Below are 230,686 nucleotides of genomic sequence, written 5' to 3'. Positions count from 1 at the left end.
AATGCAGTATCTGGAATGAGCATAGCATTGAGTCCAAGAATGAATGTTGGCGATGAGATTGAATGTAAAGGCAAACGCGGTATTATTACACAGATTGGCTTATCAAAAACAATTGTAAAGTTGGAGGAATCTGACAGATTGATGTTTATTCCTAATAAAAAATTAGACGAAGAGATTTCTATTATTAAGAAAATTAAAACGACTCACAGTAATATTAAAACGAGATAGTATAACGAGGAGTTGGCAGGGGGAAATACTGTGAATCGTCTGATATACCCCTTCCTCGTCAAACTACAATGCGTGGAATTCTTGATAAAAATTCTTAAGCTTTGATTATGATTTTCAGCTTTACTTTCTAATTCTGTTTATAAGAAATTAAGGCGCAACTAATACAATGTCTAAAAAAAATGATTCCATAAAAGATGATTATGAAGAACGAATTAGACTGGAAAAATGGAGAATCGGCAAAAGGAATTTTCCATAATGATTCAGAAACAGCTTTACTTTAACAACAATATGCGCCAATTGATTAAATCATGCAAATTAGGAAGAGATTGGAAGAAAAACAGAAATTTTCATTCGTATAAAGCAGTACAAGAGGATGCAAAAATATTAGTTCAACCCATGCATGATTCAGAAACACGTGAACTTTCATTTAAAAAAAATTCTAATGTATTAATTCAAGATGGACTTTTACGTTTTCACAGCAAGGATATAAAAAATAATTTCTAAAAGCTAGCTTAATTTTCAAATGTACATTGATGAATTATTATTAATTATGGAGCGATAAAACAGCCATGACACAGGCATTTTTGTTGTTGACATGTGCATATAGATCAACAAATGTAAAAGAATCTCTAGAAAATATTGATGGAATTAATGAGATTAAACAAGTTTTTGGTGCGTATGATTATGTTGTAAAAACTGCTGATATGCCAAGAAAAGAACTACGAAAATTAATTAGCGAAAAAATTCGACCTGTCGAAAATGTACTATCCACATTAACACTTGATACTTTACCGGAGGGACGTAGTTTTGACTAAAAATTTTATTTTTGATATGTGTCGACAAAAAAGAAGAACAAACTACATGATTGAAAAAACTGAACAAGATCTAAATGAATTTAAAAACACTGGAAATCTTTTTTTATTGTTTTATAATCTGAAACAGATGGCAAGAATCAGATGATTTGTTAAAGAATCATATCAAAGTTTATTGATGTAGTTATACTCCTATAACTATGGCAAAAGTCACAATCAAAGGAGCAGAAAATGGACCCCTAATAGTAGAGGTTGATGGCAAAAGAGTTTCTGCGTTATGTCGTTGTGGAAAAACCGAAAACAAACCAAACTGTGATGGAACCCACGCAAAAATTGGATTCAAGGCAGACTCATCTGAAATCAAAGTCACAGAATAACTTCCATTTTTTTTAATTGATCGTATTACAAAATTTTGATTTAAGGATTCTTGTTAAAATCAAATTTAATCAATGGTTTTAACCAAAACCGCTATTTCATTTTGAAGGAAAATGCAATCCATTCAAAAAACAAACAATCAGATTGCAACCTATCTGATAGTTGGAGTACTTGCAACGGGACTGACCCTGTCTATTTTAGATTCCATTCAAAGGTCTGATGTAGAAATTTCCCCCACCAAAGGCACGCCCAAGCAAGACCCAACTTCAGAGATTACTCAATCTGAAAACGCATTAAATTCTATTATTCAACCTGTCAAAGATGGTATTACTGCTGATCTTACACTAAAAGCAAACTAGTACTCTTGACAGAGTTTTTTATTTAAAATGCCTCCAGCCTTTGTCTTTTAGAATGATTTTCTTATCATTATTTAGCAAAACTACTCCCTTTCCTTGAATGACTCTGCCAATCTCTATGAGATTGATCTTACTTTTCTTTGCAAATACCTGTAATTTTTTTACATTTCTTGGAGATGCGGTAAAAACTATCTCGTATTCTTCTCCCCCATTGAATATCAAATCTACAGGATCAAGCCTATTCTTACTTGCAAATTCAAAGAGTTTTGGGTTTGCAGGTAGTTTATCGATGAAAAATTGCTTGTTGCTCTGTTTTGCCATCTCATTTAGGCATGTGGAGAGGCCATCACTGGAATCCATTGATGAAGAAAACTTATTCTGATTTTTTACTCCAAATTCTAATCTGCATTGTGGTTTTTTAACAGAATTGATTGCAGTTTTCTTGAACGTACCATCAGCTTTTTTTCCTCTTAGAAGTATTTGCAAGCCTGCAGCAGAGTTTCCAAACTCTCCTGTTACAAATATTCTATCATTAATTTTAGCCCCACTTCTCTTTGGAATCTTTTTTGCAAAACCAAATAGTACAACGCTAATTGTAATCTCTTTTCCCTCATTTGTATCGCCTCCAAGAATTTTTATGTTAAACTCTTTAGCAGTCTTGGCAAAACCAGTAGCCAATTCACTGATCTTTTCTGAATTAACCTTCCTTGGAATAGTGACTGAAATGATTGCAAAGTTTGGTCTTACTCCTTTAGCTGCAAAGTCACTTACCGCAGAAACAACACTCTTTCTTGCAATCTCTGAAAATTTCATCTGTGGTGGTACATCTGTGCTCTCAACTAGAGTATCAATAGATGATACACACAACTCATCCCCAATCCTAAATACCTCTACATCTTCTGGGACAAATGATTTTCTTTGATTCTTTTTTTGAAAAATTTCTATAATTTTTCCTTCATCTAATCTTTTCATAGCATTGTCTAACTAGTTGTTCTGTGTCCTTTTGAACTTGTTGAGCCTTTTGAATGTCATTTGACTCAGTTGATACTCTGATGATATCTTCTGTGTTTGATTTTCTAATCAATGTCCAAGTATCTTCATCAATTACTGCTTTAATGCCATCAAGTGTACTGATTTCACTATATCTTTCCTTCATGGTACCAATCAAGTTTTCAATGACATCATCATGTAGATTTGATTCCACTGATACCTTGTTGCGAATCTGCTGATAACTTTCCATAAATGACAAGATATCATTAAAACTCTTATCTCCAAGCATTGATGCAATGAATCCGCTAGTCAATATGCCGTCTCTGCAATAGTTGAATTCAGGAAGGATGAAACCCCCACTGCTTCCTTCACCGCCTGCTTGCGCTCCTGAGCTCTGCATTAATTCAATTACGTTTGCCTCCCCCACCTTTGATCTTTGAACTGTTCCTCCATTATTTTTGATAAATTTCTCAACTGATACGCTTGAATCTATGCTTAGAACAAATTTTTTGTATCCTAGCTCAAGGGCTTTTGCAACGCCCAAGCCAAGTGTAACATCAGGTGTCTGTTTTTTTCCATTATTGACTACTACCAGTCTGTCTCCATCAAGATCAAATGCAAATCCAATCTCTGCATTTTTTGTTGCACTAAGAAGAGTATCTAATGAATCTGCAGTAGGGTCAGGTCCACGTGATGATGTGGAAACATCATCGTTTATCGTATTCACTGTACATCCAAGTTTTTTTAGCAAAGTTGGAACAATGTTTTTTGCAGCTCCTCCACCAATGTCTACTACAACCTTGGATGATTTTTTCATCTCTCCAATTAAGGCAGCAGCATCGTTTACGTAATCTGACTCGATTTTTTCCTCTTTGCCAATCTTTGCTTTTTGAATTTCCTGATGAGTAGTTACTGTCTTTAGCTCCTCTTCTACAATTCCTCTTCCATCTTTGATGAACTTCAAGCCATTCCACTCTATTGGATTGTGTGAAGATGTAACTACAATGCCTGCCCCAATCCTTCTTGCTTCTCTAAATACAACAGGTGTTGGAGCCATTCCCAAGTTTAGAATGTCTATTCCATTTTGCATTATTGCAGCACTTGCCGTCTCTCTTATCATATCCCCAGATGGTCTTGTGTCATTTCCAATTACACATTTTCCCGTCTCAATTAGTTTTGAAAAATTATTGCAAAATTCTAAAACATCATTTAGCAGCAAATCTTTTCCGAAAATCCCTCTGATACCGGAGATGGATTTTTTCATTTGATCAAAGTCAGAAAGGCTTTTTATAAACTCTGACAACTAAATCGAGTCATGCCTCGATAGCTCAGCCTGGTAGAGCGAACGCCTCGTAAGCGTTAGGTCGTGGGGTCGAAGCCCACCCGAGGCTCTAAATTATGATACAAAATTTTTAGAAAAAGATAGGAGCTTTATTCATCAAAGGCTTCGATGTCAACTTCTAATTCATCGGCCAATCCTTTCCACCATTTATTTTCCTCGTTATTCATATGCTCCCCCATTATACCCCTGGATCATCCTTTATAGATCTGTCGGTTGAATTGACTTTGATCAATCTTTGATCAAAAATACATCTTGTTGAAATTGTTCACACAATTACTACGCTTTTGGGGCCCTCTTTTTTCGAAGAACAATTATTGCTAATGCCCCTCCTGCACAGCTCCAAAAAATTGGCCATCCTAAAGGATCCTTGTTTGCAATCAATCCAAGATATGCATATACTGTTCCTCCGATTAATCCAAACCCAATCAATTCCAAAATTTTACTCACAGATCTTTCAGCCCCAAATTGACTAAAAGTTGAAAAGATATATTATTTTGTTATCTAGCCATCTCATGGATAAGTATCTTCTAGTTGTCTTGATGTTTCTTATTGCAGGAATGGGTATTGCTATTACTAAAGACCCGCCTGAACTAATATTATTTTACAGCATGCTTGGTGGCTCAATTGTTGTGATAATGTATGGCTCACTTAAGAGCAGATACGACAGAAAACAAGCTAAACGAAAAGAAAGAGAAGAACGCCGAAATAAAAAATCAAAGAAATAATCTATAGCTCTAATCCAAATGACTCTGCTATAGTTGAGAATTTCTGATATGATTCTAAGTATTGTTTTCCTTTTGGTGTAATTACGTAAGTGTGCTTTCCGTCATATTCGATAATGTTAATCAAACCAGCTCCTGTCAAGTTTTCAACAAATTTTGCCAGTCTTGAATGTGACAAGTTTGCCTTGGTTAGTAGCGAAGTAGTCTTGATTCCTTCTTGACCAGACTGTTCAGTAGCAGTAAGTAGATCAGCTACAATTTGCATACTAGTTCTATAAGCTACCATATCTGCTAAACCTTCAAACTATCATATAAGGGTATTACCATTCAATACGATCAGATACATATAATCCAGCCTCATTTTTGTGACAATGTCCAGTCAATCACCTATTCCTTGGTTTGATGATTTTCTTGGCGTTGCATATCGATATTTTGATCTCAGAATGAATATCGTTCCTCTGTTCTCTGATAGAAAGGAAGCAGTAAACCTATGGCATGATGTAATTCACTGGTGGGTAGATCCAACAATAAAAGCAAGATTTGTTGAAATTGGAGATCAATACTGGTTTGTTTTAGGCGCTGAAACAAAAAAGCCTGACTCAAACATCTCATTTTACAAGACTCTGGCAAAATCTGAAAATTATGAGCGCTTTAAGAAAGGATATGGTGGAGAGGCATATCTACGGCTGGGAATGTATTCAAGAAAATCAAAGGCAGACGTTAAAGATGATGCAATATGTGATTGTGGTCATGCAAAAGAGGATCATGATGATGCAAAGGATAATGATGAGTGCTTTTATGATGACTGTAAATGCAGAAAGTTTGAAAGCTTTCAAGTAACATTACTGAAAAAAAAGAAGACCATTACAGACATTGCATTTCTTAGCGAAGATGAAGTAAAAGATGACCCATTAGCATGGAATTGTCTTTATGTTAACAAACTGAACAAAAAATAATTCTTAGGCTTCTTTCTTTCCGTAAAGACTTACTCTAACATGTTTTCCAGGATAATGCTCTGAAATTTTCTGTGAATAACACTTGCCACATAGTGGTCCTTTGATTCCCCATTCATCCATTGGTTCATATCTTAATGAAATTGGATTTCCACAAACTGTGCATTTTGCTTTATCAGGCATTTTGATTCTGCTCTTAATGATCTATATAAAAATGATTTTGAAATTTTGCTCTCGTAAATTTGGGATCAGTCGTCATGTTAAATAATACTGTATAATATTGAAAATACGGTAGCAGTCTGGCCAATGTAAACCTCCTGCAAATTTTTACTTGGTTGGACTACTACCTTCTAATCTTACAAAATGTTTGAGACTAGCTTCTTTATGGCGTCAATCTCTTCTTCTTCTTGCTTGATTTTTTTATCAACAACACGAAGCATGGAGTCACTCCATACGTGATGGGAAAAGAAGTTGTGTTTTGTATTGGCAATTTCTATCTCATCATCTACTACTGTGTCTTCTAAAAATTTGGTAACAACAATGTCTGCAAGCTTTAGTATTCTAGTGTTAAGCTTGAAGCTGCGAAATACTGGCTCTAGCTTTATCACATCAGTCTTAAAATCACCTTTTGTTTCAAGTATTGTTTTGTGTAGGATTCTAAAATATACTGCAAGATAGAAGAGAGTTGCGTAACGTTTTGTCTTGTGGGCACCCTGTTTTCCATATTTGAGGGTCTTTTTGGCGTACTCTTTGACTAGATATGGATAAAGTAACAGTCTATAGTCATCCTTCAAGTTGTCATTAAAGACATCATCATACTTGCTTCCTCGTGGAAGGAACTGTGCAGGTGAACTGTATGCTTCTGTGGGTCTTTGTTCTATTCCTGCAACTAGAGCTTGTATGGCATCTTTTGCTACAATTACTTTTTTGTGATTGTCAGGAAGATACACATTGTATGATGGCTCACCAACATACTCACATTGTTTTGATTTGGTTTTAGAATCAAAAGAGCCTGCTTGAATCTCATAAAAGTATCCGGAATTTTTCAGCTGTGATTTAATTGATTTGTGAAAATCCATTAATGAAACTAGGTCTTTTCCGCGAACAGAGTTCTGAGAGTTTCTATACTTTGTAATGTTGTTTTGTTCTTGTTCATCATCTGCCTTTATGATGGTTACAGTCATGCTTCCATCAAGATTTTTTGTTCTCTTGGCATGATCTAATATTGAGTTTGATGTTTGAGCGCCATTAACGATTTGTGGTGCATACAAGCTGATGATATTATCTCCAACTTCTTCAAAATCGCTAACTACTATTGTAATGCCGTTGTTGTAGTAAAAGAATTTTCCAGGATCATTTTGTAATGTTTCGCGCAAGCCTTTGTTTACAGTCGTCTTAAACTGCATCCATTGTCGTATGTTTGATTCAAAGACATAATCCCTGTTCTTTGTAACAAATTCTGTTAATTCCCGAAGCTTCAAGATTCCCAAAATTGTATTGTCATGGCGTAGCATCTTTTCAAGTTTTATTGATGATTTTTTTCCTGCTGCCGGCTTTTTTATCCTGGCCCAAAGTATCTCTATTATTTCATCAATTCCAATAATTTCTACCGCATCATCCTCAAAGTCTACTCTTTGATCTGTTACATAGCAGCACTCAATCTTGAGGTGCTTTTCTTTAATCTTGGTAACCAAATGCGCAAGCTCTGGCCTCATTTTTGTAACGTCTTTGCTTAAGAGTCGCTTTACATCTTCTTTGAATTTAATTACTGCATCAACTGAGTGTGAAGTTCCATATTTTGATTGGAACAAACGAATCTTGTTATCTGAAAAATCCACTGGCAGGTAGGCATCAATTCCAAGATCATTTGCGCCATCAACTATTGCATCTGCAGCATCATCTTCTGTTGCCTCAAAGACTCTGGTCAAAACCCATTGTAGAAAATTATTCCCTTTTTCAACTTCGTTTTTTGCACTTTCAGCATATTCCTGAATACTTTGTTGAACATTCTCAGAGAATCCCTCAAGTGGTGGAGTGGAATTTTTTTGAATTAGTAATGAGCGTGAACCCGGAATATACTCTAGTAATCTATTTTGTGCCAAGCGATTTGCTTAACATCCTATATATTTAGAAAAGCTGGTAATTACATAATAACTCAATTTCTATGTGAATGAAGATGCAAAAAAAAATCTGGCTTGGCTTAATAGGGATCTCAATTGTAGCAATATTTGCTGTTACTCTACAAGTAAATATCGCAGACTCAAATAATTCCCAATCATCTTCTGAATTAGACTTTACATCAAAAGAAAAAACAACCGGTGCACAAGACACAGAATCTGACTATGACATTGTAATGACTAACAAATCATCAAGACCTGGATGTGAAAAAACAAATTCCTGTTATGTCCCTCACGAGTTTACAATCAGTGCCGGTGAATCTGTTACATGGAAGAATGATGATGTAGCGTTTCATAGTGTTACAAGCGGCTTTTATGATTCACCAACTGAACTTTTTGATAGCGGACATTTAGATCCTAGTGAAACATTTTCAGTAAATTTTGATAAAATTGGAGAGTTTGATTATTTCTGTACTCTACATCCTTGGATGATGGGAAAAATCTATGTAAAATAAGAGGTGAGGAAGGGATTTGAACCCCTATAGATAGGCTTTGCAGGCCCACGCATAACCACTCTGCCACCTCACCGCAGTCAGAAAAACAAGTAATCAACAATTAAACTCTTTAGGTCAGCTCTTGAAAAACTGCTTTGATGCAAGCTTGACATCTTCTGCTTTGACAGTCTTTCTCCCAGCATGATTTGACATGTCGATAGCATTTTTGGCAATCTGTCCAGCTATATCCTCAATAACTCGCCTTAGCTCATCAGCTGATTCGTCACTGACTCGCTCAGCCCCTGATTTTTTTAAAATTCTATACATAGCTGATAATCCCAGCTCTGTTGATTTCATAAATTTCATTTTTTAATTATATGAAAAAAGACATTGAGTGAAAAAATATCACAAAGGAATCGATTTATGCAGACTATTTTAACAAGTCACTCCAATGAAAAACATGACATGGTTGATGGATTCTCATATTCATCTTTCTGATCCTCAGTACGACTCTGATATGGAATATATCAAAAAGAGCATGGAAAAACTTCACATTAAAGCATGTTGCGTTTCAATGGATTATGAAAATTCTATCAAAACTATAGAAATATCAAAATCCAATTCGTTAATTCTGCCTTTCATCGGGATACATCCTGAAAAGGCATTAGAAAAACAAGACTCTGTTGTAGATCTAATTAATGAAAATCACGCAAGCATTGCTGGAATTGGAGAGATAGGACTGGACAGAACATATACAGAAAATGAAAGTGAATTCCTAAAACAAAAAAAAGTTTTTGAAGAACAACTGTCGCTTGCAGAAAAATACGACAAACCAGTATCTATTCATTCACGAAAAACCCTTGATGAAATTTTTGATGTAATGACCTCATACTCTCTTGATAAAGCATTATTGCATTGGTTTGATGGAAGTAAAAAGCAATTACAAAAAGCAATGGATTTGAATTTCTATGTTTCTTATGGACCTGTTATGATTTATGCACAAGACAAGCAGACTTTACTATCAAATACTACAGAAGAAAAAATTCTAGTTGAAACAGACGGGCCAGTAAGATTCTCCAGATGTTTTGCATTAAAATCTGCACAGATTAGCTTTATTCCTAGTGTTGTTTTTTGTGCCTCCAAAGTACTAAGAAAAACATATGATGAGATGTGTACCCTAATTGAGAAAAACTCTAATGCGTATTTGGGCGTATAGGTATAAAATACCCTCCCTGATATTTTGATTCGTGGATAGAATTAAGCGATTATCTATGGAAATACTAGAGGAACACAAATCACAATTTGGTGTAGACTTTGGTGATAACAAAAAAACCTTAGATAAAATCTCAATTATCCGTTCTAAAGGACTAAAAAATGAGATTGCTGGATACATCACAAAACTTCTCAAACATGAAATTCGAGATCAGCAATTAAAAGAAGAGCGAGCAAAACAATCAGCAGAACTTGAATCTCAAAGTGATGAGATTGAGGCAACTGAAGAATCTGATTCTGTTTCAGAAACAATTGAAGCCGATACTGAAGAACCAGAAACCTCAGAGGCTAAAGAATAATTTCCATTCTTTCAATATTGTAAGGTTAATTTTTAACCAATATTCATGATTCTTGATGGTAACTGTAAAACTTCTTGGCGGGGCAAAAAAATCCTTTTCAACTGAAAAAATTGAACTTGATGTTGAAAACTTGACAATTAATGAGTTACTTTCCAATCTTTTAAAAAACAAACCAAACAACACACCTGATCTTGATACAAAAAATATTCTTGTTGCAGTTAATGGCATTGATTCTTCTGCATTGGAGGGACGGGCAACAAAAATCTCCAAGGACGATATAGTGAGTATTATACCTGTTATTCATGGTGGATCTCCCAGAATCAAATTAAAAATTGGACGCAACCAAGTAGAATTAATCCACATAAAATCAAAACATAACCTTGATGAGTCATTTTTAGATTCACTTCGAAAAAAATATCCTAAATTAATTATTCAGGCTATATCTTCAAAATTTATCCTCAATTCAAATCATGCAAAAAAGATTATCATGCTTTCATTGGACTCTAAGAAAAATAACACACTTCTATCAAACAAAATTGAGACTGATATGTTAATGCGATTTGCTTGTACAACTCAAATTTCTGATGCCATATCAAAAGCTGGAATTAATCCTAATACTTTATTCACAATAATTTCAATTGGACCTAAATCTATACAAGATAAACTTTACAAAGAATTGGAGTCCTTTTTGAGCAAATCAAAAATTAATTCAGAACCATTTCTAAAAAAAGAATTTAAAATTTCTAAAAAGCATCTAGATGCAGTAGATTCTCAAACGCCATTGGAGGACATCTTGGTAGAAAAGGCTGCAGTTTTATTCGGATAACTCGCGTTTTGCAATTTCTATACTGAGAATATCTTTACCTGCTAAAACTGAAAGTCCTGTTTTATTGCCTAAAATTTCTACCAAAACTATCCAATCATATTGTTCCAGTGAAACTTTTCTTGAAATTCCGTCCGCTATTTTTGAAATCAATTCTGATTTTGAGATATTGGAATTTCGTTTCTCTATGGTGATTCTATAGGTTTGATCCTCCTTGATTTTTTTTGCAAGCTTTAGTGTTTCCTCTACAATTTTTTCAGGTGTGGTCTCAATTGAAACTTGAATCGGAATAACTCTTAGAATGTATCTGATTGACCATGGTTCATCTTCTATTTTTTCACGAATCCTTTTGGTGACATCCAAAGGCTCAACAGATGTTTCAACAGTTAAGAGTCCAGAAATGTTTGTTATTGTAACTTTGGGATCTTCATCCCCTATTTCTTCAAGTATTCCTTTGATCTCTTGTATGGTTTCAGTTTCAAAATGTCTTGGGCAGCTAACTATTAGATTCAAGTCTCTTGATTACCACCATTATGAATCCCTTTCCATTATTGAATCATCGGCTTTATGCTCAATCCTAACAATTAACTTTCAAATTTTCTTAATCTATAGTGTGTATCTTTAATAAGAAATTACTCCCATGCTTATTGTGAATCATAAAGTAATCGCAATTATTTTTGGCATGTCTTTGTTACTATCGCCAATTGTCTTAACTCAAGATGTGTCTGCACAACAAGTTCCGACTTGGGTGAAAAATACTGCTAAATGGTTTGGGGATGGATTAATCACTGAAAAAGAGTTTCTCAAAGCTATAGAGTATCTAATAGAAAACAAATTCATAATCATTAATCCATCTGATGATAGATCTCAAAACGAAACCCCTAAACCATCAAGTTATGATTCCTTTGAAAAAATTGTCGAAAAAGGAATCGAGGAATTAAAGTATGGTGACCATGAGGATGCAATTATTTACTTTGATGAGGCTCTAAAGAGAAACCCAGATAATGTTAGGGCAATGGTGGATAAGGGAATCGCAAAGGCAAGTACAGGTGATCTTGATGGTGCCAAGCAACTCTTTGATCAGGCAATAAAAATTGGAGAAAAAAACAAGTCTGTTGATTATCGGGCAGTAGTGAACGCTGGAATTGCATTATCAATATATGGAAATCAAACAGAAGCAATGTCTTATTTTGATAGGGTAATTGATAACTCCAATATAGTTAGACAGGAGACGCTATACGCAGCGCTAGTTAACAAGGGAATTGTTCTATACGAGCAAGAAAAATATCCAGAGGCCATTAGCTACTATGATCAAGCCCTTGAGATAAATCCTGGAAAACTTGGTGCCATAGTTAACAAAGCAAATGCATTACAAGAAATGAGAGACTATGATCAAGCCCTTGAATGGTTCGAAAAGGCATACAAGATTACAAAAGACCCTCTTGCATGGAGACCATCTTTTATTGTAATAACTGAGTAGACGTTAATTTTGAATTATTTGTTTTTTAATTTATATAAATAAGATATTAGCACAATACATTTTTGATGTTTATCCATGAATACATCCGAAGAACATTTTACACAGTTTCTGATAGAACATTTTTTACAAATCATACATGATGCTGTTGGTACTGTAGGGCCACAACATTTATCGCATACAAATAAAAGATTTCTTAAAATCGAACTTTCATTAAACGTAGTATAATTATGCATGCTACTATTCTTTTGCAAATTTTTCGTTACCGAATTGTTGGCATCAAACATCAAAAAAAATTATTTCAAGTATTATTTGTAAACTTAGTTTTTGTTGTGGCCTGCTATGATGTTAATAAAACTTGTGAGCAAATGATCCATTCATGCGTAAATTGATAGCACGCCACAATTTTACAGTTATGCACTAATAATAATTTTCAAACCAAGCCTGTAATAATATGAATAACGAGATAGGACGCAAAATAACTAGTCTTACATTAATGACAATTATGATAGCTGGCTCACTGACATTTGCTATCCCAGGAGTTACTCCTGAAGCATTTGCAGTAGCCAAACAAAGCAATCCACACCTCTTCGTTTCCGGCGAAGGACACAACTCACTAAATGAGATTGGTCCAGGAAACGTAATTGAAATTGTTGTAATCGACCCACTGATCAGTGACACTGACCAGGGTAAAGGTGAACCAAACGTATCACTCAACGGTAAGAAAGTTAGAATGGCACAAGCAACTGATGGTGCTTGGTATGCATATGTTGCAGATAGAGTATCCATGCAAAACATGGATGCAGTATTGGGCAACACCAACGGAACAGCTCAAGCCTTAGGACTTGGACTAAACGTTGGACAATTCTGTTTGAACAGCGCATCAACTCCACTAGGAATTGATTTGTCTGCAACAACAGGATATGCTGTACCAAGATACTTTGCAGCAGGTGCAGGTGGCGCAACTAGCAACGGTACTGATGGTACCACTGCATTAGTTGCATGCCAAGCAGCTGCAAAACCACTTACAGCCATTTCAGGAAGTGCAAATCCAAATCCAGGTGATAAAATAATGAACGTCATTCGAGAGAATGAAACTCTCAACAGTGGCGTTACAGCAACTGGACCAGGACAAATTAAATTCCGTGATACTAACTTTTGGCCATTCATTCAACTCTATGATGTTGCTGAAAACTCAAACATGAATATCGTATATAACAGAGCAGGTGGTAGCGAAAAAGTTACCCTACTCTTAGATGATCCAGTAGAGTCAAAGCCAGTACTTGACAGAACAAAGTACCCATTGGGTGCAGATGTTATTGTAACAATTACTGACCAAGGATTGAATGTTGATCCAACTGATGAAGATACATGGGTATTTGGTACCTCTTCCTCAAACAAGACCATATTCTATGGTGTTTATGATGAAGATGGTGCAGCAAGAGCTGTTAACACAGTCGCATTGAAAGATGCTTCTGGTATCAAATCACCAACAATGGGTGACCCACACTTTGATGAACTAGTAGCAATCAAGCGTTCCCCACAAGGAACAGTTCAAATCGACTTACAAGCTAACGAAGACTATCCAATTACTGTTATCACTGCAACAGGTGCAACCAAAGGTTCAGCCGTAATAGGCACTGGCGGTCAAATCACCGCTGCAAGCTTCCCAGTAAACTTTGTTGAAACAGGTGGCAACTCTGCAACCTTTGTCAACTATGGTTCTGGTGACAGCAAAGCAAATCTGATTATTGCATCAACTGCAAAAAGAGGACAGACATTTGAGATAGAATATGATTCTCCAGGATTTGTTTCAGGTCTAGTCGGACACTTCTTTGCAACCATTGATATGGATGGAGCAAGTGTTGGCGATGAATGGAACTCTGGTGAGAGAATCAAAGTTAGTTTAACCGATAACGACTCAAACTTGAATGCACTAACAGATGAGGACTTGGATGTAAACAATGCAGCCGTAAAGCTTATCCCAACCATCAAGATTGGATCTCCAATTACATTACCAACAACTACTACCGCATCAAGTACTCTAGTTTCAATAACTAACGGTACTAACGGTCAAGGTTCTGGCGGTAATGCAGTTACCTCTACAACAGTTGAATCATTCAGCCAAAGAGCAAGAACTACCGTACAGTCATGTGCTAACTCTCCAGGAGTTGGTAATCAAGCTAAATGTAGTGGCTTTGTTGATGGCACTTCATTCAACTATACATTCACTGGTAAAACCATGAATGATCTATCTAAATTCCTTAACAATGGAACAACAAACTCAATCTATCATTATCTTAACTACGACATTAGAAGTATCACCGGTGCATTAAATGCAACAGCTGTACCATTTAACATACTAATTGCAAACGCAACCACAGACAGTAGCTCAGCTACAACTGCAGTTAACGTAACCAAAGGCAAAATCACTGCTTCAAGCGGATTAATCCGATTGAACGTAGGTGGTGGCGGCGGTTTCGGTGGCGCAGCAGTTGGTGACTCATCAATTGGTGGTACTGGTACTCTAAGAGTAGACTTCCAATTCTTCCCATCTGGTGCCTCTTCTGGTGCCGGTAATGGCGGAACAGGAGGCCAAAAGATAATGACTCTTACTAATTCATCTGCATTAATGGCAGTTGTTGATTTCTTCAAGTTTGGTACCGACAATGACGGTATTACTTCCTCTGACAGATACAACAATGCAATTTACAGAGCAGAATTAGAAGAGACCGATGATAACACAGGTGTATTTGTAGGAACAGTTGAATACATTATGCTAAACCAACTAAACACTAACCAATCCTCAACATATGAGTCCATTCGAACAATTAATGATGATCTCCAGATTGTTGTTAACGAAGACTTTACTGATGAGGATTCAGTGAGAATTAACTATCTTGACTTGGGAGCAGACGGTGTCTCAACACAGATTGCTGACCAACAAGAAGCACCTTCTCACTCTGGTGTGGTTTCATTTGATTCAAACACCTACAAGATTGCTGATACAGTAACCGTAACACTTGAAGACCAAGACCTTAACACAGATACAGATACTATCGAGATTTACACCGTAGTCAGTGTACTTACTGACAAGGCGTACCAGGCTGTGGGTTCACCATTCTACGGATTGAACTCCGAAGGAGAAGCATTCGGTAGACTGCTTGACATCACATTTGATGATGCAAGATGGACAAACAACCCAACTAACGATGGTACCTTTACATGTGCACCATCTGGTGATACAGGTCTAGTAGCAACAGGATTTACTTTAGTTGAGACAACTGCTTCTAGCGGTGTCTTTACTGGTGACTTCCAAGTCCCAGCCGACTATTGTAACACTGATACTACAACAAGAAGTACTACGGGAGTTGATATGGAAGTTAACTATGTTGATTACAGAGACGCATCAGGTGAGATTATCGAAGTAGGAGATTCTGCAGGAATCAGAGCCAACACTGGTTCAGTCAGCCTAGATAGAACTGTTTACCCAGTTCCATTTGGTATTCCAGCAGACTTTACTGTTCCAACAGGAACAACTGATTCTAACGAATTCTCAATATTCCCAATTCATGCAACAGGAGTCCAAAGCCTTGCAACACAGGCTCCAAACACTTCTGCTAGCCCAGCTGCAACACCAATTACAAAAGCTGGTGCATTCTTGAACAAGGGTGACTTGACAATTCACGTCAGAGTAAACGATCCAGACTTTGATGTCTCAGCAAGCGGTGAAGATAAAATCGCACAATCAATTGCTGGTAAATCTGGCCCTGTGAAGATCACAGTGTCCAGAGCAGCCGAAGTATTGACACTAGCAACTGCTGGTAACGTAACTGCCCAACCAGGTAAGATCACAATTGGTAAAGATCCAGTTAGATCTCTTGATAAGGATAAACGAACCACAGAACTAGGACCAATTACTGAAATCGCACCAGACGCTGGCATCTTTGAGCTAGACTTTGTCATCAGATACACTGATGGTCCAGACAGCTCAATTTGTCCAACAACCACCTCATTTAAGCACCAAACAAACGGTTCTAGAGGCGGTGAACAAATGCGATTTGCAACTGCATCCGCAAGCGGTCAAAACTATTGTATCTTACAAGGTGATATCATCACTGTACAATACACTGACCCAACTGATGCATCTGGAAAACCAAACACTGTAACCGATTCTGCTACATTTGACCTTAGAAATGGTGTATTACAATCTGACAAGTCTGTTTACATTATTGGTTCTGATATGATCTTAACCGTAATTGAACCAGACTGGGACCTTGATAATGATGTTGCTGAAACCTATGATCTTGATCTCATTGAATGGGATTCAGACGCTGCAACCCTATCCATGGGTAATGCAGGTGGCTCAGCAGCTTCCTTTGATCCAGAACCATCTGACTTTAGAGAAACAGGTGACTCTACTGGTATCTTCCAGATAGTCATCGAGATTCCTGAAGTCTTGAAAGGTGACCGATTAGAGAGAGGTGAAGAGATTGTACTAGAATATACTGACTGGGGACCATCTGGTGCAGACTATGTTGGACAAGAGGAAGAGGACATTAACTTAACCATCTTTACATCCAACTTTGGCGCAACAGTAGAACTTGACCAGAAAGTTTACACTTGGACTGATAAAGTATACATTACCATCGTCGCACCTGACCACAACTTCGACAGCGACTTGATTGATGAAATTGGTGAATCAGCTAATGATCCAATCAAGGTATCTACAAGAGGCAACTCTATTGATAGATACAGACTCGTCGAGACAGGTACTGACACAGGTATCTTCACAGGTGAAGTTATCTTAACCGGCTTCGTTCACGATGCCGATGGTGATGGCGCTAACGATATTACCGCTCCAGCAAAGTCATCTGCAGGTGCAGGACCAACTGATGGATTCCTACCTGCTAAGGACAATGATGGTATTACAGTATCCTTTGAGTTCTCAGAGGATGAGACTGTAATAGGTTCAGCATTGATCAGATGGAATATCGGTGAAGTTCAGTGGCTTGAAGCAAGCTACCCAGCAAAAGGTACAGGTGTTGTACGCGTAGTTGACCCAGACATGAACTTGGATCCAGAAGCAGTCGACAACTTTAACATCGACGTCTGGTCTGACTCCGACGCTGGTGGTATTGACTTGACTGTAACTGAAACTAACGAGGCAACTGGAATATTCGAGGGAACAGTGTTCTTCACTACTACCGATGGATCTTCCGGTCACCGACTCAGAGTTTCAGAAGGTGACACAATCACCGCAGAATATGAGGACAATACACTACCTAGTCCATACACAACTGCAGACGAACTTGATATCACAGGCACATCGCTAATCGGAACAATTGTACCTCCTCTAGAGAGAGCTCCAGCTTCTAATGTTAGAGTTGTTGATGCATTCGGACGTGCACTATCCAGTGTATCCGTAGACCAACAAGTACAAGTCACAGCTGATTTGGCAAACGGCCAAGATAGAGCACAAGCATTTGCATACATTGTACAGATTCAGGATGGAAACGGCGTAACAGTTTCACTGTCATGGATTGAAGGATCCCTAACTGCTGGACAATCATTTAGTCCATCACAGTCTTGGACCCCAAGTCAAGCTGGAACATATGAAGCAACAGTCTTCGTATGGGAGAGCATTACCAATCCAACAGCATTGTCACCTCCAAATAAAATCGACATCTACGTAAAGTAATACTAGAAACATCAAACTATCCTTTTTTTCTTTTTTTGAATAAGCACTTAACGAAAGTTATGAAAAATTATTTTTTTACATGTCCTGCCAACATGGCACGCCACAATTTGAAAATAAATCTGATATATTATTTTTAGATTGATATACTATGTCTTACTGCCAATATGATTCTTCGATATCTCGATTGTTCATGTTATGAGACATTTCAGAATAATATTTTACGGCAGTAAGAATTTTTTTTATTCAAAATTTGATTGCGACTTAATTTAAAATTTCTAGAATATATAGTTGAAAAATAATTTACGACTTTGAAAAATATGAAAACTTGGCTTAAGGGATTAAACTGTAATTACACATGTACAGATAAGAGTTTTTAATTGTCTTACTTTTTTTCTGAATGCATTAATGAAAGCAAAATTAAGCATTCGCAAGATTTATGCCCATCCAATCTTATTTTGGAAGAACATTTGACACATATTCTCGAATTGGTCTTTTTGCACACTACACATAGAGTTGAAGGAATTAATGCACCGTTACAATCTTCACATGCAAACAGAATATTTCGAGCAAGGATGCTTTTTTGGTAATTTGATGAATGATTTTTCATTGGGGGGAAATCTGCTGACAGAATACAGGAGTCACGCACATCAGGAATTACCGTAGAAAAAACATCCGTTTGCTGCATGGTCACTACTACATGATTTGATATTTGACCATAATCGATGTTTTGTGGCCTGCCTTTTTGCCTTAAAGTGATCTTTAAATTCAAATTCAATTCACTTTGGCTGAATAGGTTGAAAATATCATTTGTAGTAATTGGTGGAATGTTTGTTATGTTTCTAGTATTTGCTGTATATGGAGTAATCACATTTGATATCAGCATTGAAGAGATGAAAAAATTGGTTTCTTCTAGAAATGATGTATTTGCCTTCAATATTATGCAGGATTTAGATCAACAGATTGAAAAAAGAATTTCTGCATTACAAGAACTGACTCGTATTAACGAAATTCAGGTGGCCTTAATTGCATCAAATGATAAATTCAAACATCTTGAAGAAGTTAAAGCTGCAAATCCACAATTAATTGATGCTACAATATCCAATAGCACTTTAACTCCATTCATGTCTGAAGTTATAGATAGGGAACTTACAAAGGAATTAAACCGAACTAAGGAACTTTACAAAGATGAATACGACTTTAACGTATTGCAAGAAATATCGATAACTAATTCATACGGTGCCAACGTCGCACTAAACTCTGCGATTACCGATGATAGAAAAAATGATGAAGAATGGTGGTATATTGCACGAGATAAGGGAGTGTACCATGATAATCTGAAGTTCCGTGAAGATTATGGAAACTATGTTATGACTTTTGCATTTCGTGTAGAGGACACAGAACATAACTTTCTTGGAGTTATGAGAGTCGTTGTAACAATAGATGATTTACTTGATTCATTCGTTAATGAGGTAGAACTTTTGAAATTACCTAATCGTAATGTTGTATTATTAGATGATGCTGGGAGAATAATTTATTCAGATGGAATTCAAAAATTTGAAAATGCACAACCTGTTTCATATTATGATTTAATTCCAAATGATAAAGACATTGGTAATTTTGAACTGGGAACGACCAATGAGGATTTGAGACTAATCTCTTTTGCAAAATCAACAGGCTACAAATCATTTGAAGGTTTTAATTGGATTGTCGTTGTTGATCAACAACGATCATCATTTGTCGATGAATTTGTAGATTTGAGAAACTCTATTTTATTAATTTCAGTAATTGGAATGATTGCTTCAATATTAATTGGATTTGGAATCTCTCAATTAGTAACAAAACCTCTGAAGAATCTTACCAATATGGCAAAATCTATCTCAAAAGGTGATTTTGATGTTAGAGCTAAACATAGTAATGTCACAGAACTTCAGATTATTGGAGATTCATTTAACCAAATGACTGAATCACTTCAAAAACTAATTGAAACAGAAAAGAAACTTGCAGAAGCTAATGCACAAGTGAAAAACGAACGATTCACTGCAATTGGGGAGCTAGCAGCAAACGTTGCACATGATCTTAAAAATCCATTAACTACCGTTCGTAGCTCAGCAGAGATTCTAAAACGTTCACGAACTGACAATGATCCTGAATTAGACAAGGTAATAGGAAGAATGGATCGTGCCATTGCTAGAATGTCTCATCAAATTGAAGGAGTCTTGAATTATGTAAGAACTACTCCCATCAACATGACTTCTGTGTCAATAAAATCTCTAATTGAATCAGCTATGGAAACACTTGAGATTCCATCTAGTGTCTCATTAGTGCTTCCAACTAAAGACGATCAAATAACATGTGATGCAAAAAAAATGGAGATCGTTTTCACGAATTTGATTTTAAATGCGATACAAGCAATTGGTAAAGATACTGGTACGATTAGTATTATGATAAATTCTGATGAATCCTTTAAGATTATTGAATTCCAAGATACTGGACCTGGTATTCCAGAAAAGATCATAGATAGAATCTTTGAACCACTTGTAACTACTAAGGAAAAAGGAACCGGATTAGGCCTATCCAGCTGTAAAAACATTGTTGAACAACATGGAGGATCTATACTTGTCAAGAATAATCCTACTACTTTTACAGTCAAGATTCCCATTTCAAAAAATGAATGATACAATCGAAAGTTTATCATATCGGTTAATTCATTTTTGATATATGTCCTCAAAAAAGACCATTTTACTGGTAGATGATGATGCAGATCTACTAGAGAATACTGCATTTATGATAAAAAATATGGGATTTGATGTACTTACTGCTGAAAATGGATCTGATGCAATTGAAAAATACAAGGAAATAAAGCCAAATCTGGTAATAATGGATGTCAAAATGCCTCAGATGGATGGTTTTGATGCATTTTTTAAAATAAAGAAATTTGATTCAGATGCAAGAGTAATCTTGATAACTGCTTATTCGGTAGATGAGAAGAAACATCTAAAGGCAAAGAGCATGTCTTTAATCACAACATTATCAAAACCATATTCCTTTGATACTCTTGAAGAGCTTGTAAACAAACATGCTTAGAGCGAATCTAGCTTTTTAATAGTTTTGAATCTCTTTGAATAAAACTCAATAGCTTCATCAACAAACCCATAATACCATTTCTTCAATTCAGGATCTTCTTTGAAAATCCTCTTCCATTGGCTCAGTGCTAACGAAGTTTGTTTTTTTGCATTTCCTAAACGTGAAGGAACTAACAAGGTAGTGAAAAACCAAAATGAAATTTGATCTGCCAAATCTTCTTCGTTAATCTGCTCAAAATTATTTTGGTATTTCACATTAAGATATGTCATCAATTCATACACTGGAAAGTTGGTAATATTTGCAATCTGAATATTATCCATAAACAAACCTCCTGCAAGAATTTTTAATCTATATACTTCATCTTCAATTATTTCTTTGAGAAAATCCCATTTTCCAAAAACCATTGGAAGAACATGTGAATATTTTGAAGCTAATGTATCTGATTGTTTGTTACTTAGATCTAACACGTCTAAAGAATACAAAATACCGTGTAATGATAATCGGTATTGATCAGCTGGAATTTTTAACATGCTCTTTCCATCTTTTACCACCAATCCAACATCAAGTAATCCTGATGTGTGTTTTCCACGAGCCATTCTGCCCATCAATAAACGTCGGTATTCTTTTTCTTGACTTCTGATACTTTTTGAATCATCAAGATGCGTTTTAGCCATCCCCCATGTGGTTAAAGTTCCATTTAATGCAAGAATTTCCAACATCCTTTGTATGTTCTCATGATGTTTGGGACCTGATTTTTTTCTAAAAGAATAGCTTCCAAACAGTCGTTGAGCAGTTGGACGTGTGTACATTTTGTAGGAATGAAGATTTCCATAAATCGCTCCTTGTTCTGTGGGTGAAGGCATACCACAATGTAGGAACTATCCACAAATAAAAACTAGATGTATTTCATATATGCAACAAAAATGCATCATAAAAAATCTAGTATCTCCTTTACAGGTTGAAGAATTAGCACAAAAATTACGCTTGATAGAGTCTAGATTGTTTTGGAGTATTGTTTACTGTATTAAATCAGGTGACCAAACAAGAGCACATATGTTGGCTCATGAAATATTGTATGTTCGTCATTTAAAGACACATTTACAAATCAAATGATTTCTAAGAACATTTTAAATACTATCAATGGTGGTTTGACATATTGAAAAAGATAATCGTTGGAATTCTTGTTAGCATTTTACTTACTACTGCTATTACTAGTCAAGGAACTGTCTTTGCAGATGTAACTGCCCCAAGGGATCAACTGGAATACGGAATTTCAGCAGACAAAGTCATCTGTAAGGAAGGCTATGTAAACGCAATTAAAAAAAGTAACAACACTCCAATTTGTCTAAAGCCAAACACTGCAGAAAAACTTGCAGCAAAAGGCATTGTAACAATCACTGCTACACAGGCAATGATTGATGAGGCAAAGAATTATCATGAAGCTAAACCAATTGGTACTATCACAAAACTAGTAACTGTAGTAGTTCCTGGAAGCTCTGGGAAACTCTCAAACAAAGTGAATATAGCAGCATACAATGTGGCATTTGATATTTGTACTCAAAAGACTGCAATCTTGGCTCCAGAAATTGCAGTAGAATCTGATTCTGAATCAAAAAGTGTAAAACTTGTTGGTCTAGTCCCATCTGAATCCTGTCAAACATCAGTTGTTCAGATTAGAGCTGCAAATCCTGATACCATCACATTAGAATTGCTTAACAAAGGTGGTTTGGCAAAAAAATTAACAGCGCTTGAAGATAGAGTAAACACTTTGAAGGCAGAATTAGAAAAAGTACGCAGTGGCCTTAGCAGTAGATTAAGAGATTCAGGTCAAAGCGCAGAAGTATTACAATCAGAAACTGAAAATATTGCACAAATTGTTCAGCTACGAGCTGACTTGAACCAAGCTAGAAATGAATTAAACAGATACCTATTCTCGTTAAATGTAATTCCAAAATTTGAACCAAAAACTTTGGATATCAAAAAATCCATTGCTGGAACTCCATTGGAAGGAATTGTAGTTAACAAACTAGCAGCAACTCCTGGAATTCAACAAAAGGATGTTTTTGATGTGGCATTTGAGATATGCTCAGGAAGCTCTGGCCTGAGAGTTCCCATAGTTATAGTTGCATCTGATGTTGAATCAAAGGCAGTCCAGCTTGCAGATAAAATTGCACCAAATTCATGCCAACTAAGTGGAACTAAGATAATGGCAACAACAGCTGACTCTATTAATGTCACTTCTGGCGAGACTGCAGAAAAATCAACTACAGTGTCAGATCTAGAGAAACAGATCACTGACTTGGAGAAGAAGATTCAGGATGAAAAGAGCTCATTAAAATCACTTGTACATGACCCAGCAAGACCTGCAAACTTTAATGAGAAATTCATTGAAATTTCTGAGAATATTAGAGATTACCGAGTCCAAATTCTCGAACTAAAATCAAAACTATACAGATATCTGTCTCAGGGATAGTCAATTCTTTTTAGGCATACCACATGTGAATGTACTTACCAATATATCAGAACAAATTGCTTTCAATATGCCCGATGAATCATGTAGAACATGCGGCGGAATGCTATTAGAATATGCGTTTTGTGGAAAATGTAGAAGTGTGATTCAGTATATCTGTAGAATATGTGGAAACAAAACATTAGAGCAATTTCATGAATCTGTATGTTTTGTAATGGAGACCCATAATGAAAAAACCTTCAAACATGCAGGACTTTTTACATATAATATTCAAAATAAAAAAGGCAGGCCACAAAATCAAAATTAATCTATTATATCAATTTCATTTTTGCGTTTTATGAAGGGGCACTTTTCAGCAATTACCTGCATGACTGCGGTATTTTCTTTGATGATTACAGGAGTATTTATCGGTGATGCGTTTGCGGAAAAAGAGATCTCTTCAAGCACAAAAAAACAATGTGAGAATCTTTACTTTAAGTATAAAGAATTAGGAGAAGTTGAATTTAAGAAAAAATACTCTCACAAAAATTTTCTAAATGACTGCATCAAACTTTACAAAGATAAAAATTGGTATTTTACAGGAAAATCAAAGATTGATAATCAATTTGATAAACTAAAGAAAACTACCCAACCTACAGCTGCACAAATAAAAATTTCTACAAAAATTATATCTACACTAAAGATAGGCGAAGAAAAATTTAACGTAAAGTTCTCATCATGTAATAAGGGCGAGTCTTCAAAACCAAATTTTATTATGACTAGTGATAAAGAAAAGTTTGTAGGCACTGCAAGTAAAATCTCAATTAAGGATACTTGTGACACTTACTGGGTAGTGCTTTTTGCTAAAAAACCCTCTACAATTTCCATTACGCCAATAGCTGAGCAGCCAACAAGTTTGGGATTACCAATAAAACGAATTTAGTAGGTTGAAACAATTTGGTAAGATTATTGCTCCCAATTTTGATAATTTTATCACTCGGCATAACAATTCCATCAGTTTTTGCATCTAGTATAAACACCAATGAAAAACAGTACTACTATGGGGATTCTGTATCTGTATATGGATCTGTTTCTCCAATAGTTGATGGTGAATTTATTGGTCTACGAATAATGAATCCAAAGAATACTGACATTGTAGCAATAGACCAATTTGTTCCTAAATCTGATGGTACATTCTCTAGAACTTACCTTGCACAGGGTCCAAAATGGCAGATGGATGGTCTGTACACCGTTACGATATTTTATGGAGAAAAATCACTAGAAAAGAAAATTCAATTTTACAGTAACAAAGAGAGTCAAATAATGTCTGTCCCTTCAGTAAAATCTGATGAAAAAAAACAGACAACTCCTAACCCAATAAAAAATCCAAAACTTTTGATTTCTGATTTCCCAAATATAGAAAAATCTCCCCAGTATTACTTTGATCGATATTACACAGAACCACAATTCAATGATTGGTTTGATAAAACATTTCCTAGCTTATCTGTAGAGGATGTAATTGGGTACAAATCCACACACGTTGATAATTTTCCTGACCAAACAAAATCTCCAAAATATTATCTGGACAGGTATTCCAATGAGCCAAAATTCCGAGAGTGGTTTGATCAACAATTTCCAGATCAAAGCATTTACGATGTATTGGGATATCCAGAAGAGATCTTTGTGAAAGTTCCTAACTGGATCAAAAACAATGCAAAATGGTGGTCGTCAGGCTTGATTAGTGACTCTGATTTTTTTACCGGCATTGAATACATGATTTCTGAAAAAATAATTCTCGTTGATGCCATCCCTTCACAAAATTCTTCGACTAAAGAAATTCCTCATTGGATAAAAAATACTGCAAAATGGTGGGGTGACGGATTAATTGGAGAAAAAGACTTTCTTAACAGTATAAAATTTTTAATTGAGAATGGAATTATTGCTGTCTAGTTTTTAATTAACCACAAGATTGCCAACTCTTGATCTGTATTATGAAACTGTAATTCTAAAATCCTTATTAGGTGATTGCTTTTTTGGTTTGTTGCCATGAGTGCGCCATTTGAAGACAATGACTTTGAAGATGAATTTGATGATGACCTAGATGAATTTGATGATTTTGAAAACTAAATAGTTAAACCAAAATCTTCAGCAAATCTACTAAATGTCTGATACGCTTGGAGGAACTCTCTTCCAGATGAGCTGATTCTATATTTGCAGGCACCTTGGGAGTTTACTTGTTCTAATAATCCCTGTGAAACCAAAGTGCTTAAAATTCGTGAAATTCTAACATGTGAAATGTTGGCTTTTCTAATTAGGTATGTTACAGATGCCCCATCATCATCCTGAAGATCATCTCGGGTTGTGGACAGTATGTCGCCTATTATCTTCATATGGGTCCTATATTCGGCCAATTCTTTCCAACATGACTTGGAAATTTTCCTATGAGAGTAATAGGATATTTAGCAATATACTAAAAAGATAAAAGAATTTGACAATTCAAAAATTTGAGGCTAAATTAACAAAATCTAGTCTTCTTCTATTTCCTTATCAAATTTGATTTTCATCATGGGAACTTTACTTACCGGAATGAACAATGAAATCAAACCTGCAATCTTTATTGCAATTGACAAATAATACAAGATAGATTCTGGGAATACAAACGAGTACCACCCAAGAAATTCACCTAATGCTAATAACGCAAGACCTGTCGCAACAAAAACTGCACCTTTCTTTTTGCTTTCAAAATATGAAAGCATTGTCTCAATAGAACCATACACTAGAAGAATAAATGATATGGCACGGAAAATGTGTTCTATGTGAATTATGGATAATGTAAACAGTGGAAAAACTCCAACAGACCTAAGGTATCGAGACTTTGGCAAAAATGATTTTATGCTGTGTGAGAATGCAATAAAAAAATAACCAACTGTTTGAATTCCAATTCCTAATGTTTGCACCCATCGTTCTATCTGTCCTGATTTTATTACAAAATCTTCTACCATGTAACCAATCCAAATTACAAAGAAACCAATACTGATAGAAAAAAACGCTAATGTTAGTCTAAATAGTGTGGGGCTGCCAGTATTTCTAAAACCAATATAAGACATTATGCCAATTGCTAATCCAACAATAAATCCAATCAAATTTAGAATGTTTTCTAATAGGAATTCCAATGGTTAGTAACTCCTTTTGAAATTAATTATTTTAATCTGATGAATCATTTCACTTGTTTGTTAATCCCATTCATCCAAAGTTCCTGAAGATTCACCTTCTGTACTTCCTGTGTAATCACCTAAAATGTCTGTATATGTGGCATCATTGTGAGCCACATATTTGACATATTCACCATAACTCATATCAAGACCACACTCTTCGCATTTGACAAACGAAAAGTCTGGGGCAAGCTCAGCATCCTTTTTGCACTTGGGACACTTTATCTTCATGCTTCTCTTGTCTTTGGTTATTTATTATTGGTTTAGGCCAAAAAAAGATAAAAAGAGTTCAAGAATTGTACATGATATGACAAAAACCTGCACTAAATGTAAAAACCAAATTCCTGATTCAGAACAACTCGATCCCGTTGCCGAAAAATACCCTTGTTGCAACAAATGCTGGACAGAGTGGAAGGAGTATAGAATTATGGTAATGAATGAGATGAGACTGGATATGTCAATGCCAGATCACAGAAAACTGCTAAAAAAACATGAAAAAATCTTTGCAGGAGTCCTTACCCCCGAGGGAGATGTAGTGGACTTTTCTAATGAAGACAATAGAAAACCCGACAAACCAAATCCCTAGATTCCTAGGCTTGCCTTTGCTGAATCTGGAATTATTATTAGCATTTTATTTTTCTGCTGGGGTTCTAACCTTGAAAAGATATTCTGAATAGTTTTTGAGATAATATTCTTCTCATCCTGCCTCAGTGACAGAAAAATCTCTAAAATTCCATCAAGATTAAACACAATCAATTTCTGTGGGGATTTGATAATCTCATTTACATAAGCTGAAAACAAGACATCTCTTTGCTCTTCAGACATTGTGGCCAAGGATTCTAGCCAAGTTTTAAATAATTTTGAAAAATTCGGAAATGGAATTGTGGGTCCTGCCTCTAACGCATTATTGATTATCTCAATTCTCTCCTCATCTGATAATGAAAAAAACTCGTTTAATCTTTTTTTTAAGATCGGCTTTCGTAAAAAATCTGGCAGACTAGCTAGATTTACAATAATATTTCCTGCATAATTTGGTTCAGCCAATGTGATCCATTGACTGGGTTTAGTTATTAATCATGTTACGGCACTTTAGCTTAAATAAACCAAAAAACAGTTCACGAATATGACATCCACAGTTGTTGTAGGTGGTTTTTTTGGTGATGAAGGAAAAGGTAAAATCATTTCCTATCTTGCGGTAAAGGATAATCCCACAGTTGTTGTTCGCGGTGGTGCTGGACCAAATGCTGGACATACAATCAAAGATGGAGACAAAGTTTACAAAGTTAGAATGCTCCCAAGTGGATTCCTAAATAAAAATGCCAAAGTGATGATTGGACCCGGCGTTGTAATTAATCCCGATGTGTTTCTAAAGGAGATTACAGATTTTGATGCATCAGGTCGTGCATTTCTTGACAAACATTGTGGAATTATCGAGCAGTCTCATCTTAATCAAGATTCTAAAGGTGAATTAAAAGAAAAAATCGGCAGTACCGGTTCTGGCACTGGGCCAGCAAATGCATCAAGAGCAATGAGAACACTAAAGCTAGCAAAAGACATTGATTCACTTTCATCTTACATTGATGATGTACCTCAAGTAGTGAATTCCGCCATTGAAAAGAATGAAAATGTATTAGTTGAAGGTACCCAAGGAACATTTCTTTCCTTATGGCATGGAACTTATCCATTTGTTACCTCAAAGGATGTTACTGCATCAGGAATTTGCGCAGATATTGGATTAGGTCCAAAAAATGTAGATGAAGTAATTGTTGTTTTCAAGTCATATGTGACTAGAGTTGGAACGGGACCGTTATCTAATGAATTGAATTCTGCAGATACTACAGAAAAAGGCTGGGCTGAATTTGGTACTGTTACTGGTAGGCCTAGGCGTGCTGCGGAATTTGATTTTGAACTTGCCAAACGCGCAATCATGCTTAACAGCGCAACCCAAATTGCTATTACAAAACTAGATGTACGCTTTACAGAGTGTGCAGGCAAAACAAATTACGATGAACTTTCAAGCGAGGCTAAATCTTTTATAAAAAACATAGAGGATAAACTCAAAGTACCAGTAACTCTAATTGGAACTGGACCTGCCATTAATGATATAATTGATAGAAGAAAATAATCTAGCCTCAAAATTTTTGGTTAAGTTTAATTTGGTATAATATGCAAAAAAAATGTGGACAGATTACCAAGATACATTCAAGTTGCATCTCCTCTTGAATTTTCACGACTAGTTTGTGCACTAGAGCGTGCACCACGAGTTTCATTTCTTCACAAGCACGATGGAAAAGATGTCCTGTCTGTTCAAATGGACTTGCTAAAGGAAAAACCCATCATCTACTATACTCCGATTGAAAGTTTTGATCATTATCTTAGCTATGGCTTTAGAGGTGGCAAGGAAGAATCAGTCTTGTCTAACTCCACGACTGATGCTACTCGTCTTTATTCTCCGATTGTTAGAATTCGCTCACTCCCATCTAATCTCAAGGCTGGAAATGGCACTGATGACAAATACCATCCAATCGAATTAGAGGATCTAGCAAGTCTAGCAAAACTCAGCTATGGATTTGAGGACGCCCCATTTCCGTTATTTTCGTTCCCAAAAGGCGGAAAATTCCTCCTAGGTGTTTTTATGAATTTTAACGAAGAAGGTGCATCATATTTCTGTCATGTTGCCCTAGACGAAGAACCACTAAAGCCATTTTTGAAATTCTCAACAAATAATGGAACTGATCCTTCTCTTGTTGACAATCCAGACGAACACGGATACTCTTACATCAAAATTATAAGATTAAAAGATACGCATCCATTGGTCGATTATGACCAGCTTCAAAACTAGAATTCGTTCAAAATCAAAGGAAAGCGGCAGGATTATTCTTGCTAACGATTATGACACAGAAACAAACGCATTAGAATCAAAGACTCTAAAAAATATCAAAACTCTTCACAGATATCTTTGTGCCATAAAACTAAATTTTCATCTTCTTCTTCCTCTGGGCAAAAAAGAGATCAGCAAGATTACCAAAACCGCACACAGTTACGGTCTAGAAGTAATTGCTGATATCAAGTTAAACGATATCGGAAATACAAATTTGGTTACTACTCAAAGATTATGGGATTTGGGATTTGATGCTGTGATTGCTAATCCAATAATGGGAATTGACAGTTTAAAGCAATTAATTTCCAATTCTCATAAAACTAATCATGGTGTCATAACTTTATGCCATATGAGTGCACCATCTGCAAAGTATACTTATGAGCTTGATGTAAAGCAAGAAAAAAAGAAAGTTTACCAAATCTTCTTAGAGTGGGCTCTAAATCAAAAAGCAGATGGGATAATTGTTGGGGCTACATACCCTGATGTAATAAAATACTGTAAAAGCCAAGCAAAAAACAAGCTAGACATTTACTCTCCAGGTGTTGGTACTCAGGGCGGTCAGGCTAGTGAGGTCATCAACGCTGGTTCTGATTTTCTCATAGTGGGAAGAACAATTCTAAATGCAAAGAATCCACTGGAAACTACAAAAAAACTATCAATGCAATCTTGAAATCAATTCATTAGCCTTTGTTAGTATGGTCTTTGCATTTTGATATGTTGTTTTTTGTATTGCTTCATTAAAATTCAGCCAAACAAAGTCTTGATGTTCATGAGAAATTGTGATATCTTCTGTCTTTGATTCTGCAAGGTAGAACAAAACTTTTTTGTGAATGGGAGTTCCTTCATGTTGAAAATTATATTCTATGGTTTCTTCAAATCCATCCATGAAAATCAAATCAGATATTCCTGTCTCTTCTTTTGCTTCTCTAATTGCAGTCTCACGAGGTGTTTCACCTGATTCCATCTTGCCTTTGACAAAATCCCAATGCCCTGATGGATAATGTAAGAGCAAATACGAATTTCCGTTCTCTGTCTTTCTAAAAATGACTGCTCCTGCAGATGTCTCTTCTAATGCCATGTCCTTTCTTACTTTCCAATCCTTCTTTTTCTTTTCTGATACATACGAATTGCTCTCATAAGATCAATCTTTCTAAATTCTGGCCAAAAAACATCCATAAAGACTAGTTCACTATATGCACTCTGCCATAACAAAAACCCACTGAGTCTTTTTTCACCTGATGTACGCAGTATCATGTCTGGTGATGATTGAGGTAAATGTGATGTGTAAAGATTTGACTCTATCTCATTTTTATCAATGTCTTCAAGCTTTATCTTTCCATCCTTGATTTTAGTTCCAATCTTTTTGATTGCATCTATCAGCTCATCTTGTCCTCCATATGCAATTGCTATGTTCAAAAAATGATTATCATAATTTTTGGTAGCATCATCTAATCTCTGTAAGACTTCTTTGATTGACTCTGGAAGAAGCTCAATTCTTCCCATACCTATAACTCTCATCTTATTTTTGTGAATCCTAGGATCCCGGTAGAGCTTCTCTAGTCTATTTTTTATCAGATCATATAGGTACTCTAGTTCTTCATCCTCTCTTTGCAAATTCTCTGCAGACAGTGCATATAGAGTGATAATTTTGATATCAAATTCCTCACACCAATCAAGTAGATTCTCAACTGCATCAGCCCCCTTCCAATGCCCGCTCTTAGGCAAATTCAGGTTTCTTTTTGCCCACCTTCTATTTCCGTCTAGAATCAAGGCCACATGGTTTGGAATGTCACCATTTCGAATCTCTTTTTCTAGTTTCTTAGAGTATATTCGGTAAAGCCCCGAAACATGAAATGCTGCATCCTTTATTCCGTTTATCTTGCGTCACCTAGTCTGTTTTTACTAGGATAATGATATCAGTGTTTTTCTTTAATTCAGGTTTGATAATATCAGCCTGAGAGCATTTCTTGATTTTTATGCTTTCGATATTTTTTGAAGAGAATTGTAGCGGAAATCAAAGTTATTGCCATTCCTCCAAGTAATGGTGGAATCAAACTAAATGCACTCTCATCATTTGTAATTACCAAAGTGAATTGTCCTACTGTTGGATAAAGTGAACCAAGGACTACCAATCGTAGTATGTCGCTAATTTGTCTCGGTACTCCACTTAACCAATTACTAAGTAAAATTCCTACAAATATTGTTGCAATTCCTACCCAAAGAATTGGAAGCGCACCTGATACAAATTCTGCAATCAAGACTTTGTTGAATATCTGATTAACAATATCTGCTTCTAAATTCAACAACGCAGGATCTACTGCATTAATTCCTGATGGAACAGACGATATGATAATAATAATTCCAGTAACCATTGTGAAGATTCTAATAAATCCCGCAGGAGTAGGCTTTGCCCAATTAGCTACAGCTCTATCCACATCAAATGCTCTGATCATAAATGCTCCGCCCAGAATGCTAACTAACACTGCAAATATCTCTGCAGTTAATCCTAAGATGGTTCCAATACCTCCAATTAGTAATAAAACGCCTGGAACTCCCAAAAAGAATTTTGAATATTTAGAATCATATGCAATCATTTTCAGATATTTACCAAACACTGCGTAAGAGTACTCTACACTTCTACTAACTTTCATTACTACTCTTTGTACTGATATTACTGGTACAACATTTTGGATAATTGGTATGACACTTTCATCATCTTCACCATCAGAAACAATTACTGCGCCGTTAGCTGAAAACTTTCCTAATGCCTTTCTAACTTCTATTGCAATTTTTTCATCTGCATGAAATCCCCTGTTCTTTGTACCGGCTACTGTAATGACTTCGACTTGATAACCCTTGCTAATCAAATCTTCATATGTCTTTATTGCAGAAAAAATCGCATTAGAATCAGCATCTTCTGGATCCTCAAGCGCCAATCTTTGAGCAGCTTCAATACAAGAGTCTCTACCTATTACTGGTGTAGCAATTCCAGTTTTTTCACCAACGTCATTATCTCTATCAACACAGATTACTAAAAGTCGATTTGCAGAGGATGAATTGATGTCCTTTTCTATCTTTTCTGTGTTCTGCGACATTCCTCTTTTACTTACAAAATAGCTTTTTAACGATTTCCAACAATTAAAAATATTAAACTTAGGTTTCCTTGCCTGTTTTTCAAGGTCTAGCCTTGTCTGATTGCTCAATTAGGCTATACATGTTATCTTTGAATTCTTGGCTTTTTTCAAGGCTACTTTGAATATCTGAATCTACGTTTTCAGCAATTTTGTTTGCTGCTACAATTGTTTCCCTAATGTGAGAATTATAATTTTTGAGGGCTTCCATGTAATAGGAATAACTCATTGACCATTCCTCATTTACCTCACTTTGAACTAATTGAATAATCTGTGAGTTAATCTGGGTTGATGATCCTTCAGCTGCATCAATGTATTCTTGGAATGTCACATCCCCATTAATCAAATTTTGAAAATCATCATCCAAATCTTCCATGATGATTTGATGAATTGCCTTAACGCCATCTAAATGAGATTCATAATCTGAAACAACAAAAGTTGCCTGATTATTTTGTGGAATTGTCCAAATCACAAAACTTGCAATTGTAATTGCAGCTAAAATTCCAATTGTTACTGAAATCCCTTTTTTTGATGCCATTTAATTAGAAAATATACTAGATGCTTATAACTGGTGGACCAATCAAAAATATCTAATTCGTCTTCTAAAACATAGAAAATATCTATTCTATGAACATAATGACTGAAAAATAATTAAAAACATGTTGATTACTGCAAATTAATTACAATGTCTTTCTCATGGGGCTTGAAAAATTTACACTCATCTAGTGCATAGTTAAATAATTTTTACAGCCTCTTCCTAAATAGGACTTCGTTCGTGATTTGCTAGAATGACTGAGGCATACTGTGTTAAATGCAGAGCAAAAAGGGAAATAAAAGATCCCAAAGAAACTAAATTAAAAAATGGACGACCTGCTGTAAAAGGCACTTGTCCAAAATGTGGAACCAACGTTTTCCGAATTGGTAAAATGTAGGAAGGCCTAGGCCACAAAGCTTCTTTTTTAAAAAACCCAATATAGGGCATACTGTAAAGTTTTTCATGGCAAAATCAGATTATGAAAAACTTTTGAAACGAATTGAATCAAACTTGTCAGATGATAAAAAAGGAAATGCTTCTAGATTTGAACTTCCTCCAGTTGACGTAATGTGGGAAGGGCAAAAAACTTTCTTGCGAAATTTTGCAGAATTTCCCAAAGTCTTACGGAGGGATCCTGATAAAATCTTGCAATACCTATCAAAGGAATTTGCCGTGCCTGCAGAACGAATAGGTGATAAAGCCATGTTTATTGGAAAACGTGATCCTGATGATTTTACTAGATTGTTTCAGATTTATGTCAAGGATTATCTAGAGTGTCCTACCTGCAAAAGCCCTGATACAAAAGTGGTAAAGGAAAACAGAATATCATTTTTAATTTGTGAGGCATGCGGTGCCAAATCTACATTGAAAGGCAAGTATGCATGATGAACTATTCAGTAAGAGTTACCGACTACCAAAAAAACCCCATGCTAAATATTTGTGATGCAAACATACTTGGAAAAGTAATATCAGAAAACGAATTAAAGATAAACATTAGCAAAAGCTACTATGGGGAAAAAATTGTTGATGAAAAAGAGGCTGCAGAACTTTTGAAAAAATCTTCTATCATAAATATGGCTGGTGAGAAAACCGTTTCATTATCAATTAAACTTGGAATTGGTTCAGAAGTAGGAGTGAAAAAAGTTGATGACGTTCCTTTTCTTATTGTCTTTAAAATGTGACTATCTTGAAATTATATTGAGTTTGAAATCTTTGAGTTATTATTTTCTAATAGATTCCTTTTCTAGTTCGACTTTCAAACATCATCTTACAAAAAATTACCAGAGATTATTAATACATGATTCAACAATTTGTATTGGATAGATGATGTAACAAATGTCAGATGATTTAGATAGAAAACTAGAATCAAAGATTGAAAAAATTTTAATCGATAAACAACACCGTGGAAAAATTTTTGATGGTTTTGATAAAAATAAAACGCTCAATGATGTGTTGGACAAACCAACTATGATGACTCTTTATGATATGATAAACGATGAAATTATTTCATATGTAAATGGTGTGGTAAAGGCTGGAAAAGAATCTGTTGTATTTTGGGCAGTTGATAAAAATAAAAATGACGTAGCACTAAAAGTGTATCTTGTATCTACATCTAATTTTAAAAAACGATCACAGTATCTAGTTGGTGATCCCCGCTTTTCCAGAATAAAGAAAGGAACAAGAAACATTGTATATCTTTGGGCCAGAAAGGAATTTACTAATCTGAGTCAGTGTTATGAGAAAAACATACCTGTTGTAAAACCAATCCATGTTTCAAAAAACGTATTGGCTATGGAATTTATGGGTAAAAATGGGGTTCCTGAAAGAAGGCTCTTAGAATCGGAGATTGAATATTCTGACTATGAGGAATCTATTGAATTAATCCGAAGATTCTACCAGGATGCAAATTTAGTCCATGGTGATTTTTCTGAATACAATATTTTCAAGACCTCTAATGGGTTGGTGGCATTTGATCTTGGTTCTGCAGTAGACATTGAGCATCCTAATTCCAAAGCATTTCTTGAAAGAGACATAAATAACATAACTAAATTCTTTGTTAGAAGGGGATTGACCATTCCAAATCCTCTTGATGTGATAAACGAGGTAACAAAATGAGCTTTGAAAAATTTATTCGAATACCAACAGATAGGATTGGATCCCTTATTGGAAGATCTGGTAGAACAAAATCCAAAATTGAAAAAAATTGTTTAGTAAAGCTGGATATTGATAGTGAGTCAGGAGAAATTCTAATCAGCGCTGATGGCAATATTGAAGACATTCAACCGTTTAAAGCAGTTGAGATCGTCACTGCAATTGGTCGAGGATTCTCTCCAGAGAATGCAATGAAGCTACTAAAAGGTGAAAACACATTACATGTAATAGACTTAAGAGAGTTTGTAGGAAAATCTCCATCGCAAGTTGAAAGGATAAAAGGGAGAATTATTGGAGAAGGTGGTAAGGCAAGAATGAACATTGAAAATCTAAGTGATACTAGCATCTCTGTTTACGGTAGAACTGTTGCAATAATTGGTGAAACCAATAAGCTAAAGATAGCTGTTGATGCAATCTCTGCCTTATCAAATGGTAGAATGCATGGTTCAGTCTATAACAAATTAGAAGGTGCCAGAAGACGAGAAAAAGAAGAGAAGTTAAAACTCTGGGAAGATCAAGATGTCTTCTAAAGAAAATTTTAATCAAATCTCACCAAGTGAGTTCTTTTATCGAAACCGAGATTTAGCTGGTTTTAGTAACCCGACTCGTTCCTTATACACCGCAGTTCGTGAATTTGTAGAAAACGCATTGGATGCATGTGACCAAAAAGGAATTCTTCCAGATGTCCATTTATCAATTAAAGCAGTAGACCCAGAACAACCAGATCCTAAACCATACATTCTTACAGTTAAGGACAACGGACCTGGCATTGAATCAAAGCATGTGCCACTTGCATTTGGAACTGTACTATACGGCTCTAAATTCGGGCTAAAACAGGCTCGTGGAATGTTTGGGTTGGGTGCGACCATGGCTATACTATATGGCCAAATTACTACTAACAAACCAGTTTCCGTTAAAAGCTCCACTGATGGAAAGACGCAAGAAGAGTACGAACTATTATTAGATATTCAAAAAAACAAACCTGTAATTCTCAAACATAAAACAAATGAAGTCTCAAAACAAGGCTTGACAGTCAGCATATGTCTTGAAGGCGACTATTCAAAGGCTGGTTCAAAAATTCGGGATTATGTTTATGAAACATCACTAATCACTCCATATGCAACAATTTCATTTGATGATCCTAAAGAGGAAAAATTCCGTTATCCACGAATTATCAAAACAATGCCTCCACCACCTACTGTAATCAAACCTCATCCTCATGGAGTAGATGTTGAAACCATTCGACGCATGACAGTTGATACTCTATTTGAGATTCCAACCGTAGATGATAATATGATTGAAAAAGTACGAAAAGAGTTAGGGATGAGTAAAAAATCATTTACTTTTACTGAAATTATGAAAAAGGCTAAACGCAAGTGGTCATCATTAACTCGACCTGTACGTGTTGTAGTTGCAATGATGTCATTTTTGCAAATGGATTTTGATAAACTAAGTAAAATCCGTGTTGATGATATTGATATTACAAATCATAAATTAACTTACTATGATTTTGGTCAATCAACATCCGTAGTAATTGATATGGATCCAAATGATGATTATTACAAGCAACTTAGTGGAACGGTCCAAGGTGATACTCTTGTGACATTTCTTTCAAAAAGATTTCAAAGAGTTGGTAGGGGAACAGCAGAAAAGTTTGTTCAATTTGCGGGTTTTAAACCTGAAAAACGTCTTGGTACCATGACGAATCAAGAACTAGTAAAGCTCAGTGACTCTCTAGTAAAGTTTGAAGACTTTATGTCTCCTGATCCTAGTTGCCTTGCTCCATTAGGAGAAGAACCTCTTGAAAAAGGAATAAAGAAATTCTTCAATCCTGACTTTTCTGCAGTAATTCAACGTTCAGCATCTGCATACTCTGGATTTCCATTCATTGTAGAAATGGGTATTGCATATGGCGGAGATATCCAAACTAGGGGCACAAAAGTTTACAGATATGCTAATAGAATTCCACTACTCTATGATGAAGGAAGTGATGTTGTCCTAAAAGTAGTCAATGAGACTGATTGGACTCGTTACAAAGTAAAAGGTGACGCACCACTTGTCATAGTTTCCCATATTTGCTCCACTAGAATTCCGTACAAGACTGTAGGAAAGGAAAACGTTGCTGACAGACCAGAAATTGAAAGAGAGCTAAAATTAGCGTTACAATTTCTATCTAGAAAATTGGCTGCATACATGTCAAAGAAAGGGCAAGCTGAAATGGCTCAAAGACGTGCAAATCTATACTCAAAATATATTCCACTAATTGCCCAATTCTGTACAGAATTGGCAGGAAAGAAAAATCCACCAAACATCAAAAAAATTCTCAAGGAGGAAGCAATAGTTGAAGAAAGCTAAGAAATCTGGCGGTAGCTCAAAAGAGAAACAAAACACTTTACTAGAATTACTCAAACAGCAAGGATTACTGACATACGATACACTAGAGAAAGGTGAATTTCCTAAATTCTCAATTCCTAGTAGGTCCGTTAGCAATATCGTATATGATTCCAAGCTTAGACAGTACATTCTTGGCAAAAACGCCGCTCTTCGTAGTTCTAAGAACACGTCCCAACTAAGATCCTTTACACAGCTAATATGGCTTGCATTTTTTGCAAATCGATTAACAAAAGAGAAGAAATCATCTACGTTGAGAGATGTATACTATTCCTCTCAAGCTTTTGCAATTGATTTTGAGGACCAATCTGAATCTGATAACATTATTGTTGACCTTGAAGCAGTTTTGGCTAGACCTAGAGAAGACTTTCATGTATTTCCAGAAGAGAGAAGCAGCGTTTTTGGAGATTTGAATATTGAATATACGGTTCCAGGATATGAAGGAAAAAAGATGAATCTTTCAAACCATCCAGATGGTTACGCTATTGGTCCTAGCCTTACCAGTGCAGAATTACTAGACACTAGCGCAGAAATCGTAATTGCTATAGAAAAAGGTGGACTTTTTACAAGATTCGTTGAAGAACAAGTGGATAAAAAATTCAAAGCGATAATTGTCGATACCGGTGGACAAGCTCCTCGTTCCACAAGAACTCTACTAAAGAGATTACATGATGAGCTCAGTCTTCCCGTTGTGATTCTTACTGATGGAGATGTGTATGGGGAACATATTGCTATGGTAATCAAATCTGGTTCTGCAAACGCCGCACACCTACGTGAACTAACCGTTCCTGATGCAAAATGGGTTGGTGTCTGGGCAACTGATATTGAAAAATACAAACTTCCTACAATTCCAATGACTGAATCTGACATCAAACGATGCTATGATCTTCAAAAAGATCCAAGATATCAAGAGGGAATATGGAAAAAAGAATTGGAAGTATTTTTGAAAATTAAACGCAAAGCAGAGTTGGAGGCTTTCTCAAAGTATGGTCTTACAAATATCACTGACAAATATCTTCCACACAAATTAGAAATTGCAAAGAGTCTATGATCTTTTAATTCTTAATGTCAAGACGCCATTTCTATATTTGAAATCAAAAATTTGCATATCGTTTGAACCTTCAATTGGAACTTCTTTTGAAAAGTTTCCACTTCCACGAATGTATAAGATTCCATCAACAAGTCTTACCATAATTCTATCTTCTGGCCCTGGAACCTCTGCGACAAATACAAATTCCTGATCACCTTTTATTAAATCGTAAACCCAGTTCTTTGTTTCTTGTTCTCTAACAGTGTATTTTGGCTTTTGTTCCTTTGTCATTTTTTTGAGAACTTGAACCCAATAGATCATAGTTACAGCGGCTGCACCAATCAAGATAAAGCTAACAAATCCTGCCCCTGCTCTTTGTGCCATAATGTACACAATTCCAAGAAAAATAATCACCATAATCGGAATTACAAAATTTAGTGATTGTTCATTTGAATATGCTCCCTTATAACTGGCCAATATTGCAAATGATGTTTTGCCAAATATAAAGCATATTTGGTTTTTATTACCAAATTTTGAGTATTATTTGAATGGATGAAAAAACTCCAAAAAAACTTTCAACTAAAGATATTATGGCAAAAGGATCCATCATTGGAGTTTTAGTCACTGCTCCCTCGCTTGCTGCATTTGCAATTAGTTGGTTAATTTTAGATGATTTAATCAAATCAGCAATCATTGGAGGAGTAATTCATTTCGTTGCTTTGGGTTTCTCTTTTAAAATTTCTAAAAAGTTCTTCACTACAAAGCCGGATTCAACAACCGAAAATAAATAATTCCTATCTTCATCACTAGCATGGATACTTCCCAGATAGAAAAAATCCTTGTTTCAGAAATTAAATTAACATCTATTCAGGCAAAAATATTTCTTCTAATAACCACAGAAGGAAAGATGACTCCGAATCAAATAGCAAAAAGACTGAATATCACTGAAGATGAGGCCTTAGAGTGTGCAAAAAACTTAATGAAATTAGGAGCACTTATTGATTTTAGTCCTACTGAGTTTGAGGCAATGCATCCTAGGTTTACCGCAGTAAACATGTATCGAAAGATGTGTGAAAGAGAAAAAATTGATTTCAAGCGGAACAAAAATGTTGACAGTATCGGGGTTTTACTTGAACGATCATACGATGCTGCAAGGACTAAATAGAACTAAATTTTTGAAGATTTATTGACAATGGACACGGAATCATGCAAGCATCAACCTGTATACTTTGGTGTTACGAACATCAATATCGATGAGCGAACCATTGGCTCCGTTGATGTTTGGCGATGTGCTGTTTGCAAGAAAAAGTTTTGTGAAGAAAAACAACTCGGTATTGAATCTATATCTGATATTGTAGGGATGCCAAAAATTGAACCTGATGAAAAATGGGCAGTTGTCGTATGTAAATTACAGAAAGGAAAGGACAAATGGAGACTGGCAAAATTAAAAGATAATTTTGAGTATAAACATGAATGTCTAGATGAAAAAATCATTCCACTCAAAGTTAATGAATACAAAGTCAATGATGAGAAGCATTGGAGCTTTCTGATTGATGAAAATGTTAACAAGGCAGTAGAAATTTAGATAAATTGGATCTCAAAGTTCACATCAACAATATTCATGGCAGTCAGATGGCTGCAAAAATCACTGGCAAATTCTCCATTGATGAAAACACGTTTAGATTCACAGCAATTGCTTTTGGACGAATAGGTGGTCAAAACGTGGGTGCAAAATTATCAAAAGAAACTGAAGCAGAATTAAAAAAATTAGGTTATGATGTAGAAGAAGTAATACTGAATCTTCAAACACAACTATTGCAGGGGAATCTCTCGTTACCTGATGGCCTAAAAAAAGAATCATTTGTAGATGATTAGAATTCAGCTTCTAAGAGTGCTTTTTCACAACTACAACTTCTATTCTTTGGAATATTCTCAATTAGATCAGTGAGTAATTTTTTTGTTCCTTCGACATTTTTTGCCAATGTTTCCAAAACCTCTTTTGCAGTGACTGGTTTTTCTGCCCATACATCATAATCGGTTACTGTTGAGATTGACGCATAACACATTTGCGCTTCTCTTGCCAATTGGCATTCAGGAACTAGTGTCATTCCGATAATATCTGCTCCAGTACTTCGATAAAATTTTGACTCAGCCTTTGTAGAAAATCTTGGACCTTCAATGCATACATATGTGCAATCTTTGTGAATGTGGCGATTTTGTTTACTTGATACATCAAGTATGGATTTTTGTAATTCGGGACAAAATGGGTCCGCTACAGAAATGTGTATCACTCTCCCATCTTCTGAGAAAGAACCTTTTCGTGATTTTGTAAAATCTAAGAATTGATTTGGTAAAGCAAAATGACCGGGTTCGATCTTTTCTTGTAGGCTTCCAACAGCAGAGGGAGCTATGATTCGTTTTATTCCTAGTTTCTTAAACGCCCAAATGTTGGCTCTAAAATTTATCATATGTGGTGGAATGGTGTGTTTTTTACCATGTCTTGGCAAAAATGCAATTTTCCTATCCTTGAAAACTCCAACTGTTATGGAATCTGATGGTTTTCCATATGGTGTTTCAATTGTTACTTCTTTTGATTCTTTGAGTAATCCTGAATCATAAATTCCCGTACCTCCAAAAATTCCAATCTCTGCTTCTTCCAACTAGTATTTCACCAATGATTTACAGTTGTATTTGCTGATTCCTTTAATTCCATTTAATTCCGTTAATTCAATTATAAAAGCAAAACCTGCAACTTTTCCGCCTACTCTCTCAATTAATTTGGCAGAGGCTTTTGCGGTTCCACCGGTTGCAAGAAGATCATCACAGATGAGAATTCTTTGATTCTTTTCTACAATATCATTTTGAATCTCTATGGTATCTTTCCCATACTCTATTGTGTATGATAATTTTGTTGTCTTTCCTGGAAGTTTTCCTGCCTTTCTTATCATAATCATTCCCTTGTTATAGCGAATTGCCAGTGCACAGGCAAGCAAAAATCCCCTTGATTCTATTCCTGCAAAAACATCAATATCTTTTGGATGAAAATATCTAGCAAACTCATCAATTACATACAATAGAGCTTGTGGATCTTTTAAAATTGGACTAAAATCTCTAAATAAAATTCCTTTTTTTGGAAAATTAGGGTATTCCGCAATCCTGTCTTCTAATTTCACAATACCTTGGCTCCTGTAGGGGAATAAAAATTGTATCTACTAGTATCTATGGCAAAACAAAAGTTGTACTTGCTGAATTGTATGCATCCTTTGCATTAATGGTGTAGATACCTTTTGGTGAATTTTTGGGCATAGGCCATGGCGTTGATATCTCTCCCTTGCCTGATGCTGGGAATTGTAACTTGCCAACTTCTTCACCCAATGGGTTGAGAATATTTATTGTGACTAGCTGCTGTGCACCAATTACTCTGATCTTCACAAGTTTTCCTACAGTGGGATTATTTTCAAATCCTTCAAATGTTACAATCATTCCTTCAACTTCTGTGTTTGTTACGACATTGATGAATGACTCATCAAAGTTTGATCCACTTCTACCTTCTACCTTCCATTTTCCAACAGGCGTGCCTGATGGAATCCTAAATGAACTGTCTGATAAAACTCCGTCCTTGTTAGTGTATGTCTCCTTTACCTTGACTACATTTCCTTGATTATCATACATTGTAATAGTTACAAGAATATTTGGCTTAGAATTTCCTAGAATCAAAACAGCCTCTCCTGGTTTGTAATCTAACTTTGTAGTTCTAATGTCAATTTCACCAGAGCCTGTCTGTAGTCCAACAGTAAACACTTCGGAAGTTTGTGATGTTCCTCTCTTTACTACCAATGTATACACACCTGATGCATACCCTGTCAAATCAATTGAATGTGATTTCTTCCCGTCAGGACCCAAGGTTACAGTTGCAGTAGCACTCTCCTTTGTCTTATCTGATGGGTCTACAACAATTATTGACATTGTTGCACTTGGTGGTCCATCTAAGGCAACAGTTGCAATTTCTCCTGCTTTGTAGTTTAGCTTGTCCATTTTTGCAATAATCTGAACTTCAGGTAATTGACCCAATCCTACAAGACTAATTCCCGCTTCTTTTCCTTGGAATCCAAACATGATGTATGTTCCTTGAATATCTGCTAGCGATGTAGGGAATTCAAACTCTACGTATCCAGTAGAGTCTACCTCAAAAATATCAGAAAATACCTCGGCGCCCTGTGGATTTTCTATGACTACTTCTAGAGTTTCATTTGGAATTGCGGTTCCATTAAATATTATTTTCTCTCCTGGCTCGTACTTTAATTTGACTGGAAAGATCTCAATTAATTCAGATGATTCTATCTGAATTTCTTTGGTGATGTGTTTTTTTCCATCAGTAATGTCAATAGTATATGTTCCAAGTGTTGCGTCTCCCGGAATAATTGTTTCATAGTACCACTTTCCACTTATGTTCACCTCAGTGGCATTTGTTGTAGTGATAATTCCATTTGGATTCGTAATTGTTGCAGTAACAGAAGTGTTTGGAGATCCTGTTCCAGATAATGATAGCTGTAATCCTCTGGATAATGTAGATGGTAGACCGCTGACCGTTAATGGAATAGTTGTTGTTTCTGGTACGTCGTCTGTTTCTAATAGTCTTAAGCTAACTGTCTTTTCATTCCCTTGGGAATCTTTTACACTAAAATTAACTCTGTCAGCTTGTTGTGCTGAAGGAATTTTTGTAGTAATCATAAAATTTCCGTCTCCATTTGATTCAAATGAATTGAGTTTTGTATTTCCTAAATACAAGTCTAGCTTTTGATTTTCACCAAACTTTTCACCTACTACTCTAATTGTAGCGCCAACCTTTGGTTTATCTGGGATGAACCTAAATTCAGAATTTGATAATATTCCTGTGGATGATGTTGTTTGTTCGGGAGTATTATCTTGTGGAGTTGAACTCTTTGAAGTTTCAACTGGAGTCGCTGGTAAATCCGAAACAAGTGCTTTACCTATATCAAGTTCTTTTTCTTTAGTGTCTAGTGCTTTCCAGTTAATTCCTGGCTTTACCTTGTCTGTCTTTACTCCAAACTTTACTGACTCGCCCGATTTTATCGGCTTGTCAGTAGTAAATACTAGAACACCTTGGGGAGTTTTAATTCCAGTCCATCCTGGTTCTGTCTTAAATGACTTGAATGAACCATCATCACTTCCAAGCCAAAGCCTAAATGTTTCAATACTTGTATTGCCATTATTAGCAAAATCAATAATTATGGTTTTTTCAAAACCTACACTTTTTGCTGAAACTGCATCTTCTTGTGCAAAAACTGCATGTGTACTAACACCTAATAACAAAATAGCAAATAATACACTAAAGATAATTCCCTTCATTCAGTTTCCTACCTTTGATTTACCTTAATTACCTTTTACCAATTACTATTTCTTACTTTTGAAATTATCATCCGTAATGTACTTAAGCCCTGGCTTTTGCTGCCTTTCCTTGCTCAGGTTTGGCAGAAGTAACATTCTGATATTGTCTGATTCGCTCAGCAATCAACCTGTATAATGATCTAAAACTATCTTTTGTCTTATCAGACAAAAAGTCTGTCTCATTTAGGGCAATTTTTTCACAAATGTATCTTGTAATCTCTTCATTGTCAAATTTACCCCATCCATCTTCCCTGTGGTCTCTCCAGATTGCTTGCAGATTCTCTATGATTCCTTCTTGATTTTTTTCTTGAATCTCTTCAGGAGTTAGATTGCTGAATCCTTCTTGTCTTAATTTTATTTCATATGTCTGATTAACCGCATAAAGATAATCTTCCAAGACCATGTAATCCTCCATTGACTGTACTGGTTTTCCTTCTCTTTCAAAAAATATTGTTTGAACCTGTGAAAAGTCATTTGCAACAAGCTGTGATGAAATCTGTCTTGATTCCTCACTGTTATCTAATAGGATAAATGTTCTGTATCCGTGATTTCTATAAAATATTGCTAAGGGTAAAACTGAGTTTTTATTGTATGCAGGAATTACATTTAATGGATTCATCGAAATGTTTGGATCCTGTAAAAACTTATCAAATGAATTAAGGTACATGCTATCTGACATTGTCTCAACGATAATTATTGGTCTAGAGTTTGTTCCAATCTCTCTGTCGGTGATTGATTGAACTAACCCTCTTGATAATCCATACAGAATTGGAGTCAGAGTCTTATCATCTGCATTCCAATAATCATAAAATATTCTACTGAGATGCTTTCTTTTGTCAAGCTCTACAACTAGTAGATTACCTGGTGTGTAATCAAAAATCATAAACGGTGAATGTGTGGCGTACAAAACTTGGTTAGAGCCTGCTAACTCTTTTAGTAAATCTGATATTCCCATCTGTTGTGTTGGGTGTAGGTTTCTTGCAGGCTCATCAAGTAGTAGTATTGCTTCTTTTAATTCTGCCCTCTGTGTCTCTGCTGCAAAGTTAACAATAAATGAAAATGTCCATTTAAAGCCTTCAGCTCTTCTGTTTAACAAACCTGTATTGGTAATTGTTCCATCTCGGTGAACATCGGAGATTACAACACTCATGATGTTACCTGGTTGATATCTCAAGTCAACATGTATTGGATCTCCTTTCCAAGCAGGATTGAGCCTACTTGTCAGGCGATTGCTAGCAGTATTTAGAAATTTTATTAATTTTGATGGACTATCATGAAGCTCCTCCATTTCTTGCACATCTAACTCTGCAAGATAGAAGAGATTTCTAACAGTCTCTGCCTTGTCAAACTCTTCAATATACTCTATACCATCGCGTTTATCTCCCTTTGATTCTTTGATGTATTCATTTAGGTTGATGTTTCCATAGATTTTTTTGTAATCCGAGAAATAAACAAATCTTGGATGTAGCTCACTTTCAATAAAATTAGTTAATGCTATCTTATCGGTGGTTCCAGATAACAGATTTGAAAATTGATTTTCCGGACTTTCATAAATTTTCTCCCATTCTTCTATTACTTGAGACTCTTGGCTTGCTAAAACATGAAACTTGTTACTAAAGTCCGCCATTTCACTGTCAAATTTTTCCTGAGTCTTTGGAGGTGGACCTTCAAAGAACTTTGTATCAAGCTGAATTCTAATGTGGTTTGGAATTGTTTCAAGGAAACTAAAAATTTTTGACTTAAAATTCTCCCATGAGTTTAATCCTCTGTTCTCGTCTTCACTAATTTGTAATTCTCCAAAATCATATCTTACCTTTTGATTTTTGTTGGTTCTAAACAGCTGAATCTTTTTTATTTCTGGTAAATTTGGAAACTTTTCTTTAATGAGCCTTGTTTCATTTGGGCTAAGTGAAAAATCTCCTTCAACTAGACGAATCTCTGATTTTAGCTCATCAGACATCTCATCACAAAGATCAAGGTCTGAAACAATCTCATCTTTGTTTAGAAGAGTTAGCGCTTGCAAAATTGTAGTCTTTCCACTCTCATTTCTTCCAACAAAAGCAGCAAGATCGCCTACTGTAATCTCGCCGGAATCATGAATGCAACGATAAGCTCTGACTCTGAATTTTCTTAGTCTCATCTAAACGACTAATTCGGTCCCTTCGATTTAACTTGTACGACAAATTTCTCTTAAATCATTATAATTACTAAATAGATATATGGGAACAAAAAATCAAGTATCGACGTGGCCAGAGGCGTCTTATACGTAGTTTTTGTGGTTCCCGTAGTACTTTCAATTATCTTTGCATCATCTGTTTTAGGCCAAGTCTTACAAGAGCCTGACAGAGAACTCAATATGATGCAGTTTGAGATTTCAGACAGACCAATCATTTCTAATAAGGCAATTGGAATTATTGGTTTGGAATCATCTTACTCCACATCTACTCCAATTGAGATTCAAGTTAGTGTAAAAGATGAAAAATTTGACTGTGGTGATCTGTATGTTACAATTTATTCTGCTTCATCTAAAGCCGTAGTTACTCAAAGCGGTTTCTTTGGTCAATGCTTTGGGGATGAAAGTATAATCTTACCTCTCGATGATGATTTTTCAGAAACAGTTGATGAGCCTGGAAATTATGAAATCAAAGTAGAAATGTATGATAAACAACAACAAAACATTATATCAACAGTGGGAAAGTTTTCTGTTAAATAAATGAGATGAAATAATGGCAAAAAAGAAAGACGAAGAACTAGCAATAGAAGCTGAAAAACTAAAGGCTGAGCTTGAGCAATTAAAAGAAACTAAAAAGAAATTAGACGAAAAAACTAAAACCAAAAAGACTGCAAAGAAAGAGCCAAAGAAACCAAAGAAGGAAGCAAAGAAAGAAGAAACTAAAACCAAAAAGACTGCAAAGAAAGAGCCAAAGAAATCAAAGAAGGAAGCAAAGAAAGAAGAAACTAAAACCAAAAAGACTGCAAAGAAAGAGCCAAAGAAATCAAAGAAGGAAGCAAAGAAAGAAGAAACTAAAACCAAAAAGACTACAAAGAAAGAAGAAAAGAAAGTAAAATTAACAAAAAAACAAGAAAGAGAACTAGCAGCAAAGAAAGAAGCAGAAGAGCAGCGAACCTTAGAAGAAGAATTAGAAGAACAACTCACTGATGCAGAGATTGAAAATTTTCAAATTGAAAAAGTCGATATGGAAAAACTCACAAACCGAGTTTGTGAAATGCTCGCAAAGTATGAATCAAATGGAATGTTTCAAAGTGAACTATGGAAAAAACTCAAACTTAGTAGTAGGGATGGCTCACGATTAGCACTAAAACTAGAACGTACTGGAATCATCAATAGAGAAAAACTACTTGAAAAAGGACGTTGGACATACAAACTAATTCTAAAAAAGACTCCAATTAGTACACAATCAATTGAAAATGCTCCATGTCTTATCTGTCCTGTAGAGCAAAAATGTTCCTTGGATGGTGAAATCAGTCCAAGAACTTGCCAATGGATTGATGAATGGGTCACAGCTGATTTGAAGAAACCAAAGGTTTCACAATGAAGCTAATTGACGCAAGGCGAGATCATTACAGAAAACTCGCCCGTGAACAAGGTTATCGGAGCAGAGCTGCTTTCAAACTCAAAGAACTAAACAAAGCATATCGAATTATTGGTCCGGGATTTTATGTTCTTGATTTAGGATGTGCTCCAGGAGGTTGGACACAAGTAGCAGCTCAACTAGTTGGCAATCAAGGCAAAGTTATTGGCGTTGACACATCTTATGTTGAAGAAATAGCCGGTGCCTACATTATGCGTGAAAACATCGAGGATGAATCCATCGTTGATGAAATCTTAGAGTACTTTGGCCGCAAAGCTAATGCAGTAATATGTGATTTATCTCCACAAGTAACTGGCAATTGGTCTGTCGATCATGCAAAGCAAATATCACTAAATTATGATGCAGTAAAAATTATGGAGCAAGTCTTGACTCACAAGGGAAATGCAGTTTTCAAAGTGTTCGATGGTGAATATTCGACTGAATTTCGTGATTATCTAAAAAAACAATTTGCCAAAGTAAAGTTAACAAAACCAAATGCAAGCAGAAAAGCTGCAAGTGAGCTATACTATGTTTGCTTAGGATTTGGACTCTAAAAAAACTCTTTAATCTTTTCAATATCTGCATCTGTTCTAAAACCCGTTGGATTTAGACATGTTTGACTTGCCTTAAAACCACTTTCTTGTAATTTCTCAATAATTTTTTCTAATCTTATCGGTGAGGTCTTTAATCTTGATGCAATTTCATCCAAAGTATAGTATGTGCCAGGCATGTCTTCTTCTAAAATGCATTTTTGAATTATTCTCTCACAGGTTTTATCCACTTGGAAATTTGTAGTTTCATCTAACATCAGCTCAAGAAATTTCTTATCAAACATTTTTCCAATCCATAAAGGACCTGCATGATGATTTTTTTCACCACAAGATTCACAGTTAATCTTCTTTTCTAATGATGTTTCTCTTTTTCCACATTTTTTACAGTGTATGATATAACCTAAATTTTCTTCTTGGTCTGGACGATTTAGAATTTTTAGATACACCCGATAATAATGCATGTCACTTTCAACAAATAAAGGAATAAACTCAATATCCAATCTTGCTGCAACACTTCTTATGCATCCTAAAATCAATCTGATAGCTATCTCATTTCCGTATTCTACTTTGATTGGAGTTCCTCCATATCGTCGCTTACATGCATTTTGGAACAGACCATGAAGAACCTGAAGGTCAGTTGCAGTAACTGATAGCATTCCACCGTGCATTGTTGCCCTAATACCACAATCGATGTATCTAGAGGGTGAACCGAATGGATCAATGTCTACTATAGTTCCTCTATTTCCTTTTTTAGAATAATCACTTAGAAAACGACAAATTTCATTTTCTGAAAAATCTACGTTTTTTAATTCATTTAATTTTGCAGATCTTTTTGCAATATCTAATGCACTAGGATTTAGATCATTAATCACAACTTTTTCTACACTTTTAATTTCATTTGAAACTCGTAATCCTCTTGCCCCTAAACCTGATAATCCTTCAAGAAAGATTTTTGGTCCATCAAAATTTTTTAAAAATGCAGAATATGCAATGATGGAAAAATCTCTGTTTAGTTTTGCCCTAGGGTTAAAGAATGCAGGCTCTTTTGGTGGAACTTTTTCAGTAATAGATTCTCTTGGAACAAGAAATTTTGTTGTTCCTTCTATGATTTCTGCAATATCAAAATCTGAATTCTGCATCAAAAGGATTTATTTTACAAACCTATTATGGGTATCGAGAAATTTTACCTGTAGCAATTTTTTAAAAATCCATTAAAACTTGCCAAATGAAGTTATAATTGAAATTTTCGTCTACAGTTTCCACAAAAACGCTGCTTTGTCTTTTTACTTTCTGTACCAAGTGGACTACCACATCTGTCACATTTTTCTTTAATCATTGTTATTCAATTTCTGTTGTATCTCTACTCTCCTCTGATTTATTCTAAACCCTTCTGTACTAACAAATTGATTATAGTGTGATGATTTTCTTTCACTAAAATGATTTAATATCGTTTCATAATCAGAATTATCGTGCAAGTATGCGGGGTAGATGATGCTGGTAGGGGTTCTTTGTTAGGGCCATTAGTTATTGCAGGAGTTTCACTACAACGATCAAAAATTAGAAAACTAAGCGCAATGGGAATTCGTGATTCTAAAAAATTATCTCCAGCAGAAAGAGAACGTCTCTACAAAAAGATCATTGAATTTGCTGATGACTATTATGTGGCTAAAATTGCCCCAAAGACCATTGATAAAAGCGTCCAAAAACATGATTTGAATAATTTAGAGGCCAAATACATGGCCAAAGTAATTACCAAACTCCAACCTGGTATATCCTACGTTGATTCTTGTGATGTAAACCCAAAAAGATTTGGGAAGGAAATATCAAAATTATCAAATGGTAAGAAAATTCGCTCATATCATCACGCAGATGACCGTTTTGTCATAGTTTCTGCTGCATCAATTATTGCTAAGGTAAGCAGAGATAGGGCAATTTCACGTTTACAAAAGAAATACGATGTAGGTAGTGGTTACCCTTCTGATGTTAAAGCAATTAATTTTGTCAAAGCATATTTGTCAGAATTTCATGAGCTACCAAAATTTGTTAGAGCAAGCTGGAAACCCGTTCAAAATATTGTAAACTCACACTAGTTTTTTGAATACGTAGCAATTACCATTGCATGATCTTTGTCATACGGCTTTAGATCTATAGTTTGTAAAACATCAAAATTTTTCTCCAATTTCTTTATTTGTTCTTCAATAATTCTTTGGGGTGATTTTGTGACATCAATACTTCTTGTCTTAATTACTAAAAACAGATAGCCCTCTTCCTTGAGATATAATTTACAATTTGAAATAGCAATATCTGTCTGATCTGGCTGTGCAATGTCACAATAAACAATGTCCACCTTACCATACATTGAAAAGTAATCTTTTGGTTGTCTTGCGTCCTGAATTATTGGTGTTATATTGGATCTGTATGATGCTACCCTGTCCAATAAATCACGTGCAACTCTGCTTGCGTGCTCTACTGCAAAAACTTTACCCTGAGGACCTACGATATCAGAAATATGACTTACAGTCGTTCCAGTGGATGCACCAAGATACAGTACTTTGGATTTATCTTTGAAAGGAAAGTCTTCAAGATTATTCCTTATTGCAGCTGCAAGCTTACTTCTAAATGCATCCCATGTTCTATACTCTACACCTTTTTTTAGAATTAATTTTTCGTTGTAAACCTGATTGCCTGGAATTAAATTTTCAGTAGCAAGTGAATCTCTACCTTCTGATTTAACCCAGACAAAAGCATTATCTTCTGCCAAACTTTTTTCGCTTCTTGCCTTTCATTTTTGATTTATCATTATCTCTTGACTCTCCTCTATCACTTCTTCTAAAGTCACGATTTCCTCTTGACTCTCCTCTATCACTTCTTCTAAAGTCACGATTTCCTCTTGACTCTCCTCTATCACTTCTTCTAAAGTCACGATTTCCTCTTGACTCTCCTCTATCACTTCTTCTAAAGTCACGATTTCCTCTTGACTCTCCTCTATCACTTCTTCTAAAGTCACGATTTCCTCTTGACTCTCCTCTATCACTTCTTCTAAAGTCACGATTTCCTCTTGACTCTCCTCTATCACTTCTTCTAAAGTCACGATTTCCTCTTGACTCTCCTCTATCACTTCGGAAATCTCCTCTTGGAGTTGGTTTTTTCTCAGTGGGTTCTTTGTACTTTTTACCAATCTCATCGACTCGAATGTTTAGCTTCTCAAGTAATGTCTTGTTAAGACCTCCTCCATACACATCGACTCGTGCAGCAATTGCAGCCTTTGCAGCTACTGCACGTGCTATCTTTCCACGCTGCCATCTTGGCGCTGCATGAACTAGTGCATGCTGAAATAACAATCCGTGTTTTGGTGGTTGGGAGCCTGTCTTTAATGATCTAAATAGTGCCTTTTCTGCACCAAGAACTTGAATTGTACTGGCAGGCATTGATGCAAGTTTCTTTAATCCTCCTGCTCTGGCAAGAATTCTTGCTCCCACTGCAGTTCCAAGAATTGCAGCAAAATTAGGAGCAATCTCATTCATCTGAATTTCAATATGTGATTCTAACTTTTTTCTTAAATCATGTAGTTCAACAATTTGTCTTGCTAATGACTGAACAATTGATAGATTTTCATCTGAAATATCCCCTCCACGACTTTTCTCACTTACTAAAAGCAACATCTCAACTTTTGATTCTGGAAATCCTGCATCAACAAATACATTCTTTGTTAGTTGAGATCTTTTTCCTGCTAAAACAATCTGTGCATATCCATATACACTATCAATAATGTTGTCTAATTCGGGAAAATGTAGCCCATACCACTCCCTTAATCTCGAGCTAACTCCGTTTCCAATCTTATCAATGTCATCTAATGTGTTGATAGCCTGAATGATGTGCAAGTCTGGACTTTCAGATACTTCGGTAACTTTTGATGAGGATAATTGAATAGCAAAATCTCGAAGTTTTACCATTGCATCGTTTTGATCTTTTGCAAAACCTGCTGTTACAAGAATTTCAGGCTTTGAAGCATGAATTTCATTTACTCCATCCTCACTCATTAATTGAGCATCAATAGAATTTTTTTTCAAAATTGATAACAATGCTTCATCACTTACAGAGATCACACCGTCAAGATTTGCAACATAATCAATCAGATCATGTATTCTGGCTTCTCCTTTTCGTACTGAAATGTACTCTTTTGATGGATTTGAGAATGGAAATGATTTCTTACATTTTTTCTCCTCGAATACTGCGATTCCCATCTCTGTCAAAACGACTGTCTGCATAACTAGTTGATTTCAAATCATTCCATTAAAAAAGGTACCAGCAAAGACTAGAATCAACTATTATATTCCAAAGTCAAACTAGATTTAAAAGTGAAACCCTCTCTTGCGACCTCCTTGGGACCTATCAAATTAGAGCGTCCAATAATGCTCGCTTCTGGAATTTTAGGAATTTCATTAGATGTCTTTAAGAGAATTCATCAGTCAGGGGCTGGAGCTGTAGTTACAAAGTCATTGAGCAAAGAACCATGGGAGGGATATCCAAATCCTACAATATTTAGCGTAAAAGGAGGTGGATGGATTAACGCAGTTGGTCTCTCAAACCCTGGAGCAACTAACTTTGCAAAGATGATTTCTCAAAACAAGGACGTTCCAATTATTGTCAGTCTTGTTGGCTCTGTTGGGGAAGACTTTGAATTCATGGTATCTCAATTTGAAAACTGTAAGGTTGTTGCATATGAGCTAAATCTATCCTGCCCTCATGTAGCAAAAGTGGGGCTAGAGGTGGGCGATGATCCTGAACTAGTTAAAAAAATTGTAAAGACTGTCAAAAAATCTACTGATGTACCTGTAATAGCCAAGGTTGGATTGGGAACTACTCATTATCTTAATACTGTTGGAGCATGCATTGATTCGGGAATTGACGCAATAACTGCAATTAACACCCTACGTGCCATGGCAATTGATGTTGAAACACAGCGACCAATTCTTAGCAACAAAATAGGAGGACTATCTGGCACTCCGATCAAACCCGTCGCGTTACGATGTGTTTTTGAAATATCATCCAAATATGATATTCCAATAATTGGATGTGGAGGAATATCTACATGGGAAGATGCCGTAGAATTCTTTTTAGCTGGAGCATCAGCAATTCAAATTGGTAGTGCGATTGGAGACAACTGGCTTGAAATATTTAATGAAATCAATGTTGGTATAGAAAAATACATGGAAAGAAAGGGCATTACAAAAATTGAGGAGATGATAGGCCGTGCAAAGAAATCATAATCATCCTACAATTTGTACTATTGAGAAAGTAATAGATGAAACACCTACAGTTAGAACCTTGATATTTTCTGATGATGTAATGTCTAATGTTTTACCTGGGCAATTTGCGATGGTTTGGATTCCTGGAATTAATGAATTACCAATGAGTGTCATGATTTCACAAGATAAGGGAAAGGCTGCATTTACTGTTCGTCGACATGGTCCTGCTTCTACTGGTCTATACAATATTGGTCCAGGTCAACAAATTGGTGTGAGGGGACCATATGGAAATTCTTTTGATATTAAATCAGGAAAATTATTACTTGTAGGTGGAGGTACTGGGCTAGTTCCTTTGATGCGATTAATCACTCATCTTAAACCAACAGATAATGTAACTGTTGTAATGGGAGCAAAAACAAAAGATGAAGTTTTCTTTGAAGACTTGGCAAACCATTTACTGCAAAAAAATAATCACAAAGTTATTGTCACAACTGATGATGGAAGCTATGGTACCAAGGGATTTGTCACTGATATTGTCGAAAAATTATGTAAAGAAGTAAAGTTTGATGGAATTTACACTTGTGGACCAGAAAAAATGATGTACAAGACAGTACAAATTGCAAACTCCAATAATCTCTTTGTACAAGCAAGTCTTGAGAGAATGATGAAATGTGGTGTAGGAATATGTGGTAGCTGCTGTGTGGGTGAAAACCTAGTGTGTAAGGACGGAACGATCTTTGATGGAAATTGTCTCTCTTCAAATCCTGAATTTGGTCATTTTTACAGAAACAAGGCTGGAATTTTGGAAAATTATTGAGACTGGCTAGGAAGGTTTAAAATAAATTAAGAAATTATTGCCCACAAGGGAATGGCACATCCAAAGATAGTATTGACAGCAGATCGTACTTTGATGTCGCCATATCGACACCTTTCTTTAGCTACGTTTTTTGGCTGTGCCCCTGCACTAGACCCACATCGTGATAAGAAGAGCTTTTGGTATAAAATTCTCAAAAACCAAGTGACTCCAAAAATTTTGTTTGATTTTATCTGTAATCCCATAGAACACACAAACGGTGTTGCAAATTATGCTCCATACGGACTACGAAAAGTAGAGGCAGGACTGTTACGTGATGGCTTTAGACGAGAAGATGTAGTTGTAGCACATCCTGATCATATTGAGAAATTCATCGGACCTGAAACCCAAGTAGTTGGAACATATGAAATGGATCCACTTGGAATGGGACCTGTTACTATGACCTTTACTTATGGACGAAAGCAGATGTCATATGATGAATTTTACAATAGAGATTTACACATGAGAATTAATGCCGCAAAGAAGAAGAACGGAAGCAATGCCAAAGTTATTGCAGGTGCTTCTGGAACTTGGCAATACAACTATGATCCAGAAAAAATCGAGGAATATGGACTATATGCAATCTTAGAAGGAGAACTTGGAGGCATAGCCCCTGAAATTGATGGACATGCAGGACGCTTTTTCAATTATTTGATTAATGGTGACTTTGAAAACATGAATCCATTTAGAAAACGAAGTGATTTCAAAGTAAACATAAAAGAATTCCAACGTGAAGGTCGCACACTCCATGGAAGATTTGTAAACTTTTGGGACAGACCAGACCTTGAAGATATTCCAGACATTGTAGAACCAAGTATGCATGGAATGGTTGAAGTAATGAGGGGATGTGGACGTGGATGCAAATTTTGCGATGTTACACTTAGAGCATTAAGATACTATCCGCCTGAAAAAGTCAAAAAAGAGATTGAGATAAACCTCAAAAAAGGTGGAGAAAAATCTGCATGGATACATAGTGATGATATCTTTGTTTATGGAATGGATCCAAAGACAAGCAAAGGCATGGAGCCAAACAGAGAGGCATTAGAGGAGCTGTTTACTGCAATAATGTCTACTGGCGTTGAACACACTAACCCAACTCATGGAACTCTTGCAGGTGCAATTGCTGATGAAAAACTAATTCCAAACATCTCAAAAATTATTCGCTCAGGAGCAGAGAATTTGATTGGTGTTCAATGTGGATTTGAGACTGGCAGTCTACGATTAATTGAAAAATATGCTGATAGAAAACTTGCCCCATACCGTCCAGAAGAATGGCACTGGGTTGTAAAAGAAGGAGTAAAAACTCTTAATGAGCACTATTGGGTTCCAGCATTTACCCTGATTATGGGTCTAGATAATGATGAGACCCCAGAAGATTCATGGGAGACAATTCAGATAATTAATGAATTAGAAAAAGAACAACCTGATTCCATGTTTACTACAACGCCTTTGACATTTGTTCCAATTGGCTTGCTAGAAAAATCTGAATTCTTTAACATTGGAAATGAAATGGACCCGGCACAACTAGGTGTCATGTACAAAACTTGGCAACACAACTTCAAGTATGGTATTCAAAAATTCATGACAAAGACTGGCGGTCAAAAAGGTCCCAAGAAATACTTCTTTAACATGATTGCACGTTCCTTAGGCGGCGTTCCATTGGGTGCAATGGAGAGATATGCCAGACGAAAGAGCCGCGAACACGAGCGAGTAATTGAGAAGATCAAAGCCAATTATTGGTAAATTTTATACAAATACATAAATTCACATCAAATCATGACTAATTATGGCAACTCACGGTTCGCTTACTAAAGCAGGAAAAGTTAGAGGACAAACTCCAAAGGTTGAAGGAAGAAAAAAAGTCGGTACTAACTCTAGCCTTAGAAACAAGAGCAACTTTAAGAAGCGATTTGTACTCAGTCGTATTCCTGGTCAAAACAAACCAGGACAAAGAAAAAGACGTCGTTAGATCTTTTTAGCTAAACTAACTCTTTTAGAATAATTTAACAAAACAACATCCTTATAAAGTACTAGTACCGTACCTTACGGTATGGTAGAAGATTTAAGATTAGATAGTTTGGAGGGTGTAGGCCCTGTAACTACAAGAAAATTAACTGACGCAGGAATCCACAATATTATGGATCTCATAGTCCGAGGTCCAGTCGAAATTGCCGAAATTACTGGCATGGAGAAAGACACTGCAGATAAAATTGTCAACAAAGCACGACAGCAACTAGTCGAAGAAGGATTAATTGCAAAAGACTTTGTCAGTGCAACTGACATCTACAAAAGAAGACAGGATATCGGAAAAATCACCACAGGTACTAACTGTCTTGATACATTATTGGATGGAGGCTTAGAAACCCAAGCTCTTACTGAAGTTTATGGTGAGTTTGGTTGTGGTAAAACACAATTCTGTCACACAATGTGTGTTAATGTTCAAAAATCAAAAGAAGAAGGTGGTCTGGATGGAGGTGTCTTGTATATTGATACTGAGAATACCTTTAGACCAGAAAGAATTGTTGCTATCGCAAAAGCAAATGAGATGGATCCAGAAAAAGTTCTAGATCGAATCATTGTTGCTAGAGCATACAACAGTGCACATCAAGTACTAATTCTCGAAGAGGCAGGACCAATAATTGAAGAAAACAACATCAAACTAATCATTGCAGATTCTGCTGTAGGTTTGTTCCGCTCTGAATATCTTGGACGAGGAACATTATCTGCACGACAGCAAAAACTCAATCACTTTGTACATCTACTATCACGTATAGCAGAGACATACAATTGTGCTGCAATTGCAACAAACCAAGTTATGGCATCTCCTGATGTCTTCTTTGGTGATCCTACAAGACCAATTGGAGGAAACGTTGTGGCACATACAAGCACCTATAGAATCTACTTTAAGAAATCTGGCAAAAAGAGAATAGCAAGAATGGTAGATAGCCCACATCATCCTGAAGAAGAAGTAATCTTTGCATTGGGTGAAGCAGGCGTAGTTGATCCTGATGAGGATGGAAAAAAGACAAAAAAGACTGCAAAAAAGACTAGCAAAAAAGAAGAAACAACAACTGACATCAAAGAAGAACCATCTGCAGAACCAACGGAATCTAGTGTAGACGAATCAGAACCAACAAACGAATAATTTTTTCTCCTGTTGTTGCCCATTGGGCAACAAATCATTTTCTTTTTTAATTTTTGAAAAAACCCTATCCTCAAAAATACAAAAGTTATGGCAAAAAATCAACTTTTACTACGCTTGGCGTTTTTCCTATTTTTTTTGATATAATTTCAATGAATCTGATGGTAAGAATTCAAAAGCGCATAATAGAGCACGAAATAAAGAAACTAAAGCATGAGCTTTATACTCTAGAGGAATAATCCTCTACTTTTTCATTATTCGAATACTTTGATCGGTAGGCTTGATTTCACGGTAAGTGTTAAAATAGGGCTATTCGAGATTTTACTCAGATATGACAACGAAAAAGCCATCTGGCCGCTCACATGGATTCAAGCATAAATCCAGGTCAGTCATGACAAAAAGCTCCCAAAGAGGTGTTTCATTTCTACTACGAGAATATAATGTAGGGGAGAGAGCATTAGTCATTATTGATTCCAGACAGCATAAAGGAATGCCTCACAGACGATATCATGGAAAGGTGGGCACAGTCACAGAAGTTGGAAGACGTGCAGTAACCTTGGATGTCAAACTAGGTAACAAGACGAAAACCTTAATCACTAGATTTGACCATATCAAACCGTTCGGTGTTCAATAATGGAAGAGATAAAGAAGAAACAGGCTATTTCGATTTCTGAGGTCAAGGAGATTCTTGAGAAAGGAGATCCAGAATCAATGGACCAAATTCAACGCTGGACATATGATTATGTTTCAAAGTTTGTAAAGATTGATCCAAAAGATGCAAAAAAAATGAAGCAGCAATTAGTAAAAGAATGTGATCTTACTGAAGAAGAAGCTGTAGAAATCGTAAACATTAGACCAACTACATTGGCAGAACTACGTTCTTTCACATTTGGTTGGAAAAAATTAATTCTTGCTGAAACGCTAGAAAAAATGCTGAAGATAATCAAGGAGAACTCCTAACTCTTTTAGGTGACTTTTTTGGAAAGGGCTAATGTACCCCCTAGAAAATATGAGGAATACGCTTACGTATTGGATTTTAATGCAAGGGGAAAATCATCCACTGTTCGTGGTCGTGAAGGAATAATTGTTACTGCAATAGGTGAAGACAGACTAACTCTATTAGAAATTTTAGGAATTCCAAATTCAACATTTGAAGTTGGAGAGCGAATATACATTGGAAAAGATGGAAGAACCAAAGTTTTGTCAGTACTGGGAAAACTACAGTATGAAAAAATCTCATCATCTGCACAAAGCGAATTACCTGGAGTAGTTGAAGACATTGTTACAGAAAACGAAGAGAGATTTGTAAATTATCTAAACAATGCACAGCCATTAACTCCAAGAATTCATGCACTTGAACTTATTCCTGGAATAGGTAAAACATACATGAAAACAATGCTAGAAGAACGAGAAAAGAAAAAATTCACTAGTTTTGATGATATACAAGAACGAGTTGGGTTAAAAGAACCAATAAAGCATATCTCTCAAAGAATCCTAGAGGAAGTAACTGGCGAAACTAGAATGAATCTTTTCGTCAAAAAATGATAAAGCGAAAGCGACTAGGACAACACTTTCTAACATCTAATTCCATTGCAGAAAAGATAGTCCGTACAGCAAAGATAACTAACACAGATACTGTCTTGGAGATAGGAACTGGGAAAGGAATTCTCATAAACCTATTATGTAAAAACGCAAAAAAAGTAATCTCAATTGATGCCGACAAAACACTTTACGAGAATGCAAAAAAACAATTCAGTAATTTGCCAAATCTTGAATTGCAACATGGTGATGGATTCAAAACTGGAGAAAAATTTGATGTGCTTGTCTCTAATTTGCCTTATTCAAAGAGTAGAGAGGCAATTGAATGGCTAATTCAGCAAAAATTTGAGCGCGCAGTAATAATGGTTCAAAAAGAATTTGCAGAAAAATTGCTCTCAAATACTGAAAAAAGAGCAATAAGCATTCTTGCACAATATTGTTTAGATATAGAAAAAGTACTACATGTAGGAAAAGAAAATTTCAATCCTCCACCCAAAATTGACTCTGTTGTTTTGTCAATTACATCTAAGAGAACTCTTTCTCTGAAAATGATTCATGCTGTAAACAAGCTCTTTTCGTACAGAAGAAAGACACTTCAGAACATTCTAAAACAATTTGATATTACTGCTAACTCTAAAAAGCGCCTTGATGAATTAGATGGAGATGAAATAATAAAAATTGCAAAACAAATTGCATAAAGGACAATATGATCCTGCAGAAGACACTTTCTTCTTAGAAGACTGTATTAAAAATGAAAAAGGCAAGTCTGCCCTTGAAATAGGAACTGGATCTGGATACCTAACAAAAGTACTTGAGCGTTCATTTGATTTTGTTGTAGGAACAGACATCAATCTTGATGTATTAAAAAACCAGACCTATGCATCACAGAATCTTTTGTGTTGTTATGGGGCAGATGCAATTAATTTGCAATTTGATCTTGTGATTTGTAATCTTCCCTATCTTGCTACTGATGAAATACTTGATATTGCAACTGATGGTGGAAAAGAAGGCCTTGAGATTCCATTACAAATAATCAAATCTGCAATTCCAAACATCAGGAAGGGTGGAAAATTTTTCTTTATAACTTCATCCCTGTCAAATTTTACAAAACTTGTCGAGGAGACAAACAAGATGGGTTTGAAAGCAAAAATTTTTGCAACAAAGAAATTATTTTTCGAAGAATTAATTGTCGTTGAAGCGATAAAATAATTATTTTCTTAGCTTTTCTTTTGCAATGTTTGTAATTGCATCTGCCATTTGTGTTGTAGTTGCATTTCCGCCAATATCAAATGTAACGTATTTTCCTTCATTGATTACTTGATTTGTTGCATCAAATATTGCATTTTTAATATCTGGCTCACCAAGATATTCTGCCATCCATGCACCAGATAGTACAGTCGCAGTAGGATTCACCTTGTTTTGTCCTGCAAAAGATGGTGCACTTCCATGAGCTGCCTCAAACATTGCATAATTCTCACCCATATTTGCAGAATAGATTAATCCGATTGAACCAATTAATCCGGATGCAAGCTCTGAGATAATATCCATAAAGAGATTTGTACTAACAAGTACTGCTCCATTGAATTGCTCGGGGGCTACTACTAGCTGTTGAGCCATGTTGTCAATGTAAATTTCTGATAACTCAATGTCGGGATGATCTTTTAGTGCAGTTTGTATCTCATCCCAAAATATTCCGTCTGTTTGTTTTAGAATATTTCTTTTGGTAATTGCAACCATTTTTTTCATATTGTAATCATTTGCCCACTTTAATGACGCACTGATGAATCTTCTACATCCTTGTCTTGAAATTTTTCTGATGGCAATTGCAACATCGTCGGTTAGTGTAGCTTCTACTCCGGTGTATAGGCCCTCAGTTGCTTCTCTAAAACAAACACAATCAAGATTTCTATTTGGAGTTAATCTCTGATATGTCTTACATGGTCTTATATTGGAAAATAATTCAAATTTTTGCCTGAGGGTTACTGCAACACTTCTTGGTGCTCCTGGAACTGGTATTGTAGTGGTTGGTCCTTTAAAACATGCATCAGTCTCTTCTAAAACCTTCATGGTTGCATCGGGAATGTATGATTTGTCCTTTCTACCGTTTCTGTCCCATTGTTCAGAACCTGCTTCACATAAAATTAATTCTGATTGCATGTTGCATTCTTTTAGCATCTTTAGCATGGCATCAACTACTTCTGGACCTATACCATCTCCTTTCATGATGGCTGCTTTCTTTGCCATGTCAGTTGCAAGTCATGATGTTACTTATTTAACTCTACCCTGAAAATAACCCTCTAGTCTACGAATTTTGTATAGAGACAATTTATTAGAGCAATTGAAAATAATTTTGTCATGTTACTAGTTCAACTTTCTGACTTGCATGTTGGTTCTCAATTTCAACAAGAAGTCTTTGATAAAGTTCTACAAGAAGTAAATGAGTTAAAGCCTGATGCAATCATAATTACAGGAGATTTAACAAATGAGGGACTGGTAAGTGAATATACAAAATGCAAACAACTAGTCTCTAAATTTAATACAAAAAAGGTCATAGCCCTTAGTGGAAACCACGATTATCGAAACACCGGTTATCTTGTGTTTAAAAAATTCTTTCCTTTTGAAACAATTAATGAATTAGGAGAAGATGTAGTTGTAGTTACCCTTGGAACCTCTAGACCTGATAGAAATGAAGGTGAGGTTGGATACAGACAAAACTTGTGGCTAGAGAGAACAATGAAAAAATACAAAAATCGCATAAAGATACTAGCCATGCATCACCATCTAATTGGAATTCCAGATACTGGTTCTGATCGATTAACTGTTATTGATGCAGGTGATGTGTTAAGAACAATTCTTGATACTGATGTAGATCTTGTTTTGTGTGGTCATAAACACCGACCTTGGATTTGGAATTTTAAAAATTTACAAATTGTAAATGCTGGAACTGCAACATCTGAACGAGTTCGCGGATTGTTTGAGAATACATACAATATTATCAAAATCGAGAACAAAAAAGTTCAAGTTGATTTGAAGATTGTTGGTGGAAAACGTGTCCCAATTGAGGATATCGTAAAAAACTACTCTAGATTTGGCGAAGAATGAATTTATTTACAGATTAAGTTTAGCATGCGTGTGCGGAGGTCGCCTAGCCTGGTAGGGCGTGGGATTGCTAATCCCATGTCCGCAAGGACTCGGGGGTTCAAATCCCCCTCTCCGCGCCATCCTTAGACTTAATAGACCGTTTCATGGATTTTTAAGAATGGGGCGTAGAAAGACCCAAAAAATTATCAAGACTGGGCCAAAGAATGTCACTACTGGAATGTGTCCACTATGCAAAACTATTGGTAGAATATTCATTATCGGACAAACAGGAAAAGAGCGAGCAAAATGTCCAGCATGCAATCAAGAATTTGATCTGTAGTTCAAAAAGCTAACAAAGGCCTCAACAAAATTACCCATAACTTTTTAAGGAAAAATTCTTCTTTTACAACAGCATGAGTGAAGAAGCAGAAACCATCTATGAGAGAGTCGCACGACTTGAAGATGAGGTCGCATCTCTAAGAAGCGAACTTGATGTCTTCAAAAAGGCCCTTCGCAACAAGATTGCAAGACATGAAATAAGAATGATCAAAGAAGGCAGAGATATCTCGTCTATTATTGACTAGACTTATCTTTGATACTTTTAATTAATTCTAAAATAAAATCCACGTCTTCTCCATTTGGATTCATCTCCAGATATTGATTTAGATATTTTAGGGCTACATCAGAATTTAGCATTCGTTCTTCAAGAATTCCTTTGTCTCTGATATCTTCCGGTGAATTATTTTCCAATGCAAGAACCATGTTGGTACATCTTAGGGATTTCTCATAGGCATAAGACTGCGCATACGAGTTCTTCAAATTTCTCGCTAGCCTAATGAGTATCATTTCTGTTGTTATCTCATCTAAAAAATTTGGCTCAAACTCCACTCCTTCACCAAAGTTTCTATCTAAAATTTCCTGAAGATCTGTAATTTCTAATAACCTTCCACCATAAAATGGATCGAGGATCATCTCTTCGTTGTACTTTACTACAACATGGCTTGGAAATCCTACGATCTTTAATTCTAAACCAATATGCTTTGCAACTTCTGCATAAAGAATTGACAAAGTAATTGGTATTCCTGATTTTTTATCAATTACCGCGTTTAGAAAATTGTTTTTTGGATTATAGTAATCTTCTTCATCTGCTTGGTAACCAAAATTATCAAACAACACTTCATTTAGCATAGAGATTAGGTATGTGGGATTTTTTACTTCAGTCACTGAAACTTTGAGTGCTTTGCCAATCTCATTTATTTTTTGTACGTAGGAATTAATGTCAAGCTCTGGATACTCAAGGAGTTGTGACATCTTGAGACATTTTTCTACTAAATTATACTGATCACTTTTTGCAAAAGATATCCATTCTGCTAAAAAAGGATCAAACTTTTCTTCCAATTTTTTAAATTCTTTTCAGGTATAGCGATGGGTCTTTTAGCTCTCTAGTGGAAGGAGGGTTCTCAATTAACATTTTAAATGCCTGCTTTCCGTGCTTTTCAAAAACAGATGATGTAAAGTCCTTGCCCATACTTTTTCTCACTCTGTATGAAGAATAATCAGTTCCCATAAACGTTGTAAGATAATTTTGGAAATCATCATCATCTCTGAGAATATCCTGTACTGCAAATTCTGCCATGCCTTCCATCGTAGTAAATGCAGCATGATGGGTCTGAATTGGGCCTAACCATCTCTGATAGATGTCTAATAACTCAGGAACCATTTCAGAAATTTTTGGGTCTACTTCCACTTTAGTAAACGTCATTACATCTGGCCCTAGCACATTTACGATAAAATTATCTGGATTTAGCATAAAAAACAGATTTGCTCTTCTTGCAACTGGGAATTCATCAGGAACAGAAGGAAGTTGAAGGTACTCTGATAACTTTGATGAAGTCTGATCATCTAAGGCTAAAATGATCCTTGCAAGCTCTTCATTTAGAGTATTTACCTTGATTACGGCTTCTTTGTTTACTCTGTGAAGGTTTTCCTGAAGAGAATGAACCGTTTCTTCAAGCATCGTCATCTTTAGTGCACCAGTGTATCCTGACCTCACTGACTCTGCTCTTGACTCATAGGGTGGACCCTGCTTGTACAAAATTATTTGTGGATAGCTTGAAAGAACAAATTTGTTTAGGTAAATTTTAGAGTCAAGATAATCTCCATAGGTAGTTGATATCTTTGAGATGTATCCTTTGGCATAAGTTGAATAAACTAAAAACTTTGCAGTATCTTCCTTTATCAAATTAGAAATCTTTTCTAAATTTTCATTTGCAACTGCATCGAATAGCTTATCAGTAAATATTCTGCCCGCATCATCTGCAAAGACCTTTTTTCCTTTAAGCATTTTAAAATCATGCAAATCTGGATACACTATCTTCAAATCATTTGAAACAGGAATTCCAACATATTGGGAGATCTTTTCTTTGAGTGAATCAAAAATTTCCTGGCATGACTTTTCAATATCTTCAAATTTTACTGTAAAACTAGAGTCCTCTGAAATTTTTTTGGATAGCTCTGAAATCTCTTTTTCCTCATTAATCTCAACTGATAATTGATCCATTAATGCCTCAGCAAACTCTTCGTACTCTCCCATAATGACTTGATTTTTTAGAACTAAATTTAACACTATCTAGCTTTGTGAATACGTATTAATCCAAATTTGCAGATAAAATTTACAATGCATCAATCAAGTCTAAATTTCATTTTTTGTGTTAGATGTAATGGGGCACTTGAGCTAGATGTTTTTTCATGCTCTGATGAAATCAAGGAAGGATTCTTACTTTGTAAAAAATGCGATATCCTGTATCCAATTGTATCTGGTGTTGCGATTCTTTGGAATGATTTTGTATCATATTTGAGCAGTAGAAAAGAGCTAGGGGGCCAACTACTCAATGAAGCAAAAAATTCCAAACTAAAGTCTCATATCAAAAAAACTCTTTCTAAAGTAGAAAAAAATGTGGAGGATCAGACTCTAATTGAGAAAAGATGGGCAACAATTTACCAAAATAATTCAAAATCAAAATTTTACTCAAAGATAAAGTCGATATTAAAACAGATTCAATCTGATGTCTCCTTGGAGCATGGTTGCTCTATAGGTACCATTTCTGAGCAGATGGCAAAGACAAGCAAGCAAGTTTTTGGCATTGATAAATCATTTTTTGCAATAAAGGCTGCCAAAGAAAAAAAACTATCAAATGCTGATTTTTTTGTAGCTGATTCTCTTTTGCATCCTTTTGCAAATCAAAAATTTGATTTGATACTTGCCCTAAATCTTCTTGAAATTATAGAACCAATTGATCTAATCAAAACTATTTCATCTCAGATGCAAAAGGGTCATCTAATAATTTCTGACCCGTATGATTTTGATAGAGGCAAAAATTCTGTCAAGCGAACTGTAAACGAAAAAGAACTTAGGGATGAAATAAAAAAATATTCTTTTACAATATCTAGTGATACAAAAAAGGAATCATTTATTCCATGGAATTTACAAATCGCAAAAAGAACTGAACTAAAGTACTTGGTTGATGTCGTGGTTGCAAAAAAATTATAGTGATTTTGTAAACGATAGACCTGATTGCTCAAAGCCAATCTTTTTGTAAAATTCATGGGAGTCTGTTCTTTGGTTTCCTGACTCTAGTCTTATTCTATGACAGTTTTTTTCCTTGCCTTGTTTTATGCAAGAATCAATTAGCATCTTTCCTAGTCCCTTTCGCTGATGTTTTTCTGAAACGATTAACTCTGGTATGTATAGTTCAGGTCTTTTTTGATTTAATCTTGTTAAAAACATCATACTTGCCATCCCAATTACTTTAGAGTCGTCTTTTACAACTAAAACTCCCTTGTCGCTATCTTCGATGTACCTTTTTAGCATGTAGCGAAAAAATTCCGAATCTGACTTGTCTTCAGGTTTTGGTCTTCCTAATTCCTCTAGTAATTCAAGCATGTCTGAAATATCATTGATTGATGCAGATTCCACCACACCCATAACTGTACCTGGTAGACTTATCTTAAGAACAATTCCTTGGGTGTGCCTTAACTTAATTCAATCACTAGTTCTAAAATAATTAATTCGAAGCTATCTAAACGCCGCCTGTAATGACTAATCGTGAATTTAGCAATTTTTGCACTATTGGCGTTTGGCCTTCTAGCTCTAGGCCTAAGTGCGTCTGTATATGCGGCGTCTGAGCCTGATCCTCCAAAAAACCTCCTAGCAGATGACGTGTCTCCTACGGCAATTGACCTCTATTGGAGTGCTCCCAACGATGATGGTGACTCTCCGATCACTGGATACAAAATCGAGTTCAAAATCGTTCCAGACGGGTATAATGTTCTAGTTGCAAACACCGGCTCAAATAGCACCTTTTACTTCCACAGTGGATTACAAACTGGTAAAACCTATGTTTATCGTATTTCTGCAATTAACGCAATTGGTACAAGTTTGCCTTCTTCTGAAGCAGTGGCTACTACTTCTACATCATCATCTCCACCTCAACACGTTCCGCCAAATCCCCCAACTGATCTTACTGCAAATGACATGTCACCTACACAGATTGACCTTACATGGAAAAAACCCTCAGCCAATAATGGCCCACAAGTAACTGGTTACAAACTTGAAAAAAAGTCAAACTCTACATCATATTCTGTTCTTGTAAACAACACGGCATCCACTAGCTATTCTGATACTAGCGTAGTAACTGGAACTACATACACCTACCGAGTATTTGCAATAAACTCTGTTGGAATTAGCAACTCTTCTGCAACTGTATCTGCAAGTACATCTGAAGCATCTGCACCCCCTGTTGAGGAACTTGCTCCTAATTCACCAAGTGGATTGTCTGCATTACCTGTGTCTCCAAGTGAGATAACACTTAGCTGGAATAAACCTGCATCTAACAACGGGCCGCCTGTTACAGGATACAAGATTGAAGTAAAATCTGGAACTGGTTCATACAATGTGTTAGCAGATGATAATGGTCCAAAGAGATTCTTCAAACACACTGGTCTTAACACTGATACAAAATACACATACAGAGTTTATGCAATAAACTCTGTTGGATTAAGTAGTGCATCACCTGAAAGTACAGCTCAACCAAAGCATACTTTTGTTCCAACTCAATTGATTGCAACAGATGTCTCCCCAACACAGATTGATCTTGAATGGCAGGCACCTTCACAAACCTATGGACAAAGCATTGTAGGATACACCATCCAGGAAAAAATCACAACTGGAGTTTATCAAACTATAGAGCAGACGAGTGATAAAAATACACGCTATTCTGTGACGGGACTTGAAACTGACAAGACCTATACCTTTGTAGTATTTGCAAGATATTCACTTGGTTCAAGTGATCTATCCGCAGAAGCATCTGCAACTCCTACCTCCGCATCAAAACCTCCTGTAACTGACACCGTTCCTTCTCCTCCAAGAAACCTAAAGGCTGCTGCAAGCTCACCAATTCAAATTGACCTTACCTGGGATGCTCCAATCAATAATGGTGGAACTGATGTCACTGGGTATAGAATCGATGCCAAAGTTGGTGCTGGTTCTTACTTTACTCTAGTTCAAAACACAGAGAGTTCCGTTAGGGCCTTCTCACATCCGGAACGTGAGCCCGGAACATCTTACACCTACAAAGTTTATGCAATAAACTCTGTTGGGACAAGTGCAGCATCAAATAGCGCAACAGCAACACCTAGCTCATCATCTATACCAAAAATTTCTGGAACTACTCCATCTCCTCCAACTGCATTAGAAGCTGTCTTGTCTTCACCGAACCAAGTTACGCTAACATGGAAAGTACCCACCATAGATGGTGGAACTGAAATTACAGGATACAAAATAGAATCAAAGACTGGTTCAGGAGCATTTGTAATGCTATCACAAAATGCAGGAACGAAAACAAATTACACTCACTCTGATCTAAAATCATCTACAACATACTCGTATAGGGTTTCAGCAGTTAATGTAATTGGCACAAGTAACCCATCAAATCTTGTAACAATAACAACAGAGTTTATTCCAAATCCTGATCCAACAAAAAGAATTCCAGGATTTCCTGACCCCACAAAGGATCCTCAATACTATGTAGAGCGATATCAAAATGAACCAGAGTACAAAGCTTGGTTTGATGAAAACTTTCCAGACTTTACCATCTATGAAGTAGTTGGATTACCTGAGCCGTCAACTGATCCTTTAACAGTCATTCCAGGATTTCCAGATCCTGAAGTTGACCCACAGTATTATGTAGATAGATACAATGAAGAAGAATCATACAAAGCTTGGTTTGATAAAAACTTCCCAAATCATACTATCTACGATGTAGTAGGTGCAGAGCCTCCTCCAGAACCAGAGTTTGGAGTATGTGGTCCTCAAACCACTTTGATTAATGGTACTTGTGAAAAGATTTCAGATAACACTGCAGGCGGTGGTTGTCTTATAGCAACTGCAGCATATGGAACTGAGATGGCACATCAAGTACAGTTCCTCAGAGAAGTAAGAGACAACACTCTACTATCCACTGAATCTGGAACATCATTTATGACTGGATTCAATGGTATCTACTACTCCTTCTCACCAACAATTGCAGACTGGGAAAGAGAAAACCCAGCATTCAGAGAGGCTGTAAAGGCATTCATCACACCAATGGTCTCCACACTTTCAATAATGACACTGGCTGACCAGGGCTCTGAAGAGCAAGTGTTACTGCTTGGAATATCTGTCATTGCATTGAACCTTGGAATGTACATTGCAGCACCTGCAGTAGTTGCAATCAAGGTAAGAAAGCACATCTTATCTTAACTTTGAGAATCATGATTGGGATTTGGGATATAATTAAAACCCAAATTCAGGTATTGTATGCCATACATGGATGAAATCTGCTGGGCAAATACTGAAGAATTTGAAGATGCTGAATTTGTCATTGTAGGCATACCTGATGAATCCCAATCTCACGCACTCCGAAAGGGCACTGAAGAAGCCCCCTATAGAATTAGGCAGATTTCAAATGAGCGTGATTCTTTTGAGCGGAGCGGGAAAACTTCGTTAGGACGTCCATTTACTGGTAGTACCAAGAAGGTTTTTGATCTTGGAAACATCACAAGAGTGGAGATTGATGAAACATTTGATAAAATCACTTCTTCCTCAAAAATTCCAATATCCATTGGTGGGGATCACTCTATCACTAGACAAATTATTCATTCCATGGCAAACCGCTTGGAAAAATTTTCATTAGTATACTTTGATGCACACCCTGATTTTGTAAGCTCTACTACAAACTATTATGGTTCTGTTGTAAATGATGTAATTCCAAACATTGATGTTGATTCAAGCATTCAGATAGGAATTAGAACCCCAGAACAAGAAGAACTTGATAACATAAACAAATACAACTTGCAAGTGATAACTCCTTTTGACATTCAAGAGCAAGGCATAAAAAAAATCACAGAATCTGTTTTGAATAAAATTGGAAAGAACGTGTATGTCTCATTTGATATGGATTGCATAGATCCTGCGTTTGCACCTGGGGTTTCTGTTCCAGTTCCAATGGGTTTGAGCAGCACGGATGCCATGTATATTTTAAAAGCAATTGCAGCTAAAGGTATAGTTGGAATGGATATAATGGAAGTATGCCCAAGTTTTGATGTTAAAGACAGAACATCACATCTTGCATCTCGAATTATCTCTGAAGTTATTTACTCATCAGGTGACACACAATGACTGAATTTGAAAATGAATTTACTTGGGGAAAGGCAGTGCAAAATAATTCTACAAATGAGTTTCATGCAAATTTTGACAAAGCAATAGATGAAGTACAAAATAATTTTGGCAAAACATATCCCATGATAGTAAATGGCAAAGAAATCTTTTCTGATTTTTGTTTTAACGTAAAATCTCCTGCAGATACTAGAATCTTAATTGCAAAATTTCCAAAGGCTTCCATTGAGGATGCCAAATCAGCCATTGCTTCAGCAAAAGAATCCTTTGAAAAATGGAGCAGTACCTCATACCAAAAAAGAGCCGAGATCTTTAGGGACTGTGCAAACATCTTCTCAATGGAAAAGTTTTCTTTGGCTGCACTCATGACATTTGAGAACGGAAAAAATCGCCTTGAAGCAATGGGTGATGTTGATGAGGCAATCGATTTTATGCGATTTTATGCCTACCAACTAGAAAAAAATGAAGGATTCTGCAAGCCCACATTTCATCCCAATCCTAATGAAAAGACACAAACCGTTCTCAAACCATTTGGAGTGTGGGGTATTATTGCTCCGTTTAACTTTCCATCTGCAATTGCAATTGGAATGACTACTGGTGCGCTAATCACCGGTAACACTGCAGTGCTAAAACCTGCAAGCGATACACCGTTATCATCATACAAATTTGCAAAAATTATCTTCCCAAAACTTCCTGCAGGTGCAATCAACTTTTTGACTGGTTCTGGAAGCGTTGTTGGCAAGACACTGATTGAGAGTCCAGATGTTGATGGAATTGCGTTTACTGGCTCACGCGAGGTTGGCATGTCTGGATTTAAGGAATTTACAAAATCATCTGCAAGACCCTTTATCTCAGAGATGGGAGGAAAAAATCCTGTAATCGTAACAAAAAATACTGATTTGGATAAAGCAGCAGATGGTGTATTGAATGCCGCATTTGGTTTTGGAGGACAAAAGTGTAGTGCATGTTCCAGAGTTTACGTGCAAAATGAAATTGCAGATCAATTTGTTTCTAAACTTGTTGAAAAAACAAAAAAGCTAAAGATAGGAATGCCTTGGCAAAAAGAAGTATTTCTGGGACCAGTAATTAACCAAGATGCAAAATCAAAATTTGAAGATGCTGTAAATGTTGCAAAAAAAGATGGCCAAGTACTTGCTGGCGGTTCTGTAATTAATGCTATTGGTCTTGAGCACGGATATTTTGTAGAGCCGACAATTGTAACTAAACTTCCTGAATCCCACAAGCTAATGAAAGAAGAACTCTTCTTACCCTTTTTGTGTGTTCAAAGATTTGAAAACTTTGATGATGCAATAAAACTTGCAAATCAAACAGAGTATGGCCTTACTGCAGGAATTTTTAGCAATGATCAAAAACAGTTAGATGATTTTTTCTCAAAGATTCAAGCAGGTGTTGTTTATGCTAATCGTTCTGCTAGCGCAACTACAGCTGCATTAGTAGCTAGTCAGCCATTTGTAGGTTGGAAAAATTCCGGTTCTACAGGTAAAGGTGCGGGTGGAGAGCAATACCTGCAACAGTTTATGCGTGCCCAGACTCAAACCCGCTGTGACTGAATAAGCGAGCTTCCCAAAAGCAAAATGTTTCGTTTTCTCTCCTTGATTCTTCTAATGGAATATGGTAGCCAGTTTGTGCCATAAGGAATATAGTCTGAAACAACAAATTTTCGCTTTATTAGGCCTGGCTTTATGTCGTCTCGAATTCCTCTAAGCATCTGAAATTCAAATTTTTTAGGGTATCTTTTTGATAAACGCTCTACCTTTGATATTATTTTTCCATCATGTGTTGCAACACCAAACTCGTTACCATTTTTGAAAAGAATCCTTACAAGTCTCATGAAATTTTTATCAACATCCTCTTTTGCCTTGAATGCAATCTTTGCATTCTCACTGTATGCTCCCTTTACTAGACGTATCTTGGCACCTATCTCGATTAAATTTTTTAGATCATCTTCAGTTCTCTTTAGATTTGCCTGCAAAGCAATTCCCAATCTTTCATATTTTGAGAAAAAGGAATTGTATATCTCAATTGTCTCATCCGTGTGATCAGCTGATTCCATGTCTATCCAAACAAAGATGTGTTGCTCTCGGGCATTTTGAATAATCTTTTCAAAATTTTTATGACATTCTCTTTGGCTAATTGACAAACCTACTTGAGTGGGCTTTACAGAGATTGCTCCTCGAATATTCCACTTTCTTAATGAATTTGAAATCTTTTGGTACTCCTTTACAGTTGTAGAAATTTGGCTTTTTGATGTATGGTACTCTCCAAGCTTGTTGATGATAACATTTCGTCCATTCTTGTATGCATCCTTTGCAGAAGTTAAGGCATCATCGATTGTGTTTCCTGCTATCCACTGCTTTGCAAACTTGAAAAGTACTTTTTCCATTAATTGAATTCCAAGTGACATCTACTGTAATTGGATTGATTAATTATTTATTTTAGTCCAAAAATTGGATGTGCAGCTTTTAGCTTTACCACAGGCAGATATGGATACCCGTGCTGAAACTTGTTTGTAAATTCCGCCTTTCCACCTTTATGCCCTGAATACTTTAGAAACGGAGCCGGAGGCTCATCGTCCTGCTCTACATAGTTGAAACAGAAAAACGTATCATCAAGATCAAACTTTGTAATGTATCCGATGTACCATTTTTTCTTTTTAGGAAATGCAAGCAGTGTGAATTCATAGTCTTCTGGCCATTCTGGGTCGTATGTTAGTCTAGCAAGGTCGCCTAACTCGTGTACTTTGATTGGCTTGAACTTGTCTTTTATTGTCTTTGTCAGCTTTATCGGAAAAGGTAACGAATCAAGCTCTACGATTGGAGCATAATTTCCTGCCCTTGTAATCTCATTTACAATAGAAAATGTCTCCTTTCCACCGAGAGGATCATAGGAGATGTATCTGCCATCTTTTTCTGATACTGTGAAAAAATGTAGAATTGACTTTGATAGAATCTTTCTAGTTGAAAAGATGTTCTTTTTTTTGTAAGAAAACTGGTAAACCCTTAGAGGATGCTCCCTCAGTGCGCACACATACCTTGCAAAATCTGCAAAACTAGCAGTCTCTACAAAATACTGGAACACCAATGCAGTGATTATTCAGTAATGTCTGATTAATGTTTGGCAGTCTTTAGATTCTTTAGAGACTTTGTTACTCTGTTTTGGATTCTCTTATCGCTAATATCTGGAATTATTCTCTCTAAAGACAACTCTTTTTGGGATAATGTCTCTGCAATGGCTAGTGAAGCACTGTATAGTACATCCAGTGTGATGTCTCTAATTCTAAGATCAAGCACTGCGCGCATAAAATATGGGAATACAAGTGCATTGTTTACTTGGTTGTTGTAATTGTACGAGCCGGTTGCAACTATCTTTGCACCTGACTGCTTTGCAAGTTTTGGTGTAATTTCAGGGTCTGGATTAGTAAGTGCCAAGATTATTGGATTCTTGCTCATCTTTTGCACCATCTCTTTTTTGAGCAAATTCTTTATTCCTGAAACTCCAACAAAGACATCTGCATCTATCAGACATTCATCAAGTGAACCTTTTACCTTTGGTTTTGTAATCTTTGCAATCTCTTTTTTGAATTTGTTTGTACTCTTTCTTCCCTGATAGATTGCACCTTGTGAATCAACTACAACTAAGTTTTTGCATCCTGCATGAGAGAATAACTTTGCAATCCAATATCCTGCAGAGCCAGATCCCACTATTACGATTTTGATGTTAGAAATGTTCTTCTTGACTAGTTTTAATGAATTAATAACTGCGGCCAATGCAACCATCGCAGTTCCTTGACCGTCATCATGAAACACGGGAATTTTTAACCTACTGTCCAACTCCTGTGCAATCTCTAACACTTTTGGAGATTCAATATCTTCAATGTTAATTGCACCAAAGACTGGCTCTATTGCAATTATTGCATCTATGATCTCTTTTTTGTTTGTAGTTGAAAGACAAATTGGGTATGCGCTAACGTTTCCATACTTGCGGTACAGCATTGCCTTGCCTTCCATTACAGGTAAGGCCGCATCAGGTCCAATGTTTCCTAACCCAAGAACTCTTGTTCCGTCTGTAACTATTGCAACATTGTTTGACTTTGATGTTAGTGAGTACTTTTGCTTTGGGTCTTTGCTAATTTCTTTGCAAACTTTGGCAACCCCCGGCGTGTAAATTATCTTTATGTCTTTTTGAGTAATCTTGTCTAGCTTGCTTTGGACAAAAATTTTTCCTCCTAGTTTTTTATGAAAAGCTATGGGATCCTTTACCAAGTACCTCTCTCATGATTTTTCGTCTAAATAAGAGGTAGCTACTGGTTCTCGTTCATTTTTTATTGAGTGCTTGAGTTGTAAAAAGCTAATTCCTTGCCTTATATTTGGGTCATTGATTGTAGCCCTATGTTCAAAAACATCTTTTCAAAACTGAAAAAAAACAACAAAGAAACAACTGAAAAAAAGGCAGAAAACTCTAAACAATAAGCAAAAAACTGTACAGTTTTAGTTCTAAGATCCTAACAAAAACCAATACCGATTTTTGGACATTCGTTCCGGTATGAGGATTATTTTTCTATGTGGTAGCTTGTAATGCCGGGGGTGGGTTTCGAACCCACGACCTCCAGATTATGAGTATTGCCTTCTTTGGAGAAGCTGGCACTCTAGGCCAGGCTGAGCTACCCCGGCATGAGATTATGCGTAAAATATTGCAAATTAAATGATTCTAAACCTCAAAAATGACTCAATTGCACTAATTCTAAAGATATTCCTGAATTTTTTTTGTATCAATATGCTGCTCAAACTTTGCAATCTTTTGTTCATGCAATGTGTACACGTGGCAGAAAGGAACTTTGCCTTCCTTTCCTGATTTGGATTTTACATGGTATTTTCCGAAAACTACTACTCTGTCCTTTCTGGCAAGAAATTCTTTTGGCAATGCGTGAAACTCACCAAAATTGGATAGCATCTTTGGAAAATAATCTTCCATTATTGCCTTGAATCCAACATATCTGCCGCCATTAGGCATGCCATTCATAGTAATCCACTCTATGTTGTCGTGGAAAAAGTCATTCAGTGAATCCTTCCTTTTGAAGGAATCATAAAATTTCTTTACGATTTCCTTATTTGATGACATCTTGCAAGAATTATCTCAATACATGGTATAATCCTTCAGATTAAAAATCACAAGGGTGGATGGACTCTGAATATTCTCGTGATTCATCATCTGTCAAAAGCGTCTTGTTAAACTCTACCAATCTGATCAAGTTTGAAAATGCCTGACATGGGCCATCAGTTGTGAACAAATCTTCGCATCTAGGGCATTGAATTATTGTATGCTTTCCCCAATCACATTCTACGTTTGAAATAATTTCAAAAATCACCATGTTCTCACAAGAGCTGCACTGTAAGGTCTTGTTCCGAATTTTTTCAATACAGTCTAGAACGCAGATTCATCTCCAAGTGAATATTGGCACTTTAGCTATGTATAGTTTTGATTATAATAAAAAGATGGAAAAACGATCTATCCCAAATCTACAACTGTTTTTGATAGTGTTGGAATGTCTCGCTCTACTGTTAGTGTTGCACCAGTTGAAAGAATTACTTCAACTCTAATTCTGTCTAGTGCCGCTGGTCTTTCTTCTGGAGTTGCATTACTGTCAAATCCAATTGCCAATGTTGCGTGCTCACCTTCATCTAGAATGGCATTTTGTGTTCCTCTTGAAACACTCCAGTATGTGAATGCATAAGTTCCAGATGTCAATGCTTGATCAACTGGGTTGTCTGCTGTTCCTAGTTCTGAAAATGCAGTAATTCCTGCATCAAAACCTCCTTCTAGACTTGTTGGTGTAGAAGCTGTTACTGCACCAATGTAGATATCATCGTATTCAATTGAATTGCTTAGATATCTTACTTGGATGTAGTTCTCATCGAGATTAACTACGTCTCCGCCTGATGCAATTCGAAGTGGAATTCCTGTTGCATTAAGGTATGGTGTTGTTCCACATCCCTTTGCAGATGTAGTACATGCTATGCCAGTTACTTTGCCTGCAACTTCTAAGCTACTTGATGCTTCATTCAATCCTGAGATGATTGCAGTCTTTGCATCCTGAGTAACTGAAAATCCAGAATTTAACACTACAAAAGCCAGTGCGGCTGCTACAACTACGAATGCAATCATTACGATAGCTGCTTCGACGCCTATGACTCCTCTATGTTTACTCCTAGTTGCTAGTTTCAATGTTGGGCCTACGTATGATGAGACTATATCTTAGTGTCTGTTTGAATAGGTTAAACATGACGTAACCATCTCATAAAGTATTACTATATTACATATGCTGTTGATGAAAATAAAAAAATAATAAAAAATAAAGAAAGACCCTTATCGGGTACTTTTTGCTCTTTTTGCAGCTTGTGTGAAAGCAGATTTTCTCTTTCTTGCTGATTTCTCAGCTTGTCTTGTTGCCTTCTTCAAAGACTTTACTTTGTTTAGTGCCTTTTGAAGTTCGTTCTTTCTCTTTCTGGCAACACTTTCTGCTTTTCTCTTAGCTTTGCTAGCTCCGCTACCTCTTGATGATCTTCGCTTTCCAGCAGTAGATCTTCTTGAGCTCTTGCGTTTTCCACCTGCAGATCTTCTCTTTCCACCTGCAGCTCTACGCTTTGTAGCTGTTCGTCTAGCTGATCTTTTTCTTCTTGCAGCCATGTTAAAACGCAAAGATCAAACGATAAAAGTAGTGCTTGTATAGTTTTTTTTGATAATTGACAACTTTATTTGTTAATTTTTTTTTGATTTTGATCATTTTTTCTTTTATTTCTTTGAAAAATAGAATTGTATAGTAAGCTTTAACTGCATAAAACCAACTAAAGTTGCGATCAAAACAACATGCGACGGTATGATGTTCAATGAACAATTTTGTTCTAATTTTGTCTGTAATGACACTAATGATTAGCTCAATAAGTGCTAGTGCATATGCATTATCAAGTAATGATGTTAAACCACAAATCTCATCAGGTGGAGATATCTATCGTGTCTCTAAAGTTCCAATACCTGTATCATTTGATGTAAAAGCTAGTGATTCAAATGGTGCATTGCATGTTCAGTGCGATAAGACATCAGGTTCAGTATTCAAGGTTGGCAAGACAACTGTTAGATGCATGGCAACAACATCCTCCGGTGATGCACTGAGAACTTCTTTTGTTGTAACTGTAGGATATGATATTGTGCAAATTCCAAACTGGTTCAAGCATACAACAAAACTCTGGACCTCCTCTAGCATTTCTGATCAAGAGTACATCAACACACTGCAGTTTCTTTTAGAAAAAGACATGATCAAAGTTCCGTTCTCAAAACCTCCAAAAGCACCATCTCCCACCGAAATTCCAGTTTGGATTAAATCAAACTCTGCAAAGTGGTCCTCTGATGGAATGACAAACGATGAGTTTTCAATTGGAATCCAATGGATGCTTGAGCGAGGAGTTTTGCATAATCAAAAGGGTAGAGTCTGATTGTTTGGAGTGGAAACAATGGTTACAGTCTGTTTACCGTGGGTGTGCAGAAACTACACACCAAACGTCTAATACTTTTTTTTAAAGCAAGAATTATGAGAATAGATTCATGCAGATGCTGTGGACTGACACTTTCTGTGAAAAAGTTTTGTGAAGTCTGTAGCCAGCCGCTTCATTTACAGTGTGATAACTGCTCCACATTTTCTGATGATCCTATTCATCTTTTATGCCAGCTACCGCGAATCAGCGCTGCATGATTTTGATAAATAAAAAAGATTAGAGTTTGGGCATACCAAACTTTGATTTTGCTGAAATCATAATGACTCCTGCTATTGCAATAATCATTATCACTGATGCAATTGCTCCAAATTCTGGAACAACACAAGTTCCGATAATTTCTATCTCTTCAGTTCCGCCTGCAAAGTTGATTGTAACTTGTCGCATGTTGGCGTCTTTGGTTTCTTCGAAGCTCTCTTCTTCACCGTCAACTAGTACAAACAGACTGTCATCATCTCCTGTACAACCACCTAGTCTTGCATCAAGAATTTCTCTTGGCAAGTCAACAACTATCTGTCCGTCACCTGTAGATGCAATCCCTAGAACCAGTGACTTTGCTTGCTCATCTGCCATAACATCAAGCAAAGTACCTCCTGTGATTACATGTTCAAGTGTAATCTTTGCAGGCTGTTTTGGTGTAGGTGTCGGGGCCGATACAGCTCCTCCTACTGTGAATGTGAATTCAGATGTCTGTTGCAAGTCTGGGTGACTGGCTACTACCTTGTATGCGCCTGACTTGAATGATGGTAAAGTTGGATGTATCAAATAGTTGAAGCTTCCATCTCCGCTTACCATCAAGTTAGGTGAGTAGATTAGTTTTCCAGTTGGGTCGTACACTGACAGGTTCACTCTCTTGTAAGACGTGATTCCTTCAGCTGTTCCAACTATCAGAATGCTGTCACTTGGGTTGATGTTTGTTTTGTATCCTGAAATCTCAATGCCTGGTGCGGCATAAGCATAGTTTACCGTGAAAACACCTAGTGTGAAAATTGCTAGCACAAACAAAACGCTTGTTTTCATATTAGACGAGACGTTCTTGGAGGTTATAAAATTTGGCCATGTTTTGCATCTAGAACCAATAATCATTTTCGTACTTGACTGAACAAGTTGAAAAAGAAGATAACCTTTCTAGTACTGCTGGGAGATGTCTTTCCACTTTACATCTGCACTTTTTACCCAAAGGAACTTTTTCTGCAATGCCGCTGTGTATAGCTTTTCCCACTCTGCGCCTACCTCATCTGTCCATGCCTTAAAGACTCTGGGATCGATATAGTTTCTCAATGATGTGCCAAGGTTGTAATCTTTGGTCTTCTCAGACAGGTCAATTTGCAGCTTTAATTTTTCAATTCGGTCTTTGAGCTTCTCTTTTTGCTTCTCTGTCTTTGGGGTGGATTCCTTTGCCTTCTTCAGGGTTTCCTTTTTCTTTTGCAGTGCAGTTTCGTAAGTCTTTGGAATAGTTCTTTTATGGTTACACATCTTTGCAGCCTCTAGGTTTGCCATCTTTGCGTGGTAAAGCTTCTCATTTGCTGATTTTGATTTTACATTATCATGATTTTTGAGGTAGCTGTTTACAACAGTTGATGCAAGATACGTTCTAAACACTTTGGCTGTTAATCCCTTCACTATGCTGGAATAGTATGCATTAACGTGTCTTGAGGTAATTCCATCAAAGATTTCATCTTTGGGTTTTTTGTTTGCAATTAATTTCTCCAAGTTATCGTAAAATTGCTTGTCCTGTCCTTCAGCTGGAACTGTCTCCTGCCATCTCACGCTGTCCTTTCCTAGAAAATCAAACTCTATTGCTTTTCCTGTTAGCTTGATGTGTTCTTTTCTTAGAGTGGTTGCACCAACGGTATCTGCTTCATCGGGATCCTTTTCATCTCCTACTCTCATTGCAGTTCTGTAAATAAGATAACACGCAGTTGCAATCCTGCTTAGTTTCGGATCCTTGCTCTTCATATCTTTGACAATGCTGTTCTTTATTTTCTCAATCTCCTTTGCAAGCTTTGTTGCCTTGTCGTACTTTGCTTGGTCACGTTCCTGTTTTAGTCCAGCAGTGTCTGCAAGCCAAACGTACTTTCTTTTTTGTGTTAAATCATCCATCCAGCTTGCAAGCCACATGGAATTTTGATCATGAATAATTTTGCCCCATTTACCAGGCGGTACCTTTGCATCCTTTCCTAGATTTAGTATGACATCTTCTGGAGTGACTCTCTTCTTCCACTTTCCTCTTAACGGATGCTCCCCTCTTCCAATAAAAATTCCTGGAGGCTCTGCCATGTAGTTTGCAACTTCAACTTCTTGCCCATCCATTACTGCCTTGCCGTACTTTTCTTTCATCTTTTCGCGGAGCTCTTTTCTTTTTGCAGCAAGTGATTTTTTTTCTTCCTTTGTCATCATCTCTTTGAGGTCTTTTTCTTTGTCTACAACTTTGAAAGCTTCTGAAAAGTCAATGTCCTCATACTTTATTCCTTTGAATTTAGGATCTAATGTCTTTGCAAAATCTGCTGTAAAGTTTTTCTGAAATACTTTGTCCTGAGCGTATGGCGTGTCTTTCTTCTTTGCCCACTGGTATATCATCTCCTCTTGGAGTAAATCAAGGCTAACCTTCTCTCCTTTGACCTTTATCTTGATTCCCTGAGACTCAAAGGCTGGAGGAAACAGTATTCCGTTATGTTGTAGTGTTTTCCATTTCATGATTTTTTCCCAAAATTGTAGACTTTGATAAATTCAGAATCTTGCGTATATCAATTTAACGTAGGTCTTGTCATGCCCCAAAGAGCTCTTTTTTCAAATAATTTTCAAACTCAATGTCTGTCTTCATCTTCTTTGCTTCAAGGAACATTGATGCATCATTGCCTACGACGTACCTTGGTAGTGGGGGGTTGTCTGATATTGCCTTGCTGATTGCCTTTGCAACCTCAATTGGAGGAGTGCCCATCTCTGCCATCATCTTAATACCTGCAATTACTTTGTGTGTAATCTCAGTGTATGGTGAATCTGCTTTTGGTTCTGTAACCTTCATTGAATCAAAAAAGTTTGTCTTGATTACACCTGGTTCGATGATGATTGTTTTTACACCAAACTGACCAAGCTCGTACCTCAAGCATTCGCTCAGTCCTTCTAGTGCAAACTTTGAGCTAATGTATGCAGGAGAACCTGGGAATCCAATCTTTCCTGCAACGGAGCTGATGTTGACGATAAATCCGTCACCCTGCTTTCTCATAATTGGTGCAACTTGTTGTATGAGCCTTATTATTCCAAAAAAGTTTGTCTCAAACTGTGCTTTGAATTCCTCGACTGATACATCTTCAAGAGAACCAAACAAGCCATATCCTGCATTATTTACTAAAATGTCGATTCTTCCTTTCTTCTTTAGGATCTCACTTACCGCCGATTCAATAGATTCTTTCTTGTCTACATCAAGCGCTAAAACCTCAACCTTTAGATTTTCTTTTTTAGCAATATCTAGAATTTTTTTACCCTTCTGTACATCTCGCATTGTGGCAAATGTAACGTATCCGTTTCTTGCAAGCTCTAGTGCGGTTTCATGACCGATACCACTTGAGCTGCCAGTTACAACTGCAACTTTTTCCATGATTCAAGGTATTTACTTTGACATATTTATCATGTGGTCATCAGGATGATGATCTGCTGCCCAGCCAATATCAATTAATTTTTGATAGCTGGATGTCTTCACACATGCTGGAACCCATCCGTTTGCTTTGAAGATCAACTTTCGTCCTTCATTGCACTGAATCATGTGGGGGTCCACTCCTGAATCCATCTGTTTTTTTGGTGTTGCAACTTGTTCGACTGATGTCTTTTCTACTATGGGGACAATTCTGAGAATTCTATCATCATTTACCGCAGGTCCTCCTCTTCCATCTCTGTTGCTTGTCAAAATATACAGATGTCCGTCAGGGCCAACGCTTGCATCTCGTAGTCTTCCAAACTCTCCCGAGAATAACGCTTCACTTGATAGAACAGCATTATTTTGCAGATCAAAATCTATCATTCGAAGATGTACTCCTCGAAGTGTAGCCACAAAAAACTTTTCACTCCACTCTGAAATTTTATCTGATTTGTAAAACGCTGCTCCTGATGGCGCCCAAGTTTCATCTCCTGTGTGTAGTATTGGGGAAACAAATTTTTCATCTGCCTCATCACCAACTATCTCTGGCCATCCATAGTTTTTGCCTGGCTCTATCACGTTTACCTCATCGTGTGCAAATCCCCTCTCCCCTGATGGTCCGTGTTCTGTAGCCACAAGATTTCCAGAAGAATCCCAATCAAGACCTTGGGGATTTCGGTGTCCGAGTGAATAGATAAGCGAATCCTCAAACGGATTGTCTTCGGGAACGCTTCCGTCTGAATTAATTCTTAAAATTTTTCCTGCAAGAGAATCCATCTTCTGTGAGCGACTGTAATCTGATGCATCACCAAGTGTAACGTACAGTTTTCCATCCGGACCGAACTTTATCCTACCGCCATCATGCCATGGTGCACCTGGAATCTTGTCTAGCAAAATAAATTCATCATAAAGTATGTTATCTGATTCTGTATAACGAACAACCTTGTTGTACGTGTTTAAGAAATCATTGTATGTGTAGTAAAGATATACGTAATGATTCTCACTAAAATTTGGATCTAACGCAATACCAAGTAAACCGCCTTCTGTTCCTGCAACATTTAGTGTTAGTACCGGTTCTGAATTTAGAACTCCGTCTTCAATTACTCTTACTTTGCCAACTCTTTCAGTAAAGAAGACTCTGTCATCTGGTGCAAACGCAATTGCCCAAGGAACTTCAAGATTTTCTGCAACTGTTTCCACCTTGACTCCATATTCGGGAAATTCCTGCGCATAAGATGTTGGAATAATTACAATCAGCAGTGCTGCAAATATTAAGAAAATTCCATTCATGATGTAACTCTCTTCAACAACAATATAATCTTGAAGCATTTCTTTTAGGTGTAATATCGGACAATTTCTTTCAATCGAGGCTGAAAATCAGGGGATCGTTTTTATGCAGTTAGAAAAAATTGCATGCTGGGAGCATGGGTGGAATGGAGAAAGAATTATCTCAAAAAGAAAAAGAAGAGCTAAACTCTAGAATTCTCAAAGCTTGTAAAGAAGATCCAGGCCACACAAAAACTCTATCGCAAGACTCTTAATTTCATACTAATGGCCTGTCGCCTTCAGTTGGATCCTCTAGCACTGTCTTCTCACCATCGTTAATTCTCTGCAAGACTTCAAGAGATGAGTACTTGTGAAGATACTCGTTGTTGTTTCCACATCTGTAAGAAAACGTGCACCTGGGACATCCTGCCTCGTTTTTGCAGGGGCACTCTTTTACAATGTACATGCTGCGCTCTAGTGCTTTCTCAAATCTATCGTAGAGTGCTTTGCTTGCACCATTTCCACCAATTGCGCCATCGTAAATGAATATCAGACCTGATGCCCCTAGAGATATTCCTCCAAGGTCCTGCGATACACCTCCGGTAATCATGTTGCTTCCTTCTATTACAACATGCTCTGTTGCATGGTATCCGCTTGCCTCAACATACTCTTGGTCTTCAGACTTTGCGATCTCTTTTTCAGGTCTTGGTGCATGAAATACTATTCCTTTAGTTACAAAGTCATACTCTAGCTTCTTCTCAAGCAGAACTTTCTTTCCCTGCGATACCTCTTGGCCTAGCTCAATGTTGACGTAACCGTAAACGCTCTTTTGTATGTGCAGCTTGCAAAACGCAACTTCCATCCCAAAGACCTTCCTTTGCTCATACACTGTTTCAATTGTAGGCCACTCTTCAGTTAGGGCTTTGGTATAGTATGGATAGTCTCTTGGAATGCGTTCAAGCTTTGCAAAGTTTTTTTCAGGATACTCAAACTCTTTTACTTTGTATCTGATTCCTGCAAGAAAGTAGATCGCATCCTTGTGAAGCTCTTCTAATGCAATGGGTAAAATTCTGTCTCCTACTTTTCTTCCATCAAGAAATATGTCAACTGAGCTTCCTATGCCTCGAATGCTAAACTCGCTTAGCAGCTTGTACACCGTGTCATAGTTTGGAACGATTCTGTTTTCTACTAAGACAAGGTTTCCCTCTTGAAGATGTTTTTCAATGATATCAGAGTGCTCTTTTAGCTCATGCCTTGAGATTGGCTTATCGCAAGCCATGGCCAAAACCTGAAACTCTTCAACGAAAGGATTCTTGGGGTCAATGTACGTCTTTTCTGTATCATCAAAATAGTCATCAGGGTGATTCTTGTAGTACTGAGATATTGGGTCATTTCCCAATGCCAGAAATGCATATCCTCTCTGTCCTTTCCTTGCCGCCCTTCCAATTCTTTGAACCAGTCTGTTTACAGGAATTGTAGATGATATCACTCCATCAACGTTTCCAACATCAATGCCAAGCTCAAGTGTTGGTGTGCATGATATTGCTTGTAGCGCATCCTCCTTGAATGCCTTTTCAACAGACCTTCGATAGTTTGCCATCAGCCCTGCCCTGTGAACCTTGATGCCAATCTTTTGCTTTCTTGCCTGCATTGCAAGCAGCTCAGAGTTTAGATGCGAGTTGCTAAACACCATCGTCTTGTGTTTTTTTTGTGTAAGCCTTTTTGTCAAATCAACCATCAGGGCACGCTGTGTTCTCAAGGATGGAAAAAGCATAACAAAATCTGTTTCGCTCTTGTTTCCAGACCCGTGAATGAGATTCATCTTTTCTCCAAACAACTTTTCGGTAAATTCTATTGCGTTATCAAGGGTAGCTGATGCTGCAACAAATTGAATTTTTTTTCCAATTCTTTTTAGCCGTTTGATGATATAGTGAACATTAGAGCCAAATATTCCGGTGTACACATGTGTCTCATCAACAACAAGAAACTTTATTGATCCAAGAAGAGAAGCAAATTTTGTCTGGTGAAACATGTGGTAGTGCAGCACATCAAAGTTTGTTACTATGATCTCTGGTGGTTCATCTAGAATTTTTGCGCGCTCTGTCTGTTTTGTGTCTCCGTCAAATACTCCAACTTTGATTCCAACTCTTTGCGCAAGCGAGTTTATCTTTGGAAACTGATCTCTTGCTAGTGACTTTGTCGGGTACACAAACAGTGCAAATGTTTTCCCAAAACTTTGCTTCTCAGAAAGAATCTTCTGTACAATTGGAATCAAAAATGCTTCAGTCTTTCCTGATGCAGTTGGGGCCTCAATGATTACATTATTCCCATAGATTATCTCCGATATTGCATCTTCTTGAAATTTGTAAAATGAATCAATTCCTTTTTCAGACAAGTACTTTGATATTTCACTGTCTAATCCAAATTCTGATACCTTTTGACCCATTTCTGGCTCTGGTTTTTTCATTACCTTGTAAAATGACACGTAATCCTTCTTTGAGTACAGTACAGATTTTGTAACCTCGTCTAGCTTTGCAGTGCCAATCATCTTTTTGATTTCTGCCTCATCGCGAATTATTCCCTGCTGCTGCAGTCCTTGCTGCATCTGGTCCTTGTTTGGTATCTTTCCCTTGTCAAACCTTGTTAGAAAATTCAGATACGCCTCATCAAAATTTTTTGTAAACTCTAAAATGTCCTCCAGCTTGCAACCTGGGCAAAAAATTACCATCTTCTTGTTAAATGTCCTTTGTATCTCTAGACGCGTCTTACAGTTTGGGCAGCTATACTTCATGGTGTCTCATAAGTGACTGTGAATGGATTTATTGTTTGAGAATTCACTTGAGCTATATCTGGGGGCATACCTCATTGATCGCACTACTGTATCCCTGTACCATGCCTATACTGCAAAATCCCGAGTCAAGGTAAACTCATCAGGTGTTTAAATTGGTAAACATGCCAGAGTTATCTATCATATACTGATACTAGAAGCATGACCAGTTACACAAATGAAGTAGCAAAGATTCATCGAAGCTTTCAAGCAGCTATCAAAAAAGCAAAATCAAGACAAGCTGTTCTAAACGCATACTGGAAGCACAAGAGAGAACACGAAAAGCTACTTGCAAAGCATCTCAAAGAAGAGATGGCTCTAGTCAACAAAATCAAAGGCAAGATGGAATACAGATAATAGAACTTTCCAACTATTCCATCTTTATTTTTCATGACATTATTAAGCAAGGTTTCCATAACAAATCTAAAATTGAAATCACTTACTCCAAACAAAATTTACAATGTAAACTGCATTCATGGAATGAGTGAAATACCTGACAAGAAGATTGATCTTATAGTAACTGATCCTCCATTTGCAATAAATTTCAAAGCTACAAAGGCAAACTACAACCGAACAGCCTCGCGAGTCATGCAGGGCTATAACGAAATAAAGCCTGAGGATTACTATGACTTTACTTTTCAATGGATGTCCGAAGCATTTCGAATCCTAAAGGATTCGGGAAGCATGTATGTCTTCTCAGGGTGGAACAATCTCAAGGATATTCTAATGGCTTTAGATGATGTTGGTTTTGTAACGATTAATCATCTAATTTGGAAGTATCAATTCGGTGTAGTGACAAAGAAAAAGTTTGTCACGTCACATTACCACTGCCTTTATGTCTGCAAGAATCCAAAGAAGAGAAAGTTCTATCCATTTTCTAGATTCAAAAAAGATTCCAAAAATAAAGAAGGCCGTAGCCTTCACTATAAGGATAAAGAGGATGTCTGGGAAATAAAAAGAGAGTACTGGACTGGTGATGAAAAGACTCCAACGAAACTTCCTTCTGAAATAATTGAAAAGATTTTGCAGTATTCTAGTAAGCGAGGTGATCTTGTACTGGATCCATTCCTTGGGTCTGGCCAGGTTGCAGTGATTAGCAAAAAGAATGGACGAAAGTTTCTTGGCTTTGAGATTGTAAAGGAATACTATAACTTTGCAAAAAAGCGATTAGACAAAAATATCTATAGAATTAAAAAGTAATTTCATTCTGTCTTTTCCGTTTCTTTTTTTGGCTCAATTGGTTTTCCAATCTTTGATGAAATAATCTCTCTTAGCTCATCAGTTGTCTTTCCGGCAAAATTAATTCCCAATGATTTTGCAATCATCTCAAGCTTTTCTCTTTCATTTTGCACAGGACCTGAGACCTGAACATTTTGTGTGCTAAAATCTTTCATTTGATTCTGCACTTCGTCTCTAGCTTTTTTGTATTCAGCAGAAGCACGTCCTAATTTTTTTGCTGCCTCTGGCAGCTTGTTTGTTCCAAGAATCAGTACCAGTGCTACAAAAATAATGATTATCCACTCACTGCCTGCAACATTTAGGGAAAAATCAATCACGCATACAATTACTCAAATCTTAAATTAAAGATTTGGATTCTTTTTTGGCTCTAATTCCTTACGTTTGATTATTGAGAGAATCGTAACTCCTATTCCTATTGCAAAAAATATCAGATATGGAGTACTGTTTGCTTGAATCTCTGATATTATTCCAGCAGAAATTGGACCTATTGCCCATCCTATGCCAAAGATTGTCTCATATGATCCAATGATTGTACCTGAAATCTCCTTTCTTGTTTTACTCAGGATTATTTCGATAGTCAATGGGAAGAATATGCTAAACCCAAATCCCATAAACAAAAATGCAACCGCAAACTCTATCATTGATTCTGCACCAAACGATATTAACAATCCTGTGGCAATTGATGCAGCAGCTGCAATCAGAGTATGACTAGTTCTTCTTGCCAGCTTTCCTGCAACTAAAAGTGTTGCAATGCGAGAGATACCAAATATGAAAAATAACATCTCGATTTGCACATCACTCATTGAATTATCATTTAGAAACGCAGGGTATACTGTCAAAATTATGCCAAATGTCGATGTACAGTAGATTAACATTATAATCACATGTGGAAATTTTTTCATCTCCCTTATTGCATCAAAAGAAAACTTGGCGGCATGCTCGCGAATTTTGTATCTTGATGATGATAGTGATGAAATTATTGCAAACGCAAGAATGAATGCTGCAATTTGGAATACTATTCTTAATGATACATCAAGATTTTCCAAAAGTATCGAGCCAATCAAGGGCCCGATGGTGAATCCGGCAACAAAGAATCCTGTAAATCTTGCAATGTTTCTTACTCGCTGTCGTCCATCACTTACATTGGATATGATTGCCACACTTGGGGGCCAAAAGAATGCATGTGCTATTCCTGTCATAATTCTAAATCCCATTATCTCTGGCACTGATTGTGCAATGGATAACAGATACACTGAGGTTGAGTTGATTACAACCCCTATTGATAAAAGATATCCATTGTTGAATCTATCCAGTAGCAATCCAACAAACAACGGGATAAACATGTAAGGAATAAAATTTGCAAATCCAATGAGTCCGATTTCTGTATATGATGCACCGATTACATTTTTTGCAAAGACTGGTAGTATTGGACCATGTAATCCATAAGAGATTCCAACTAAGAGTCCAGTTACATTTACTAAAATTAAAGCTCTTTTCATTTGTATGCGGCAACCATTATTGCCCCACCCATAAGATCTTTCTCAAATTCTACTTTGGAGAATTTCTCCCTTAACATCTCTTCGAGTTTTTTGTTTTTGGGCCATCTCTTGTATGTTCCATACAATGTTCCAAACTTCAAGCCTAGTCTGCCCCCTGCAATTAGCGCAACGATAGGCAGAATCGCTCTAAGATAAAATGAAACTCCTAATCTGATAAATAGCTCATCAGGTTTTCCAAGATCTACTATTACAAATCTACCTCCGTCCTTCAACACTCGATGAATCTCTGAGATTGCAATTTTCAAGCTTATGGCATCTCGTAATGAATAACCGCAAAGTACTGCATCAAACTTTTCATCTTGAAACGGAATGTGTTCAAAAACTCCGCAAGACATATCTGGTGTTTTTTGGAAAAACATTCCTGTGTTTTTTAGCATTGGAACTAGCGGGTCATACAGTGTAATTGTGATATCTTCATTGCAAATCCCTGATGCAGTTTTTGACATGTTTCCAAAACCTGAACCTGCATCAAGAATTTTGTTTCCTGGAAGAACTCTGCCAGAGATGCCTCGCTTTCTGTGTTCCTTGTCTTTTCCCAATGAAATGTATGAATTTACTTTATCATAAACTGGAATGATATCCCTTAGTACCTCAATTACCTCTGCCCAGTAGCTACTGCCTAATCCCATTTAGAAAATAACCTCGTCAAAATAATTTTTTAATTTATGATTAAAACTAAAGAGCAAAACTACACTTTGAATTTTTGGCTAGCAATTTGCTGATATTTTTCAATCTCGCTCTCTGTGATCTTTTCTAAAACTTTTTTCTCAGTAGTGATTTTTGCCATCTTGATATTTTTTACACCGTCTTTCTTTTCTGATTTAATGCTGATAGCAGCTACTGCAAGTGCGGCTGCATCTTCTAAACTCAAGCCATCATTGTATGTTTTCTCCAAAAAGTCTGTTACTTCATCAGCTGAAGCCCCAATTGCAACTGCTGCATATGGAACAAAAGTTCCACTAGGATCTGTAACATAGATTGATTGACCTTTCTGGTCAACTCCTGCAATGATTAGTGCAACACCATATGGTCTGACTCCGGAATACTGTGTAAACTGATGACACTGGTCTGCTAGATGTTTTGCAACCGTCTCTACCTCAACTGGTTCATCATAGGTCATCTTGTTTCCTTGTGAGAAGAATCTTGCATTATCTACTTGAACTCGAGCATCTGGAATGTATCCTGCTGCGGCCACGCCGATATGCTGGTCGACTTGGAATATTTTTTGAGTAATATTTGATGTCTGTAATGCACGTGGTTTTTCCTCAACTGCCATGATGATACCCTCTTTGGATTTAATCCCAATTGCTAGGGTTCCACGCTTGACTGTCTCAATGGCATATTCTACTTGGTAAATTCTACCATCTGGAGAATACATTGTAGGCGTCATATCATAACCGCGTGATGCCATCATTTCAAAACGAGTTTATGCTAAGTCAATTTAAGGGTAATTGTTAACTCTAGTCTCAGTTACTGTGACATATGGTATAGATCTGGAAATAGTATTTTATGCTATTTTCAACAATTATGATTGGTCATGAGTATTTCTCAACTGATGGAATTCCGACAAGTCATCCGATCTTCAGAACTAAGCCCTGAACGAAAGATTGATCGGCAAACAAAAAAACTCTTGATGTATCTTTTTACCAGTACCAGAGGAGGCTTTACAAGATTAAGAATTGTAATGATGCTTCTCAAGCAACCTCTTAACACACATCAACTATCGCAAGAACTTGATTTGGACTACAAGGCAGTTCAACATCACATGAAGGTTCTTGAAAAAAATAACATCGTCTCAAAAATTGGAGACAAATATGGTGCAATGTATCATCTATCTAATTTTCTAGAAATAAACATTAGAGCATTAGATGACGCAATTGAAAAATTAGAGAGACAGATGACATTCAAAAAAGTGTACATCTAATCATTGAAAATTTATCAATTAGCGATCAAAAACAAATTTCCAAATTCAGATAAGGACAGCGTTTAAATACAATTCTAAGATCATCAAGTTGGTTAATTTGGCAAATGTAGATCCATTTGAGAATGCATCACAACAAGTTCATGATGCATGTGATGTTTTGGGAATTAAAGACAAAGGAATGCGTGATTATCTTACAATGCCAAATAGATTGGTTAGAATTAAAATTCCCGTAAAGATGGATAACGGAAAGATTCGTGTATTTACTGGATTTAGAAGCCAACACAACAATGACCGTGGACCATACAAAGGAGGAATTAGATACTTTGATCCAGAAGGTGGAGTAAAGTACATGGAAAGAGAAGTCATGGCACTATCATCATGGATGACTTGGAAGTGTGCAGTAGTGGATGTTCCATTAGGTGGTGGTAAAGGCGGTGTTTTTGTTAATCCTAAAAAAGAAAAACTTAGCGAGGGTGAGCTAGAAAGAATTACCCGAAGATTTGCTTACATGTTATCTGAAGTAATAGGTCCAGGAAAAGACATTCCTGCACCAGACGTCTATACAACTGGAAAAGAGATGACGCAAATCATGGATACTTTTAGTAAATTAAATGAAAACAAATACTCTCCAGGTGTAATTACTGGCAAGCCAATCTCAATGGGTGGTTCTTTAGCCAGAAATGTTGCAACCGGTCTTGGTACTGCATATTGTGTAAGAGAAGCAGCAAAAACAATTAAACTAAAACTCAAAGGCGCCAAAGTCGTATTACAAGGATTTGGAAACGCATCAACATTTGCAGGTGAATATCTTGAGAAGATGGGCGCTAAAGTTATTGGAGCAAGCGATTCTAAAGGTTCCATAATTGTACCAAATGGTTTCAAAGTTAACAAGTTAATCGAATACAAGAAAAACAGGGGCTCTGTAGTTGGATTCCCTGGAAGCAAAAAGGTATCCACTGAGCAATTACTTACAACAAAATGTGATATCTTGATTCCTGGTGCTTTGGAGAATCAAATCGATAAAAAGATTGCAGCAAAATTACAATGTAAAATTATTGCCGAAGCTGCAAATGGTCCAACATTACCAGAAGCAGATCCAATAATTTACAAAAAGAAGATTATTGTTGTTCCAGATATTTTAGCAAACTCTGGCGGAGTATGCATATCATACCTTGAATGGGTTCAAAACAACATGGGGTACTATTGGTCATTTGAAGAAGTTGCAAACAAAATGGAGGCAAACATTACTCGAGGCTTTAGAGATACATATGCACTATCAAAGAAACATAAAATTGACATGAGAAGAGCTGCAATGGTTTTGGCAGTTGGTAGAGTAGTAGAAGCATTCAACCAAAAAGGCATCTGGCCTTAAATTTTCTATACTAAATACGATTCATAACATACTAGTTGTTCAATAAATCGAATCTTTCCTTTAGTAATCTCTACGAGTTTTTTCTTGTACGATAAATCAATTCTAGTCCTTCTTTGTATCTGATAGATTATACGTCCAGTAAGATATTTGCCCTTTCTATCTCCATCAAGAAGCATAATGACTGTATCATAATTTGCTATATGATCAGAAAACCTTGTAATTCCTCCAAATTTATGAAATTGAATTATCTTTCCTGAAAACCCAATCTTTTTCAAGGCTAGTTCGTCACGTTTGCCTTCAACTACGACTACACTTTGGGTCTGCTGGTTTAATGTATCAACAAAGTTTTGGATGTCTTGAATCTCTTGTAATGAAACTTGCACGATAACAATAGTCACTTGAACATATTAAGAACTTTGGTGGATAATAACAAATGAGTGATGTTCTTGCAATTCAGAACACTCGTATTGAGGGCTCAGGATTCCTTGGAAAAATTCTTTCATCTGATGGGTTTGATATAACATCAATTAATGCAAAGCATGAAAAGATTCCTGATGAAGAATATTCATTTCTAATTGTTCTGGGTGCACCAGAATCTGCAAACGATGATAGAGATTATTTGAAAAAAGAACAGGAGCTGATTCGGAGATACGTTTCAAAACAAAAACCTGTCTTAGGAATATGTCTGGGTTCCCAGTTAATTGCAAAAGCATTTGGCGCGAAAGTTTTTCCTGGTCCAAAAAAAGAGATTGGATTCTATCATGACCTAATTCCAGAATCACAAACTGGACTCTTTTCTGGATTTGATAATCCGTTTACAGTATTTCACTGGCATGGTGACACATTTGATCTTCCAAGTTCTGCAAAAAGACTCGTCCGCTCCTCAATGTATCAAAATCAGGCTTTTCAGATTGGAACTGCAGTCGGTCTTCAGTTTCATCTAGAGGTTGATGACTCTATGGTGAATCTTTGGTTGGATAACACTCAAGAAAAGATTGACAAAATCCCGTACATTGATCCTCAGAAAATACGTGATGATATTGATGAAAATATCACACTTGTTAATGATAATTTAAGAAAATTCTACAAAAATTTCAAATCAGAATTTGACCTTTGACCAAAGTTTAATATATTGAATTTTGTTCTCACCGATCGACTTATGAATTCTGTGAAAAAAATCTTTGATGAAACAATTCAAACCCGTCACAAGGTTATCACAGAAGAACTATCAAAATCAATTCTAAAATCATATGGCATTAAAGTTCCAGGTTATGCCCTTGTAACATCTGCAGATGAAGCAGTCAAGCAAGCAAAGAAGCTAGGATTTCCTCTTGTTATGAAAGTCGTCTCCCCACAAATTCTTCATAAAACCGATGTTGGTGGAGTTAAAGTTGGAATCGATAATGTCGCTGATGTAAAAAAGACATTCAATGACATGTATGGCAGATTATCCAAGAAAAAAGGTGTTGAAGTAAAAGGTATTCTCTTAGAAAAGATGGTTGACAAAGGCGTTGAACTAATCGTTGGTTTACAAAATGACTCACAATTTGGTCCAGTAATTATGGTTGGAATGGGAGGAATATTGACTGAAGTAATGAAGGACGTTGCCTTTAGAATGCTTCCAATTACTACATCTGATGCAAAATCAATGCTAAATGAGCTAAAGGGCTCTAAAATGCTCAAAGGATTCCGTGGAAGCAAGCCAATTGATCTTAACATGATATCAAAAGCACTTGTTCAGATTGGAAAATTAGGTGTTGATAATGCATCTCACTTTGATAGCATTGACTTTAACCCTGTGGTGGTATATCCAAAATCATATGCAGTAGTTGATGCAAAAATTCTACTCAAAAAAGAGATCAAAAAAGATGCTATCTCAAAAGCAAAACCAAACGCAGAACACATGGAACAATTCTTTACACCAAAATCTGTTGCCCTAGTAGGTGCATCAGCAACTCCTGGAAAGATTGGCAACTCTATTTTAGACAGTCTAGTAAATTATGATTTCAAACAAAAAGTTTATCCAATTAATCCAAAGTCAGAAGAAATCTTTGGACAAAAATGCTATCCTTCCGTAGCTGCAATTCCAGATCCAGTTGATCTTGTTGTGGTTTCAGTTGATTTGTCAGTAACCCCACCTGTCTTAGAAGACTGTGCAAAGAAAGGAGTTCATAATGTTGTAATTGTTTCTGGTGGAGGAAAAGAATTAGGCGGAGAAAGAGCAGCATATGAGGCTGAAGTTGCAAGATTATCTGCAAAACACGATATCAGAATTATTGGTCCTAACTGCATTGGAATGTTCAATGCTGCTAATCGTCTTGACTGCGCATTCCAAGGCCAAGAAAGAATGGTTCGCTCAAAATTAGGAAATGTAGCATTCTTCTCACAGAGTGGAACAATGGGAATTAGCATGTTGGAGAGCGCTGACTCATTTGGTCTATCAAAGATGATCAGTTTTGGTAATCGTTCTGATGTTGATGAAGCAGACATGATTTGGTATGCTGCAAATGATCCTCAAACCAAAGTTATCGCATTATATGTAGAAGGATTTGGCGATGGTAGAAAATTCATCAATACTGCAAAACGTGTAATGAAAGAAAAGAAGAAACCCATTGTAATCTGGAAGAGTGGAAGGACAGCTGCAGGTGCAAAACAGGCTGCATCTCATACTGGTTCCCTTGGTGGTTCAAATGCAATTATCATGGGTGCATTCAAGCAGGCAGGAATTATTTCAGTTGATAGTTATCAGGATCTTGTCGGAGTAGCAAAGGCTTTGGCATGGCAACCTGCTGCAAAAGGAAATCGTGTGGCTATGACTAGTAATGGTGCTGGCCCGATGATTGGTGCAATTGATCAATTAGAAAAGCATGGTCTTACAATTGGAAAAATGTCTCCTGCACTAATCAAAAAGATGAAGGATCGTTTCCCACCTGCAGTACCAATTCACAATGGTAACCCCGCAGATGTTGGTGGTGGTGCCACTGCAGATGATTATCGATTTGTCATTCAACAATTCATGGATGAGAAAAATGTTGATATTGCAATGCCATGGTTTGTCTTCCAAGATGACCCACTCGAAGAAACAATCGTTGATTATCTTGCTGAATTCCAACAGAAAAAACAGAAACCAATACTAGTTGGATGCAACGGTGGTCCATACACTGAAAAAATGTCAAAACTGGTTGAGAAACATAATGTTCCAGTTTACAGCGACCTTAGAACCTGGGTAGCTGCTGCTTCTGCTTTGGCCCAATGGGGAAAAATTTCAAGTTCCTAGAGAACATTTAAGTTCAGTATCACATCGCACATATTCAATGTCGCTAGTTACTACATCTACTTCTGATGGCATTTGCACTGTCAAGATAAACAGACCTGATAAACTCAACGCAATGAACATGGATGTTGCAAAGGAGTTAATCAAAACATTCGAATCTATTGGAACCGATGACAAAATCAAAGTCATCATTCTCACTGGTGAAGGAGAAAAAGCCTTCTCTGCAGGAGCAGACATTGAATACATGTCAAAAATTTCTGCAGACGAATCAGTCGAATATGCAAAACTTGGTCAGCTAGTTACTTCAACAGTAGAATTAGTTAAACAACCAACAATTGCTGCAGTAAATGGATTTGCACTTGGCGGAGGATGTGAACTTGCAATGTCTTGTGATATTAGAATCGCTGCAGACACTGCAAAACTTGGACAACCGGAAGTAACAATCGGTGTCCCTCCTGGATGGGGTGGTACACAAAGATTGATGAGAATAGTGGGCATAGCAAAAGCAAAAGAGCTTGTGTACACTGGTAAGATGATTAAAGCTGATGAGGCAAAAGAGATTGGTCTGGTGAACCATGTTGTTCCATTAGCATCACTAACAGAAGAAGCAAACAAAATGGCTCAACAAATTGCTGCAAACTCTACGATGGGAGTTTTAATGTCAAAGATTGCAATCAATAAAGGAAGAAACGCAGATCTTGATACTGGACTGTCTCTAGAATTATTGGCTTGGAGAAATTGCTTTACACATCCTGATCGTAAAGAAAGAATGACTGCATTTGTAAACAAGTCAAAAAAATAAGCTATCCCTAATTTTCCTTCTTATTTTGTTAAATTCCTAGTCGGTACCGTGTGAAAAGCTTATTATAATTTGAGAATGCATTTTGGTCATGGCAACTGAGCAAACTCAAAAAATTGTAACTGTCACTCCAAAGGCTGCTGAAAAGATCAAAGAATTCATGGCTGAGGAATCTGAGAAACCTGAGTATCTTCGAGTTTATGTTCAAGGTGGAGGTTGTTCAGGATTATCCTATGGAATGGGATTTGAAAAACAACCAGAAGAAGATGATAAGGTAATTGAAGAAAACGGAGTAAAACTCGTTATCGATAGTTACAGTATCGACCATCTACAAGGTGCAAACGTCGACTATATCGAGAGTCTGATGGGTTCTGGATTCAAAATCAACAATCCAAACGTAACCAAATCATGTTCTTGTGGTCACTCTTTTAGCACAGAGTAAACACTCTCTTTTTTCCATTTTTATCTTTTAGAAGAGGATCCCAAGCTCAAATTTTAAGAAATTTTTGCAGATTTTACGGATTTTCTGTAAAAACTATCGATAAGCAAATATATTCAACTCTAGAAGTAATCTCATTATGTATAAGGAGATGATAATGTTATGTCAAAATCAGGAATTGTCAAATATCATGTTAAGCTTTCCTATGAAGTTGATGGACTCGTTGAAAGGGCAGATATAATCGGCGCAATCTTCGGTCAAACAGAAGGACTGTTGGGACCAGAGATGAATCTCAACGAACTCCAAAGAGTATCCAAAGTTGGAAGAATTGAAGTAAACACCAATAGCACTGCAAACACTACAAAGGGTGACGCACTAATTCCAATGAGTACTGACATTGATACCTGCGCACTAATTGCTGCAGCTATTGAGAGTATTGATAAAGTTGGACCATTTGATTGTAAATTTACTCTAGATGCAATTGATGATGTAAGGGCTGCAAAGAAAGACGATATTGTCCGAAGAGCAAAAGAGATCAAGCAAAAATGGGCAACAAAAACTGTTAGCGAGGGTGACACCATGCTAAAAGATGTTCATGAAGGCAACTCTGGTAAAGTTATGACATACGGACCATCAAATCTTCCATGTGGTTCTGGCGTCTTTGATTCAAGTTGGGTAATTCTTGTCGAAGGTCGTGCAGATATTATCAACTTACTTCGAGCTGGTTATGATAATACACTTGCAATTGAAGGTGCAAGAATAGATGAATCAATAAAAGAACTCTGTAACAAAAAAGATCATGTTGTTGCATTTCTTGATGGTGACAGGTCTGGCGGCTTTATTCTCAAAGAGCTAAAATCAGTTGTTAACATTGATTATGAACTTCGTGCAGATTCTGGAATTGAAGTTGAAGAACTCACTCCGACAAGAATTGATGAAATTCTTGGTCCAGTTGCAAAAGAAATTGAAGGAGGTTCTAAACCAAAGACAGCTGCAAAAACTGAGGATAAGCCTATTGCAGATTTGGCATCACAGATTTATCCTAATCTCAATGAAACTCTAGAAGCAATCGCACTTGATGGTGACAAAAAAGAGATATTCAAAGTACCAATTAGTGAGCTTGTTAGCAAATTATCAAGTCAATCTGGAGTCAAGTATCTTGTACTTGATGGAATCATTACACAACGATTACTTGAAGGTGCAAAGAATGCAGGAATAGAATGTGTTATTGGTCATAGAGTTGCAAAACTAACTAATGCAGACGGATTAACTCTAAGAACCTTTTCAGAACTAGGCGTTGTTTAGAATTTTTAATGACTGACATTAAGATTCAACACATTCTTACGCTATCTTATCTCTTATCAAAAGGCGCAAAATACAATTTTGTACCTGTAACTACTTCCGCATTAGGAAAGAACATAAAAAAATCTCAGCAAGCAGCATCCAAGCACCTTGTGGAATTAGAACAAGGTGGGTTCATAGAAAGAATCCTAAATGGAAGGGTGTCTTCTGTAAAAATTACCTCAAAAGGATTTGCAGAGATGATAAAACTCTCAACAATACTGAATTCTAGCCTGAAATCTTCACCCTCGCACATTGAGCTTCGTGGAAATTTGATCTCTGGAATGGGAGAAGGTGCATACTATATGTCGCTTAAAGGATACACAAAACAATTCAAAAGTAAAATTGGATATGTACCATTTCCAGGTACTCTAAATGTCAAACTAGATTCAAAAGAAAACATTGAATCAATCAGGCAATTTGATGCCTTGGATGGAGTATTGATTAAAGGATTTTCTGATGGAAAGAGAACATATGGATGGGTCAAGTGCTTCTCAGCTACTCTAAACAAATCAGTTGACTGTCAATTAATCAGACTAGAGAGAACTCACCACGATCCTTCAGTAATTGAGCTAATATCAAAAACAAATATTCGAAAACACGCAAAATTATCTGACGGCTCCAAAGTAGTAATTAAAATTCCAATCAATTCAAAATAATTTCAAATGTACGAGAGTTAATATCATTGAGTGAATCACAAAAAGTGAGAATTATTGAAAGCAAAAAAACCAAGTGATTCCAAGGCTGAAATAACAGTTAGAATGTTTCCATCTGAAGCAAATCCTGCTGGAAATATCTTTGGTGGGGAAATTTTAAAACAGATTGATACTGTTGCAGGAATTGTAGCTCAAAGACATTGTGAGACCAATGCAGTCACTGCAAGCATTGATCGTGTAAATTTTCTAAAGCCTGTATTTGTTGGAAATGTCTTGGATTTGCATGCAAGAATTAACTATGTCCATCGGTCTTCAATGGAAATTGAGATTACTGTGGAGGCTGAAGACCTTCGAACTGGCAACAAAGCCCTTACTGGTACTGCCTTTGTTACAATGGTTGCATTAGATGATAATGGCAAGCCCACACCGGTACCAGAATTAATTCTTGAAACTGAAGATGAAAAAAAGCGATTCAAAGATGGTGAAAAACGAATGCAGCAAAGAATCAGTGAAAGAAAAAAACTTTAACGATTAGAAGTAATTTTTTTGAGGATCTAAATGCGAATCGAAAGAGATTCGAACTTAATTAGATATCGTGTATTGCATCGCCGTATTCTTTTTCAATCTTTGAACTTGAAATCTCTGGTACGGGGGATTGCAGCCTTGCAACCTTGATGTCTAGATTGAGTTTTTTGCACCCATCAGTGATGAACTTTTCCTGGTGAACTTGATCATATCCTAGTGCAATGATCTGAGGGTTTACAAACTCGACAGTCTTGAAGATATCTCCTTTCTGACCTATGATACACAAATCAACCATTGAAAGAGAATTTACCAAAACCCTTCGTTCATTTTGATTGTGAAGCGGTCTTCTCTTTTTCATCTTTTCAGCAGTATCATCTGTTGCCACTACGACAACTAAGACATTACCAAGCTCTTTTGCAGAGTTTAATGTGTGAATGTGGCCTGGATGGATAATATCAAAGACTCCTCCTGTCAATACTACCCGTAAGGAAGTCCTACCTACTTCAGTCAACGTGTATTTTTCCTTCTCAATTAACCCATTATTTCTTAAATTCAAAATTCTGTCTATAACATATTCCTCAGAAAGATTGCTCTTTTGTCTCACTAATTTCACAGGATCGCCCCCAATAAGGTTTGAAACAAAAATTGAACAGAGAATTGAGTTATCTATTTCATCCAAACTGTATAATGTAATCTTGACCCTTTCTTTAACTCATCGATACTACATTTTGGGGTCCATACCTTTTGCAATTCTTAGTGCATCTACTAGCCCATCAGCATACCCTATGCTAAGAATTGCTACATCATCTTTTCCTTGCTCCAAAAATTTCTCTGCGTCTTGAACATACAGTTCTGCATTCTCTAAAATTTCACAATATTCCTTAGAATCTTTGTAATGAGGAGCAATCTCTTTTATTGCATCTCTAACCATTGGAACGTACTTCTCTAGCATTTGAGTTGGGATCTTTTTTATTTTCTCAGAGTTACTAACGGGCTCATCCAGACATTTTACCAAAACTTTCAATGCGTCAGACTCTGTAAAGTGCAAGTTGCCAGGAATTATTATGGTGTGTGGGGGCTTGCCAAAGTCTACATTTTGAATCTTGTTAATACTTCCACAAATAATTTTTTGAGTTTTAAATCCAATTCTTGATGCAACAATTACAAATGTTGATTTACTAATTACCTTTCTAATCTGTTCTGCTTCTGTCTCTATCAAATCATGTAATGCATCATTTGGTTTTAAAAAAAAGTCCTTATCCTGATTGTACTCTAAAAGCAAAATGGTATGATTTCCTTCAATCAAATTTTTGTATGTTACATAATATGGTGTAGTTAATGATTTTTCCTCACTCATTATTGTTGCAATTCTTCCTACTTTGTAATAGTGTAAACCGCACTCTCCGACCATAGATGTAATGGATGATGCAGCATGAATGGAATACGTTTTAATTTTTTCATTAATTGCACGGGTTCTTAGTTCTATGTGTGTAGTTGCAATGTAAGGATCCCCATATGAAATTAATGAAACTTTTTTCCTTTTAGCATTTTTTAAAATCTCTTTTCCATCTTCTACCATCCATCGTTTGGCAATCTTAAACTCCCCTTTGATTTTTTTCTTAAACTTTGAGAGCTCTACTTTACTAATCGGACTAGTAAATGCCTCAAGGTAGACAATATCTGATTTTTTTAATACATCGAGTGTTTCATTTGATAATGAATTCAACCCAGAAACTCCGATGCCAATAAACCACAGCATTATTGGTTTTTTCTATCGTGTAGTCTTTTTAAATGATGCAAGGTCTTCTTGAGGACCTCAATTCCTCTTAGGTACTCATCAATTGAGACCTTTTCATCAATGGTGTGCGCCTGATGTGGGTCACCTGGCCCATAAGTTACCACAGGGATTTTCATCCTATTGCCTATGACATTCATGTCTCCTGTGCCTGTTTTTCTAATCAAAGTTGGTCTTGCATGCTCCACCTCCATGACTCCTAGGGTAAATGCTCTAACTAGTGGTGAGTTATGTGGTGCCTCAAATGGCTCTGTCTCATCGAGAATAGAGTAGAATGCTTCGACTTCTCTTTTCTTAGATACTTCTTGAACTGATTTTGCAATTTTTTCTTCAACCATCTTACAATTCATGTCGACTGGAATTCTAATGTCCAGAATCGTTTCACATTCCTTTGGAGTTACATTGTGGCTTGTACCTCCTTTGATCTCAGTGATGGTTGCAGTTAACATCATGCTCTTTTTCTTTGCGTCTTGCCCTGCTTCTAGTGCTCTCTTTACTTCCTGAGTAAACACTGCTGATTCTTCAATTGCGTTTTTTGCAAGCCATGGTGCACTTGCATGAGCGCTGTCACCAACATTGATCTTTAGATTAATTGCTAAACGACCCTTGTATGCAATGGTTACTTGTCTGATTCCACTTGGCTCGCCAAACACTGCATAGTCTAAATCTAATTTTTGTTGTACTAGATTTTTAATTCCTGTTGCGTTTCCTTCCTCATCAACTGCGCCACAAAATATCACTGTGCCATTATTGTTCTGCACAGATGCTGCTGCAAATAACATTGCCATCAACGGAGCTTTTGCATCAGATGCTCCTCTGCCAAACAGATTATCGCCTTCTTTTCTAACCTTAATCTTTCCTGGAACTGTATCCATGTGTCCACACAAAAGAATTCTTGGCGAGCCAGAGCCTTTCTTTGCAATAATATTTCCAACCTCATCAATGTGAATGTCTTCAAAACCAAGATCATCACACTTGTCTGCAAGAAATTCTGCAACTGGCTTTTCACTTAATGACGGTGTGTACAATCGTAGTACTTTTTCTAGCATCTTTACTGCAAATCGTGGTGTAACTGTAAATGTGGAATCCATTTCTATCTTTTAGATTCTAAGGCGTAGTCAATCATGAGTGATGGAATATCAACTTCACAGACTCTAACTGTGTTTTTGTATTCTGTAGTGTTGTTTACTTCGTGAACGACGAGTCCCCTGTCGTCACTTTCCATCAAATCAACGCCTACGATTTGTCCCTGGACTGCATTTTTAGCTTTAATACAAATATCTTCTAATTCATTAGTGACCTCACATTTTTCTGCTCGTCCTCCTAATGCCATGTTTGTCTTCCAATTTCCATCTCCAGAATTTCTATAAATTGCCGCCACTACTTTGTCCCCTACCATGATTGCTCTAATGTCCCGTGGTGGTCTTTGCACAAACTCTTCTAAATAATGTATTTGATAAATTGGATACATCTTTTCTCTTCCTTCTATAATGCCTTCTGCAGAATCTTTGTCATTAATTTTTGAGATCATTCTTCCCCAACTTCCAACTGTTGGCTTGATGACTTTTGGATATCCTTCTTTTTCAAGTGCTTCGATTGCAGCTTCTTTTGAAAATGCAACAGTAGCATAAGGAGTTGGAACTCCAAACTTTCTTAGTAACATATGAGTATACAATTTGTTTCCTGCAAAAATTCCTGTATTGAGACAGTTGATTACGTTGACCCCCATCCCTTCAAGTGCTGCAGTAGAGTGAACATTTCTGTAGTAACTTACGCATCTCTGGATAACTGTTCCAAAACCATCTCGTTTGCTGTCTAATTGTAATGAAAGTTTCTTACAATCAAACATTTCTAGATTAACGTTCTTTTTTTTTCCCGCTTCTAGTAACGCTTTTTCTTCCCATCGGATGGTATCGTAAAGAACAGTAATGTCAGGGGTCACTGCCCCCAATCCTCGCCTACCGTTTGGGCGGGCTTTAGATCAAAACCTCCTGATGATTTAACTAATTCATAACTTGCACCACATTCTGGGCAGGTTACAATCTCTCCTTCTACTGCATCGCTTGGGATTGAAATATTTGCGTCACATTCATCACAACTTGCCAATTTGATCTCTCACTTCCTCTCCATTATTTGTCATTAATTATCTTTCTTTCCAGCCTGTCTTCTAGTGGGATCTCAATCAAGTCACCCATTCGCAGGTTTTTCAAGCCTGCAGCCACATCTTTGGCTCCTTGGTCGTCTTTTTCCAAGCCTAATAATGACATTAGATAGGCAGCACCAGTCTTTCCTGCCAGTTCTCCAAAAACAATCCTCCTTCTATTACCCACAATTCTTGGTGGGATTGGCTCGTATGCAGCAGGGTTTCTTAGAATAGCTGCAAGATGAGTTCCTGCTTTATGCTTGTATGCTGAGGTTCCTACGATTGGTTTTGAATCATATGGTGGAATTGAGGTATAATCTTCAATTAATCTAGAAAGATCCTGTAACATGTCTAGTCTCAAATCATTTGGTGATTTGTAAAGATAAGTCAAAGCCACTGCTACTTCTGCAAGTGCTGGAATACCTGTTCTTTCACCAATTCCATCAATAGTAGTGTGAATCTGATCCACTCCTGCATCACATGCTGCAAATGCATTTGCTAATGCAAAGCCGATATCATTGTGTACATGAGCATCTAGTGGTGTATCTATTTCATCTCGAACTTTTTTAACAAAATTATACATTCCAATTGGTCGCATAATTCCAACAGTATCAGGTAAACTAATTCTATCTACACCTGCATCCGAAATTGCTCGGCACACTTCAAGCAAAAATTTAGGATCTGCTCTACTGCCATCCTCTACTGTAAATCTAATTTTAAGACCATGTGACTTTGCATACTCTACAGTTTCCACTGCGCGACGTAGTGCCTCTTCTCTTGAAATTCTTAACTTGTCTTTAAGATGAATATCTGAAATGCCTAGATAACCTGCAACCCATTTTGCATCACAGCTAAGAGACACATCAATGTCTTCTTTTAATGCTCTACCATGAGAAACAATATCTGCTTTTAATCCTTGTTTGATAATTGTTTTAGTTGCTTCTTTATGATCTTGTGATACTACTGGTGAGATTTCAATCTGGTCTACACCAAAATAATCAAGCATCCATGCAATCTGAATTCTTTGTTTGTTTGTAAAAGATACTCCTGGATGTTGTTCCCCTTCACGAAGGGTGCTGTCAAGAATTCGTATCTTCTTTGGATTCTTTGAATATGCGTTGTATTGATTTGCATAGTGATTCGGATCGTTCATTGCAGAATTCGTTAATCAAGTCAGTAAATATAAACATATTCGTACTAACTTCGTCGATTTTAACGCTTTTTGATCCTAGATTAGTTAAAAGGAAAATTAAAGATCCGATTCTCGCTTAGCTTATTGTTTTAAGAATAATTACAGAGTTACTATCCACCACGCCAGGAACTTTTCTTATTGCATCAATACTACTGTTAATTTCTGTGATGTTTGGTGCACTCATGATGACAATAATGTCGTACTGTCCTGTAATCTCATAGACTGTTTTTACTCCGTCTAATTTTGTTAGTTTTGTAGAAACCTTTGATGTATCCATTCCTGAATCCACTGATACTAGTATAATTGCTTTTGTTGCATTCTCTTCTCCTACTTCAATGGTGAATTTTTTAATCGTACCACTATCGACTAGATTTTTTACTCTACGTCTTACAGCAGATTCTGATAACTTTAGTTTTTTTCCAATATCTACAAATGATTCTCTAGAATCGTTTCTTAGGGCTTCGATTATTTTTTCATCGATTTTATCTCTAAACATTACGTCTTTCTTCCTCTCTTGTTAGCAATACATCTAGTGTATCTAAAACTTTTGTAATATCTTCTTCAGAAATCACAAGAGGGGGCAATAGTCGAAGTATGTTTCTGCCTGAGTAAAGTAGTAAAATTCCTTCCTTGATGCCCTCCATCAAAATGTCTTTTACTTCGAATTTCAATTCCACTCCAATCATTAGGCCTTTTCCCCTTACTTCTCTGATGATATCGTGTTTTTCTTGTAGCTTTTTCAAACCATCAATGAATTTTTCTCCATTTTTCTCTGCATTTTTTATCAATCCATCTTGTGTAAGTGCATGAATTGTTCCAATACCTGCTGCACAAGAAAGTGGATTTCCTCCAAATGTTGAAGAATGTTCTCCTTTGCTCATGCATGACAGAATTTCTGGTTTGACAAGTGTTGCACCCATTGGTACTCCTCCTGCAATTCCTTTTGCAAGGCACATAATATCTGGTGTTGTATTCCAGTGCTCTGATGCCCACATTCGGCCTGTTCTGCCAAGACCTGCCTGAATTTCGTCAAAAATTAAGAGGATTCCTTTTTCATCACACAGCTTACGTACATCTTCCAAGAATCCATCTGGTGCAACATGTATTCCACTTTCTCCCTGAATTGGCTCCATTATTACAAATCCAGTATCCTCATTAATTGTAGAACGTAATTCGTTAATGTCGCCAAATGAAGAAAATGATACTTGCTCTACGAGTGGTTCAAACATCTTTCTATATTTTGGATTAAATGTAAGTGATAATGCTCCCATTGATTTTCCATGGTATGATCCTTTCATTGCAACCATTCCTTTCTTTCCAGTAAATTTTCGAGCAAACTTGATTGCAGCTTCAATTGCTTCAGCTCCACTGTTGTTGAGATGAACTTGAGACAATCCTTTTGGAGTTTGCTTCATTAATGTTTCAAGAAATTCTTCTCTTGTCTTGTTGTATAAGGAACTATGAACTGTAATTATCTTATCCAGTTGGGATTTGATTGCATTTACTACTCGTTCATTTCTGTGTCCTACTAGTGCTACACCATAACCTCCCATGCAATCAACATACTCTTTTCCATTAGTGTCCCATACATGGGATCCTAGTCCTTTTTCAATTGTTACTGGAAATCTTTGATACAGACTTCCCATAAAGTCGTCTTCAGTCATTTTCAATTACCGTACAATTGTCATGTGCAATAGCACTTGAGATTGGATTTTCCTTTTGTCCATTTGCAATTAGGGCTTGTTTAACCCCCATATCTAATGCTTCTGTTGCTGCAAGAATCTTCTTTTCCATTCCAGGTCCAATCTTTGGACGTATCTCTTTTGCTTCTTGTAGAGATAGTTTTTGAACTAGCTTATCATCCATTAACAATCCATCAACATTGGTTACAAAAAGCACCTTGTCTGATTTTACACTTCCAGCTACATATGCTGCTGCTCTGTCCCCGTCCACATTAAGAAAGTCACCTTCTTCACTAATGGCAATTGGCGAAATTACAGGAGTTAGTCCTCGCTCAAGCAGGGATTTTATGAAATCTGCATTAATTTCCGTAATCTTTCCTGTATATCCGCCATCTATTGCCTGTTTTCGACCTTTTTCATTAATTATGAGTAGTTTTTTCTTTCTTTCCGCCTGAATAGTTTTTGCATCAACTCCTGAAACTCCTACTGCATTAATTCCGTTTTTTTGCAGCATCTGTACAATTGTTTTGTTAATTCGTCCAGACATTACCATTGTAAAAATTTCTGCAGTCTCTTTGTCTGTGTATCTACTTTTAATTCCGCTTGGAGATGTTACAAACTTTGGTTCTTTACCAAGTTGTTCACAAACTTTTGTTACTTCTTTTCCACCGCCATGTACAAGAATTACTCCTTCTTGTTGTGAAATTTTTTTTATGTCTTGAATTGTACTTGGATGTAAATTATCAACGACACTCCCACCAATCTTTATTGTAATCATTTCTTATACTGGCGTTAATGGAGTGTATCTTAATCCATCCATCTCATCAAATCCTGCCATGACATTCATGTTTTGAATTGCAGATCCTGCTGCACCCTTCATTAGATTGTCTGATGCTGAGATGGCAATTAGTCTATTGTTGTCTTCATCTAAATCAAATCCAATATCACAAAAGTTTGAACCAACTAGGAATTTTGGATCTGGGAATTTGTAAAGACCTTTTTTATCACGAATTAATCTAACAAATCTTTCTTCTCCATATGCTTGACGATACAATTTCCATAATTCTTTTTCTTCCATCTCTTTTGTCATGAATGTGTGGTTAGTACATAATATTCCTCTTACTACATCAACTGCATGTGGACTCATTGATACACGAATTTTCTTTCCTGCAATCTCACTAAGCTCTTGTTCGATTTCTCCAGTGTGTCTATGCTTTGCAGGTTTGTATGGTCTGATTACTCCTGCACGCATTGCATGACTCGTTCCTGCTCCTGCTCCTGCACCTGATGAACCAATCTTTGAATCAACTACTATATGCTCGGTGTCGATTAGATTATTCTTAATTAACGGAGCAAGAGCTAGCATTGAAGTTACTGCCATACAACCTGGGCATGATACAAGTTGTGCATTTTTTATCTGCTCTCTATGTAATTCTGGAACTCCAAATACTGATTTTGAAAGATAATCTGGGTGTGGATGTTCCCAACCATACCATTTGCCATAATCTTCTGGATTGTGTAACCTATAATCTGCACTGAGGTCGATTATCTTTAAACCTCTATCATATAGGGCTTTTACAATTTCTGTTGCAGTTCCATGTGGTACTGCAGTAAATACTAGATCACACTTGTCTGTCATTTTATCATAATCTAGTTCTGAAAATGTTAAATCAGTAAACCCTTTCAAACTTGGTTGAACTCTGTGAAGATACTCTCCGACATGTTGTCTTGAGGTAACCATTGTGATCTCGACTTTTGGATGGTTTACCAATAATCGTAAAGTTTCTCCTCCAACATAACCTGAGGCTCCAACAACTCCTACTTTCATGATATCCCCTCTTGTAGGGAGGTATAATTTATTTCCTAACGGAGTTTACTGCAAATTCTATCATTTCTTTTGGAATGTTTCGTTTTGCAACTCTTGATAATCCCTTAAACTCTACTGTATTGTTAACTTCGTGGACTACTAGCCCTTTTTCTTTGTCCTCCATCATATCTACGCCTAAAATTCCTCCTCCGACGGATTTTGATGCCTTGATTGCCAAGTCCTCGATCTCATTTGTTATCTCACAAAGCTCTGGATCAGCACCTAAGGCAATATTTGTCTTGAAACCTTCCGACTTTCTGTACATTGCACCTACTGCTTGTTCCCCTACTGTTATTACACGAATATCTCTTGGGGGCCTCTTTATCATCTCTTGAAGGTAGTAAATTCTATCATGAGGACCATCAGTGAGTTCTCTTATCTCAAACACTGCATCCATTGTGTCTTTGTCTTTTAGTGGCATAACTCCTCTTCCCCAACTACCAATTACTGGTTTTATCACCATCGGAAATCCAATTTTAGCAAGATTTTCCTCAGCTCCTTCTTTTGAGAATGAAAAGTATGTCTTTGGTGTCGGAACTTTGTGTTTTGCCAAGCACAATGTCATAAACATCTTGTTTCCACAATTTGTTGCAACGCTGAATTTGTTGATTACTGGAATATCTAAAAATTCAAGGCATGATGTAAAATGAAGACCTCTAAAGTAACTGACACATCTCTCTAGTACTACTTGACCGAAATCATAGTCAGTCTTCTTACTCTCCGTGTTTAGTTGTGTGATCTTTGCATCTATCATAGATGTGTCATATCCAAGAGATTCTGCCTCCTTTTGGAGCATCTTCTCTTCTGATCTTAATCGATCAAATACGACACAAATCTTTGACATTACTCTCCCCAGTCTTCGCCAACACTTTCTGCTTGTTTTAGCTGTACGTTTGAACCTTCTTTCTTTGCAATCTCAAAGTCAGCACCACAATCAGGGCAGGATACGATCTCTCCTACAGCGGCGTCATCGGGAATGTTTAGATTTGCATCACATTCTGGGCAATTCATAATTTTCTTCACCTTTTCTTTTGTAATTTATTAGCTTCTGTTGATTGCATTCCCCACAATTCAACAAAACCTTTGGCCAATTTTTGGTCAAAAGTAGATTCTGATCCATATGTGGCAATATCGTGACTATATAGTGAGTATTTTGACTTTCTTCCAACAACTCTCATGCTTCCTTGAAGCATCTTGATCTTTACAGTGCCTGTGACTCTACTCTGAGACTTTTCAATGAAGGCATCCAAGTTTGACTTTAATGGATCTTGCCATAATCCTGAATAAGCCAACCAAGACCATTCATCATCTACAATTGATTTGAATTTTGTTTCATGTTTTGTATGGACCATTTTTTCAAGATCAGAGTGCGCTTCTATCAGACATGATGCTGCTGGAGTTTCATAGACCTCTCGTGATTTGATTCCAACTACTCTGTCCTCAATATGATCAACAATTCCAACACCTGCTGCACCCGCCTTTTTGTTAATGTATTCAATTAGGTTAATTGGCTGCATAACTTTCCCATCAACTGCTACGGGAATTCCTTTTTCAAATTTAATTTCAAGATAAGATGGTTTTGTTGAAAGATTTTTTGTTTTGACCCAAATGAAAGCATCTGAAGGTGGCTCGTTGAATGGATCCTCTAGCACTCCACCTTCTATAGCTCTTCCCCAAAGATTTTGATCAATACTAAATCTTTTTGCAACGTTATCGATTTTGATTCCATGTTTATTTGCAAATTTTAATTCAGTCGTTCTATCCAAATTCATATCTCTAATTGGAGCTATAATTGGTAAATTGGAACCTGCACGTAATGTAATATCAAATCTTACTTGATCATTTCCTTTTCCTGAACAGCCGTGTGCAAGAGCAGTAACTTTTTCTTTCTTTGCAATTTCTAAAACTTTTTCAGCAATTAGCGGCCTTGCAAGTGCTGTTGCAAGACAATATTTTTTCTGATAAAGTGCATTTGCTTTAATTGAAGGGAAAATATATTTTTCAACAAATTCTTTTCGCGCATCAATATTGTAATGTCGTTTTACTCCAAGTTTCTTTGCTTTTGCAGCTATCTTTTTTTGGTCATCTCCTTGACCCACGTCAATTGTTACAGTTACAACATCCAAGTTGTGTTGTTCTTGGAGATACTTTACAACAACTGATGTATCTAAACCACCAGAGAATGCAAGTATTGCCTTTCCAGTCATATCGCACCTGACTGACTGTAGCTTGAAATTTATCTTTTGTGTTGAGAATCTAAAAAATATTTTGAGGGCAACTGAAATTATTTGCTGCAGCTAACTAGCTTAAGCTAAAATCCGATCATTATTTATCGGTCAGATATAACGCTGTTTTATGAAAATTACCTTGGTAGCTATTGGTATAGGGATTGTTGCAACTTTAGCTATAGCTGCTGCACTATCTATTCAGTCGGAAAATTCTCAAGATGAAATTCGTGTTGGATATTTCCCAAATATTGGTCACGCAATACCTATTGTCGGTCTTGAAAAAGGATTTTTTGTCAAAAATCTGCCTGATGTACAAATCAAAACAAGAATTTTTGATAGTGGTCCACAAGCAATAGAGGGATTGTTTGCAAATTCTATTGATATTGCTTATGTTGGGCCTGGTCCCGCAGTTAATGGATTTTTAAAATCTGATTCTAATAATATACGAATTTTGGCCGGTGCAGCAAGTGGAGGTGCTAGTTTTATCGTTCATCCTGATTCTAACATAAATTCTATTGATGACTTTGCAGGAAAACGAATTGCAGCGCCACAGGTTGCAAACTCACAAGACGTTTCACTTAGAACTTATCTAAAGGAAAACGGTCTTGAAACTGCTGAACGCGGTGGCTCTGTTTATGTATTGAACGTTGCAAATCCTGAAATCTATACGTTATTTATTAAAGGAGACATTGATGGTGCTTGGATTCCAGAACCTTGGGCAACCATCTTTGTTGAAAAATTAAATGGTAAAAGACTATTCTTTGAAGAAGATCTTTGGGCAGACAAAAAATTCTCATCTGTATTACTAATTGCCAGAGCTGATTATGTTGAAAAAAATGATAGCATAATACAAAAATGGTTAGAATCTCATCAAGAAACAGTAGAGTGGATTAATCTGAATAATGAAGAAACAGGACTTATTTATAATGACTTTTTGCATAATGAGCTTGGTACTACACTATCTGAATCTGTACTCAAAGAATCTTTTTCAAATATAGAAATTACATCAGATCCAATTCCAAAATCAATTGAAATTTTTGCAAAACGATCATATGATTTGGGATATCTTGGAAGAAATGGATATGACCTGACTGGAATCTATTATTCTAATCAAACCCTTGGAACTAAACACATGGAGATGATTTCATATCATGACTAAACTTGAAGCAAAAAATATTGTAAAATATTTCAAGCACGAAAAATATAATCTAAAAGCTCTAGGAGGAATTAATCTCCAAGTCGAAGATGGTGACTTTGTATGTCTTGTTGGTCCTTCAGGATGTGGCAAGTCTACATTCTTACGCATAGTAGCTGGACTTGAGAATCCCGATGAGGGTGAGATACTCTTTGATGGAAAGCCCGTTTCTGGTACTGGACCTGAAAGAATAATGGTATTTCAGGAAGGTGCACTTTTTCCATGGCTAAAGGTCATTGATAATGTTGAATTTGGCTTGAAGATGGCCGGAATACCAAAGGAAAAAAGATCACAAATTTCTCATCGTTATCTTGACATGATGCAGCTAACCAAATTTGCAGATTCATACACATATCAACTATCTACAGGAATGAAACAAAGAGTGGCAATTGCCCGAGCCCTCGTAATGGATCCTGATGTGTTGCTAATGGATGAACCGTTTGCTGCTCTTGATGCACAAACTCGTGACCTATTGCTAGTTGAAATGCAGCTTATCTGGGAAAGAACCAAAAAAACAATCTTGTTTGTAACTCATAATGTTTCTGAAGCTGTAGTTCTTGGATCAAAAGTTGCAATATTTAGTAACCGACCCTCAACAATAAAAAAAGAATTAGCAATTGATTATAGAAGACCAAGATTAGCCGAAGACGAACAACTAATGAAACACCAACAAGAGATTTTAGCCGAATTAAGACCTGAGGTTAAGAAAACAAAAGAGTGATGATATGAAATCTAAAATGTTATGGAAAAAAATTGCATTTTACATTGCAGTAATTGTAATCTGGCAAATAGTTGGAGATCTAAATTTCTGGCCCAATGAAATTTTTCCATCTGCATATGAGGTAGCCGAAGATCTGGTGTATAGCGCATCAGATGGAAGCCTGTTTTATGGAATTGGAACCAGCATTGCAAGATTAATCGTTGGATTGGCAATTGCAATTGTAGGTGGCATAGTACTTGGAATTTTCATGGCAAGAGTTGAGACTGTAAATCAAACAATTGGCTCACTGGTATTGGGATTACAATCTATTCCATCAGTAGCTTGGGTACCATTGGCGTTAATTTGGTTTGGCATTAGCGATGCAGGAATTATTTTTGTTACAGCCATTGGAGCAATATTTGCCGTAACAATCAACACATATTCTGGAGTCAAAAACATTGATCCTCATTACATTGAGGCTGCTCGTAACATGGGTGCAAAGGGTAGTCAATTAGTGACAAATGTTTTGATTCCTGCTGCATTCCCATACATGATAAGCGGATTCAAGCAAGGATGGGCATTTGCATGGAGAGGTGTTATTGGAGCTGAGATTCTATTCTCATTTTTAGGTCTTGGATTCCTGCTTAATGTAGGGAGACAAACAGTTGATGTCTCACAAGTAATTGCAATAATGATTATCATCATGGCAATAGGAATCGTTATTGATGGAATTGTGTTTAAACGTCTCGAAAATAAGGTAATGTCAAGATGGGGATTAAGATAATAAAATTCCCAAAGAACCCTGAATTCTAGGTCTGGCTTGAGTCCTTTGGGAGAAAATGACTCCTATCTACAATTAATTCTTGAATTTAATAGAAAGTTGTATGTTCAAATCAATAAACACTAGAATTGATGCATTATGCATTCTTTGCAATCTCTTCTCTTATTCGAAGTGAGACAAAAAATGATATCAAAATCACCGCAATGGCAAATATCATTACTCCTGAATAATTAAAAACAAAAGCAATAGTTCCTCCAATCACTGGACCGACAACTGTCGCAATTGAAATTGTAGAGCTGAAGATTCCTGTAGATGTTGAACGAGGATTATTCTCCATTAAATGAAAATTACCTCCAATAAAGAGAAACGCCCAAGTTCCTCCGACTAGTGACATAAATGGAATTGCCATCCACCAATCAGAAATTAGTATAAGCCCAACAAAAACAAAGCTAGTCATCCCTATACCAATTTTGAATTTTAATACATGCGGAATTTTTATTCTTGATGCCATCAATGTCATTATAACAAACGCAGTCAACGTGTTTGATACATACACAATTGACACCTGATACAACTCTGCACCCAATTCCTCCATTAACATAATTGGTAAAATTGTCCATACTGATGTAGCACCAATATGCCTCAATAGTAACGAAAGAAAAAGAAATTTATTTTTTACAATAACTTTTCTTGTTGTTCCAGAACCTGTTTCCTTTTCGATTAAGGTATTTGGTAATTTCATAGAGATCAACAAGCCAACAAAAAAGAATCCGCTGCTTACCAAGAACATTAATTTCACATCATTGGTAATTCCAGCAGCAATAATCCCCGCCATCCAACCTAACGCGTGAAATGAAATTATTGAAGCGACCTTTATCTTATCTTTGCCAGATTCATATGAATAGGCTATCATTGCTGGAATCATTATTCCACTAGCAACTCCTGCTCCTACTCTAGCAAGCAATAACAAACCTGTGTCGTCTGCAAAATAATGCAACCCAAAAGTAATGGCACAACTAATGAATCCTATACGAATGAACAATAGCCTTTTTCCCATTTTATCAGAAATTCTACCAAAATATAGCTCTGAAAGAATCTGTGCGAAACTAAATGACGCAACAATTATGCCAATTTCAAATAACGAGTCTGTTACTCCTTTGGCAATAATTGGCATGAATACAAAGAGGATTGAAATTCCGGCATGTTGAAAAAACGTAGCTCCTCTAATTCTATTTGAAATTCCAACTTTGTGCATTTTTTATTCCAATTTTTTGTTTTTTCAACCTAATTTGAAACATGCAATAATGATTCTACCTTTTTGTGAAGGTTATATCGCGGCAAAGAATTTAGTAGTAACAAATTCGTTTACAAATAGAATTTGACTCAAAAAGAACCATTTCTTGAAGCCCTCAAGAACCGCGTACTTCTCTTTGATGGTGCTATGGGTACTGAAATTCAGAAATTTGATCCAAAGCCTGACGATTTTCCTAACGGTAAGGATGGATTCAATGATGGCCTTGTCATCACTCATCCAGAATGGATAAAAAAAATTCATAAAAAATATCTTGAGGCAGGAGCTGACTGTATAGAGACAAACTCATTTGGCTCAAACAAACTAAAGCTTGATGAATATGGTTTTGGTGATCAAACTGTTGAATTTAATAAAAAAATAGCTCAACTTGCAGTAGAAACCACTACTGAATTTACCGATAAACCACGTTATGTCGTTGGCTCTATGGGCCCTACTGGGTTTCTTCCTAGCTCAAACGATCCAGACCTAGGACAAATACCACTAGATGAAATTCGTAGTGCATTTGCTTTACAAGCTGAAGGATTAATTCTTGGAGGAGTTGATGCATTACTTATCGAAACAAGTCAGGATATACTTGAAGTAAAACTTGCAATTGAGGGTTCACATCAAGCTATGGAAAAAACTGATAAGAAAATTCCTCTTATTGCAAATACTACTCTTGATCAATATGGAAAAATGCTTCTTGGTACAAACATTCAAGCAGCATATACTACTGTATCTGATATGGGCATTGATGTCTTTGGACTAAATTGTTCTACAGGTCCATTAGAGATGACCCCAAGTGTACAATGGCTCGATGAGCAAAAAGAGCATAATCTCCTTGTCGTTCCAAATGCTGGGATGCCTGAAAATGAAGGAGGAAAGGCCGTTTACAAAATGAGTCCGGAAGGAATGGCTAAAGCATTAGGCGATTTTCTTAATCAATTTCCAAAAGTTAGAATTATTGGCGGTTGTTGCGGTACAAACCCTGAGCATATTCGAGCACTCAGGAAAGTAATTGACGAAAAAGCTCAATCCAATAAGGGTTAAGTATTTAGAAAAATCGTTAGGTAGAAATCCATTGGTAATCCCACGTGTAAGTTCATCATTAAAGGCAGTTGAATTAAGACAAGAGCCAGCTCCAATGATTATTGGTGAGCGCCTTAACACACAAGGTTCCAAAAAAGCAAAGGAATTGGTCCTTTCTGATGACTTTGATGGCTTGGTTGATTTAGCAAGAAAACAAGTTGAAGATGGTGCACACTGTCTTGATGTTTGTGTCGCTACTACAGAAAGATCAGATGAATTAGAGTTTATGTTGAAATTGGTAAAACGAATTAGTCTTGAGGTAGATGCTCCACTTGTAATTGATTCAACAGATCCTGCAGTAATTGAAGCTGCAATTACACAAATTCCTGGAAGGCCAATAATTAATTCAATTAATCTAGAAGGTGATGGAAGTCGCTTCAAAAAACTAGCTCCTTTGATGGCAAAATATGGGGTTCCAGCAATTGCATTATGCATTGGCCCAAAGGGAATGGCAAAAACACCTCAACAAAAACTAGAGACTGCAGAATTATTATATGAAACCGGTAAACAATATGGACTCAAAAAAGAACAATTCATTTTTGATGTTTTGACTTTTACACTTGCAACAGGTGAAGACGAATTCCTTGATGCAGGGAAAAACACTCTTGAGGGAATAAAACTGGTAAAGGAAAAATTTCCAGAGTCATATACTGTTCTTGGCTTAAGTAACATTAGCTTTGGATTGGTTCCATATGCACGAAAAATCCTCAATTCTGTTTTCTTACATCATGCAGTAAAAGCAGGCTTGGATGCAGCAATAGTCAATGCAAAAGAGATTGTACCATATGGGGAAATTGATGAAAAAGAAAGGAAACTAGTTGAAGATCTAATCTTTAACTCTCATCCTGATGCGCTTTCTGACTTGATAACTCATTTTGAAAAAATTAACCCAAAGACTACCTCTACCAAAAAAGTTGATGTTGATCCTACATGGAATCCTGGAAAGCGAGCCAACTTTAGAATAATTAATCGATTAAAAGATGGAATTCAAAAAGACGTTGTTGAATCTATTGCAGATAAAATTTCTAAAAGTGATTTACTTATAGAAAAAAATGGAACTCTAGAGCTAAATGCTCCTAAGGAGGTTACTCATGATGGAGCCATCAAAACTTTGAATGAGGATCTACTGCCTGCCATGAAAGAAGTTGGAGATAAGTTTGGTTCAGGTGAGCTGATACTTCCATTTGTACTCAAATCTGCTGAATGTATGAAGGCGGCAGTAGCAGAGCTTGAAAAATATCTGCTAAAAGAAGAGGGCTCTAGTAAAGGAAAACTTGTTTTGGGCACTGTATATGGGGATGTTCATGATATTGGAAAGAATCTTGTAAAAACAATTTTTGAAAATAACGGATTCACTGTTTACGACCTTGGCAAACAAGTTCCATTGCAAAACTTTCTTGAAAAAATAGATGAAGTAAAGCCAGATGCAGTTGGTTTGTCTGCCTTGCTTGTTTCTACTTCAAAGCAAATGCAATTTTTTGTAGAACATGCTAGAAAAAACAATATGAAAATTCCAATTCTTTGTGGTGGTGCTGCTATTAACAGCAATTACATTAATCGTATCGCAAAAGATGGTGGGATTTACGAATCAGGAGTCTTTTACTGTAATACAATGTTTGACGGACTAAAAACAATGGACAAATTGGTATCTGATCAAAAAGAATCTTTATTACAAGAATGGAAATCGCGATTAGAACAATGGAAGGAGCCAACAAAATCTTCATCTGACGTTGCAAATCTTCCACGAAGTAAAATTGAACCTGTTACTCCGCCCACTCCTCCAAGTATTGGTGTCCAAATAAGATTGGGCCCTTGGGATATTGATATGAACAAAGTGTGGCCTCTTTTAGATAAAAAATCTCTATTCAAATTATCATGGGGTTTACGTGGAAAGGCAGGAGAGGCTTCTGAATCTGATCATGAAAAATTACTTGAAGAATGGAAGAAGCGAATTATACATGATGAATTATTTGAACCAAATATCGTGTATGGGTACTATCGATGTCATGGTAAAGACGGAAAACTAGTTGTTAAGCACCCTAAAGGAGAAGAGGTAATCTTTGATTTTCCACGCTCTGCAAAAAGCAAACATCTTTGCTTGGCAGATTATTTTGGAGAAGATGACATTGTTGCATTCCAATCAGTAACTGTTGGCAACAAAGTTGCAGATATCATTGAAAAATGGAACAAGGAGGATAGATACACTGATGCATACTATCTTCATGGTTTAGCTGTAGAGTCAGCTGAGGCTTTGGCAGAATGGGTTAATAGAAAAATTAAGAACGAATTAAAGATTGGTGAATCAAGAGGTCTTCGTTATAGCTGGGGATATCCAAGTTGTCCTGATGTGTCTCAACATAGTCTGGTCTGGAAATTACTAGAGCCTGAAAAATCTGGTATGCGACTAACTGAGTCTGGGCAGATAATTCCTGAGCAATCCACAGCAGCAATCGTGGTTCATCACCCTGATGCAGAATATTTTGTTCTTTGATTATTTTACAAATGATGAGACAAATTTTTTACCGCTCATAACATTTTGAACGACTTCTACCACGTCTTCAATCTCATATGGTTTGTAAATGATCTCAGAGGCTCCCAATTCATTGCATCGCTTTGCTGTCTTATCAGTCAAATCTGCAGTGACCATTATGACTTTAGCATTAGGGTCTAATTCCTTAATCTTTTCTAGTGCATACATTCCATCATAATCTGGCATCATTACATCAAGTAGAGCGATATCTGGATGGTGCTCTTCATACAATTTGACTGCATCAAGACCGTTGTAACCCTTACCTACAACCTGGCAGTCTTTTAATTCTAAATACTCACAAAAAATATCCAGAGTATCTATGTTATCATCTACTACAATTACTCTAGTTTGCATGATTATCTGCACCTGACATGATATGATTACTATGAAATTTGATTACAAACTTTTGTTTGTTCAAATGTACATCTGATTTCTTATCTGGATTCTTTAATCTGCTCAAGCGTAGATTTTGCTAGGGTAAAGTCATTTGGCGAAGTCAGAATCACACTTTCTGAAATATTTGCAACTTTTTCAATAAAGTCTGCGACTCTATTTTGATAATTTGACCAATCAAGTCTGAGAAATTCTGCTGATTTTTTGTTCTTTTCAGAAGGGAGTAACACCACAGGAATGACCTTGAATCCTTGAGGCTTTAGTTTGTCAACAATTCTTGCAACTTCATCTTCGGTATGAATTACTTGAGTTACAAATCCTGTTGGCTCTGCATCGATTTTTTTTTGTATTTTTTCAAAATCAGGATAATTTGGAAGTGATAAAAAAAGATCAATTTTTTCTCTAAATCCAATTTCTTTGAAATGTTTTACAGCTTGACTTGGAATTAATCCTGAATCCTTAGGGCCTGCAGGTGGGGCATCTCCTTTGAGGATTAGCATGCCATTCAACCCTAACAATAATGCATCACACAGTGATTGTGTTAATGATGTCAAGTTTCTATCTCGTGTACGTAAGCTAGCTGTGATCTTTAGCTGTTGATCTTTTTTCCTAATTAGTGCACCTACTGTAATTGGTGAAATTCGTGGTACCCCTAACACTGAATCTGTAAGATGTATGCCATCACAATTTGGTGATATATCCACAATCCTTTGTTTGAGCTTACTGACCGATTCTTCTAATTCCTTATGTGATAGAATAGAATCCTGAATAACTTTGGGTGGATTTATCTCAAATCTAATTGGCATAATGAATGAGAAAAATTACTTAGTTAAAACCTTTGAATGATAAATTCAATAAATAACAGGTTTAATGGATATTGTGCAATTAAACGAAATTAAAAAAACATTGAAAAGTAATTTTCAAAATATTGAACTTAAGCCTGATATCAAATATGCATCAGTTCTTGTTGTAATCTATAATTCTAACCCACTTGTCTTAATGACAAAAAAAGCATCCCACCTCAATATTCATGCCGGAGAGATTGCATTTCCAGGTGGAAAATGGGAAACAGGGGATATTGATCTTTTAGATACAGCGTTACGAGAAACTCGTGAAGAGATTGATCTTGATGTTAAGCGTGATGATGTCGTTGGCCAACTAAAATCTGTAAATACTTTGAATTCTGGTTTTGTAATAACTCCATATGTTGCAGTCTTGGAAAATTTACCTCCTCTAAACGATAATCATGAAGTTGAATCTATACTCCGCATTCCTCTTGCACCATTTTTGAAGACCCTATCTCCAGATCTAGATCCTCATCATCAATCAATCAAAGAAATGTACACTCTCAAGTTTGAGGGCCATATAGTGTGGGGAGCATCTGCAAGAATCTTAAAACAAATTCATGACCTGTTTTCAAAAAACAATCTTGTTTAAGATGATTTGAAGTACTCCTTGCCCAAAAAAACCGAGATTCATTTAAAAAGAGCTTTTCGTGCCTGAAAATTTATGGCTGCGCGAAAGTCTTCCCCAAGGAAAATTCGTTTAATTAAAAAACAGAAACAGACATCGCCTGTTCCAGCTTGGGTCATTTTAAGGACTAGACGTTCAGTTAGAACTAATCCAAAGCGTAGAGCTTGGAGACAAACTGACGTGGAGGTAGGATAGTTGTCTCAAGAACTAGAACGTGTTTATACAATTAACCTAGGTAAGGTTCTCCTTTCACCTGATAATCAAAGAGCAAAACGTGCGATCAATATGATTAAAGAATTTGCAAGACATCACATGAAAACTGAAGAAATTAAAATCGAAGAGGATGTTGCCCATCAAATATGGTCAAGAGGAATTAGAAGCCCCCCACGAAAGATTCGAGTAAGAATGACAAAGACTGATGAAGGATTCATTCTGATTTCGCCATATGATGCTGATGCTGAATTAACAAGTAAATCTGATGACAAAGAAACACCAAAAACTGAAAAAATATCTACCGAAGTAGAAACTCCTACCGAGCCTGCAACTGTTGAAACTACTGTTGAGGAAAAGAAAGAAGCACCAGCTAAAGAAGACAAACCAAAGAAAGAAGCACCAGCTAAAGAAGACAAACCAAAGAAAGAAGCACCAGCTAAAGAAGACAAACCAAAGAAAGAAGCACCAGCTAAAGAAGACAAACCAAAGAAAGAAGCACCAGCTAAAGACACTTCAAAATCTAAGAAAAAATAATTTTATTCTAATTGATACAAATCTAATTTGCAGTCAATACTGCAATCTGGTTCATCCCAATCTAATGTATTCTCAGATGGGATTACGCCCAAGGGATCATATTTTTCAAATTGTGTCTCGCCTTGTACACTTGATAACATAACAATTCTTGATTCGTCTGATGCACTTGTTGAAAGGTCAACTCTTGTATTTTCATCATTAAACATTCCTCTTGTTATGTTAGAGATTGAATTTAACAAGCCAACTGACATCGAGTTTCCGCCAATTACGTGTAAAAGTGAGCGTTTAACACTAGATGGAGGTGCGTCCTCGTACAACATCTTTAATGAATCTCTTAATGATGTCTCTAAATCTTGATTGGATTTACTAGTTGATAGAATGTTGGTATCCTGTGGGATTTCTGAGTCTTTCATTGAATCAATTGCGTATAAAATTGCTGAGTTTGCAATCTTGTAACAATTATCGATAGTAAGATCTGGATTGCTATCTAGTAGTGCGTCATTATCTAAAACGACTGTACAGTCACAGTCTGCTCTGATACGTTTTAAAGCGATTCCAGAGTTGAAGATTCTATCTTTTTCATATTTGAATGGCATTATAGCAAATGATACTGTGTTTTTGTTATTTTCTTTGCATATGCGAGAAATCACTGGCGCCATAGCGGCTCCATCTTTTCCAGCAAGATTGGCAATCAAAACTATAGTGGAATAATTTGAAATCTTGTTTTTAATAGAATCTGCATTTTTTGAGGTAACTCCTCTAATCAACTGAACAGATGGATTGATGATGGATTCTGTAGAGATTTTTATGAACGGGTGAGATGTCTTTAGGTCTTTTTCATCATGACTGATTAAGAGACACTCAGCATCTAGAATGTCTTTTGCTTCTATGGCTAATTTTGAGCCTGCCCCTCCAATTCCTACAAAGAGAACTGGATTTGTCAATTGATTACTCATTTCAAATGCTATTCTATATTTTGGATAAAAAACCTTCTTACGTAGTTTTAATCAAATTACCGATCTAAAATTTTTAGCTTATGATTTTGCCGATCAGACTTTGAAATGAGACTTTGACAATTTTGACCATTGGCGATGCTCCAATCTCCACATTGTCTGGCACAAAGACTGGTTTGTATGCATAGTTTCTTCCCTTGATACCCTCGTCGGTTTTTTCATTGAATAATACTGGTCCTTGCCAACCTAACCACTGTTCATTGTTTTCAAGGCTAATCTTTTTTGTTAGGTCAAAAACCTCTTTACTTCGTTTCTTTACTTTTTCAATATCTACTTGCTTCCATGTTGCGGCTTCAGTACCTGGTCTTGCACTATATCTTGAGAGATTCACCACATCTGGTTTTGTTTCTTTGAGTAAATTTACAGTATCATTAAAATCCTCATCAGTCTCTGAGGGAAACCCCACGATAATATCTGTAGAAATTGTAAATTTTGGAAATTTTTCTCTGAATCTCATGACCACATCTCTAAAAGTTTCTGCCGTGTGCCCACGTTTCATGTCATTTAGCACTTTGTTATTTCCACTCTGAACCGGTATGTGCAAAAATTTGTAGACTTTGTCATTTTCAAAAGCTTTGAGCAACCCTTCTCTAATTCTTGGCATGTACATAGGATTCATCATTCCTACTCGTATTCTAAAATCTCTTGGAATGTCGGAAACAGCATTTACTAACTCTGAAAGATCTGATCCAATATCTAATCCATAGCATCCATTATCTGTAGATGTAAGCCAAATCTCCTTGCATCCGTCGTCAACTTCGGTTTTAACCTGTCTTACAATGTCCCCTAACCTGTAACTTGAAAGATCTCCTTTTGATAATTTGGTTTGACAAAAAGTGCATTCACTCATGCAACCACTTGCAATCTCAACTATTCCAATAACCGGATTTAGTCTAACTTTTGGTAATCCTACTTTGTTTAAATCAGAATCAAGTAACTCTATTTTCTTTTTTCCATTTAATGTGGCATTAATTACCTCAAGTGTTTTTCCTAGTGAATTTGGACCAAGTAGACTTGCGTTTTCTGAAAATTTTTCTACAGTGCTTTTCTCTGCCTTTGGAAGACAGCCTGCAATGACAAGAGGCTTGTCTTTTAGTGATTTTATTCTGTGAATCATCTTGTTTGCAGTGGCATCCTTTACTGAGCAAGTAACTACCACACTCAAGTCTGAGTCGTCTGAATTTTCAGCAAGACTGTGTCCGCCATTTACCAATAGACCCGAAATCATTTCCGAATCTGCATAGCTAGCAGAGCATCCATATGCTTCTACCCAAATTTTTGCCATTTTTATCCAAATAACGAATCTACTTCTTTGCTAGAAAGAAGCTTCTTTGATACCACTAATTCCCGAATAGTTTTTCCGGATTTTAGTGACTCCTTGAATAACTCTGCAGATTTTAGATATCCTATCTTTGGAGTAAGCAAGGTAACGATTACTGGACTGTTTTCAATATCTGCCCTGAGCTTTTCTTTGTTTGCTGTTAAACCATCAATCAAGTTTGCAGAAAATATCGGAAGAAAATTCTTTAACATATCCGTTGATTCTAGCATGCACTTGAGCATACCTGGTAACATAACATTAAGCTCAAACTGACCACTTTGTGCTGCATGAGCTACTGCAGTATCGTTTCCAATTATGTTGAAGCAAACCATGTTCATACATTCTGCAAGTGATGGGTTTACTTTTCCTGGCATAATCGAAGATCCTGCATGTACTGCTGGAATTCCTAATTCAGCTAGTCCTGCAATTGGACCTGATGCCATTAATCTGATATCATTTGCCAATTTGTTAATTTCTAGTGCAAGATTTCTCAACGCTGATGATAGATTTGCTACTGCAAATTTACTTTGCAGACCATGTTGCATGTCTTTTTCGGGTTTGAGTGAAAGTTTGGAAATTTTTCCAAGCTCTGTTATTGCTATTTTTCTATAATCTTTTGGTGTATTTGCACCTGTTCCTACAGCAGTACCACCTAATGCAACAAACTCTAATTCTTTTGTTGCAGCAACTATGACATTTCTTGATTTTGTAATTGATGTTGCAATTGCTGCAAATTCACTTCCGAGGGTTACTGGTAATGCATCCATTAGATGCGTTCTACCAATTTTTTTAAATGAAGAGAATTCTTTTGATTTTTTTGTAAGGGATTTTATCAGAGTATCGATTGCTGAAATGGTATCTTTCATGTTTAACAATATTGCAACATGCATTGCAGTTGGGAAGGTATCATTACTTGATTGTGACATGTTAACATGATCATTAGGATGCAGGTGCTCATACTCGCCTCTTTTCTTATGTAAAATTTCCAATGCAACATTAGAGATTACTTCATTTGAATTCATGTTAAATGCGGTTCCAGCACCAGAATTAATTGCATCAACAAGAAATTGATCCCTATATTTTCCAGCAAGAATCTTATCACATGCTGCAACAATAGCCTTGCCTCTTTTGGAATCTATTGCTTTAGTCCTCATATTGGCAACTGCTGCTGAGCGCTTTATCATTACAAATGACTTGATTAAATTCTCATGAGACTTTGAGCCAGTCACATGATACTGCTTTATGGCTCTGCCCGTAAAAGGACCATAATACGCGTCTGCTGGGATCTGGACTTTTCCCAAAGAATCAATGTCTGTTCTGTACTTCAATCAAAATATCACAGAAAATACCCGTTAATCATTCTTTTTCTACATCAATTCATAAATTCATATTGAAAATTACTGCAACTATTATATATGCACGAATAAGATTCTTGCTCAATGAATAAGCGTATTAGTATGCTATTTACCATCGCTGCAGTCGCAGTAATGGGAGCAACGCTATTCGGAAGCACATACACAACAACCCAAATTTCTGGACAATCTTTTGACATGAACAAATTAGATGTTGATGTCATGGAGAAGATCCACAATATGGGTGGTTTAGAACTCGTTATGCCAAGCGCATATGCAGAAACTGACTGTGGTGCAATTCCAAAAGACCGAAAGGTTGTGGAATTTAACATTACAGGTGAGAGTGCACAGTTACCAATTATGGGTGGTAAGACCTTTAATGCAATGACCTTTAGCGGTCAGATTCCAGGTCCAACACTTCGTGTAACTCAAGGTGACGTCGTAAAGATGACACTAACAATTCCAGCTGGAGAACCAACCCCACACGGAAATGATATGCACGCCTCTCAAATGTCTGCAGGAAACTTTGGTGCAGTAATGCCAGGAACCTCTAAGACTTATTGCTACATTGCAGAAGTCCCAGGTATCTACAAGTACCACTGTTCTGGTGTTGATGTAGCTGCCATGGACCAACACGTACTTTCAGGTATGTATGGTATTACCATTGTTGATCCAATTGATGGTTACAAAAAACTCATGACAGAAGGAACCAAAGTTATGAATGGCAAAGTTGTCCAAGACAGAAAATTCTTGTCTGCTGACGCTTTAGAGTTCCAACTACAGTACAACCAATTGTACTTGAATGACGACGGAAACTATGACATGAAAAAGATGATGGCTCACTCTACAACTCAAACAGTTGTTAACGGTAAGGCATTCAGCTACGTACCAAATGAAGCTCACAACGAACTCATTATGGGCGATGCAAAGAAAAACATCTTTGTAGCACAACCATGGAATTCCGCTGATCTGAAACAGCATCAATCACAACTATTGTTCGTTGAAGCTGGCCAACACACCAGATGGTTTGTTGAGAACCAGGGCAATGAACCAGTTTTCTTCCACATTGTCGGTGAAATCATTGACAGAGTTGTTCAAGGAAACAGGGTTCAAGCACAAGGAACAGAAACTTGGTTGATTGGTGGCTCACAAGGTGCAATCATGGATGTAGTCTTTGATAAACCAGGTGTATACGTTGCAGTGAATCACGATTATGCTGCAATCTTTAGTGGTGCCGCAACCGTAATTGTTGCAGGAGATCCTTTCGGTCTTAACGAACAATTAGGTACAAATGCAAAATCATATGCAGAACTACTTGGTAACCCAAGCAGTGCAGTTCCACCAAAAGGTAAAAACAGCATTGACCATCCAAAATTAAACTTGAATGGTGAATACACTGACAAACGTGCAGCCGAGATAGCCAAAAAACTAGGAATCTAAATCCCTAGATTTTCTTTCTCTTTTTCTATTCACACAATAATTATATTCAGTGAATAATGGCAGAACAACATGAGCTTTAATGATTCTGTGTTAATTTGCGACGAAGTTGATAAGGTATTAGAAAAAATTCTCAAAGAAAATGGATTGCAGGTAACATATGAACCAGAAATTACCCCAGAACAAATCAAAGAAAAAATCTCTCAATTCAACATCGTAATTGTTCGAAGCAGAACCAAGATCACAAAAGAGATGATTGACAAAGCAGAGAAATGTAAAATCATCGCTAGAGTTGGAGTTGGTCTTGATAACATTGATCTAGATGCTGCTAAAGCAAAAAACATTCGCGTGATAAATGCAGTTGAAGGCGCAATGACAGCTGTTGCAGAACTAGTACTAGGTTTGATGTTCTCATTAGCAAGACAAATACCAAGAGCTGATAGAGGAATTAGAAATGATCAATGGCTAAAAAAACAGATGTTAGGTACTGAGCTAAAAGGCAAGTATTTGGGAATTGTTGGATTGGGAAATATTGGAAAAAGATTAGGTCGCTTAGCTAGAGGTCTTAACATGAATATTATTGGTTATGATGTAGTTCCAATTGATGAAGAGTTTGCAAAAGATGTTGGTTTAATGAAAGCTGACTTGGATACTCTATTACAAAGTTCTGATTATATCTCATTACATGTCCCATTGTTGGATTCTACTTATCACTTGATAGATGCAAAACGTCTGTCCACTATGAAAAAGACTGCAAAGATAATCAATACTTCTAGAGGTGGCGTCATAGATGAAGATGCCTTGTACGAGGCACTCAAAAATGGTAACCTTGGTGGGGCAGCTTTGGATGTCTTTGAAAAGGAACCTGCCACCGGTCATAAATTGGCCTCTTTGGATAACGTCATTTTGACGCCTCATATGGGTGCTCAGACAAAAGAAGCTCAGTCCTTAGCTGCAAATGTTATAGCAGAAAAGATAATACAGATCCTTAGAGGCGTAATCTAAGTTTGATACCAAAAGTTGCCTTCCTTCTAGTGGTCTTTGCAATATTTACCACTGGAGCTGCTTATGCAGAACCTGGTAGCATAGAAGTAGATATTGATGGAACTCCTGTAACTATCAACTATGATGCTGAAGGTGTAGATGTCGTCAGTATAGATGCTGACCTTGACTTTGTGTCGTTAATCATTGATGTTGACGTTTCTGGTTCGCCAGGAATTTTAGAGATCACTTTGGAACGAAGCTATTTTGATTCTGTTTTTGATGGAACTGATGAAGATTTTATAATTATTGCAGATGGTGAAGAACCAACATTTGAGGAAATTGAAACCACATCTACTAGTAGAACATTACAAATCGAATTAGAAAACGGAACTGATGAGCTTGAAATCATTGGTACTGATATTGGCATTCAACCAGAACCTGAACCAGCTCCAGAACCAGAACCTGAACCAGCTCCAGAACCAGAACCTGAACCAGCTCCAGAACCAGAACCTGAACCAGCTCCTGCACCAACACCTGAGCCTAAGCCAGAACCAACACCAACAACCACTCAACCAAAAACACAATGTGGACCTGGAACAGTGCTAAAAGATGGTGCATGTGTATTGGATCAATCTTGTGGACCTGGAACAATTCTTCAAGATGGTGTTTGTGTACTTGATGAATCTAAATCAACTACATCCCCCGGCATGGGTAAAGAATTGATTATTGGTGTTGTAGCAGCATTTATCGTTGCATTAATTGTAGGCTTTGTCCTCTGGATGATTAGCAGAGGCAGTAGACAAAAATAATTTTAGAAATTTAATCTGTTTTATTTAGTGCTCTTACTGTATTTGGAATTCTCTTCTTTCCTTGTTTTACCATGTCAATAGTTTCTAGTAAATAATCCATCTCAAATGGTTTGAAGATTATTGCTTCTACATTTGATTCAAAGAGCCTTTTTTGAGTAACACCTGCTGTTGCGGCTGTAACAAAAATTACTTTTGCATTTGGATTGATACCCTTAATTTTCTGTAAAGCATAAAATCCATCATATTCTGGCATTATGACATCTAATAGTACTACATCTGGCTGCAGTTTTTCATAAATTATTACCGCCTCAGCGCCATTTTTTGCCTTGGCAATCACATTTAGATTTTTTATGCTCAAATACTCTGATAGTACTTCTAAGCTATCATAATCGTCATCTACTATTATAACAGACGTATTATCGGGGGCACTTACCATATTGATAATATATGTGATATTGGATTAACCATTTTGAAAAAATATCTGTCTAAAGAAAACAAACACTATTGAAATTTCTTTAAATCATTTTCTTATATTCATTAAAAATTCATCTATCTATCCTATTGACAATGAAAACTATCAATTTCACCATTCATTATTTGATAAAACTCATATCCTGAATATACCTCAGATACTACAAGTGGAATAAATCCCAAGATGGATGTATTGTAATTTACCTGTACGAACATTTTGTTACTGTCTATCCTTGCAATGTCTGTTCCTGCAAATTCTGTATTCATAAAGAGCAACATTATGGGCGATGAATTTTCTTTCATATCTGAAATTCCAGTAGCTTCAATCATAGAATTTGAATTGATCGTAACTGGTTCCACCGTAAAGGTACCGAGTTTCTGATTATCAAAATACAAATCCATATTGATTGCTCTAACTGTGACTGGAAATTCTGATGCATTACATAACTCAATCTTTCCACCATGCATCATTACTATATAATCAAACGAACTATTTTGATTCCATCTGAATTCAATGTTTTCTACTGATGTTGCATTAACAAATGAATATGCAAGCGTTCCCACGATGACAATTGATGCTATTATGACTATGATGCTATGTCTGTTCACTTTCATCACTTGCATTGATGACTATGACTCCAATTTTTATTAAATGTGCTAAAGCATTGGCAAATTCTTCATCAGAAATCCCATTGTCTTCTTGAATCCATAGTTCTGTAGTATATCTGAACCAATCTGGTATTGATGATTCATGATTCTCTTGTACTGCTTGCTGTTGGATAACAATCACATTACTCTCTATCAAATATTCAATACCTTTTGCAAATTCTGAATCTGAAATCAAACCTTCAATCCACCATGCCCCTAGGTCCTTAATCCATACTGGAATGACTACTTTGCCAGAATCTTTTACAAAAAATTTCGTTGAGTGATATTTTCTATCATAATCCACTTCTAGGGTGTATTCTCCCTCACCAAAAATTTCTGCACCAAATGGATTGGGTGCAGTTATTGTCGTTATTTTTTCAGAAATTGGTAAATTAATTGGAGAACTCTTTTTGCCTGATGAATCAACTATGTGTATCACTGCAAAATCTCCAGTTACATTATCTACATTTATTGTGAATTTGAGAAAATCTCCAAAGTAATACGTCTGCTTGTCAGTTGATATCTGAATTCCTCCTTCTTGAGCAAATACCGTGGCCGTTGATAACATCATTAAACTAAACATTAATAGAATTTTTTTCATAAATTTGTAATTACATCGAGTAATAAAAACCCAAATTAGATGTTACAAATATTATCTAATTATTCCTAACATTCATTCTTTCTACAAGACTATTTACTGACTGTAGAATTTTTCTTGCTTCTTCTTTATTTTCTAGTGATTCTAATTGTTTTTTTATGACCTCGATTGGGTCTTCCTGTTTTTGTTCACTTTGCATTGATTCCTTCTTCTGAGCTAAAACAAGCTCAGCTTTGATTTCAGCTATCTGCTTGTCTTTTTCTATTAAATCTGATTGAGTTCTACTTACTTGAGACGTAAAGTATTCCATCTTTCTCTTTATCTCTTCTCTTTCGTTTTCAAGAAATTTTATTGCAGCCTCTATGTCGCCTGCCTTAATGTCTTTGTACTTTATTTTATCTAATTGTTCTTTTGTTTTTGGTTGATAAAATTGAAGTGAGTCGATCTCTTCTTGGAATTTTCTTTGTCTTTCATGAAACATATCTAATCTTCTTTTCTTTTCCATTATGCTTTCATTTACGAATTTTAGATACTGTGCAGTGTTTCCAACCTCGTCATTCATTTTGTTTTTTTCTTCTTCATAGACTTCAAAATTTGTTGAAGGTTCTCCATATTGATTTTTAAAAGTAATGCTTCTGTCTTGGACTTCCATTGCATCTGCAACTTCAATCTTTTCTCCAACACCAGTAATATGCGCCCATTCATCTTCTGCAGATACCTCTCTTTTTTTACGGTTGATGTGCTTTCCAGCCATGTTATTTTAGGTATTGATGAAAATATGATTTCATAGGCGTCCAAAAAGAACAGACAATTTCTGAAAAATCATTCGTTAATAGGTAAATTCTCTGTCCGTACATCTCAAACAAACACAAGTACATCAAATTTTATTTTCAAGTAAATGTCTATGCAAACCTCAAAACCTGATTTGCCAAATCCATTAATTCAAAATTTATCAGAGGTTGCGGCTTCGGCGTTTAAAGAATTAGAATCTACTAAACTGGATTTGAAAGAAAAGGAAATGCAGTTACGTGAGATTGCTGAAATTTCAAATCAAAAAATTAACGCTGCTGCTAAACTTAATCAGGATTTGCAAGGAAAAGTTGATCTATTACAAGATCTTTCTCAACGCCTCGAAGAACAAAATGATGAACTAAACAGACGAAATCAAGAGATGCAAATTAAAGAAAAAACTTACAACAATCTAAATCAAGAACTTCGTGCAGAACTTGAAAAAGTTACTGTCAAAGAAAAGGAATTGGAAATTCGTGAGCAATATCTTGAAAAAATGGTTGATGAAAAATCACAGCAGTTGTCCCGCTCTGAAAAAATGGCTACCATCGGTGAATTGACTTCTAGATTAGCACATGATCTTAGGAATCCACTTTCAGTCATTAAAACAACTCATGGTATCATGAAAACAAAACCTAACATGAAGATTGAAGAGCGATTACAGTATAATGGAAGAATAGACCGAGCAATACTACGTATTGTCCATCTTGTTGATGATGTTTTAGATTATGTCCGTGTTACTGAATTAAACCTGCAAAAAGTTTCTCTTCGCGCAGTAGTAGAGTCTGCTATTGATTCAATAGTGAAACCTTCTGACATTAACATTAACCGTCCAGAAAAAGATGTCAGCATTAACTGTGATTATAGGAAATTAGAAGCTGTTTTTGCTAACTTGATTACTAATGCAATTCAAGCCATGAATGAGGATGGTGACATTACTATTCGAATTACTGATAAAAATGACAAAGTTTTGATTGAATTTGAAGATACAGGTCCTGGAATTTCAGATTCTATTGCATCACAAATCTTTGATCCAATGTTTACCACTAAATCTTATGGTACTGGACTTGGATTATCAATCTGTAAAAGTATTGTCGAAAAACACGGCGGCGATATCACACTATCTTCTAATCCAACCACCTTTAAGATTACTTTACCAAAGAACCTTTAATTTTTTTAAGCATTCCATATCCTGCTAGTATTATTCCTGCAATCAAAATAGTTATTCCTACTGTAAACTCTATCTGTAATCTACCTTGTAAACCGATTGTATCAGTTGATTCTGTAATTTGTTCTACATTTTTTAGGTATTCTAATTGTGGATAGTCATATACTACTATCAATGAACCAATTATTATCAAAATCAAGCCTGCAAAAACATGTGCTGGTTTCACAATCATTGAAAATATTGCCTGATTTTGATTGTTACTGCTTTCCTTCAAAGTTTTTTTTGAAATCTGGCACGAATTTTTTCCTTGTTTCTTTGTACTTTGATATAGTAGTTAATGAGATCGTAAATCATCTCTTCTGCTGATAATTTCTCACATTCTTGTGCAGATTCTAAAAAATCGATATAGTCTTTATCATTTAGAGTTAGGATGATTTTCCTCAAGAATGAATGTGGTCAATTTATTGCTAAAACCTGATCAATTGATTTTTTGCTGATTTGAGGTTAATTCCTAATTTTTCCTCTCTCAAATTGCAAATAAGATATTAAGGGGATTTCGTTAGTTGGCGATATGCCTAGTCGTCAAGACCAAATTTGGGTTCAATTGTGGAAGGAAAATTCTCCAGACATTCGTGATAGGATTGTCGGATGGCGTAAACAAAATGCTATGACTAGAATTGACACTCCAAGTAGAATTCAACGAGCACGAAGACTAGGATACAAAGCAAAACAAGGAATTGTAGTAATCAGAATGCGAGTTGGTACAGGCGGCATGAGACGACAACGCCCAAGAGGTGGTAGACGACCAAAACATCTTGGTGTTACTAGAATTAAAGCAGACGTAAGTATGAAACAAGTCGCAGAGAATAGAGTTATGGAAAAACATCCAAACATGAAGCTATTAGGTTCTTATTTTGTTTACAAAGATGGTATGCACTATTGGTTTGAAGTAATATTGGCAGATCCTCATCATCCAAGGATTGCAAAAGATAAAGAACTTAGGAAACGAGTTCTACCTGGCGTAGCATAAATTGAAAACATTACTGGTACTTTTAATAATTTTTACAACTGTATCTCCCGCATTTGCAGCACCCTTATCTGATCGTACTGGTTTGAAACAAGACTTCATAATTGAAACGGGTGGTTATGAGTTTGAAGTTGAAACTGTCTCTAATTTTGATGTAAACAAGATTAATTTTGATGCCGAAGGAAAACGATTAACGCTGACAATTGATAGTGGACTAGAAAATAATTTAGCAGAAATTTACATTCCTAAAAATTTGATCAATGGCAATTTCACTTTTTTCCTTAATGATGTAGAAATTTTTCCAAAGGTACAGACAAGTGAGCAAATATCATTTATTACACTTGAATTCGTAGGTACAGGAAAACACACTCTAGATATTATTGGAACCACTTACCTACCAGAGTTTTCTGAAATAGCTCCTTTGGTTTTGGCTACTGGACTGATTGGTCTTTTATTTTTAAAAAAGCGGTCACTCATTAAGTAATGATTGAATCATTGGTTCCAAATTACCGCTCTGCCCAAAGGATACGTCTCGTAATATTCCTTTTCTGTCAACTAGAATTGTAGATGGTGTTCCTTGCAAGGAAAACATCTCAAATGTTTCTGCAGTATACTCTTTTGATTTCATGTAATCTTTGACTCTTTGAATAATCTGAGTGCGATAATCTTCTGGTTGTGAATCAAATGCTGGAATTTGTGAATAAATAAAATCCATAATTCTTGCATTATCGATCTCACCTGTTTCCTTGATAAGGGAATCCATAGCTACTGGAAATGGTATTTTATATGGTATTTTGTTTCCATCCAGCTGCTTGTATTGACCAAGTGATTGAAGGGTATCTCCAATCACTTCTCCTGTTTTTAACAATAATTTCAAATTGTCTAGTGTATTTTTATCAAAATCCTCAAACGCTGTTGCAATGCCTACGACTCGAACTCCTTCATCCTTGTATTTGTTGTAGATGTTTATCGCCTCAGGTATGCCATACATAAAACATCCCGGACAATTTACTTGGAAAACCTCTGCGAGAATGATCTTGTCTTTCTCCTGATCAAAATTTGTTGGCATTCCTTGGACCCATTCGGAAATTTTGAGATTAGGTGCTTTCTCGCCTATCTTTGCTCGCATAATTTAGTTGATTTGATTTTCTATTAAAAACATAACTATGTCTTTCCTTAATTTGAAAATACGAATTAGGATAATATATGAGACTAGGTGGCATTTATCATTGAGTCAAAAACAAGTCGTGACTGATGAGCGATTAAAACTATTTTCCGAAATGGAAGAAAAATATGAAAAAAAAGATGTAAAATATTTTGTAAATCTTTTAGAACATGATGATTATGTAGTGAGAACTCGATCAACTTGCATCTTGGTAGATTTTGGTGGAGAAGACAAAGTACCCTACATTGCCAAAGTTCTCAAAAATGATGTTAATGAGCTAGTCCGACACGAGGCTGCTTTTTCATTAGGTCAAATGGGTCATTCAATATGTGTTCCCCATCTAGTTGATGCCACATTAAATGATCCTAGCATGTTTGTACGACATGAAGCTGCAATAGCATTAGGTGTTGTAGGAAATAAGGAGGCAAAAGAAGCACTCCAAAAGGCTCTAAATGATCCTGATGAGCCAGTAGTAGAATCAGCAGTTGTTGCTTTATCCAACATTGAATTTATGGAAAAACTTAGCAAAAATGAAAAGTTTGCCAAGCTTACTGGCGGCTAGAGTGCTGTAACTACCGTTCCTGAATTGGAAGATTCGAATCTGAAAATCTGCTCAACTGCAGAATCTTGAAAAATCTCTGCATCATGAGTAATTATAATAAACTGCATAGGTACTTTTTCTTGTAGATTTCCTATCTCTGAAAGTTGAGATAGAACTTTGACTAATGATCTTCTTCGTTCTTCATCTAAATGCATTGTTGGCTCATCTAGAATGACAAAATTCAGATTGGAAGTTCCTAGTAACTGAGTCATTCCAAGTCTTAGTGCTAGTGCAATGCTTACCTGCTCCCCACCACTCAAAGATTCTAAATCTAAACTGGTGGTTTTTGAGTAACAAATTATTGATACATCCCTAGCTTTTTCTGATAACTCTATTCGCTGAATCTTTGTGTTTAACATGGATAGATATTCAGATGCCTTAAGTGAAATCATGTCTAATGCCCATGATCTTAAACTTGTTGCAACTGGACCGTCACGACTAAAAACATTGTTTTGAATGTTTACAAGATTATCGATATACTGTTTGACAACATTCAATTCTTTTAACGCTGATTCTGTTTTGGAAATTCTTTCTTCATCATTTCGAATTTTTTCTTGTATGGCTCCTAATTTCTGATCTAAACTACTTCCCTCTCTTTCTTTATCTGTCAAAGAATTTTTCAAATTTTTAAATGATTCAAAATCAAAATCTTTTGTCTGTTCTTCAAGTTGATGGATTTTTTCATACAACTGCTTTGAGTGTGAGTCAATTGATGCAATCTCAACTAATTGTCTTGAATTAATTGTTAATGGAATTTTTTGTATGTCACTACGCTTATTTTGTACTTCTTGTTTTAATTGACTAATTTCTTGAATTGATGTAATTGAATGAGTTCGGAGAATTGTTTCTGCATCTCTAATCTGCTGAATCTTCTTTGTAAAATCATTCTTCTTTATAGTGTATGCTCCGTGATCCTTTTCCAACTTTATAGTCTCATTTTTCATTCTATTGATCTCTTCTCTGAGGTGCTCTTCCTGAAATAATGGATTCAAATGATCAACTTTAGAATCACACACTGGGCATTTACCGTCATCAAGATGTAGTTTTTTTGCAATAGATTCTTGTTCATTTAGAGAAGCTATTTTCAGCTTAAGGCCTTCAATTTTCTTTAACGAATCTTCAATACTTTCTTCAATTGTTTTTAATACGTTTTCCAAATCATTTTTCTTCGTAATTATGTCAAAACAGCCTTCACATTCACTAATTTTCCTCTCTTTTTGAGTGATATCTTTCTGAATTGACAAGATTGCATCTTTTGCATATTTTACCAATTCATCTTTTCTCAAATTTAATTGCTGAATTTTATCCAATTTGGGGGAATCTCTTTCTATTTTTTCTTTAAGTTGTTTTATCTCATTTTGAATTTTTTCTTTTTCTGCAATGATTTGTTTATGTAAGGGAATGTTTTTTTCTACTTCTTCTTTTGATCTATCGACCTCATTTTTTAAAAAGTCAATTTGCGTATCGTCATAGTTTAATTCAGTTTTTATGGTATGTCTGAAGTTTTTTAGAATTTCTTTCATAAATTCTGATGAAATATCCAGCTTGTCGATACCTATTATGGCATTAATCAACTCTTTGAATTCTTTTGGTTTTGCCTTGATTATTGAATTAAGTTCTCCTTGCTGAACAATTGATGCAATTTTTAATTTTTCAAAATCTAAACCAATGGCTGATTCAATTTTTTTTGTCATAGATTCTCCAAATTGCTTTCTTTCTCCTTCTGCAATTGGAATCCAATCTTCCTCTTTTCTCTCTAAGAATTGTGATGACATTGTACCCTTTGTGTCTATTTTTCTAGTTGATCTATACTCTCTATCTCCCACAGTAAACGTAATGCTTGCAAATCCTTGATTTTGTCCCCTACGTACTAATCCTTTGTTAGATTTTCTTGTGTGTTGTCCAAATAATGCAAATGTAATTGCATCAATAACACTTGATTTACCTGCTCCATTATGGCCTACAAAGACTGTAACTCCATTTTCAAAATTTAGTTTTGTATCTGAGTGGGATAGAAAATCTCCAATCTCAACTGTTCTTATCATTTAGTTTCTCCTTTCTGAATTGTCTGTAATTATCTACAACCATCTGATTTGCTATTTCAACCTGATTTGAAGTCAGAAGCGGGAGTAGTTCGTTTATTGCAAAATTTCCAAGATGTTCAGATTTCAACGAAGTTATTGCAAGCTTTAGTAACTCATCATCAATTTTCGCAGGTTTTTCCAAGTAAATTGATGAATTATCTCCTTCTCTTGCAATTTTCCATGAACAGTATAATGTCTCAGGAATAAGACGTGAAACTTGTGCTTGAACAACATCTGACGGTATGTCTTTACCTCGAATTTTAATATCTACAATCGGCTTTTTCTTTGAATTTCTAAACTCTCCAATAATCTGGTCAATAGATGAACTAAGATCATCAAAATTTACCACAAGTGATCTCTGAGCTCGAAGTTCAAGCTCTATCCATTCAGGCTCTGCATTTTGACTTGAAATATCCACTTCAAAAAATCCTTTGGACGTTTCCTTAATTCCTTCACTGGTGGTTAATTCCGTTGAACCTGGATATGCTAGCGGTCCTCCTAGATTAGTAAATGATTTTAAAAATTTGTCATGAAGGTGACCCATTGCATAATATGTAAAATTTTTTGGAAGATCATTAGCACTTAATTCTCCAGCAAATTTGTTTACTTCCGATAACCCTTGATGTAATACTAAAATTTTATGACCTTTGAATTCTTTTGCTAAAGAATCAACTTTTGCAAATTTTTCTTCAAATTCATTTATTTCACTTTTTCTTATTTTATCAAATCCAACTATCATGACATCCTTAAAGTAAATGGGGTCGCCTTGTCCGATATATTTTGAAAATTCAAGTTTATGATAGACGTACGGAACCGGATATGCCCTTATTCTACTAATATCATGCTCTCCTAAGATGAAAAACGATTCTATGTTATTTTGTTTTAGTTTTTTTAATGCATGAGCCATATGCATTATTGCAGTCCCACTTGGACTTGGAGTGTGGAAAATATCTCCGGCAAAAATTACAAAGTCCACTTTATCTGCAATTGATCTGTCTATTGCCTGACTAAATGCTTCATAGACATCGTTCTCTCTTTCTTCTGAGTTGTATTGAGTTAATCCTAGGTGTGTGTCTGAAATGTGTGAAAAACGCATTCTAATCAACTAACAAGTCTTTTTGAATAAGTTTTTGTGTTGATTCCTTTGCGATTCCTTCAAATTTTTTTGCAACTGCCCACTCTGTCACTGCATTTTGATCTGCTCCCCTGGTCTTTTCTTTAACTTCTTGAATGTGAACTATTGATGGAAGATTTGCCCATTGTCCAACTAAAATTGCATCGCCTACATTTAGTGATGTTAATTGCTCTATCAAATTTTTACTGATTGATTCAGCCGCTGACGTGATTTGACTCTGATCATCTTCTTGAACAATTTTCATTATTGCAAGTGAACCCATTTGGCTTAAAATATTTGGATCTAGGCTCCTTGGTCGCTGTGAAACTACTGCTAAACCGAGTCCAAACTTTCTACCTTCTCTGGCAATTTTTGATGCCCAATACTTTGCTTGTGTATCTTCTCCTTTGGGAATAAACACGTGGGCCTCTTCAATTACTACAAAAATTGAAGTTCCAAATCTAGGGGACCTCTTTGTTGTTTGTTTTGCATTTTTTGCACGAATTGATTCTTTTCTGTCATTTAGTAATTCTTGAAGATAATATGAAACAGCTACATTTGCCTGTTTTTCACTAAGGCTAGAAATATTCAGTACGTTAATTCTTCCCTCTTTGATTAGACCAATGGGATCAACTACATCGGGATCTAAAATATCTGAAAATTTATGTTGCGCATCATCAATTTTGTCTTGAACCCTTCCACCAGAGTATGTGTATTCTTTTTTGTCTTTTTTATTTAGTTGAATTATTTCTTCTACTTGATCATTTAGTGCCATCCAGAAGTCTTTACTTTCTTTAACTTGTTTGGTAAACGCCATACGAAGAATTCTTTGTTGAATACTAGCATTATCCCGTATCTCTAACACTTCCCCAAGTGATTCTGCATCTAAAAGTCTGGGATTGATCTTTGCATCAATCACATTAATTCTTGGAATGGCTAGATTACTGTAGTCGTCATGATAATCAAAAATTATCACAGTCCCACTTAGACTGTCAATTTGTTTTGCTAGTAATGAAACTAGATTGCTTTTCCCCATTCCAGTCATCGCCAAAATTCCAACATGACGCGCAACTATTTTGTTGATGTTAATTTTTGCATCAATTTCTGGATTCCTTAAAAGAGAACCAATTCTTATCCATTCATTTCCATCAGGCCCAAAAATTTTCTCCAAATCTTTTTTTGATGCTTCAAGAATTTCTGTTCCTGGTAATGGAGGTATTGCAGGAACTATTGATTGACCTTTTTGTAATTTATCTAAGAAACCCAAAATCATTATTTGTGATGTGTACCCCTTATCTCGTTTGTTAATCTCTGCAATCTCTTTGCTTTCTACTGCTTCATCAAAATTTCTAACATCTGATAATGCTACACTTGAAACATATGATCTTTCAACTAATCCTAAAATTTTACCTTCATCAGAATTGATAATAACATATTCTCCTATTGATAGTGCTCTTGAAGCTAGAGCAGTAATTCTTGTAGGTTTTGATTCTCCAATTACGTATCCTATGATCAACCTAGGACCTCCCTTGAACCAATCTCTGTTGAAAGTCCATGCAGACTAACTAATTTTGCAAGATCTTTTCCACTAATCTTACAATTGTTGTGTGCAAGCTTTAATGAATATGGGTATCCGCCAACACTATTTTTATACAGTTTATTGAGCAATTCCTTAATTTCCGTTTCAGTATAGTCTTCCCCTAGTAATTCAATTTTGATTAATGGTAAGGATTCACTTAATCTAGCATATGTAGATGATATGATTTTGTCTTTACCATAACTTGGATCCTTAAACAACTTGCTAAATCCAGGTGATTGGGTTGCATGATTAAAATAGAATATGTCTCCTGCAATTGAGCCTAGTTTCTCAAATTGAGCTCTGGTGTTTGATGTTTTGGAAATGAAAATAACATTTCCACGTTTTTTCATTACTCGAACTATTGATGATGTGAGGGATGATTGTCTTGTCATAAATTGAGAATACAAAGAGCCATCCATCAAAACTAAATCTGTTAAATCAACCGTCTTCTCGCAAGCTTCAACTTCCATCTTACTTGCAATAGACGAAATATCTGATTGAGGATATCCCAAACCAAAATCATGTAGATCTTCTAGAATCTCACCATCTGATTTTACAGAAACTGCAGTGACTGCCCACATTTCTGCGCCTTGGAATTTGGTACTGTTAAAACTACTGTCAATACCTGCAATTACACTCTCAATTTTTTCTGGAACAAATTCAACCCAATTTTGTCGTGCTTCTTCTTTAATTTGCTCAAATTTTGGCCCCCTAAGAATTTCTAGAGTCTTTTCACGCCTCTTTATGGCATCTTTGAAGACACTATTGAGCATAGGAGTACTTTGATCCTGAAGATAAAATCTTTAGGTTATGCCAATGTTTTACTAATAATAGACTAAAATTAATTACAAGTTGAATCCAAGACGATCTAATTGAAAAAAATTGCTTTGTTAGGATGTGGGGCGATTGGCACTCAAATAGCATTATCTATTGATTCTGGAAAAATTCCAGCTTTGCTTACACATGTGTTTGATCAATCTGAAGAGCGCTCAAATGAATTGATTTCAAAATTATCCAAAAAACCAGAAATTGTAAAAAACTCACATTTACTTTCATCAAATAACGTTGATTTGGTAGTTGAGGCAGCTTCTCAAAATGCAGTCAAAGATGTAGCATTAAGTGTTTTACAAAATAGAAAGGATATGATGATCATGAGTGTTGGCGCTCTGTTGGATGAATCCATTTTTGAAATTCTTTATGATGCATGCAAAGAATTTAAAAAAACAATTTATCTGCCATCTGGGGCAATTGCCGGTCTAGATGGTATTAAAGCTGTAAAAGATGAACTGGATGCAGTAACTTTGACTACTACAAAGCACCCAAGATCATTAAAAGGCGCAAAATTTTTTGAAACTTCTGATATTGATATTGAATCAATCTCGGCGCCTACTGTAGTTTTTCAGGGTTCTGCTAAAGATGCTGTTTCATTATTTCCCGCAAACATCAATGTTGCAGCATTATTGAGCTTAGCCGGATTAGGAAGTGAAAAAACATCTGTCAAAATTATAGCTGATCCGAATTCTATCACTAACACACATCAGGTAGAGGCAATAGGTAAATTTGGAAAGATGTCATTTATCGTTGAAAACATACCTGATGCAAATAATCCAAAAACAAGTAGACTGGCTACTTTGTCTGCAATTGAAAGACTGAGGGAAATATGTTCTCAAGACATTCAAATTGGAACCTAAATTGGCAATTATTGCCATAAAAGCGTGAATTATAGAAATTACCTGTCTCTTTCTCATTCTTTAAATTCGCTCATAAATCACTCACAATAGTTTGAATTTACAAGATGAGATACTTGCATTAAAGAAAGAAAAAGACGTTGTTATCTTAGCTCATAATTACCAAATTCCACAAGTTCAAGATGTTGCTGATTTTGTTGGTGATTCTTTAGGTCTTGCACGTCAAGCTGCAAAGACTCAACACAAGACAATCTTGTTTTGTGGTGTACACTTTATGGCTGAAACTGCAGCCATAATATCTCCAGAAAAAAAAGTATTGATACCTGATCTGGAGGCAGGATGTTCTCTTTCTGATTCCATAACTGTTAATGATCTAAAAAATTGGAAAAAGCAACACCCTAATGCTATTGCTGTAGGTTATGTCAATACTACTGCTGAAATCAAAGCAGAGCTTGATTATTGTTGCACTTCGTCAAATGCAGTAAATGTAGTAAAAGCGATTCCAGAGGATAAAGAAATTTTGTTTCTACCTGACATGTTTCTTGGCTCCTTTGTATCTAAAATGACTGGAAGAAAAAACATGTACATCTGGGCAGGTGAATGCCATGTACATGCTGGTATAACGCCAGAAGATGTTACACAAAAACTTGATTCCATGAAAAATGCAGAATTTGTCATTCATCCTGAATGCAGCTGCACAACTCCTATGATGTATGATGTAGCTGCAGGAAATTACAAAGGAAGACAAGTACAAATTCTGTCAACAGAAGGCATGATGAATCATGTTAGTAAATCTCAATCAAATCAATTTGTTGTTGCAACGGAGACTGGAATATTATATAGAATGCGTAAACAAAATCCAGAAAAAACATTTGTTGCAGCGTCTGATAAAGCAGAATGTCAATACATGAAGATGATTACTCTGCAAAAAGTCTTTGATTCTTTATCTGAAGATAAATATGAAGTTAAAGTCCCAAAGCAAACTGCCGATAAGGCCAGACTTGCAATTGAAAGAATGCTTGCAATAAGTTAACTTCATCATTCTTATCACTTTTGAAATCACATGACGGGATTATTTGGGAAAAAACCTAGCGAAAAAGAATTTTCAGTACGCAATCAAATGAAGGAATTACGAAAGTTAGTCAAAGACAAGCAATATGATAAGGCAATTAAGATTGGAGACGAAATACTTCGAAAAACCCCTCATAATCATGATGTGCATTTTATCGTTGGAGGCATATACTACATGCGAGGTAAATTAAAAACTGCATTAGTACACTTTGATGAGGCATTAAAAATAGGTGAATATGATCCTGACGTGCTTTTGTTAAAAGCAAACGCTCACTTTAAGCTTGGTCAAATTAAAGACAGTATTGCATCTTGTGAGAAATTAAAAGAGATTGATCCAAAAAATAAATCACTAAAAGAATTAGAATCAAAAATTCAACAAAGAAACAAAAACTAATTTTTAACTTCTAGGCTCAAATCTATGCCCATAACTGAATTTGTTATGGAACCAACTGAAATTATATCGACTCCTGTTTTTGCATATGATTTAATGTTCTTTTTTGATATTCCTCCTGATGCTTCAAGTTTTACTTTATCTCTAAGCTTATTTTTCTCTAAAATCTTAATTGTTTTTTTAATCTGATTTGGCGAAAAATTATCTAGCATGATTATTGTTGCATGCTCTTTTGCTGCAATCAGTGCATCTTTTTGGTTTTCTACTTCAACTTCAATTTTCTTGTGTTTTTTTCTGGCTTTACGAATTATCTCCACTAATGAATCTCCTACCTCAATATGATTATCTTTTATCATGACCATGTCATCTAGTCGCATTCTGTGTTTGAACCCTCCTCCAATACTTACTGCTTCTTTGTCAAAGAATCGTAAACCTGGAGCCGTCTTTCTTGTTGCAAACAATTTTGTCTTGTTATTTCCAATTAATCTGCTTAACTCGTTTGTCTGTGTGGCTATTCCACACATTCTAGATAACAAATTCAATGATGTTCTCTCACATGATAAAATTGAATCTGCATTCCCTGAAATTTCCATAATTACATCATTTGGATTTATTTTACTACCGTCCGTTTTCTTAATTTTGACTTTGCATTTTTTTAATGTAAAAACTTCTTTTGCATATTTTGTTCCTGCCGCAATGCCTTTCTCTCTAGAAATTATCTGAGCACAAATTTTCTTTTTTGGTAAAAGTGCACTTGTAATGTCTCCTTTTCCTATATCTTCAGCTAGAAATCTCTCTAAATCTTTTTTTGGACTATTGCCCAACTTATGTTACCTTGATTGCGTACTTTCCTTTTGATGTAATGCCTAAGGTCTGTGCAATTTGAGAATTTTCTGGATTAACTACTAGAACAATTCCGTTCCAGTCTGGGGTAAGATCTGATGATTTGCATGCGGGACAAACTTTTCCTGTTGTAACGAACTTGCATTTTCTACAAGCCATCTCTCTGACCATTTTACTTCTCCTTTACTTCTACAGCCTTTTCTTCTTTCTTTGATGGCTTGTCACTATCTGCATCGCTTCCACCTTTTTTGATCTCTTCTGCAATCCATTCATCAGCACCTAAGAATGGCTGTCTGCATGTGATTCCTATCTTTCCCATTGAAGCTGCTTTACCTAATGATACAGCAGTAATTCTAGAACGTAATGTTGAACCAACTTTGAGAGTTCTTCCACTTTGATTTGCAAGAATCATTCCTGACTTTACATCACTCTTCAAATAATCATCCATTACTTGTGAAAGGTGTAGTAATGCGTCAGTTGGGCCAATTCTAACAAATGCACCAAAGTCTGTAATGTCTACAATCTCCCCTTGAACAATCTCTTGTAGTTTTGGATAAAATGTTAATGCCTCAAACTCAACTTTGTGAAATGTTCCTCCATCTCCGGCTACCATCTTTCCCATCTCGTCTACTTTGGCATCTAAAATCATAATGATGTATCCCAAATCTGCATTGATCATGCTTTCGTACTTTTCTTTGAGAATGTTGATTGCCGCTTTTTTGAGAGTTGTGCCAAACAAGCTAGGTGGTATCCTTACAACATCGACTAGGGTAGATATAGAAAACAACTGTGCACTGATTTCCGAATCTGAATTTATGAATCTTTGGGTAATTTTTCACAAAATTTACAGGTATTTTTACGATTGTTCAATTATTCTTAATTTGAGATGATTTCCCAACCTATCTTTAAATAAAGTAAACGGAGCTTTTCACCCATGGTTGGAGTAGATCAAGTTCTCGAAAAACTTAGTACTGTTATTGATCCAGATTTGAAAAAAGACATTGTATCAATGGGGATGATAAAAGATTTGGAACTCAACCAAGGAAATCTCAAATTTACATTAGAGCTTACTACTCCTGCATGTCCGTTTAATGCAGAGATTGAAGAAGATGTTAGAAAGGCCATTGGTGAAATTGATGGTGTAAAAAACTTTGATCTAAATGTAACTGCAAAAGTCATGGAAGGTCGTTCACTTGATGCTGATACAGGGATGGCCACTGTTAAGAACATCATTGGTGTAGCAAGTGGTAAAGGTGGAGTTGGCAAGTCAACAGTTTCATTAAACTTAGCTTTAGCATTATCTCAAACAGGAGCAAAAGTAGGATTACTTGATGCAGATATCTATGGACCTAGCATTCCATTAATGCTTGGGATGAAGGATGCATTTATGGAAGTTGATAATAACAAATTACAACCAGCAGAAACAAATGGGATGAAAGTCGTGTCATTTGGATTTTTTGCAGAACAATCTCACCAAGCTGCCATATACCGAGGACCAATTATTTCTGGAATCTTAAAACAATTTTTAGTAGATACTAACTGGAGTGACCTTGATTATCTAATCGTTGACTTGCCACCTGGAACCGGAGATATTCCTTTAACTTTAGCTCAAACAATTCCAATCACTGGAATACTTGTTGTAACAACTCCACAAGATGTGGCAAGTAATGTTGCAGTAAAAGCAATTGGAATGTTTGAAAAGCTGAATGTACCAATTATTGGAGTTGTAGAAAATATGAGTAGCTTTGTATGTTCAAAATGTGATGAAAAACATTACATCTTTGGTGAAGGTGGTGCCAAAAAGATCAGTGAACAATTCAAGATTCCATTTATTGGCGAAATTCCATTAAACTCTGGAATAATGTCTGGCTCTGATCTTGGCAAACCAATAATGCTAACTGATCCAAATTCACCAAGTGCAGAAGCTTTCAGAAACTCTGCAAAGAACATTGCAGCTCAATGTAGTATATTGGCTGCTAAATTACAAGAAGAGATGGCTTCTGAAACTGCACAAGAAAAACCTGTTGAGGAAAACATACCAAAAACTGATGCAGGTCAATCATTAGGTTCTGGAACGGCAGCAAGTACAAATCCTTCAAACTAATTGATAATGTCGTGAAACTTCCAGAAAATCTTCGTGAAAAATTAAAGATTCCTTTAGGAGCACTTATCCCTAATGCAAAAACAAACAAAGAAGAAATTTTGAAACTTTTACCCAAAGATGCGTTTGTTATTACTGTTGGGGATGCTACAACAGAAAAAATGATCAAATATGGAATAATTCCATCCTTACAAATTGTTGATGGACAAGAAAAACGCGTTCGGCGAAGTCCTCCAACCGAAACTTCTGTTACGACTCACCTGACCTGTAATAATCCAGCAGCTGAAATATCTTCTGAAAGCCTTGAAACAATTAAGAAGGCATTTAGCTCAAAACCACCCGTTCGAATCACAGTCCATGGCGAAGAGGATTTACTTGTTCTTCCTGTATGCATCAATGCACCTGAGAATTCTGTAGTAATGTATGGTCAACCCAATGAAGGGCTAGTATTTGTAATAATTACTGCAGAAATAAAACATAAAGTAAAATCCCTACTTGATCTAATGAATTAGGGGTATGATGAGACGGTGGCTGTATGATACATGATTACACTACTAAAACTCTGACCCTCTTCATATTGACAAAATGAACAAAACTCAAAGCAACAATTGACACTTTAGAATAAACCCGCAATCCAAAATAAAGGAACATGAAGCTAGAACCCGAACTCCGCTTACAAATTTTAGAAAAAATTGGAATATATGCAAATAGGTTTTCTATTCCAGAACCGAAAGTTCTTCTTACCACAAAAGAGGTTCTGGAAATGCCAAAAGAAATGACTGAAGGACGACGTACATCTGCATACAAATACTATGGTGTGTCGTACCTTCAACACAACATGATATTCATTAATGTTAGAAAGATACCTGACGAGAGAAATCTTGAAAACACTATAGTCCATGAGTTGATCCATATGCGATTTCCATATTTGGCACATGGGAAAAGATTCAACAAGTTAGTCAGGCAAGGAATTCGTGGTAAAACTTTTGCACCATATCGTAAAAGAAAATGAAATTTTTCTAATTTTTTATCAATGATTTATATTTCGCCCGAATAGGCATGCAGGTATTAAAATGGAGGTACAGGAACTTCTGCCAATTGGGGCAGGTATAGCTTCTTTTGTTGTAGCTGCCGGCCTTGTGGCATGGATTACAAAACAACCCACAGGTACAAAAGAGATGATGGATATCTCAAACGCTGTCAAAGTTGGGGCTGCTGCATTTCTCAAAAGAGAAATGAAGATTATCATTCCAGTTGCAATCGCACTTTCAGTAATCATAGGCGGATTTTTGCAACCTTCAAACGGAATTGCCTTTGCAGTAGGTGCCACTTTATCTGCAGTAGCAGGATTAATTTCATTAAAAATTACAGTAAAGGCTGCAGTACGAGCAGCACATCTTAGCAACAGTGGACTGGGTAAAACATTTGCAATGGCCTTTAGAGGTGGTGCTACAGTAGGATTGGCAGTTCCGGCAATGGCTTTATTGGCAATAACTGGACTTTATCTGATTTATCCCGATCCAATTACAATCGCTGGTGTTGGAATAGGTGCAAGCCTTATTGCATTATTCATTAGAATTGGTGGTGGAATATTCACCAAGGCAGCAGATATGGGTGCTGACTTGGTTGGAAAAGTTGAAGCAAACATTCCTGAAGATGATCCTAGAAACCCTGCAACGATTGCAGATAATGTAGGAGATAATGTTGGAGATGCAGCTGGAATGGGTTCTGATGTTTACGAATCTTATATTGTAACTATACTTGCAGCATTACTTATTGCAGCACTAATTGGCGCACCTGAACTCTTCCTTTATCCAATCCTTATTGGAGCATCAGGAATGATTGCATCAATTATTGGAGTAGTGATAGTTGGCTCTAAGAATGTCACTGATGTAATGAAGCCTTTGAATCGTTCATTTTATGTCTCTGCAGCTATTGCAATTGGTCTAAACTTTGTATTTACGACTCAATTTATTGGTGAATCCACTGCAGCATACGCATTATTTGGCACTACGGTAATTGGTGTAATTCTCGTCCCTGTGATTCAAAAGATTACAGACAAGTATACAAATTACAAATTCGGACCAGTTAAAGAAATTGCAGACTCTGCAAAATGGGGTTATGCATCATTAACATTAATGGGAATTATCAAAGGACTACAATCAACAGGTCCTTTCATGATTGCACTAGTAGTTGCAATTGTTCTTTCATATAGCATTTCATCTGCCGCTGCTCCAGAAGGTGCAGACCCAGTACTCTATGGAATCTTTGGAACTTCATTAACTGCAATGGCAATGCTAAGTCTTGCTGGAATTGTTCTGAGCATTGATGCATTTGGACCAATTGCAGATAATGCTGGAGGAATTGTAGAGATGACTGGAATGGGTGAAGAAAATCGTAAGGTAACTGATGAAATTGATGCAGTAGGAAATACTACCAAAGCCGTTACCAAAGGATTCGCTATAGCAAGTGCAGCATTGGCAGCTCTTGCAATGATGCAAGCATTCCAATTTGAGGCTTCTCATATCTTTGAAGGAGTTTTAGAATTAGATTACAGCTTGACAAATCCTGCAGTAATTGTAGGTTTACTAGTAGGTGGATTAATCCCATTTATCATCACTGGTCAGCTAATCAACGGTGTATCTAGAGCCGCATCTAAGATGGTAGATGAAGTAAGAAGACAATTCAAGGCAGACCCTGAAATTCTCACTGGAAAATCTACTCCGGATTACGCAAAATGTGTAGACATTGCAACAGTAGCATCAATCAAAGAATTATGGAAATCCGCTGTTATAGCTATTATTGCTCCAATTATCTTGGGCGTATTACTTGGTCCAACTGCAGTAGCAGGATTGCTAATGGGTGCCGTTGTTACTGGAATTTTCTTGGCATATCATTTGGCAAACACTGGTGGTGCATGGGATAATGCAAAGAAGTTAGTTGAAATGCAAGGAAACAAAGGAAGCGAAGAACACAAAGTCGCAGTAGTCGGTGATATCATTGGCGACCCATACAAAGACACAGCAGGACCTGCACTAAACACTGTAATCAAACTATTAAACACAATTGCAATAGTCTTTGTATCTGCATTTGTTGCAATAATTGCACTCTAACCCTCATTAATTACCAAAGTCATATCCAACTCGTCTATTTGAGCTAGTACTGCTTTTTTGAGTGCCGCATTATGCTTGTCGCAGAACTTGAAGTAATCATCTTCTGTAAGAAAGCAGCCACAAATCCATTTGGTCTTTTTACTTCCTTCTACAGTTAGCTTGACGTACTGAGGTTTTTCCATGTTCTGATTTACATTGTAGAGTAAAAAAGATTTCAGAATCCATTAATTTTCTAGAATGAATTAATCTCCAAGTTTATTAGGATGGGCAATAACCCTCTCATTACAAGATCCACTCTATGCTAAACCTTTTCAAAAATAAACGAAATTCATTCATTGTAAGTTATATCATACTGTCACTAATTCTTGCTCCTCTAACTGCAAACAATGTCTCTGCACAAACTACTGATAAGGAGATAGAAAATGCCATAAAAAAATACGAAAAGACTGTAAAGGACGCCAAGGCAGCTTATGACAAGGTAAGAATTGACAAAAATGCTACCGATCAACAAAAGAAAGATGCAAAGACAGTATACTCAAAGGCACTAAGTGCTGCCGAGGCAGAACTCAAAAAAGTTACTGAAGGCACTAGCAAGTCTTCAACAAACTCCCAATCCTCAGGAACAAATACCAATTCACAATCATCATCTAACACATCAAATATCAAGGATCCAATAGAAAAGGCATTAGCTGATGCAAAAGCAGCATACGACAAATCACTTGCTGATGCAAAAGCAGCATACGACAAATCACTTGCTGATGCAAAAGCAGCATATGAAAAAGCAATAGCAGAGATAAAAAATACGTCAGGAAAGACAACTAGTTCAACTACATCAGGTTCTGGCACTACGACAACTGCAATAACTGATGAGATAATCAAGGCCAAAGATCCTGTTACTGCTTACAATACTATTGTGGCAAAAGCAAAAGCAGCATATGAAAAGATTCGTGGAAGTGATTCATCTACTACGAAACAACGAGATGATGCAAAAGCAGCATACGATAAAATTGTGACCGAAGCAAAAGTAGCACTCAAAAAAGCACGCGAATCTAAATAATTCTAAAAATTAGAAAAAAGGAGTTTATGGACAGCCTTCCATCTTTTGGATGAAATAACCGTTCTTCTCTATTGCTTGTGCTACTGGTTCAGGTGCACCCTGTGAATGACAGAATTGGCATTCTTCAGTAGTAACAGTAGAGCCTGCTTCTCCTACAGTTGCAAGCCATTCTTTTGCATACTTGATTGCCTTGTCATGATCTTTTTCTTTTGTGATCACATCAAAGTGCATTGTATGTCCGTCTTTGGCTTTTACGTAGGTATCGTATACGTGAATCTCCATACAATACATTGCAAGTAAGGGATATTTAATTCAAGAAAGAGTAATCATTCGTGAAATACAATATTCTAGTGACGATTCCACACCTTGAGAATATTTCATTAGAATTAGATGATTCTACTTCTCCAAATACTGTCAAGCAATTTATTGAAAAACTTCCTTTCACATTATCTCTAAACATTTGGGGTGAGGAAATTTACACAGATGAGTCCCCTGTATCTGAATCTGAAGAAAATTCAAAATCTCCAGTTAAACTCAATGATGTGACATACTGGCCCCAAGGAAAGGCAATTTGCTTATTTTATGGTCCTACCCCAATTGGTAAAAAGGGGGAGATAACTCCATACTCGCCAGTAAATGTTATTGGGAGAATCATCAAACCTGACAAAAAAATTCTCTCAAAGATTAAGGATGGACAAAAAGCAACTTTTCAACTAGTCTGAATAGTGACTTCTTTAACTGATTCATTTAGGGTGTATGCCTTAAACTCCTTTGAAACTCCTGAATAAATTACCCAGACTACAGGATTACTCTCCATGAATCTCTTATCTGTATTTGATGGAACTGCCATTGAATCTGGATGGGAATGAAAGATTCCGACAATCTCCAAGTGTTTTTCTTCTGCTGTTTTGTATGCCTTGATTAACTCTTCATTTGATATTGTAAAGTTGATTGGTGACTCTTCTATGTTTTTTGTAAAGTAAATCTCTGTTACTATTGCTTTACTGTCATCGTTTTTTCCATACAGTATGGCGCACGACTCGTTTGGTTTTTCTTTTTCTGCATGTTCTAAAAGTTGTCTTTTTTGATTTTCATTAAATGAAATAGTATTTTGCAAAACTATTCAACAATTACAGTGCCTTCCATCCATGGATGCACTATGCAAAAGTAATCAAATGTTCCAGCTTCGTTAAATGTTTGTGAATATGATGCTCCTGCACCTATAATATCAGAATCAAAGCCTCCATTCTTGTCTGTTGAGGTATGTATTGCAACATCATTGTTTATCCATTCTACTGTAGTACCAATACTTACTGTAATCACATCTGGGTCATAGTATACTTGACCTACCTGCTGCACTCCTGCACCTTCTGGGATCAAGACCGTTTCAGTGATTGCTTCCTTTGGTTCTTCGATGATTAAAGTTGCAATCATCCATGGATGCACTATGCAAAAGTATTCGTATTCACCAACTGCCAAGTCTGTTGTATCTAGTCCAAACTTTTCGCCTGGTCCAACTAGTGATGAGTCAAATGTTTCACCAAAGTCCAACGAGCTTGTAGCAGTATGTGCCACAGAGTCTTCATTTACCCATTCTACAACATAACCTTGGGGTACATTTGCTACATCTGGATCATAGTCTGGTGCTCCTTGAACGGATGACCCTTCTAACATCTTGATTGTAAATACTGGTGTTCCTGCTGGAATTGCTTCTGGTTCTTCAGCAACTTCTTCAGGAACTTCAACTGGTAACAGATATGGTTGAGGACCTACTAATCCAAATGCTACAAACATTATGATTCCAGTACCTGCTGCTAGTGCAAAGATTGCTCCAACAGGTTTGGCATACTTTGGCATCTTCATTACTACATATGCCATTACAATTGCCGGAGTTGCAATAATCATCATAACTCCTGCAAAAATTCCCATAGTACTAATCGAATTTAACGTAAATCCATACATTGCAAATGATAACACAATTGACATTATGACCAAAGTCGTTGCTTTGGCCCTGTTGCTTGTGGAAATTCCTCCATTGAGAATTCCAGCTGATAATATGATTAATCCTATGAATAAAGTTAGGCCAGTAAGTGCATGCATGCCGTCAATGAAGGTGTGAGCAATTCCAGAGTACGAAATAGTTACGCCTGCTACTCCAATTGCAGTTAGCCCCATTCCTGGCATCATGAGGTCCCAATCACTCATTTGTGCTAGCTCAATTCCGCCAGATACTTAATCCTTTTGAAATTTCATGGATCTGCAAGGTCGAATAAATTAAATCCAGTAGTAAGTCAAGCAGAATGCTTGGGATTTAGCGAAATATTGGAGATATCCAAACCTCGAATTGTTGTTCTTCTAGTGATCACTGCAGTCACATCAATGTATGCTGGCAGCAAATTTGTTGGCCCTGAACTAGACATGTGGGGTCTTTTACACATCATTATTGCTGGTGCTCTTGCTTCTGCTGGTTCAAGTGCACTAAATCATTACTATGATAGAGACATTGATCCAAAAATGAAGAGAACAAGTACTCGTCCAATCCCATCTGGTAATCTTGCTCCAAATCATGCATTAATCTATGGACTAGCTGTTAGCTGTGCATCCGTAATCTATGCTTACTTTACTCTAAATGTAATGTCTACTTTCTTTATTGCCCTTGGCATCTTCTTTTATGTTATAATTTACACCGTCTGGCTCAAACGTCTTAATACATCAAATATTGTGATTGGAGGTTTTGCAGGTAGTGCTGCATCGATGGCTGGATGGGCAGCTGCAACAGGCTCCATGGATTTACTTGGATTCCTAATTGGATTTTTGGTCTTTGTCTGGACTCCTTCTCACTTTTGGTGTCTTGCAATGAAGATTAAGGATGATTATGAAGAAGCTGGAGTACCAATGCTACCAGTTGTAATTGGAATGCAAAAGACATCCAAGTACATACTTGGCAATACTCTGATCTTACTACCTTATTCGTTAATGCTTTATGCATTTGGTTTGGGTCTGGTGTACACTGTGATTGCTGCAGTTTCTGGAGGACTGATGCTTGCATATCATTACAAACTTACAAAGAATCCAACATCTGACTTTGCATGGAAAGCATACAAAGTTACTGCTCCATACTTGACAATAATATTTTTAGCAGTTGCATTAGATGCTGCGTTTCACTTTAGAATCTAATCTGATTCTGCACCTGGAAAGCTTGCTTCATAATCTCTTTCCATCATTTCTTTATTGGCCTCATCAATTACGTCTTGTTCAGTTTGCTGAATGACCACTTCGATTCTTCTTGTGTCTTTTGCAAGCCATGAAACCTTGATCAATCCAAGTATCTCTAAATCTAAAAGTAATTTGTTAAACCTATCTTCGGCAATCACAATTCCTTCTTTTACAAGTGCTTTTGATAATTCAGAATCTGTTAATGATTCTTCATCCTTTATCATCTCATATACTGTATTTTTTAGAGGAATTGCCATTTTAACCGTAAAACGTCTTGTCTATTGATTTGGGAACAACGTTTGATATACTTTCCCTTACTGAGGTATACCATTGATCAACCTCGCTAGTGATTGATGGTCTGATCTTCTTAAGAGCAGCAGCAAAATCACTACTTGAAATCTTTGGAGAGTTGTTCTGCATGGCAGTAACTGCTGCTTCCCTACATAATGAGGCTAAATCTGCACCAGTATAATTTTGAGTTGTTACTGCAATTTCTTGAAGCTTGATATCACTTGCAAGTGGCATCTTTTTGGTCAAAATTTTGATAATCTCTAGTCTTCCTTTTTCATCTGGTGGTGGAACATAAAGAACTAAATCTAATCTTCCTGTTCTGAGTAATGAATTATCAAGCAAGTCTGGCCTGTTGCTTATTCCAACAACTACTACTCTTGATGATACTCCTTCTTCTAACTCTGTTAACAGTTGACTGAGAATTGTTTCTCCAACTCCCCCTTCATCATTTGATTTGAATCTGGCAAGTGAATCAAGTTCATCAAAGATAACAACACATGGGGATGATGCTTTTGCTTTTCTGAAGATCTCCCTTACAGCTTTTTCTGATTCTCCAACCCACTTTGATAAAATTTCAGGACCTCTTACTAGAATCATGTTAGCGCCGCTTTCAGTAGCTAAGGCTCTTGCAAGAAGTGTCTTTCCACAACCTGGAGGCCCGTAGATTAAAGCTCCTTTGGGAGGTTTTATTCCCATTGAGCTAAACTTTGTTGGATCTTGCATTGCAATGATAAGATTATCTTGTAAGGCACTTTTGACATCATCAAGACCTCCTACATCTTCCCACCAAACTTTGGAGCGTTCAACGTAAAACTCCCTCATCGCAGTTGGGACGACTTCATGCATTGCATCGTAAAAATCAATTAATTTTATCTGCATTGACTGCAAAACTTCTGATGGTATCTTCTCTGTCTCCAAGTCAATCTCTGGAAGATATCTTCTAATTGATTTCATTGCAGCCTCTCTGCAGAGAGATTTGATATCTGCACCTGTATACCCGTGAAGCTCTGCTGCTAAATCTTTTAGATCAACGCCATCTGCTAGGGGCATACCTCTAGTATGAATCTGCAAAATTTCCAATCTTCCATCTTCATTTGGGACTGAGACCTCAACTTCTCTGTCAAATCTACCTGGTCTTCTTAGCGCTGGGTCTACACTATCTGGTCTGTTTGTTGCTCCCAAGACAATTACGTTTCCTCTATCGTTTAATCCATCCATTAATGCTAACAATTGTGCAACGACTCTCTTTTCAACATCCCCATATGCTTCCTCACGTTTTGGAGCAATTGCATCAATTTCATCAATGAATATTATGCTTGGAGAATTATCTTTGGCTTCTTTGAAAATGTCTCTTAACCGTGCTTCAGTTTCACCATAATACTTGTTCATTATTTCAGGACCATTAATAGAATACATGTTTGCTTCTGATTCACTTGCCAAAACTTTTGCAATCAATGTCTTTCCACAGCCTGGTGGTCCATAAAGCAAAATTCCACTATGTGGTTCTACTCCTAATCTACTGAATAATTCTGGATGACGCAATGGTAGCTCTACAATCTCTCTCATTGCCTTTACTTCTCCACGTAATCCTCCGACCTCTTCATATGTCACACGTGGTTTTCTATCTACAGTTGCTTCAGTTGAAATTGTAAGTGTAGTTGAACGGTCTATCTTTACTACACTCTTAGGAGATATCTTGTTTATTTTAAAATCCATAGAGTTTCCAAGTATCATTACTGAAATCTCATCGCCTTGCGATAATGGTAATCCCTTTAGTCTGTTCTTGACAAAGTCTGTGAATTCTTTATCAACTGTAACAACATCTGTCACTGGCATCAAAGAGACTGTCTTTGCTACTTTAGTTGCAACTTTTTTTATCTTAATTATGTCATTAATTGACGCGCCAATATTTTTTCTTGTTTGACCGTCAATACGAATTATCTCGGGATCTTTTTCATCTTCATCAGCTGGCCAAACAACTGCACAGCTTGAACGTGAACCCATTATCTCAATTACATCTCCTGGTGTGACTTTGAGAAAATCCATCGCATCTGGACCGATTCTTGCACGCTTTTTTCCGATATCTCGCTGTTTTGCTTCGCCAATTCTCATTTGAAGGGGCTCGTCTTTGCGTGCCAAGGTACACCTATTTCATATCTACTGACATTCTGCTCATGTTCAAAACTTCAAACTCACTTACGCCTTTGACTCCTCTGACTGCATTTTCTAGTGAATCCATTTGTCCTTCTTTATCATCTAAAATGAATTCTGCCTTGATGAACTCTAGACCGAAAGCTAGTGGTTCTTTTGCATGACGTTTTAATTGAATTCCATCTTTTAGAGATGTCTTGATCTTTTGAGCAAGATCATCTAAATCAACATCAGTCCCAGTTGGTAGAATTTTTACAACTAGCAGTAACTGTGCCATGTCTAAGGCCCCTTAAAATTACATGATGTGCATGTATAATTTCGTGCAGACTCCCTACAACTTTGGCATCGCCAAATTAGGACGGAACCGCAACTTGGGCAGTTAAATTTTACACATTTATCATTAGGCATGATGTGTCTATGACAACAACTACACACTGGTAATGAAATTGTAGATGACATATTTTGCGGTGTTTACCGACCGCATTTATACCTTCCTTGGAAATTATACTAATTTGATGCTAGCAGTTTTTTTATTTCGTTTCCAAACAATGCCTGGGCAGTCTTTAATGATCCTTTTAATCCTAATAACTTTACAATTGATGAAGTGTGAAAATCAAAATCATCTTTTTCAGAAATATCTTTTATCATATCTTCTGTTATCGAATCTGATAATTTGTTGATTGTATCATTTTCTAATCTCTCAAGTATGTTTCTTGCAAATGATTGTTTTTCAAATTCTTTTCCAAATTTATTTTTCCACTCTTTAGGATATTTTTCCAATTCAGCAGTATCATTAGTTTCTAAAAGTTTTGATATCGCCCTACCTGCCATAATTCCACCCATACCGCATGAAAAAATTCCACCTGCTGTAGTAGGCTTTGATTGTCCGGCCGCATCACCAATTGTCACTATGTTTTGATTGATAAATTTCTCAATTGGTCCCTTAATCCAAATTGGTGCAAAGATCTTTCTAATTACTGAATACTTTCCTTTTGATGATAAAAACTCTTCAAGAACCATTGCTGCATTGATTCCCTTTCCTGCGACTCCAACCTTTCCAGTTCCATTAGATGATGGAATTATCCAAGCAAAGAATCCTGGATATTTCTCATTATCAAAATACACCTCTACTGTGGATTTGTCTATCCAATCTGCATAAACTTCGTATTGTGCCGAAGATAAAATTCCTGTTCTATCTTTTTGTATTAAAGAAGACACTCCACGTGCATCAACGATTATTTTGCATTCCTCAAATCCATCACTTGTTCTAACTCCCTCCTTTGAAAATTCTTTTACACTTGTTCTAACCCTGATGTCAGCACCATTTTTTTGTGCTTGTAATGCTATCTGTTTATCTAATTCTCTTCGGTTAATTTCAGCAACTCTTTGTTTTTTTGAATTGATTGTTATTGTTTTATTATTTGGAAAATGAATCTTTGCTGTATCAATTAAGTGATCAAATGTCTTTCTATGTGGAATAATTCCAAGGTCGTCTAATGCAGTCATGCTAACTAATCCCCCACAATGTTCAGGGGTTCCAATTTCATAATCTTCTTCTAAAACTAACACTGAATGTCCGTTTAATGCAATTTCTCTTGCACAAAGTAAACCTGCTATGCTTCCGCCTGCAATTATTACATCATACATATCTGATATCTTTTGAGCAATTATTTAATTCTAAAAGAAATTTTTATGGATTTTATTCAAATCCATTCAATTTTGGAATTTAATTATACCTGATATGGGTTTGCATGAACTACTTTGAAGATCTTTACAATGTAATTGCCTTCAAAGATATCAATAGCGTTTCCACCATCATCTACATTTCTGACTCTGAATTTGTATTCATAGGAACCATCTCCCTTTACATCAACTTGTGCAACGTGTACAGGATCTTCTCCTTTGAAGAACTGTATGATCACTGGATATCTTTCAACTGGTTCTGCAATTTTTCCTTTAACAAATCCCCATGGAAGCGTATTTCCTTCTGGTACGCTCATGACTGTAGTTGTCTTTTCCAAGTTAATTTCATCATTTAGTGGAATGATTGTAGTCTGTGTTTGTGAAAACGCATCTGGGATTGTTGAGATCAATCCTATTGCAAACATTCCCACAACTATACTGGTTAGTAACTTCATGGACACAAAGCGAGGATCATGCTTTAAAAAAATTTCTCTTAATTTATTCAAAAAAATATTTAAAATGACATAAAACTCGAAATTTTCAAATGCCCAACTGTTTAATTTAGAGAAGATATCTCCACTGTGTTGAAATAAGATGGGTGAAATAAAACAGGTAATTGTAGTTAGGACTGATCTTGGAATGGGTAAGGGAAAGATTGCTGCCCAAGTTGGGCATGCATGTGTCCTTGGTGCTGAAAATGTTAGAAAATCAAATCCTAATTGGTTTGAAAAATGGTGGCTTGGTCAAGAGAAAGTTGTTGTTAAGGTTGAATCCCTAAAAGACTTGGAAGAAATTAAAAGACATGCAATTGACTTGAATCTACCATGGGCTGAAGTCACTGATGCTGGACATACTCAAATTGCTCCTGGAACAGTTACGTGTATTTCAATTGGGCCTGCACCAGAATCAAACATTGACAAAGTTACGGGAGATTTGAAATTACTTTGATTGGCAAATTTCAGTGGAATAAGATATAACAAGGCATTTTGGAGTTGTTTTTGTGAAAAAACGTACCAAAGGAATTATCATGTTTGCATTTCTGGGCGGTATAATGTTGACATCAGGAATAGTAATTGCAATTCCTAACATTGCTCCAGTTGAAACTGATGAAAATATTACCATTACTGGTACTCCTGCAGATAATTATCCCGATGAACAGAGAGATAGATTCTGTGGTACGGGCAATGCAAAGTCTACGTCATACATTAAAGAGTTTAAGCTTCCAACAGTATGTGCACAACCTCATGCAATAGATACTGATCCTCAAGGTAACATTTGGATTGCAGAATCTAACACGGGAAATTTAGCAAAATTTGAACCCTCAACAGAAACTTTTGTTGAATTTGAAAATCCAATGTGGCCTGAAGGTGCTAACGCTGCAATGTGGGGCTTGGATTATTCTCCTGATGGAACATTTTGGTATACTGATACACGAACTGATTCAATTTGGAAATTCTCTATTGAAGAAGAAAAATTTGACAGAATATCATATCCTTCAGAAACTGAATCATTTCCTCAACAGATTAAAGTTGATGGAAGTAAAATTATAGTAAACGACTTACACGGCGGTAAAATTACCTTTCTTGACCTTGCACAATCATCAGGGCAGCTGACTTACTTTAGTCTTCCATCTCCACTTGAGGGATATCTTGCAGCAGGTTTTGATTTAGATGCAAACAATAACTTGTGGTATACTAATTGGCTTCCTCAACAAGGCGGAATTTTGGTAAAGTTTGATACTGAGAAGTATTTTGATGAGTTTATTACAATTGAAGAAAGTAATGATTTACCACTTGGAAATTTCATAGAATTTTACAACTTTCCACCTGGAATGAACACTCCTAATGGATTGAGTGTTGGACCTGATGGAAACATCTGGATAGCCGATACATCAAGTAGCAATTTTTTCAAGTTTAATCCAGACGATGAATCCTTTACGAGATACGTGACCTCACCACCTCCATTATCTTCATATGGGAATTTCACTGGTGTTGTAAAGACTCCCGTATCTAGACCATATTGGACTGCATTTGCAGATGATGGCAGATTAGTCTTCAACGAACAAACTGCAAACAGAATTGCTTTATTTGATACAAACAATGAACACCTAGTTGAGTATCTAGCACCATCTAAAAATCCTGCATGGGCTGATTGTAGTCCTGTGGATACTACATGTGGACTGGCACAAATGTTCAGCTTTACGACTTCTGGTGAAAAAATTTGGTTTACTCAATGGGCAGAAAATAACATTGGATTCGTAGACACTTCAATTCCATTACCATATGAAGTAGACATTAATGAAAATAACATTACATTGCGTAAAGGTGAGAGTACAGAAATTATCATGACTGTTACTCCTACTGGTTCATCTGATATGTCTGATGTATCATTTGTCTCTTCTACAACAGCAACATTTTCAGATCTTAAAGTAAAGAGTGATGTTGACAAGTTTCAACTAGATGCAGATGCACCACGTCTGATTAAGATATCTATATCCGCAGGTCAATCTGCACTGTCTGGTACACATAAAGTTCTTCTCGGAATAGATGCAAATGATGTCACTGTATCAAAGTACATTACAGTAAAAATTATCCAATAATTTCAAAAAGATGATTAATTTATTTCAAAAAAATTTTTGATTTTATGATTCCAAAAATTGATTCACATATAGGAATTTTTGTTTACAGTACAAATTTTCCTGGCGTTGGTGGAAAAATTAAACAAAAATCAGAAGATTTTCACGTCTATGAAGTAATTTCCAAAAAATCAGAATCACAAATTAAATCTGATTCTGGTTTTGCTGTCTTTAAATTAAAAAAACAGGGAATCGATACAAATCATGCTTTAAACTCCATCCAGCGACAAACTGGTTTACGACTAAAGGCGTTGGGTCTCAAAGATGCAAATGCAGTAACAGAACAGTATGTCATATCATTAAAATCCATGAATGCAGCTAAACCTTTTGAATCATCAAAATTTACACTAACTCCAATCGGATATTCAAAAAAACCACTTTCAAAAAAAGACATGATTGGAAACAAATTCAAAATCAAGATCTCAAATGCAAATTCATCATTAACTGATTTTGATGAATATGATAAGATTTTGAATTTTTATGGATATCAGAGATTTGGTTCTACACGACCTGTAACTCATCTTATAGGCAAAGCAATCATACAAAATGATTGGTCATCTGCAGTTGATTATATTTTGAGTTATGAATCTGAATATGATTCTAAAGAAAACTATGAAATTCGCAATAAACTAAAGGATACAAAAAATTTAGCCAATGTAGAAAATTTGGTTCCTCCGCAGATGGATCTTGAAAGACTAGTTATCTCTGAAATGATAAAACACGATGATCCTCACACCGCAATTCGCGCCCTACCAGTTAATATGAAAAGATTCTATGTTCAAGCATACCAATCATATCTCTTCAATAAGACACTAAGTATGGCTTTTGATAGTGGCGAAGATTTGTTTAGCATAAAGGAAAATGATGTCTGCTATGACTCAAATGGATTACTAGGAAAATTTAACAAGGGTTTAGACCAGAAACTAGCAATTCCTCAGATAGGTTATTCTTATTATAAAAAAACAAGATTTGATTATCATATACAAAAAATTCTAAAAGATGAAGAAGTTACTCCAAAGAATTTTTACATCAAAGAATTACAAGAAGCTAGTAACGAAGGTGGTTTTCGAAATTCATCAATTAGATGTGATGATTATATTGTAAGCGATGATACTATAGAATTTACATTATCTAGAGGTTCATTTGCAACAATAGTACTGCGAGAAATCATAAAACCAAAGGAACCTCTCCTAGATGGTTTTTAACATAAAATTAATATCTTGATCCTAACTTAGACAAAAAAATGCTGGTCCCATGTCCAACATGCAAACGTTCTGCTGACATTCCAATTGATAGTAAAACTGATCGATTAAAACCAGGCGTTAGATGTAAACATTGTTCATCAAAAATCACATAATCTTGTTAACCAATATACTTGTTTATTGATCTTAAAGCAAATAAACTAGAAACGCAATATTTGATTTATGCATTTAGGATTTGAATAAAATGGAAAAAGCATTTATCCTGATTAGTTGCGACGTTGGTTCTGAAAACGAACTTTTTACTAAATTAAATGAGATAGACTGTGTCTCTTCAACCACAATTACTTATGGTGAGTATGATCTTGTTGTCGAAGTTGAAACTGAGACTCCTCAAAAAATGGATGAATTTGTCACAAGTAAAATACGAAAATTCCAAAAGATTAGATCTACAATAACACTTAGAGTGACCGCTTGAACCTAACTACTATGCCCGAAATAATAACTCCAATTCCTACTCCAGCAATAATTATCCCAAGCGTTATCCATTCTGGGTTTGCATACATAAAAGAAGACTCTGGACCAACTTGCCCTTGGCCTTGAAAGTGAAATATTATCCCAAAAATTGAAATTATTATGCCTATGATAATGAGGCTTTTTCCTAAGAACATGACTCTTTTAGATTTTTCTAATAATTAAGGCAAAGAGAATTGATAATTTGAACAAATGATTTTTTGTTTTTTCTTTAATCATCATTTTTGAAGCATCTTGTGTGTATAATTGGGAGTATGATGTAACTGAATCTAGAGGACCAAAATATTTGGGCCTAATTTTGTTTTCATCTGCAGCAGTCCTGGCCTTGGTCTTATATCTGATATTTCATCCACAAATTGCCGAAATTAACAGTGAATCTGCCATTTTACTAAACATCATGTTTGGACCGTCTTTGGCCATAGGTTTTCTGTATGGACGAAAGATCACACAAAGAGCAGTCATCCCTGGAGAAACACGTAGCCCATTCAAAAGAACACTAGTCAAAATACTACTCTTCTTTTTTGTTATTGGCGGATTGTTTAGTGCCGTAAACTTTGCAATTAATGAAGGAAGCGTGATGCCCTTATCTTCCATTTTAGATGTAGGTCTAATCCCCTGGGTGACTGAATATGTAAATACAAACGGTGGAGCTACATTCCTAATAATCTCAAGTATTACCTTGATGGCCTCTGCAACAAAAAAAATTGTTGGCATGGATGGAACGTTGAATAGAATTGTAAGTTTTGTTGGAACCTTTATCTTCTTTTCAATGCTTGCGTTAAGCTTTACTCAGACAAATCCTTCTCATTCTGAAGTTTATCTTTATACATTTTATCAAGCGGGAATTATTGGTGGTGCACTGTATGAAATGAATAGATTAACACGAAATCTCAACTTCTATGAAGATTATTCTAACGGATATCTTTAGGAACCTTCTTCAAAATCTACATAAATTCCAGCAACATCGTTGTTAAGATAATTGTGGAATTTCTCACACTTTGGATCTTTGAAATCAATCACTTTGCATTCCTCAAATAGTAGAGTATTTGCACGTTGAATTTTGTCTGCATATAATACATCTTCGCCAATTGCAATTCCGACTAGTGCAATCACAACTAGTGATGCTGCGACCAAAATCATAGAATATCCAACTTTGGCATGATTGTGCGGCTCTGCCATTCTCAAATTTTGCTCCACTTGGTTGCATTTATTCGTTTCAAGATCGACTACAAAGAAATACAAAAATGAAAGCCATTCTTACTCATATTGTTTGACTATACAAATTCTGCATTATGAATTTCTAGGTCCTATCAAACTTGAAGAATGGGGTCCGCCAATGGAAGAAGTTGTCTATGTCATGTTATCAAGGGAGAAAGATAACTTTACGATCATTTATGTAGATCAATCAGAAAAGACTGAAAAATCTGATTTTTTCTTAAAAAATGACAAATTCAAGTGCTGGCTGACTCATGCAGGCTCAGAACAAAATCTTTACTTGGCGATTCATCCAATGTGGAAATCAGAAAAATCTGAACGTGAGAGAGTAGTGTATAAAGTGGCATCAAAATACAGCCCTGTCTGTAACAAAGATTAAGAATTATTCCAATGTATGTGGTATGTCATGAACTGTCCTTGTTGTGGAACTCTAATGAAGAAAGAAAAGGAACTAGAAAATTCTATTTTAATGAAGTGCTCTGAATGCGGTCTTAGCGATACTGTACTAAAGTCATGAGTTGAGTTTTCTCTGAACTTCAAATAATTGTAATGTCACCAAGTCAATTGCTTTTTTGAGATGCTCAAATTCATTTATTGAATGAATCTGACCTTCAACTAGGGCACGAAGTACCTTTACAACTCCTTTTTGATATTCATCGGTAGATGCAACCTCTAGTGCATTTACTTTGGAAAGTAGAACGTCAAGATCTTTTTTCATCTCCTCAGCAGGAGCATGTTTCTTCATTACTTGCTATTCATAGTCAAAGTATATGAATTAATTTACATTAGTTCCTCATCAATCTGAGATATCTCATCCATGTATTGGTTACATGGGCAATCCGGAATTTGACATGCACCAAGTTTTAGAAGTGATGAGCTCTTCTCTGATGGTCTATGTGCTTCATCAGTATGATGACATTTCTTACAGTGCATGAAAGAAATTTTGGAGACTGTTATTTAAAGAAATTTTAATCTACGGTACTAGTACTGCACGCGCTTCTATTTCAGAATTTTTTAATTTTAATAGAACTTCATTTGCTTCTTCTAGTGGATACGTTTCATATACTACTGATAAATTATTTTCATGAGAAATTCTTATCACTTCTTCCATGTCTTTTCTTGAACCAATCAACGTTCCTTTGATTGTTTTTTCTTCAAATGTTGGGAAGTTAGGAATGTTTCCAACTGTTGCAATAACTACTAATCCTCCTTTTTTGATTGCTTTAATTGCAGTGTCTGTGACTTTTTCAGATGGTGCAAAAACAATTGCAGCATCAAGAAATCCAATCTTGTCTTTTAGATTCTTCAAAAATACTTCTTGATTGTCCTCAAATGAAATAACATAGGATGCTCCAAGCTTTTTTGCTACATCAAGATGTTTCTTGCTTCGTGATATTCCTATGACATTACACCCCTCAACCTTTGCAAATTGTATTGCCATGTGTCCTACTCCGCCAATTCCAAAAACCCCTATCTTTTTGCTTGGCTTTGGTTCTGCTGCTTTTACCGCCTTGTATGCTGTAATTCCTGCACAAAATAAGGGTGCAGCATATTCGGATTTCATAGTATCTGGAACCTTTGTTGCAAATTTTTCTGAAACTGTAATGTATTCTGAGTAACCTCCACGAAGTGATTCACCTGTTACTACATTTGATTCGCAAAGGTATTCCTTTCCTTCTAAACAATATTCGCATTCTAAGCATGATTCTAACAATGGGGTTATGCCTGCTCTATCACCTACCTTGAATTTACTAACTTTATTTCCAATCTCTACTACTTTGCCTACTACTTCATGACCTGGAACTGTTGGTAGTGTTGGTGGGATACCTAATTCTTTCCAATCTCCTTCAATTCCGTGTAATTGTGAGTGACATACTCCACATGCTTCAATTTTTAATAAAATTTCATCTGGATTTTTAATCTCATGTTTATCTATTTGTGAAAGCTTTAACGGCTTGTTCTCTATAGGGCCTAACTGTGTTAACATCATCGCCCTCATCTTTTCTACCATGATTCGTGAAAACCTTTAACATATTTTTAGATTTGTTAGGAAGAAAATTAAGCAATGAGTTGTTACTCCAAATATGGATTATAGGCTAACTGAAGAAGACAAAGAACGAGTTTCACTTCTTCAAAAGGTTACAAAAAAGGGGTTGAAAGAACTGAATCTTAATGAACTTCAAAGATTGCAAATTTTAGTTGAAAAGAAAGATTACAGTCATAGCAAAAAAGCACAAAAATCAAAATCAAAATTATTGGCAAAGATCAATGTTGCAATTTATGAACATGAAGAAGGGCGTCAAGGAATCTAATTAGATACAAATACGGTAGTACCATAATTTCCATGTGGCTGAAAATAGCTTAATTCATGAAACTAGTCCGTATTTACTGCAACATGCAAAAAATCCTGTTAATTGGTATGCGTGGAATCAAGATACGTTGGAGAAAGCAAAGAAGGAAAACAAGCCCATCTTTCTTAGTGTTGGATACAGCTCATGCCATTGGTGTCATGTTATGGCCCATGAATCATTTGAAAATGATGATATTGCACAAATAATGAATGAGAATTTTATCAACATCAAAGTTGACCGAGAAGAGCGACCTGACATTGATGATATCTATCAAAAGGTATGCCAGATTGCTACCGGGCAAGGAGGGTGGCCATTAAGCGTATTTCTTACTCCTGATCAAAAGCCCTTCTACGTTGGTACGTATTTTCCCATTCTGGATAGTTATGGACGGCCTGGGTTTGGTAGTATTCTTAGGCAATTGGCTCAAGCATGGAAAGAAAAACCAAAGGATATTGAAAAAACTGCGGAAAATTTCTTAAACACCCTTCAGGGATCTGAAAAAATTTCTGCGCCTTCTGAGATAGAAAAATCCATTCTTGATGAGGCTGCTGTAAATCTCTTACAAATGGGGGATCCAACATATGGGGGATTTGGTAATGCACCAAAGTTTCCAAATGCTGCAAATATTTCGTTTCTCTTTAGGTATTACAAAATTTCAAAGATATCTAAATTCAAAGAGTTTGGATTGAAGACATTAGATAAGATGGCAAAAGGTGGAATTTTTGATCAACTTGGTGGTGGATTTCATCGCTATTCTACTGATGCAAGGTGGTTAGTACCACACTTTGAAAAGATGCTTTATGATAATGCATTAATTCCAATTAATTATGCTGAAGCATTTCAGATTACAAAAGATCAATTTTATCTTAATGTAATGAAAAAAACACTCAATTATGTTCTAAGAGACATGACTTCTCCTGAAGGTGGATTTTATTCTGCAGAAGACGCTGACTCTGAAGGTGAAGAAGGAAAGTTCTATGTTTGGTCCAAAAAAGAGATAACCCAAGTACTTGGAAAAGATGCAGATGTCTTTTGTTTGTACTATGATGTAACCGATGGAGGAAACTGGGAAGGAAACTCGATTCTCTGCAACAATGTTAATGCCTCATCAGTTGCTTTTCACTTTGGTATATCTGAAGATAAAGTAAGAGAAATCATTAATGCCTCTTCTGAGAAACTTTTGCAAATTCGAGAAAAACGAATCCGCCCAGGCTTGGATGATAAAATTCTCACCTCTTGGAATGCTTTGATGATTACTGCTTTTGCAAAAGGCTATCAGGTCTCAAATGATGAAACCTATCTAACCGCTGCAAAGAAATGCGTTTCTTTTATTAATGAAAAACTGTTTGCAGATGGAAAACTTCTTCGTACATACAAAAATGGTACTGCAAAAATCCAGGGCTACTTGGAAGATTACGCCTATTTTACAAATTCTTTGATTGATGTTTTTGAAATGTCCCCTGATGCTGAATATTTGGAAAAAGCTAAAGTTTTCGGAAATTATCTACTGGATCATTTCTGGGATGAATCCCAATCAAGCTTTTTCATGACTGCAGATAATCATGAGCAGTTAATCATTAGGCCTAAGAGCAACTATGATCTTTCAATGCCTTCTGGGAATTCTGTTGCTGCATACGCACTTTTACGATTATATCACTTGACTCAGGAACAAAAATTCCTTGAATCTGCTACGAAGGTAATGAAATCTCAGGCCATGATGGCAGCTGAGAATCCATTTGGATTTGGATATTTGCTAAATACCATCTACATGTATCTGCAAAAACCATCCGAAATCACTATTTTAAATTCCCAAAATGATGAAATGACAAATTTTATCTTCAAAGAGTTTCTGCCCGGCTCTATTGTTGTTGCCATTAAAAATAAATCTCAATTGGATAAACTATCTACTTTGATGTTCTTTGCAGGAAAAGAGTTTCATCAAGACAAAACAACTGCATTTGTATGTAAGGATTTTTCTTGTTCGCTACCTCTTGAAAAAATCTCTGAAATCGAAACACTCATCTAATTTTTCTTCATATCTATTTGCAAAATTTCCCCAACTTGTGGTCTTCCAAGTCTTTCATAACGATTTTTGGGCATTGCAATGTTGATTGAAATTTGTTGGTAACTTTTTATTTTGACAGTTGGCTGTGCTTGGAGAATTGCATCAAGTAATGGCATCACTTGTTCTTTTGTTTCTGTATCTAATCTTTTAGAAACCGAATCAATGATCATCTGTTTTTGTGAAACAGGTTCGGTGTTGACATTTTCAACTAGTGATAGTTGGACAACTTGACCATTATCAACAATTTGTTGTATTCTAAATTCATTAATTTCACTCAATGCTTTTCTGTTTCAATAGTTTGCATTTATCTCTAACTATACTGATGATTTCTACGTAATCGTTTTAATACAAAAATGCCTAATTCACGTATCGCAAGTAGTGGGAACAATTCTCACATCGTCCTGCGATGCCACGACCAAATCCCGAGATAGTATGAGAACTGTGTCCCTCAAGAAACCACTTCTCAAAAAATATTATTCTTCACTGGTGTTTTTTTTTGGACTATCTGGGTCTTCAAGTATTGCTTTTTTTATGAGTGGGGCCCTGTCTTTTAGAATCTTGTTGAATTCTTTAATGTCCTCAAGATCTGGTGTTTTTTCTTGATTCTGATACGCCTGTAAAAATCCTGAATATACACATCCAGAAATAATGCCAAATGCTGTATCTGCCACTGAATTGATTTCTGGAACATATGATTCTGCTATCTGTTTGTATGATGCTGCTTCGCTGATATAGTAATCAATTAAGCTATCAATGAAATTTTTTGTCTCTTTTGCTATTGCCATGGATTAAACCTTCTGCTCATAACTTGGTAAAAATCATATAAATTAATAAAAATGCACCTTATGAGGTCATTAAGAAATGAGTGCTAATAGCGGTAATATGCTTAAAGGATTAATTGCAGCAATTGCAATTGCTGCCTTTTTTGGTGGTTATGTTTTGGGTACAAGTTCAAGCCCATCTGATGATGAAATTGCGAAGCTAATCATGGAATATAATAAAAAACCACTGCAGATACAAGAGGCGGTACAGGCCCCAACTGACCCGTCTCCGATTTTTGTATCTCATGATAATGATCCTTTCATGGGAAATCCTGATGCTCCAATAACCATTGTAGAGTTTTCGGATTTTCAATGTCCGTTCTGCTCACGTTTTTACCAAGAAACTCTTCCATCAATTGAGCAAGCTTACATCAACACTGGTATGGTTAAACTAGTTTATCGGGACATGCCTTTAGGAATTCATAAAAATGCTATTCCTTCCCATATTGCAGCAGAATGTGCAAATGTTCAGGGTGCGTTTTGGGCATATCATGATATTTTATTTGAGAGACAAAATCAATGGCAAAACCTAGACTCTATGTCATTAGAAGAAAAACTAACCGAGTATGCAAAAGAACTAGGCCTTGATTCTTCGTTTAATTCTTGTATAAAGTCAGCAAGCATTCTAGAAGAAGTTCAAAAAGATTATGCGCAAGCAACTGGCTATGGTGTTACAGGAACTCCAACATTCTTTATAGGAAATGATGAAATTGGATTTGTAAAACTTTCAGGGGCAAAACCCTTTTCTGACTTTCAGAGTATTATAGAGTCCCAACTAAACACGTAAAAAGATATTTCGTAATCTTTTGCTTATGTGGAAACTCGAATTAGAAGAGCAGTACTTTCGGGTGTATGATTCTAAAAAACAGATTGCTGGATACTTTGATCCTAGTTATGGGGACATATATCCACGAGACAATGAGGAAGAAATAATTGAGAAAATGCTAAAAGAGCATGAAAAAGTACCTGGAGGTTTTTTGATGCTACCAATGGTAAAGTTTGGTATTTTTGATCCTGATTATCAGGCAGATATCTCCACATTAGAAGCTCAGCTCAATTCTGCAAACCAAAGAATACAGATGTGGAAAAATTTTATGACTCTCTCTGGAAATAATTCTCACTTTGTTCGATTATCTCACACTGATCATGACATGCTGAGCATTACTTTTCCAGTAAAATTTTCAAAACCAACTCCTCTTGATAAAAAGTTACTTTTAGAAGAGTTGGAGCCTATTTTGGATCAGCTGCAGACACAAGGTTTGTTATGAATTTATTGGGATATTTTGTAAATGCAACATATGCGATAATGGAGGAAACAAACAACAAAGATGTTCCTAATGGAAATTCTGGAACTGCTGCATACTCTTCAGATTCTGCAATTAGTGAATAATCGACAACTGTGCTTGATTGTGTTTTATCTGGAACTGATACCAAAAAAAATGCCTCAGAATTTGATCTTAGGTAATCTGGTTCGGTGTGTATTCTTTCTACAGCTGCAACATTACCGCTTCTGTCATAGAGTGTTGCCACAACAGATACGATGTTTGCAGTAATCTCACCCTTGTTTGCTACTGTGCCTTTTATCATTAAATTATTGTGAGCATCTCTTAATATCTCAGAATCTATGACATCGATAACTTGATTTTTCGGTGTCGAGACTTTGTAATCTAGTGCAAGCAAATAACTATCAATGTATGCGACATCTTTTCCTGTAGCTAGAATCTCAAAGGGACCTTTCATCCCCGGCATTATGGTATTGACAAGTGAGCTTGCAGAGATGGTGTCAACTAATTCAGAATTTGCATATAGTGATGAAGAAACTTCAATTTGTGTTATGGGTGCATCAAGACCATTGTATATTTCTCCTACAATGTGATAGGAACCATCAATTCCTAGATATTGCTGATCATTTTGTATAGCGACATCTGCCCATGCATTTGGAATTAAAAAAATTGGTAATAAAAATAAGAGATATCTCAATAACTCTACTTGTCAATCATAATTAAAAGGAATTATGGTTTGATTCCTGCCTTTACTGCATTAAATTCTGATAATCCTGCCATCTCGTACTCAAAAGCCTCTTGAAATATTGCATCTGCTCGTAAAAGATCGTCTGTATTGCCTGTTTTGGCCCAACTAATTATCAGATTCTCTGCCTCTAGTTGAGTCTGCGTTGACAACTTTAGCAAATCTACTGATGCCTTAAATGGTTCAGGTGGACTCAAAGAGTCATATCGTAAAATTAATTCCTGCATCTTTGCAGTATGTTTCTCTGCTACTTCCAAAAATTCCTCCTTTGAAATTTCTTCATTTTTTAACATCTTTTCACTTGCCAAAAATTCATCTTGGGATTTTTTTAATTCCTCTTGAATTTGCTGAATCTCGTTTCCAAAAGTAAATCCTTTGATCTTTACTTGGTCTATGTAATAGTTGTACCCCACAACTCCTGAAATTATAATAACTGCAATGCTTGCAAGAACAATGTTTTGAATTTTCTTCTTCTTCAAATTTATTCTATATAGTTTCCTTCAACATCTGTTTTTAATTCTATAACCATGACTGTTCCACTAATGAATGACTCATTTCTTATTGTTCTTACTCTGCCTACATCCAAGTGATGTGGCCAAATCTCGACAACAATTGCACCCACCTTGACATTCTCTGGAGCATCTGTCAGAACAATATCTTCTTTTTTTACGCCATGTGTTTGAAGAACTTTTAATGAATGCTCAACAAGCGGTTCGGGATTGTTGTGATTTATTGCCCAAACTGTTCCCTCATATTCTATCTTTTCCATGTCGTATCAAAATTCCAGTGTGTCTAATATAACAATCATTCGGGATTAATTACATTTAGAGTCATTGTACTGACTACTCTTGCCAGTTTTCTTATTTTTGTACCTACAATCTTTTCAAACTCGTCCTGAGTCTCTGCATGAACTTCTGCAATTACATCATAAGCGCCAAAAGTTAAAAACGCATTTTTTATTTCTGGCATGGTTCGTAATTCTTCTACAATATATTCTTCTGCGCCTAAATCACAGTTTAACAAAATGTAGCCAGAATGCATCTCTTAATTTATCTGTGTATTACTGACTCTTAAGTTTTAGATTTTTTCCAATATCTACCAGCGACTTCGAAGACCGTAATGGTTCTTCTCTGAGCTAAATTTTCTATATGGCTTTCTTTCAGAATTTCCACTCTCTTTTCTATTATCTCTTGAATCATCATCTCTTCTATAGGAACTATTTCCACCATAACTACGTCCGCCGTAACTTCTTCCACCATAATTGTTTCTTCCACCGCCTTTGCCTACTCTGCCATCTCTGGCGTCCCCATCCCTTCGGAATCTTCCTCCACGGTTACCATAGCCACCACTGCGCCCATATCCGCCTCCTCTTCTGGCTCCTCCACCGTATCCTCCATACCTTCTTTGGGGTACTTCGCGCTTTAATGGGTCAGGAATGTTAATCTCAATTCCCATCTCTTGGTTTAGATCAGTCATCTTTACTTTGATCTGTCGTTTGATAAGATTGAATTCTCCTACAGATGAATATGATACAAGTGTAATTGCTCTTCCTTTGGCTCCAGCTCGTGCGGTTCTTCCGATTCTATGGAAATAAACCATCTCTTGGTTTGGAACATCATAGTTTACAACCAAAGCCACTCTTGGTACATCAATTCCTCTTGCAGCTACATCTGTTGCAACTAAAATTTCTGCTTTTCCAGTTCTAAATCGTCCCATGGCTTGTTCTCTTCTGTGTTGTGACATGTCTCCTTCGATTGCAACTGCATCAAAGTTACTTTGGTGTAGCATTCTTGTGACATCACGAGTTCTGTGTTTAGTTGAACAAAAAACAATTGACTGTCTGCCTTTATTTTGATTAATAAAATCAATTAGATACTTCATCTTGTCTTTATCTTTGATAACTAGATATGATTGATCTATTCCTTCTCCACTAAGATCATCTGCGTCAAGAAGAAACTGTTTTGGATTTCTCAAATACTCTTCTGATAATCTTAATATTTCTACGGGCATAGTTGCTGAAAACAATGACATTGTCTTTTCATCTGGTGTTTTATCTAAAATGAACTGAATGTCGTCAATAAATCCCATATCTAACATGGTGTCTGCTTCATCTAAAACTACATGAGCAATATCATCAAGGTCTAAAGAACCCCGTTTTAGGTGATCGATTAATCTTCCTGGTGTTGCAACTATGATTTCAACACCTCTTGCAATAGCTGAGAGTTGTGGTCCCATACTTTGTCCACCATAAATTGATACGACCTTAATTCCAGTGTACTTAGCGAATTTTTTTATCTCTTCTGTAATCTGAACTGCTAACTCTCTAGTAGGTGCTAAAATTAATCCCTGAATTCCGTTTTTTGGAATAATTTGGTTTAGCATTGAGATAGAATATGCACCAGTCTTACCTGTTCCGGTGTGTGCTTGACCAATAACATCTCTTCCTGTTAGTAAAACTGGAATTGTAGCCTCTTGAATAGGGAATGCTTCTTTGAAGCCCATATCTTCTAGAGCATCTAGTACCTCTTGTCTTACTCCTAACTCACTAAATTTTGTCATTTTATTTTTCTCTCGTAAAGCAATGACGAAAACAGCATCATTGCCTGATCGTCATTATTTCCAATTTAACTGGTCCTTACACGTATAATAAACCATTGTAAACTTTGGATGAGCTAATTTGATAAAATTTGATGAGCCAATGGCGAGATTTGGACTCGCGACCTTTCGCTTACAAGGCGAATGCTCTAGCCAGGCTGAGCTACATTGGCACGGAGTACAATGAAATTTCAGATAGTTTAAAGTGTTCTCTCCTCATTTACCCCGTCAGTTTTTATAATCTCGGATTGTGCAGATCAGCAATGAAATACATCCCGCCTCATAAACTAAAAGTGATAATGGGTTTGTTCTTTGGAACTGGTATTGCAGGAATTTTTTTAGGTCTTAACAACAATGTGTTTTATTTGACATTTCTTGGAGTGATTAATCTCTGTCTTGGTGGATTTGCCGGATGGATATTTCTTACACAAAAACCAAGATTACGAGACAAACGTAAGGAAAAGTGACATTACAATCATTATGTTGGTTGCAAAATGCATCGCATACGAATGATTGATACCCTTTTTGTCATAAACATACTTGAACAAAAATCCAATTGGTATTAGGAATAATGCAGTGTGTACTTTAATTCCCATTGCAATATGAATGAGTGCCCAAACTAGTACCATCTTTTTGCTTTTCCTAAAGTAAAATTCTTCTACATAGTTGATGTGAATAAACATGTACACCAACAAGGGAATGAAAGGAATTATTCCCCAAATTCCCTGTTCTGCAAAAGGCCCAAAGGCAATATTGTATCCAAGCCAGCTCCAATTTAGAAAAGGAATCGTATCTAGAAAATCAAATAATAAAATAGCATAAACAATAACTATTCCAAATGCAAATGGTGCATACTTGATTGAACGTAATCCTTGTTTTAGATCACTTAGCCTTTTTTTGGTGTCCTTGATTAAAAGAAGAGATGCACCAACCGTCAAGACATAGTATCCTACAATAAAGATGTCTGATTCAAAAAACGACTCTTCCAAAACACTCAAACCCTATTTACATAGTATAAAAATTCTAGTTAGAAACCAGTCATTTGGGAAGCAATTTGTTAAATATTGAGCATGAAGATAATTCCCATGCAAGAATCTGAACCTGCACCAAACTTTGAGCTTGATGCACATGATGGTTCCAAGGTTTCCTTGAGCTCTTTTAAGGGAAAAAAGAACGTAGTCTTGTGCTTTTATCCAAAGAATCATCTTTTTGCATGTCCTTCAAAAAAAGTCTTCAAAATGGCCCAAAGTATAATTGCATCCTATGATGATATCGTTTCTACTGATTCTGTACTGTTTGCAATTTCTATAGATACCATTGATTCACAAAAAAAGTTTGTAGATGAATATGAAATCCCATACAAGCACCTAAGTGATACTAAAAAAGACACATGTAGGCTCTATGCTGGCTTGAATATAGCTGGATTACCAAAGCGTTGTACATACATTATAGACAAAAACGGACTGATTAGGAAAATCTTTAGAGATATCTCAGTAGAATCTCACGGGCAGGAGATACTTCAAACTCTTAGACAAATTGCGGATTCCTCTGTTTAATCAAAATATAAATAATAATATCTTAGAGAAATGACAAATTGTTAGACCTAGTAGCAAAGAAATTATTTTTAACAAAAGGAAAAGGAGTACACGAAGATAGGCTAACTAGTTTTGAGTATGCCTTACGAGATGCAGGAATTGCTGGAACTAACCTTGTCTTAATCTCTAGTATTTTTCCACCACATGCAAAACTTGTCTCAAGAAAGGAAGGATTAAAGCTAATTAATCCCGGACAGATTCTCTTTACAATTTATTCCCGTAACCAAACTAATGAACCGCATAGATTAACTGCTGCATCAGTAGGAATTGCACAACCAAAGGATCCTAATCGATATGGATATCTTTCAGAGTATGATTCCTTTGGACAAAGTGAAAAACAAGCAGGTGACTATGCAGAAGACATCGCTGCACAAATGTTGGCATCATCTTTAGGCATTCCTTTTGATATTGACAAAAGCTGGGATGAGAAACGACAACAATGGAATATCTCTGGACAAATCTACAAATCATCAAACATTACTCAAACTGCAATTGGAAACAAAGATGGTAAATGGACTACCGTGTTTGCTGCAGCAGTCTTGATTGTCTAGGCTGATTTTCTATATCCTTTAAGGTAGTATAATGCTGCACCGATTGCTACTATGGCAATAATTGCAACTATGATCATTGATTCGTAATTTTCCTCGACGTCAACATTTTCTATAATTGGCTTTTCGGTAAACTCCCCGCCAAATCCTGTTAACGTAAATTCCAAGTCTTCACTTTTTACTACCGATTCTTTTCCAAAGAGAAACTTTCCTTCAATTTTTTCACCTGAATCTGGATCAAATATCCAACCAGTCTGGGTTACATCCGTTGGGATTTTTTCTTCATCAATAAGATGAGTGTCCATCAAACTACCTCGAACTTTTTCAATACTGGTTGATTCTGGTGATAATACCACTACTTGTAATAATGAATTTAGTGGATAAAATCCTCCCGAAAAGTATGATGATCTTCTTAATTCATCTGCATGTAAAAATTCTAATGGTTTAATGGTGCTCACCTTATCAGCAGCATTAGGATAATCAATTGATAATTTTAGTTGAAATAACGATGCATTATCTCTTGGAATAATTGAAAATGTCATACTTGCATTTGGATCAGAAGACATCTTTTTTGCATTTTCATAAAATCCTCCCGAATCCCTAATTACTTTGGGTATCAAAATTGATGAAATCTTTTCATACATTGACATTGTGTCCTCAAGCGGCATTACATATACTGCTGAAACTGTTCCTCTTCCTGAAACAACCCCTGATGTATCAAGTAGTTTGTTTGCTTCATCACTGTGATGAATGTATACTGAATGAAATTCTGCGTTAGTATCAAAAACTCTGTTAATATCATCAATTAACGAATCCCCAATCATTCTAGTTCCATCTTGAATTGCATTGATACCTTTCCAGTCTGGATGCTGTGAAACATTAATCAAAATACATGCTTGATCAAAGACTCCGAGAATGCATCTTTCTTCATTTGTTAAAATCACTGAGATGATCTGCGGATTTTCTCTAATCTTTTGTTCAACGTCTGAGGGTATCTTCATCTCTTGATTGCTGGTGCTCTGAAGAGTAATTGATGCAGTTACATTGTTTGATATTTGTTGATCAATTAACACCTGTCCCATCTCTTGGAATGTTGCAAATTGGAGTTCTTGGGAATCTGCTTGACTGATTCCAAAGGAGGCTATGGCAATTGCGATTATGGCAAATACTCTATACACAAAATGCACGTTTCTAATTTACAGTATTAAGGTTGCTACAATTTATTCTGGATTTTTCTCAAACGTTTAAATTTCTAATATGGAATATTAGACTTGACATCGATTCAAACCGATCGGGGAACAAGCCGGCAGCCTGTGCGTATGGCTGTCGGCCCCATTAATTACAAAATTATTCCAGTTTACTTAATTCCTTGACTTGACTATTGACATAATCAAAGCCTTCCTGCCAAAATTCAGGTGATCTTATATCAAAACCGTACTCTGCGAGCAGCTTTTCTGGTTTTTGTGATCCTCCCGCAGCTAAAATCTCAATGTATGCTTTACTAAAACTTGTACCCTCCTTTTTGTATCTCTGAAATAACGATAGGGCCAGTAAATTCCCAAAAGAGTATGCATAGCAGTAAAATGGTGTATGATAAAAATGTGGAATACAACTCCACTCTATTGCAAAATCATCAGTTAATGCAACAGAGCTTCCAAACTGAACTTTCAAATTTTCAAGATATGTTTTTGAAATCTGATCCACTGTGGTGCTTTCTGCAATTTGTTTATGAGCATCTACCTCAAACAAAGTAAAAAATGATTGTCTTCCAATTGTTGCATATAGATCATCAATCTTTTCAGAAAGCATAGCTCTTCTTTCACTAGTCTTTACCTTATCTGCTAGATTTTCATACAAAAGTAATTCTGAAAATGTTGACGCTGTTTCTGCCAATGGCAGTGGTGCATCCTGAACAAGAATTGATTTTCCTTCAGCTGCTTGACTATGGACTGCATGACCTAGCTCATGTGCAAGTGTAAATACATCTCGTGATTTTCCAGTAAAGTTCACTAGTACAAACGGGGTAATCTTTGGAGATAGCGTACTGCAGAATGCCCCATCTCTCTTTCCTGGACGTATTGAAGAATCGATATGATTCTTATCAAAAATGTTTTTTGCAAACTCTGCAAGCTTTGGACTAAACTTTCCTAATGATTCAAAGACTAGTCTGACTGATTTATCGTATGGATAATTTTTTTCTTTAACCTTTGTATTTGTTGGAGCATATAGATCGTATCTTCTAAGTTTCTTTAGGCCTAACATCTTTGCTTTTTGTTGAAAGAATTTTTGAAATACTGGAGCATTTTTTTTACATACATGCAATAGTGAGGATACTGTTTTGTCGTCTACATCATTACCAATGTTTCTCATAGAAATAGGAGATGGATATCCACGAATGTCGATTCCTTCATCTTTCCAATTAAGAACAATGTTTTGATAAATTTCGCCTAGAACTCCTCTGTTTTGTGAATATTTTGATAATAGGACTTTGTAAGCTGCTTCTCTTGTCTTTCCATTAGTGCTTCTAACAAGACCAGATAATTGCTCTCGAGTCATTTTTCTTTTTTTACCTCTTAAGATAATTGAGTACTCAAAGGCGTTAGTTATTTTATCATAGAGCTTGATGAGAGCGGTAATTCCCGTCACATCCAAAGTATTGATTATTCGCTCTTCTGCCTCACTAAGGGAGTATTTTGCAACAAGGCGTTTGTGTCTGAGATATTGGGCCAAATCTCCTGCATCTTTGATTAAACGGTTTGCATTTTTTTCATCAATTCCTTGCTTCCACCATAAATCAAAGAATAAAATCTGATTAGAGACATCTGAGCCCAGCTTGCTCATTCTTGTTAATAGTGATGTTGCCTCATCTGATTGTGTGTTTGCAGAGTAGGAAAGAGATGCATATCCTCCAACAACACTAATCTCTTCAGAAATTGTCTCTAAATTTTTGATAATTTTTAAAAATTCTGATGTTGAAATGGTTGGTTTTAGTTTTGATTTTATCTTTTCAAATTCAGTTGCCTTTTTTTGAATACGTCTAATTTGATTTTCAAATTCTGGTCTCTTTGGATCTTTTACTAGCTCTGTTAAATTCCAACTTCCAGCTTTGTAGACCATTTAACATTGTTAGTTTAGACCACTATAAAATCAATAGTATTCTTTGTGAACATAACACCACTTCCATGATTTATCTGGAACTGCAATCATTACTGGATGTCCAGACTCTTCAAAATGTTTTGTAGCGTGTTTGCCATATGATGAATCACAACATCCTACATGACCGCAAGTTAAACACATTCGTATAGCGACCCATGGTAAATGCTCTTCTTCACATTCTTTACATCCTTTTGTTGTTGGTTCGACATTTTTTTCTTGTGCAAAATGTTCACATAATTCTGTCATGTTGTAAATTAAAAATTAGAAAATAAAAAGTTAGCTTGGATTAATTTCTTAAAAAATTACGAACAAAAAAATTAGTCTAGTCTAATTAGTCCTATCTAATTTTCAAATCCTTTATTGGTAAAGAAGTGTATGTAATGTTATGAATGCATGGAATAAATTTTGGAAATGGTATGAAAATAAAATTCTAGGAAGTATAGTCATAATTGCAATTATTCAATTCATCCAAATTCCACATATGGTATGGAATGCTGATTTGTATTTACAGACAGGACACATCAGTAGGTTACATCCTGCACTAGACTGGTTACTATATGGTGTTGACCTAATTGAGATTGTATCTATCATTAACGTTGGTATGATTATGTTTAGTCTAATCAAAAAAAGACGTGCACAAAAAGTCGAAATTCAAAAACAGTCAAAATGAGCGACTTGTAATTCTTAAATTCATCCTAGTTTGAGACTAAACATGTTCAAGAATATTACCGTGGCTTTTATCACCAGAAGTGTTCGGACTAAACCATTCATGGTTGGTATGGCTATGGCCCAAAAATTTAATGGAAATCTCACAATAATTGAATGTGTACTTAAGAAAACTCCAAAGTTCGTACTGTTTGAGACTAAAGACGACAAGCAAGCTGCAAAAAAGCAAAAACTTGCAGGTGAAAAAACTCTAAAAGAATTTGAAGCAAAGGCAAAAGGTGCAAATATTTCTGTAAAAACTGTTTTGGCCCTAACAGAATCCATTCCTGATTGGATTCATGATTATGTAAAAGAGCACAGAACTGATTTACTAATAATTGATCATCCTCACCTAACTGATTTTGAAGAGTCCTATTATGATGATATAATCAAAACCATTTCTCATGAAGTTGCAGTACCTCTACTATTGTTGCGTTCTTAGGATTACAGATAACAAAAATTGTTGTAGGGAAGTCAGGGTTACTTGATAATAATATTCAACTAAATTTTTACTGAACCTGCTCGATCTTCCACTGATCATTTACCCATAGGCCAACAACCTTAACAGGTAAATTCCAAGATTTGATTATGTCGACCGATTTTTTTATCTGAGAAATATGCTCTTCCTTTGATACTGGGTTTCCTGCACAATCATGATGCCCTGCTATTGCAATCAGTGATGAGCCATGAGCATTTATTGAAATCTGGACTTTGGCTTTAATTTGATCAATTTTTTCTGGATTTTGTAATAGAGTCTTGTCACATCCTGGCTCTGTAACTGTGTCCACATAATCAGCAGAATGATTCTTCTTAATCCATTCTGATACTGGGGTTTGTGTTCTTCCGTCTATACAATTAATTGCTGTAGCAAATTTACCTTCTGCCATAATACCAAATTCTTATTCTGTGTTTTATATTTTATCTAGTCTGGTTTTAACAGTAAGAACCCAAGAATTACACTCAATCCGATAAAGATTGCAATTGTTTTCCACATCTGGCTCCTAGCTTTTTCTTTTTCATATACTCGTCTTGGGGTGATTCCTTCTATGAAAAATACGGCTGTAGTGCCCAAAATCAACCCTATGACATTGGCTGCAGTTAGAGTTAGCGCACTTGAAAATATACTGAAATTCCATAACGCAATTCCGATTCCTGCAACTGTTGCTGGTGGAACTAGAGCTGCTGCAATAGCTACACCGACAAGAATGCCTGGGATTTTTGTAGTCATTGCAATCCCTCCTGCAAATCCTAGAGCAATAGCCACGCCTAGATAGACAGGTGAAATTTCAGTCCTTGATAAAATTTCATTTGTCATAGGTAAATCAGAGAATTGTAATGCTATTGCAGTAAGTATTGTTCCTGTTGCAATTACTGCTGCTAGTAGTATTAATCCTGAAATTGTTGCCTTGTAAACTTTTTGTGGTTTTCCAACTGCAACATTAAATGAAAATGCAGTAATTGGTCCCAAAAGTGGTGAGATCAACATTGCGCCAATTACTAAAGATGCATTGTTTGCAAATAATCCAACTGTTGCAACACTAGCTGCAATGATAATCATGAAAAGAAGATTCTTGTTAAACTCTACACTTGGCTCTACGATTTCCTTGAATTCTTCAGATAGTTTTTTCTTTTCAACTTTTTTGTGCTTTTCTTTTTCTTCCTCTTCTAATTTATTGATGTATTCAGATAAAGTAGCATCAATTGTTTGACTGGTAATGAGAACTTCTTTTTGTCTAGTGTCGACAATTTTATTTAATTCGTTTACAAGGTTTGAGGCTAAAATATCAAGACAAATTGCGGTGTATCTAAGTAGTTTGTCTTCATCATACATGACCAAATTTAGGTGATATGGGACCTTGTATTTTTTGAGAACAAATTCAATCGCTGAACCTCGTTGCTCATGACAGGTAATCTCTATTTTCTTCATTTACTATCCTTCATGTACTTGATCTTGTCCTTTAATCTTATCCTTGGCTTTAGGAAATAGTGGACCGGATGGGATTTGAACCCATGACCTTTGCGGAATTTTTAAAATTCATACGCAGTGTGAGTGCGTCATCCTAGCCACTAGACAACCGGTCCATAGGTGATAAATTTGAACAAGTTTTTGTGTCTTTAGGTTATTCTTTGAAAAGACTATTTCTTAATGCCGAGGTTTCTATTCTTTAATCTTAGATAGCCGTTGTGACACTTTCTGCATCGTGTAGCGGCAATAGAATTTCTAGCCCCGCAGTTAAAGCAAACTTTCATGTGAAGACGTGCTTTTTGAGCAATCTGTTTTTTTTGTGGGTCTGTTATTGGCATCTTATTTTCTCCCTAATTTCCTCTCTTTTAATTTAATCGGAATAACTATCCATCTTTTTGGCTAGCAACACAGGCACTTCTACTGGTCTTTTTGCTACAGGAATGTTTGCCTTGTTAAACATTGAAACCTTTGATTCTGCAGAACCGTATGTTCCCATCACGATTGCGCCTGCATGTCCCATTCTTTTCTCCTTTGGTGCTGCTCTTCCTGCAATATATGCGACAACTGGTTTTTTGAATCCACTATCGATAATTCTCTTTGCAAGTAGTTCTTCTGCGTCTCCTCCAATTTCCCCTACTATGACTAGCCCTCTAAGATCAGGCAAATCTTTGACCATCTCAAATGCATCAATTAGTCTGGTTCCATTTACTGGGTCTCCGCCAATTCCAATAGTTATGCTTTGACCAAAACCAGCTTGCGTAAGGCTGTTTGAAATCTCATAAAGTAATGTACCGCTTTTTGATAGTACTGCAACATCTCCTGCCTTAAATGGACTAGCAGGCATAATTCCTATCTTGATTACCTCTGGAATCATAATTCCTGGAGTGTTAGGGCCAATCACTATTGCATCATTTTTTTGTGCTAATGCAAGAACTTCTAATGTGTCTCTTACTGGGACATGTTCTGGAATTGCAACAAGCAATTTGATTCCTGCTTCAAGTGCATCCTTTGCAGCACCTAGAAAGAACTTTGCTGGAACAAAAATTATTGAAATTTTTGCACCCGTAGCATCGACTGCTTCTTTTACAGAATTGTAAATTGGCACTCCTTCAAATTTCTCTCCTCCCTTTCCCGGAGTTACTCCAGCTGCAATGTTTGTTCCATATTCCATCATTAATTTTGTATGCAACGAACCAAATTTCCCAGTTATTCCTTGAACAATCACTGGTTTTTTCTTAAAGTCAGGATCACTTGGTTTTCCCTGTAATAACTCAAAAACTCTTGTCATTTCTTAATCCCCATAACTGCTGCATTGATTGCATCTTCTACCGAATCAAATAATTTTGTCTTTGTGTCTTTGAGCATCTCTTTAGCTTTTTCAGATTCTGCCCCTCGTAATCTTGCAAAGACTGGTAAATCAATCAGATTATTTTCATATGCTTGAATAAACGCTGCTGCTACAACTGATGTTTTGACAATTCCGCCATAAAGATTAACAAGAATTCCTTTGACTCTCTTCATTTTACTAATCAAAGTTAATGCTTCATAGACTGATTCAGTTGTTGCACCACCTCCTACATCCAAAAAGCATGCTGGTTTTCCTCCATTATCTGATAACATGTCAAGTGTAGACATTACTAGTCCTGCACCATTTCCAACTACCGCAATGTTTCCTTCAAGCTCTACTAGAGAAAATCCACTCTTTTCTGCTTTTTCTTCTAATTCTGATTTTTCTTGATACTTTTGTAATTCTTCATGTCTAAAATTAGAGTTATCATCTGTCATGACTTTACCATCTAATGCTAATAGAGAACCATCACCAATAATGGCAAGTGGGTTAATCTCTGCTAATTCTGCTTCTTTTTCAATAGTTAATTTTGATAATCTTTTCAAAAAGTCTACCAGGTCATTTGATGCTTTTTCATCAAGTTTCATCTCTTTTGCTACTTCACGAGCTGTTGCTTCATCAACATGACCAAGTCCAACTTCTTTTATGATTTGATTCTTTACTGATTCGATCTCTACTCCTCCTTCAGCTGATGCAATGATTGTGTAACACCTTTTACTTCGATTCAAAAATAATGATAGATACAATTCTTTTTTGATGTCTGCCATCTTTTCAAGTAAAATTGCTCTAGTCTTTTCTCCTTTGATTGACATTTCTAGGACCTGAGGATACTTTAATTCAAATTCATCATCACTGTTGCATTTTTGAATTCCTCCTGCCTTTCCTCTTCCGCCAACTGGAACTTGAGCCTTTATGACAAATGGATATCCTAATTCTTTGGCATCCTTTCTTCCCTGTTCGATATCTTTGGATGCTTTACTAGGTGGAACTTTAATTCCATATTCTTTGAATAATTCCTTGGCTTGATACTCTAATAGCCGCATGCAAGAATTTTGTCAATTACGGTCTTTATAATCTATGATATCATTTTAGCTGATTTTCAAGCAGAGACACAATTTGCAAGAACCGATCTCTACTTTTTCTGATTAATTTTTCTGGATATTCATCAATTGAGAAAACAAACTGTTCATGAAATGTTGGTGGTAATACGCCGCCAGATGTAACCAATTGCTCTATGATATGATCTTGGGTAAGGGTACAAACAATCTCTTCATATGACTCTCCTTCTTCCTCTAGTGTTTGCCTGTATAGAATAATTGGTGAATTTGTCTTTGCAACAACAAGTGATGCTTTTCTTAAGAGCTCAGTAAGATGCTGAATCTGCCATGCATCTAGACTAATCTGTTTTACCATGTACAGTATACGCATTTTTTCTATTTATTATGCCTGTTTAGCAAAAAGCTAACTACTTGGTTCACTGTAAGTATAATAAAATTCACGCCTGAAAAAATACTGCGCTTTTATACTTATTTTGTTAGAAATAATATCCATCCATATCAAATAGAATTTCTATGGCCTCCAAAAGGCCTCCCTAAATTCTATTCTACTGAAATTCTAATCTTTTGACCATCTAGGTCATCATCTTTGTATTGTTTGCATGATTCCTCAAAGTTGATTTTTTGCACTCTGACTAAAAATGACAAATCTTTTGCTTTCTCTTTAATCATCTCTGTTTGTTCATCATCCAGTTCCAAAATTGATGCCACACTCAAAACATCTGTTGGGTTGTATCCTCTTTCTTTTCGCAAGGTCTGTAATCTTCTTGCAAGATCTTTTACCAGTCCTCTTGCCATCATCTCTTTGTTTCTTGTAGTTGAAATAAACACAATAAATTCATCCCGTTTTGCCATTGCATATCCTTCCTTTGCATCAAAATCTATTACAAAGTCTTGTTTATCTAAAATTATTTTATTTCCTTCCACATCAAATGTAAATGAACCACTTTTGTCTAGTTCTGAAATGATCTGTTCTTGTTTCGTTTCCGCAAACATTTGCACCAGTTTTCCCATGTGCTGTTTTACTTTGGGACCGATTTGTTTTCTTTCTAGCTCAATCTTTGGTACAACAGGCAGGCCCAGATTTTGTAACTGAAGGAACTCCTCCAAACCTTCACTCTTTTGAGTTTCTATGATGGAATACTTTTCAACATTCAGCTGTGAAATCAAGAGCTCAGATAAGGATTCTAACTTTGTTTTATTTCCTTTCTCTACACAAATTATTGCCTCATTTAACGGCCATCGTCTTTTGAGCTTTCCTTTCATTCTTGCAGCTGCTGATACTGATACTGCATCCTTCATCAAATCAAACGACTCTTCTATCTTTTCATCAATTAGGGATTCTTGAACTTGTGGCCAGGAATCAAGAAGAATACTATTTTTTTCTGAAAATGTATTTTGGTACAGATATTCAGTGGTATATGGACAAATTGGATGTAATATCACATCCAATGTTCTAAGAATCTCCTGTAGTACTGCATAAATTGCAAATCTTCTGTCTTTTTTTGAATCATCTTCATCCCATAATTGGCCTCTAGTAATTGGGATGTAAATTTGGCTAAGTAGATTTATGATAAAATCTTCAATAGCTTTTGCTGATTCGTGAAATCTGCATTTGTCATTGTGTTCATTTGTTTTTATTATTAATTTTTGAAGTTTTGATAACAACCAAATATCTGGTGACTGCAGTTGATTGTTTTGTTTTGCCCATGTCGCAGTCTTTGATTTATCAAATTTATCGAACTCGCTGTTTTGCTTAAAGTACAAATGTAGATGATATAGAGTACTAAGAACTTGATATGGTCTTGACATTAATTCTTCTGTGCTAAAATTAAGAGGTTCTATTGGACTTGATTTCCACATGAAATAAAATCTAATTAAATCAACAGGATATTTTTCAAGTAATTCCTGTGCATCCAAAACATTTCCTAAACTTTTACTCATCTTACTACCATTTTTATCAAGTACATGTCCTTGAAACAAAAATGCATTGTATGGTGATACTGGTGCATTGTTTAAAATTACATTTTCAATTAGTAGTGTATATGCCCATCCTCTTGTTTGGTCTATTCCTTCTGTAAAAAACGGTGCAGGTATGTATTCTGAATATGCCTCATCTGTTAATGATGAATATGGTGCTGAACCACTATTGTGCCATGTATCTAACACGTATGGTTCTCGCTCGGTATTGACACTGTTACATTTTGAGCATTTGATAACTAGATTATCTATCCATGGTCTGTGTAACTCAAAATTCTCTCCGTCTGGAAGTTTATCAGCTGATTCAATTATCTCCTTTCTAGAATAAAACCAATCTTTGTTTCCACAATCTTTGCAACTCCATACTGGTAGTGGACAACCCCAAAATCTTTCACGAGAAATACACCAAGGATGTCTCTCTTTGATAATTCCTAGGAATCTATTTTTTGGTTGGTCAAAAAAGTACTCTACCTTTTCAGCTGCATCAATGGCCTTGTCTCCAAGCCTGTCTAGCTTGTAAAACCACCCTTTTCTTGCAAGCCACACAATTGGGTGATGCGAACGCCAACAGAGTGGGTACTTGTGTTTTATCTTTCCAATTTTAACTAGAGCATCTTTTTCTTTGACATCTGTTACAATTTTCTCATCTGCGTCTCTGACAAATAGCCCTTCATACTTTCCAGCTAATTTGGTGAATTTGACCTCATCATCTATTGGATTGAAGATTTTGACTTTACGTCTATTTGCAATGGCGATATCCTCCTCACCATTTGCAGGCGACAAGTGAACCAAACCGCTTCCTGTGCTTGCATCGACAAATTCTTCTGAAACGGCTATGTGATAATTTTCTTCCTTTGCAAGGTCTGCCAAGGCTGGAATTTCATCAAGCAATGGATGGATGTACTTTTTTCCCTCAAATTCTGAACCTTTGAGAGTCTTTGTAATAGAGTGCTCTTCTATCTTTGCTTCTGAAAGAAACTCTTCTAATCTTGTTTTTCCAATAATCCATGTTTCATTCCCAACTTTGACGTAATGGTAATCCTCATTTGGATTTAATCCGACCATTGCATCAGTGACTAAAGTAAAGGGCATCGTAGTCCAGACAATCAAAAATGCATCTTCATCAACCAGTTTTACTTTGTAGTACAGTGATGGATCCTTGACTTCTTCATATCCTTGGTTTACTTCTGCATGACTTAGTGATGTCTGACAGCTGGGGCAATATGCAATAACTGTAAAATCTTCTTCTAAAATTTTATTTTCATTTGCTTTCTTTAGAAATTGCCATTCTCTTTCAATGAATTCATCTCGGTATGTCCAGTATGCATCTTTTTGATTAAATGACATCCCGAGTAAATTATCTACTTGTACCCATTTTTCATTATATTTTTTCACAAGTACTTTACATTCTGATACGAGTTTTTCAATTCCAACCGTTTTGATTATCTCAGTTTTTCCACCAGTGACTCCAAGTTCTTTTTGTGCTTGAAGCTCTACTGGTAATCCCTGTGTGTCCCATCCTGCATTGAAGATTATCTTGTATCCTTTGAGTGTGTTATATCTGTACCAAAAATCTTTGATCACTCTTCCTCTAAGATGACCTGCATGTGGAATTCCATTCATTGTTGGCGGGCCTTCGATAAACATGATCTTCTTGTCTTTATTTTTTGAATCAAAAATTAATTCATGTAAATTACTTTTAGATGAAATATCTCTCATTTGAGCTTCTATTTTTTTTGAATCAAATTCCTTTGCTAATTCCATCTGAAAACGCTAAATGCTGATGACATTATAAAGCTAAATTAGTTTTGCAGTATGAAACAATTTTGGATTAATATTACAGAGTTGAAAATCTCATTTATTGGTAAATATCCTTGTAGTAGGCTCTGGCGGACGTGAACATGCATTATCTTGGAAGCTCTCACAAAGTAGCAAAGTCGACAAAGTCTTTACTTCCCCTGGAAACGGTGGAACGAAAAATAACGTACCTATCCCAGTTGAGAACATCAAGGAATTGGCCGATTTTGCTTCAAAAAACCAATGTTTTACCGTTGTAGGGCCAGAGGTTCCACTTGCCAATGGCATCGTGGATTACTTTGAATCCAAAAACTTGGGAATATTTGGACCATCAAAAAATGGAGCGCAATTAGAATCAAGTAAAATTTGGGCAAAGCAGTTTATGAAAAGAAACGATATTCCAACTGCCAAATTCGAAATATTTGATGACCATAACGAAGCATCATCATATGTAGAGTCTGTTGATCATCCTGTTGTTGTAAAAGCCGATGGGCTTGCAGCAGGAAAGGGAGTGATTGTCTGCAATAGTAAAGACGAGGCTTTCTCTGCAATCGATACGATTCTTGTAAAAAAAACATTTGGTGATGCTGGAAACAAGATAATAATTGAAGAAAGAATTGATGGCATAGAAGCATCATACATTGCACTATCAGATGGTAACGTTGCAGTGCCAATGGCATCTAGTCAAGACCATAAGAGAATCTATGATGATGACAAAGGACCTAACACTGGTGGTATGGGTGCATATTCTCCAACTCCAATCATTGATGAATCCATGGCTAAAAAAATTCAAACAGACATCATAGATAAAACAATTCATGCAATGAAAAAAGAAGGAAACACATTTCGAGGATTTTTGTATGCTGGAATAATGATAAAAAACAAAGAGCCATTTGTGTTAGAGTATAATGTAAGAATGGGTGATCCTGAATGCCAACCAATCACAATGCGAATGGATTTTGATTTGTATGATTATCTGTATGCTGCATCAACTGGAAATTTGAATTCTCTACCAATGCCTTCTTGGAAAAAACAAAGTGCAGTGTGCATTGTTTTAGCATCACAAGGTTATCCAGAATCTTATCCCAAAGGTGAGGAGATTTCAGGATTAGATGCAAATGATGATACTTCTTACGTGTTTCATGCTGGAACAAATTCTGTTAATGGAAAAATTCTAACAAATGGTGGCCGAGTGTTGGGAGTAACTGCTTTAGGTGATTCACTAAGAAATGCAATTGATAATGCATATTCTGCTACAGAAAAAATATCTTGGCCTCACAAATATTGCAGAAAAGATATTGGCAAAAAAGGCCTAGCCTATCTTTGATGCGTTAATCACTTTATCTTCAGTTACAATCCAATTCACTTTGACATCGTGCACATATGCTGGAACTGACTTTATGATCTGCTTTGAAAATGTCAGTGCAATGGATGTTGTCTTGACTTTTGATAGAAATCTATCATAATACCCATGACCGTATCCTAATCTGGCACCATCCTTTGATGCACCAATAGTTGGAACCAATACGACATCAAGACTCTCAAAAACAGGACAGTCTTCTTTTGGCTCTAGTATGTCAAATTTTCCATGTTGTAGATCTTTTGTGCCTGTTATCTTTCTAAAACTAAGTGAATTTCCTTCAATTCTTGGTAAAAAGACGTTTTTGTTATTGCTTAATGCTTCCTGAATGATTTCTTGTGTGAACACTTCACTTCCGATTGGATAGTAGCATGCAATATTTTCCGCATCCTTGAACTCTTTGATCTTTTTTAGATTCTTGTGAATTTTCTTACTAGAAATTTTTAGCAGTTCAAATGAAATTCCATCTCTTTTTTCAAGTAGAGTTTTTCTAAGAGATGCTTTTACAGGATCAGCTTCCAAGTCCTTTACTCAATGATGCTGCAGTAACTGTATTTTTTAAAAGCATTGCAACTGTCATGGGTCCGACTCCTCCTGGGACTGGTGTTGCAAAGGAAGCCTTTTCTATAATTTTATTATAATCTGCATCGCCAGCAAGCTTGTCATTGTGTCTTGTAATTGCCACATCAATTACTATTGCACCTTGCTTTATCATATCTGGGGTTAGCTCAAATTTTGTTCTATCTCCAACTGCTGTAATTATTACGTCTGCATTTTGACAGTGCTTTTTTAGATCCTTTGTTTTTGAATGACAAGTAATTACAGTGGCATTTTTCTCTAAGAGCAAATGGTAAAGTGGCTTTCCCACAAGGTTGCTCCTATTAATCAAAACCACATCTTTTCCAGCAAGGTCTATGTTGTGATAATCAAACATCTCCATAACTCCTGATGGAGTACATGCAACCAGAACTGCCTTTTTCATCGCCAAAAGTCCTGCATTATGCGGAGTTAAGCCGTCTACATCTTTGATAGGTGATATTCTAGTTATTGTTTGAAATTCATCAATTTGATTTGGTAATGGCAGCTGTACCAAAATTCCATGTACTGCAGAATCTGAATTTAGTGAATCAATAACCTCGTTTAGCTCATTTTGAGTAATTGTAGATGGCAACTTGTGATCCTTTGTAGTAATTCCAACCTCTTCACATGCTTTGTGTTTATTTTTAACATAAGTTGCAGATGCTGGATTGTCTCCTACAAGTACTGTAGCAAGGCATGGTGATACTCCCTGTTTTTTTAGCTCATCAACTGCCAGTTTGATTCTGTTTTTTACAGATTCTGCAATGATTTTGCCGTCAATTTTTATTCCAGTCAATAGTGTACCGTCATGGATTACTTATTTAATTCTTGGAGAGTTATTCCTTTGGAACTAACTTTAAAAGTAAATTTTCATCTGATTATTCATGAAAATTGAATTTGATACTATGCAATACGTATCTGACTTGAAAAAACAATCAAACTATTTTCACACATTTCTGAATCGTCAAAATATAGCCGCGGGAATTCTTGTACTGCAACCTGGTGAAGAAGATACTCAAGCACCTCACGATTCTGATGAGGTGTATTATGTAGTCCGAGGAGACGGGTGTCTTAGAATAAACAAAAAGGATTACTCGGTATCTGATGGAAAAGCATTTTTTGTTCAAAAAGATATTGAGCATTATTTTCATTCAAACACAAAAGAACTAGTTGTTGTGTATTTTTTTGGCGGACCGGATTCTTAATTTATCTTTGTCCTTCTTCCAATAATTTTTACCCTGCCTTCTGCAATTAATCTAACAGCTTCTGGATAGATTTTATGTTCTTGCACAAGAATTCTTTTTGCCAATGTCTCTGATGTATCATCTTCTTTTACTTTAACGACTGATTGAATAATTACTGGACCTGTATCTACTCCCTCATCTACAAAGTGTACAGTGCATCCAGAATACTTTGCACCATATTCAACTGCTTGTTTTTGTGCATCAAGTCCCGGAAAAGATGGCAATAATGCAGGATGCATATTCAAAATTCTGTGCTTGTACTTTCTAACAAACTCTGAGCTGATAATTCTCATAAAACCTGCTAAACAAACTAGTCCATTCTTTGGGGTTACTTTGTATTTTTCTAAAACTGAGATTAACATTTTATCATAATCCCATCTTGTCCCCTTGAATCCTTTACTTTCCACAACTTCTGTTTTTATTCCAAATTTTTGTGCAATCACTAAACCCCTCGCATCTGATTTGTTTGAAATTACAACAGCAACATTGATTGGAATCTTTTTCCTTTTGATGGCCTTTAGAATGGCTTCCATGTTACTACCGCGACCAGATATCAATATTCCAAGATTAAGCAATTATTTTGCTATCCCTAGATGGGAATAAAATTCTGTTGATTTTTCATTATACTACAGCATTTATGATAGTTTTATCATAATTGAACAAACATCTGAATTTATCATCCAAAATCAAATTACATATGTGGATTCAAATGGTGTGAGTCAGATTCTATGTACTGACCTTGATAGCTGCTCTACGGTTCAGGGCTCACTTATCAAAAAGATACTAGTTCCTTTTGATAATTCAAAACATGCTGTGCGGGCATTTGGATTTGCCCTCGATATGGCCCAAAAACGAAACGCATCCCTTGTAGTAGTCTCGATAATACAGGACAGCATTGAGAAGAGTTGGGTAAATGACACTCCTGGAAGAGAAAAGAACATGACAAAAAGCAGTAAGGATATTCTCAAAGAGCAAATTAGAAAGATGCAAAGTCAGGCCAAAAAGCTTAATGTCCCTTTTGATCATGCACTGTTAAGTTCTCATTCCATTGCTGAAACTTTGATTTCATTTATCAGCACAAACAAGATTGATCTCACTGTGATGGGAACTAGAGGAAAAGGTATGCCAAAAGAGATGATGCTTGGACGCGTCTCCACTGATGTTGCATTGAATGCAAATTGTCCTGTTGTCTTGGTAAAGTGATTTTGTCAAAAACCAATTGATCCTAATGTCTAGTTGACTAAACTCTCAGTTTATATCGAATTTTACTTTCGTTTCTATGTTGAATAAAATCAGAATGACAGAAAATGGGATTGTCTGTCAGATAAATAACACAACTGTTACACTAGATCCAAAAAAAGCAATTCAAGAAGGTGTAAATTTTGTCTCACATGCACATTTTGATCACCTGCCAACAAAAAACGGAGGGACAATACTTGCTTCAAATGAAACAAATCAAATTGCAACTCTCCGAGGATTTGAGATGCATAACCATGTAGCTTCTCTTGAAGATTTTTCATTAGTTGATAGTGGTCATATTTTGGGCTCTATGGGCTTGTTAGCAGATGATGTTTTTTACACTGGCGATATCTGTACTCGTAATCGTGGGTTTCTAAAAGGTGCAACTGTTCCTAAATGCAAGACACTGATCACAGAATGCACCTTTGGATTGCCAGAATTTGCTTTTCCAAAAATCCACGAAATCGAACAACAGGTTAACCAGATAATTTCAGAATGCTATTCACGAGGTACTCCTGTAATACTGATGGGTTATCAACTAGGAAAGGCACAGACAATATCTCAGTTATTTGGCCATTGGGATCCTCTGTACTACCATGACTCTGTCAAGTCAATGAATGATTTGCATAGGAGATTAGGCGTTGACCTCAAGGACGCAAAGGGTCATTCTGAAGCAGAAAAACTTGGATTACTTGATAAAAAACCATGGGTTATGGTGTCTCCCATGATGTCTGAAAAAAATTCATTTGTAAAACACATGAAATCAAAATATGGTGCAATGACTGTTGGTTTTACTGGATGGGCAAAATCAATGCGATTTCCATTTGGAAGAAAATGTGATTTTTCTATTCCACTGAGTGACCATTGTGATTTTAATGAATTAACAGATATGGTTTTGCGATCTGAAGCTGAAAAAGTATACACGATTCATGGTTTTGTTGAGGAATTTGCTGCACATCTAAGAAAACTGGGTCTGGATGCACAACCCCTACGTGAAGATTCACTCGATGATTTTTTCTAGTTCAGATAAAAGGTTAAATAAAAAAGATTAGTCCGTTAACTGATTGCAAAAGACAATTCTTTTACTAGCAATTATTCTTGCTGGAACTATTTCAATAGCAGGAGTTTCAGCTGACGCATTCAAACCCCCAAGACAACAAATGGCTGCTGGTGTGCCAGCTGAAGAGGTAATTTGCATGACTGGCTATCAGCTTATGGTAAAAAATGATGGCTCTGCGGCATGTGTGTTGCCAGATACTGCTGAGCGATTGTTTTCTGCAGGTTGGGGTGAAATCATTGAAGGTGGAGTAACAATGGATGTTGATACTAATGATGATGCAGTAAAAGACTTGGAAGAACAGATGCAGTTAGAAGATGAAGGGCAAGCCGACGAGTCCGAAGAAAAAGTAGAAAAGAAGATCTCTTTATCTGAATCAATGGATATGTCTGGCGGATAAACTAATTTACAAATTTTACACAATCACAATTTAATTTCAAACACGTGTCTGAATTTCTTATATGATCATCAAGTGAGTGATGGCAATTCTGATTCTTGCATTGTCTTCGCTCTTTTTCTCGCTTGACAACTCTTTGCGCAATTAAGTTGGCCTGTTCCTTAGAGAATCCTTTTTTGTCAATGTAATAGTGGACAATCCTATTGTATAGTAAATCTGGGTCAAATTGCTTTTGAATCACTATCTCCCACCTTGGGTTGGAATCCAATGCAGTGAAATTGTAGAGCGAATCTTTGGAATTTTTCTGACTTTATTAGTAATTACCCCATCTAGGGAATCCTTTGAATCTGCCTCTATCTTGCAAAAAATATCATAAATTCCGTAGGTTCCACGAACCTCTTTTACCTCGGAAATCTTCATCAGACTTTGGATAATCTCGACTTCTGAACCCAAGTCACACTGAATTAACACATATACTGTTTCCATAAGGAAACTTACTCTTCATTGTATATGAAATTCATCAGCTTTTGACTTTGCGTTTATTTAGTTTTATAAAAAAAACTGTACAATTTTTTATCAAAAATAAAAAATGAAATGGGATTAACCCAAATCTGTTGGTACTGGGATAGCATCGCCTAATACATCAGGAGTAACGTCAGTAGTTGGTGTAACAATGACTTCTCCTACATGCATCAATGGGATCTTCTCACCAGTGTTTATGTTGTGAACTCCTGCTTGAGTAAATGCTAGTGCAAAGACTCCATATTCATTGGTTGGAGCAAAGTGTCCTCTCAAGAATAATCGTACTTTTTCACCATTATCAAGCTCCCCACTTCCATTGAGAAGAATTCTATTTCCTTTTGCATATCCAGACATGTCAATCTTTGCTGTTCTGCTGTCATCAATTGAGATGACTCCATGTGTCTTAACTCTCCACATATCGCCAGATGCGTGATGAGCAACACCGTCAGTCAAATGAATTTGTGAACCCCATGCAATGTTTCCAAATAGCATGTATCCAGAAGTCTTTCCTTCAAATGTTAGATCTGCTGGTCTATTTGGATCAACTACTTGTGGTCTAATGTCTGCATCAACGGAATTACGAATTCTCTCTTGATATCTTTCTGCAACTTGTTCTCTAAAGTCTTTGATCTGATCTCGTCTTTCATCTCTGATTTCTTTTCTGTCTTCTTTTCTTTCATCTCTGATTTCTTTTCTGTCTTCTTTTCTTTCATCTCTGATTTCTTTTCTGTCTTCTTTTCTTTCATCTCTGATTTCTTTTCTGTCTTCTTTTCTTTCATCTCTGTCTGATTCATCAGTTTCATCCGTCTCATCGTTTTCATCAGTTGTACCGTCTTGGTCGTCGTCAACTTCGGCTGTAGCACTTACAGAAACATCTGTATTTCCTGTACTTGCTTTTACATCGCCTTCCACACTTGTTTGGGCAAATGCAGATGATGAAATTGGTGCAATGGCTAAAACTAGAAGCAGTGTTAGTGCTGAGAATAGTTTTGCATTCATTATCGATTTCATTATGTCTGATTTGTAATTTTGATAATAAGCGGTTACGCAGCTTTTCTACTATTTTTCAAATAGTATCCCTTATCAATCATGAGCGATTTTAGGTGAAATCATGAGTGAAAATGAGCCTGGAATCTTTGAATTAACTCCATTTGAAAAGTGGTTTATCTCAGAAGTGAGAAGATACTTTCATAGGCAAAAATTTGCCTAAAATTTGCCGATACCCGCAACATACAGATCATTAATATTCATTAAGTAAATTATACAGCCCAAATGGCAACAATTGACAAAGCCGCAATAGCTTGGACTATAGCAATAGTTGCATTTGGTGCTGGAATAGCAGCAGTAGGCGATGATCTTCAAAGCTCTACATCTGAAGTAAAAGCACCAACTGCAGCAACTGTTACTCCACCAAAAGCCGAGATGAAAGAGGAGCCAACCAAAGCCATGATGGCAGGTTATGAACGCTTAACCTCTCAACAAGACCCAGGTGTTGGACATGAATCCCACCAGCTTGCAATCATCTTAGCACCAAGTGACAAAGTATACTCTGGTACACTCAAGTATGATGCATCAGAGCCAATTCAGCTTGTCACATTACATGGACCACTAAGTCCAGGTGAGGATAAAGGCCAAGCAATATGGACACCAGACGGTGAAACCAAATTTGCATTAACATTTGTCGATGAGAAGAAATCCAAAGGTGAATGGAAATTTTCTGGTAATGCTCTTGCAGTACATACCATGAAGACAACCCCATTTATCGTTGACTACAAAGTCGACGTTACAGAAAAAGCAATGAGTGAATCTGTAAAGACAGGAACCATGGGCTCAATGCAAGACCCAGGTGTTGGACATGAATCCCACCAGCTTGCAATAATTCTGCCACCAAGTGAAAATACCTATTCTGGTATTCTCTCATATTCAGCATCTGAACCAATCCAATTAGTCTCACTAAAAGGACCTCTGGCTGAGGGAATGACAGCAGAAAAGACATGGACTCCTGATGGAGAAACTATCTTTGAATTGACATTTGTAGATCCTAAAAATGCCATGGGCTCATGGGAATTTTCAGGAAATGCATTAGCTGTTCACACATTGAACACCAATGAGTTTACTGTAAGCTACTCTGTTAGCGCAACATCAACTGCTCCAGAGAAAGTTACTGTAACCACACCAAAAGTTGAAGAAACTCCAAAAGCAATGGGACCAAAAACAGTCAATGTTTCAATGCCCCAAGGCTCTGGAATTCCAGGATGTGAGGAAACTAACGAATGTTACATCCCAGCATCTGTATCTATCAACGTAGGTGACACAGTTCATTGGACAAACGATGATGCAGCAGCACACACTGTTACCAGTGGTAGTCCATCTGCAGGCGGACCTGACGGAAAATTCGATAGTAGTTTAATGTCTCCAGGTGCAACTTTCGATGTCACATTTGATGAGAAAGGAAGTGTTGATTACTTCTGCATCGTCCATCCTTGGATGGTAGGCAACGTTAACGTAAACTAAACTACAAATTTTTTCCTTTTTTCTTTTTAATTCCTAGATTGGGCAGTACGTGCACACCTGCATGTCATTTCTTGCCAATGAAAACCAGTAATCTAGTGTCCTTGATGATATTTGATTAGTAGCTTAATATTCTAATGAATTTTCTTCAAAGCAAATGGCAGCAATTGATAAAGCCGCAATAGCTTGGACTATAGCAATAGTTGCATTTGGTGCTGGAATAGCAGCAGTAGGCGATGATCTTCAAAGTACTGCTGTCGTAGCACCTGCAGCTAAAGTTACTGCTCCAATGGAGAAGACAACACAAACTGATCCATTTGCAGATATTGCAGAAAAGGTAAAAGAAAAAGCAGCTGAACCTAAGATGGAAGAAACTCCAAAAGCAATGGACGAAAAACCAAAAGTTGAAGAAAAACCAAAAGCAATGGAGGAGAAACCAAAAGCAATGGGACCAAAAACAGTCAATGTTTCAATGCCCCAAGGCTCTGGAATTCCAGGATGTGAGGAAACTAACGAATGTTACATCCCAGCATCTGTATCTATCAACGTAGGTGACACAGTTCATTGGACAAACGATGATGCAGCAGCACACACTGTTACCAGTGGTAGTCCATCTGCAGGCGGACCTGACGGAAAATTCGATAGTAGTTTAATGTCTCCAGGTGCAACTTTCGATGTCACATTTGATGAGAAAGGAAGTGTTGATTACTTCTGCATCGTCCATCCTTGGATGGTAGGCAACGTTAACGTAAACTAAACTACAAATTTTTTCCTTTTTTCTTTTTAGTTTCTATTTTTCTAAGATTTCTGTTATACGAGACGCCAAATCTATGTGCTTCATCTCTTGCATGCTGTAGAATCTTGAGTGCTTGCTCTTCTTTGGGAATGATTACTGGTTCTTTTTTCTTGGGTACAAACACTTCCTCATTTTTCTTCGCTAATGACACACAAGGAATGTTTACTGCAAGGGAAGCAAGCGAATCAATTGCTGCTCTTAGCTGTCCTTTACCACCATCAATCAAGATTAAATCTGGAAACTTGAGCTTCTCTTCTGCCAGTTTCAGATATCTTCTCTTGATTACCTCGCCAATCATTGCGTAATCATCCCTTCCGGTGACTGTCTTTATTCTGAATTTTCTGTATCCTGATTTATCAGGCCTACCTTCGACGAATCTAGACATGGATGCTACAGCATAATCTGCTCCATGATTAGATATATCAAAACATTCGATTACTCGTGGAGTCTCCTTTAGACCTAGTATGTCTCTGAGCTCTACTAGTCCTGGTTCTGCACCTGTTGTCTGAATTAATTTGATGTTTTTCATGATCAAATCTATCATCTTTTTTCTTTTTCCAAGTTTTGGGGCAAGTATCTTTACTGAAAACCCAGCATGTTTGCTTAGTAATGACTCTAGAATTTTTACATTCTCTGGAATACTATTTACAATTACAAATTTTGGAATCTTATGTGTAGTGTAATATTGGAATAAAAAATTTGAAAATGTATTGTCTGCTACAAGATCAAAAGAGAATCTCTCTCTATCTCTTATCACTCCTTGTTTTTGTTTTAATGTCATGATATGTGCTGTATGATCTTCAATCATGATTCCAAAATAATCTTCATCGGGTGCGTTCTCAACATACTCCATCTTTTGATTCGTGTTAAGACTGCCTAGTCTGTGAAGAGTATCTCTTATCTCTTTTGCTCGCTCAAACTGTTGTGAATCTGACGCTTCTTGCATCTCTTGCTTTAGCTTTGAGACAAACTCTTGCATCTCTTTTTTACCCTTTAGAATGGATTCTAACTCTAGAATGTTTTTTGAATAGTTTTCTTGTGCAGTTTTAAATTCGCAAGGTGCCTCACAGTTTCCCAAATGATATTCAAGGCAGGCTTTCTTTGGGAGCGACTTGCATATTCTAATCTTGAATGCTTTTCTTAGGCTGCCAATTGTAAGTAGTTTTGAGCTACCTTGAGTAAATGGGCCAAATATTTTCCCTCCGCCCAAAAATTTTCCTGTCCGCATTCTTCTTGCAACAAGTAGTCTTGGAAATTTCTCTTCTGTTAGTCTGAGATATGTGTATCTCTGTTGGTCTTTTAGCTCAATGTTGTACATTGGTCTGTACCTTTTGATCATGTTTGATTCTAAGAGAAAGGCTTCACTTTCATTATCAGTTAAAACAAATTCAATGTCTGAAATTTTTTCAACTAGTTTTTGCGTCTTAAAATTTTGATTTTTTAAAAAGTATGATCTTACCCTATTTTTTAGATTTTTAGCTTTACCGATGTAGATTATTTTCCCAGTATTGTCCTTCATCAGGTATATTCCTGGATGTGCTGGAATGGTGATGTTTTTGATATTGAAGCTCATCTTTGCATGAATTCTTTGAGATACTTTCCTGTGTAGCTTCCAGGGGCTTTAGAGACTTGTTCAGGCGTGCCTACAGTCACGATTCTGCCTCCCTCATCTCCTCCTTCTGGGCCTAAATCAATAATCCAATCTGCATTTTTGATTACATCCATATTGTGCTCAATTACTACTATTGTGTTTCCAAGATTTACCAAGCGGTTTAGAACATCAAGAAGTTTTTGCACATCAGCAAAATGTAATCCCGTTGTTGGTTCATCAAGAATGTATAGTGTTTTTCCTGTTCCTTTCTTTGATAACTCTGATGCAAGCTTTACTCTTTGTGCTTCACCTCCAGAAAGTGTTGTTGAGGATTGTCCAAGCTTGATGTATCCTAACCCTACATCAAAAATTGTTTGTAATTTTCTTTTGATTGCTGGAATGTTTTCAAAAAATTCTAATGCCTCTAGTACAGTCATCTCTAAAATATCTGCAATGTTTTTACCCTTGTAATGAACTGATAATGTTTCAGAGTTGTATCTTTTTCCTTTACACTCATCACACTTTACATATACATCAGAAAGAAACTGCATTTCAATTTGTTTTACCCCATCACCTTCGCATGCAAAACATCTTCCATCTGCAACATTAAACGAAAACTGACCTGGCTTGTAACCTCTCTCCTTAGATAGCTCTGTGTTTGAGAATAACTCCCTGATTGGTGTAAATGCACCAATGTATGTTGCAGGATTTGATCTTGGAGTTCTTCCAATGGGGGACTGATCAATTGAAATTACCTTGTCGATGTTTTCAATTCCTGTGATTTCTTTATGTGCACCTGGTCTTGATGTTGATTTGTAAAAGTGTGATTCTAGTGATTTTAACAATATCTCATTAATCAAAGTCGATTTTCCTGAACCTGAAACCCCTGTAACTGTAATGAATAATCCTAATGGGAATTCTACGTTGATATCTTTTAGATTGTTCTCTGATGCCCCTTTTATTGTGATTACTCCTTCTTGTTTTCTTTTTTTATCTTTTAGAGTGATAAGTGATTTGTCTTTCAGGTACTTTCCTGTTACTGATTTGTGACCGTTTAGAATTTTGTTTACCTTGCCTTCAAAAACTACATTTCCGCCATGGACTCCTGCGCCTGGTCCCAAGTCAATCATCCAGTCCGAACTTCGTATAATTTCCTCGTCATGCTCCACTACAATGACTGTATTTCCAAGATTTCGTAGCTTTGTTAGCGTTTTTATGAGCTTTGCATTATCTCTTTGATGGAGTCCAATTGTTGGCTCATCTAGCACATATAGCACACCAGTAAGATTTGAGCCAATTTGTGTTGCAAGACGAATTCTTTGTGATTCTCCCCCTGATAACGTGGAGCTTCTTCTATTGAGTGTAAGATAGTTTAATCCGACATTTTTTAAAAACTCTAAACGTTCCTTAATTTCTTTTAATACATCTCTTGCAATGTACTGCTCTGTCTCTGTTAGTTTTAAGGAATCAAAAAAGTCATAACACTGATCTATTGAGAGATTACATACATCCATTATTCCTCTATCGTTAATTTTTACTGCAAGTGATTCTGGTTTTAGCTTTTGTGCATTGCATACATTACATGGGGTGTCTCGCATGAATTGCTTTAACCACTCTCTTTTTGATTCAGAATCTGTCTCCATAAACACACGTTGCAAGTTCTCTAATACTCCTTCAAATGCATCAGTATACTGCCATGATGAATCTCCTGACTTTGATTGATATCTAAAATCAATCATCTCGTCTGTACCGTGGAGAATTATCTTTAGATGATTTGGTTTTATTTTGTTTAATGGAGTCATTAGATCAAAACCAAATTTTTTCCCCACAGCACGTAATGCTTGTTTTCTAAATGATGAGAATCGTCCACTCCATGGAACAATAGCTCCCTCAAGAATTGATTTTGATTTGTCTGGTATCACTAAATCCTCATCAAACTCCATCTTTATTCCTAATCCATTACACGCTTTACACATTCCAAATGGAGAATTAAACGAAAATGTTCTTGGTTCTAATTCTCCAATTGTAATTCCACAATATGGACATGCATTGTTTTGTGAAAATATCTTATCTTGTTTCTCAGTTGATATCATCACATCGCCTTTTGATGTTTTAATTGCAGTTTGGATTGCCTCAAAAAGTCTTGATTTTTCTGCCTTTTCGATTGTAATTCTATCAACAACAATCTCAATGTTGTGCCACTTTTGCTTATCAAGAGGTGGAATCTCTTCATCAAGTGATGTAATTTCCCCATCTAGTCTGATTCTTGAATATCCATCTTTTTTGATCTGCTCAAATAGCTTCTCATATGTTCCCTTTTTTCTCTGAATAATAGGGGCCAAAACGAGAATCTTTTTCTTTGCAAAATCCTTTAAGATAGAGTCACAAATAGTCTCTACTGACTGTGTGGATATCTTTCGCCCACAATTTGTGCAGTGTGGAATACCAATTCTTGCATAAAGTAATCTCAAATAGTCGTAAATCTCTGTAGTTGTCCCAACTGTGGAGCGGGGATTTTTGCTTGTTGTCTTTTGCTGGATGGATATTGCAGGTGATAATCCCTCTATGGAATCAACATTTGGCTTGTCCATCATCTCCAGGAATTGTCTTGCATATGCAGAAAGTGACTCTACGTATCGTCTCTGTCCTTCGGCATAAATTGTGTCAAATGCTAGGGTTGATTTTCCAGAGCCGGATAATCCACTGATAACTACTAGATTGTTTTTTGGAATATCAATATCAATATTTTTTAAATTATGATGACGTGCTCCCCGGATTTTTAATTTATCAATTTTCATTTTTCTTTTCAATTTCCTTTTGTATTCTTTTAATTCTTTCACGGCATTCTATTGCTCGCTCAAAGTCCAAATCTTCAGCATACTTTTTCATTTGAGCATCAAGCTCAATTATATCCGTTGACAAGTCATGAGGTGATTTATGTTTAATTTCATCAAGATTTGCAACTTGCGCTGGAATTGATTTGATTATGGTCTTTGGTGTAATGTTGTGTTCTTTGTTATATTGAATTTGTTTTTCCCTACGTCGTTTTGTCTCATCTAAGGCCTCCTTCATGGATTTTGTTACTGAATCTGCATACATTATCACACTTCCATTTGCATTTCTAGCCGCTCTTCCAAATGTTTGAATTAAACTGGTGACATTTCTTAGAAATCCTTCCTTGTCTGCATCAAGTATTGCAACAAGGGATACTTCAGGAATATCTAGTCCTTCCCTTAACAGATTGATTCCTACTAGAACATCAAATTCCCCTAGCCTAAGCTGCCTGATTAGCTCAGTTCTTTGCAACCCTTCAATTTCTGCATGCATGTATCTAACACGAATTTGTTTCTTTGATAGATACTCTGCCAAATCTTCTGCCATTCTTTTTGTCAAAGTTGTGACAAGAACTCTCTGGTCTTTTTTTGCCGTCTTGTTAATCTCTGAGATAAGATCATCCATCTGATCTTTACTGGGCCTTATCTCGACTATGGGATCAATTAATCCTGTTGGCCTCACTAACTGCTCTACAATCTGAAATGATCTCTTCTTCTCATATTCACCAGGTGTTGCAGAAACAAAGATTGTATTTTTGATGTAATCCTCAAACTCTTCAAATTTTAGAGGTCTGTTATCATATGCACTAGGAAGCCTAAATCCATATGTGACAAGCTCTTTTTTTCTAGAGTGATCACCCTTGTACATTCCATGCAACTGTGGTAGTGTGACATGAGATTCATCAATTACAAGCAAAAAGTCCTTCCCAAAAAAATCCAACAAACAAAATGCTTTCTCTCCTGCTTTTCTTCCATCAAAATGGCGCGAATAGTTTTCTATTCCAGAACAATACCCTAATTCCTCTATCATCTCAAGGTCAAATTTTGTCCTCATCTCAAGCCTTTGTTTTTCTAATTCGTTTAATTCTGGCAGTCTTTTCTTTAGTTCTGATTTTATTGATTTGATTGCATTTTCTCTAACATCTTTTGCTATTAGATAGTGCTTTGCAGGAAAAATTCTAATCTGTGAAATCTTTTTCTTCTCTTTGAGGGAAACATTATCAAGAATTGTAATCTTTTCTATCTCATCTCCAAATAGTGAGATTCTGATTATGTCTTCAGAGTATGCTGGGACGATATCTATTGTGTCGCCCTTTACTCTAAAATTCCCTGGAGCAATCTCTGTATCGTTTCTCTCATATCTTGCATTGATTAGTTTCTTGATTATCTCGCTTCTATTGATCTCCTGTTTTTGAGAAAGCGTAATTGCCATCTCGTCCCAGTCTTTTGGGTTTCCCAGTGAATAGATGCATGATACTGTTGATACAATAATTGTTGGCTCCCCTGAGAGCAGCATTGCAGTTGCCTCAAGCCTCATCTTTTCAATTTTTTCATTAATCTGCGTATCTTTTTCGATATAGGTATCTGTTTGAGGAATGTAACTCTCTGGCTGATAATAGTCATAATATGAGACAAAGTAGCCTACATTATTTTTTGGAAAAAACTGTTTTAGCTCAGCATAAAGCTGAGCTGCCAAAGTCTTGTTATGAGAAATAACTAGGGTGTTTTTCCCAGTTCTTGCAATTGCATTTGCAACAGTGAATGTTTTACCACTGCCTGTTACGCCTAGTAATGTCTGAATTTTCTCTTTTGATATTCCATGTACTATCTTTTGGATTGCTTCGGGCTGATCCCCTGTGGGTTGATAATCTGAAATTAATTCAAATTTTTGAATTTGTTGCAACAGTTACGATCCTTTCAAACTGAACTTATAGCTAACGTTTGTTGGCTTAATACGTGATAGTTTATGATGAATCAATCCGTTACCACTAGTTGCTTTTGAATTCTTTCTTTATATAGAAAAATACAAGACGCATTTTATGAGAAAAACATGCCCAATTTGTAAACACGCGTTTGAAAACCGTGCAAGTAATTTCTGTTCTACCGACTGCACTTTGAAATCTTATGAAGATTCATTGAACTGAATTTAAAACAATGGTGATAATTTTATCAAAAATCTACCAGACAGGCTCATCGACCATAACTAGTCCTGACTCTGTTACTTCAAAGCCCATGATTTTCAGTGTCTCTTTTGCTGTGGGTGAATTTCGATTTAGAATCTTTTGTGCCAACTCCATCCTTCTGCCCTTTTGTAAACCCTGCCCAATCTTGTATTTTCCACGAATTGAATCTGGAATGACTTTGATTACTGCAACTTCATTGAGCACTTCCATGGATGAGTTTAATGACTCATAGTGGCCTTCTGGCTGATATTTTCCCATCAATCCATTTAGTGCAAGAACTTTTTCATCCTTGTCATTTACGATGACTGCTTTTCCCTTAATCACTACACTGATGTAAAGCGTATCTGCAAGTGATGCGTTTTTTGGATCCTCAAAGTATGATGGCAAAAACTCAAGCTCCCTGTCTACTTCAAATCCGACCTTGTTGTTTTGGCGTACGTTGTCTATCTTTTCTCCTCTTGTATGAGAATGCATGTATATTGCATCATCAAGATACACAAAATTCATTGGAATAATCTGCGGAAACCCCGAATCATCAATTGATGCAATTCGCCCAACATGTTCTTCATTTAAGAATTCTCTGATTCTCTGTTTTGATTTAATTTCTAATCTTCCTAATAGCTGCACAGATTTGATTGTCTGATTGATTATTTATTTGCCTGCTCTCTGAGATATGGCATAACAGAGCTTGCAAACTTGTCAATGCTGCCAAAGTAGTTTTTGCCCCAGAATCTAATTACAAAGTGGTTAACGCCTGCCTTCATAAATCTCTCAAAGACTGGAATTACATCCTCTGGTGTTCCTACTGCAGTTGAAGAACGTGCAATTGGATCTGGAATCTTTGTAGCTGCTTCTCTCATCTTTACAATCCAGTCTTGGTTTGACATGGAATATTCTGTAAAGTACTTTCTAAAGTCAAATCCTTCAATCTCTTTTAATCCGTGTACTCTGAGAACTTCTGGTTTGAACAAGCTTACCTTTACTGCTTCTTTCATCTTTGCCCAGGATTCTTCTGCATCTTCTGAAAAATAGACATCAATATCTAATGCATACTGGAAGTTGTCTTTTTCTTCTTGTGTTCTTCCATTCTCATCCATTGATTTTTTAATTTGTGCAGCATGATCTTCAAACAATTCTGGTGTGTATCCGATTGGTAACCATCCGTCACCAAGTTTTCCTGTCAAGCCAAGAGTTCGTGTACCACCTGATGCCATGTATGTTGGTGGTCTTGGTTTTCTAATTGGTGGTGCTTGTAGACATGCGCCTTCAAGCTTGTAATACTTTCCATCATAATCTACTGTTTTATCAGGATCTGATTTGTATAATGTGTGAATAACTTCGATTTGTTCTTCCCATTTTGATACTGGTTTCTCAAACGGAATGCAAAACTCTTTGAGGTTTTGAGCTTCTCCTGCACCAATTCCCAAGATTGCTCTTCCTTTTGAAATTCTATCTAGTGTAATAGCTGCAAGTGCAATGTTTGAAGGATGTCTTCTAATTGCATCTGTAACACACGTTCCAAGCTCTACATTGTTAGTAACTGCAGCAATAGCTGAAAGCATTACCCATGGGTCAAGCACAATTGCTTTTTTCCACTGTGGAACATTTGTGTGGTCCATGTAAAATATAGAATCATAACCTGTCTTGTCTGCAAGCATACAAGCCGTTAGAATCTGGTCTTCTGAGTACCCTGCTCTTGCAACGTTAAGACCATTTTGAATTCCAAACTTTAGCTTGTTCATTTTTTCTGTATTGTGTTTTCACTTTTTGTGGTAATTAAGTGTAGTCTGGATGCCAGATTTCGTACTGTTGGAGTTATAAAAAATGTAAAAAATAAAGGAAATTTTTACAAATTACCTGCTTTAATGTCGTTTAGACATTTTATCACGTCTTCTTTGCTGATAGGAATTGGGTTTGGGTCCAAATGTCCTCTGTCTGTCATAACTGTGTCTGCTGCTTCTGAAACATCTGCCTTCAAGTCCAATTTGTCAAATCCTAGTTTCTCTACAATTTGCTTGAACTTTTCATAGAAGATGGATTTGTTGTGCTTGTGGGCCACAGTTGTACATGCAGAAAGAGAGTATCCGTGTGGAACTCCTTCATTTGAGAATACATATGATAATGCATGACCTAATGTTGTGGAACAGTTTCCAAATCCCATACCAGATAACATTGAACCATATGGGTAGTTTTCTGGTTTGTCATTCATTATTGCATCATATAGTACATCAAATGCTTGCTTGCAAAGTGTTCGTGTCAAGTCATTTCCTAGTTTACTATCATAGCCTTCTGTTGCTTGTGCACATGCGTCACAAACAGAATTTTTGATAATTTGTTCAGGCGTACCTTTCATAAAGTACGAATCAACAACTGCCATGTCTGCTAGGAACTTGTCTTCGCGAAGTAGTTTCTTTTTGCCATCAAACTTCAAAACGCAGTATGTAGTCATTTCAGCTCCGGTACCAAACGTTGTTGGGATGAGTATCTTTTCTTTTCCCATCTCTGGTGCTGCATATTTTACAACATCCATTGAGCTTCCACCGCCAAGACCAATTAATGCAGAAGGATTCTTTCCCTTGAATTCTGAAATAACAGATTTCACATCATCAATTGATGGCTCTGGTTTGACTTTATCATACAACATGTAATCCTGAATTCCCATTTTGTCTAACCACTTACCAGAGAGTTCTGGTGGAGCAGTAGTGACAACTAGTGCATTTTTTGGGTATTCAGTCTCACCTAGTGCGTTTTCTCCAAATTTGATAACTTTTGGAATACGTACTGTGTACATGATGGGAAACATCATTGATTATTATTATATCTTACAAATTCCGGGTAGAAACTAATCATGATTATTCAAAATTATAGGGAACTTGCCCAAAACAGAACAAAAAAACATGCATTACAGATACTTGAATCCGGTTTAGAAGCAGCTGCACCAAACATTGGATTGGAGAAATACATCAAAAAAGGCAAGATCAAAATTGATTCTACTGAATTTCTTTCTGAAAATTATACTGCAATTCATCTAGTTGCATTTGGCAAGGCAGCAGACTATATGGCAAAGACTGTGAATTTTCTCTTAGATGTAAAGAGTGGGTTTATCGTAATTCCTAAAGGCTCAAAGTCAGTGCTTTCTGGGAAAAAATTCCAAATATTTAATGCCAGTCATCCTACACCAAATCAAACCAGCGTTGATGCTGCAAAAGCAATTCAGAAGTTTTTAAAGAGAAGAAAAAAATCTGAGTTGGTAATTTTCCTAGTCTCAGGTGGAGGGTCATCACTTGTGTGTCTGCCTGATGGTGTAGATTTATCTGATAAAATGTATGCAAATGATTTGCTTCTCAAATCTGGCGCTACCATTCAAGAGTTTAACTGCGTTAGAAAACACCTATCACAAATCAAGGGTGGTAGATTAGTCCAAGGACTTGCATGTGATGCAATATCACTCATAATGTCTGATGTTGATGATAATGATTTATCTGCAATTTCTTCTGGCACTACATACTGTGATAACACCACATTTTCTGATGCCTTGAAAATAATTCGAAAATACAATCTTGTAAAGAAGATGCCGGAAAATGTCATGAATAGAATTTTTGATGGTGTAAACGGTAAGATTTCTGAGACTCCAAAAGAACCAGTAATTCCTAACTATATTGTTGCTAGCAATCAAGACTGCATTGATGCGATGATAAAAAAGGCCAAGGACTTTGGTTATTCTGCTAAAGTCTTGAAAGTTTCTGGAAATATCAAAGATGCAACACAAAAAATTCTAAAAGAACTCCCATCTTCAAAATCAGTTCTGATATTTGGGGGTGAGACAACTGTTGAGGTGTTGGGTAATGGAAAGGGAGGACGAAATCAAGAGATTGTTTTGCGTCTGTTAAAAAACATGCAGAAATTAGATTCAAAATTTGTTGTAGCATCAATTGGAACTGATGGCATTGATGGCAACACAGAGTATGCTGGCGCCATATCTTCTTCAGAGATTGATGTCTCTACTGTAAACAAATATCTCATGAATAGCAATTCTAGTGAATTTTTTGCAAAAACAAAAGGTTTGGTCAAAACTGGATATACTCATACAAATCTCCAAGATATTGGCATAATTATTCCACAATAATTCCAAAATGGAATTATTTTTCTCACAAATTTTCCCTAGTTCTTATCTTCAAACCGCGTTTTAGTTAGTCGGGCATTGGATATGGAGGGGTATTACACTATGGGGCATGATCATACATGATCACACTCCCAATTACACAATTGCAATTGGGCTTAGGAATGCTAATTGCAGAACTGTGGATACTAAGTGATCAAAAGTATACTGTCATGATTGGCTCTGAAGCATACTTTAGCTATGCAGTTGCCGGCGCAGTTGGCTTATTCTTCTTGTTTCTATACTTTGGATTAAGATTCTCTTACAGCGTACAGTTTAGAGAAGAAAAAATCAAACTTGGCCACTCTGTTCCACAAAAGCTTCTTACAGCTAATGTTGAATCAAAGGTGTAGCCTGATTCTCTTTTGCGTTAATTAATTCATAGGATACATCCAGATTTCGTTGTTTGATTAGTAATTTGATAAACATGGTTCGTTTTTCAATAAACTCATCTTTGACGAGATTATTTTTTTCTAAATGCTCAAACATTTCTTTAGAGTCGAGCATTACTTTTATCGAATCCCCATTTTTTATCAAAAAAGTTCCAATCGACCAAAAAATCCCTACATGTAATGCAATATACTTTGATTGCTCTGGCGATACAATATCTAAATAAATTTCTGCGTGGTCTCTGTACTGCTTTGTAATTTTTTCGCCTGTCTTTACAAGCCATGCAATTTTTTTGGCATCTCCATCACAAAATAAAACATGCTCCAAGTATTCTCAATAATTTTTGGTTTCTTTTAAAGGATGCAACCTCTAAATGAGAACTATTATAATCCACTACGATCGATTAGTTTTACTTGGCTCAGACAAAAAAAGTCAAAAAGCGTGGATACATTAGCAAATTTCTAAAAAAAGCAGATGATGCAATCTCCACTGGAATGAAAAATGCTGATAAAGCAATACAAGATGGTATCAAAAAAGCAGATGAGGCACTTGATGCAGGAATTGAAAAGGGAGCACTCACTGCAAGTCAAGCAAAACTAGAAGCTACAAAATTAAAAAAGCAGGCAACACTAGAGGCAACAAAACTTCAACAGCAAGCAATGAAAGAGACTACGAAATTAAAAAAACAGAGCAGCAAACAAATCAAAGCAAAGATTGATGCAGCAAAATCCCCATCAAAACAAGAAACAATCAAGCTTATTGAAAAATTGAACCGACTCAAAAAACAAGGAATCATTACAGAAAAAGAATTCCAACTAAAAAAGAAACAACTGTTGGCAAAAATCTAGAATTTAATTTTAAAAAATTTAGTCAAATTTACCCTGTCTAATGTGACTTCTTTGTCTATATTATTTGAATTTCCCACTTATGATCATAGATTGAAAGTCATCATCATGCTTGAATCTCACGTCTTTTTCACAAAGATGGTCGATGAACTAGTAGAGTTCTCACAGTATGACCCAGAACTTGCAGATGGAATAAAATGGCTAGATGATCAAGCACAAAAGAAAGGAATTTCATTTTATGATATGGTCTTTGAAGTTCTCTACAAACACGATGTGAACTCTAAAGCAAAAGAGTGGCTGAACTCTAGAAATTAAGAATCTCTCAAATCAAGTGGTTTGTATTCGCATCCTTCTGGACCGCAATACTTTCCAACATAGACTGCTTTTGGTCTGTACAATGCTGGTTTTGGTGCAGCCTCGGCAAACTTTTCTTCAATGACATGTGCTGCCCATCCTGCAACACGTGATATTGCAAATATTGGTGTGTTAAGATCCATTGGAATCTTTAGCATATAGTAAACTGATGCACTGTAAAGATCAACGTTTGGATAAATATCAGCATTCTTTCGCTTCTTCATCTCTGCTTTAGTTACTTCTTCAACCTTTTCTGTAATCTTAAACCATGGGTCGCCGGTTTTTTCTGCCAGCTTTCTTGAAAGCTCTTTTAACACTTGAGCTCTTGGGTCATAAGTTCGATACACTGCATGACCCATTCCCATTATTCTTTGTCCTTCATCCATTCTATTTTTTATCCAAGATTCAACCTTGTCTTCTGAACCAATATCTAAGAGCATTCGCATTACTTCATAATTTGCACCTCCGTGTAATTCTCCACTAAGGGCTCCAATAGCTGCACTTGCAGCAGAATACATGTGTGCTCTAGTCGAAGCTACTTGTCTGGCAGTAAACGTTGATGCATTAAATGTATGATCAGCATGTAAAATTAGGCAAATATCAAAAATCTTTTCAATCTCTTTGTCTGGTACTTCACCTGACATCATGTAAAGAAAGTTTGCAGCATGAGATAATTTGGAATCAGGATCCACAATCTCTTGTCCGTCTCTGATTCTCTGCCAGCTTGCAATGATTGTTGGAACCTTTGCAATTAGATTGATTGCCCTATCATAACTTGCCTCTTTGTTTGAAAACTCTTCATCATAATATCCTGCAAGTGCTGCAACAAATGCTTGAAGCATATCCATTGGGTCTGCATCCTTTCGCCAGTTTGCCATGTTGATTTGCATTCTCTTTGGAATCCAGCTGGCTTCTCTCATTTTATGAACAAAATCATCATACTGGGCCTGATTTGGCAAATCATCATGAAGTAATAGATATGCAGTCTCTTCAAAATTGGAATTTTTTGTAAGATCTAAAATGTCATATCCACGATAGATTAGCTTTCCACGCTCACCGTCAATATTTGAAATCTTGGTATCTGCAACTTCAACTCCTCGCAGACCAATATTTTTTGTATCCATATTGCTCGTTTATTGATTCATCTATAATATCTTATATTCTGTACTTGTCAAAAAAACACCTCTGAATTTAGCATTTAGTCTAATCTATCAACACTGCTCGATATAATGAAAATTTTTCAGCATATGCAGATGTCTCCAATTGAACGTGAACATATGAAAAGCATTGATGAGCAGATACTCAATGCAACTCCAGAAGAATTAGAGCAGATGCAAAAAGTGGATCTTGACAATCAGCTAAATGGAACAACTATCTATGACGCTCTTGTAAACTCAAAATCATATGATCATAAATCAATTACACAGGCGCAATCTCTTAAAAATAAAAATAAAAAATAACCATTCTTGGTTTAAATGAGGGCTGTATGGTTTTTACTCCTATGGCAGCAAAAAAGGCAAAAACCACAAAGACAACAAAGAAAAAATCAACAAAAACAAAAATCATTTGTCTCTCTCACAAAGAAGACTGTGATGGAATAAGCTCTGCTGCATTAATTCGCCAAGCCTTTGGAGGAGATTCTATCTTGGTTGATTACCCAGGACAGATGGAAGCACTCGAGTCCTTGGTAGCTGATGAGAAACTAAAGGCATTATACATCTGTGATTTGGGTCTGAGCAAAAAGAATCAGGACCAATTTGTTGAGATGATGGGAACTCTAAGAAAGAGAGGCGTATCAATTACATACATTGACCATCATGATATTGACCCAAAGATTGTCAAGCAACTAGAAAAACTCAAAGTAAAGATGATTCATGATATCAATGAATGCACTACAGTTCAGGTTTACAATAAATTCAAATCAAAACTAACTGATCATGCAGCCTTTGTTGCTGCATGTGCTGCAATTACTGATTATATGGAAGACAGACCAATAGGATCAAAACTATTGCAAATCTATGATAGACAATTTGCATTGATTAGTGCCACTGTTATGACTTACAACATTGTGGGCCACCAAAAGGACCCTGATTATCTTCTATACCTTACAGAGGAACTTGCAGAAGGCAAGTATCCTCATGAAATCCCAAACACTTACGAATTTGCACAAATTCAGGTTGGCAAACTTGCAGAAATGATTGCCAAAGTCAAAAAGGGTATGAAGACTATGAAGAATCTTGGCTTCATGGAGATTACAGATGCAGGTGCAAGTGGAGCAGTTAATTTCGTACTTGGATTATCCGGAAAAGATGTTGGTGTTGCATTCAAAGAAAGAGTTGACCATGGAATCTATGCAGTATCTGTTCGTGGCTCTAAATCTTGTAAGGTGCATCTTGGCAAGATAGTCAATGACTTGGCTACAGAACTTGGTGGCTCTGGCGGTGGACATGATAAGGCATGTGGTGCTGTAATTCCAAAACCCAAGATCAAAGCATTCCTCAAAGAGTTCAACAAAAAATTAAACTGATTTCTCCAAAAACTACAAAATCTTAGATAATTAGTAACTTAAAATTACAAAGTCGGTTATGATATGGTCTAGAATTTCTTATGTTTCAAAGTAGCAAAAAGTGGTTATTTTTCATCATGCCTTCCAGCATTGCAGCAGAAGGACTGCACATTGCAATGCCATTGTATGTTTTGTTTCTTGGAGGAAATGTAGCTGATGTTGGAATTGTAATTGGATTACATTATGCATTTTCATCGCTTGGCTCAATTTTTTGGGGAAAGATAATTGACAAGTATCACGTAAAGAGGATAATTCTACTCGTCAGTTTTTCTGTAATAACTGCATGTTGTATTTGGTTATTCTTCATTACAGAGTTGAGTGCAGTTTTTCTAATATCTCCAATTGCTGGATTTTTTATTATTGGAAAAAACCCTGTAACGCAACTTCTTGTAATGGAATCTGTTCCAAATAACCAGTGGAGTAAATTATTTGCAAACATCTCGATTCTTACTGGATTTGGCAGTCTCATTGCCTTTGTTGTAGGCTCTATATGGGATTCATTTTTTGATTTGAAGCCATACTTTCTATTTTGTGCATTAACTAGTGCAGGTGCGGTACTGTTTAGTATTCTTGTTGGAAGCAAGAGCTTTCTTGAAAGGGAGACTTTGGTTCATTCTGTTTATGGTCTAAAGCACGTCTTTAATCACAATCGTTATAATTTTCAGTTAATATTTACCAAGATTCCAAAAAAATACGATTTTAGGCATCTTACTTCACTCTTTCAAAGAAAAATGTCCCATGAGATCGGAATTCTATATTTTACAAATTTTCTTTTCTATTTTGGTAGCAACATCTACTTTACAGCATTTATTCCGTTTTTAAAAGAGTACAGCTTTACTGATTCCCAAGTCTTTATCATATATCTGATTCAGACAATTACTTTACTTGCAATATTTTTTGTAGTTCCAAAATTAATTGCAAAAGTTTCAGAAGAAAAAGCTGCCCAAATTGCATACTTGCCAAGAATTCTTGGAATAATTATTGCATCTGCACTAATTCCAATAGCAAGTGGATTTGATTCATTTATTGTGGCTGCTGTTTCATCTAGTTTAATGGTGTCTGCATTTTCAATATTTAGTACTGCAAGCTCTGTGATTCTCTTCAAAACCATTCCGCGAGGTTTTGAAGGAAGATTCTTGGGTGTGAACAGCTTTATGGTGGGGTTGGGAATCTTTTTGGGTGCAATTACATCTGGCTTTGTTGCAAACTCAATAAATTATCCTGTAGCATTTACTATTGCCTCAGTAGGAATCTTTTTCTCTTTACTAACATTTAGGTCATACCTGAAACATCGTCTCTCTCACAAAGTAGTCTAGGTAATATCCACCACTTGAAAACAAAAAAAGAAAATGTTGTGTTTTAGAGTCTAGTTAGTTGGAGCAATTTTCTTTACTGCTCTTCTATCAACAAAGAATACTACTCCGCCTATTACAAGGAGAGCGATTCCAATAAATCCTACACCTAGGCCTGCAAGTGTACCGGCAACATTGCCAAGTTTATCACCATTGCCTTGACCTAAGAATGGAACATTGCCTACTATAGCATCAACCGTTGCAGTTTCAGTACCTACATTTTTGATTATTATGCTGTAGGTGTGTCCTTCAACTGGTTGGAAGTTGCCAATGTGGTCTCCATTAAATGATGTTTGCCAAACTGCGGTACCAGCTTCAGTAACTGTAGCTTGCAATTGTGCATTAAATGGTTGACCTCTAAGCAAAATCGAGACTGTATCGCTTGATTTTGCCACCATGTCTGTTTGGTGTTGTTGACCTGATTCTAGGTGTGTTTGCTTTATGATTAGGTTGTTTGCAAGAAAATCAGTTGCTAACGCACTAGAATTGACTCCTAAAACTACTGAACCTGCCACAAGTGTTCCTGCACCTATGAGCAAAATTAAGTAACTGCGTTTTAAGGCAATCATGAATTTGCTATAGATGAGATCTCTCGATTAAACCAAGCATTGCATGACAGTTGATTAACTGATGAACACTTGTTACGTCATTGGATTAAGAATCTTTTTTGCCGAATCAAATTCCACGTGCGTTAACAAACCATGAAAGATTTTCATTTAATTTTGTAATATTTTCAAAACTCTATGAAAGATTTAACGACTGATTTTCAAAGAATAAAAAATGCGATATCTTTTAATTCATGGATTGATAGTGTGCAACTGCCGAGCACACTGATATGGTAAATCGGAATTTTCAAAGTTCCTTTTACATTGTCTACACTACTCCTAGCGATGAGTGTTACTTTGTATTGCCTATTCCCTTTGAAAGTTGCCTCCTTGAGTGTGCTTTATGAGGAGGTGTCAATATGGACAAAAAACAAAAGAAATCAAAAGGTACTCAACCACCACAGAATTAATTTAACTGAACATCTAAAATGATTCCAGTTCTTTTCTTTCCTTTTTCTTTTTTTATTTTAAATTAAATTCTTGATACTTCATAGGTCATGGTATCTTTTCTTCTAAAATTTATTTAAAAAAATCTCCAAATGTTTTCTAAATTTAAGAAAACTCTACTATTGCATCAATTTCGGTCATAGAATCAAGTGGGAGTGCCGCTACCCCCAGTGCAATTCTTGCATGCTTTCCTTTCTCTCCAAAAATTTCATGGATTAGATCAGATGCCTCATTGATGACTTTAGGATGTGCAGTAAAATCTGGAGTTGAATTTACAAATCCAGATAATCTGACGACTCGTGTCACTCTATCTAAATTACCTAATTCTCGTTTTAGTTGTGCCAAAATGTTGATAGCGCAAATTTTTGCTGATTTTTTTGCCTCATCAATATTATCATTTGATACTTTACCGGTAAAGAGGACCTTTCCGTTTTGCATTGGAATCTGTCCTGATACAAATGCTAGATTTCCTGCAATGACTACTGGAATGTAAGAGCCAGCTGGAGTTGGCGGATCCGGTAAAGTAATTCCTAATGATTCAATCTTTTCATCAATCACAAGTAATCAAGAATTTGACTTGTTTTTAAATTTAAGAGCTGATCTTAATGTGTGTCTTTTCGCCTTTTTGTTGCTGGCTTTGGTATACAAGGCGAGTCTTGTATCCATTACTCTTTAGGTATTCATCTAGTATCATTACCCATGGCAAAGAGTGACCGCTGTTCATCTTTGACTCTATTGAGATGTTTTTATTTTTAGTATCAAATGTAACTCTGCCTGAACACATTACTTCTAGTGCAACATCCATGATTTCCAAAACATCATCTAATGTCTTTTCTTTAATGTTAACACCGTTACTTTCAAGCATATTGAGAATTTCAGTTTGAGAATCCTTTGATGATATTGTCGTGGTGAGTAGATGGCCTAAAGCTCCCTCATTTACCAATTTAATAATCCTGTAAATTTCCTGAGCCTCTGCCTTTGTCATATCAAACATACTGTTTACTTTGATTCCACTCTTCCATACCTGGGCAAATAACTTTGTTTGATTTGCCCCAAGTATGTCTGTTGATGAAAAGGTTGCGCCCTTTCCATTATCACTATCTATTATTAGCAGCTCTGTTTGATCAAAGATAAAGCAGTTTTGTGTTATTTCTGATATACGAATCTTTACTTCATTTGGAATTATCTTAAATGATTCAGAACCAATCAATGTTGAAGGAATGATTAGTTTTACCTCAAGACCTCTTCGTAATACTGATAACAACTCGTCTTTGCATTCGGCTAATAACCCCATTCCCCATTGATCTGCCATTATCTGAATTGAGCTCTTAGAACCATCAATCATGGTTCGTAACTGATTCAGCACATTATTGGCAGAGACATGAAAGTATCTCTTTTCTTCAGAACCTCTGGATTTTTTGCTTGCCTCATTTACTTGTTTTAAATTTGATACAAGACTATTCATTGCATTTACTTTGTTAATCTGCTCATGTACAATATCATCAAATGCATCTTCTGGTGCAATTGGTGTGCAGATAATTGGTTTGCTCTTTGATAGAATGACTAGTCTTTTTTTCTCTAGTTTTAATAACACGGGATATACCTTGGTTCTTGGAATTTCAGAATAGTATGATAATTCACTTGCAGAAATGCTTCCCTTTGTAAGTAAGCTGACATATGCTCTTGATTCGTACTTGCTGAGCCCAAATTCCTCTAGGCTAACTGATAGAGCATTCTCATCGACCATGACTTCTCTATACTAATCATTAGGTAAGACTCGAAGCTAAATTCCTTTGCACAAATGCTCAAAAAAATTACAAAATGTATCCTCAGAATAGTGTCACTGCAGTTACTAATTCAGAAATTACATTGTCCTGAAATAGCAAATTTTTGATTCTTACACATTATGATGACACAGCGGTTTGGTAGTGGCTATAGATACCCCCATATCTCCTACAATTCCACAATCATGCCGCGGTTATCATATACTATTGACCGCTTTTCAGAACTACTCGCGATTCTAAAAAAGGAGCAATCTGCCCTTAGCAAGGAGAATAAATCCACTTTGAAAAACAGCACTGATTATGATAAAGAAGATATCGCAAGATTAGAGACTGAAAAAACAATCTCTTTTGCAATAGAGTCCTTGAACCAAATTTATAAAAAAATTCAGAATCTATCTACAATTGATACATTTCCAACAGTTCTGCCCTCTGCAATACTTGTAATTCGCACAATTAGTGCTAGTCTTTATGAGCTAATGCCAAAGACTAGTCACGAATTATCTGAATTATCCACTGTTTTGGGTAGTGTGGTGATGGATTCAGGCACAATTACAGGTGCCAAATTTGATTTTGCTGAACACAACAATGCTTCTTGGCTAATACTAGATGAAGCAAAATTGATGGTGGACTCTAAAATAAACAAGCAGTACCCTAATCTAGATTTTCCAAAACTAGCTGATACTTGACAATACTGCATCACTCTAGAGACACTCAAAAGGATTTGGAAAAGGTACGAAGATTCTCAAACATTGTAGAGAAAAAATTAAGTCAATTAGATGATGAGAAAAAGATTGAGAAATTAACATACGAGGAGTTACAGGATTTTAATAAAATTCTCCAGTTTGCCGACTATTTGCTTTGTAAATACGAAGAACGCAAGGCAGTTCATTCTCTTTTAAAAGATTTTGTAGATATTGTGAATAACTCATCATATTCCCTTGGTGACCTAAATGATCAGATTGACGAACTAGTAATGTCTGCTGAAGATCATACAAAAAATATCAAGGAACTACAAGGAAACGTATCTGATAATTTTGTGTTAAATGAAACCAGAAAACGCCTCCAAGAACCTGAAGAGGTTGATTCTAAGAAAAATGGTTCAATTAATTTAACCAAATCTTCGATCCCTGTTTACACCTAAGGATACCAACCTATAGCTAAACTTATGCCTGAATAGATAATGAGTCTAGCACCGCAAGAATTAGAAAATAGCGCAAGCAGATATGCGTCTGATGCAATAAAGTTTGATTCACAAGGTGCTCGTGGTATGGCCATTGCCAATTACCAAAAGGCAATCGATTCACTAGTAAAGCTCATGAGATTATACCCTACTAGCAAACTAAATCCAATTTACAAAGATAGAACCACATCATATCATAATAGAATTAAAGCACTGCAAGAGGCCCACGGTGTAGAGCCTGCAGTAGACCCCAAGGCATCTCCAGAAGAGCAGAAAAAATCTGTTGCAAATCAACAGGAACTAAATGATTTTGATGACCTTGTAATGAAGGAAAAGCCAGATGTAAGCTGGAATGAAGTTATCGGATTAGATGATGCAAAAAATGCATTAAGAGAATCTATCGTTTATCCAACAAAGAGGCCCGACCTGTTCCCACTTGGTTGGCCACGTGGACTGCTCCTGTATGGACCTCCTGGATGTGGAAAGACAATTCTTGCAGCAGCTACAGCTAGCGAGCTAGATGGTTATTTCATTAACGTTGATGCATCTGCACTGATGAGCAAGTGGTTAGGTGAGGCAGAAAAGAATGTTTCAAAATTATTCCACATGGCTAGAAGTCATGCAGAAAAAGAAAACAAACCTGTGATACTATTTGTTGATGAAATCGATTCACTACTTGGCGCAAGAAACGGAGAAGTAGGTGGCGAAATCAGAACTAAAAACCAATTCCTAACTGAGATGGATGGTGTCAATGGAAAAGGAAAAGACATCAAGATGTATGTTATTGGTGCAACAAACAAACCATGGAGTTTGGATTGGCCATTCCTTAGAAGATTCCAAAAAAGAATCTATGTTACATTACCATCACTTGAAGCAAGACAAAATCTATTTGAACTATACACTGCACCACTCAAAAAAGATTTGAAAGTAAAGTCTCAAGAGCTTGCAAAACTCTTTGATGGATACAGTGCAAGTGATATCAAAGATGTATGTCAAGGCGCTCAACTAAAAGCAGTTCATGAGTTGTTTAGCTCCCCTGATTATCATGAACCAGTAGAAGGTGAAGAAGCTACACAACCACGCGATCTATCAATGGCAGACTTTAGAGATATTATGTCAAAAAGAAAGCCAAGTGTTTCAATGGAAATGATTCGCGCATACTACAAGTGGAGCGAAGAATTCAAGGCATTATAATCAAAAACTGCGATCACCACTCACAAAATTTAAATCATCTATCAAAAGTACTTGTCGAGGGTCACAATTTCCACTAAAAAATCACAACACGCCAACAAGTTTGGGAAGCTGATCCTAGATGATGGAACCGTTCTTGAAGGAATGGGCTTTGGTTATTCTACAACAACATTTGGCGAGATTGTATTCAATACAGGAATGGTCGGGTATACCGAAACGCTTACCGATCCCTCTTACAGCGGGCAAATTCTTACACTTACCTATCCTCTAGTTGGAAACTATGGTGTTCCTGACCCTAAAACAAATGACGAATCCGGCATTCCAAAGTACTTTGAATCAGGCAAAATTCAGGCCCGTGGACTCGTAATTCATGAATTATCTCTTACTGCCAGTCACTGGACATTATCAATGACATTAGATGAGTGGATGTACAATGAAAAGATTCCAGGAATTTCTGGAATTGATACTAGGGCACTGACTACAAAACTACGAAGCCAGGGGGTCATGATGGCAGCCCTTGTAGTATCTGATACGCCAATAGATGATGCTCAAGTAAAAGAGCAGCTAAAAAACGTCACACCCTACAATTCAGAGAAATTTATGGATGCAGTATCTACCAAACAAGAAGAAACCTATGGCAATGAATCTGACTGTGTTGTGGTAATAGACACTGGTGCAAAAAATGCAATACTGCGAAACGTGCGCGACATTGGATACAAGGTTGTAAAGTTACCATGGAATGCATCAATTGATAAAATTCTATCTTACAAACCAAAGGGTGTTGTAATTAGCAATGGACCTGGGGACCCCATCAGTTGTCCTGATACGATTAACACTGCAAAGGAATTGATAAAACAAAACATTCCAACTTTGGGAATCTGTCTTGGGGCTCAGATAATTGGACTTGCAGGAAACGCACAAACATACAAGCTAAAGTACGGACACCGAGGACAAAACAAACCCTGTATCAATTTAGAGAATAATCAAGTTTATGTTACTAGTCAGAATCACGGATACTGCATTGATCCTGATTCGTTAAGCAATTCCGAGTTTGAGTTGTGGTTTAAGAATGCCGATGATCAAACTGTTGAGGGAATTAAACACAAAGACAAAAGATGCATTGCAGTGCAATTTCATCCGGAAGCATCACCGGGACCTTATGATTGTAAGTTCGTTTTTGAAAAGCTGAAGCACCTAATGGAGGAGGGAACATCTGCCAAAAAATGAGTCGATAAAAAAAATTCTAGTTCTTGGTAGTGGGGCCATTAAAATCGGAGAAGCCGGCGAGAGTCGCTAAAACGACCGCCAATTCGACTACTCCGGTAGCCAATGCCTCAAGGCAATTCGCGAAGATGGAATCAAGAGTGTACTGATTAATCCAAACATTGCTACTATCCAAACAGACACTAGATTTGCAGACAAGGTGTACTTGCTACCTGTTAATCCAGAGTATGTAGAGTCTATTGTGGAATCAGAGAGACCAGATGGAATTATGCTTGCATATGGAGGACAGACTGCACTAAACTGTGGTGTGAAACTAGAAGAATCTGGGGTTCTCAAAAAGTATGGTGTAAATGTACTGGGAACTCAGGTGCCTGGAATTCAGCGCACAGAAGACAGGCAACTATTCAAAGATTCCATGACTGAATGTGGCGTTCCAGTGCTGCGAAGCAAGACTGTTACTAATTTTACTGATGCAAAAAAGGTTGCCGAGGAATTGGGCTATCCTGTGATTATACGAGTGGCATACACCCTTGGTGGAAAAGGTGGTGGTGTTGCTTACAATGAGATTGAGCTGCACGAAATAGTTGATAGGGGAATCAATGCTAGTCTAGTAGGTCAGGTGTTAATCGAGGAATACATTGGACACTGGAAACAAATCGAGTATGAAGTGATGCGTGATTTTGAAAAGAACAGCGTAATTGTGTGTAACATGGAAAATGTTCTTGCAATGAAAGTTCACACTGGCGATAACATTGTCATTGCACCATCACAAACAATTGATAATCATGAATATCATATGCTGCGTTCTGCTGCATTGCGAGCAACATCTCATGTTGGGATAGTTGGAGAATGTAACATCCAGTATGCACTGGAACCAGAATCCGATAGATATGTTGCAATTGAAATTAATCCAAGATTGTCACGTTCTTCTGCACTTGCAAGCAAAGCAACTGGTTATCCTCTAGCATACATGTCTGCAAAGATTGGATTGGGTTATTCATTGCCAGAACTTGTAAACAAAATTACAAAATCTACTACTGCATGCTTTGAGCCATCACTTGATTATGTTGTAACAAAACATCCTCGTTGGGACTTTTCAAAGTTTGAGCTTGTAAACAGAAAGCTTGGTCCTACAATGAAGTCAGTTGGTGAAGTAATGGCAGTTGGCAGAACATTTGAGGAATCACTACAAAAGGCAATCAGGATGCTTGATATTGGAAACGATGGACTAGTACTGAATAGACTAAACGGCAAGACATACGATGAGGAAGACATTGAGAATCATCTCTCAAAGCCAGATGATCTGATTCTGTATTATGTTGCTGCTGCACTCAAAAAAGGAATTTCAGTTGAAAAAATTTACAAGCTCTCAGCTATTGACCCGTGGTTTATTGAAAAGATTAACAACATTGTCCAGATAGAAAAGAGACTCAAAGAAAAGAACCTTGATGAAAAGTTACTACGCGAATCAAAACATCTTGGATTTTCTGATAATCAGATTGCCCGTGCAGTCGAAAAGACTCCTGCAGAAATCAGAAAGATAAGAAAAGATGCAGGAATTATTCCTGTTGTAAACCAAATTGATACTTTGGCTGCTGAATGGCCTGCAAAGACAAACTATCTTTACATGACATATGGCGGTAACACCGACGACATCAAAATTGATGATTCTGAGCGTGGAACGATGGTTCTGGGTGCCGGTCCCTACAGAATTGGAAGCAGTGTAGAGTTTGATTGGGGTACAGTGAACATGGTATGGGGTCTAAAAGATAATGGAGAAAAAAACATCACAGTAGTAAACTGTAATCCTGAAACAGTTTCGACTGATTATGACATTCCAAGCAGATTATACTTTGAGGAGCTAACACAGGAAAGAATTCTTGATATTGCAGACTTTGAATCTCCAAAAGGTGTAATCACATGTGTTGGAGGACAAACTGCAAACAATCTCACACCGGGACTTGCTGCAAATAATGTAAAGATTCTTGGAACAAGTGCAAAAGATGTTGATAGGGCAGAGAATCGCTCAACATTTAGCGCAATACTAGACAAGCTGCACATAAAGCAGCCAAAGTGGCAGGCATTCTCAAACATTAATGAGGCAAAAAGTTTTGCACAAGAAGTTGGATACCCTGTAATTGTTAGACCATCATATGTGCTAAGTGGTGCTGCAATGAAGGTTGTATGGTCACAGGATGAGCTCAAACATTACATCCAAGAAGCAACAACTGTATCGCCTGATCATCCTGTAGTGATATCAAAGTTTATGCTAAATTCACTTGAGGTAGACGTCGATGGAGTATCTGATGGAAAAAATGTAATCATTGGTGCAATCGTTGAGCATATCGACAATGCAGGTGTTCACTCTGGTGATGCAATGATGTGCATTCCGCCATGGAGACTAAACAACAAAGTAATTGAAACAATTACAACTTATACAAACAATATCGCACTAGAGTTTAACATCAAGGGACCATTTAATCTGCAGTTTTTGATTCATGAAGGACAGGTGTATGTTATAGAGCTAAACATTAGGGCATCACGCTCAATGCCGTTTGTATCAAAGCTTGTAAAAACAAATTTGATTAATCTTGCATCTCAGGCAATCTTGGGAAAACAGCTTCCCGCAATACCTCATGATCAGTGGAAAAAGATTCACAATTATGGAATCAAGGTACCGCAGTTTTCATTCATGCAGTTATCAGGAGCTGACATTGTGCTAGGTGTTGAGATGCAATCAACTGGTGAGGCAGCATGCTTTGGTACCAGCTTTTATGATGCATTATCAAAGGCCTTTACCTCTGTAGGGTATAATCTGCCAAAATCCGGTACGGCTTTGGTGACTATAGGGGGGTCTGAGAACAAGGAGTTGTTACTTCCAACTATAGCATTACTCAAAAAACTCGGCTTTGAGATTTTGGCAACAGAGCACACTGCTGAATTCTTTGAAGAAAAGGTTGGCAACATTCAGGTAGTTCACAAGATTAGCGAACCAGAGCGCAAGCCAAACATTGCAGACTTGCTCTATGATAGAAAAATCAACTTTATCATAAATATTCCAAGTACATCAACTCTTGAAAAATATGTTGACATGCTAGATGATGAGTATCTGATTCGACGCAAGGCACTAGAGCTTGGCGTTCCTGTACTGACAACACCGGAATTTGCTGAATCCTTTGTAAAAACACTTGACTGGCTGCAAAAAAACAAGACAACAAGGGATCCTATCGAGCCCTATGACCCAATAAAATAAAATTTTGATTTTTTTGACACAAAAAAACTAAGCAAAAACTAAGGAAAATCTTAGATTTTAAAAATGAAAATTCATATGCTTTATTATGTTATAAAAATATTACAAATGATTGCAAAATTCTGATCACTTAAATGAAATAAGTTTTTGGAACAATTGTTGAATGTTGGAAAAAATTTACTCCTAGGAGTTTTTCTTAGCTTTGTTTTAATTGGTTTTACATTCCATCAAGATGTATTTGCTGCAGCATGCTCTGATTTTACTGATGAACCAAGCTGTAGTTCATCAGGATACTGTGCATGGGAAAACAACATGTGTGTTATCTCACTTCCAAGTACTGGATCACTTTCAGTAACTAAAGACGCCAATCCAAACACCATTTATTTGGAAGGCTCTGGCGGACAAGAAATAACTGAGATCACAATTGATGTTTCCGGATTCTCTATTGATAAAGACTTGCATACTATCTTTGTAATGGATTCTTCTACAAGTGTAGAGGCAACTGGATGGGATTTGGAAAAAGACTTTGTGGTTGATGTTATTCAAAATGGATTTCCAGATGAAAGTGATTTACTGGGAATTATTACCTTTAGTACTAATGTTTATGTCGAATGGGATTTGAATATGTCCCAAGATAGATCTGAAATAATATCGCATCTTCAAACTCTGCCATTTCTAACTGGATTTACTTCTACAAGACTTGCTCTAAACGAAGCCATAGATATGTATCAAAATGCTCCTTTTACAACAAGTGAGCCTCCAAGATTATTATTTTTGATCACAGATGGCGTCCCAGTTTCAAATAACAACAATAATCCTTGCCTAGTGCAAGGAGGGAGTGCTGTTCAACGAGACCGTGCACAAGCAACTCGAGATGGTTTGACAGATTTAAACGTCAAAATAATAATCATAGGAGTTGGGAATAGTTGGAATCCAAATATTTTAGAATGTTTAGTAGATGATCCTGCATCTGACATAATCGCAGTTGAAGATTTTAACTCATTGAGTACAATCATAAGCGATATCAATGCAAAAATTCTTGCAACAAATACTCCTTCAAACATTAATCTAATTGAAACCACTAATAGTTACATCATCGATGAGAATAACTTTTCAATACTTCCAGATTCAATTACCACTTTGGGTGAAGGCCAAACCCAAATGGTATGGAACAATATTGCACAACATGTTGGCAATGGAGATGAGAAATTATCAGTCGATGAAACATTTTCCGTATCCTTTGATGCCAAGTCTACCTTAGCCGGTGTTGACTTGCCAGTAAATGACTTGACAGAATCCACAATAACCTTTGATGATCCTGATAATGCTCCGATGAGTGCAGATTTGCCACAAGCACTAATCACAGTAATTGATCCATTTCCAACCATAACAGTCCCCTCTGACATTACCGAAGAAGCAACTAGTTCTGATGGTGCAAATGTAGGTTTTGTAGTTACTGGTGATCATGCAATTGATGGCCCACTAACCCCAACATGTGATGCAACTTCTGGTGATTTGTTCCCAATTGCAACAACTACCGTTACTTGCTCCGTTACTGATTCTTCAGGAAACATTGCAGAAGATTCTTTTACAATCACAGTTGAAGATACGACTCCACCTACACTTGATCTTCCTGATGACATTGAACTAGAAGCAGAAGGACCAAACACTCGTGTCTTCTTTGATGTATCTGCAAGTGATATTGTAGATGGAGATGTGACTCCAACTTGTAGTGCAACTTCTGGTGATACATTCCCACTTGGACCAACAACTGTCACTTGCTCTGCAACCGATGATGCAGGAAATACGTCTGATTCATTCTTTGATATTGTCGTAGTAGATACCACTGCACCTGAACTAATCATTCCTGATAATATTTCCACCAGTACTGGTGACCAAAGCGGTACTATAGTAATCTTTGATGTATCTGCAAGTGACCTAGTTGATGGAGACATTACTCCCATCTGTGATGTTTCCTCAGGTTCAATATTCCCAATTGGAACCACCACTGTAACCTGTTCAGCAACTGATTCATCAGGAAACACTTCTGATTCATTCTTTGATGTAATTGTAGAATTATCATACAAAGGACAAAAAGAAGCTCAAATCACATCCTTGGAACAACTAACACTTGATGCAGACAAAAAAACTCACAAAGACCTTGAAAAAGCAATAAAAGATATTCAAAAGAGCCTAGATGAAAAGTTCTGGGCATCTGAAACCACCCTAGATGAAAAACACGGCCACAAAGTCTTTGATGAAGAAAAATCCGCAGTAAAAGACTTGTTAAAGATACAAAAAGATGACCCAACAACTGACGTATCTGGTATCATATCTGCACTAGTTGATGTTGACAGACAACTAGCACAGGATGCAATTAATGCAGCAACCTCATTTGCAGGTGACAAAAAGGTCGATAAAGAACTAGAAAAAGCAAACGACGAGATGGATAAAGCACAAGAAGAGTTAGATGATGGCAAACCTGACAAAGCAATTGATCATTTCAAGAAAGCATGGGAGCATGCACAAAAAGCAATCAAGCACGCAACAAAATAACTTCCTAGATTACTTCTTTGATATTTGATTCATCGCCAATTATTGTTCCATCAAGTGTTACAATTCTTGCAGCTGAAACCTCTTTGATCTTTTGAATAATTGGCGAGATAGATTTTTTGAACTTGTTTCTATGTGTTGCATAAAAGTATCTGTTAAATGATGGAATGATTGTAATTTCAATCTCTCCATTACTTGATGGAAAAATGTTTTGCTTTTCTGCCTTTAGTGAAACCCAAACTCTTTGACCATTTAGCACTGATTCTTCTGAAAAAAACACTGGATGGACATGACCCATGATTATCTTATCTACATGTGCAAAGTTCTCAGAAGGCATTGTATGTCCATGTGTCAACAAAACATTATCGATTACTAATCCTGTTGAGCTAATCATTGTGACTCCTTCCGGTACTAGTCTCTGAATGTTTGCATCATGATTTCCAGGAACTAGAATTACTTCTACCATTTCTTTGATTTCATTAAAGAACATTGGGACATCATCCCATTCGTTTTTTGAAATGTTTTTGATACTGGATTTAACATCTCCTAGTAAAATTACTGTATCTGGTTTTTCTGATTTTATTAATTCTGAAATTTCAGATATTGTCTCTTTTGTGGATGTGTTTTTTCCCAAGGAAATTTTATTTGCAGAAAAATTTGACTCAAACCCAATGTGTAAATCAGATACTATGAGGTTCTTTTTTTCTCCCTCTAGAATCAGGGCTGGTTTTTGAGGCACAATCCTTGTAGTAACCACCAAAAATATACCCTAGATTTTCAATTAAACCCTTGTGACTCAAGAAAAGATTCAGAGCTCCCTTGAAGAAAACAGAATCAAACTACACCTATTTGAGCCCAGTCAGAGAAAAGTCTGGACTATAGTGGGTCAAGGAAAGGAACATTGGATTTATCCTGAGATGGATTATTGTTCCTGTCCTGGATTTTACTTTGGTCAATTAAATGACAAAAAAGAGTGCTATCATCTAAAGGCAATCAGAATTGCACAAAAGGAAAATAAATTTGAAAAGATAATTTTCTCAGACGAAGAGTTTTCATCATTTATTTCTGGAATATTTGCCGATCTATAGTGCACTAAACATTATATTTGCGCCAGTAAAGCCCATGATCACTTGGCTGGAAAAAACCTGATGGGAATCGCAGAAAAAATTATCAAGATTGATTCCAAGGTACGTTTTGTTGCAATGATTGACCTCAAGGGAAACATTGTGGAGGGAATAATGAAAGAGGGCAAGACCTCACTTGAATCTCAAAGAGAAGAAGAACACTTTTGCAAACAAGTAGCAGAACGCAGAAAGATGAGAAAAGGATTTGATAAAACTCTAGGAAAGGTTAGATACGTTCACGTTGAACGAGAAAAGGTAACACAGCTAGTTGTGTATACTCCAAAGTACACTGTCTTTGTAACCGTAGAGCCAGAGCTTAGCATTACAAAAAAAGTCTCAATCGTTAACACTGTCAAAAAAATAGTCTCAAAAATCTAGATACAACTTAAAAGCATTGGATACTTTTGATAATTATTGTCTGATTCTGGTTATGATTCCCAAATTGAAAAGATTTCAGCTATGATGACTCAGGACAATCTATCACCAGATGAGCAGGATCCTAAAAAGCTTGAAAAGTATCACAACTATGCAAAGGCCAGTTTTAAGCTAAATGATGAAACAGCATTACAACTAGTCTATGAAGCACTCTTGTATCTGAAACTAAAAAGTAATGAAGACTTTGATCCCCTACAAAAGGGTGACAATTTTGGTGCAGGATTCAGCTAACTCTACAGTGGAACTGTAAACAAGTCATCCTTTGATACTCCTTTCCACAAACCAATCATTCCTTCTGGTTTTACCTCTTCAACTTTGGTAATCACCTGGATTTTGATATGATCAGGATTTGGAGGCATCCACAGCATTGCCATATAGTCACCAACATTTCCAACTTTGTTTGGAGATGCCATGACTATCTTGTCTTTTGAAAAACCCTTTGCAACTAGAGCATTGACGGATTTTTCTTGCAAGTCCATTCTTCCATGAGTAAACAAGTAAACTTGCTTTTGCGTATCTACTGACATGATAGTTTTCTCAAAACTTGACTAATCAATCTTGCTAATCTGCGATCCATTCCAAAAAGGGTTAAATTGGTATGATTCATCTTTTGATCTGTGAAGATAGTAACTGTTGGCAGCAGATCATTTGTCACAAGCTTTCAATTAGCTGGAGTTCCGGGAGTTATTTCAGAAACTCCAGAGGGAGCACTGGATGAAATCAAAAAATTATCTGGCGACTCTGATGTTGGATTAATTCTTGTCAGCGATGATATATCTGAGCCAATAAATGATCAACTCACAGCTCTTCGTGCAGAATCATCAACATTGGTATTTGCATTGCCATCTGTTGGAAGCAAAAAGACCGAAGTTGACTATCGTGTAATGCTCAAAAAGATTTTGGGTGTCTAACTAGTAACCATAATTGCAAAAGCAACTGCTAATCCTGATAGAATAACTCCTTCAATAATTCCAATTATCATATTTTGATTTTTTAGAAACTTTGGTGTCTTGTCTGCTGATTCTTTTTCCTTTTTTGTCTGCTCCCTTTGTAAATCCACATACTGATTGAATTTTTCTAATAGTTTAGATTCTTCTTCAGACTCTACCCAGTCAGGCTCATAGTTATCCCAGCGTGCCATCTGATTATGCTGCAAAAAAATAGAATATGAATAAATTCATGTTCACATTGGCCAAATTGTTACGAAAAAATAAACATTTTTTGCATTTTCATTAATGTACTTATACTCATCAGCCGTCATTTTTTTATGAAGACTGCCTTTGTTGAAAAACCATCAGTTGTTTCAATCAAGGATACCTCATTGCCGACATTAGGTCCTGGTGATATTCTAGTGCAAATGCAATGTTGTGGGATTTGTGGCTCTGATGTTGAAAAAGTGTTTGGTCAATATGGTCAACCATCAATGAAATTAGGACACGAGCCAGCTGGCACGGTCTTAGAAGTTGGCGCCAATGTGACTGATTTTAAAAAAGGTGATCGTGTATTTACTCATCATCATGTTCCTTGTTATTCATGTCATTATTGCACACATGGAAATGAAACAATGTGCAAAAAATACTATGAGACAAATCTCTCCCCATGTGGGTTATCAGAGCAGTACATTGTACCAGAGTGGAACGTAACGCATGGCGGTGTACTAAAACTTCCAGATTCTATGAGCTTTGAAGAGGCATCAATGATAGAGCCTCTTGCATGCTGTACCCGGGCATGGTCAAAGATTGATTATCATAAAGGAGACTCTGTTGCAATTTTTGGTGTTGGGCCAACAGGAATGATGCATGTTATGCTCTCACACGCATATGGCTTTGAGAAAATATTCTGCCTTGATGTCAATGAGTACAGATTAGACTTTGCAAAAAAATTCAATGTAACAAAAACTATACACTCTACTGATAATTCCAGAAAAGAAATAATTCTAGGGGAGACATCCGGACGTGGAGTCGATGTTGCAATAGTTGCCACTGGAAATCTAAATGCTTTATTTGATGCAATTGATCTTGTAAGAAAAGGAGGCACAGTAATGATGTTTGGCGTTCCATCAAAGGGTGATACGATAAATCTTGATATGAGTGCAGTCTATTCAAAAGAGATTACTCTTCTTACCAGTTATGCAGCATCTGATAATGATACAAAAGAGGCTCTGGGGCTCATTGCAAATTCTCGAGTTGATGTTAAACAATTAATCACTCACAAGTACAACATTGCAGATTCTCAAAAGGCATTTGAACATGCAAAAACTGGATTAAACGCAATGAAAATAATTATCACAAAATGAGAAAGGCTTAAGAAAGGTATTTCGTTTCTTTTAAAATCGAAGCAAATTGGACTGGGGACTAAAAAACAGGCTAGCACAAATCATCAAACCTCAAGATAATCGCGCATTAATGCTAGCAGTTGATCATGGATACTTTTTAGGTCCTACAGAAAGACTAGAGAATCCAAGAAAGACGATTGCCCCCCTTTTGAAATACTGTGACTCACTAATGCTCACACGAGGAGTACAGAGAACATCAGTAGACTCTAGATATCCAATTCCTATCGTTTTACGAGTTTCCGGTGGTCCAAGCATTATTGGTGAAGACCTATCACAAGAACAGATTACAGTTAGCATCAAAGATGCAATCAGACTAAACGCAAGTGCATTAGCAATGTCAGTCTTTGTTGGTTCTAAATATGAAAATCAAACAATTGTAAATTTGGGAAAACTAGTTAATGAAGCAGAAGACTATGGCATTCCTGTATTGGCAGTTACTGCAGTTGGAAAAGAATTAGGAAAAGATGCAAGATATCTATCCCTTGCATGCAGAGTTGCAGCAGAGCAGGGTGCTCACATTGTCAAGACATACTATTGTGATAACTTTGAAAAAGTTGTAGACTCTTGTCCTGTTCCAGTGATTATTGCTGGCGGAAAAAAGATTCCAGAACTTGACGCACTAAAATTAACATATAATGCAATCAAAGCAGGCGCAGTTGGTGTCGATATGGGAAGAAACATCTGGCAATCTGATAATCCTGTACCGATGATTAAAGCCGTAAGAGCAATTGTTCATGGCAATGCAAACGTAAACCAGGCTTATGAGATGTACAAAAAATTTGTAAAGGAATCACCAAAAAGAAACCCACAGCAAAACCAGAACAAGCAAAATCAAAACAAATCAAAACCACACCAGAATCAAAACAAGCAAAAACAAAACAAACCTCAAAAACAAAATCAAAACAAGAATAAATCTAAAAAATAATCTAAGAGCCTATCTTTGATAGGTGAATATGCGCAATCTTCCATGTTGGCTTTTTGACTAGCACAAATGTTGCTCTACCATTAATTGAGATGTGCTCTCCAGTGAATGCCTTGTTGTCTACTAGCATTCCTTTCTGATTTAGCTCAAATGCAACCACTGCGGTATTATCAAAAATGCTGATCTTTGGATTTTTTATCTCATAGGAATAATCTGATATGCTGATAAAGCGAAGCTCTTCTAGTGCAATTGTGGTCTTGTAGTCTTTTAGATCATATGGCGGCACATCACTAAAGCTTGAAAAATTTGGATCATCTAACTGAATCTGACTTAACGATGATAGGTCCTTTGTCTTTCCTGATTCAAAAAATGTCTCAATAACTTTGATGATATCTGAGGTGTCTGCCATTTGTTTTTCCGTTTTCCCATAGCAAGTTAAACCTTCTTAGGATGTCAGTCTTTTTGCAATTCTCCTAGCAATCTTTATTAATTATCAGAGAAGCTTTATTCTGACTGATATGAATAAAACGACTGATAAAACAGCACTTTTTCTGCTGGTTGTACTACTGTAAAGTCAGTCCAAATTTTAACAATTAAAATTATGGAGATTTTGTTTGGTGATATAATATGGAAAATATGATTGGCGCAGCTGCATTGATGAAAGCATTGGAAAAAGAAGGCGTTAAGGAAGTCTTTGGGTTACCGGGAGGTGCAAACCTACCAATGTATGATGAGCTATTCAAGTCAAACATTAGGCATATTCTCGTAAGACATGAGCAATCTGCAGCTCACATGGCAGACGGCTTTGGCCGTGTAAGTAGAAAACCTGGAGTCTGTTTTGCAACATCAGGCCCTGGCGCAACAAACATTTTAACAGGTATCGCAACTGCACAAGCAGACTCTGCACCAATGGTTGCAATCACTGGTCAAGTTCCAGTCAAGATGATTGGACGAGATGCATTTCAAGAAAGTGATATTATCGGAATGGCAAACCCTGTTGTAAAATATGCATTTCAACCAAGAGATGCATCAGAAATACCCGAAGTCGTGAAAAAAGGATTTTACATTGCAGAGACTGGAAGACCTGGTCCTGTTTTATTAGATATTCCAAAAGACGTTCAACAAAATGAAGCAAAGATGACATTTCCTGAAGAGTTTAAGATTCGCGGATATCATCCGTGGACTGATCCTGATATCTCAAAGATTGAAAAAGCAATTGACATGTTGTTATCAGTTGACAGACCAATAATTTTGGCAGGTGGTGGTACTATAATTTCATCTGCATTTGCAGAGTTGCAAGCTATTGCAGAGATGTTGATGATTCCAGTTGTTACAACGTTTAAGGGAAAAGGTGCATTTCCTGAGAATCATCCATTATCATTAGGACCAATTGGCATGCACGGTCATGCAGAAGCAAACAAGCTAATGACTGAGGCTGATTGTGTTTTAGCAATTGGAACTCGTTTCTCTGATAGGTCAGTTGGAACATTTGAAGAGTTTGAGAAAAATTTGAAGATTATACACATGGATGTTGATCCTGCAGAGATTGACAAGAACCAAACAAGTCAGATTGCAGTAGTTGGAGACGTCCGTGCATCATTAAGAATTATGGTAAAGATGCTCATGCAAAAGGCACTAAAACAAGATGAAAACAATGAGTGGCTAAAGCATGTAAAAGAAGTTAAAGAATACTGGAGAGAAAACTTGAAGCTACATCCAGGCGAGATGAGTGCTGCAAGAATTCTAAGAAAACTCCGTGATGTATTACCTAAAGAATCAATTGTCACAACAGAAGTAGGACAACACCAAATGTGGGCATCGCTATTCTATGATGTTATACAGCCTGGAACATTCTTTAGCTCTACTGGATTGGGTACAATGGGTTGGGGATTTCCAGCTGCAATCGGTGCAAAGGCTGCAAAACCTGATGTTCCTGTAGTTGACATCGCAGGTGATGGAAGCTTTAACATGACTGAGAACTCACTTGCAACGTCTGTCTTGGAGAATTTACCCGTCATTGTATTCTTGGTAAATAACTATACACTTGGAATGGTTGCACAGTGGCAGAGAACATTTTATGATAGAAGAATGATTGGTGTTGATCAAAAACACTGTCCTGATTATGTTAAATTAGCAGAGTCATACGGCGCACAAGGAATACGTGCTCAGTCACTTGATGAATTAGAGCATGCAATCAAAGCTGGTCTCAAGAGTGATGTTGCAACGGTAATCGATATCCCAATTGACCCTGAAGAGGATGTATTGCCATTTGTAGCACCTGGAACTTCATTAAAGGAAATGATTTTACCTTCGTGATCAAAATGTGGGCAATATTATCAATCCTAGTTGAAAACAAACCTGGAATCTTGTGGAAGGTTACTCAGTTGTTTCGTTCACGAAACTTTAACATCGATAGTATTTCTGTAGGCGTAACAGCTGATCCTGATATATCAAGAATGACTATTACTACGTATGGAGATGAAAAACAAATTAAACAAATAGTAAAACAACTTGACAAAATGATAGATACCGTAGAGGTTCGTCAGTTAGATGAGCACAAAACGGTTTACAGAGAGTTGATACTATTCAAAATTAAGATAAACAGTCCAAGCGATAGCATGGAGATTAACAAGATGGCAAACGCATATGGTGGTAAAATCCATGATGTCAAAAAGGAATCAATGATGGTTGAGCTTACTGCTACTCCTGATCAGATAAGGGCATTTGAGGAATTAGCAAAGCCATTTGGAATTATCGAAACTGCAAGAACAGGAATTGCTGCATTACAGAGGGCAGGTTCTCATGAAAGTTAGAGTA

Annotated in this window: 261 protein-coding genes, 6 tRNA genes and 3 pseudogenes (2 of these 270 only partly in view); 135 read left to right on the top strand and 135 right to left on the bottom strand. The window is 36.4% G+C overall.

The window, feature by feature from the left end; all coding sequences use genetic code 11:
* From DWQ18_07830 to DWQ18_07810, 5 genes are all read left to right on the top strand, one after another.
* Positions 1–228: the end of a hypothetical protein gene (locus DWQ18_07830; GenBank protein RDJ33071.1), read on the top strand. The gene continues 264 nt to the left of window position 1, outside the view; 228 of the gene's 492 nt are visible here — the last part of the coding sequence; the start codon falls outside the window, past its left edge; the stop codon is at positions 226–228.
* A 255-nt stretch (positions 229–483) separates the two neighbouring features.
* Positions 484–732: a hypothetical protein gene (locus DWQ18_07825; protein RDJ33070.1), complete on the top strand. Its 249-nt coding sequence runs from the start codon at positions 484–486 to the stop codon at positions 730–732.
* A 65-nt stretch (positions 733–797) separates the two neighbouring features.
* Positions 798–1,043 carry an Lrp/AsnC family transcriptional regulator gene (locus tag DWQ18_07820; protein RDJ33069.1) on the top strand — a complete coding sequence of 82 codons (246 nt, stop codon included), beginning with the start codon at positions 798–800 and terminating at the stop codon, positions 1,041–1,043.
* A 197-nt stretch (positions 1,044–1,240) separates the two neighbouring features.
* Positions 1,241–1,417, top strand: a complete 177-nt coding sequence (locus DWQ18_07815; GenBank protein RDJ33068.1) for a CDGSH iron-sulfur domain-containing protein — start codon at positions 1,241–1,243, stop codon at positions 1,415–1,417.
* 111 nt (positions 1,418–1,528) lie between these two features.
* Complete coding sequence (locus DWQ18_07810; GenBank protein ID RDJ33067.1) at positions 1,529–1,774, top strand: hypothetical protein; 246 nt, start codon at positions 1,529–1,531, stop codon at positions 1,772–1,774.
* Positions 1,775–1,792: 18 nt separating this feature from the next.
* Here DWQ18_07810 and thiL read toward each other — a convergent pair whose 3' ends face one another.
* Both thiL and DWQ18_07800 read right to left on the bottom strand, forming a co-directional pair.
* The gene (gene thiL, locus DWQ18_07805; protein RDJ33066.1) at positions 1,793–2,743 is read right to left on the bottom strand and encodes a thiamine-phosphate kinase; all 951 of its coding nucleotides are present in this window, start codon (positions 2,741–2,743) and stop codon (positions 1,793–1,795) included.
* Entirely contained in the window at positions 2,727–4,025 is a 1,299-nt protein-coding gene (locus DWQ18_07800) for a phosphomannomutase (GenBank protein RDJ33441.1), read from the bottom strand. Before DWQ18_07800 ends, thiL begins: the two co-directional genes overlap by 17 nt.
* A gap of 53 nt (positions 4,026–4,078) precedes the next feature.
* Between DWQ18_07800 and DWQ18_07795 the strand changes: the two genes are divergently transcribed.
* Both DWQ18_07795 and DWQ18_07790 read left to right on the top strand, forming a co-directional pair.
* Positions 4,079–4,152, top strand: a tRNA-Thr gene (locus tag DWQ18_07795).
* 463 nt (positions 4,153–4,615) lie between these two features.
* Positions 4,616–4,828, top strand: a complete 213-nt coding sequence (locus DWQ18_07790) for a hypothetical protein (GenBank protein RDJ33065.1) — start codon at positions 4,616–4,618, stop codon at positions 4,826–4,828.
* Between the two features lies 1 nt (position 4,829).
* Here DWQ18_07790 and DWQ18_07785 read toward each other — a convergent pair whose 3' ends face one another.
* A complete protein-coding gene (locus DWQ18_07785; protein RDJ33064.1) occupies positions 4,830–5,090 on the bottom strand; it encodes a transcriptional regulator in 261 nt (86 codons plus the stop codon).
* Between the two features lie 106 nt (positions 5,091–5,196).
* Between DWQ18_07785 and DWQ18_07780 the strand changes: the two genes are divergently transcribed.
* Positions 5,197–5,781 (top strand): hypothetical protein, encoded by a 585-nt coding sequence (locus DWQ18_07780; protein ID RDJ33063.1) that lies wholly within the window; start codon positions 5,197–5,199, stop codon positions 5,779–5,781.
* Between the two features lie 353 nt (positions 5,782–6,134).
* Here DWQ18_07780 and DWQ18_07775 read toward each other — a convergent pair whose 3' ends face one another.
* Positions 6,135–7,880, bottom strand: a complete 1,746-nt coding sequence (locus DWQ18_07775) for an abortive phage infection protein (GenBank protein ID RDJ33062.1) — start codon at positions 7,878–7,880, stop codon at positions 6,135–6,137.
* 74 nt (positions 7,881–7,954) lie between these two features.
* Between DWQ18_07775 and DWQ18_07770 the strand changes: the two genes are divergently transcribed.
* Complete coding sequence (locus DWQ18_07770) at positions 7,955–8,410, top strand: hypothetical protein (protein ID RDJ33061.1); 456 nt, start codon at positions 7,955–7,957, stop codon at positions 8,408–8,410.
* Position 8,411: 1 nt separating this feature from the next.
* Here the strand turns inward: DWQ18_07770 and DWQ18_07765 are convergent.
* Together DWQ18_07765 and DWQ18_07760 are read right to left on the bottom strand one after the other, a co-directional pair.
* Positions 8,412–8,483 (bottom strand) — tRNA-Cys (locus DWQ18_07765).
* A 41-nt stretch (positions 8,484–8,524) separates the two neighbouring features.
* Positions 8,525–8,746, bottom strand: a complete 222-nt coding sequence (locus DWQ18_07760) for a histone (protein ID RDJ33060.1) — start codon at positions 8,744–8,746, stop codon at positions 8,525–8,527.
* A 103-nt stretch (positions 8,747–8,849) separates the two neighbouring features.
* Here DWQ18_07760 and DWQ18_07755 point away from each other — a divergent pair, with 103 nt between their 5' ends.
* The 3 genes from DWQ18_07755 to DWQ18_07745 are packed head-to-tail and all read left to right on the top strand — an operon-like array spanning position 8,850 to position 10,786.
* Positions 8,850–9,605 (top strand): TatD family deoxyribonuclease, encoded by a 756-nt coding sequence (locus DWQ18_07755; GenBank protein ID RDJ33440.1) that lies wholly within the window; start codon positions 8,850–8,852, stop codon positions 9,603–9,605.
* A gap of 31 nt (positions 9,606–9,636) precedes the next feature.
* Positions 9,637–9,960 (top strand): hypothetical protein, encoded by a 324-nt coding sequence (locus DWQ18_07750; GenBank protein ID RDJ33059.1) that lies wholly within the window; start codon positions 9,637–9,639, stop codon positions 9,958–9,960.
* Positions 9,961–10,015: 55 nt separating this feature from the next.
* The gene (locus tag DWQ18_07745) at positions 10,016–10,786 is read left to right on the top strand and encodes a thiamine biosynthesis protein ThiS (protein ID RDJ33058.1); all 771 of its coding nucleotides are present in this window, start codon (positions 10,016–10,018) and stop codon (positions 10,784–10,786) included.
* On the opposite strand, the gene DWQ18_07740 is transcribed toward DWQ18_07745, so the two are convergent.
* Positions 10,775–11,296, bottom strand: a complete 522-nt coding sequence (locus DWQ18_07740) for an RNA methyltransferase (GenBank protein ID RDJ33057.1) — start codon at positions 11,294–11,296, stop codon at positions 10,775–10,777. The two genes, DWQ18_07745 and DWQ18_07740, sit on opposite strands and share 12 nt — an antisense overlap.
* A 127-nt stretch (positions 11,297–11,423) precedes the next feature.
* On the opposite strand from DWQ18_07740, the gene DWQ18_07735 reads away from it, so the two are divergent.
* The 4 genes from DWQ18_07735 (at position 11,424) to DWQ18_07720 (ending at position 21,045) form a co-directional block, all read left to right on the top strand.
* Positions 11,424–12,263, top strand: coding sequence for a tetratricopeptide repeat protein (locus tag DWQ18_07735; protein ID RDJ33056.1), 840 nt, complete (start codon positions 11,424–11,426; stop codon positions 12,261–12,263).
* A 451-nt stretch (positions 12,264–12,714) separates the two neighbouring features.
* Positions 12,715–17,961 (top strand): hypothetical protein, encoded by a 5,247-nt coding sequence (locus tag DWQ18_07730; protein ID RDJ33055.1) that lies wholly within the window; start codon positions 12,715–12,717, stop codon positions 17,959–17,961.
* Between the two features lie 722 nt (positions 17,962–18,683).
* A complete protein-coding gene (locus tag DWQ18_07725; protein RDJ33054.1) occupies positions 18,684–20,636 on the top strand; it encodes a HAMP domain-containing protein in 1,953 nt (650 codons plus the stop codon).
* A gap of 43 nt (positions 20,637–20,679) precedes the next feature.
* Positions 20,680–21,045 carry a response regulator gene (locus tag DWQ18_07720; GenBank protein ID RDJ33053.1) on the top strand — a complete coding sequence of 122 codons (366 nt, stop codon included), beginning with the start codon at positions 20,680–20,682 and terminating at the stop codon, positions 21,043–21,045.
* On the opposite strand, the gene DWQ18_07715 is transcribed toward DWQ18_07720, so the two are convergent.
* Complete coding sequence (locus tag DWQ18_07715) at positions 21,042–21,908, bottom strand: hypothetical protein (protein RDJ33052.1); 867 nt, start codon at positions 21,906–21,908, stop codon at positions 21,042–21,044. The two genes, DWQ18_07720 and DWQ18_07715, sit on opposite strands and share 4 nt — an antisense overlap.
* A 49-nt stretch (positions 21,909–21,957) precedes the next feature.
* Between DWQ18_07715 and DWQ18_07710 the strand changes: the two genes are divergently transcribed.
* The 5 genes from DWQ18_07710 (at position 21,958) to DWQ18_07690 (ending at position 25,444) form a co-directional block, all read left to right on the top strand.
* Positions 21,958–22,158: a hypothetical protein gene (locus tag DWQ18_07710; GenBank protein ID RDJ33051.1), complete on the top strand. Its 201-nt coding sequence runs from the start codon at positions 21,958–21,960 to the stop codon at positions 22,156–22,158.
* A 43-nt stretch (positions 22,159–22,201) separates the two neighbouring features.
* A complete protein-coding gene (locus tag DWQ18_07705; GenBank protein RDJ33050.1) occupies positions 22,202–23,518 on the top strand; it encodes a hypothetical protein in 1,317 nt (438 codons plus the stop codon).
* Positions 23,519–23,585: 67 nt separating this feature from the next.
* Positions 23,586–23,822, top strand: a complete 237-nt coding sequence (locus DWQ18_07700) for a hypothetical protein (protein RDJ33049.1) — start codon at positions 23,586–23,588, stop codon at positions 23,820–23,822.
* 30 nt (positions 23,823–23,852) lie between these two features.
* Positions 23,853–24,437 carry a hypothetical protein gene (locus DWQ18_07695; GenBank protein ID RDJ33048.1) on the top strand — a complete coding sequence of 195 codons (585 nt, stop codon included), beginning with the start codon at positions 23,853–23,855 and terminating at the stop codon, positions 24,435–24,437.
* A 26-nt stretch (positions 24,438–24,463) separates the two neighbouring features.
* Positions 24,464–25,444, top strand: coding sequence for a hypothetical protein (locus DWQ18_07690; protein ID RDJ33047.1), 981 nt, complete (start codon positions 24,464–24,466; stop codon positions 25,442–25,444).
* A gap of 173 nt (positions 25,445–25,617) precedes the next feature.
* Here the strand turns inward: DWQ18_07690 and DWQ18_07685 are convergent, their stop codons facing one another.
* The 3 genes from DWQ18_07685 to DWQ18_07675 form a co-directional block, all read right to left on the bottom strand.
* Positions 25,618–25,905 carry a transcriptional regulator gene (locus tag DWQ18_07685; GenBank protein ID RDJ33046.1) on the bottom strand — a complete coding sequence of 96 codons (288 nt, stop codon included), beginning with the start codon at positions 25,903–25,905 and terminating at the stop codon, positions 25,618–25,620.
* 114 nt (positions 25,906–26,019) lie between these two features.
* Positions 26,020–26,625, bottom strand: a complete 606-nt coding sequence (locus tag DWQ18_07680; protein RDJ33439.1) for a hypothetical protein — start codon at positions 26,623–26,625, stop codon at positions 26,020–26,022.
* Positions 26,626–26,727: 102 nt separating this feature from the next.
* A complete protein-coding gene (locus DWQ18_07675) occupies positions 26,728–26,937 on the bottom strand; it encodes a hypothetical protein (GenBank protein RDJ33045.1) in 210 nt (69 codons plus the stop codon).
* Positions 26,938–27,013: 76 nt separating this feature from the next.
* On the opposite strand from DWQ18_07675, the gene DWQ18_07670 reads away from it, so the two are divergent.
* The gene (locus tag DWQ18_07670) at positions 27,014–27,292 is read left to right on the top strand and encodes an iron transporter (protein RDJ33438.1); all 279 of its coding nucleotides are present in this window, start codon (positions 27,014–27,016) and stop codon (positions 27,290–27,292) included.
* Here the strand turns inward: DWQ18_07670 and DWQ18_07665 are convergent.
* On the bottom strand, positions 27,289–27,750 hold the full coding sequence (locus DWQ18_07665; GenBank protein ID RDJ33044.1) for a hypothetical protein: 462 nt from the start codon (positions 27,748–27,750) through the stop codon (positions 27,289–27,291). The genes DWQ18_07670 and DWQ18_07665 overlap by 4 nt on opposite strands.
* A gap of 79 nt (positions 27,751–27,829) precedes the next feature.
* Between DWQ18_07665 and DWQ18_07660 the strand changes: the two genes are divergently transcribed.
* The 3 genes from DWQ18_07660 to pyrF are packed head-to-tail and all read left to right on the top strand — an operon-like array spanning position 27,830 to position 30,257.
* Positions 27,830–28,831 carry an adenylosuccinate synthetase gene (locus tag DWQ18_07660; protein RDJ33043.1) on the top strand — a complete coding sequence of 334 codons (1,002 nt, stop codon included), beginning with the start codon at positions 27,830–27,832 and terminating at the stop codon, positions 28,829–28,831.
* A gap of 39 nt (positions 28,832–28,870) precedes the next feature.
* A complete protein-coding gene (locus DWQ18_07655; protein RDJ33042.1) occupies positions 28,871–29,548 on the top strand; it encodes a hypothetical protein in 678 nt (225 codons plus the stop codon).
* Positions 29,529–30,257, top strand: a complete 729-nt coding sequence (gene pyrF, locus DWQ18_07650; GenBank protein ID RDJ33041.1) for an orotidine-5'-phosphate decarboxylase — start codon at positions 29,529–29,531, stop codon at positions 30,255–30,257. The genes DWQ18_07655 and pyrF overlap by 20 nt, the downstream gene beginning before the upstream one ends.
* Here pyrF and DWQ18_07645 read toward each other — a convergent pair.
* The 4 genes from DWQ18_07645 to DWQ18_07630 all read right to left on the bottom strand — a co-directional run bounded on the left by DWQ18_07645 (position 30,243) and on the right by DWQ18_07630 (position 33,256).
* Positions 30,243–30,665, bottom strand: coding sequence for an NUDIX domain-containing protein (locus tag DWQ18_07645; protein RDJ33040.1), 423 nt, complete (start codon positions 30,663–30,665; stop codon positions 30,243–30,245). The genes pyrF and DWQ18_07645 overlap by 15 nt on opposite strands.
* Before the next feature lie 8 nt (positions 30,666–30,673).
* Positions 30,674–31,417 (bottom strand): di-trans,poly-cis-decaprenylcistransferase, encoded by a 744-nt coding sequence (uppS, locus tag DWQ18_07640; GenBank protein RDJ33039.1) that lies wholly within the window; start codon positions 31,415–31,417, stop codon positions 30,674–30,676.
* Between the two features lie 119 nt (positions 31,418–31,536).
* A complete protein-coding gene (locus DWQ18_07635) occupies positions 31,537–32,682 on the bottom strand; it encodes a DUF373 family protein (protein ID RDJ33038.1) in 1,146 nt (381 codons plus the stop codon).
* A gap of 79 nt (positions 32,683–32,761) precedes the next feature.
* A complete protein-coding gene (locus DWQ18_07630) occupies positions 32,762–33,256 on the bottom strand; it encodes a hypothetical protein (protein RDJ33037.1) in 495 nt (164 codons plus the stop codon).
* A gap of 459 nt (positions 33,257–33,715) precedes the next feature.
* Between DWQ18_07630 and DWQ18_07625 the strand changes: the two genes are divergently transcribed.
* The 6 genes from DWQ18_07625 (at position 33,716) to DWQ18_07600 (ending at position 38,846) form a co-directional block, all read left to right on the top strand.
* On the top strand, positions 33,716–34,138 hold the full coding sequence (locus tag DWQ18_07625) for a translation initiation factor IF-2 (GenBank protein RDJ33036.1): 423 nt from the start codon (positions 33,716–33,718) through the stop codon (positions 34,136–34,138).
* Complete coding sequence (locus DWQ18_07620; GenBank protein ID RDJ33035.1) at positions 34,138–34,434, top strand: DUF424 domain-containing protein; 297 nt, start codon at positions 34,138–34,140, stop codon at positions 34,432–34,434. The genes DWQ18_07625 and DWQ18_07620 overlap by 1 nt, the downstream gene beginning before the upstream one ends.
* Positions 34,435–34,588: 154 nt before the next feature.
* Positions 34,589–35,368, top strand: coding sequence for a serine protein kinase RIO (locus tag DWQ18_07615; protein RDJ33034.1), 780 nt, complete (start codon positions 34,589–34,591; stop codon positions 35,366–35,368).
* A complete protein-coding gene (locus tag DWQ18_07610) occupies positions 35,365–35,934 on the top strand; it encodes an RNA-binding protein (protein RDJ33033.1) in 570 nt (189 codons plus the stop codon). Before DWQ18_07615 ends, DWQ18_07610 begins: the two co-directional genes overlap by 4 nt.
* Positions 35,924–37,759: a DNA topoisomerase VI subunit B gene (locus tag DWQ18_07605; protein ID RDJ33032.1), complete on the top strand. Its 1,836-nt coding sequence runs from the start codon at positions 35,924–35,926 to the stop codon at positions 37,757–37,759. The genes DWQ18_07610 and DWQ18_07605 overlap by 11 nt, the downstream gene beginning before the upstream one ends.
* Positions 37,746–38,846: a DNA topoisomerase IV subunit A gene (locus DWQ18_07600; GenBank protein RDJ33031.1), complete on the top strand. Its 1,101-nt coding sequence runs from the start codon at positions 37,746–37,748 to the stop codon at positions 38,844–38,846. Before DWQ18_07605 ends, DWQ18_07600 begins: the two co-directional genes overlap by 14 nt.
* Here DWQ18_07600 and DWQ18_07595 read toward each other — a convergent pair.
* Positions 38,841–39,302: an Hsp20/alpha crystallin family protein gene (locus DWQ18_07595; GenBank protein RDJ33030.1), complete on the bottom strand. Its 462-nt coding sequence runs from the start codon at positions 39,300–39,302 to the stop codon at positions 38,841–38,843. The two genes, DWQ18_07600 and DWQ18_07595, sit on opposite strands and share 6 nt — an antisense overlap.
* A 71-nt stretch (positions 39,303–39,373) precedes the next feature.
* Between DWQ18_07595 and DWQ18_07590 the strand changes: the two genes are divergently transcribed.
* From DWQ18_07590 to DWQ18_07575, 4 genes are read left to right on the top strand one after another with little or no spacing between them, the layout of a single operon-like run.
* Positions 39,374–39,616 carry a hypothetical protein gene (locus DWQ18_07590; GenBank protein RDJ33029.1) on the top strand — a complete coding sequence of 81 codons (243 nt, stop codon included), beginning with the start codon at positions 39,374–39,376 and terminating at the stop codon, positions 39,614–39,616.
* Between the two features lie 20 nt (positions 39,617–39,636).
* Positions 39,637–39,990, top strand: coding sequence for a MarR family transcriptional regulator (locus DWQ18_07585; GenBank protein ID RDJ33028.1), 354 nt, complete (start codon positions 39,637–39,639; stop codon positions 39,988–39,990).
* 21 nt (positions 39,991–40,011) lie between these two features.
* Entirely contained in the window at positions 40,012–40,410 is a 399-nt protein-coding gene (locus DWQ18_07580; protein ID RDJ33027.1) for a hypothetical protein, read from the top strand.
* A gap of 5 nt (positions 40,411–40,415) precedes the next feature.
* Positions 40,416–40,700: a hypothetical protein gene (locus DWQ18_07575; GenBank protein RDJ33026.1), complete on the top strand. Its 285-nt coding sequence runs from the start codon at positions 40,416–40,418 to the stop codon at positions 40,698–40,700.
* Here the strand turns inward: DWQ18_07575 and DWQ18_07570 are convergent.
* From DWQ18_07570 to DWQ18_07555, 4 genes are all read right to left on the bottom strand, one after another.
* Positions 40,697–41,485 (bottom strand): S-methyl-5'-thioadenosine phosphorylase, encoded by a 789-nt coding sequence (locus tag DWQ18_07570; GenBank protein RDJ33025.1) that lies wholly within the window; start codon positions 41,483–41,485, stop codon positions 40,697–40,699. The genes DWQ18_07575 and DWQ18_07570 overlap by 4 nt on opposite strands.
* Positions 41,486–41,998 carry an adenine phosphoribosyltransferase gene (locus tag DWQ18_07565; GenBank protein ID RDJ33024.1) on the bottom strand — a complete coding sequence of 171 codons (513 nt, stop codon included), beginning with the start codon at positions 41,996–41,998 and terminating at the stop codon, positions 41,486–41,488.
* 46 nt (positions 41,999–42,044) lie between these two features.
* Positions 42,045–44,195: a biofilm-associated protein gene (locus tag DWQ18_07560; protein RDJ33023.1), complete on the bottom strand. Its 2,151-nt coding sequence runs from the start codon at positions 44,193–44,195 to the stop codon at positions 42,045–42,047.
* 82 nt (positions 44,196–44,277) lie between these two features.
* Positions 44,278–46,374 carry an ATP-dependent endonuclease gene (locus DWQ18_07555; protein ID RDJ33022.1) on the bottom strand — a complete coding sequence of 699 codons (2,097 nt, stop codon included), beginning with the start codon at positions 46,372–46,374 and terminating at the stop codon, positions 44,278–44,280.
* A 105-nt stretch (positions 46,375–46,479) separates the two neighbouring features.
* Between DWQ18_07555 and DWQ18_07550 the strand changes: the two genes are divergently transcribed.
* From DWQ18_07550 to DWQ18_07540, 3 genes are all read left to right on the top strand, one after another.
* Positions 46,480–46,947, top strand: a complete 468-nt coding sequence (locus tag DWQ18_07550) for a hypothetical protein (protein RDJ33021.1) — start codon at positions 46,480–46,482, stop codon at positions 46,945–46,947.
* Between the two features lie 484 nt (positions 46,948–47,431).
* Positions 47,432–47,791, top strand: coding sequence for a transcriptional regulator (locus DWQ18_07545; GenBank protein ID RDJ33437.1), 360 nt, complete (start codon positions 47,432–47,434; stop codon positions 47,789–47,791).
* Positions 47,788–48,381, top strand: coding sequence for an RlmE family RNA methyltransferase (locus DWQ18_07540; protein RDJ33020.1), 594 nt, complete (start codon positions 47,788–47,790; stop codon positions 48,379–48,381). The genes DWQ18_07545 and DWQ18_07540 overlap by 4 nt, the downstream gene beginning before the upstream one ends.
* Here DWQ18_07540 and DWQ18_07535 read toward each other — a convergent pair.
* Positions 48,378–49,517 carry a tRNA (guanine-N1)-methyltransferase gene (locus tag DWQ18_07535; GenBank protein RDJ33019.1) on the bottom strand — a complete coding sequence of 380 codons (1,140 nt, stop codon included), beginning with the start codon at positions 49,515–49,517 and terminating at the stop codon, positions 48,378–48,380. The two genes, DWQ18_07540 and DWQ18_07535, sit on opposite strands and share 4 nt — an antisense overlap.
* A 330-nt stretch (positions 49,518–49,847) precedes the next feature.
* Between DWQ18_07535 and DWQ18_07530 the strand changes: the two genes are divergently transcribed.
* The gene (locus DWQ18_07530; protein RDJ33018.1) at positions 49,848–50,468 is read left to right on the top strand and encodes a ribonuclease HII; all 621 of its coding nucleotides are present in this window, start codon (positions 49,848–49,850) and stop codon (positions 50,466–50,468) included.
* Here the strand turns inward: DWQ18_07530 and DWQ18_07525 are convergent.
* Entirely contained in the window at positions 50,465–51,139 is a 675-nt protein-coding gene (locus DWQ18_07525; protein RDJ33017.1) for a fibrillarin-like rRNA/tRNA 2'-O-methyltransferase, read from the bottom strand. The two genes, DWQ18_07530 and DWQ18_07525, sit on opposite strands and share 4 nt — an antisense overlap.
* The gene (locus tag DWQ18_07520) at positions 51,126–52,646 is read right to left on the bottom strand and encodes a ribonucleotide-diphosphate reductase subunit beta (GenBank protein ID RDJ33016.1); all 1,521 of its coding nucleotides are present in this window, start codon (positions 52,644–52,646) and stop codon (positions 51,126–51,128) included. Before DWQ18_07520 ends, DWQ18_07525 begins: the two co-directional genes overlap by 14 nt.
* 90 nt (positions 52,647–52,736) lie before the next feature.
* On the opposite strand from DWQ18_07520, the gene DWQ18_07515 reads away from it, so the two are divergent.
* The 11 genes from DWQ18_07515 to DWQ18_07465 all read left to right on the top strand — a co-directional run bounded on the left by DWQ18_07515 (position 52,737) and on the right by DWQ18_07465 (position 60,370).
* Complete coding sequence (locus DWQ18_07515) at positions 52,737–53,648, top strand: dihydroorotate dehydrogenase (protein ID RDJ33015.1); 912 nt, start codon at positions 52,737–52,739, stop codon at positions 53,646–53,648.
* Positions 53,632–54,444 (top strand): dihydroorotate dehydrogenase electron transfer subunit, encoded by an 813-nt coding sequence (locus DWQ18_07510; GenBank protein RDJ33014.1) that lies wholly within the window; start codon positions 53,632–53,634, stop codon positions 54,442–54,444. Before DWQ18_07515 ends, DWQ18_07510 begins: the two co-directional genes overlap by 17 nt.
* 51 nt (positions 54,445–54,495) lie before the next feature.
* Positions 54,496–56,223: a radical SAM protein gene (locus DWQ18_07505; GenBank protein ID RDJ33013.1), complete on the top strand. Its 1,728-nt coding sequence runs from the start codon at positions 54,496–54,498 to the stop codon at positions 56,221–56,223.
* Positions 56,224–56,266: 43 nt separating this feature from the next.
* Positions 56,267–56,449 (top strand): 30S ribosomal protein S30, encoded by a 183-nt coding sequence (locus tag DWQ18_07500; protein ID RDJ33012.1) that lies wholly within the window; start codon positions 56,267–56,269, stop codon positions 56,447–56,449.
* An 81-nt stretch (positions 56,450–56,530) separates the two neighbouring features.
* The gene (locus DWQ18_07495; protein ID RDJ33011.1) at positions 56,531–57,625 is read left to right on the top strand and encodes a DNA repair and recombination protein RadA; all 1,095 of its coding nucleotides are present in this window, start codon (positions 56,531–56,533) and stop codon (positions 57,623–57,625) included.
* A 53-nt stretch (positions 57,626–57,678) separates the two neighbouring features.
* Positions 57,679–57,861, top strand: a complete 183-nt coding sequence (locus DWQ18_07490) for a hypothetical protein (protein ID RDJ33010.1) — start codon at positions 57,679–57,681, stop codon at positions 57,859–57,861.
* A gap of 92 nt (positions 57,862–57,953) precedes the next feature.
* Positions 57,954–58,256, top strand: a complete 303-nt coding sequence (locus tag DWQ18_07485) for a 50S ribosomal protein L21 (protein RDJ33009.1) — start codon at positions 57,954–57,956, stop codon at positions 58,254–58,256.
* Positions 58,256–58,582, top strand: coding sequence for an RNA polymerase Rpb4 (locus tag DWQ18_07480; GenBank protein ID RDJ33008.1), 327 nt, complete (start codon positions 58,256–58,258; stop codon positions 58,580–58,582). Before DWQ18_07485 ends, DWQ18_07480 begins: the two co-directional genes overlap by 1 nt.
* An 18-nt stretch (positions 58,583–58,600) precedes the next feature.
* The gene (locus DWQ18_07475) at positions 58,601–59,167 is read left to right on the top strand and encodes a DUF655 domain-containing protein (GenBank protein RDJ33007.1); all 567 of its coding nucleotides are present in this window, start codon (positions 58,601–58,603) and stop codon (positions 59,165–59,167) included.
* Positions 59,164–59,859 carry a ribosomal RNA small subunit methyltransferase A gene (rsmA, locus tag DWQ18_07470; protein RDJ33006.1) on the top strand — a complete coding sequence of 232 codons (696 nt, stop codon included), beginning with the start codon at positions 59,164–59,166 and terminating at the stop codon, positions 59,857–59,859. The genes DWQ18_07475 and rsmA overlap by 4 nt, the downstream gene beginning before the upstream one ends.
* Positions 59,840–60,370, top strand: a complete 531-nt coding sequence (locus DWQ18_07465) for a methylase (GenBank protein RDJ33005.1) — start codon at positions 59,840–59,842, stop codon at positions 60,368–60,370. Before rsmA ends, DWQ18_07465 begins: the two co-directional genes overlap by 20 nt.
* Here DWQ18_07465 and DWQ18_07460 read toward each other — a convergent pair whose 3' ends face one another.
* Positions 60,371–61,405 (bottom strand): isocitrate/isopropylmalate dehydrogenase family protein, encoded by a 1,035-nt coding sequence (locus tag DWQ18_07460; GenBank protein ID RDJ33004.1) that lies wholly within the window; start codon positions 61,403–61,405, stop codon positions 60,371–60,373.
* 111 nt (positions 61,406–61,516) lie between these two features.
* Between DWQ18_07460 and DWQ18_07455 the strand changes: the two genes are divergently transcribed.
* Positions 61,517–62,263 carry a metallophosphoesterase gene (locus DWQ18_07455; protein ID RDJ33003.1) on the top strand — a complete coding sequence of 249 codons (747 nt, stop codon included), beginning with the start codon at positions 61,517–61,519 and terminating at the stop codon, positions 62,261–62,263.
* Between the two features lie 32 nt (positions 62,264–62,295).
* Positions 62,296–62,382 (top strand) — tRNA-Ser (locus tag DWQ18_07450).
* 433 nt (positions 62,383–62,815) lie between these two features.
* Here the strand turns inward: DWQ18_07450 and DWQ18_07445 are convergent.
* Both DWQ18_07445 and DWQ18_07440 read right to left on the bottom strand, forming a co-directional pair.
* The gene (locus DWQ18_07445) at positions 62,816–63,640 is read right to left on the bottom strand and encodes a hypothetical protein (protein ID RDJ33002.1); all 825 of its coding nucleotides are present in this window, start codon (positions 63,638–63,640) and stop codon (positions 62,816–62,818) included.
* 4 nt (positions 63,641–63,644) lie between these two features.
* Positions 63,645–64,835 carry a hypothetical protein gene (locus DWQ18_07440; GenBank protein RDJ33001.1) on the bottom strand — a complete coding sequence of 397 codons (1,191 nt, stop codon included), beginning with the start codon at positions 64,833–64,835 and terminating at the stop codon, positions 63,645–63,647.
* Between the two features lie 84 nt (positions 64,836–64,919).
* On the opposite strand from DWQ18_07440, the gene DWQ18_07435 reads away from it, so the two are divergent.
* On the top strand, positions 64,920–65,792 hold the full coding sequence (locus DWQ18_07435) for a methyltransferase domain-containing protein (GenBank protein ID RDJ33436.1): 873 nt from the start codon (positions 64,920–64,922) through the stop codon (positions 65,790–65,792).
* Here DWQ18_07435 and DWQ18_07430 read toward each other — a convergent pair.
* Positions 65,787–66,227, bottom strand: coding sequence for a GNAT family N-acetyltransferase (locus DWQ18_07430; GenBank protein ID RDJ33000.1), 441 nt, complete (start codon positions 66,225–66,227; stop codon positions 65,787–65,789). The genes DWQ18_07435 and DWQ18_07430 overlap by 6 nt on opposite strands.
* Before the next feature lie 120 nt (positions 66,228–66,347).
* Between DWQ18_07430 and DWQ18_07425 the strand changes: the two genes are divergently transcribed.
* The 3 genes from DWQ18_07425 to DWQ18_07415 all read left to right on the top strand — a co-directional run bounded on the left by DWQ18_07425 (position 66,348) and on the right by DWQ18_07415 (position 71,527).
* Complete coding sequence (locus DWQ18_07425) at positions 66,348–69,041, top strand: fibronectin type III domain-containing protein (protein ID RDJ32999.1); 2,694 nt, start codon at positions 66,348–66,350, stop codon at positions 69,039–69,041.
* A 66-nt stretch (positions 69,042–69,107) separates the two neighbouring features.
* On the top strand, positions 69,108–69,959 hold the full coding sequence (gene speB / locus DWQ18_07420; GenBank protein ID RDJ33435.1) for an agmatinase: 852 nt from the start codon (positions 69,108–69,110) through the stop codon (positions 69,957–69,959).
* Complete coding sequence (locus tag DWQ18_07415) at positions 69,956–71,527, top strand: aldehyde dehydrogenase family protein (protein ID RDJ32998.1); 1,572 nt, start codon at positions 69,956–69,958, stop codon at positions 71,525–71,527. Before speB ends, DWQ18_07415 begins: the two co-directional genes overlap by 4 nt.
* Here the strand turns inward: DWQ18_07415 and DWQ18_07410 are convergent.
* The 14 genes from DWQ18_07410 to DWQ18_07345 all read right to left on the bottom strand — a co-directional run bounded on the left by DWQ18_07410 (position 71,509) and on the right by DWQ18_07345 (position 85,212).
* Entirely contained in the window at positions 71,509–72,360 is an 852-nt protein-coding gene (locus DWQ18_07410) for a proline dehydrogenase (protein RDJ33434.1), read from the bottom strand. The two genes, DWQ18_07415 and DWQ18_07410, sit on opposite strands and share 19 nt — an antisense overlap.
* 47 nt (positions 72,361–72,407) lie before the next feature.
* The gene (locus DWQ18_07405) at positions 72,408–73,055 is read right to left on the bottom strand and encodes a hypothetical protein (protein ID RDJ32997.1); all 648 of its coding nucleotides are present in this window, start codon (positions 73,053–73,055) and stop codon (positions 72,408–72,410) included.
* A gap of 29 nt (positions 73,056–73,084) precedes the next feature.
* A complete protein-coding gene (locus DWQ18_07400) occupies positions 73,085–74,239 on the bottom strand; it encodes an NADP-dependent malic enzyme (protein ID RDJ32996.1) in 1,155 nt (384 codons plus the stop codon).
* Positions 74,240–74,552: 313 nt separating this feature from the next.
* Positions 74,553–74,647 (bottom strand) — tRNA-Glu (locus tag DWQ18_07395).
* Positions 74,648–74,717: 70 nt separating this feature from the next.
* A complete protein-coding gene (locus tag DWQ18_07390) occupies positions 74,718–75,095 on the bottom strand; it encodes a ketosteroid isomerase (protein ID RDJ32995.1) in 378 nt (125 codons plus the stop codon).
* 40 nt (positions 75,096–75,135) lie between these two features.
* Complete coding sequence (locus tag DWQ18_07385) at positions 75,136–75,393, bottom strand: hypothetical protein (GenBank protein RDJ32994.1); 258 nt, start codon at positions 75,391–75,393, stop codon at positions 75,136–75,138.
* 89 nt (positions 75,394–75,482) lie between these two features.
* Positions 75,483–76,139: a flagellin gene (locus DWQ18_07380; protein ID RDJ33433.1), complete on the bottom strand. Its 657-nt coding sequence runs from the start codon at positions 76,137–76,139 to the stop codon at positions 75,483–75,485.
* Between the two features lie 201 nt (positions 76,140–76,340).
* On the bottom strand, positions 76,341–76,661 hold the full coding sequence (locus DWQ18_07375; GenBank protein ID RDJ32993.1) for a hypothetical protein: 321 nt from the start codon (positions 76,659–76,661) through the stop codon (positions 76,341–76,343).
* A gap of 1 nt (position 76,662) precedes the next feature.
* Complete coding sequence (locus DWQ18_07370) at positions 76,663–76,980, bottom strand: hypothetical protein (protein RDJ32992.1); 318 nt, start codon at positions 76,978–76,980, stop codon at positions 76,663–76,665.
* 760 nt (positions 76,981–77,740) lie between these two features.
* A complete protein-coding gene (locus tag DWQ18_07365; GenBank protein RDJ32991.1) occupies positions 77,741–78,607 on the bottom strand; it encodes a PEFG-CTERM sorting domain-containing protein in 867 nt (288 codons plus the stop codon).
* A 42-nt stretch (positions 78,608–78,649) separates the two neighbouring features.
* Positions 78,650–80,218 carry a DNA topoisomerase I gene (locus tag DWQ18_07360; protein ID RDJ32990.1) on the bottom strand — a complete coding sequence of 523 codons (1,569 nt, stop codon included), beginning with the start codon at positions 80,216–80,218 and terminating at the stop codon, positions 78,650–78,652.
* A gap of 70 nt (positions 80,219–80,288) precedes the next feature.
* Entirely contained in the window at positions 80,289–81,119 is an 831-nt protein-coding gene (locus DWQ18_07355; protein ID RDJ32989.1) for an SDR family NAD(P)-dependent oxidoreductase, read from the bottom strand.
* Between the two features lie 12 nt (positions 81,120–81,131).
* A complete protein-coding gene (locus DWQ18_07350) occupies positions 81,132–82,445 on the bottom strand; it encodes a PQQ-dependent sugar dehydrogenase (protein RDJ33432.1) in 1,314 nt (437 codons plus the stop codon).
* A gap of 253 nt (positions 82,446–82,698) precedes the next feature.
* Positions 82,699–85,212: a DUF1998 domain-containing protein gene (locus tag DWQ18_07345; GenBank protein ID RDJ32988.1), complete on the bottom strand. Its 2,514-nt coding sequence runs from the start codon at positions 85,210–85,212 to the stop codon at positions 82,699–82,701.
* A gap of 198 nt (positions 85,213–85,410) precedes the next feature.
* On the opposite strand from DWQ18_07345, the gene DWQ18_07340 reads away from it, so the two are divergent.
* The gene (locus tag DWQ18_07340; GenBank protein ID RDJ32987.1) at positions 85,411–85,605 is read left to right on the top strand and encodes a hypothetical protein; all 195 of its coding nucleotides are present in this window, start codon (positions 85,411–85,413) and stop codon (positions 85,603–85,605) included.
* A gap of 33 nt (positions 85,606–85,638) precedes the next feature.
* Positions 85,639–86,448, top strand: coding sequence for a site-specific DNA-methyltransferase (locus DWQ18_07335; GenBank protein RDJ32986.1), 810 nt, complete (start codon positions 85,639–85,641; stop codon positions 86,446–86,448).
* Between the two features lie 2 nt (positions 86,449–86,450).
* On the opposite strand, the gene DWQ18_07330 is transcribed toward DWQ18_07335, so the two are convergent.
* The 4 genes from DWQ18_07330 to DWQ18_07315 are packed head-to-tail and all read right to left on the bottom strand — an operon-like array spanning position 86,451 to position 89,460.
* Positions 86,451–86,804: a translocase gene (locus tag DWQ18_07330; protein RDJ32985.1), complete on the bottom strand. Its 354-nt coding sequence runs from the start codon at positions 86,802–86,804 to the stop codon at positions 86,451–86,453.
* Between the two features lie 24 nt (positions 86,805–86,828).
* Entirely contained in the window at positions 86,829–87,986 is a 1,158-nt protein-coding gene (locus tag DWQ18_07325) for an MFS transporter (GenBank protein RDJ32984.1), read from the bottom strand.
* Positions 87,983–88,675 (bottom strand): methyltransferase domain-containing protein, encoded by a 693-nt coding sequence (locus tag DWQ18_07320; protein RDJ32983.1) that lies wholly within the window; start codon positions 88,673–88,675, stop codon positions 87,983–87,985. Before DWQ18_07320 ends, DWQ18_07325 begins: the two co-directional genes overlap by 4 nt.
* A 59-nt stretch (positions 88,676–88,734) precedes the next feature.
* The gene (locus DWQ18_07315) at positions 88,735–89,460 is read right to left on the bottom strand and encodes a proteasome subunit alpha (protein ID RDJ32982.1); all 726 of its coding nucleotides are present in this window, start codon (positions 89,458–89,460) and stop codon (positions 88,735–88,737) included.
* A 123-nt stretch (positions 89,461–89,583) separates the two neighbouring features.
* Here DWQ18_07315 and DWQ18_07310 point away from each other — a divergent pair, with 123 nt between their 5' ends.
* Positions 89,584–89,970, top strand: coding sequence for an ArsR family transcriptional regulator (locus DWQ18_07310; protein ID RDJ33431.1), 387 nt, complete (start codon positions 89,584–89,586; stop codon positions 89,968–89,970).
* A 97-nt stretch (positions 89,971–90,067) separates the two neighbouring features.
* Complete coding sequence (locus tag DWQ18_07305) at positions 90,068–91,342, top strand: Glu/Leu/Phe/Val dehydrogenase (GenBank protein ID RDJ32981.1); 1,275 nt, start codon at positions 90,068–90,070, stop codon at positions 91,340–91,342.
* Positions 91,343–91,347: 5 nt separating this feature from the next.
* Here the strand turns inward: DWQ18_07305 and DWQ18_07300 are convergent, their stop codons facing one another.
* Positions 91,348–91,725 carry a topoisomerase gene (locus tag DWQ18_07300; protein ID RDJ32980.1) on the bottom strand — a complete coding sequence of 126 codons (378 nt, stop codon included), beginning with the start codon at positions 91,723–91,725 and terminating at the stop codon, positions 91,348–91,350.
* Positions 91,726–91,775: 50 nt separating this feature from the next.
* Between DWQ18_07300 and DWQ18_07295 the strand changes: the two genes are divergently transcribed.
* The 7 genes from DWQ18_07295 (at position 91,776) to DWQ18_07265 (ending at position 98,379) form a co-directional block, all read left to right on the top strand.
* On the top strand, positions 91,776–92,459 hold the full coding sequence (locus DWQ18_07295) for a GMP synthase (protein RDJ32979.1): 684 nt from the start codon (positions 91,776–91,778) through the stop codon (positions 92,457–92,459).
* A gap of 42 nt (positions 92,460–92,501) precedes the next feature.
* Positions 92,502–94,619: an acyl-CoA synthetase gene (locus tag DWQ18_07290; GenBank protein ID RDJ32978.1), complete on the top strand. Its 2,118-nt coding sequence runs from the start codon at positions 92,502–92,504 to the stop codon at positions 94,617–94,619.
* Positions 94,620–94,656: 37 nt separating this feature from the next.
* Positions 94,657–95,418: an enoyl-CoA hydratase/isomerase family protein gene (locus DWQ18_07285; protein ID RDJ32977.1), complete on the top strand. Its 762-nt coding sequence runs from the start codon at positions 94,657–94,659 to the stop codon at positions 95,416–95,418.
* 88 nt (positions 95,419–95,506) lie between these two features.
* Positions 95,507–95,857, top strand: a complete 351-nt coding sequence (locus DWQ18_07280) for an iron-sulfur cluster insertion protein ErpA (GenBank protein RDJ32976.1) — start codon at positions 95,507–95,509, stop codon at positions 95,855–95,857.
* A 159-nt stretch (positions 95,858–96,016) separates the two neighbouring features.
* The gene (locus DWQ18_07275) at positions 96,017–97,159 is read left to right on the top strand and encodes a DNA primase (GenBank protein ID RDJ32975.1); all 1,143 of its coding nucleotides are present in this window, start codon (positions 96,017–96,019) and stop codon (positions 97,157–97,159) included.
* Positions 97,160–97,167: 8 nt separating this feature from the next.
* On the top strand, positions 97,168–97,854 hold the full coding sequence (locus tag DWQ18_07270) for a DUF120 domain-containing protein (GenBank protein ID RDJ32974.1): 687 nt from the start codon (positions 97,168–97,170) through the stop codon (positions 97,852–97,854).
* A gap of 102 nt (positions 97,855–97,956) precedes the next feature.
* The gene (locus DWQ18_07265; GenBank protein RDJ33430.1) at positions 97,957–98,379 is read left to right on the top strand and encodes an acyl-CoA thioesterase; all 423 of its coding nucleotides are present in this window, start codon (positions 97,957–97,959) and stop codon (positions 98,377–98,379) included.
* 58 nt (positions 98,380–98,437) lie between these two features.
* Here DWQ18_07265 and DWQ18_07260 read toward each other — a convergent pair whose 3' ends face one another.
* From DWQ18_07260 to DWQ18_07200, 13 genes are all read right to left on the bottom strand, one after another.
* Positions 98,438–99,055: a cytidyltransferase gene (locus DWQ18_07260; GenBank protein ID RDJ32973.1), complete on the bottom strand. Its 618-nt coding sequence runs from the start codon at positions 99,053–99,055 to the stop codon at positions 98,438–98,440.
* Between the two features lie 42 nt (positions 99,056–99,097).
* Complete coding sequence (gene dph5, locus DWQ18_07255; GenBank protein RDJ32972.1) at positions 99,098–100,135, bottom strand: diphthine synthase; 1,038 nt, start codon at positions 100,133–100,135, stop codon at positions 99,098–99,100.
* Positions 100,135–101,262, bottom strand: coding sequence for a M20/M25/M40 family metallo-hydrolase (locus DWQ18_07250; protein RDJ32971.1), 1,128 nt, complete (start codon positions 101,260–101,262; stop codon positions 100,135–100,137). The genes dph5 and DWQ18_07250 overlap by 1 nt, the downstream gene beginning before the upstream one ends.
* A gap of 2 nt (positions 101,263–101,264) precedes the next feature.
* Positions 101,265–102,113, bottom strand: a complete 849-nt coding sequence (gene lysX, locus DWQ18_07245; GenBank protein ID RDJ32970.1) for a lysine biosynthesis protein LysX — start codon at positions 102,111–102,113, stop codon at positions 101,265–101,267.
* Positions 102,110–102,277, bottom strand: coding sequence for a lysine biosynthesis protein LysW (locus DWQ18_07240; GenBank protein ID RDJ32969.1), 168 nt, complete (start codon positions 102,275–102,277; stop codon positions 102,110–102,112). The genes lysX (DWQ18_07245) and DWQ18_07240 overlap by 4 nt, the downstream gene beginning before the upstream one ends.
* A gap of 23 nt (positions 102,278–102,300) precedes the next feature.
* Positions 102,301–103,467, bottom strand: a complete 1,167-nt coding sequence (locus DWQ18_07235) for a 2-isopropylmalate synthase (protein ID RDJ32968.1) — start codon at positions 103,465–103,467, stop codon at positions 102,301–102,303.
* 115 nt (positions 103,468–103,582) lie between these two features.
* Positions 103,583–104,002: an Lrp/AsnC family transcriptional regulator gene (locus DWQ18_07230; protein ID RDJ32967.1), complete on the bottom strand. Its 420-nt coding sequence runs from the start codon at positions 104,000–104,002 to the stop codon at positions 103,583–103,585.
* Positions 103,995–105,170: an aminotransferase class III-fold pyridoxal phosphate-dependent enzyme gene (locus DWQ18_07225; protein RDJ32966.1), complete on the bottom strand. Its 1,176-nt coding sequence runs from the start codon at positions 105,168–105,170 to the stop codon at positions 103,995–103,997. Before DWQ18_07225 ends, DWQ18_07230 begins: the two co-directional genes overlap by 8 nt.
* Positions 105,163–105,966 (bottom strand): [LysW]-aminoadipate/[LysW]-glutamate kinase, encoded by an 804-nt coding sequence (locus tag DWQ18_07220; protein ID RDJ32965.1) that lies wholly within the window; start codon positions 105,964–105,966, stop codon positions 105,163–105,165. The genes DWQ18_07225 and DWQ18_07220 overlap by 8 nt, the downstream gene beginning before the upstream one ends.
* A 3-nt stretch (positions 105,967–105,969) precedes the next feature.
* Positions 105,970–107,016, bottom strand: a complete 1,047-nt coding sequence (locus tag DWQ18_07215) for an N-acetyl-gamma-glutamyl-phosphate reductase (GenBank protein RDJ32964.1) — start codon at positions 107,014–107,016, stop codon at positions 105,970–105,972.
* Positions 107,017–107,044: 28 nt separating this feature from the next.
* Positions 107,045–107,899: a lysine biosynthesis protein LysX gene (lysX, locus tag DWQ18_07210; protein RDJ32963.1), complete on the bottom strand. Its 855-nt coding sequence runs from the start codon at positions 107,897–107,899 to the stop codon at positions 107,045–107,047.
* Positions 107,899–108,066, bottom strand: a complete 168-nt coding sequence (locus tag DWQ18_07205) for a lysine biosynthesis protein LysW (protein ID RDJ33429.1) — start codon at positions 108,064–108,066, stop codon at positions 107,899–107,901. The genes lysX (DWQ18_07210) and DWQ18_07205 overlap by 1 nt, the downstream gene beginning before the upstream one ends.
* An 8-nt stretch (positions 108,067–108,074) precedes the next feature.
* Complete coding sequence (locus DWQ18_07200) at positions 108,075–109,262, bottom strand: argininosuccinate synthase (protein RDJ32962.1); 1,188 nt, start codon at positions 109,260–109,262, stop codon at positions 108,075–108,077.
* A gap of 148 nt (positions 109,263–109,410) precedes the next feature.
* On the opposite strand from DWQ18_07200, the gene DWQ18_07195 reads away from it, so the two are divergent.
* From DWQ18_07195 to DWQ18_07185, 3 genes are read left to right on the top strand one after another with little or no spacing between them, the layout of a single operon-like run.
* The gene (locus tag DWQ18_07195; protein RDJ32961.1) at positions 109,411–110,442 is read left to right on the top strand and encodes an aliphatic sulfonate ABC transporter substrate-binding protein; all 1,032 of its coding nucleotides are present in this window, start codon (positions 109,411–109,413) and stop codon (positions 110,440–110,442) included.
* Positions 110,435–111,199 (top strand): ABC transporter ATP-binding protein, encoded by a 765-nt coding sequence (locus tag DWQ18_07190; protein RDJ32960.1) that lies wholly within the window; start codon positions 110,435–110,437, stop codon positions 111,197–111,199. The genes DWQ18_07195 and DWQ18_07190 overlap by 8 nt, the downstream gene beginning before the upstream one ends.
* Positions 111,200–111,203: 4 nt before the next feature.
* On the top strand, positions 111,204–111,962 hold the full coding sequence (locus DWQ18_07185; protein RDJ32959.1) for an ABC transporter permease: 759 nt from the start codon (positions 111,204–111,206) through the stop codon (positions 111,960–111,962).
* Between the two features lie 133 nt (positions 111,963–112,095).
* Here the strand turns inward: DWQ18_07185 and DWQ18_07180 are convergent, their stop codons facing one another.
* The gene (locus DWQ18_07180; protein RDJ32958.1) at positions 112,096–113,214 is read right to left on the bottom strand and encodes an MFS transporter; all 1,119 of its coding nucleotides are present in this window, start codon (positions 113,212–113,214) and stop codon (positions 112,096–112,098) included.
* Between the two features lie 123 nt (positions 113,215–113,337).
* Between DWQ18_07180 and DWQ18_07175 the strand changes: the two genes are divergently transcribed.
* On the top strand, positions 113,338–114,300 hold the full coding sequence (locus DWQ18_07175) for a methionine synthase (GenBank protein RDJ32957.1): 963 nt from the start codon (positions 113,338–113,340) through the stop codon (positions 114,298–114,300).
* A gap of 31 nt (positions 114,301–114,331) precedes the next feature.
* Positions 114,332–116,830: a methionine synthase gene (locus DWQ18_07170; GenBank protein ID RDJ33428.1), complete on the top strand. Its 2,499-nt coding sequence runs from the start codon at positions 114,332–114,334 to the stop codon at positions 116,828–116,830.
* Here DWQ18_07170 and DWQ18_07165 read toward each other — a convergent pair whose 3' ends face one another.
* A complete protein-coding gene (locus tag DWQ18_07165; GenBank protein RDJ32956.1) occupies positions 116,831–117,223 on the bottom strand; it encodes a response regulator in 393 nt (130 codons plus the stop codon).
* Positions 117,224–117,303: 80 nt separating this feature from the next.
* Entirely contained in the window at positions 117,304–118,068 is a 765-nt protein-coding gene (locus tag DWQ18_07160; GenBank protein ID RDJ32955.1) for a 5,10-methenyltetrahydrofolate synthetase, read from the bottom strand.
* 73 nt (positions 118,069–118,141) lie between these two features.
* Between DWQ18_07160 and DWQ18_07155 the strand changes: the two genes are divergently transcribed.
* The 3 genes from DWQ18_07155 to DWQ18_07145 all read left to right on the top strand — a co-directional run bounded on the left by DWQ18_07155 (position 118,142) and on the right by DWQ18_07145 (position 119,482).
* The gene (locus tag DWQ18_07155; GenBank protein ID RDJ33427.1) at positions 118,142–118,699 is read left to right on the top strand and encodes a CoA pyrophosphatase; all 558 of its coding nucleotides are present in this window, start codon (positions 118,142–118,144) and stop codon (positions 118,697–118,699) included.
* A 72-nt stretch (positions 118,700–118,771) separates the two neighbouring features.
* Complete coding sequence (locus DWQ18_07150; GenBank protein RDJ32954.1) at positions 118,772–118,930, top strand: 50S ribosomal protein L39e; 159 nt, start codon at positions 118,772–118,774, stop codon at positions 118,928–118,930.
* Positions 118,931–119,482, top strand: a complete 552-nt coding sequence (locus DWQ18_07145) for a 50S ribosomal protein L31 (GenBank protein ID RDJ32953.1) — start codon at positions 118,931–118,933, stop codon at positions 119,480–119,482.
* A 2-nt stretch (positions 119,483–119,484) separates the two neighbouring features.
* On the opposite strand, the gene DWQ18_07140 is transcribed toward DWQ18_07145, so the two are convergent.
* From DWQ18_07140 to DWQ18_07130, 3 genes are all read right to left on the bottom strand, one after another.
* Complete coding sequence (locus tag DWQ18_07140) at positions 119,485–120,438, bottom strand: cell division protein FtsZ (protein RDJ32952.1); 954 nt, start codon at positions 120,436–120,438, stop codon at positions 119,485–119,487.
* 73 nt (positions 120,439–120,511) lie between these two features.
* The gene (locus DWQ18_07135; GenBank protein ID RDJ32951.1) at positions 120,512–121,780 is read right to left on the bottom strand and encodes a MiaB/RimO family radical SAM methylthiotransferase; all 1,269 of its coding nucleotides are present in this window, start codon (positions 121,778–121,780) and stop codon (positions 120,512–120,514) included.
* A 2-nt stretch (positions 121,781–121,782) separates the two neighbouring features.
* Positions 121,783–123,144 (bottom strand): aspartate ammonia-lyase, encoded by a 1,362-nt coding sequence (locus DWQ18_07130; GenBank protein ID RDJ32950.1) that lies wholly within the window; start codon positions 123,142–123,144, stop codon positions 121,783–121,785.
* 129 nt (positions 123,145–123,273) lie between these two features.
* On the opposite strand from DWQ18_07130, the gene DWQ18_07125 reads away from it, so the two are divergent.
* Positions 123,274–124,608: a copper oxidase gene (locus DWQ18_07125; GenBank protein ID RDJ32949.1), complete on the top strand. Its 1,335-nt coding sequence runs from the start codon at positions 123,274–123,276 to the stop codon at positions 124,606–124,608.
* 69 nt (positions 124,609–124,677) lie between these two features.
* On the top strand, positions 124,678–125,610 hold the full coding sequence (locus DWQ18_07120; GenBank protein ID RDJ32948.1) for a 3-phosphoglycerate dehydrogenase: 933 nt from the start codon (positions 124,678–124,680) through the stop codon (positions 125,608–125,610).
* A gap of 409 nt (positions 125,611–126,019) precedes the next feature.
* On the opposite strand, the pseudogene DWQ18_07115 reads toward DWQ18_07120, so the two are convergent.
* A pseudogene (locus tag DWQ18_07115) lies at positions 126,020–126,148 on the bottom strand (endoglucanase).
* Positions 126,149–126,188: 40 nt separating this feature from the next.
* Between DWQ18_07115 and DWQ18_07110 the strand changes: the two are divergent.
* Positions 126,189–126,398 carry a hypothetical protein gene (locus DWQ18_07110; protein ID RDJ32947.1) on the top strand — a complete coding sequence of 70 codons (210 nt, stop codon included), beginning with the start codon at positions 126,189–126,191 and terminating at the stop codon, positions 126,396–126,398.
* Between the two features lie 10 nt (positions 126,399–126,408).
* On the opposite strand, the gene DWQ18_07105 is transcribed toward DWQ18_07110, so the two are convergent.
* The 4 genes from DWQ18_07105 to DWQ18_07090 form a co-directional block, all read right to left on the bottom strand.
* Positions 126,409–126,834 carry a response regulator gene (locus DWQ18_07105; protein RDJ32946.1) on the bottom strand — a complete coding sequence of 142 codons (426 nt, stop codon included), beginning with the start codon at positions 126,832–126,834 and terminating at the stop codon, positions 126,409–126,411.
* A 122-nt stretch (positions 126,835–126,956) separates the two neighbouring features.
* Entirely contained in the window at positions 126,957–127,484 is a 528-nt protein-coding gene (locus DWQ18_07100) for a hypothetical protein (GenBank protein RDJ32945.1), read from the bottom strand.
* The gene (locus DWQ18_07095) at positions 127,465–128,118 is read right to left on the bottom strand and encodes a hypothetical protein (GenBank protein RDJ32944.1); all 654 of its coding nucleotides are present in this window, start codon (positions 128,116–128,118) and stop codon (positions 127,465–127,467) included. The genes DWQ18_07100 and DWQ18_07095 overlap by 20 nt, the downstream gene beginning before the upstream one ends.
* Before the next feature lie 55 nt (positions 128,119–128,173).
* Entirely contained in the window at positions 128,174–128,869 is a 696-nt protein-coding gene (locus tag DWQ18_07090; protein ID RDJ32943.1) for a hypothetical protein, read from the bottom strand.
* Positions 128,870–129,013: 144 nt separating this feature from the next.
* Between DWQ18_07090 and DWQ18_07085 the strand changes: the two genes are divergently transcribed.
* Complete coding sequence (locus tag DWQ18_07085; GenBank protein RDJ32942.1) at positions 129,014–130,075, top strand: GHKL domain-containing protein; 1,062 nt, start codon at positions 129,014–129,016, stop codon at positions 130,073–130,075.
* Here DWQ18_07085 and DWQ18_07080 read toward each other — a convergent pair.
* Positions 130,053–130,346, bottom strand: a complete 294-nt coding sequence (locus DWQ18_07080; GenBank protein ID RDJ32941.1) for a hypothetical protein — start codon at positions 130,344–130,346, stop codon at positions 130,053–130,055. The genes DWQ18_07085 and DWQ18_07080 overlap by 23 nt on opposite strands.
* Positions 130,347–130,643: 297 nt before the next feature.
* Here DWQ18_07080 and DWQ18_07075 point away from each other — a divergent pair, with 297 nt between their 5' ends.
* Together DWQ18_07075 and DWQ18_07070 are read left to right on the top strand one after the other, a co-directional pair.
* Positions 130,644–131,102, top strand: a complete 459-nt coding sequence (locus DWQ18_07075) for a 50S ribosomal protein L15e (protein ID RDJ32940.1) — start codon at positions 130,644–130,646, stop codon at positions 131,100–131,102.
* Position 131,103: 1 nt separating this feature from the next.
* Positions 131,104–131,583: a hypothetical protein gene (locus DWQ18_07070; protein ID RDJ32939.1), complete on the top strand. Its 480-nt coding sequence runs from the start codon at positions 131,104–131,106 to the stop codon at positions 131,581–131,583.
* On the opposite strand, the gene DWQ18_07065 is transcribed toward DWQ18_07070, so the two are convergent.
* On the bottom strand, positions 131,569–132,228 hold the full coding sequence (locus DWQ18_07065) for a TlpA family protein disulfide reductase (GenBank protein RDJ32938.1): 660 nt from the start codon (positions 132,226–132,228) through the stop codon (positions 131,569–131,571). The genes DWQ18_07070 and DWQ18_07065 overlap by 15 nt on opposite strands.
* A gap of 37 nt (positions 132,229–132,265) precedes the next feature.
* On the opposite strand from DWQ18_07065, the gene DWQ18_07060 reads away from it, so the two are divergent.
* Complete coding sequence (locus DWQ18_07060) at positions 132,266–132,826, top strand: HEAT repeat domain-containing protein (protein ID RDJ32937.1); 561 nt, start codon at positions 132,266–132,268, stop codon at positions 132,824–132,826.
* Here DWQ18_07060 and DWQ18_07055 read toward each other — a convergent pair.
* Genes DWQ18_07055 through DWQ18_07040 form a run of 4 tightly spaced genes read right to left on the bottom strand, consistent with a single transcriptional unit; the run spans position 132,823 to position 138,415 of the window.
* Entirely contained in the window at positions 132,823–134,910 is a 2,088-nt protein-coding gene (locus DWQ18_07055) for an SMC family ATPase (GenBank protein ID RDJ32936.1), read from the bottom strand. The two genes, DWQ18_07060 and DWQ18_07055, sit on opposite strands and share 4 nt — an antisense overlap.
* Complete coding sequence (locus tag DWQ18_07050) at positions 134,894–136,045, bottom strand: exonuclease SbcCD subunit D (protein RDJ33426.1); 1,152 nt, start codon at positions 136,043–136,045, stop codon at positions 134,894–134,896. The genes DWQ18_07055 and DWQ18_07050 overlap by 17 nt, the downstream gene beginning before the upstream one ends.
* Before the next feature lies 1 nt (position 136,046).
* Positions 136,047–137,579, bottom strand: coding sequence for an ATP-binding protein (locus DWQ18_07045; protein RDJ32935.1), 1,533 nt, complete (start codon positions 137,577–137,579; stop codon positions 136,047–136,049).
* Complete coding sequence (locus DWQ18_07040; GenBank protein RDJ32934.1) at positions 137,576–138,415, bottom strand: nuclease; 840 nt, start codon at positions 138,413–138,415, stop codon at positions 137,576–137,578. The genes DWQ18_07045 and DWQ18_07040 overlap by 4 nt, the downstream gene beginning before the upstream one ends.
* Before the next feature lie 99 nt (positions 138,416–138,514).
* Between DWQ18_07040 and DWQ18_07035 the strand changes: the two genes are divergently transcribed.
* From DWQ18_07035 to DWQ18_07025, 3 genes are all read left to right on the top strand, one after another.
* Complete coding sequence (locus tag DWQ18_07035) at positions 138,515–139,333, top strand: aspartate dehydrogenase (protein ID RDJ32933.1); 819 nt, start codon at positions 138,515–138,517, stop codon at positions 139,331–139,333.
* A gap of 76 nt (positions 139,334–139,409) precedes the next feature.
* Positions 139,410–140,363: a quinolinate synthase NadA gene (locus DWQ18_07030; GenBank protein ID RDJ32932.1), complete on the top strand. Its 954-nt coding sequence runs from the start codon at positions 139,410–139,412 to the stop codon at positions 140,361–140,363.
* A 30-nt stretch (positions 140,364–140,393) separates the two neighbouring features.
* Positions 140,394–140,795, top strand: coding sequence for a hypothetical protein (locus DWQ18_07025; protein ID RDJ32931.1), 402 nt, complete (start codon positions 140,394–140,396; stop codon positions 140,793–140,795).
* Here DWQ18_07025 and nadC read toward each other — a convergent pair.
* From nadC to DWQ18_07010, 3 genes are read right to left on the bottom strand one after another with little or no spacing between them, the layout of a single operon-like run.
* Complete coding sequence (gene nadC, locus DWQ18_07020) at positions 140,792–141,616, bottom strand: carboxylating nicotinate-nucleotide diphosphorylase (protein ID RDJ32930.1); 825 nt, start codon at positions 141,614–141,616, stop codon at positions 140,792–140,794. The genes DWQ18_07025 and nadC overlap by 4 nt on opposite strands.
* 1 nt (position 141,617) lies before the next feature.
* A complete protein-coding gene (locus DWQ18_07015) occupies positions 141,618–141,806 on the bottom strand; it encodes a transcription elongation factor Spt4 (protein ID RDJ32929.1) in 189 nt (62 codons plus the stop codon).
* A gap of 1 nt (position 141,807) precedes the next feature.
* The gene (locus DWQ18_07010; protein RDJ32928.1) at positions 141,808–142,422 is read right to left on the bottom strand and encodes a DNA-directed RNA polymerase; all 615 of its coding nucleotides are present in this window, start codon (positions 142,420–142,422) and stop codon (positions 141,808–141,810) included.
* Positions 142,423–142,569: 147 nt separating this feature from the next.
* Between DWQ18_07010 and DWQ18_07005 the strand changes: the two genes are divergently transcribed.
* The 4 genes from DWQ18_07005 (at position 142,570) to DWQ18_06990 (ending at position 146,849) form a co-directional block, all read left to right on the top strand.
* Positions 142,570–143,739: an MRP family ATP-binding protein gene (locus tag DWQ18_07005; protein ID RDJ32927.1), complete on the top strand. Its 1,170-nt coding sequence runs from the start codon at positions 142,570–142,572 to the stop codon at positions 143,737–143,739.
* Positions 143,740–143,750: 11 nt separating this feature from the next.
* Positions 143,751–144,248, top strand: coding sequence for a DUF359 domain-containing protein (locus tag DWQ18_07000; GenBank protein ID RDJ32926.1), 498 nt, complete (start codon positions 143,751–143,753; stop codon positions 144,246–144,248).
* A 137-nt stretch (positions 144,249–144,385) separates the two neighbouring features.
* Positions 144,386–144,748, top strand: coding sequence for a hypothetical protein (locus DWQ18_06995; protein ID RDJ32925.1), 363 nt, complete (start codon positions 144,386–144,388; stop codon positions 144,746–144,748).
* Positions 144,749–144,809: 61 nt separating this feature from the next.
* Positions 144,810–146,849 carry a sodium-translocating pyrophosphatase gene (locus DWQ18_06990; protein RDJ32924.1) on the top strand — a complete coding sequence of 680 codons (2,040 nt, stop codon included), beginning with the start codon at positions 144,810–144,812 and terminating at the stop codon, positions 146,847–146,849.
* On the opposite strand, the gene DWQ18_06985 is transcribed toward DWQ18_06990, so the two are convergent.
* Entirely contained in the window at positions 146,846–147,031 is a 186-nt protein-coding gene (locus DWQ18_06985) for a hypothetical protein (protein RDJ32923.1), read from the bottom strand. The genes DWQ18_06990 and DWQ18_06985 overlap by 4 nt on opposite strands.
* Before the next feature lie 116 nt (positions 147,032–147,147).
* Here DWQ18_06985 and DWQ18_06980 point away from each other — a divergent pair, with 116 nt between their 5' ends.
* Entirely contained in the window at positions 147,148–147,906 is a 759-nt protein-coding gene (locus DWQ18_06980) for a hypothetical protein (GenBank protein RDJ32922.1), read from the top strand.
* A gap of 24 nt (positions 147,907–147,930) precedes the next feature.
* Here DWQ18_06980 and DWQ18_06975 read toward each other — a convergent pair whose 3' ends face one another.
* The gene (locus tag DWQ18_06975) at positions 147,931–148,188 is read right to left on the bottom strand and encodes a DUF2024 family protein (protein RDJ32921.1); all 258 of its coding nucleotides are present in this window, start codon (positions 148,186–148,188) and stop codon (positions 147,931–147,933) included.
* Between the two features lie 50 nt (positions 148,189–148,238).
* Here DWQ18_06975 and DWQ18_06970 point away from each other — a divergent pair, with 50 nt between their 5' ends.
* Positions 148,239–148,628, top strand: coding sequence for a hypothetical protein (locus DWQ18_06970; protein ID RDJ32920.1), 390 nt, complete (start codon positions 148,239–148,241; stop codon positions 148,626–148,628).
* Here DWQ18_06970 and DWQ18_06965 read toward each other — a convergent pair.
* On the bottom strand, positions 148,616–149,011 hold the full coding sequence (locus tag DWQ18_06965; protein ID RDJ33425.1) for a peptidase: 396 nt from the start codon (positions 149,009–149,011) through the stop codon (positions 148,616–148,618). The two genes, DWQ18_06970 and DWQ18_06965, sit on opposite strands and share 13 nt — an antisense overlap.
* A 14-nt stretch (positions 149,012–149,025) precedes the next feature.
* Positions 149,026–150,111 carry a copper-binding protein gene (locus tag DWQ18_06960; protein ID RDJ32919.1) on the bottom strand — a complete coding sequence of 362 codons (1,086 nt, stop codon included), beginning with the start codon at positions 150,109–150,111 and terminating at the stop codon, positions 149,026–149,028.
* 99 nt (positions 150,112–150,210) lie between these two features.
* Here DWQ18_06960 and DWQ18_06955 point away from each other — a divergent pair, with 99 nt between their 5' ends.
* Entirely contained in the window at positions 150,211–151,083 is an 873-nt protein-coding gene (locus tag DWQ18_06955; protein RDJ33424.1) for a protoheme IX farnesyltransferase, read from the top strand.
* Here DWQ18_06955 and DWQ18_06950 read toward each other — a convergent pair.
* From DWQ18_06950 to DWQ18_06925, 6 genes are all read right to left on the bottom strand, one after another.
* On the bottom strand, positions 151,080–151,379 hold the full coding sequence (locus tag DWQ18_06950) for a hypothetical protein (protein ID RDJ32918.1): 300 nt from the start codon (positions 151,377–151,379) through the stop codon (positions 151,080–151,082). The genes DWQ18_06955 and DWQ18_06950 overlap by 4 nt on opposite strands.
* Before the next feature lies 1 nt (position 151,380).
* A complete protein-coding gene (locus DWQ18_06945; protein RDJ32917.1) occupies positions 151,381–153,552 on the bottom strand; it encodes an AAA family ATPase in 2,172 nt (723 codons plus the stop codon).
* A 7-nt stretch (positions 153,553–153,559) separates the two neighbouring features.
* Positions 153,560–153,841, bottom strand: a complete 282-nt coding sequence (locus DWQ18_06940; protein RDJ32916.1) for an elongation factor 1-beta — start codon at positions 153,839–153,841, stop codon at positions 153,560–153,562.
* A 2-nt stretch (positions 153,842–153,843) separates the two neighbouring features.
* Complete coding sequence (locus DWQ18_06935) at positions 153,844–154,023, bottom strand: RNA-binding protein (GenBank protein ID RDJ32915.1); 180 nt, start codon at positions 154,021–154,023, stop codon at positions 153,844–153,846.
* 48 nt (positions 154,024–154,071) lie between these two features.
* The gene (locus DWQ18_06930) at positions 154,072–155,211 is read right to left on the bottom strand and encodes an NAD(P)/FAD-dependent oxidoreductase (GenBank protein RDJ32914.1); all 1,140 of its coding nucleotides are present in this window, start codon (positions 155,209–155,211) and stop codon (positions 154,072–154,074) included.
* Positions 155,212–155,294: 83 nt separating this feature from the next.
* Positions 155,295–155,702, bottom strand: a complete 408-nt coding sequence (locus DWQ18_06925) for a hypothetical protein (GenBank protein RDJ33423.1) — start codon at positions 155,700–155,702, stop codon at positions 155,295–155,297.
* Between the two features lie 139 nt (positions 155,703–155,841).
* Between DWQ18_06925 and DWQ18_06920 the strand changes: the two genes are divergently transcribed.
* The 4 genes from DWQ18_06920 (at position 155,842) to DWQ18_06905 (ending at position 159,559) form a co-directional block, all read left to right on the top strand.
* On the top strand, positions 155,842–156,195 hold the full coding sequence (locus tag DWQ18_06920) for a peptidyl-tRNA hydrolase (GenBank protein RDJ32913.1): 354 nt from the start codon (positions 155,842–155,844) through the stop codon (positions 156,193–156,195).
* A gap of 52 nt (positions 156,196–156,247) precedes the next feature.
* Positions 156,248–157,846, top strand: coding sequence for a lyase (locus tag DWQ18_06915; protein RDJ32912.1), 1,599 nt, complete (start codon positions 156,248–156,250; stop codon positions 157,844–157,846).
* Between the two features lie 44 nt (positions 157,847–157,890).
* Complete coding sequence (locus tag DWQ18_06910) at positions 157,891–159,087, top strand: tRNA pseudouridine(13) synthase TruD (protein RDJ32911.1); 1,197 nt, start codon at positions 157,891–157,893, stop codon at positions 159,085–159,087.
* Between the two features lie 241 nt (positions 159,088–159,328).
* On the top strand, positions 159,329–159,559 hold the full coding sequence (locus DWQ18_06905; GenBank protein ID RDJ32910.1) for an Lrp/AsnC family transcriptional regulator: 231 nt from the start codon (positions 159,329–159,331) through the stop codon (positions 159,557–159,559).
* On the opposite strand, the gene DWQ18_06900 is transcribed toward DWQ18_06905, so the two are convergent.
* Positions 159,543–159,752, bottom strand: coding sequence for a hypothetical protein (locus DWQ18_06900; protein RDJ32909.1), 210 nt, complete (start codon positions 159,750–159,752; stop codon positions 159,543–159,545). The two genes, DWQ18_06905 and DWQ18_06900, sit on opposite strands and share 17 nt — an antisense overlap.
* Before the next feature lie 101 nt (positions 159,753–159,853).
* On the opposite strand from DWQ18_06900, the gene DWQ18_06895 reads away from it, so the two are divergent.
* Entirely contained in the window at positions 159,854–160,543 is a 690-nt protein-coding gene (locus DWQ18_06895; GenBank protein ID RDJ32908.1) for a hypothetical protein, read from the top strand.
* Here DWQ18_06895 and DWQ18_06890 read toward each other — a convergent pair.
* Positions 160,540–160,794 carry a hypothetical protein gene (locus DWQ18_06890; protein RDJ33422.1) on the bottom strand — a complete coding sequence of 85 codons (255 nt, stop codon included), beginning with the start codon at positions 160,792–160,794 and terminating at the stop codon, positions 160,540–160,542. The two genes, DWQ18_06895 and DWQ18_06890, sit on opposite strands and share 4 nt — an antisense overlap.
* 91 nt (positions 160,795–160,885) lie before the next feature.
* Between DWQ18_06890 and DWQ18_06885 the strand changes: the two are divergent.
* Positions 160,886–161,347: pseudogene (locus tag DWQ18_06885) on the top strand (hypothetical protein).
* Here DWQ18_06885 and DWQ18_06880 read toward each other — a convergent pair.
* The gene (locus DWQ18_06880) at positions 161,342–161,575 is read right to left on the bottom strand and encodes a hypothetical protein (GenBank protein RDJ32907.1); all 234 of its coding nucleotides are present in this window, start codon (positions 161,573–161,575) and stop codon (positions 161,342–161,344) included. The pseudogene DWQ18_06885 and the gene DWQ18_06880 sit on opposite strands and share 6 nt — an antisense overlap.
* A gap of 228 nt (positions 161,576–161,803) precedes the next feature.
* Positions 161,804–162,841 carry a zinc-binding alcohol dehydrogenase gene (locus DWQ18_06875; protein ID RDJ32906.1) on the bottom strand — a complete coding sequence of 346 codons (1,038 nt, stop codon included), beginning with the start codon at positions 162,839–162,841 and terminating at the stop codon, positions 161,804–161,806.
* Between the two features lie 73 nt (positions 162,842–162,914).
* On the opposite strand from DWQ18_06875, the gene DWQ18_06870 reads away from it, so the two are divergent.
* Both DWQ18_06870 and DWQ18_06865 read left to right on the top strand, forming a co-directional pair.
* Entirely contained in the window at positions 162,915–163,142 is a 228-nt protein-coding gene (locus DWQ18_06870) for a hypothetical protein (GenBank protein ID RDJ32905.1), read from the top strand.
* Between the two features lie 34 nt (positions 163,143–163,176).
* A complete protein-coding gene (locus DWQ18_06865) occupies positions 163,177–165,207 on the top strand; it encodes a thioredoxin domain-containing protein (GenBank protein RDJ32904.1) in 2,031 nt (676 codons plus the stop codon).
* Here the strand turns inward: DWQ18_06865 and DWQ18_06860 are convergent.
* Entirely contained in the window at positions 165,204–165,524 is a 321-nt protein-coding gene (locus tag DWQ18_06860) for a hypothetical protein (GenBank protein ID RDJ32903.1), read from the bottom strand. The two genes, DWQ18_06865 and DWQ18_06860, sit on opposite strands and share 4 nt — an antisense overlap.
* Positions 165,525–165,719: 195 nt before the next feature.
* On the bottom strand, positions 165,720–166,031 hold the full coding sequence (locus DWQ18_06855) for a hypothetical protein (GenBank protein ID RDJ32902.1): 312 nt from the start codon (positions 166,029–166,031) through the stop codon (positions 165,720–165,722).
* Positions 166,032–166,107: 76 nt separating this feature from the next.
* Here DWQ18_06855 and DWQ18_06850 point away from each other — a divergent pair, with 76 nt between their 5' ends.
* Both DWQ18_06850 and DWQ18_06845 read left to right on the top strand, forming a co-directional pair.
* Positions 166,108–166,854: a DsbA family protein gene (locus DWQ18_06850; GenBank protein ID RDJ32901.1), complete on the top strand. Its 747-nt coding sequence runs from the start codon at positions 166,108–166,110 to the stop codon at positions 166,852–166,854.
* Between the two features lie 25 nt (positions 166,855–166,879).
* Positions 166,880–167,335: a hypothetical protein gene (locus DWQ18_06845; protein RDJ32900.1), complete on the top strand. Its 456-nt coding sequence runs from the start codon at positions 166,880–166,882 to the stop codon at positions 167,333–167,335.
* Here the strand turns inward: DWQ18_06845 and DWQ18_06840 are convergent.
* The 7 genes from DWQ18_06840 to DWQ18_06810 form a co-directional block, all read right to left on the bottom strand.
* Entirely contained in the window at positions 167,298–168,047 is a 750-nt protein-coding gene (locus tag DWQ18_06840; GenBank protein ID RDJ32899.1) for a DUF3426 domain-containing protein, read from the bottom strand. The two genes, DWQ18_06845 and DWQ18_06840, sit on opposite strands and share 38 nt — an antisense overlap.
* A 32-nt stretch (positions 168,048–168,079) precedes the next feature.
* Positions 168,080–168,574 (bottom strand): hypothetical protein, encoded by a 495-nt coding sequence (locus tag DWQ18_06835; GenBank protein RDJ32898.1) that lies wholly within the window; start codon positions 168,572–168,574, stop codon positions 168,080–168,082.
* A gap of 2 nt (positions 168,575–168,576) precedes the next feature.
* Positions 168,577–168,864, bottom strand: coding sequence for a hypothetical protein (locus DWQ18_06830; protein ID RDJ32897.1), 288 nt, complete (start codon positions 168,862–168,864; stop codon positions 168,577–168,579).
* Between the two features lie 35 nt (positions 168,865–168,899).
* Entirely contained in the window at positions 168,900–169,136 is a 237-nt protein-coding gene (locus DWQ18_06825) for an Lrp/AsnC family transcriptional regulator (GenBank protein ID RDJ32896.1), read from the bottom strand.
* Positions 169,137–169,190: 54 nt separating this feature from the next.
* Positions 169,191–170,654 carry an ATP-dependent helicase gene (locus tag DWQ18_06820; protein RDJ32895.1) on the bottom strand — a complete coding sequence of 488 codons (1,464 nt, stop codon included), beginning with the start codon at positions 170,652–170,654 and terminating at the stop codon, positions 169,191–169,193.
* A 134-nt stretch (positions 170,655–170,788) separates the two neighbouring features.
* Positions 170,789–170,863: transfer RNA gene (locus tag DWQ18_06815), tRNA-Thr, on the bottom strand.
* A 267-nt stretch (positions 170,864–171,130) separates the two neighbouring features.
* A complete protein-coding gene (locus DWQ18_06810; protein ID RDJ32894.1) occupies positions 171,131–171,679 on the bottom strand; it encodes a hypothetical protein in 549 nt (182 codons plus the stop codon).
* A gap of 81 nt (positions 171,680–171,760) precedes the next feature.
* Here DWQ18_06810 and DWQ18_06805 point away from each other — a divergent pair, with 81 nt between their 5' ends.
* The gene (locus DWQ18_06805; GenBank protein ID RDJ32893.1) at positions 171,761–172,246 is read left to right on the top strand and encodes a hypothetical protein; all 486 of its coding nucleotides are present in this window, start codon (positions 171,761–171,763) and stop codon (positions 172,244–172,246) included.
* A gap of 38 nt (positions 172,247–172,284) precedes the next feature.
* Positions 172,285–172,836 (top strand): arginine decarboxylase, pyruvoyl-dependent, encoded by a 552-nt coding sequence (locus DWQ18_06800; GenBank protein ID RDJ32892.1) that lies wholly within the window; start codon positions 172,285–172,287, stop codon positions 172,834–172,836.
* On the opposite strand, the gene DWQ18_06795 is transcribed toward DWQ18_06800, so the two are convergent.
* The 3 genes from DWQ18_06795 to DWQ18_06785 all read right to left on the bottom strand — a co-directional run bounded on the left by DWQ18_06795 (position 172,833) and on the right by DWQ18_06785 (position 176,235).
* The gene (locus DWQ18_06795; protein RDJ32891.1) at positions 172,833–174,011 is read right to left on the bottom strand and encodes a hypothetical protein; all 1,179 of its coding nucleotides are present in this window, start codon (positions 174,009–174,011) and stop codon (positions 172,833–172,835) included. The genes DWQ18_06800 and DWQ18_06795 overlap by 4 nt on opposite strands.
* A 169-nt stretch (positions 174,012–174,180) precedes the next feature.
* Positions 174,181–175,950 carry an oligoendopeptidase F gene (locus DWQ18_06790; GenBank protein ID RDJ32890.1) on the bottom strand — a complete coding sequence of 590 codons (1,770 nt, stop codon included), beginning with the start codon at positions 175,948–175,950 and terminating at the stop codon, positions 174,181–174,183.
* 30 nt (positions 175,951–175,980) lie between these two features.
* Positions 175,981–176,235 (bottom strand): hypothetical protein, encoded by a 255-nt coding sequence (locus DWQ18_06785; protein RDJ32889.1) that lies wholly within the window; start codon positions 176,233–176,235, stop codon positions 175,981–175,983.
* Positions 176,236–176,374: 139 nt separating this feature from the next.
* Between DWQ18_06785 and DWQ18_06780 the strand changes: the two genes are divergently transcribed.
* Together DWQ18_06780 and DWQ18_06775 are read left to right on the top strand one after the other, a co-directional pair.
* Entirely contained in the window at positions 176,375–176,659 is a 285-nt protein-coding gene (locus DWQ18_06780; GenBank protein RDJ32888.1) for a hypothetical protein, read from the top strand.
* A 42-nt stretch (positions 176,660–176,701) separates the two neighbouring features.
* Positions 176,702–177,136, top strand: a complete 435-nt coding sequence (locus DWQ18_06775) for a universal stress protein (GenBank protein ID RDJ33421.1) — start codon at positions 176,702–176,704, stop codon at positions 177,134–177,136.
* A gap of 67 nt (positions 177,137–177,203) precedes the next feature.
* On the opposite strand, the gene DWQ18_06770 is transcribed toward DWQ18_06775, so the two are convergent.
* From DWQ18_06770 to DWQ18_06735, 8 genes are all read right to left on the bottom strand, one after another.
* Positions 177,204–177,581, bottom strand: a complete 378-nt coding sequence (locus DWQ18_06770; GenBank protein ID RDJ32887.1) for a hypothetical protein — start codon at positions 177,579–177,581, stop codon at positions 177,204–177,206.
* A gap of 35 nt (positions 177,582–177,616) precedes the next feature.
* Positions 177,617–178,621 (bottom strand): TIGR00341 family protein, encoded by a 1,005-nt coding sequence (locus DWQ18_06765; GenBank protein RDJ32886.1) that lies wholly within the window; start codon positions 178,619–178,621, stop codon positions 177,617–177,619.
* A gap of 60 nt (positions 178,622–178,681) precedes the next feature.
* Positions 178,682–178,776, bottom strand: a tRNA-Val gene (locus tag DWQ18_06760).
* A 54-nt stretch (positions 178,777–178,830) separates the two neighbouring features.
* On the bottom strand, positions 178,831–178,998 hold the full coding sequence (locus tag DWQ18_06755) for a 50S ribosomal protein L40e (GenBank protein RDJ32885.1): 168 nt from the start codon (positions 178,996–178,998) through the stop codon (positions 178,831–178,833).
* 32 nt (positions 178,999–179,030) lie between these two features.
* A complete protein-coding gene (locus DWQ18_06750) occupies positions 179,031–179,948 on the bottom strand; it encodes a succinate--CoA ligase subunit alpha (protein RDJ32884.1) in 918 nt (305 codons plus the stop codon).
* Positions 179,945–181,051: a succinyl-CoA synthetase subunit beta gene (locus DWQ18_06745; protein RDJ32883.1), complete on the bottom strand. Its 1,107-nt coding sequence runs from the start codon at positions 181,049–181,051 to the stop codon at positions 179,945–179,947. The genes DWQ18_06750 and DWQ18_06745 overlap by 4 nt, the downstream gene beginning before the upstream one ends.
* Before the next feature lie 40 nt (positions 181,052–181,091).
* Complete coding sequence (locus tag DWQ18_06740; GenBank protein RDJ32882.1) at positions 181,092–181,421, bottom strand: hypothetical protein; 330 nt, start codon at positions 181,419–181,421, stop codon at positions 181,092–181,094.
* A gap of 185 nt (positions 181,422–181,606) precedes the next feature.
* Positions 181,607–184,807, bottom strand: coding sequence for an isoleucine--tRNA ligase (locus tag DWQ18_06735; GenBank protein RDJ32881.1), 3,201 nt, complete (start codon positions 184,805–184,807; stop codon positions 181,607–181,609).
* A gap of 97 nt (positions 184,808–184,904) precedes the next feature.
* Here DWQ18_06735 and DWQ18_06730 point away from each other — a divergent pair, with 97 nt between their 5' ends.
* Positions 184,905–186,167, top strand: coding sequence for a phosphoribosylamine--glycine ligase (locus tag DWQ18_06730; protein RDJ32880.1), 1,263 nt, complete (start codon positions 184,905–184,907; stop codon positions 186,165–186,167).
* On the opposite strand, the gene DWQ18_06725 is transcribed toward DWQ18_06730, so the two are convergent.
* Entirely contained in the window at positions 186,153–186,722 is a 570-nt protein-coding gene (locus DWQ18_06725) for a 5-formyltetrahydrofolate cyclo-ligase (protein ID RDJ32879.1), read from the bottom strand. The two genes, DWQ18_06730 and DWQ18_06725, sit on opposite strands and share 15 nt — an antisense overlap.
* Complete coding sequence (locus DWQ18_06720; protein RDJ32878.1) at positions 186,712–187,575, bottom strand: bifunctional 5,10-methylenetetrahydrofolate dehydrogenase/5,10-methenyltetrahydrofolate cyclohydrolase; 864 nt, start codon at positions 187,573–187,575, stop codon at positions 186,712–186,714. Before DWQ18_06720 ends, DWQ18_06725 begins: the two co-directional genes overlap by 11 nt.
* Positions 187,576–187,663: 88 nt before the next feature.
* Here DWQ18_06720 and DWQ18_06715 point away from each other — a divergent pair, with 88 nt between their 5' ends.
* Positions 187,664–187,984 carry a cupin domain-containing protein gene (locus DWQ18_06715; protein ID RDJ32877.1) on the top strand — a complete coding sequence of 107 codons (321 nt, stop codon included), beginning with the start codon at positions 187,664–187,666 and terminating at the stop codon, positions 187,982–187,984.
* On the opposite strand, the gene DWQ18_06710 is transcribed toward DWQ18_06715, so the two are convergent.
* Positions 187,981–188,598, bottom strand: a complete 618-nt coding sequence (locus DWQ18_06710; protein ID RDJ32876.1) for a phosphoribosylglycinamide formyltransferase — start codon at positions 188,596–188,598, stop codon at positions 187,981–187,983. The two genes, DWQ18_06715 and DWQ18_06710, sit on opposite strands and share 4 nt — an antisense overlap.
* Positions 188,599–188,656: 58 nt before the next feature.
* Between DWQ18_06710 and DWQ18_06705 the strand changes: the two genes are divergently transcribed.
* The 3 genes from DWQ18_06705 (at position 188,657) to DWQ18_06695 (ending at position 190,719) form a co-directional block, all read left to right on the top strand.
* Positions 188,657–189,226, top strand: coding sequence for a universal stress protein (locus tag DWQ18_06705; protein ID RDJ32875.1), 570 nt, complete (start codon positions 188,657–188,659; stop codon positions 189,224–189,226).
* Between the two features lie 76 nt (positions 189,227–189,302).
* Entirely contained in the window at positions 189,303–190,283 is a 981-nt protein-coding gene (locus DWQ18_06700; GenBank protein RDJ32874.1) for an exonuclease, read from the top strand.
* Positions 190,284–190,326: 43 nt separating this feature from the next.
* Positions 190,327–190,719 (top strand): hypothetical protein, encoded by a 393-nt coding sequence (locus DWQ18_06695; GenBank protein ID RDJ32873.1) that lies wholly within the window; start codon positions 190,327–190,329, stop codon positions 190,717–190,719.
* 1 nt (position 190,720) lies between these two features.
* On the opposite strand, the gene DWQ18_06690 is transcribed toward DWQ18_06695, so the two are convergent.
* From DWQ18_06690 to DWQ18_06680, 3 genes are all read right to left on the bottom strand, one after another.
* On the bottom strand, positions 190,721–190,957 hold the full coding sequence (locus tag DWQ18_06690; GenBank protein ID RDJ32872.1) for a hypothetical protein: 237 nt from the start codon (positions 190,955–190,957) through the stop codon (positions 190,721–190,723).
* Positions 190,957–191,202: an Lrp/AsnC family transcriptional regulator gene (locus tag DWQ18_06685; GenBank protein RDJ32871.1), complete on the bottom strand. Its 246-nt coding sequence runs from the start codon at positions 191,200–191,202 to the stop codon at positions 190,957–190,959. Before DWQ18_06685 ends, DWQ18_06690 begins: the two co-directional genes overlap by 1 nt.
* 114 nt (positions 191,203–191,316) lie before the next feature.
* Positions 191,317–192,237: a hypothetical protein gene (locus tag DWQ18_06680; protein RDJ32870.1), complete on the bottom strand. Its 921-nt coding sequence runs from the start codon at positions 192,235–192,237 to the stop codon at positions 191,317–191,319.
* A gap of 273 nt (positions 192,238–192,510) precedes the next feature.
* Here DWQ18_06680 and DWQ18_06675 point away from each other — a divergent pair, with 273 nt between their 5' ends.
* Together DWQ18_06675 and DWQ18_06670 are read left to right on the top strand one after the other, a co-directional pair.
* A complete protein-coding gene (locus DWQ18_06675; GenBank protein RDJ32869.1) occupies positions 192,511–193,752 on the top strand; it encodes a copper-binding protein in 1,242 nt (413 codons plus the stop codon).
* Between the two features lie 154 nt (positions 193,753–193,906).
* Positions 193,907–194,506, top strand: a complete 600-nt coding sequence (locus tag DWQ18_06670) for a hypothetical protein (protein RDJ32868.1) — start codon at positions 193,907–193,909, stop codon at positions 194,504–194,506.
* A gap of 1 nt (position 194,507) precedes the next feature.
* On the opposite strand, the gene DWQ18_06665 is transcribed toward DWQ18_06670, so the two are convergent.
* The 6 genes from DWQ18_06665 to DWQ18_06640 form a co-directional block, all read right to left on the bottom strand.
* A complete protein-coding gene (locus tag DWQ18_06665) occupies positions 194,508–196,118 on the bottom strand; it encodes an excinuclease ABC subunit C (GenBank protein RDJ32867.1) in 1,611 nt (536 codons plus the stop codon).
* Positions 196,115–198,934, bottom strand: coding sequence for an excinuclease ABC subunit UvrA (locus DWQ18_06660; protein RDJ33420.1), 2,820 nt, complete (start codon positions 198,932–198,934; stop codon positions 196,115–196,117). Before DWQ18_06660 ends, DWQ18_06665 begins: the two co-directional genes overlap by 4 nt.
* On the bottom strand, positions 198,924–200,873 hold the full coding sequence (locus tag DWQ18_06655) for an excinuclease ABC subunit UvrB (GenBank protein RDJ32866.1): 1,950 nt from the start codon (positions 200,871–200,873) through the stop codon (positions 198,924–198,926). Before DWQ18_06655 ends, DWQ18_06660 begins: the two co-directional genes overlap by 11 nt.
* A 274-nt stretch (positions 200,874–201,147) precedes the next feature.
* Positions 201,148–201,780 carry a pyridoxamine 5'-phosphate oxidase family protein gene (locus DWQ18_06650; GenBank protein RDJ32865.1) on the bottom strand — a complete coding sequence of 211 codons (633 nt, stop codon included), beginning with the start codon at positions 201,778–201,780 and terminating at the stop codon, positions 201,148–201,150.
* A gap of 20 nt (positions 201,781–201,800) precedes the next feature.
* On the bottom strand, positions 201,801–202,895 hold the full coding sequence (locus tag DWQ18_06645; protein RDJ32864.1) for an LLM class flavin-dependent oxidoreductase: 1,095 nt from the start codon (positions 202,893–202,895) through the stop codon (positions 201,801–201,803).
* A 104-nt stretch (positions 202,896–202,999) separates the two neighbouring features.
* Entirely contained in the window at positions 203,000–203,944 is a 945-nt protein-coding gene (locus DWQ18_06640) for an iron-containing alcohol dehydrogenase (GenBank protein ID RDJ33419.1), read from the bottom strand.
* 57 nt (positions 203,945–204,001) lie between these two features.
* Between DWQ18_06640 and DWQ18_06635 the strand changes: the two genes are divergently transcribed.
* Both DWQ18_06635 and DWQ18_06630 read left to right on the top strand, forming a co-directional pair.
* On the top strand, positions 204,002–205,279 hold the full coding sequence (locus DWQ18_06635) for a DUF4147 domain-containing protein (GenBank protein RDJ32863.1): 1,278 nt from the start codon (positions 204,002–204,004) through the stop codon (positions 205,277–205,279).
* Between the two features lie 116 nt (positions 205,280–205,395).
* A complete protein-coding gene (locus DWQ18_06630) occupies positions 205,396–205,665 on the top strand; it encodes a hypothetical protein (GenBank protein ID RDJ32862.1) in 270 nt (89 codons plus the stop codon).
* Here the strand turns inward: DWQ18_06630 and DWQ18_06625 are convergent.
* A complete protein-coding gene (locus DWQ18_06625) occupies positions 205,643–206,029 on the bottom strand; it encodes a hypothetical protein (GenBank protein RDJ32861.1) in 387 nt (128 codons plus the stop codon). The two genes, DWQ18_06630 and DWQ18_06625, sit on opposite strands and share 23 nt — an antisense overlap.
* A gap of 86 nt (positions 206,030–206,115) precedes the next feature.
* Here DWQ18_06625 and DWQ18_06620 point away from each other — a divergent pair, with 86 nt between their 5' ends.
* Complete coding sequence (locus DWQ18_06620; protein ID RDJ32860.1) at positions 206,116–206,550, top strand: SHOCT domain-containing protein; 435 nt, start codon at positions 206,116–206,118, stop codon at positions 206,548–206,550.
* A 105-nt stretch (positions 206,551–206,655) separates the two neighbouring features.
* Complete coding sequence (locus DWQ18_06615; protein ID RDJ33418.1) at positions 206,656–206,862, top strand: hypothetical protein; 207 nt, start codon at positions 206,656–206,658, stop codon at positions 206,860–206,862.
* Here DWQ18_06615 and DWQ18_06610 read toward each other — a convergent pair.
* Positions 206,859–208,025, bottom strand: coding sequence for a citrate (Si)-synthase (locus DWQ18_06610; GenBank protein ID RDJ32859.1), 1,167 nt, complete (start codon positions 208,023–208,025; stop codon positions 206,859–206,861). The two genes, DWQ18_06615 and DWQ18_06610, sit on opposite strands and share 4 nt — an antisense overlap.
* A gap of 129 nt (positions 208,026–208,154) precedes the next feature.
* Between DWQ18_06610 and DWQ18_06605 the strand changes: the two genes are divergently transcribed.
* From DWQ18_06605 to DWQ18_06595, 3 genes are all read left to right on the top strand, one after another.
* Positions 208,155–208,361, top strand: coding sequence for a hypothetical protein (locus tag DWQ18_06605; protein ID RDJ32858.1), 207 nt, complete (start codon positions 208,155–208,157; stop codon positions 208,359–208,361).
* Positions 208,362–208,402: 41 nt separating this feature from the next.
* The gene (locus DWQ18_06600; GenBank protein RDJ33417.1) at positions 208,403–209,428 is read left to right on the top strand and encodes a single-stranded DNA exonuclease RecJ; all 1,026 of its coding nucleotides are present in this window, start codon (positions 208,403–208,405) and stop codon (positions 209,426–209,428) included.
* A gap of 80 nt (positions 209,429–209,508) precedes the next feature.
* Positions 209,509–210,783, top strand: a complete 1,275-nt coding sequence (locus DWQ18_06595; protein ID RDJ32857.1) for an MFS transporter — start codon at positions 209,509–209,511, stop codon at positions 210,781–210,783.
* A 50-nt stretch (positions 210,784–210,833) separates the two neighbouring features.
* Here DWQ18_06595 and DWQ18_06590 read toward each other — a convergent pair whose 3' ends face one another.
* From DWQ18_06590 to DWQ18_06580, 3 genes are all read right to left on the bottom strand, one after another.
* Positions 210,834–211,358 (bottom strand): hypothetical protein, encoded by a 525-nt coding sequence (locus DWQ18_06590; protein RDJ32856.1) that lies wholly within the window; start codon positions 211,356–211,358, stop codon positions 210,834–210,836.
* A gap of 618 nt (positions 211,359–211,976) precedes the next feature.
* Entirely contained in the window at positions 211,977–212,429 is a 453-nt protein-coding gene (locus tag DWQ18_06585; protein RDJ32855.1) for a RidA family protein, read from the bottom strand.
* A gap of 31 nt (positions 212,430–212,460) precedes the next feature.
* Positions 212,461–213,618 (bottom strand): TrmB family transcriptional regulator, encoded by a 1,158-nt coding sequence (locus tag DWQ18_06580; GenBank protein RDJ32854.1) that lies wholly within the window; start codon positions 213,616–213,618, stop codon positions 212,461–212,463.
* 318 nt (positions 213,619–213,936) lie between these two features.
* Here DWQ18_06580 and DWQ18_06575 point away from each other — a divergent pair, with 318 nt between their 5' ends.
* The 6 genes and pseudogenes from DWQ18_06575 (at position 213,937) to DWQ18_06550 (ending at position 223,056) form a co-directional block, all read left to right on the top strand.
* On the top strand, positions 213,937–214,341 hold the full coding sequence (locus DWQ18_06575) for a hypothetical protein (protein ID RDJ32853.1): 405 nt from the start codon (positions 213,937–213,939) through the stop codon (positions 214,339–214,341).
* Positions 214,338–214,796, top strand: a complete 459-nt coding sequence (locus DWQ18_06570) for a hypothetical protein (GenBank protein ID RDJ32852.1) — start codon at positions 214,338–214,340, stop codon at positions 214,794–214,796. The genes DWQ18_06575 and DWQ18_06570 overlap by 4 nt, the downstream gene beginning before the upstream one ends.
* 39 nt (positions 214,797–214,835) lie before the next feature.
* The gene (locus tag DWQ18_06565) at positions 214,836–216,029 is read left to right on the top strand and encodes an AAA family ATPase (GenBank protein ID RDJ32851.1); all 1,194 of its coding nucleotides are present in this window, start codon (positions 214,836–214,838) and stop codon (positions 216,027–216,029) included.
* A gap of 51 nt (positions 216,030–216,080) precedes the next feature.
* Positions 216,081–217,253 carry a carbamoyl-phosphate synthase (glutamine-hydrolyzing) small subunit gene (carA, locus tag DWQ18_06560; GenBank protein RDJ32850.1) on the top strand — a complete coding sequence of 391 codons (1,173 nt, stop codon included), beginning with the start codon at positions 216,081–216,083 and terminating at the stop codon, positions 217,251–217,253.
* Positions 217,240–220,503: pseudogene (carB, locus tag DWQ18_06555) on the top strand (carbamoyl-phosphate synthase (glutamine-hydrolyzing) large subunit). The gene carA and the pseudogene carB overlap by 14 nt, the downstream one beginning before the upstream one ends.
* Before the next feature lie 144 nt (positions 220,504–220,647).
* On the top strand, positions 220,648–223,056 hold the full coding sequence (locus DWQ18_06550; protein RDJ32849.1) for a VWA domain-containing protein: 2,409 nt from the start codon (positions 220,648–220,650) through the stop codon (positions 223,054–223,056).
* Positions 223,057–223,060: 4 nt separating this feature from the next.
* Here DWQ18_06550 and DWQ18_06545 read toward each other — a convergent pair whose 3' ends face one another.
* Complete coding sequence (locus DWQ18_06545; protein ID RDJ33416.1) at positions 223,061–223,810, bottom strand: metallophosphoesterase; 750 nt, start codon at positions 223,808–223,810, stop codon at positions 223,061–223,063.
* 34 nt (positions 223,811–223,844) lie between these two features.
* On the opposite strand from DWQ18_06545, the gene DWQ18_06540 reads away from it, so the two are divergent.
* From DWQ18_06540 to DWQ18_06530, 3 genes are all read left to right on the top strand, one after another.
* Complete coding sequence (locus DWQ18_06540) at positions 223,845–224,141, top strand: hypothetical protein (GenBank protein ID RDJ32848.1); 297 nt, start codon at positions 223,845–223,847, stop codon at positions 224,139–224,141.
* Positions 224,142–224,183: 42 nt separating this feature from the next.
* Complete coding sequence (locus DWQ18_06535) at positions 224,184–224,555, top strand: hypothetical protein (GenBank protein ID RDJ32847.1); 372 nt, start codon at positions 224,184–224,186, stop codon at positions 224,553–224,555.
* An 81-nt stretch (positions 224,556–224,636) separates the two neighbouring features.
* Entirely contained in the window at positions 224,637–224,843 is a 207-nt protein-coding gene (locus DWQ18_06530) for a hypothetical protein (GenBank protein RDJ33415.1), read from the top strand.
* A 2-nt stretch (positions 224,844–224,845) separates the two neighbouring features.
* On the opposite strand, the gene DWQ18_06525 is transcribed toward DWQ18_06530, so the two are convergent.
* The gene (locus DWQ18_06525; protein ID RDJ32846.1) at positions 224,846–225,142 is read right to left on the bottom strand and encodes a hypothetical protein; all 297 of its coding nucleotides are present in this window, start codon (positions 225,140–225,142) and stop codon (positions 224,846–224,848) included.
* An 87-nt stretch (positions 225,143–225,229) separates the two neighbouring features.
* Here DWQ18_06525 and DWQ18_06520 point away from each other — a divergent pair, with 87 nt between their 5' ends.
* Positions 225,230–225,523: an ATPase gene (locus tag DWQ18_06520; GenBank protein RDJ32845.1), complete on the top strand. Its 294-nt coding sequence runs from the start codon at positions 225,230–225,232 to the stop codon at positions 225,521–225,523.
* On the opposite strand, the gene DWQ18_06515 is transcribed toward DWQ18_06520, so the two are convergent.
* Positions 225,520–225,753, bottom strand: coding sequence for a hypothetical protein (locus DWQ18_06515; GenBank protein ID RDJ32844.1), 234 nt, complete (start codon positions 225,751–225,753; stop codon positions 225,520–225,522). The two genes, DWQ18_06520 and DWQ18_06515, sit on opposite strands and share 4 nt — an antisense overlap.
* 126 nt (positions 225,754–225,879) lie before the next feature.
* On the opposite strand from DWQ18_06515, the gene DWQ18_06510 reads away from it, so the two are divergent.
* Both DWQ18_06510 and DWQ18_06505 read left to right on the top strand, forming a co-directional pair.
* Positions 225,880–226,908, top strand: a complete 1,029-nt coding sequence (locus DWQ18_06510; protein ID RDJ32843.1) for an L-iditol 2-dehydrogenase — start codon at positions 225,880–225,882, stop codon at positions 226,906–226,908.
* Between the two features lie 46 nt (positions 226,909–226,954).
* The gene (locus DWQ18_06505; protein ID RDJ32842.1) at positions 226,955–227,872 is read left to right on the top strand and encodes a 3-hydroxy-5-phosphonooxypentane-2,4-dione thiolase; all 918 of its coding nucleotides are present in this window, start codon (positions 226,955–226,957) and stop codon (positions 227,870–227,872) included.
* Position 227,873: 1 nt separating this feature from the next.
* Here DWQ18_06505 and DWQ18_06500 read toward each other — a convergent pair whose 3' ends face one another.
* A complete protein-coding gene (locus DWQ18_06500; GenBank protein RDJ32841.1) occupies positions 227,874–228,278 on the bottom strand; it encodes a hypothetical protein in 405 nt (134 codons plus the stop codon).
* A 218-nt stretch (positions 228,279–228,496) separates the two neighbouring features.
* Here DWQ18_06500 and ilvB point away from each other — a divergent pair, with 218 nt between their 5' ends.
* The 3 genes in view from ilvB to DWQ18_06485 are tightly spaced (at most 5 nt apart) and all read left to right on the top strand, a layout consistent with a single transcriptional unit that may run on beyond the window.
* Entirely contained in the window at positions 228,497–230,185 is a 1,689-nt protein-coding gene (gene ilvB, locus DWQ18_06495) for a biosynthetic-type acetolactate synthase large subunit (GenBank protein RDJ32840.1), read from the top strand.
* Between the two features lie 5 nt (positions 230,186–230,190).
* Complete coding sequence (locus DWQ18_06490) at positions 230,191–230,682, top strand: acetolactate synthase small subunit (protein ID RDJ33414.1); 492 nt, start codon at positions 230,191–230,193, stop codon at positions 230,680–230,682.
* On the top strand, positions 230,672–230,686 hold the 5' portion of the coding sequence (locus DWQ18_06485) for a 2-isopropylmalate synthase (GenBank protein ID RDJ32839.1). The gene runs 1,503 nt beyond the window's last position; the window shows 15 of its 1,518 coding nt (coding positions 1–15); the start codon lies at positions 230,672–230,674; the stop codon falls past the right edge of the window. The genes DWQ18_06490 and DWQ18_06485 overlap by 11 nt, the downstream gene beginning before the upstream one ends.

It is taken from the genome of Thermoproteota archaeon, from assembly GCA_003352285.1.
Taxonomy (GTDB): Archaea; Thermoproteota; Nitrososphaeria; order Nitrososphaerales; family Nitrosopumilaceae; genus PXYB01.
The sequence above is the reverse complement of the archived record's forward strand: the minus strand, read 5'-3'. Positions and strand labels throughout refer to the sequence as shown.

What these genes read in the sequence shown, in the direction of transcription:
- DWQ18_07825 (RDJ33070.1), top strand. Translation starts at nt 484, where the DNA reads ATGATTCAGAAACAGCTTTACTTTAACAACAATATGCGCCAATTGATT.
- DWQ18_07820 (RDJ33069.1), top strand. Translation starts at nt 798, where the DNA reads ATGACACAGGCATTTTTGTTGTTGACATGTGCATATAGATCAACAAAT.
- DWQ18_07815 (RDJ33068.1), top strand. Translation starts at nt 1,241, where the DNA reads ATGGCAAAAGTCACAATCAAAGGAGCAGAAAATGGACCCCTAATAGTA.
- DWQ18_07810 (RDJ33067.1), top strand. Translation starts at nt 1,529, where the DNA reads ATGCAATCCATTCAAAAAACAAACAATCAGATTGCAACCTATCTGATA.
- thiL (RDJ33066.1), bottom strand. Translation starts at nt 2,743, where the DNA reads ATGAAAAGATTAGATGAAGGAAAAATTATAGAAATTTTTCAAAAAAAG.
- DWQ18_07800 (RDJ33441.1), bottom strand. Translation starts at nt 4,025, where the DNA reads ATGAAAAAATCCATCTCCGGTATCAGAGGGATTTTCGGAAAAGATTTG.
- DWQ18_07790 (RDJ33065.1), top strand. Translation starts at nt 4,616, where the DNA reads ATGGATAAGTATCTTCTAGTTGTCTTGATGTTTCTTATTGCAGGAATG.
- DWQ18_07785 (RDJ33064.1), bottom strand. Translation starts at nt 5,090, where the DNA reads ATGCAAATTGTAGCTGATCTACTTACTGCTACTGAACAGTCTGGTCAA.
- DWQ18_07780 (RDJ33063.1), top strand. Translation starts at nt 5,197, where the DNA reads ATGTCCAGTCAATCACCTATTCCTTGGTTTGATGATTTTCTTGGCGTT.
- DWQ18_07770 (RDJ33061.1), top strand. Translation starts at nt 7,955, where the DNA reads ATGCAAAAAAAAATCTGGCTTGGCTTAATAGGGATCTCAATTGTAGCA.
- DWQ18_07760 (RDJ33060.1), bottom strand. Translation starts at nt 8,746, where the DNA reads ATGAAATCAACAGAGCTGGGATTATCAGCTATGTATAGAATTTTAAAA.
- DWQ18_07755 (RDJ33440.1), top strand. Translation starts at nt 8,850, where the DNA reads ATGACATGGTTGATGGATTCTCATATTCATCTTTCTGATCCTCAGTAC.
- DWQ18_07745 (RDJ33058.1), top strand. Translation starts at nt 10,016, where the DNA reads ATGGTAACTGTAAAACTTCTTGGCGGGGCAAAAAAATCCTTTTCAACT.
- DWQ18_07735 (RDJ33056.1), top strand. Translation starts at nt 11,424, where the DNA reads ATGCTTATTGTGAATCATAAAGTAATCGCAATTATTTTTGGCATGTCT.
- DWQ18_07730 (RDJ33055.1), top strand. Translation starts at nt 12,715, where the DNA reads ATGAATAACGAGATAGGACGCAAAATAACTAGTCTTACATTAATGACA.
- DWQ18_07725 (RDJ33054.1), top strand. Translation starts at nt 18,684, where the DNA reads ATGTTTTGTGGCCTGCCTTTTTGCCTTAAAGTGATCTTTAAATTCAAA.
- DWQ18_07720 (RDJ33053.1), top strand. Translation starts at nt 20,680, where the DNA reads ATGTCCTCAAAAAAGACCATTTTACTGGTAGATGATGATGCAGATCTA.
- DWQ18_07715 (RDJ33052.1), bottom strand. Translation starts at nt 21,908, where the DNA reads ATGCCTTCACCCACAGAACAAGGAGCGATTTATGGAAATCTTCATTCC.
- DWQ18_07710 (RDJ33051.1), top strand. Translation starts at nt 21,958, where the DNA reads ATGCAACAAAAATGCATCATAAAAAATCTAGTATCTCCTTTACAGGTT.
- DWQ18_07700 (RDJ33049.1), top strand. Translation starts at nt 23,586, where the DNA reads ATGCCCGATGAATCATGTAGAACATGCGGCGGAATGCTATTAGAATAT.
- DWQ18_07695 (RDJ33048.1), top strand. Translation starts at nt 23,853, where the DNA reads ATGAAGGGGCACTTTTCAGCAATTACCTGCATGACTGCGGTATTTTCT.
- DWQ18_07675 (RDJ33045.1), bottom strand. Translation starts at nt 26,937, where the DNA reads ATGAAGATAAAGTGTCCCAAGTGCAAAAAGGATGCTGAGCTTGCCCCA.
- DWQ18_07670 (RDJ33438.1), top strand. Translation starts at nt 27,014, where the DNA reads ATGACAAAAACCTGCACTAAATGTAAAAACCAAATTCCTGATTCAGAA.
- DWQ18_07660 (RDJ33043.1), top strand. Translation starts at nt 27,830, where the DNA reads ATGACATCCACAGTTGTTGTAGGTGGTTTTTTTGGTGATGAAGGAAAA.
- pyrF (RDJ33041.1), top strand. Translation starts at nt 29,529, where the DNA reads ATGACCAGCTTCAAAACTAGAATTCGTTCAAAATCAAAGGAAAGCGGC.
- DWQ18_07645 (RDJ33040.1), bottom strand. Translation starts at nt 30,665, where the DNA reads ATGGCATTAGAAGAGACATCTGCAGGAGCAGTCATTTTTAGAAAGACA.
- DWQ18_07635 (RDJ33038.1), bottom strand. Translation starts at nt 32,682, where the DNA reads ATGTCGCAGAACACAGAAAAGATAGAAAAGGACATCAATTCATCCTCT.
- DWQ18_07630 (RDJ33037.1), bottom strand. Translation starts at nt 33,256, where the DNA reads ATGGCATCAAAAAAAGGGATTTCAGTAACAATTGGAATTTTAGCTGCA.
- DWQ18_07625 (RDJ33036.1), top strand. Translation starts at nt 33,716, where the DNA reads ATGGCAAAATCAGATTATGAAAAACTTTTGAAACGAATTGAATCAAAC.
- DWQ18_07620 (RDJ33035.1), top strand. Translation starts at nt 34,138, where the DNA reads ATGAACTATTCAGTAAGAGTTACCGACTACCAAAAAAACCCCATGCTA.
- DWQ18_07615 (RDJ33034.1), top strand. Translation starts at nt 34,589, where the DNA reads ATGTCAGATGATTTAGATAGAAAACTAGAATCAAAGATTGAAAAAATT.
- DWQ18_07610 (RDJ33033.1), top strand. Translation starts at nt 35,365, where the DNA reads ATGAGCTTTGAAAAATTTATTCGAATACCAACAGATAGGATTGGATCC.
- DWQ18_07605 (RDJ33032.1), top strand. Translation starts at nt 35,924, where the DNA reads ATGTCTTCTAAAGAAAATTTTAATCAAATCTCACCAAGTGAGTTCTTT.
- DWQ18_07590 (RDJ33029.1), top strand. Translation starts at nt 39,374, where the DNA reads ATGGATGAAAAAACTCCAAAAAAACTTTCAACTAAAGATATTATGGCA.
- DWQ18_07585 (RDJ33028.1), top strand. Translation starts at nt 39,637, where the DNA reads ATGGATACTTCCCAGATAGAAAAAATCCTTGTTTCAGAAATTAAATTA.
- DWQ18_07560 (RDJ33023.1), bottom strand. Translation starts at nt 44,195, where the DNA reads ATGAAGGGAATTATCTTTAGTGTATTATTTGCTATTTTGTTATTAGGT.
- DWQ18_07555 (RDJ33022.1), bottom strand. Translation starts at nt 46,374, where the DNA reads ATGAGACTAAGAAAATTCAGAGTCAGAGCTTATCGTTGCATTCATGAT.
- DWQ18_07545 (RDJ33437.1), top strand. Translation starts at nt 47,432, where the DNA reads ATGGAAAAACTCACAAACCGAGTTTGTGAAATGCTCGCAAAGTATGAA.
- DWQ18_07540 (RDJ33020.1), top strand. Translation starts at nt 47,788, where the DNA reads ATGAAGCTAATTGACGCAAGGCGAGATCATTACAGAAAACTCGCCCGT.
- DWQ18_07535 (RDJ33019.1), bottom strand. Translation starts at nt 49,517, where the DNA reads ATGCAGAATTCAGATTTTGATATTGCAGAAATCATAGAAGGAACAACA.
- DWQ18_07520 (RDJ33016.1), bottom strand. Translation starts at nt 52,646, where the DNA reads ATGCAGACAGTCGTTTTGACAGAGATGGGAATCGCAGTATTCGAGGAG.
- DWQ18_07505 (RDJ33013.1), top strand. Translation starts at nt 54,496, where the DNA reads ATGGCACATCCAAAGATAGTATTGACAGCAGATCGTACTTTGATGTCG.
- DWQ18_07500 (RDJ33012.1), top strand. Translation starts at nt 56,267, where the DNA reads ATGGCAACTCACGGTTCGCTTACTAAAGCAGGAAAAGTTAGAGGACAA.
- DWQ18_07495 (RDJ33011.1), top strand. Translation starts at nt 56,531, where the DNA reads ATGGTAGAAGATTTAAGATTAGATAGTTTGGAGGGTGTAGGCCCTGTA.
- DWQ18_07485 (RDJ33009.1), top strand. Translation starts at nt 57,954, where the DNA reads ATGACAACGAAAAAGCCATCTGGCCGCTCACATGGATTCAAGCATAAA.
- DWQ18_07480 (RDJ33008.1), top strand. Translation starts at nt 58,256, where the DNA reads ATGGAAGAGATAAAGAAGAAACAGGCTATTTCGATTTCTGAGGTCAAG.
- rsmA (RDJ33006.1), top strand. Translation starts at nt 59,164, where the DNA reads ATGATAAAGCGAAAGCGACTAGGACAACACTTTCTAACATCTAATTCC.
- DWQ18_07460 (RDJ33004.1), bottom strand. Translation starts at nt 61,405, where the DNA reads ATGGCAAAGAAAGCAGCCATCATGAAAGGAGATGGTATAGGTCCAGAA.
- DWQ18_07455 (RDJ33003.1), top strand. Translation starts at nt 61,517, where the DNA reads ATGTTACTAGTTCAACTTTCTGACTTGCATGTTGGTTCTCAATTTCAA.
- DWQ18_07440 (RDJ33001.1), bottom strand. Translation starts at nt 64,835, where the DNA reads ATGGGAGAGTACGAAGAGTTTGCTGAGGCATTAATGGATCAATTATCA.
- DWQ18_07435 (RDJ33436.1), top strand. Translation starts at nt 64,920, where the DNA reads ATGCATCAATCAAGTCTAAATTTCATTTTTTGTGTTAGATGTAATGGG.
- DWQ18_07430 (RDJ33000.1), bottom strand. Translation starts at nt 66,227, where the DNA reads ATGGGTGTGGTGGAATCTGCATCAATCAATGATATTTCAGACATGCTT.
- speB (RDJ33435.1), top strand. Translation starts at nt 69,108, where the DNA reads ATGGATGAAATCTGCTGGGCAAATACTGAAGAATTTGAAGATGCTGAA.
- DWQ18_07415 (RDJ32998.1), top strand. Translation starts at nt 69,956, where the DNA reads ATGACTGAATTTGAAAATGAATTTACTTGGGGAAAGGCAGTGCAAAAT.
- DWQ18_07410 (RDJ33434.1), bottom strand. Translation starts at nt 72,360, where the DNA reads ATGGAAAAAGTACTTTTCAAGTTTGCAAAGCAGTGGATAGCAGGAAAC.
- DWQ18_07390 (RDJ32995.1), bottom strand. Translation starts at nt 75,095, where the DNA reads ATGTCATCAAATAAGGAAATCGTAAAGAAATTTTATGATTCCTTCAAA.
- DWQ18_07380 (RDJ33433.1), bottom strand. Translation starts at nt 76,139, where the DNA reads ATGATTGCATTCGTAGTTGTAGCAGCCGCACTGGCTTTTGTAGTGTTA.
- DWQ18_07375 (RDJ32993.1), bottom strand. Translation starts at nt 76,661, where the DNA reads ATGGCTGCAAGAAGAAAAAGATCAGCTAGACGAACAGCTACAAAGCGT.
- DWQ18_07365 (RDJ32991.1), bottom strand. Translation starts at nt 78,607, where the DNA reads ATGATTATTGGTTCTAGATGCAAAACATGGCCAAATTTTATAACCTCC.
- DWQ18_07360 (RDJ32990.1), bottom strand. Translation starts at nt 80,218, where the DNA reads ATGAAATGGAAAACACTACAACATAACGGAATACTGTTTCCTCCAGCC.
- DWQ18_07355 (RDJ32989.1), bottom strand. Translation starts at nt 81,119, where the DNA reads ATGGAAAAAGTTGCAGTTGTAACTGGCAGCTCAAGTGGTATCGGTCAT.
- DWQ18_07350 (RDJ33432.1), bottom strand. Translation starts at nt 82,445, where the DNA reads ATGAATGGAATTTTCTTAATATTTGCAGCACTGCTGATTGTAATTATT.
- DWQ18_07345 (RDJ32988.1), bottom strand. Translation starts at nt 85,212, where the DNA reads ATGAAGTATAGCTGCCCAAACTGTAAGACGCGTCTAGAGATACAAAGG.
- DWQ18_07340 (RDJ32987.1), top strand. Translation starts at nt 85,411, where the DNA reads ATGACCAGTTACACAAATGAAGTAGCAAAGATTCATCGAAGCTTTCAA.
- DWQ18_07335 (RDJ32986.1), top strand. Translation starts at nt 85,639, where the DNA reads ATGACATTATTAAGCAAGGTTTCCATAACAAATCTAAAATTGAAATCA.
- DWQ18_07325 (RDJ32984.1), bottom strand. Translation starts at nt 87,986, where the DNA reads ATGAAAAGAGCTTTAATTTTAGTAAATGTAACTGGACTCTTAGTTGGA.
- DWQ18_07320 (RDJ32983.1), bottom strand. Translation starts at nt 88,675, where the DNA reads ATGGGATTAGGCAGTAGCTACTGGGCAGAGGTAATTGAGGTACTAAGG.
- DWQ18_07315 (RDJ32982.1), bottom strand. Translation starts at nt 89,460, where the DNA reads ATGATGGCATCACGCGGTTATGATATGACGCCTACAATGTATTCTCCA.
- DWQ18_07310 (RDJ33431.1), top strand. Translation starts at nt 89,584, where the DNA reads ATGAGTATTTCTCAACTGATGGAATTCCGACAAGTCATCCGATCTTCA.
- DWQ18_07295 (RDJ32979.1), top strand. Translation starts at nt 91,776, where the DNA reads ATGAGTGATGTTCTTGCAATTCAGAACACTCGTATTGAGGGCTCAGGA.
- DWQ18_07290 (RDJ32978.1), top strand. Translation starts at nt 92,502, where the DNA reads ATGAATTCTGTGAAAAAAATCTTTGATGAAACAATTCAAACCCGTCAC.
- DWQ18_07285 (RDJ32977.1), top strand. Translation starts at nt 94,657, where the DNA reads ATGTCGCTAGTTACTACATCTACTTCTGATGGCATTTGCACTGTCAAG.
- DWQ18_07280 (RDJ32976.1), top strand. Translation starts at nt 95,507, where the DNA reads ATGGCAACTGAGCAAACTCAAAAAATTGTAACTGTCACTCCAAAGGCT.
- DWQ18_07275 (RDJ32975.1), top strand. Translation starts at nt 96,017, where the DNA reads ATGTCAAAATCAGGAATTGTCAAATATCATGTTAAGCTTTCCTATGAA.
- DWQ18_07270 (RDJ32974.1), top strand. Translation starts at nt 97,168, where the DNA reads ATGACTGACATTAAGATTCAACACATTCTTACGCTATCTTATCTCTTA.
- DWQ18_07265 (RDJ33430.1), top strand. Translation starts at nt 97,957, where the DNA reads ATGTTTCCATCTGAAGCAAATCCTGCTGGAAATATCTTTGGTGGGGAA.
- dph5 (RDJ32972.1), bottom strand. Translation starts at nt 100,135, where the DNA reads ATGCTGTGGTTTATTGGCATCGGAGTTTCTGGGTTGAATTCATTATCA.
- DWQ18_07250 (RDJ32971.1), bottom strand. Translation starts at nt 101,262, where the DNA reads ATGGATTCCACATTTACAGTTACACCACGATTTGCAGTAAAGATGCTA.
- DWQ18_07235 (RDJ32968.1), bottom strand. Translation starts at nt 103,467, where the DNA reads ATGAACGATCCGAATCACTATGCAAATCAATACAACGCATATTCAAAG.
- DWQ18_07230 (RDJ32967.1), bottom strand. Translation starts at nt 104,002, where the DNA reads ATGTTTAGAGATAAAATCGATGAAAAAATAATCGAAGCCCTAAGAAAC.
- DWQ18_07225 (RDJ32966.1), bottom strand. Translation starts at nt 105,170, where the DNA reads ATGACTGAAGACGACTTTATGGGAAGTCTGTATCAAAGATTTCCAGTA.
- DWQ18_07220 (RDJ32965.1), bottom strand. Translation starts at nt 105,966, where the DNA reads ATGATTACAATAAAGATTGGTGGGAGTGTCGTTGATAATTTACATCCA.
- DWQ18_07215 (RDJ32964.1), bottom strand. Translation starts at nt 107,016, where the DNA reads ATGAAAGTAGGAGTTGTTGGAGCCTCAGGTTATGTTGGAGGAGAAACT.
- lysX (RDJ32963.1), bottom strand. Translation starts at nt 107,899, where the DNA reads ATGTCAAAGATTTGTGTCGTATTTGATCGATTAAGATCAGAAGAGAAG.
- DWQ18_07205 (RDJ33429.1), bottom strand. Translation starts at nt 108,066, where the DNA reads ATGAATTGCCCAGAATGTGATGCAAATCTAAACATTCCCGATGACGCC.
- DWQ18_07200 (RDJ32962.1), bottom strand. Translation starts at nt 109,262, where the DNA reads ATGACTGGAAAGGCAATACTTGCATTCTCTGGTGGTTTAGATACATCA.
- DWQ18_07195 (RDJ32961.1), top strand. Translation starts at nt 109,411, where the DNA reads ATGAAAATTACCTTGGTAGCTATTGGTATAGGGATTGTTGCAACTTTA.
- DWQ18_07190 (RDJ32960.1), top strand. Translation starts at nt 110,435, where the DNA reads ATGACTAAACTTGAAGCAAAAAATATTGTAAAATATTTCAAGCACGAA.
- DWQ18_07185 (RDJ32959.1), top strand. Translation starts at nt 111,204, where the DNA reads ATGAAATCTAAAATGTTATGGAAAAAAATTGCATTTTACATTGCAGTA.
- DWQ18_07180 (RDJ32958.1), bottom strand. Translation starts at nt 113,214, where the DNA reads ATGCACAAAGTTGGAATTTCAAATAGAATTAGAGGAGCTACGTTTTTT.
- DWQ18_07165 (RDJ32956.1), bottom strand. Translation starts at nt 117,223, where the DNA reads ATGCAAACTAGAGTAATTGTAGTAGATGATAACATAGATACTCTGGAT.
- DWQ18_07160 (RDJ32955.1), bottom strand. Translation starts at nt 118,068, where the DNA reads ATGCCAATTAGATTTGAGATAAATCCACCCAAAGTTATTCAGGATTCT.
- DWQ18_07150 (RDJ32954.1), top strand. Translation starts at nt 118,772, where the DNA reads ATGGCTGCGCGAAAGTCTTCCCCAAGGAAAATTCGTTTAATTAAAAAA.
- DWQ18_07140 (RDJ32952.1), bottom strand. Translation starts at nt 120,438, where the DNA reads ATGAGTAATCAATTGACAAATCCAGTTCTCTTTGTAGGAATTGGAGGG.
- DWQ18_07135 (RDJ32951.1), bottom strand. Translation starts at nt 121,780, where the DNA reads ATGGCAAAAATTTGGGTAGAAGCATATGGATGCTCTGCTAGCTATGCA.
- DWQ18_07125 (RDJ32949.1), top strand. Translation starts at nt 123,274, where the DNA reads ATGCTATTTACCATCGCTGCAGTCGCAGTAATGGGAGCAACGCTATTC.
- DWQ18_07120 (RDJ32948.1), top strand. Translation starts at nt 124,678, where the DNA reads ATGAGCTTTAATGATTCTGTGTTAATTTGCGACGAAGTTGATAAGGTA.
- DWQ18_07105 (RDJ32946.1), bottom strand. Translation starts at nt 126,834, where the DNA reads ATGGTAAGTGCCCCCGATAATACGTCTGTTATAATAGTAGATGACGAT.
- DWQ18_07100 (RDJ32945.1), bottom strand. Translation starts at nt 127,484, where the DNA reads ATGAAAGTGAACAGACATAGCATCATAGTCATAATAGCATCAATTGTC.
- DWQ18_07095 (RDJ32944.1), bottom strand. Translation starts at nt 128,118, where the DNA reads ATGAAAAAAATTCTATTAATGTTTAGTTTAATGATGTTATCAACGGCC.
- DWQ18_07090 (RDJ32943.1), bottom strand. Translation starts at nt 128,869, where the DNA reads ATGGCTGGAAAGCACATCAACCGTAAAAAAAGAGAGGTATCTGCAGAA.
- DWQ18_07085 (RDJ32942.1), top strand. Translation starts at nt 129,014, where the DNA reads ATGTCTATGCAAACCTCAAAACCTGATTTGCCAAATCCATTAATTCAA.
- DWQ18_07075 (RDJ32940.1), top strand. Translation starts at nt 130,644, where the DNA reads ATGCCTAGTCGTCAAGACCAAATTTGGGTTCAATTGTGGAAGGAAAAT.
- DWQ18_07065 (RDJ32938.1), bottom strand. Translation starts at nt 132,228, where the DNA reads ATGCGAGCAAAGATAGGCGAGAAAGCACCTAATCTCAAAATTTCCGAA.
- DWQ18_07060 (RDJ32937.1), top strand. Translation starts at nt 132,266, where the DNA reads ATGTCTTTCCTTAATTTGAAAATACGAATTAGGATAATATATGAGACT.
- DWQ18_07055 (RDJ32936.1), bottom strand. Translation starts at nt 134,910, where the DNA reads ATGATAAGAACAGTTGAGATTGGAGATTTTCTATCCCACTCAGATACA.
- DWQ18_07050 (RDJ33426.1), bottom strand. Translation starts at nt 136,045, where the DNA reads ATGCGTTTTTCACACATTTCAGACACACACCTAGGATTAACTCAATAC.
- DWQ18_07040 (RDJ32934.1), bottom strand. Translation starts at nt 138,415, where the DNA reads ATGCTCAATAGTGTCTTCAAAGATGCCATAAAGAGGCGTGAAAAGACT.
- DWQ18_07025 (RDJ32931.1), top strand. Translation starts at nt 140,394, where the DNA reads ATGACGGGATTATTTGGGAAAAAACCTAGCGAAAAAGAATTTTCAGTA.
- DWQ18_07015 (RDJ32929.1), bottom strand. Translation starts at nt 141,806, where the DNA reads ATGGTCAGAGAGATGGCTTGTAGAAAATGCAAGTTCGTTACAACAGGA.
- DWQ18_07005 (RDJ32927.1), top strand. Translation starts at nt 142,570, where the DNA reads ATGGTTGGAGTAGATCAAGTTCTCGAAAAACTTAGTACTGTTATTGAT.
- DWQ18_06995 (RDJ32925.1), top strand. Translation starts at nt 144,386, where the DNA reads ATGAAGCTAGAACCCGAACTCCGCTTACAAATTTTAGAAAAAATTGGA.
- DWQ18_06990 (RDJ32924.1), top strand. Translation starts at nt 144,810, where the DNA reads ATGGAGGTACAGGAACTTCTGCCAATTGGGGCAGGTATAGCTTCTTTT.
- DWQ18_06985 (RDJ32923.1), bottom strand. Translation starts at nt 147,031, where the DNA reads ATGGAAAAACCTCAGTACGTCAAGCTAACTGTAGAAGGAAGTAAAAAG.
- DWQ18_06980 (RDJ32922.1), top strand. Translation starts at nt 147,148, where the DNA reads ATGCTAAACCTTTTCAAAAATAAACGAAATTCATTCATTGTAAGTTAT.
- DWQ18_06975 (RDJ32921.1), bottom strand. Translation starts at nt 148,188, where the DNA reads ATGGAGATTCACGTATACGATACCTACGTAAAAGCCAAAGACGGACAT.
- DWQ18_06960 (RDJ32919.1), bottom strand. Translation starts at nt 150,111, where the DNA reads ATGAGTGATTGGGACCTCATGATGCCAGGAATGGGGCTAACTGCAATT.
- DWQ18_06950 (RDJ32918.1), bottom strand. Translation starts at nt 151,379, where the DNA reads ATGGCAATTCCTCTAAAAAATACAGTATATGAGATGATAAAGGATGAA.
- DWQ18_06940 (RDJ32916.1), bottom strand. Translation starts at nt 153,841, where the DNA reads ATGGCACAGTTACTGCTAGTTGTAAAAATTCTACCAACTGGGACTGAT.
- DWQ18_06935 (RDJ32915.1), bottom strand. Translation starts at nt 154,023, where the DNA reads ATGTCATCTACAATTTCATTACCAGTGTGTAGTTGTTGTCATAGACAC.
- DWQ18_06930 (RDJ32914.1), bottom strand. Translation starts at nt 155,211, where the DNA reads ATGTATGATGTAATAATTGCAGGCGGAAGCATAGCAGGTTTACTTTGT.
- DWQ18_06925 (RDJ33423.1), bottom strand. Translation starts at nt 155,702, where the DNA reads ATGAAGTTACTAACCAGTATAGTTGTGGGAATGTTTGCAATAGGATTG.
- DWQ18_06920 (RDJ32913.1), top strand. Translation starts at nt 155,842, where the DNA reads ATGGGTGAAATAAAACAGGTAATTGTAGTTAGGACTGATCTTGGAATG.
- DWQ18_06910 (RDJ32911.1), top strand. Translation starts at nt 157,891, where the DNA reads ATGATTCCAAAAATTGATTCACATATAGGAATTTTTGTTTACAGTACA.
- DWQ18_06905 (RDJ32910.1), top strand. Translation starts at nt 159,329, where the DNA reads ATGGAAAAAGCATTTATCCTGATTAGTTGCGACGTTGGTTCTGAAAAC.
- DWQ18_06900 (RDJ32909.1), bottom strand. Translation starts at nt 159,752, where the DNA reads ATGTTCTTAGGAAAAAGCCTCATTATCATAGGCATAATAATTTCAATT.
- DWQ18_06890 (RDJ33422.1), bottom strand. Translation starts at nt 160,794, where the DNA reads ATGGCAGAGCCGCACAATCATGCCAAAGTTGGATATTCTATGATTTTG.
- DWQ18_06880 (RDJ32907.1), bottom strand. Translation starts at nt 161,575, where the DNA reads ATGAAGAAACATGCTCCTGCTGAGGAGATGAAAAAAGATCTTGACGTT.
- DWQ18_06875 (RDJ32906.1), bottom strand. Translation starts at nt 162,841, where the DNA reads ATGGTAGAAAAGATGAGGGCGATGATGTTAACACAGTTAGGCCCTATA.
- DWQ18_06870 (RDJ32905.1), top strand. Translation starts at nt 162,915, where the DNA reads ATGGATTATAGGCTAACTGAAGAAGACAAAGAACGAGTTTCACTTCTT.
- DWQ18_06855 (RDJ32902.1), bottom strand. Translation starts at nt 166,031, where the DNA reads ATGGCAATAGCAAAAGAGACAAAAAATTTCATTGATAGCTTAATTGAT.
- DWQ18_06850 (RDJ32901.1), top strand. Translation starts at nt 166,108, where the DNA reads ATGAGTGCTAATAGCGGTAATATGCTTAAAGGATTAATTGCAGCAATT.
- DWQ18_06845 (RDJ32900.1), top strand. Translation starts at nt 166,880, where the DNA reads ATGTGGAAACTCGAATTAGAAGAGCAGTACTTTCGGGTGTATGATTCT.
- DWQ18_06830 (RDJ32897.1), bottom strand. Translation starts at nt 168,864, where the DNA reads ATGGAAAAGATAGAATATGAGGGAACAGTTTGGGCAATAAATCACAAC.
- DWQ18_06825 (RDJ32896.1), bottom strand. Translation starts at nt 169,136, where the DNA reads ATGCATTCTGGCTACATTTTGTTAAACTGTGATTTAGGCGCAGAAGAA.
- DWQ18_06820 (RDJ32895.1), bottom strand. Translation starts at nt 170,654, where the DNA reads ATGACAAAATTTAGTGAGTTAGGAGTAAGACAAGAGGTACTAGATGCT.
- DWQ18_06805 (RDJ32893.1), top strand. Translation starts at nt 171,761, where the DNA reads ATGAAGATAATTCCCATGCAAGAATCTGAACCTGCACCAAACTTTGAG.
- DWQ18_06790 (RDJ32890.1), bottom strand. Translation starts at nt 175,950, where the DNA reads ATGGTCTACAAAGCTGGAAGTTGGAATTTAACAGAGCTAGTAAAAGAT.
- DWQ18_06785 (RDJ32889.1), bottom strand. Translation starts at nt 176,235, where the DNA reads ATGACAGAATTATGTGAACATTTTGCACAAGAAAAAAATGTCGAACCA.
- DWQ18_06780 (RDJ32888.1), top strand. Translation starts at nt 176,375, where the DNA reads ATGAATGCATGGAATAAATTTTGGAAATGGTATGAAAATAAAATTCTA.
- DWQ18_06775 (RDJ33421.1), top strand. Translation starts at nt 176,702, where the DNA reads ATGTTCAAGAATATTACCGTGGCTTTTATCACCAGAAGTGTTCGGACT.
- DWQ18_06770 (RDJ32887.1), bottom strand. Translation starts at nt 177,581, where the DNA reads ATGGCAGAAGGTAAATTTGCTACAGCAATTAATTGTATAGACGGAAGA.
- DWQ18_06765 (RDJ32886.1), bottom strand. Translation starts at nt 178,621, where the DNA reads ATGAAGAAAATAGAGATTACCTGTCATGAGCAACGAGGTTCAGCGATT.
- DWQ18_06755 (RDJ32885.1), bottom strand. Translation starts at nt 178,998, where the DNA reads ATGCCAATAACAGACCCACAAAAAAAACAGATTGCTCAAAAAGCACGT.
- DWQ18_06750 (RDJ32884.1), bottom strand. Translation starts at nt 179,948, where the DNA reads ATGACAAGAGTTTTTGAGTTATTACAGGGAAAACCAAGTGATCCTGAC.
- DWQ18_06745 (RDJ32883.1), bottom strand. Translation starts at nt 181,051, where the DNA reads ATGCGGCTATTAGAGTATCAAGCCAAGGAATTATTCAAAGAATATGGA.
- DWQ18_06740 (RDJ32882.1), bottom strand. Translation starts at nt 181,421, where the DNA reads ATGGTAAAACAGATTAGTCTAGATGCATGGCAGATTCAGCATCTTACT.
- DWQ18_06735 (RDJ32881.1), bottom strand. Translation starts at nt 184,807, where the DNA reads ATGGAATTAGCAAAGGAATTTGATTCAAAAAAAATAGAAGCTCAAATG.
- DWQ18_06715 (RDJ32877.1), top strand. Translation starts at nt 187,664, where the DNA reads ATGAAAATTGAATTTGATACTATGCAATACGTATCTGACTTGAAAAAA.
- DWQ18_06700 (RDJ32874.1), top strand. Translation starts at nt 189,303, where the DNA reads ATGTTGAATAAAATCAGAATGACAGAAAATGGGATTGTCTGTCAGATA.
- DWQ18_06685 (RDJ32871.1), bottom strand. Translation starts at nt 191,202, where the DNA reads ATGGAAACAGTATATGTGTTAATTCAGTGTGACTTGGGTTCAGAAGTC.
- DWQ18_06680 (RDJ32870.1), bottom strand. Translation starts at nt 192,237, where the DNA reads ATGAATGCAAAACTATTCTCAGCACTAACACTGCTTCTAGTTTTAGCC.
- DWQ18_06675 (RDJ32869.1), top strand. Translation starts at nt 192,511, where the DNA reads ATGGCAACAATTGACAAAGCCGCAATAGCTTGGACTATAGCAATAGTT.
- DWQ18_06670 (RDJ32868.1), top strand. Translation starts at nt 193,907, where the DNA reads ATGGCAGCAATTGATAAAGCCGCAATAGCTTGGACTATAGCAATAGTT.
- DWQ18_06665 (RDJ32867.1), bottom strand. Translation starts at nt 196,118, where the DNA reads ATGAGCTTCAATATCAAAAACATCACCATTCCAGCACATCCAGGAATA.
- DWQ18_06660 (RDJ33420.1), bottom strand. Translation starts at nt 198,934, where the DNA reads ATGAAAATTGATAAATTAAAAATCCGGGGAGCACGTCATCATAATTTA.
- DWQ18_06645 (RDJ32864.1), bottom strand. Translation starts at nt 202,895, where the DNA reads ATGAACAAGCTAAAGTTTGGAATTCAAAATGGTCTTAACGTTGCAAGA.
- DWQ18_06640 (RDJ33419.1), bottom strand. Translation starts at nt 203,944, where the DNA reads ATGTACACAGTACGTATTCCAAAAGTTATCAAATTTGGAGAAAACGCA.
- DWQ18_06635 (RDJ32863.1), top strand. Translation starts at nt 204,002, where the DNA reads ATGATTATTCAAAATTATAGGGAACTTGCCCAAAACAGAACAAAAAAA.
- DWQ18_06630 (RDJ32862.1), top strand. Translation starts at nt 205,396, where the DNA reads ATGATCACACTCCCAATTACACAATTGCAATTGGGCTTAGGAATGCTA.
- DWQ18_06615 (RDJ33418.1), top strand. Translation starts at nt 206,656, where the DNA reads ATGCTTGAATCTCACGTCTTTTTCACAAAGATGGTCGATGAACTAGTA.
- DWQ18_06610 (RDJ32859.1), bottom strand. Translation starts at nt 208,025, where the DNA reads ATGGATACAAAAAATATTGGTCTGCGAGGAGTTGAAGTTGCAGATACC.
- DWQ18_06605 (RDJ32858.1), top strand. Translation starts at nt 208,155, where the DNA reads ATGTCTCCAATTGAACGTGAACATATGAAAAGCATTGATGAGCAGATA.
- DWQ18_06600 (RDJ33417.1), top strand. Translation starts at nt 208,403, where the DNA reads ATGGCAGCAAAAAAGGCAAAAACCACAAAGACAACAAAGAAAAAATCA.
- DWQ18_06595 (RDJ32857.1), top strand. Translation starts at nt 209,509, where the DNA reads ATGTTTCAAAGTAGCAAAAAGTGGTTATTTTTCATCATGCCTTCCAGC.
- DWQ18_06580 (RDJ32854.1), bottom strand. Translation starts at nt 213,618, where the DNA reads ATGGTCGATGAGAATGCTCTATCAGTTAGCCTAGAGGAATTTGGGCTC.
- DWQ18_06565 (RDJ32851.1), top strand. Translation starts at nt 214,836, where the DNA reads ATGAGTCTAGCACCGCAAGAATTAGAAAATAGCGCAAGCAGATATGCG.
- DWQ18_06530 (RDJ33415.1), top strand. Translation starts at nt 224,637, where the DNA reads ATGATGACTCAGGACAATCTATCACCAGATGAGCAGGATCCTAAAAAG.
- DWQ18_06515 (RDJ32844.1), bottom strand. Translation starts at nt 225,753, where the DNA reads ATGGCACGCTGGGATAACTATGAGCCTGACTGGGTAGAGTCTGAAGAA.
- DWQ18_06510 (RDJ32843.1), top strand. Translation starts at nt 225,880, where the DNA reads ATGAAGACTGCCTTTGTTGAAAAACCATCAGTTGTTTCAATCAAGGAT.
- DWQ18_06500 (RDJ32841.1), bottom strand. Translation starts at nt 228,278, where the DNA reads ATGGCAGACACCTCAGATATCATCAAAGTTATTGAGACATTTTTTGAA.
- ilvB (RDJ32840.1), top strand. Translation starts at nt 228,497, where the DNA reads ATGGAAAATATGATTGGCGCAGCTGCATTGATGAAAGCATTGGAAAAA.
- DWQ18_06490 (RDJ33414.1), top strand. Translation starts at nt 230,191, where the DNA reads ATGTGGGCAATATTATCAATCCTAGTTGAAAACAAACCTGGAATCTTG.